Below are 219,927 nucleotides of genomic sequence, written 5' to 3'. Positions count from 1 at the left end.
GGGGGGGGGGGGGGGGGGGGGGGGGGGGGGGGGGGGGGGGGCCGGGGCCGGGGGGTGTCCGTCCTCGGAACGGCGCGGAATCGGTCGGCCACAGAAGTGCTGTGTGTTGACGCGCCAACCGCTGCGGGCGGACACCCCCCGACCCGTCCCCTTCCCGCCGTACGCGGCTTCCCCCTAGCTGCGGGCAGTCGTGCCGCTGGGGCGGCACGGGTGGGCGCAGCGGCACCCCGTAGCGCCGGGCCGCGACACCCCACCCGCGCAACCCACGGCACCCCTGCCACGCCGGGCCGCGTCGCCCGCCCCGCGCTCGCCCGCACGCCGGGGCCTGTGCAGGGGCCCCGGCGGCCGTGGCGGTCAGGAGGTGAGGCGGGTGATGGCCTCGTCCACCGTTACTTCCTCGCGCTCGCCCGTGCGGCGGTCCTTCAGCTCGACCACGCCCTCGGCGGAGCGGCGGCCGGCGACCAGGATCTGGGGTACGCCGATGAGTTCGGCGTCCGTGAACTTGACGCCCGGGGAGACGCCGGCGCGGTCGTCCACCAGGACGCGGACGCCGGCGGCGGCCAGCTTGTCGGAGACCTCCAGGGCCAGCTCGGTCTGGAGGGCCTTGCCCGCGGCGACGACGTGGACGTCGGCCGGGGCGACCTCCTTGGACCAGACGAGGCCCTTCTCGTCGGCGTGCTGCTCGGCGAGGGCGGCCACCGCGCGGGAGACGCCGATGCCGTACGAACCCATGGTGACGCGGGCCGGCTTGCCGTTCTGGCCGAGGACGTCGAGCTTGAGGGCGTCGGCGTACTTGCGGCCGAGCTGGAAGATGTGGCCGATCTCGATGGCGCGGTCCAGCTTGAGACCGGTGCCGCAGTTCGGGCAGGGGTCGCCCTCCCGGACGACGACCACGTCCACGTACGCGTCGACCTCGAAGTCGCGGCCGGCGACGACGTTCTTGGCGTGCGTGTGCTCCTTGTTGGCGCCGGTGATCCAGGCGGTGCCGGGGGCCACGCGGGGATCGGCGATGTACTTGACCTTCTCGCCCAGGCCCTGGGGTCCGACGTAGCCGCGGACCAGATCGGGGCGGCCGACGAAGTCCTCGGCGGTGACCAGTTCGACGGCGGCGGGGGCGAAGTGGGCCTCGACCTTGTCCAGGTCGACCTCGCGGTCGCCGGGGACGCCCACGGCGACGATCTCGCCGTCCACCTTGACGAGGAGGTTCTTGAGGGTGGCGGAGGCCGGGACGCCGAGGGAGGCGGCCAGGGTCTCGATGGTGGGGGTGTCGGGGGTGGGGATGTCCTCGGCGGCCGGTGCGCCGGTCGCGTCCACCGGCGTCAGCGCGTAGGTGATCGCCTCCGTGTTGGCGGCGAAGTCGCAGTTCGGGCAGTCCGCGAAGGTGTCCTCGCCGGCCTCGGCGGGGGCCAGGAACTCCTCGGACTTGGAGCCGCCCATCGCGCCGGCCGTCGCGGCGCAGATGCGGTAGTCGAGGCCCAGGCGCTCGAAGATGCGCTGGTAGGCGGCGCGGTGCAGGGCGTAGGACTCGGCGAGGCCCTCGTCGGCGACGTCGAAGGAGTAGGAGTCCTTCATCAGGAACTCGCGGCCGCGCAGGATGCCGGCCCGGGGGCGGGCCTCGTCGCGGTACTTGTTCTGGATCTGGTAGAGGATGACCGGCAGGTCCTTGTAGGACGATGCCTGGTCCTTGACGAGGAGGGTGAAGATCTCCTCGTGGGTGGGGCCGAGGAGGTAGTCGCCGCCCTTGCGGTCCTGGAGGCGGAAGAGTTCGGGGCCGTACTCGTCCCAGCGGCCCGTCGCCTCGTACGGCTCGCGCGGCAGCAGGGCGGGGAGCTGGACCTCCTGGGCGCCGATGGCGTCCATCTCCTCGCGGACGATGCGCTCGATGTTGCCGAGGACCTTCTTGCCGAGCGGCAGCCAGCTCCAGAGGCCGGCGGCGGTGCGGCGCACGTAGCCGGCGCGGACCAGCAGCTTGTGGCTGAGGACCTCGGCGTCCGCCGGGTCGTCGCGCAGCGTCTTCGCCATCAACTTCGACATGCGCTGGACCGGTGCGTTGGCCATGGTTCTCGTGTCTCCTGCTGCGTAAGGGTGGTGCTAGGAGGTTAGCCGGGTCGTCCGGCGGGGTGGAAATCGGTTAACGACCGGCCGGTGGCCTGTGCAGGGGCAGCGTGGCGCCCATCACCGCGTACGGCTTGGGGGCGCTGGGGAAGACGACCCGGAGGGCGAGGTCCCGGTAGCCGAGGGAGCGGTAGAGGCCGCGGGCGGGGCTCTCGGTGTCGATCGCGGAGAGGATCGAGCGGGGCTCGGCGGCGGCGTCGGTGATCGTGGTGATCAGGGAGCGGCCCAGTCCGCGGTGCTGGTGGGCCGGGTGGACGTGGAGCTCGGTGATGACGAAGGAGTCGTCGAGCCAGGCGTCGTTGCCCTGGGCGCGGAGGTAGGGCTCGACGACGGTGGACCACCAGTGGGCCCGGTCGTTGGGCATGCCGTACACGAAGCCGACGAGGTCGCCGCCGACGGTGGCGCCGAGGGCGCGGGCGCCGGGGTGGGTCATGTGGCGGAGGACGATCTGCCGGCGGACCGCCACCTCGTCGGGGCCGAGTCCGAACGCGACGGCTTGGACGGCCAGGGCCTCGTCCACGCGGGAGGAGAGGTCCAGGGGGCCGATCACGACGTCCATGGACGGGAGCCTACAGGGGGGTGCTCGTCGACATCCGGGTGCGGTGATCTCCGGGTGCCGGTGGTTTTCCGGTGAGGTGCGGTGATTCCCGGGTGCGGGTGGTTCACGGGTGCGGGTGGGTGGGGCCGGAGGGCTTGGTGTCAGAAGAGCACGCTCATGAAGGCGCCGACCTCCTGGAAGCCGACGCGGTGGTACGTCCGCCGGGCCGCCGTGTTGAAGTCGTTGACGTAGAGGCTCGCCACGGGGGCGACGTCCGTGAGGGCGTAGCGCAGGACGGCCGCCATTCCGGGTGCCGCGAGGCCCCTGCCCCGGTGCTCGGGGGCCACCCAGACGCCCTGGATCTGGCAGGCGCGGTCGGTGGCGGCGCCGATCTCGGCCTTGAAGACGACCCGGCCGTCGGCGTCGAAGCGGGCGAAGGAGCGGCCGGAGCCGACGAGTTCGGCGACCCGCGCCTGGTAGAGCAGGCCGCCGTCGCCGGCCAGCGGGGAGATGCCGACCTCCTCGGTGAACATCGCCACGCAGGCCGGCATGATCCGCTCCATCTCGTCCTTGCGGACCCGGCGGACGTAGGGGTCGGGGGCGATGTCGGCGGGGAGGTGGTCGGTGACCATGAGGGGCTGGCGGGTGCGGACCTCGCGGGCGGGGCCCCAGCCGGGTTCGAGCAGGCGCCACAGCTGGGCGGTGGTGTCGGCGGGGCCGACGATCGAGGAGCAGCGGCGGCCGGCCCGCCGGGCGCGGTCGGCGAAGGCGCGGACGGCGCGGGGGGTGGCGCAGATGGGGACCAGGTTGGCGCCCGCGTAGCACAGGGACGTCAGCATGCCGTCCTCGTACCAGCCCCACATCTCGCCGCCGAGGCGCCACGGATCGAGGCCGGCGATCCGCACCCGGGCGGTCACGAAGGCATTCGCTACCGGCTCGCGGTCCAGGACGGCGAGCGCGGCGTCCAGGTCGCTCGGTTCGAGCACGCGGGAGGTGGTCTGCGTCAACACGTGCGGGGGCCTCACCCTGAGATCTGCTGGTTCCCGCACTGTACCTGCCACGTATATGCCGCGCCGCCCCCCGGGGGCGACGCGGCACGGAGGGCGTGGGTCAGCCGGCGACGGCCACCGAGGGCTCGCCGGAGGCCACGCCGTCGGCCTCCATCTGCTCGGCGATCTTCATGGCCTCCTCGATGAGGGTCTCCACGATCTTGGACTCGGGGACGGTCTTGATGACCTCGCCCTTGACGAAGATCTGGCCCTTGCCGTTGCCGGAGGCGACGCCGAGGTCGGCCTCGCGGGCCTCGCCGGGGCCGTTGACGACGCAGCCCATGACGGCGACGCGCAGCGGGACCTCCATGCCCTCAAGACCGGCGGTGACTTCCTCGGCCAGCTTGTAGACGTCGACCTGGGCGCGGCCGCAGGACGGGCAGGAGACGATCTCCAGGCCGCGCTGGCGCAGGTTCAGGGACTCCAGGATCTGGATGCCGACCTTGATCTCCTCGACCGGCGGGGCGGAGAGGGAGACCCGGATGGTGTCGCCGATGCCCTGGGAGAGCAGGGCGCCGAAGGCGACGGCCGACTTGATGGTGCCCTGGAAGGCGGGGCCGGCCTCGGTCACGCCGAGGTGGAGGGGGTAGTCGCACTGGGCGGCGAGCTGCCGGTACGCCTCGACCATCACGACCGGGTCGTTGTGCTTGACGGAGATCTTGATGTCCCGGAAGTCGTGCTCCTCGAAGAGGGACGCCTCCCACAGGGCGGACTCCGCGAGCGCCTCGGGGGTCGCCTTGCCGTACTTCTGGAGCAGGCGGCGGTCCAGGGAGCCGGCGTTGACGCCGATGCGGATCGGGGTGCCGTGGTCCTTGGCGGCCTTGGCGATCTCCTTGACCTTGTCGTCGAACTGCTTGATGTTGCCCGGGTTGACCCGGACCGCCGCGCAGCCCGCCTCGATCGCGGCGAACACGTACTTCGGCTGGAAGTGGATGTCGGCGATCACCGGGATCTGCGACTTCTTCGCGATCACGGGCAGGGCGTCGGCGTCGTCCTGGGTGGGGCAGGCCACCCGCACGATCTGGCAGCCGGACGCCGTCAGCTCGGCGATCTGCTGGAGGGTGGCGCCGATGTCGGACGTACGGGTCGTGGTCATGGACTGCACGGACACGGGAGCGTCGCCGCCCACCGCCACGGTCCCGACCTGGATCTGCCGGCTCTTGCGGCGCTCCGCGAGCCTGGTCGGAACGTCCGGCATGCCGAGAGAAATCGCAGTCATCTGCTGTGCAACCCCAAGTCGTGGATCAAGGTCCGGTCCCGTTCAGCGGCGGGCTCCGGCATTCGAGATTACGGCACGGACATGAACGGCGGGCACACGGCGTACGGGAGATCCACCCTTTGGCGCCCATCTGCCGGGTGACCGGCGTGGAGCCCGAGCCGGGAGGACATGCTCCCGGGTCGGGCCTCTCGTCGGATCGTCATGATCGGCGGGATCGTACGGATCTCAGCTGATCCGTACCGGATTGACGACGTCCGCCACCAGGACGAGCAGCGTGAAGCAGACGAAGATGCCCGCCACCACGTAGGCCACCGGCATCAGCTTCGCCACGTCGAACGGGCCGGGGTCCGGGCGGCGCAGCACCTTGGCCGCGTTGCGGCGCAGCGACTCCCACAGGGCGCCCGCGATGTGGCCGCCGTCGAGCGGCAGCAGCGGGAGCATGTTGAACAGGAACAGGGAGAGGTTGAAGCCGGCCACCAGCATGACGAACATGGCGAGCTGCTGGGTGGGCGGGATGTCGAGGGTGGCGATCTCGCCGCCGACGCGGGCGGCGCCGACGACGCCCATCGGCGAATCGGCCTCGCGGGGTCCGTCGCCGAAGGCCGCGTCCCACAGGGCGGGGATCTTGGCGGGCAGGGCGGCGAGGGAGTCGACTGCGTCGCCGATCCGGTCGCCCATCCAGGTCACGGACTGGCCGAAGTCCTGTTTGACCACGCCGGTGGCGGCGCTGAAGCCGAGGAAGCCGGCGGTGACGTACTCGCCCTCGACGATCTGGCCGTTGGCGTCCTTCTTGGCGACCTTGTTGGTGGCGATGGTCGCCTGGAGGGTGACCTCCTGGCCGTCGCGCTCGACGACGACCGGGACCTGCTCGCCGGGGTTGGCGCGGATCAGGTCGGACAGCCTGTCCCAGTCGTCGGTCCGCACGCCGTCGAAGGAGAGGATCTTGTCGCCCGCCTTGAGACCGGCCGCGGCGGCCGGGGAGGCCGGGTCGGACTTGGCGCAGTCGTCGCGGTTCTCGCTCTGCGAGATGACGCACTGGGAGACGGAGCTGACGGTGGTGGTCTGCTGCGAGATGCCGAAGCCCATCAGGACGATGAGGAACAGCACCACCGCGAGGATCAGGTTCATGAACGGGCCCGCGAACATCACGATGACCCGTTTCCAGGGCTTGCGCGTGTAGAACATGCGCTTCTCGTCACCCGGCTGGAGCTCCTCGAAGGCGGCCGAGCGGGCGTCCTCGATCATGCCGCGCCAGGGCGAGGTGGAGCGGGCCTCCAGCTTGCCGTCGGCGCCGGGCGGGAACATGCCGATCATGCGGATGTAGCCGCCGAACGGGATGGCCTTGACGCCGTACTCGGTCTCGCCCCTCTTGCGCGAGAAGAGCGTCGGCCCGAAGCCGACCATGTACTGCGGCACCCGGATGCCGAACATCTTGGCCGTGGACAGGTGCCCCAGCTCGTGCCAGGCGATCGAGAACAGCAGGCCGACCGCGAAGAGGACTATGCCGAGGATGAACATCAGGGTCGTCATGCACGGGCCTCCGCCGTCTGTGCCGCCAGGTGCCGGGCCCGGGTCCGCGCCCAGGTCTCCGCTTCGAGGACGTCCGCGACGGTGAGCGAGGTTCCCGAACGGGGGGTGCCGTGTTCCTCGACCACCCGCGTGACGGTCTCCATGATCCCGAGATACGGCAGCGCGCCGGAGCGGAACGCCTCCACGCACTCCTCGTTGGCGGCATTGAACACCGCCGGGGCCGTGCCCGCGAGCTGTCCGACGTGCCGGGCCAGATTCACCGAGGGGAAGGCCTCGTCGTCGAGCGGGAAGAACTCCCAGGTCGAGGCCTTGCTCCAGTCGAAGGTGGGGGCGGCGTCGGGGACGCGTTCGGGCCAGCCGAGGCCGATGGCGATGGGCCCGCGCATGTCGGGGGGCGTCGCCTGGGCCAGTGTCGATCCGTCCGTGAACTCGACCATCGAGTGGACGTACGACTGCGGGTGCACGACCACCTCGATGCGGTCGAAGGGGATGTCGTAGAGGAGGTGGGCCTCGATCACCTCCAGGCCCTTGTTGACGAGGGTGGCGGAGTTGATCGTGATCACCGGACCCATGGCCCAGGTGGGGTGGGCGAGGGCGTCCTCGACGGTGACGGCCGCCAACTGCTCGCGGGTACGCCCCCGGAACGGGCCGCCGGACGCGGTGACGACCAGCTTGCGCACGTCGGCGCGGGTGCCGGCGGCCAGGGCCTGGAAGAGGGCGGCGTGCTCGGAGTCGACCGGGATGATCTGCCCCGGCTTGGCGAGGGCCTTGACCAGCGGGCCGCCGACGATGAGCGATTCCTTGTTGGCCAGCGCGAGGGTGCGGCCCGCCTCCAGGGCGGCCAGGGTTGGGGCGAGCCCGATGGAGCCGGTGATGCCGTTGAGGACGGTGTGGCAGTCGGAGGCGGCGACCTGGGTGGCCGCGTCCGGTCCGGCGAGGATCTCGGGGAGCGGCTCGCCGCTGCCGTACTGGGCCCGCAGGGCTTCCCGCAGCGCCGGCACGACGTCCTCGCGGGCGACGGCGACGGTCCGCGCCTTCAGCCGGTACGCCTGCTCGGCGAGGAGGGCGACCCGGCCGCCGTTGGCGGACAGGGCGGTGACCCGGAAGCGGTCCGGGTTGCGCAGCACGAGGTCGATGGCCTGGGTCCCGATCGACCCGGTGGACCCGAGGATCACCACGTCCTTCGGGCCGTCGCCCGCCACCGGGTCGTACACGAGGTGGGGGTCGGCGAGTGGGGCTGGACTGTCGCTCATCCCCCCATTGTGGCCGCAACGGCCCCCCGGGAGGACAGCGCGTCCCTCGCACGGGTGTCGTACGAGGGCAGGACGCCACCGAGCTGGCCCTTCACATTGGGCGCGGTCACTCAGTCATCGGCGACCAATTCGGCAAGCGGTACGTCGATGACGTACTCGATGCGCAGCAGGTCATCGAGGTTCATGTCATCGGCGCCCTGCTCGACCTACTCGATCCTCCCGCCGCCGAGCCCGGCCCTTTCGCCAAGTTCATCCTGGCTGAAGCCAAGGGCCTCACGATGAACGCGAACGCGCCTTCCGATCAGGCGCAGCAAGCGGGTCACCTCGTCAGGCGGCGGATTGGACTGCATGGGATGACTCTACGCGTCCACCTCGGCGCCGCAGCGGCGACGCCGAGGCACACGGCGTCAGCCGATGGCGCGGCGGACGTTCTCCTTCGTGCTGGCGCCCGGGGTCGCGTCCGCGATCCACGGGCCGTCGCCGGACGGGTCCACGATGCCCTGCTCCAGCCACTCGTAGGCGCCGCCCAGGACGCCCTTGACGACCTTGCGGTCGAGGTCGTCGGTGTTGGTCCACAGGCGGCCGAAGAGTTCCTCGACGCGGATGCGGGCCTGGCGGCAGAAGGCGTCGGCGAGCTGGTAGGCCTCGCGGCCGTGGTCGCCCTCGGCGCGCAGGTGCTCGGCGCGTACGCAGGCGGCGCTCATCGCGAAGAGTTCCGCGCCGATGTCGACGATCCGGCCGAGGAAGCCCTGCTTGGTCTCCATCCGGCCCTGCCAGCGGGACATGGCGTAGAAGGTGGAGCGGGCGAGCTTGCGGGCGGTGCGCTCGACGTAGCGCAGGTGTCCGGAGAGGTCCCGGTGGCCGGGCGGGTGGAAGTCGGCGTACGAGCGCGGGAGCTGGCCCGGTCCGGCGACGAGCTTCGGCAGCCACTTCGCGTAGAACACGCCCGCCTGGGCGCCCGCCCTCGCCTTGTCGGAGAGGGTCTTGTCCGGGTCGATCAGGTCACCGGCGACCGAGAGGTGGGCGTCGACGGCCTCGCGCGCGATCAGCAGGTGCATGATCTCGGTGGAGCCCTCGAAGATCCGGTTGATGCGCAGGTCGCGCAGGATCTGCTCGGCCGGCACGGCTCGTTCGCCGCGGGCTTCGAGGGAGGCCGCGGTCTCGAAGCCCCGGCCGCCGCGGATCTGGACCAGCTCGTCGGCCATCAGGCAGGCCATCTCGGAGCCGTACAGCTTGGCGAGGGCGGCCTCGATGCGGATGTCGTTGCGGTCCTCGTCGGCCATCTGGGAGGAGAGGTCCAGGACGGCTTCGAGGGCGAAGGTCGTCGCCGCGATGAAGGAGATCTTGGAGCCGACCGCCTCGTGCAGCGCGACCGGCTTGCCCCACTGCTCACGCGCCGCCGACCACTCGCGGGCGATCTTCAGGCACCACTTGCCGGCGCCGACGCACATGGCGGGCAGGGAGAGGCGGCCGGTGTTGAGGGTGGTGAGGGCGATCTTGAGGCCGGCGCCCTCGGGACCGATGCGGTTGGCGGCCGGCACGCGGACCCGGTGGAAGCGGGTGACGCCGTTCTCCAGGCCGCGCAGGCCCATGAAGGCGTTGCGGTTCTCGACCGTGACGCCCTCGGAGGCGGCCTCGACGACGAAGGCGGTGATGCCGCCCTTGCCGCCCGTCCCGTCCTCGGACTTCGGGACGCGGGCCATGACGACGAGCAGGTCGGCGACGACGCCGTTGGTCGTCCACAGCTTCACCCCGTCGAGGACGTAGTCGTCCCCGTCCCGGACGGCGGTGGTCGCCAGGCGGGCCGGGTCGGAGCCGACGTCCGGCTCGGTCAGCAGGAACGCCGAGATGTCGGTGCGGGCGCAGCGCGGCAGGAACGTGTCCTTCTGCTCCTGGGTGCCGAACATCTTCAACGGCTGCGGCACACCGATCGACTGGTGGGCGGAGAGCAGCGCGCCGATCGCGGGGTTCGCGGAGCCGACCAGGGCGAGGGCCTTGTTGTAGTAGACCTGGGTGAGGCCGAGGCCGCCGTACTTGGTGTCGATCTTCATGCCGAAGGCGCCCAGCTCCTTCAGCCCGGTGATCACGTCGTCCGGGATGCGGGCGTCGCGTTCGATCACCGCCCCGTCGATCTTCGTCTCGCAGAAGTCGCGCAGCTTGGCGAGGAACTCCTCGCCGCGCTGGGCGTCCTCGTCGGCCGGGAGCGGGTGGGGATGGATGAGGTCGAGGCGGAAGCGGCCGAGGAAGAGCTCCTTGGCGAAGCTCGGCTTGCGCCAGTCCTGTTCCCGGGCCGCCTCCGCGACCTGACGGGCCTCACGTTCGGTGACGGTGGGTCGGGAGGAGGGGGTGGTGGGGGCGGACATGAGGCTCACCTCGCCGCGAATCGGCATCGGGGGACCGTACGCCCGTGGAGGTCGTCCCGGTTCGTCGGGAGCGAACTCGCGGACGTACGTTACTAGTCGGTGCTACCCGATCGTATGTACCCGATCCCGGACGGGCCCACCACCCCTCGTGCGGCCGTTCGGCCGATGCGCGCGGGGGAGAATGGAGGGCGATCGGCAGGAGAAGTCGAGGGAAAGAAAGCCGTCGAAGCGCTTCGACGGACTATGGACACCCACCCCCGCCGGGGTTACTGTCGGACCACCCTCACCCGCTGTCGCCCACCCCGCGCGCTGTCGAAGCGCTTCACACGCCTGGAGAGCCGGATGGTCACCCTCGCCGAGGTCGCCCAGCACGCAGGAGTATCGGCGAGCACGGTGAGCTATGTCCTCAGCGGCAAGCGGTCCATCTCCACCACCACCCGGCAGCGGGTCGAGGAGAGCATCAGGAAGCTCGGCTACCACCCGAACGCCGGCGCCCGCGCCCTGGCCAGCAGCAGGTCGAACATCATCGCGCTGATGGTCCCGCTGCGTACGGACATGTACGTGCCGGTGATGATGGAGATCGCCGTCGCGGTCGCCACCACCGCGCGCACCCACGGGTACGACATCCTGCTGCTCACCGGCGAGGAGGGTCCCGACGCGGTGCGCCGGGTCACCGGCAGCGGGCTCGCCGACGCCATGATCCTCATGGACGTTGAGCTGGACGACGAACGCCTCCCCCTGCTGCGCGGCACCGACCAGCCGTCCGTGCTGATCGGGCTGCCCGCCGACACCGCCGGGCTCACCTGCGTCGACCTCGACTTCCGGGCGACCGGTGCGCTGTGCGTGGAGCACCTGGCGAAACTGGGGCACCGCGACATCGCCGTCATCGGCGAGGCTCCCGCGGTCTACGAGCGGCACACCGGCTTCGCCGAGCGCACCCTCGACGGGCTGCACACGCGCGCGCGGGAGCTGGGCCTGCGGCTGCTGCACCGCCCCTGCGAGGGCGGGTACGACGCGATGGCCGCGACCCTGGCCCGCGTCTTCGACGAACGCCCGGACACCACGGGGTTCGTCGTCCAGAACGAGTCGGCGGTCGAGCCGCTGCTCGCCCTGCTGCGCCAGCAGGGCCGGGCCGTGCCCGAGGACGTGTCGGTGGTCGCCGTCTGCCCCGAGCAGGTCGCCACGCAGGCGTCGGTGCGGCTCACGTCGGTCGCCGTGCCCGCGCAGGAGATGGGCCGGCGGGCCGTGGAGCAGCTGATCGCCAAGCTCGACGGGCGCGGCAGCGACGAGGTCGTGCTGCTCGCTCCGGAGCTGACGGTCCGGGCCAGCACGGGACCGGCGCCCGTCCGCCCGTAGGGCTTCCCCGGCCGGCGCCGGCACGGGCGGTTCGACCGGATGGGCCTGCTCGTGGACCTGGTCCAACGCCGAGGGGCCGGTCCCGGGCGGGGCCGGCCCCTCGGCCGCCGTGCCGTGGGTCAGCCGCCGCTGACCGTGAGGTTGTTGGTGCGGAAGTCCAGCCCGCCGGACGACGAGGTGATCTCGTAGCCGAACTGCACGTCGCCGATGGTCTCGTTGCCCATCCAGCCCTTGGTGTCCTTGATCCACTTCAGGACCGGGAGGATGTCGACGGTGCCGGCGTTCGAGTCCGAGGTGCGCAGGAACGAGAAGACCTCGTTGGCCCCGTTGTCGCCCTTGTAGACGTTCCAGGTGTGTCCGCCGAGGCTGACGGTCCCCTGGGCGGTGCCGAGCGGGCCGACGGCGCCGTGGTGGTTGACCCAGAGCATGATCTCGTAGTCGTAGTCCGTGTCCCAGATGTCGTACGACGTGTTGTACGCGCCGGACGACGGGACGGTGACGTTGTAGCTGCTGGTGAGCGAGCCGATCGAGGTGATGGGCTTGTTGATCACCTTCTTGGCGTTCGGGTAGGACTTGATGCCGCCGGTGTTCGGGTGGTTCGCCCAGACGCCCCAGTTCGTGCCGGAGTTGGCCCAGACGCACTGGCTGCCGGCGCCGGAGCCCCAGATGTTGTTGTAGAGGGTGTAGCCGTTGAGGCTGGTGTTGCCCCACTGGTCGCACGAGTTCCAGACGGCGGCCTGGGCGGGGGCGGAGGCGAGGCCGATGGTGGCGCCGAGGGCGAGGGCCGGGGCCAGCAGGGCGGTCAGGGCGTTGCGGGTGCGTGGTGCCATGGCGTTTCCTTCCATGGGTGGGGGGATGGGCGGTGCCGCTACCGCGTCTTGACGCTGATGACGCGGTCCTCTCCGGCGACGAGGTCGAGGGCCTCGGCACCTGAGAGGGTCCGGAGTTCGACGCGGTGCGTGCGGGCGGGGCGCAGGACGACCGTCGCGTCGCCGTCGGCCGTCCAGGTGAGGTCGGCTTCCGCGCCGAAGCGGGTGCGTACGCCCTTGAGTTCGCCCGCCGGGCAGGACGCGGGGAGCGCCGGCAGCAGGACCAGCCGGTCGGGGGTGGACTGCACCAGCATCTCGATGAGCACGGCCGGCAGGGCGTGCGCGGCGTCCGCGTTGTACACGTCGCGGTGGGGGTAGTGGGCGCTCATGAGGGAGGCGTGGAAGTAGTCGCCGTCGAGGACCCGGCCGAGGGCGTGGGCGACGCGGGCGCCGTCCCGGAGCCGGGCGGCGACCAGGGCGTGGTGCAGGTGGCCGTGGGCCGAGTCGTTCTCGGCGCCGCGCAGTTCGAGCGCGCGGTGGGCGGCCTCGGCGAGGGCGGGGGTGTCGTAGGGGTTGATCTCGTCGAGCGGCCAGACGCCGTAGAGGTGGCTGAGGTGGCGGTGGTCGTAGGTGTCCGCCAGGCCGGGGCGGGCCCATTCGGCGAGGGCGCCGTCGGCGTTGACCCGGTGCGGTGGGAGGCGGTCGGCGAGGGCGCGCCAGCGCTCGGCGTGCTCCGGGTGCCGGTCGGCGGCGGCCAGCAGGGCGTGCCGGGCGGCGGAGAGGTCCATCGCCGCGTCGATGGTGCCCCAGCCGGCGTTCGCGGGCCGGTTCTCGGGTGAGTAGGAGGGGACGACGACCACGTGGCCGGCGGCGTCGGTCCGGTCGAGGAAGTCCTCGTAGAACAGGGCGGTCTCGGCGAGCGCGGCGGTGGTGCGCGGGTCGTGCGTGCCGTACGTCTCGTCGTGGTCGAGGAGGGGCTTGAGCAGCCAGTCGGCGCCCGCCGTCCACAGGTGGAGGGGGTACTCGCGGCTGAAGTGGTAGGTGTGCCCGCTCTCGCCGTCGGTGTGCGAGGGCGCGACCACGCCCCGGGCGCCGAAGATCGCGCGGGCGTTGTCCCGCCAGTCGGGCAGCTGCCCGTGGACCAGGGCGGCGTGGGCCTCGGTGACCTCGGGGAGGGCGGCGCTCGCGGCGGAGGCGGTCTGGAGGTTGAGGTTGGCGTTGGTGGTGAAGGCGCCGGACCAGGCCGTGTTCCAGTCGCCGGTCCACAGGCCGGTCAGCCGGGGCGGGAGCAGGCCGCTGGCGGAGAGCAGGTGGTAGCGGCCGGCGGCGAAGAGGCGTTCCAGCAGGGCCGGGCCGCCGGGGCGTGCCAGCAGGGCCGAGCCGGGCAGGGCGCGTTCGGCGGGGTCGGCGGCGAGGTCGAGGGTGACCCGGTCGTAGGCGGTGCGGTGCAGGGCGAGGTGGCGGGCGAGGAGGCCGTCGTACGACGTGCCGTCCGCGAGGTCGCGCAGGGCGCGGCCCTCGGCGGCCACGTCCAGCTCGCCGGTGTGCCGGCGCACCCGGGTCAGGAGCAGTACCTCGGTGGCGCCCTCGACGAGGAGGCCGGGCGGGACCAGCTTCGTGGTGCCGCCGGTGACGGCGACCCGGGTCACGCCGGTGTAGGCCAGGTCGCTGCCGGGGTGGCGGACGCGCAGGCTGAGCTGGGCGCCGTCGGGGGTGAGGACGGCGCCGTGGCCGATGCCGAGGCCGGCGGGGGCGCCGGGGAGGCGGGGGTCGAGGGACAGGTCGAGGGTGAGGTGCGGGGCGGTGACGCGCTGGACGATCACGTCGTCGGCGCGGGAGACGAAGACGCGGCTGGTCCAGGGCGCGCGGGTGGCGGTGGTCTCGCCGGTGGTGAAGTCGACGGAGCGCCGGTAGGGGGCGCGGGTGTCGCCGGGGGGCCGGTTCAGGCGGAGCTGGAAGGCCGGGTGGAAGGGGCGGACCCAGCGCAGCGGGCGGCCGTCGGTGAAGTCCTCGGCGGCGGTGGTGTCCCCGGCCAGCAGGCGGTCCTTGAGGGCGGGCAGGGCGGCGGCGAGCCGGGGCGGGCGGCGGTGGGTGTCGTCGCCGTCCGGGCGGACGAGGGTGTGGTGGGTGACCACGACCCGGTCGGCGTCCGGGTCGCCGTACACGAGGACGCCATGGTGGCCGTTGCCGCTGAGGAAGGCGTCCTCCCAGCGGGCGGCGGGCTCTGGTTCCCAGGTGCCGTGGACGGGGCGGTCGGTCATCGGGCCAGCACCGCCGCGCCGTAGCGGCCGAGGGTGACGCGGTCGGTGACGCTGTCGCCGGTCAGCAGGTCGCGGTGGGTGCCGGGGACGTCGACGGTGACCGGCTCGCGGCCGTGGTGGAGGAGGAACAGCAGGTCGCCGCGGCGTACGGCCTCCACGTCCGCGGGGAGCCCGTCGAGGGCCGGGCGGACGCCCGCCTCGGCGGCGACGCGGGCGAGCAGGTCGCGCAGGTCGTCCGGCTCCGGGAGGGTCGACAGGTACCAGGCGCCGCCCTTGCGCAGGACGGCCGGGAGACCGTCCAGCTCGCCGCCCTTGTAGGGGATCGTCTCGGTCGCGGTGCCGTCGGCTTCGATCTCCTCCGACCAGAGGGTGCCCCGGAAGCCGTCGCAGGCGGCCGTCTCGTCCGCCTGAAGGGGCCACCACTCGTGCAGGGTGCGGATGCCGAACAGGGCGCGCAGCCGGGCGTCCATGCCGCCGGGCCTGATCCGGTCGTCGGGATCGGCGACGCCGGTGAGGAATCCGCAGACCAGGCTGGAGCCCCGGCGGACGTGGGCGAGGAGGTTGTCGACCGCCGCGTCCGTGAGGGCGTAGAGCTGGGGCACGACGACCACCTTGTACGGGGTGAGGTCGTGCTCCGGGTGGGCGAAGTCGGCGGTGAGGTGGGCCTCCCCCAGGGCGCGGTGCCAGGCGTGCAGGACGTCGGCGTAGTCGACGCGGGCGGAGGGGCGGGCGTCCTGGGCGCCGGCCCACCAGGAGTGCCAGTCGTGCAGGACGGCGACGTCGGCCCGGACGCGGGTGCCGACCACGTGCGGGCCGAGTTTCGCGAGGTCGGCGCCGAGCCGCTTGATCTCCTGGTAGGTGCGGCCCTCCTCCCCCGCGTGGCCGACCATCCCGGAGTGGAACTTCTCCGCGCCCTGGCGGGACTGGCGCCACTGGAAGTGGCAGACGGCGTCGGCGCCCCGGGCCACGGCCTGCAGGGACCACAGGCGGTTGAGGCCGCGCGGCTTGGGGTGGTTCACGCCCCGCCAGTTGACCGGGCCCGGCGCCTGCTCCATGAGCATCCACGGGCCGCGTGCCTGGGAGCGGGTCATGTCCTGGACCAGGGCGCCGTGCCGGGCGGCCAGGGGGTCGCGCGGGTCGGGGTAGAGGTCGACGGAGACCACGTCCTCCTCCTCGGCCCAGCGCCAGGCGTCCACGCCGGACCACAGCGGCATGAAGTTGGTGGTGACCGGGAGGTGCGGGGTGTGGCGGCGGACGATGTCGCGTTCGGCGACGAAGCACTCCAGGAGCATGTCGGAGGTGAAGCGCCGGAAGTCCAGCACCTGGGCGGGGTTCTTCAGGTAGTGGGTGCGGCGGGCCGGCAGGATCTCCGCCCAGTCGCCGTAGCCCTGGCTCCAGAAGGCGGTGCCCCAGGCGGTGTTGAGCGCGTCGAGGGTGCCGTACCGGTCCTGGAGCCAGCGGCGGAAGCGGGCGGCGGCCTCGTCGCCGTGGTCGTAGGTGCAGTACTCGTTGTTGATGTGCCACAGGGTGAGGGCGGGGTGGCCGGCGTAGCGCGCGGCCAGGGCCTCGGTGATGGCGGCGGCGTGCCGGCGGTAGGTGGCGCTGGAGTGCGAGAAGTGCTGCCGGCCGCCCCACCACTCGGTGCGGCCGTCCTCGTCGCGGGGCAGCGTGTCCGGGTGGAGGTGCCCGAGCCAGGGCGGGGGCGAGGAGGTGGGGGTGGCGAGGACGACGCCGATGCCGCCGTCGTGCAGCAGGTCCATCAGGCGGTCCAGCCAGCCGAAGTCGTGCACGCCGGGGCGGGGTTCGAGCTTGGACCAGGAGAAGACGCCGACGGTGACGGTGTTGACGCCGGCGGCCCTCATCAGGCGTACGTCCTCGGGCCAGGTCTCCTCGGGCCACTGCTCTGGGTTGTAGTCGCCGCCGAAGAGGACGCGGTCGCGGGTCACGTCCGCGAGGTGCGGCATCAGCCCTTCACCGCCCCGGTGAGCATGCCCTTCTTGAAGTGGCGCTGGACGAAGGGGGACAGCACGGCCACCGGCAGCAGGGCCATGACCATGACGGCCATCTGCACGGCGAGTCCGGACAGTTCACCGGTCTTGATGGCCTGGCCGAGGCCGACCGGCGCCTCCTGCTTCTGCACGAGCTGGATCATGACGTTCTGGAGGGGCAGCATGTCCTGGTCGTTCAGGTAGAGGGAGGCGTTGAACCAGGCACTCCAGTAGCCGACGGCGTAGAACAGCGTGATCACCGCGACGACCGCGCGGGACAGCGGCAGGACGATCCGCCACAGGATGCGCAGGTCCCCGGCGCCGTCGATGCGGGCGCTGTCGATGAGTTCCTGCGAGATGCCCATGAAGAAGCCACGCAGGACGAGGATGTTGAAGACGCTGATGGCGCTGGGCAGGATCAGCGCGAGGTAGCTGTCGGTGAGGCCCAGGGACTGCACCAGCAGGTAGGTGGGGATGAGGCCGGCGCTGAAGAACATCGTGGCGAGCAGCAGCATGAGGATCCAGCGGTGGCCGAGCGAGCCGCTGCGGGACAGTCCGTAGGCGCACAGCACGGACACCGCCATCGAGAACAGGGTGCCGACGACGGTGACGCCGATGCTGACGAGGGCGGCGCGGGTGACCTGGCCGCCGCTGAGCAGCTCCTGGTAGGCGACGAAGGTGATGTCCGTCGGGATCATCACCAGGCCGCCGGCCTCGTCGATGGCCTTGCGCGAGGAGAGGCTGGTGACGAGGACGATCCACAGCGGGAACAGGATCGCCAGGCAGGCCAGGAGCAGCACCAGTCCCTTGCCGGCGATTCCGGCGCGGCTGGGCTTCTCCTCCCACACCGGCCGGGGCGGGGCCGCCCACCGGCCGGGTGTGCGCGCTGGTTTGTCGATGACGGCGGTCATTTCTTGTACACCCCCTGCTCGCCCATGAGGTGGGCCACCTTGTTCGCGATGAGGACCAGGCCGAGGCTGATGACGCCCTTGACGAGCCCCGCGGCGGCGGCGTAGCCGAAGTCCTGGTTGCGGACGCCGTTCCACCACACGAAGGTGTCGAGGACCTCCGCGGCGCCCGGTCCGACGGCGTCGCGTTGCAGCAGGATCTGCTCGAAGCCGACCGTGAGGGCGTCGCCGACGCGCAGCACGAGCAGCAGGGCGATGACGGGACGCAGCGCGGGCAGCGTGACGTGCCACATGCGGCGCCAGCGGTTCGCGCCGTCCATCGCGGCGGCCTCGTACAGGTCCGGGCTGACCGAGGCGAGCGCGGCGAGGAAGACGATGATCCCCCAGCCGGCGTCCTTCCACACGCTCTGCGCGGTGACCAGGAACTTGAAGGTCTCCGGGTCGGTCATGAGGCTGAGCCCGTCGTACCCGTGGTCGCGCAGCAGCTGGGAGAGGAGTCCCGCCCCGCCGAACAGCTGCTGGAAGACGGCGATGACCAGCACCCACGAGAAGAAGTGCGGCAGGTAGAGGATGGCCTGCGAGATCGCCCGCACCCGGGGCCGGACCACGCTGTTGATGAGCAGCGCGAGCAGGATGGGGACCGGGAAGTACAGGACGAGCTGGAGGACGAACAGCAGCAGCGTGTTCCGTACGGAGTTCCAGAACGCGGAGTCCTCGAAGATCCGCTGGAAGTTCTCCAGCCCCACCCACGGGCTGTTCAGGATGGAGACGATCCCGTTGTCGCTGATGTAGGGGTCGTACTCCTGGAAGGCGACGACGTTGCCGAGGATCGGTACGTAGTTGAAGAGCAGCACCAGCAGCACGGCCGGCAGTGTCATCAGCAGCAGGACGCGGTCACGCCGGAACCTCAGCCTGAGGCCCGGACCTGCTGGGTGCGGCTTCCCCTTCCGAGGGCCGGTGGCGTCGTCGGGCGCCGCCGGGGTGTTCTTCGTCGCGTCGGCCTCGGTAGCGGACCGAGGCACCGTGCTGTGGGACACGGCGGTTCTCCTTGCCTCGGTACCGGTCAGCCCGCCGCCGTGCCGTTCTCGTCGAGAAGCTTCTTGTACCAGTCGCGCAGCTTGTCGCCGCCCTTGCTCCGCCAGTCGGAGACGGCCTGCTGCATGTCACCGATCTTCTTGCGGCCGCGGACGACGTCGTCCTCCAACTGCTCGAAGTCGTTGGACAGGTTGGTGTAGCGGGCGGGTTCGGTGACCTGCATGCCGTAGAAGGCGGGCTTCTTCGTGAAGGCGCCCATCCGCTGCTGCCACTCCACCTGCCCCTTGGCGACCTCGGGGAAGTCGGGGTGGGCGATGGTCGCGGCGGGGCTCGCCACCATCACGTAGGCGTTCATCACGTCGATGTTGCCCTGGTCGGTCTTGGTGGGCACGCCGTCCTTGACGGTGTAGTGGGTGCCCTCGACGCCGTAGTTGGTCGCCATGTACTCCTTGGTGCCGTACGGCGCGGCGGTGACGTTGGCGACGGCAAGCACGTCGCGGATCACGGCCTCGGACGCCTTCTTGTTGACGAAGGCGAAGATGCTCGCCGGGTTCTGCGCCCACAGCGTGGGTTCACCGCCGTCGTGCCCGAAGAAGTCCATGCCCCAGATCTCGAACTCGGGGTTCTGGACGGCCTGTTCGGCGGTGCGGCTCCACCACTGGGAGATGTCCTGGTTGTAGATGAGGAACTCGCCGGCGGCGAACTTGGGCCCGGGGTCGGTGGCGTTGCTCTTGCCCAGCATGGCGTCGGGGTGCACGACACCGGCGGCGAACAGCTTGCGCGTCCACTCCAGCGCCTCGAGGTACTCCTCGGTCTCGACGCGGTAGATCAGCTTGCCGTCGACCTCGTTCCAGCCGAGGGACTTCTCGTTGCCGGAGAGCACGCCGAAGGCGTTGAAGGCGGTCCACTTCATGTCCAGGCAGCCCCAGCGCTTGGCCTTCGCGTTGGTGGCGTCCTTGGCCAGCGCCATGAACTCGTCGCAGGACCGGGGGACCTCGTAGCCCTCCTTCTCGAAGACGTCCCGGCGGTACAGCGGCAGGACGCCGGACACGTACGAGGAGGGCATCGGCAGGCCGCGCAGCTTGCCGCCGAAGATGGAGCGCTGCCAGGCGTCGGTGGGGATCGCGGCGAGGTTGGGGAAGTCCTTGACCGCGTCGCCGGAGAGGTACGGGCCGAGGTCGGCGAACTTGCCGATGATGGCGCTGGGTATCTTGCCGGTCATGTTCCAGCCGGGCACGACCACCACGTCGGGCACCTCGCTGGAGGCGAGGACGGCGCCGAGCTTCTGGTCGTAGGTGTTGCCGTCCTGGTTCTGCCACACCACGTCGACGCCGATGAGGTCGTTCATCGCCCGGTAGTAGGCGTTGTCCGCCTTGGGCGGGGACCCCCAGAACGGCGACATGACGGTGACCTTGCCGCCCTTGCCGAGCTTCTTCGGCACCGAGGTCTTCAGGTCCGCGAGGTCGAGCTTGCCGGTGAAGCCGACCGCGGAGCCGTTCTTGCTGGGGATGTCGGGGGTGACCACGTTGCTCGCCACGTACGCCGGCAGCAGCTTCTTCGCGTCCTTGCCCGACGTGGTGCCGTCGCGCGAGCCGCCGTCGGATCCGCCGCAGGCGGAGAGCAGCGGCATCCCTCCCGCCACCGCTGCGGTGGCGACCGCCGTGGAGGCGAGGAACTTTCTCCGGCTGGGCCCGGAGGCGGCGTTCGGCGTCATTGCGTCAACCCTTCGTGGCGCACCAGGACACCCGGCGGTGGCCGTCGGCTGCGGTGTCTCGAGTGGAACTGGCTGAGCTGAAGCGGTCCTCGGAGGAAGGCCCGGCATCCGTCGCACCGGGAGGTGGACGTCCGGGTGGGTGCCTCGTAGTCGAAGCGCTTCGATGTTGCTGCGAGGTTAAGTGAACGCCTGGGGGTGCACAAGAGTCGATCCCAGAATTCCTCCGAGGTATGGGAGGGCCCGACCGCCCGAACCCCCTCATGTGACCCACGGATTGAGGGAAGAAGTCGGAGGTAGTGCCTCCAGACGGGTTGACACCCGCCGCGCGGCGACTGAGCATCGAAGCGCTTCGAAAGCGCCTGGCCGCTCCATCGCAAGGGGACCTCCACGTGACCGCACCGACGCCGCCCACGCCGCCTTTCCGTGATCCGCGCCTGCCGTTCGCGAAGCGCGTCGACGACCTGATGGCGCGGCTCACGCCCGACGAGAAGACCGCGTTCCTGCACCAGTTCGCCCCGGCCGTCGAGCGGCTCGGCATCGCCGCGTTCCGCACCGGCCAGGAGGCGCTGCACGGCGTCGCCTGGATGGGCCCCGCCACCGTGTTCCCGCAGGCCGTGGGCCTGGGCGCCACCTGGAACGAGGAGCTGGTACGCCGGGTCGGCGAGGCGGTGTCCAAGGAGGCCCGCGCGATGCGCGCCCGCGACGACCGCGTCGGCCTCAACGTCTGGTCCCCCACCGTCAACCTGCTGCGCCACCCCCTGTGGGGCCGCAACGAGGAGGGCTACTCCGAGGACCCGGGGCTCACGTCGGCCATCGCCACCGCCTACACCCGGGGCCTGCGCGGCGATCACCCGGTGTACTGGCGCACCGCGCCCGTCCTCAAGCACTGGCTCGCGCACAACAACGAGACCGACCGTGACACGTCCTCGGCGTCCGTGCGTCCGCGCGTCCTGAACGAGTACGACCTGCGCGCCTTCCGCGAGACGGTGGAGGCGGGCGCGGTGGCCGGGGTGATGCCGGCCTACAACCTGGTCAACGGCCGCCCCAACCACGTGAGTCCGTATCTGCGCGAGCATCTGCGCACCTGGACGGAGGACGGCGACCTCGACCTCCTCGTCTGCTCGGACGCGGGCGCGCCCTCCAACCTGGTCGACTCCGAGCACTACTTCGACACCCACGAGGAGGCGACCGCCGCCGCGCTGCGCGCCGGGGTGGACAGCTTCACCGACCACGGCACCGACTCCTCGAAGATCGTCGCGCGCGTCCGGGGCGCCCTGGAGCGGGGCCTGCTGACCGAGGCCGACGTCGACACGGCCGTGCGCCGGCAGCTGTCGGTCCGCTTCCGGCTCGGCGAGTTCGATCCCGGTCGGGACCCGCACGCGGTCACCGCGGACACCGCCGCCGCCGACTTCGACACGCCGGAGCACCGGGCCCTGGCGCGGGAGGCGGCCGAGCAGGCGGTCGTCCTGCTCAAGAACGACGGCGGCGTGCTGCCCCTGGCCCCCGACACCCGCGTCGCCGTCGTCGGCCTGCTCGCCGACGAGTGCAAGCTCGACTGGTACAGCGGCACCCTCATCCACCGCTCCACCCCGCTGGAGGGCCTGTACGAGCGGTTCGGCGCCGAGCGCGTCGGCTTCGCGGAGGGCGTGGACCGGGTCCGCCTGCGCACCGCCACCGGTACGTTCCTGCACGTGCTCCCAGCCGAGGACGGCCCCGGCGAGGCACGCGGCGCCGAGGGCGCCCTCGACCCGGCCCTGCTGGCCGGCCGCACCGACCTGCCGCCGCTGACCACCGACGCCACCGGCACCGAACTCGCGCTCGCCGACTGGGGCGAGGGCGTCCTCACCCTGCGCGCCCCCGACGGCCGCTACCTCTCGGTCGCCGAGGACGGCCTCCTGCGCGCCTCCGCCGACCAGCCCGGCGGCTGGGTGGTGCGGGAGACGTTCCGTCTGGAACCTCACGGGAACGGACACCTCCTGCGGCACCTGGGGACGGGTCGTCACCTCCAGGTCGCCGCCGACGGCGTGCGGGTTGCCGCCTCGGACGGGGAAGTCCCGGAGGTGTTCGAGCTGGTGGTCGCCGAACGCGGCGAGGACGCGGTGACGCGGGCGGCGGCCCGGGCGGACGTGGTCGTCGTGGTGGCGGGCAACGACCCGCACATCAACGGCCGCGAGACCGAGGACCGTACGACGCTCAAGCTCCCCGCCCACCAGGAACGGCTGCTGCGCGCCGCCCGCGCCGCCAACCCGGCGACCGTGCTGGCGCTGGTGTCCGCCTACCCCTACGCCGTGGACACCGAGGCGCTCCCGGCGGTGCTGTGGACCGCGCACGGCGGCCAGGCGGCCGGCACCGCGCTGGCCCGGGTCCTCGCCGGCGACGTCTCCCCCGCCGGGCGGCTTCCGCAGACCTGGTACGCCGACGACGCCGACCTGCCCGACCTCCTCGACTACGACGTGATCGGCGGCCGCCAGACCTACCTGTACTTCGAGGGCACGCCGCTGTTCCCGTTCGGGCACGGCCTGTCGTACGCGTCCTTCTCGTACGCGGACCTGGCGGTGCGGGTGGCGGACGGGACGGTTGCCGTGTCCTTCACCGTCACCAACGCGGGGGACGTCACCGCCGACGAGGTCGCCCAGCTCTACGTCCGCGCCGAGGACCCGTCGGTCCCGCGCCCGCGCCGCGAGCTGCTGGCCCACCGCCGGCTCACCCTCGCCCCGGGCGCCACGGGCGAGGTGTCCTTCGACGTGCCGCTGTCCGCCCTCGCGTTCTGGGACGTCGCGCACGACCGGTGGCGGCTGGAGCCGGGGCCGTACGCGCTGCTGGTGGGCGCCTCCAGCGATGACGTGCGCCTGTCGGCCATGGTGACCGTCGACGGTGAGCCCGGCGCGCCGCGCCCGGTGCGCGAACGGGGCGTGGAGGCGGCCTCCTACGACGAGCAGAGCGGCACACAGCTCGTCGACCGGACGAGGACGGCGGGCGACGCGGTGACCCCGGCGGCGGACCGGGCCGGTGAACTCCTGTACCGCTCCTGCGACTTCGGACCCGGTGTCACCGGGGTGACGGCGACGGTGGCGGGCGGCGGGGGCAGCGTGGAGATCGCCCTCGACGGCGGCCCGGTCCTGGCGGTGCTCTCCCCGGACACGCCCACTGCGGGACCGTACGACTACGTGGAACTCGGCGCCGCGCTGGCCGCCGAGGGCGTCCACGACCTGCGTGTCAGGCTGCGCGGCTCACTGCGGCTCGCGCACGTCGGCTTCTCCGGCTGAGGGTCCGGAGCGGGCCGGCACACACCGACGGCCCGAACCCCCGCACAGTGGGTTCGGGCCGTCGGCCTTCTCGGGGTGCCTCAGAGGGCGAGGCCCGTCAGGACCAGCACCCGCTCGTAGGTGTAGTCGTCCATCGCGAACCTGACGCCCTCACGGCCGACGCCGGACTGCTTGGCACCGCCGTACGGCATCTGGTCGGCGCGGTAGGAGGGGACGTCGCCGATGACGACACCGCCGACCTCCAGGGCGCGGTGGGCGCGGAAGGCGGCCTGGAGGTCGTGGGTGAACACGCCCGCCTGGAGGCCGTACTTGGAGTCGTTGACGGCGGCGAACGCCTCGGCCTCGCCGTCCACCTTCTGGACGCTGAGGACGGGTCCGAAGACCTCCTCGCGGGCGAGGGTGGTGTCGGCCGGCAGGTCGGTGAGCACGGTCGGCGCATACGTGGCGCCGTCGCGCCGGCCACCGGTCTGCAGCGTGGCGCCGGCCTCGACGGCCTCCCGCACCCACGCCTCGACGCGCTTGGCGGCGTCCTCGCTGACCAGCGGGCCGACGTCCGTCTTGTCGTCGTTCGGGTCGCCGGTGACCTGGGCCTCGACGGCGGCGACGACACGCGGCAGCAGCCGGTCGTAGACGGCGGCGTCGGCGATCACGCGCTGCACGGAGATGCAGGACTGGCCGCCCTGGTAGTTGGAGAAGGTCGCGATGCGGGTCGCGGCCCAGTCCAGGTCCTCGTCGCTCGCCCAGTCGCCGAGGACGACGGCCGCGCCGTTGCCGCCCAGCTCCAGGGTGCAGTGCTTGCGCGGCACCGAGTCCATGATCGCGTAGCCGACGGTCTCGGAGCCGGTGAAGGAGATGACCGGCAGCCGCTCGTCCTGGACCAGCGCGGGCATCTTGTCGTTGGGCACCGGGAGGATGCTCCACGACCCGGCGGGCAGCTCGGTCTCGGCGAGCAGCTCACCGAGGATCAGGCCGGAGAGGGGGGTGGCGGGGGCCGGCTTCAGGATGATCGGCGCGCCGGCGGCGATCGCGGGGGCGATCTTGTGGGCGCACAGGTTCAGCGGGAAGTTGAACGGCGCGATGCCGAGGACGACGCCCTTGGGGAAGCGGCGGGTGAGGGCGAGGCGGCCCTGACCGCCCGCGTCGGTGTCGAGGCGCTGGGCCTCGCCGCCGTTGAAGCGGCGGGCCTCCTCGGCGGCGAAGCGGAAGACGGACACCGCGCGGCCGACCTCGCCGCGGGCCCACTTGATCGGCTTGCCGTTCTCGGCGGAGATCAGGCGGGCGATCTCCTCGGTGCGCTCGGCCAGCCGCCGGCTGACGTGGTCCAGGGCGGCGGCGCGGACGTGCGCGGGGGTGGCGGCGAACTCGTCCCGTACGGCGTACGCGGCGGCCACGGCCTCCTCGACCTGGGCGTCGGTCGGCAGGCTCACCGTGCCGACCGTGCTGCCGTCCCAGGGGGACGTGACGTCGAAGCCGGCCTCGCCGGTGGCCTGGCGGCCGGCGAGCCAGAAGGCGTGGGTGGAAGTCATGTGGAGTCCCGGCCCTTCCGCGTTGAGGTGTGTACGGGGGTGCGGGTCCACGGTAGGGCGGGGGGCGGCGAGCGGCGTTTGTCCGGGGTGTAGTGGTGGGGACGGGTTGTTCGACGGTGTGGCCAGGTGGGACGGGCGAGGTGGCCAGGGGGGCGCCGGTCAGAGGTCTGCTCGCCCTCCGCCCGCCGGACGGGCTCAGTCGGACGACGTCGCCTTCAGGGCGAGCCACAGCTCCATCCGTACGTCCGGGTCGTCCAGGGAGCGGCCGAGGATCTCCTCCACCCGGCGCATGCGGTAGCGCAGGGTGTGGCGGTGGACGCCCAGGTCGGCCGCCGCCGCGTCCCACTGGCCGTGGCGGGAGAGCCAGGCGCGCAGGGAGGCGACCAGGTCGCCGCGGCCGGTGGCGTCGTGGTCGCGCAGGGCCCGCAGCAGACCGTCGGCGAAGGCGCGGACCGCGTCGTCGGCGAGGAGGGGGAGGACCGAGCCGGCCGCCAGGTGTTCGTGCTCCACGCAGACCCGTCCGCGCCGGCGGGCCACCGACAGGGCCTGCTCGGCCTGCTTGTAGGCGGCGGACGCGGCGATGGGCCCGGACGGCGCCGACAGGCCCACCACCAGGCCCTCCTCGTCACCGCCCGCGCCCGGCTCCGGGCGGGCGGTCTCCAGGGCGGACGCGTACTCGACGCAGGCGGCCACGGCCGCTCCCCCGTCCCTGGCCAGCGCGACCAGGCGCTCACCCTCGGGGACGACCAGCACCGCCTCGCCGGACCTCGCCGCCGCCGACTCCACGACCTCGGCGAGCGCGCCGAGCGGGTCGCCGTCGGTGTCCGCGGCGGCCAGTGCGGCGGCCGTGGGGCGGGACGTGGGCCGGGACGCGGGGGCGGGTCCGCGCGGGTGCGTCGCGGCGTGCGCCCGCGCGGCGGAGGCCGACGCCGGCTCGGCGACGATGATCCGGAAGGGCGCGTCCAGCAGGCCCCCGTACAGGTCTCCGGCGACGGTGCGGGCGTGGTCGGGTTCACCGGCCAGCAGCATGCGCAGCACGGCCTCGTCGATGCGCTGTTCCGCCTCGTGCAGGGAGCGCGAGCGTTCCGTGGTGAGGGTCAGCAGGGCGATGGCGGAGTGCACGGCGTACCGCTCGGCCGTGCCGAGGGCGGCGGCGGTGCCGACGGCGAGGGCGGAGCGGGGCCTGCGGGAGGTGCCGAGGGAGTGGAGTTCGACCCGGTCGGCGTTCTCGGGGTGGTCCGGGGACTCGCCCCCGCCGACGACGGAGGAGGCCGGGGCGGCACGCTCGCGCAGGCGCTGGACGTCCGCCGTGAGGCGCGCGGCCCGCCGGCCGGCCCACTCCGGGGCCGCGGCGACGACGGCGCCCGAGGCGTCGTACAGCGCCGCCCAGCCGTCGACCTGCGCGGCGAGGGAGGCCAGCAGGCCCTCCGGGCCGTCGGTCAGCGCCCTCCTGGTCAGTTCGCGCTGGGCCGCGAAACCCGCGGTGACCGCCCGGTACTGGTCGGCGGCGATCGCGGCGGAGACGGCCTTGCTGATGGCGAGGAAGGGGGTGCGGCGCGGCACCTCCAGCAGGGGCAGGCCCTCCGCCCGCGCCGCTTCGACGAGGGCCTCGGGGATGTCGTCGTAGTTGACGCCGACGGCGAACCCGAGGCCCACCACTCCGGCGCCCGCCAGCCGCTTCACGTACCGGTGCATCGCCTCGGGGTCCGCGGCGTCCAGCTTGAGGGCGGTGATCAGCAGCAGTTCCCCGCCCTCCATGTAGGGGACGGGGTCGGCCAGCTCGCTGACGTGCGCCCAGCGCACCGGTACGTCGAGGCGGTCCTCACCCGCGCGCACGGTCAGTTTGAGCGCGGAGTGGTGGACGAGCGAGGCGAGCGTGGGGGGCATGGGGGCCTGGGCCTTCGGATCTGCGTCGGTCGGGAGGGGTGGGCGTACGGTGAGACGTCTGTGATCTTTTGGCCGCCGCGTATGAACGACCTGTGTCGATTCTGCCTCACTGTACGGTCCCGGGACGCCGGGCCCGGACGGCCGGGTCAGCCGCGCAGGTCCACCAGGAGCGGCGGGACGTGCTCGCCCTCGACGCTGGTCAGCGAGAGCACGGCGTGGCCCGCGGGCACGGCGTGGGCCAGCTCGGACGCCGACCAGCGCTCGCGCTCGACCTGCCGCACGGTCACCGCGTCCGTCGTGACCGCCTCGCCCGTCAGCAGCTTGCGCAGCCGGTGGAAGAGCCGGGTCATCGGCTGGTCGGCGAAGACCGTGTGCTTGGCGACCTCCGTCGTCTCCACCCACTCGGTGCCCCAGGTCTGCGCGAAGCGGCCGCCGTCCCAGGTGGACACGCCGCACAGCGCCATGCGGCAGCCCACCGCGCCGTAGAGCGGGCCGTGCAGCGCCTCGGGGACGTCGCTGATCGTGCGCAGGGCCAGCAGCACGCCCGCGTTCAGCGAACGCAGTCGCTGGATGCCTCGGACCGACTCCGCGGTGACCGCGCCCGTCGCGTCGTCGAGGACCAGGCAGGCGAAGTGCGCGCGCTCGCGCTCCCGGACGACGGCGTGGAACTGGGCGAGGACCAGCCGGGTGATCACCCTGCCCGCCTCCTCGTGGCCGTGCTCGGGAAGATCGATCCGCACCCGCAGGGGGTGGTGGGCGACCGCGCGCAGGGAGAACGACCGGCCCGGAGCGCCACCGCCGAAGAAGTCCGAGAACACCGGCCGGTTCAGTACGGCCAGCCGGCCGGCCAGCACCCGGCCCACGTCACCCGGCGCGTCCGCCTGCCGGCGGCGCGTCTCGAGCTCCCGGCGCAGGACGTCGTCCCCGCGCGCGGCGAGGGCGTCGTACAGGGGCGCCAGCACGCTCTCCTCGCCCTCCAGCAGGTCGCGCAGCTCGGGCAGGGTGGGGAAACGGCCATGCACCGCCCGGAAGGGGCCGAGCAGCTGCACCAGCGCGGTGGCGGCGCCCGGCGCGTCGAGATCGCCCACCAGGGCCTCGGCGAGGATCGCGGCCGCCCGGTCGGGGTCGTCGGTCTCGGCGTACGGGTCGAGGTCGTACGCCGAGGAGGGGTCGCCGACCCGCACGACCACGTCGAACGCGTCGTCGCCGCCGAGCCGGCCGCCGGCGGACACGGCGACCACGGCACAGCCGCCGGTGAGCGCCTGCAGCGCGAGGGCCTCGGTCACCGGTTCGACGAGGGTGCGGGTCTTCCCGGACCCGGACGGACCGATGGCCAGCAGGGAGGTGCCGAGTACGCCCGGGTCCAGGGCCGCCCCGGCGTCCCGGTACGGCGGCGGGGTCCGCTCGGCGGCCACCCAGCGGCCGATGCGCACCTGCCCGGCGAGCAGGTCGTGGCGGGCGGCCCGGCGCGGCAGGTCCCGGGCTCCGGATGGGTGGGTCCAGGCCGCACCGCCCCGGCGGAGCACGGTGTCGCGGAAGGTGCCCAGTCCGCCGCCGCGGCGGGCGGCGGTGAAGGCGTGTTCCACACGGGCGCAGTCGACGTCGTTCATCCGGCCGCCGGCGACCTCGGCGGTGAGGAGTTCGGCGGCCTCGTGCTGGTCGGCGTCGCGCAGGGCGGGCCACTGCGAGCGGGGGCGGACGGGAGCCGCGACATCGCGGTCGACGGCCTCCCGGCGCGGGGTGAGCAGCTGCCTGACGTACGGCCACCAGTCCCCGAGGCGGGCGAAGGGCCACACCACGAGCAGCGTGACGATCGTGTACAGCGTGTTGATGAAGAGGACGGAGGCCATCAGGTCGTAGCTGTCGGTGATCAGCACGGTCAGGGAGAGCAAGGGGTCGACCAGCGGCACCGCGGACCATCCGACACCCGGGAAGGCGTCGGGGAACACCAGGGAGAGGGCGAACAGCGCGAAGGCGGCGGCGACCAGCGCGCGGGCCGGCTGGGGCAGCCGGCCCGCGTAGTGGCGGAGGATGGCGCGCCAGCTGCCGAGCGCGCCCACCGCGAGAACGAGAGCGACGAAGAGGACGCCGTCGTAGACCACCAGGAGGTCCCACCCCGGGAGCGCGACCGTCCGCCCTTCGACCGGCTTGGGAGTGACGACCGAGCCCCCGTACCACCAGTCGTCCGGCGCGAACATCCGCAGGATGGCGCCCTTGTACGGGAAGTAGCCGCGGCGCCAGAACATCCACACCACCAGCGCCAGGGCGACCGGCACCAGCATGCCGGCGACCGTCACCGGGGCGATCTTCGCCCCGGGCTCCTTGGGCGGACGGTAGCCGTAGCGCCAGATGCCGGGCCGGCTCGCCGGCCTGGCCGTGTCGAGCCAGGCGGCGACGGAGGACGTGGGCGGGGGCGCCTGTGCGGGCGCGGGAGGCGCGGCGGGAGGAGCCGGGGGTCGCGGCGGCACCGGGGGCACCTCGGGAGGCCCCGCCGGACGCGGCACAGGATTGGCGTGCGTACCCCGTGCGTCCCGCATCCCGTCGCTGTCCATCGCCCTTTCCCCCTGACCAGCCGCTCCGTCCACCATCAGCGAGCCAATCTAACGCCCTCCCAAGGGGAGTTCACCGCTTACGCGGCCGGGCCCACGCCGACGTGTCCCGATGTCGCCGTACCGGCCATCTGTCCATCGCGGACAACCGGCTGCGCGGACAACGCCCACATGGAGCATGCCCGCTTCCCCGCCCCGGTCCTAGCCTGCGAGAAAAGAAGGCAAGCGTCCGTAAGATCCCACAGATCGCGCAAGACCCAGGAGCCCCCATGACCGCACTTGAGCAGGAGCGCCGCGTCGTCACCGCCATCCCCGGCCCGAAGTCGCAGGAGCTGCAGGCCCGCCGCACGGCCGTGGTGGCGCAGGGTGTGGGCTCCGTCCTGCCCGTCTTCACCGCGCGCGCGGGCGGCGGCATCATCGAGGACGTCGACGGCAACCGCCTGATCGACTTCGGCTCCGGCATCGCCGTGACCTCCGTCGGCGCCTCCGCCGAGGCCGTCGTACGCAAGGCGTCCGCGCAGCTCGCCGACTTCACCCACACCTGCTTCATGGTGACGCCCTACGAGGGCTACGTCGCCGTCGCCGAGGCGCTGGCCGAGCTGACCCCGGGCGACCACGCCAAGAAGTCGGCCCTGTTCAACAGCGGCGCCGAGGCCGTCGAGAACGCCGTCAAGATCGCCCGCGCCTACACCAAGCGCCAGGCGGTCGTCGTCTTCGACCACGGCTACCACGGCCGCACCAACCTGACGATGGCGCTGACCGCGAAGAACATGCCGTACAAGCACGGCTTCGGTCCCTTCGCGCCCGAGGTGTACCGCGTGCCGGTCGCCTACGGCTACCGCTGGCCGACCGGTCCGGAGAACGCCGGTCCGGAGGCCGCCGCCCAGGCGATGGACCAGATCACCAAGCAGGTCGGCGCGGAGAACGTGGCCGCGATCATCATCGAGCCGGTGCTCGGCGAGGGCGGCTTCATCGAGCCCGCCAAGGGCTTCCTGCCGGCCATCAGCAAGTTCGCCAAGGACAACGGCATCGTCTTCGTCGCCGACGAGATCCAGTCCGGCTTCTGCCGCACCGGCCAGTGGTTCGCCTGCGAGGACGAGGGCATCGTCCCGGACCTGATCACGACGGCCAAGGGCATCGCGGGCGGTCTGCCGCTGGCCGCCGTCACCGGCCGCGCCGAGATCATGGACGCCGCCCACTCCGGCGGCCTCGGCGGCACCTACGGCGGCAACCCGGTGGCCTGCGCGGGCGCGCTCGGCGCCATCGAGACCATGAAGGAGCTGGACCTCAACGCCAAGGCGAAGAACATCGAGGCGGTCATGAAGTCCCGCCTCACCGCCATGGCCGAGAAGTTCGACATCATCGGCGACGTCCGGGGCCGCGGCGCCATGATCGCCGTCGAGCTGGTCAAGGACCGCGCCACCAAGGAGCCGAACCCGGAGGCGACCGCCGCGCTCGCCAAGGCCTGCCACCAGGAGGGCCTGCTGGTCCTGACCTGTGGCACCTACGGCAACGTGCTGCGCTTCCTGCCCCCGCTGGTGATCGGCGACGACCTGCTGAACGAGGGCCTCGACATCATCGAGCAGGCGTTCGCCGGCGTCTGAGCGAGTCCGCGTCGCACCTGCCCGCACGAGCGCCGGGCGGGCAGGTGCGCGAGGTCCCGAACGCCCATCTGAGCCGCGTTTCGCACGCCTGGCGTGGCGAACGCAGAGCGTGTGAAGAACGTGTGCGGGGTGGATGGCAGGACGCCGATGGGCCTGTCCTCGGCCCACCCCCTGTCGTAGGTTCTACGCAGATGAGAGATACACCCGCCCACAGGGGACTGTGGGCGGATCTCAGGTCCGAGGCCTCCCCAGCTTCGACCTGGCCGTGCCTCGCGCACACAACCGGAACCCGCGGGTTCCGGGTCTCCTCACCGATCGGACGGTCGCCCGCCCCACACCCCCCGGGGCGCGCGACGTTCCGGTCAGGACGACCGCCCGGACACCCGGGACGGTGGTCCACCGAAGGGCCGGCACACTCCCCCCCTTGTGCCGGCCCTTCGGTGCGTCCGGCCGCCTCAGTCGAAGGGGCGCTCCTCGGCGACGCGGGCCAGCAGGTCGCGCGCCTCCCGGATGCGGGGGTGGGCCGGATGCAGGTGCCGCTCGCAGTCGCCCAGGGCCCGGCGGGCCGCCTCCCGCGCCTCCCCGGACCGGCCCAGGCCGAGCAGGGCCGATCCCGCGAGCAGGTCCACCAGTCCGCTGTTCCCGCGCTCCAGGGGCAGGGTGAACCGTCCTGCCACGGCGAGGGCCTCCTCGTACCTGCCCTGCCCGTTCAGACTGCGCATGAGCACGGCGTGCAGGGAGGTGGCGGAGCGCTCGTCCGCCCGGGGCAGGTTTCCCCGGGCGATCGCCTCCGCCTCCTCGTGGCGGCCCCGCCCGCACAGCGCCCGGCCCAGCAGGCCCAGGACGCGCACTTCGAACCGCGCCAGCGATGTGAGGTGAGCGAGCCGGGTCACGGCCCGCAGCATGTCCAGGGACTCGGCCTCCGCCTCCTCGTACCGCTCCAGGCCGATGAGGACCACCGTGCGGTGGGCCCGGACGACGAGCCGCAGGACGTGTGTGTCGGGGTCGACCGGCTCCAGCTCGGCGATCAGTGCCTCCAGCTCGGGCAGCACCTCGTGTCCGCGCCCGTGCGAGACGGCCACCCCCGTGGCCAGCACCCTGGCCTGCCGCTGCCACTGCGGGAGGGGGCGCCCGCCGAGCCACGAGGCCGGTGCGAGCGCCTGGGCGCCGGCCTCGACCTCCTCGTAACGCCCCTCCCGGTACATGCGCTCGAGCCGGGCGAAGGTCTTCTGCCGCTCACGCTCCCGCGCCTTTCGTATGATCTTCACGGGCGGCGAGACTACCCGTCGCGGGGCCTGCGAAGCTGGGCGTCATGCCGGTCTCCCCCCGCCCCCGCGTGCTCACCGCCCTCGTCGCCCTGCCCGTCGTGCTGTTCGCGCTGATCACGTGGCAGGTCCTCGCCGACGGCCCGCTGATCGGCGTGGACGAGCGGCTCAGCAGGGCGCTGGTGCGGCCCGACCGGCTCTCCGAGCTGCTGGCGGACCTCGGCAACGTGCAGGTGGCGGTGCCTCTCCTCGCCCTCGCGCTGGCGTACGCCGCCTGGCACGGGCGCGCCGGTGGTGCGGACCGGTGGTGGCTGCCGCCCCTCGCCGGGGCCCTGGCGATGGTGCTGGTGCCCGCGCTGGTCGTCCCGCTGAAGGAGTGGACCGACCGCCCCGGCACCCCGGCCGTGCCGCCGGCCGTCGGCTACTACCCCTCCGGCCACACCGCGACCGCCGTCGTGGCGTACGGCGCGGCGGCGCTGCTGCTCCTCGGGCCGCTGCGCGGGCCGGTCGTGCGCCGCGCGCTGGTCGCGCTCTGCGCGGTCCTCGTCCTCGGCGCCTCCTACGGGCTGGTGCGTCGGGGCTACCACTGGCCGCTGGACGTGGTGGCCAGTTGGTGCCTGGGCACGGTGCTGCTGGCCGGGGTCGCGCTGGTGGCCGGCCGCGCCGCGCCGCCGGTCACCCGAAGCAGGCGTCGAGGTTCGGCCGGAACCCCCGGTTCGCGCAACGGTCCCGGTTGAGCGTCCAGGTCGTCGGGCCGCGCGCATCCGGCCGTCGGGGCCGGACTCGAAGCCGCCGTCGCGCGCGGGGTCCGCGTCGGCCGCACGGGCGGCCGACGAGAGCGCGGTGGTACCGGACGCGGCGAGTGCCGCGGCGGTCGGCGGCGTGAGTTGTCAGCGCCTTCTGCGGCGCCCTCCTCCTTCCGTCGCGCTCACCCCTCGCCCTCCTCCACCGCGAGAGCCGCCGCGGCCTCGTGCATGGCCAGTTCGAGGAGTGCCGGATCGGTGAGGGTGCCGCTCCCGTCCGGCGGGACCAGCCAGCGGACCCCGCCGGACGACTGCCCCGCCGGGTACGGCACCACGATCCAGGTGCCGAGTCCGGCCGTCCGCACTCCGGTGCCCAGCCAGCGGGACGCCGTGCCGGCCGGGACGAAGAAGCCCGTGCGCGCGTCGCCGAAGTCGACGAGCACCGGGCCGGGCTGGTCCAGGACGCGGGAGAGCACGTCGAGGGTCGGATAGCCGAGCCTGCTCGGCACGATGAGCACGTCCCAGGCCTTGCCGGCGGGCAGCAGCGCGACCCCCAGGGGGTTGCGCTCCCACTCCCTGCGGCAGGACTCGGGATCCGGTGCGACGGATGCCAGCCACGCGACCGCCGTCTTCGCACCAGGCATGTGAAGACCTCCCTCTCGCTCGTGGACGCGGGTGCGTCACGAGGGAGAGGGAGGTCCGAGGCGCGCATTACGCGGGTCGGGGCACCTCGTTGGGGTGAACCGGGTCATATCCCGCGCCCGGCTCAGCTGTCGAAGCCGAGCCCCAGCTTGTCCATCGTCCGCAGCCACAGGTTGCGCCGGCCCTCGTGGGTGTCCGCGCGGGCCAGCGACCACTTGGTGAGCGCGATGCCGGTCCAGGCGAACGGTTCCGGCGGGAACGGCAGCGGCTTCCTGCGGACCATCTCCAGCTCGGTGCGCTCGGTGCGCTCCCCGGACAGCAGGTCGAGCATCACCTCGGCGCCGAACCGGGTGGCGCCCACACCGAGGCCGGTGTACCCGGCCGCGTACGCCACCTTGCCCTGGTGGGCGGTGCCGAAGAACGCCGAGAAGCGCGAGCAGGTGTCGATGGCGCCGCCCCAGGCGTGGGTGAAGCGGACGCCCTCCAGCTGCGGGAAGCAGGTGAAGAAGTGCCCGGCGAGCTTGGCGTAGGTCTCGGGGCGGTCGTCGTACTCGGCGCGCACCCGGCCGCCGTACGGGTAGATCGCGTCGTAGCCGCCCCACAGGATCCGGTTGTCGGCGGAGAGGCGGAAGTAGTGGAACTGGTTGGCGCTGTCCCCGAGGCCCTGCCGGTTCTTCCAGCCGATCGAGGCCAGTTGCTCCGCGTCGAGCGGTTCGGTCATCAGGGCGTAGTCGTAGACCGGGACGGTGTACGGGCGTACGCGCTTGACCAGGTTGGGGAAGATGTTGGTGCCGAGCGCGACCGAGCGGGCGCGGACCCCGCCGTACGGGGTGCGTACGGACATCCCGGCGCCGTACGGCCGCAGGCTGAGCGCCGGGGTGTTCTCGTGGACGCGGACGCCGAGGGCGAGGCAGGCGCGCTTGAGGCCCCAGACGAGCTTGGCCGGGTTGAGCATGGCCACGCCCCGGCGGTCGTGCAGGCCGGCCCGGAAGGTCGGGGAGTCGACCTGCTCGCGTACGGCGTCGGCGTCCAGGTACTCGACGCCGTCGGCCAGGCCCTTGGCGCTGATCTCCTCGTACCACTCCCTCAGCTCCCGGGCCTGGTACTCCTCGGTCGCCACGTCGATCTCGCCGGTGCGCTCGAAGTCGCAGTCCAGGGAGTGGCGGGCGACCGCCTCCTCGATCGCGTCGAGGTTGCGGGCGCCCAGCTCCTCCAGCTTGTGGATCTCGTCCGGCCAGCGGGTGAGGCCGTTGGACAGGCCGTGGGTGAGGGAGGCGGCGCAGAAGCCGCCGTTGCGGCCGGAGGCGGCCCAGCCCACCTCGCGGCCCTCCAGCAGCACCACGTCCCTGCCGGGGTCGCGCTCCTTGGCGATCAGCGCGGTCCACAGCCCGCTGTAGCCGCCGCCGACGACCAGCAGGTCGCAGGTCTCGGTTCCGGTGAGGGCGGGCTCGGGGCGGGGGCGGCCGGGGTCGTCCAGCCAGTACGGGACCGGCTGGGCGTCGGAAAGGGATTTCGTCCAGTCGTTGCTGCGGCTCATGGCGCTCGGGGCCATGATTTCAACTCCCTACGAATACACGGATGTGCTTCATGCCTTGCGGCGCTTTCGGCGGTTGCCGATGACCATGGAGGCCAGAACGAACAGTACGGCGATGACGAACATGGCCGTACCGACGACGTTGATCTGGACGGGCGTGCCGCGCTGGGCCGATCCCCAGACGAACATGGGGAACGTGACGGTGGAGCCCGCGTTGAAATTCGTGATGATGAAATCGTCGAAGGAGAGCGCGAAGGCGAGCAGTGCGCCGGCGGCGATCCCGGGGGCCGCGATGGGCAGCGTGACCCGGACGAAGGTCTGGAAGGGACCGGCGTACAGGTCCTGCGCGGCCTGCTCCAGCCTCGGGTCCATCGACATCACGCGCGCCTTGACGGCCGTCACCACGAAGCTGAGGCAGAACATGATGTGGGCGATCAGGACCGTCCAGAAGCCCAGCTGAGCGCCCATGTTGAGGAACAGGGTGAGCAGCGAGGCGGCCATCACGACCTCGGGCATCGCCATCGGCAGGAAGATCAGCGAGTTGATGGCGCCGCGCGCCCGGAAGCGGTAGCGGACCAGCGCGAAGGCGATCGCCGTGCCCAGCGCGGTGGCGCCGAGCGTCGCCCAGAAGGCGATCTGGAGGCTGAGCGACAGGGAGCCGCACAGTCCGGCGACGCCGCACGGGTCCTTCCAGGCGTCCGTGGAGAACTGCTGCCATTCGTAGTTGAAGCGCCCGTTCGGTTTGTTGAACGAGAACACCGTGACGATGACGTTGGGCAGCAGGAGATAAGCGAGCGTCAGCAGCCCGGCGATCACGACCAGATTGCGTTTGAACCAGTTGACGAAGGTCATTTAAACCAGATCCTCCGTGCCGGACTTGCGAATGTAGAAGGTGACCATGACGAGGATCGCGGCCATCAGGACGAAGGAGAGCGCCGCCGCCGTCGGATAGTCCAGCACCCGCAGGAACTGCGACTGGATCACGTTGCCGATCATTCCGGTGTCGGCGGAGCCCAGCAGGGAGGCGTTGACGTAGTCGCCGGTCGCCGGGATGAAGGTCAGCAGGGTCCCGGAGACGACGCCGGGCATCGACAGCGGGAAGGTGACCTTGCGGAAGACCGTGGAGGGCTTCGCGTACAGGTCGCCCGCCGCCTCGTGCAGCCGGCCGTCGATGCGCTCCAGCGAGGTGTAGAGCGGCAGGATCATGAAGGGCAGGAAGTTGTACGTCAGACCGCAGACCACCGCGAGCGGGGTGGCCAGCACCCGGTCGCCGGACGTCCAGCCGAGCCAACTGGTGACGTCCAGGACGTGCAGGGTGTTCAGGACGCCGACGACCGGGCCGCCGTCCGCGAGGATCGTCTTCCAGGCCAGGGTGCGGATCAGGAAGCTGGTGAAGAACGGCGCGATCACCAGGATCATGATCAGGTTCCGCCAGCGGCCCGCGCGGAAGGCGATCAGGTACGCGAGCGGGTAGCCGAGCAGCAGGCACAGCACGGTCGCGGAGGCGGCGTAGGCGACCGAGCGCAGGAACTGCGGCCAGTACTCGGCCACCGCGTCCCAGTAGGTCACGAAGTGCCAGGTGACCTTGTAGCCCTCCTCCAGCGAGCCCGTCTGCACGGACGTGGAGGCCTGGTAGACCATCGGTGCCGCGAAGAAGACGACCAGCCACAGGATGCCGGGCAGCAGCAGCCAGTACGGCGTGAGGCGGCCCCGTTTGCGCGGGGGCTTGTTCGCGGGCGCGGCCGGGGACAGCGGCGGTGGCGCCTCGGTGAGGGTGGACATCAGGCGCTCTCCCCTTCGGCGACGCCCGCGTCGATGTCCTGGGCGGCGTCCAGCCCGAAGGTGTGCGCCGGGTTCCAGTGCAGGACGACGTCGGCGCCGGGCGCGAGGCGGGCGTCGCGGTCGATGTTCTGGGCGTACACCTCGAACTCGGGGCAGGCGGCGCAGTCCACGACGTACTGGGTGGAGACGCCGATGAAGCTGGTGTTGCTGATCTTGCCGGTGATGCGGTTGCGGCCCTCGGGGATGGCGCCTGCCTCGTCGGCGTGGGTGATGCTGATCTTCTCCGGGCGTACGCCGACCAGCACCTTGCCGCCCGCCTGGGCCGGCGCGGAACAGCGGGCGCCGGGCAGGACCAGCTTGTCGCCGGCCGCCCTCACCACGATGTCGTCGCCGCTGCGGGTGTCGACCTCGGCCTCGATGAGGTTGGAGGTGCCGAGGAAGTTGGCGACGAAGGTGGTCCGCGGGTTCTCGTACAGGTCGGCGGGGGCGCCGAGCTGCTCGACGCGGCCCCCGTTCATCACGGCGACCTGGTCGGCCATCGTCATGGCCTCCTCCTGGTCGTGGGTGACGTGCACGAAGGTGATGCCGACCTCGGTCTGGATGCGCTTGAGCTCCAGTTGCATCTGGCGGCGCAGCTTGAGGTCGAGGGCGCCGAGGGGTTCGTCGAGGAGCAGCACCTTGGGGTGGTTGATCAGGGCGCGGGCGACCGCGACGCGCTGCTGCTGGCCGCCGGAGAGCTGGTGCGGCTTCTTGCGGGCCTGCTCGCCGAGCTGGACCAGGTCGAGCATCTCCTCGACCTGCTTCTTCACGCTCTTGATGCCGCGCCGGCGCAGACCGAAGGCGACGTTCTCGAAGATGTCGAGGTGCGGGAAGAGGGCGTAGGACTGGAAGACGGTGTTCACCGGGCGCTTGTAGGGCGCCAGGCGGGTCACGTCCTGGTCGCCGAGGTGGACGGTGCCGCTGCTCGGCTCCTCCAGTCCGGCGATCATGCGCAGGGTGGTGGTCTTGCCGCAGCCGGAGGCGCCGAGCAGGGCGAAGAAGGAACCCTGGGGCACGGTCAGGTCGAGCGGGTGCACGGCGGTGAAGGAGCCGTAGGTCTTGCTGATTCCGGTCAGGCGGACGTCGCCGCCGTGCTCCGTCGCTTCTGTGGTGGTCTTCATCGTCGTCACGCCCCAGTGAGCTTCGCGAACTTCTCTTCGTAGGCCGTCTCTTCCTTCGCGCTCAGGGAGCGGAAGGCGTGGGACTTCGCCTGCATGGCCTTGTCGGGGATGATCAGCGGGTTGTCCGCCGCCTCCTCGTCGATCTTCGCGAGCTCGTCCTTCACGCCGTCCACGGGACACACGTAGTTGATGTAGGCGGCGAGCTGCGCGGCCGGACCCGGCTCGTAGTAGTAGTCGATGAGCCGCTCGGCGTTGGTCTTGTGCCGGGCCTTGTTGGGGACCATCAGGTTGTCGCTGGAGGTGATGTATCCGCTGTCCGGGATGAGGAAGTCGACGTCCGGGTTGTCCGCCTTGAGCTGGACGACGTCCCCGGCCCAGGCCAGGCAGGCCGCGAAGTCGCCCTTGGTGATGTCGGCGGTGTAGTCGTTGCCGGTGAAGCGGCGGATCTGGCCGCGGTCGACGCCCTTCTGGAGGCGGGCGATCGCGGCGTCGTAGTCGTCGGCCGTGAAGCGCTCGGGGCTCTTGCCCATGTCGAGCAGCACCATGCCGACGCTGTCGCGCATCTCGGTGAGGAAGCCGACGCGGCCCTTGAGCTTCGGGTTGTCGAGCAGGTCGGAGACCGTCTTCACCTCGACGCCGTCCAGCGCCTTCTTGTTGTAGGCGATGACGGTCGAGATGCCCTGCCAGGGGTAGGAGTAGGCGCGGCCCGGGTCCCAGTCGGGGTCGCGGAACTGCGGGGAGAGGTTGGCGAAGGCGTGCGGCAGGTTGGCGGGGTCCAGCTTCTGGACCCAGCCCAGCCGGATCATCCGCGCGGCCAGCCAGTCGGTGAGGACGACGAGGTCGCGGCCGGTCTCCTGGCCGGCGGCGAGCTGCGGCTGGATCTTGCCGAAGAACTCGTTGTTGTCGTTGATGTCCTCGGTGTACTTGACCTTGATGCCGGTGCGCTCGGTGAACGCGTCCAGCGTCGGGTGCCGGTTGCCGCTCTCGTCGACGTCCATGTACTCGGTCCAGTTGGAGAAGGAGATCTCCTTCTCCTTGCCGGACCGGTCCTCGGAGGAGACGCCGCCCTCGGTCTTGCCGGCCGCCGGAATGCCGCAGGCGCTCAGCGTCCCGAGTCCGCCGACCGCGAGCGCGCCTCCCGCTGAGGCGCGCAGCAGTGAGCGGCGGGTGAGCGCGGCCCTGCCGTTGGTGAAGCTGCGCCGCATGGCGGCCACTTGGGCCGGGGACAGGCGGTCGGGCTCGTACTGCTCCATGCGCGTGGTTGCCCTTTCGGGTGGGTCGGCCGTGGTCGGCGGCCTGGAGTGATGGCTATCGGTCCCCGAAGACGGTGCGGTGCCAGTCCTTGCGGACTTCGGCGGTGTTGTCGAACATGACGTGCTTGACCTGGGTGTACTCCTCGAAGGAGTAGGCGGACATGTCCTTGCCGAAGCCGGACGCCTTGTAGCCGCCGTGCGGCATCTCGCTGATGATCGGGATGTGGTCGTTGATCCACACGCAGCCCGCCTTGATCTCGCGGGTGGCGCGGCTCGCCCGGTACACGTCCCGGCTCCAGGCGGAGGCCGCGAGCCCGTACGGCGTGTCGTTGGCCAGCCGGATGCCCTCGTCGTCGGTGTCGAAGGGCAGCACGACCAGGACCGGCCCGAAGATCTCGGACTGGACGACCTCGCTGTCCTGCGTCGCGTCGGCGACGAGGGTGGGCCGGTAGTAGGCGCCGTCCTTCAGGTCGCCCTGCGGAGCCTCACCGCCGCACACCACGCGCGCGTAGGAGCGGGCCCGGTCGACGAAGCCGGCGACGCGGTCGCGCTGGACGTGGCTGACCAGGGGGCCGAGGTCGGTGCCGGGCGCGAAGGGGTCGCCGACGCGGACGGTCTCCATGAGGGCGGCGGTCTTCTCGACGAACGCCTCGTACAGGGGCCGCTGCACGTACGCGCGCGTGGCGGCCGTGCAGTCCTGGCCGGTGTTGATGAGCGCGCCGGCGACCGCGCCGTTGGCGGCGGCGTCGAGGTCGGCGTCGTCGAAGACGAGGAAGGGCGCCTTGCCGCCCAGCTCCAGGTGCAGGCGCTTGACGGTGGCGGTGGCGACCTCGGCGACGCGCTTGCCGACGGCGGTGGAGCCGGTGAAGGAGGTCATGGCGACGTCCGGGTGGCCGACGAGGTGCTCGCCCGCCTCCCTTCCGGTGCCGGTGACGATGTTGATGACGCCGTCCGGGATGCCGGCCTCGGTGGCGGCCTGGGCGAACATCAGCGAGGTCAGCGGGGTGATCTCGGCGGGCTTCAGCACGATGGTGTTGCCGGCCGCGATCGCCGGGAGGATCTTCCAGGCGGCCATCTGGAGGGGGTAGTTCCAGGGCGCGATGGACCCGACGACGCCGATCGGTTCGCGGCGGACGTAGGAGGTGTGGTCGCCGGAGTACTCCCCCGCCGACTGGCCCTGGAGGTGCCGGGCGGCGCCCGCGAAGAACGCCGCGTTGTCGACCGTGCCCGGCACGTCGAACTCACGGGTCAGCTTCAGGGGCTTGCCGCACTGGAGCGACTCGGCGCGGGCGAAGTCCTCGGCGCGCTCGGCGAGGACGGCGGCGAACCGGTGCAGGGCGTCGGAGCGCTCGCCGGGGGTGGCGCCGGCCCAGCCGGGGAAGGCCGCCCGCGCGGCGGCGACGGCCGCGTCCACGTCGTCGGGACCGGCCAGCTCGTAGGTGAGGACGTCCTCGCCGGTCGCCGGGTCGACGACCGTGTGGGTGCGTCCGGAGGTGCCCTTCGTCAGGCGGCCCGCGATGTACTGGGCCCCGTCCGCGAAGCGGTCCTGGGCAGGGAATCGGTCCTGGGTGGCGTTGCCCGGGTTGTGCATGTCGGCTCTCCTCGGTCTCCCCATGGCGGGGGCCGGCGTGGCTCAGGCTCGATGTGAGTGCCGATCCTGACAGAGCACTAGACCTCCAACAAGTGATTCCGTTGTTGCCATTTGGTTACGCGACGGAATCTGTCGACCAGGTGTCGAGTCACCACGGAAAAGGACGGACGGAGTGTCCGTGGCGCGTGCCAGACTCGCGTGCATGGAGAAGATCACGAGGGCTCCGGAGTCCGGATCGGCGGGGATCACCGACAGCAGGGAAGCCCTGATCGCCCAGGTCCGGGCGGGTGCGCGAGTGAAGTACCTCTGCTTCTGGGGACACCGGCCACGCGCCGACGGCCGGATCGGGCCGGGTTGCCTGAGCCAGTGGTGGCCGTCGCCGTTCACCGTGGCCGGGGTGGAGTACGCGACCGCCGAGCACTGGATGATGGCGGGCAAGGCGAGGCTCTTCGAGGACGCGGAGGCCGAGCGGCGCGTCCTGGCCGCCGGGCATCCCGCCGAGGCCAAGAAGGCGGGGCGGCTGGTCCGCGGCTTCGACGAGGCGGTGTGGGCGCGGGAGCGGTTCCGGATCGTCGTCGAGGGCAGCGTCCACAAGTTCGCCTCGGACCCGGCGCTGCGCGCGTACCTGCTGGACACGGGCGACCGGGTGCTGGTGGAGGCGAGTCCCGTGGACCGGGTGTGGGGCATCGGCCTGGCCGCGGACGACGCCGCGGCGACGGACCCGGAGCGCTGGCGGGGGCCGAACCTGCTGGGATTCGCCCTGATGACGGCACGGGAGCGGCTGAGAACAGAGTGAAGGGCACCGGGCGCCGGGCACCGGGCGCCGAGCGCCGGCGCGGCGGGTCGGGTCCGGCGACGCGAGTGTCGCCGTGCCGGGGGGGCCGCGCCCCGGCGTCGCAGGCGTGTCCGGCGGCCGTGGCGCTCCGGCGCGCGCCCGTCGTCACGGACCCCGGTGCCGGGCGGACCGGACGGACCGGGCGCCCGGGACGGCGCGGCTCAGCCGTGCGTCTGCGCCTCGACGGAGACCGCGGCCGGGCGCGGGGCGCCGTAGTACGGGTCCTCGTACTCCGAGTCGTCGTTGATCGCGGCGATGATCCCGACGGCGATCAGCGCCATCACGGCGAGGCCGAGGACGATGCCGATGATGCCCATGACGAAGCCGGCCTGGGCCTGCCCGTGGTTGTCGGCCTCGCCGCGCTCGGCCTTCCGGCGGCCCTTGACGCCGAAGACCACGGCGAGGATGCCGAGCACCAGCGAGACCACGCCGTACGCGCAGAACATGCAGCAGGCCAGGATGCCCAGCACCATCGCCGCCGTGCCCATGCCGTTCTGCGGGGGCATCGGCGCACCGTGCCAGCCGTAGCCGGGGTGGGGATAGGCGGGATAGCCGTAGCCGCCCGGGACTCCTGGGCCACCGGGCGCCATGGGCGGAGGCGGCACCGCGGCCTGCGGCGGGGTGAACCCGGCGGTGGGCATCGAGGCGACCGTGGCCTGGTCGTGCACGGACGGCGGCTGCTGCTGCCAGGGCGGCGCGTCACCGGCCGGCGGTCCGGCCGGCTGCCCGGTCGCCGCGTCCCGGCCCTTGTCCAGCGACGGCCCGCTCTCCGGGGCCGCCCAAGGATCGTAGGCGCCGTCGGAGTCCCCGCCCGGTCGTGCCGCACCCGTCATGTCCGTCCCCCTGGGTCGATCGTGCCCGTCATGGTACGGGCCCGGTCCGTCCGGTGTGAGACCGGCCTACGATGATCCCCGGACCACCGATCAGCCGATCACCCGCACCCCGTCGCCGCACCGCCGGCCCGGGGCGCCGTTTGGGGGAGGAACCCATGACCGAGCCCCTCGTCGACCCCGCCGTCCCGCGCGATCTGCACGACTTCATCGCCGGACTGCCCAAGGCCGAACTGCACGTGCACCACGTCGGCTCCGCCTCCCCGCGCATCGTCTCGGAACTGGCCGCGCGCCACCCCGACTCGAAGGTCCCGACCGACCCCGAGGCGCTGGTCGACTACTTCACGTTCACGGACTTCGCCCACTTCATCGAGGTGTACCTGTCCGTCGTCGACCTGATCCGCACGCCGGAGGACGTACGGCTGCTGACCTTCGAGGTGGCCCGGGACATGGCCCGGCAGCAGGTGCGGTACGCCGAGCTGACCATCACCCCGTTCTCCTCCACCCGGCGCGGCATCGACGAGGGCGCCTTCATGGCCGCGATCGAGGACGCCCGCAAGGCGGCCGAGGCCGAGTTCGGGACCGTACTGCGCTGGTGCTTCGACATTCCCGGCGAGGCCGGCCTGGAGTCCGCCGAGGAGACGACACGGCTCGCCACCGACGACCGGCTGCGCCCCGAGGGCCTGGTCTCCTTCGGGCTCGGCGGCCCCGAGATCGGCGTCGGCCGGCCGCAGTTCAAGCCGTACTTCGACCGGGCCATCGCCGCCGGCCTCCACTCGGTGCCGCACGCCGGCGAGACCACCGGCCCGCAGACGGTGTGGGACGCCCTCACCGACCTGCGCGCCGAGCGCATCGGACACGGCACCAGCTCCGCCCGGGACCCGAAGCTGCTGGCGCACCTCGCCGAGCACCGGATCCCCCTGGAGGTGTGCCCGACGTCGAACATCGCCACCCGCGCGGTGCGCACCCTGGACGAGCACCCGCTCAAGGAGTTCACCCGCGCCGGAGTCCTGGTGACCATCAACTCCGACGACCCGCCGATGTTCGGCACCGACCTCAACAACGAGTACGCCGTCGCCGCCCGGCTCCTCGGCCTCGACGCGCGCGGGCTGGCCGGCCTGGCGAAGAACGCGGTCCAGGCGTCGTTCCTGGACGCGCCGGGCAAGGCCAGGATCAGCGACGAGATCGACGCGTACACCGCCGCCTGGCTGTCCTCCTGAGACGGGACGCGACCATGGACTCCCCGCGCGACCTGACCGCCGTGGCCCACCGCGGCGACCCGTACCGGTACCGCGAGAACACGATCGACTCCCTGCGCTCCGCGCTCGCCCGCGGCGCGGACGCGGTGGAGACCGACGTGCGCCTCACCCGGGACGGCGTGCCCGTGCTGCTGCACGACGAGACGCTGAAGCGCCTGTGGCAGCGGGACCGGCCGCTGCGCTCCCTGACGGCCGAGGAGGTGCGGGGGCTGACGGCGGGCCGGGTGCCGACGCTCGCCGAGGCGCTGGCCGCGACCGACGGCAGCCGGCTGATGCTCGACCTGCCGGGCGGACCGGGTGAGCGGGCCGTCCGGCGCATCGTGGACGTGGTCCGCGAGAGCGGGGCCGAGGACCGCGTCTACTACTGCGCGGGCGCGTCCGCCATGCTCGCCGTGCGGGCCGCCGACCCCGCCGCCGAGATCGCGCTGACCTGGGCGACGGCGGCACCGCCCCGGCCGGCGCTGCTGGCGGCCGTCCGCCCGCGCTGGCTCAACTACCGCTTCGGGCTGGTGGACCGGGCGCTGGCCGAACGCGTCCACCGGGACGGCTGTCTGCTCTCCGTCTGGACGCCGGACACCCGGCGCTCCATGCGCCGGCTGATCGGCCTGGGGGTCGACTCGATCACGACCAACCGCATCGACACGCTGTGCGCCCTGCGCGACGCCGGCGCCGGCGCCGGTCGCCCCGCTCCCGTCTGAGCCGCAGCCGCGCCCGCCGGACCCGGTCCCCACGCGAGGTCGCGCGTACGCGCGGGGCACGGGCACCGGCGCGGCGCGGCACAGCGGGTGCCTGGCCCAGAGGATGAACGGCGCGATCGGTACGGGCGAGGTCACGGACCCGGCACGGTCGCCGGCTCCTCGGCGTCGTGCAGTGCCCAGGCGGTCGGCGGTTCCCACGTGACCGCGCCGGCGACCTCTGCACTCCGCGGTCCACCACGCGGTGAACCGATCACGCCCGCCCGTCTCCTACACGCCCACGATCCCGTTCCACCGCTTCGCGAACTCGGCCCGCTCCCCCGCCGCGATGTCCCGCGCGATCGCGAGCCGCGCCCGCATCGACGCGTCCGGGAAGATCAGCGGGTCCTCGGCCAGGGCCGCCCTCTCCGCGTCGCCGGAGGAGGCGAGCACGTCGCGGGCGGCCGGGACCGGGCAGACGTAGTTGACCCAGGAGACCAGCTCGGCGGCGACCTCGGGCTGGTAGTAGTGGTCGATCAGCCGCTCGGCGTTGGCCTTGTGGCGGGCCAGGTTGGGGATCATCAGGGACTCCGCCCACAGCTCGGCGCCCTCCTGCGGGACGACGAACTCGATGTCCGGGTCGTCCGCCTGGAGCTGGATCACGTCGCCGGAGTACGCCTGGCAGGCCCAGACATCCCCGCCGGCGAGGTCCTTGATGTAGTCGTTGCCGGTGAAGCGGCGGATCTGGCCCTTGGCCACCTGCTTCTCCACCCGGTCGCACATCGCGTGGAAGTCGTCCGCCCGCCAGTCGGTGATGTCCACGCCGTCGCCCAGCATCAGCAGCGCGAACGCCTCGTCGAGCCCGGAGAGCAGGGTCACCCGGCCCTTGAGGTCGTCCGCCCACAGGTCGGACACGTGCTGGATCTCCCGGCCGAGGCGGCGGCGGTTGTAGGCGATGCCGGTGATGCCCGACTGCCACGGCACGGTGCACGCGCGGCCGGGGTCGAAGGCGGGCGAACGCAGCAGCGGGTCCAGGTACTCGGTGACGTTCGGCTGGCGGGAGCGGTCCATCTCCTGCACCCAGCCGAGCCGGACGAACCGCCCGCACATCCAGTCGCTGATGACGATCAGGTCGCGGTCGGTGGGCTGACGGTTCATCAGGGACGGGCTGATCTTGCCGAAGAACTCGTCGTTGTCGTTGATCTCCTCGATGTACTCGACGGAGATGCCCGTCCGCTTCTCGAACGCCTCCAGCGTGGGCCGCCGGCTCGGACGCTCGTCGTCGGTGTCGATGTACAGCGGCCAGTTCGCCCAGGTCAGCCGCGGCTCGGCGGCGGACCGGTCGGTCGCGGCCCGGTCGCCCGGGGCGACGTAGGCGGCCGGTACGCCGCAGCCGGCCAGCGCGCCGAGTGCGGTGCAGCCGCCCAGGCCGCGCAGCAGGGTCCGACGGGAGAGCGAGGGCGTCCTCGGGATCAGGGGCATGGCCGCAGGATTTCGCGCCCGCGCTCACCGGGACAATCGACGCTGCGTCGAGCACGCCCGTACAGGCCCGACACCCTGTCTACCGGGGCGAGTTCACGGCTGACGCGGAGCGGCCCCGGAGGGGGGTTCCCGTCCGGGGCCGCACACGGGCCGGCGGCGTCAGCCGTCCAGTGAAGGTCAGCCGTCCAGCGACGTCATCACGTGCTTGATCCGGGTGTAGTCCTCGAAGCCGTAACCCGACAGGTCCTTGCCGTAGCCGGACTTCTTGAAGCCGCCGTGCGGCATCTCGGCGACCAGCGGGATGTGGGTGTTGATCCACACGCAGCCGAAGTCGAGCCTCTTGGACATCCGCATGGCGCGGCCGTGGTCCTTGGTCCACACCGAGGAGGCCAGCGCGTAGTCGACGCCGTTGGCCCACTCGACCGCCTGGTCCTCGTCGCGGAAGGACTGGACCGTGATGACGGGGCCGAAGACCTCGTTCTGGATGATCTCGTCGTCCTGCTTGAGGCCGGATACGACGGTCGCGGCGTAGAAGTAGCCCTTGTCGCCGACCTGGTGGCCGCCCGCCTCGACCTTGGCGTGGGCCGGCAGGCGCTCGATGAACCCGGCCACCTGCTTGAGCTGGTTGGGGTTGTTGAGCGGGCCGTAGGCGACGTCCTCGTCGTCCGGCTGACCGGTCTTGATGTCGGACGCGGCCTTCGCGAGCGCGCTCACGAACTCGTCGTGGATCGACTCGTGGACCAGCACGCGGGTGGCCGCGGTGCAGTCCTGGCCGGCGTTGAAGTAGCCCGCCTCCGAGATGCCCGCGACGGCCTTGGGGATGTCGGTGTCCTCGAAGACCACGACCGGGGCCTTGCCGCCCAGCTCCAGGTGGACCCGCTTGAGGTCCTTGGAGGCGGACTCCGCGACCGACATGCCGGCCCGTACCGAGCCGGTGATGGAGGCCATCGCCGGGGTCGGGTGCTCGACCATCAGGCGGCCGGTGTCGCGGTCGCCGCAGACGACGTTGAAGACGCCCTTGGGCACGATCGAGCCGATGATGTCGGCCATCAGGGCCGTGGAGGCGGGGGTGGTGTCCGAGGGCTTGAGGACGACCGTGTTGCCCGCGGCGAGCGCCGGGGCGAACTTCCACACGGCCATCATCATCGGGTAGTTCCACGGCGCGACCTGCGCGCAGACGCCGATCGGCTCACGGCGGATCATGGAGGTCAGGCCCTCCATGTACTCACCGGCCGACCGGCCCTCCAGCATCCGCGCCGCGCCCGCGAAGAAGCGGATCTGGTCGACCATCGGCGGGATCTCCTCGGAGCGGGTCAGCCCGACGGGCTTGCCCGTGTTCTCCACCTCGGCCGCGATCAGCTCCTCGGCGCGCTCCTCGAACGCGTCCGCGATCTTGAGCAGGGCCTTCTGCCGCTCGGCCGGGGTGGTGTCGCGCCAGGCCGGGAAGGCCGCCGCGGCGGCCGCCATGGCGGCGTCGACGTCCGCCTGCCCGGACAGGGGGGCGGTCGCGTAGGCCTCGCCCGTGGCGGGGTTGACCACTTCGGTGGTCCGTCCGTCGGCGGCGTCCCGGAACTCACCGTCGATGTAGTTGCGCAGACGACGCAGCTCGGTGCTCACTGCCGGCCCTCCAAGTTCGGGTGTCTTCGGATCTCTCAGTGTCCAAGCACTGAGACACCCACCCTAGACGCAGACCCGACGTTTTCAACACCCCCGGTCGCCTCCAGGTTGCGAAATCCGCAGAGTCTGACCACACAGACAACGAATTTCATCGATCTGGCCTTGCAAAACTGTCGAGACGTCGTGCACAGTGAAGTCGTGGCCAGTCGAAGCGCAGACCAGAGGGACTCCCGCGAGTCCAGGAACGGCGGTCCCCAGTTGGACGCCGTCTCCCTCGCCATCATCGAACAGCTCCAGCAGGACGGCCGCCGGCCGTACGCCGCGATCGGCAAGGCCGTGGGCCTGTCGGAGGCGGCCGTGCGCCAGCGCGTCCAGAAGCTGCTCGACCAGGGCGTGATGCAGATCGTCGCCGTGACGGACCCGCTCACCGTGGGCTTCCGCCGCCAGGCGATGGTCGGTGTCAACGTCGAGGGCGACGTGGAGTCCGTCGCCGACGCGCTGACGGCCATGTCCGAGTGCGAGTACGTGGTGATGACCGCGGGCTCCTTCGACCTGATGGTGGAGGTCGTCTGCGAGGACGACGACCACCTCCTCGAGGTCATCAACCGACGCATCCGGGCCGTCCCCGGAGTGCGCTCCACCGAGAGCTTCGTCTACATGAAGCTCAAGAAGCAGACCTACATGTGGGGAACCCGATAATCGTGAGCACCGACAGCCCCAAGGACCTCAGCAGGACCGCGTACGACCACTTGTGGATGCACTTCACCCGCATGTCGTCGTACGAGAACGCCCCCGTCCCCACCATCGTCCGCGGTGAGGGCACCCACATCTACGACGACAAGGGCAAGCGCTACCTCGACGGTCTCGCCGGCCTGTTCGTGGTCCAGGCCGGACACGGCCGCACGGAGCTGGCCGAGACCGCCTCGAAGCAGGCGCAGGAGCTGGCCTTCTTCCCGGTGTGGTCCTACGCCCACCCGAAGGCCGTCGAGCTGGCCGAGCGCCTCGCCCACGAGGCCCCCGGCGACCTCAACAAGGTCTTCTTCACCACCGGCGGCGGTGAGGCGGTCGAGACCGCCTGGAAGCTGGCCAAGCAGTACTTCAAGCTGATGGGCAAGCCGACCAAGTACAAGGTCATCTCCCGCGCGGTCGCCTACCACGGCACCCCGCAGGGCGCCCTGTCCATCACCGGCCTGCCGGCCCTGAAGGCCCCCTTCGAGCCGCTCGTCCCGGGCGCGCACAAGGTGCCGAACACCAACATCTACCGCGCCCCGATCCACGGCGACGACCCCGAGGCCTTCGGCCGCTGGGCCGCCGACCAGATCGAGCAGCAGATCCTGTTCGAGGGCCCGGAGACGGTCGCGGCCGTCTTCCTGGAGCCCGTGCAGAACGCCGGCGGCTGCTTCCCGCCCCCGCCCGGGTACTTCCGGCGGGTGCGCGAGATCTGCGACCAGTACGACGTGCTGCTCGTCTCGGACGAGGTCATCTGCGCCTTCGGCCGCCTGGGCACGACCTTCGCCTGCGACAAGTTCGGCTACGTGCCGGACATGATCACCTGCGCCAAGGGCATGACCTCGGGCTACTCCCCGATCGGCGCCTGCATCATCTCCGACCGCCTCGCCGAGCCGTTCTACCAGGGTGACAACACCTTCCTGCACGGCTACACCTTCGGCGGCCACCCGGTCTCCGCCGCGGTCGGCATCGCCAACCTCGACCTGTTCGAGCGCGAGGGCCTCAACCAGCACGTGCTCGACAACGAGGGCAACTTCCGCGCGACCCTGGAGAAGCTCCTCGACCTGCCGATCGTCGGCGACGTCCGCGGCAACGGCTTCTTCTACGGCATCGAGCTGGTCAAGGACAAGCACACCAAGGAGTCCTTCAGCGACGAGGAGACCGAGCGCGTCCTGTACGGCTTCCTCTCCAAGAAGCTCTTCGAGAACGGCCTGTACTGCCGTGCCGACGACCGCGGCGACCCGGTCATCCAGCTCGCCCCGCCGCTGATCTCCAACCAGGAGACCTTCGACGAGATCGAGCAGATCCTGCGCGCCACGCTGACGGAGGCGTGGACGAAGCTCTGATCCCAGGCTCTCCGTCCTCCGGTCATCCTTTCGGATGATCGTCCCGGCCCCGGCGCCGCCCGTTCGAGTGAGAACGGCGGCCCGGGGCCGCGTGCTGTCCGGCCTCCCCCCGGCGACTGCCTACGGTGCCCAGTGACCGATCGGCCCCGCCTTCGTTCCCCCGTACGAGGGACACGACCGGGGAAACACGGATCAGAACCGAGGTGTACGCCCATGGAGGCCCCGCCGGACAACGACGTGCTCTGGGCCCGCGCCCTGCACTTCCAGCACCATGACGGCTCCCCCGCGCTGCAAGGCGTGTCGCTCGGCGTCCGCGAGGGCGAGATCCTCGCCGTGAGCGGCCCGCGCGGCAGCGGCAAGACCACCCTGCTGCGCTGCCTGTCCGGGCTGGAGCGCCCCCAGGACGGCGAGGTGTGGTTCAACAGCGTGCCGGTGCACACCATGGGCCCGCTCGGCCGTGAGCGGCTGCGCCGTGACCGCTTCGGCTGGATCGACCCCGCCCCGGTGCTCGTCCCGGAGCTGAACGCCTGGGAGAACGCCGCCCTCCCCCTCATGCTGCGCGGCTCGGGCCGGCGCCGGGCCAAGACCGCCGCGCTGGAGTGGCTGGACCGCCTCGACGTCGGCGACAAGGCACGCAGACGCCCGCACGAACTGCGGCAGGCCGAACGCCAGCGCGTCTGCATCGCCCGCGCGCTCGCCGTCGGCCCCGCCGTCCTCTTCGCCGACGAGCCGACGGCCCCGCTGCACCGCGCCGACCGCGCCCACGTGCTGCGCACGCTCACCACGGCGGCCCGCTCCCACGGCATCACCGTCCTCCTCGCCACGCACGACGCGCAGACCGCCGCCCTCGCGGACCGCACGGTGGCGTTGCTGGACGGGCGGCGGGTGCGGACCGTGCACCTGCCCCCGCTCGCGGAGACCACGGTGGCCACCGGCACCGGCGGGGCCGGCGGCACCCCCGGAACGGAAGGCCGGGCGGCGTGCTCGCTCTCCGCCTGACCCGCGCCGCCCGCCTCGCCGTCCAGCTGCGCCGCCTGCTGGTCGCGGCGGCCTCGGCGGGCACGGGCTTCCTGCTGCTGTGCGCCCTCGGCCACGCGATGACCCACCCTGACGACGCCGGCTCCTCCGCCCTCCGCCTGGCCTGGTGCGCGGCCCCGCTGGCCGCCACGGTGTACCTCGCCGTCGCCGTGGCCCGCACCGATCCCGGTGCCCGGCCCCGGCCGGGACTGTCGGCGATCGGCCTCGGCCCCGGCCGCCTGATGGCCGTCTCGGCGCTGACCACGGCCCTGTCCGCCGCGCTCGGCTCGGTGGTGGCCCTGTTCTGCTTCCTCCAGCTGCGCGGCGACCTGACGGGCGCCCCCGCCGGCGGCGCCGTGACGGAGGCGCTGGCCCTCGGCCAGTCCCTTCCCGTGCCGGCGGCCGTGACGCTGCTGACCCTGGTACCGGCCGGCGCGTCGGCCGCGGTGGCGCTGACGCTGCGCCCCCGCGATCCCCGGCCGGCCCGTCCCACGGGCACCCGCCGCTACGGCCGCTTCGGCGCGTACGGCTGGGGCGCGGCCCGCGAGACCTTCGGCGCCTACGGCCGCTACGGCGCCCGCCTGGCCCCGGCGACGGCGCCGACCGCGGGTACGGCGCTCACGTCGCCGCCTGTGCCCACCGGTGCCGCCCCAGCGGCTCGGGTGGACACAGGCGGCACCCTGCTCACGCAGGCGAGTGACACCCACCCCCCAGCCGCAACGGACGGCAACCGGACGCCGGACGCCGAACCCGCCCCCCGCCCCGACACCACCACCCTCCCCTGGGGCATCGCCGTACTCACCGCGGGCCTCGCCGTCGAGACGTACGCCGGCGACTCGGTCGCCCCCGGCACCACTCCCTCCGCCGGCGTCCTCATCGGCTGGGCCCTGACCGCCCTCGGCCTCGCGCTGGCCGGCCCGGGTCTCACCCACCTCTGCGGCCGCCTGCTCCAGACGGCCCGCCCCGACGCCCTGCGCCTGCTCGCCGGCCGCGTCCTCATGGAGGAGTCGCAGCGCATCGGCCGTCCCCTCGGCGTCGTCTGCGCCGTGGCCTGCGCCGGCTACGCCGCCGTCGCGGTGTACGACGCGGACGGACCGGCCTTCGGCCCGCTGAGCACCCTCGGCGCCCTCGTCGTGGCCGGCTGCACGGTGGCCACGCTCCTCACCGCGGCCGTGGAGGCCCGGCAGGCCCGTGCCGACACGACGGACGCCCTGCTGCGGCTGGGCGCGCCGCACTCGACCCTGCGCGCCGCCGCCGCCGTACGCGCCGGCGCGCTGCTCGCCCTGTTCGGCCCGCTGACCCTGATCGTCGCGGAACTCGCGTCACTGCCCCTGTCCCGTTGATCCCCTGCCCCCAGCGCAGGCCGCACACCCGGGCCGCACACCCCCGAAAAAAATCTCGAAAAAATCCCCGAGCGGCGATGAGATCCACCCGCCTCTCGCGTCTAACCCTTCGAACGGCATGACAACAGCAGGACATTGACGGGAGAGGCCCCCATGTACCAGCAGATGATCTTCGTGAACCTGGCGACCAACGACATCGACGCGACGAAGAAGTTCTTCACCGAGCTCGGCTACGAGATCAACGCCCAGTTCAGCGACGAGAGCACCGCGTCGGTCGTGATCAGCGACACGATCGTCGTGATGCTGCTCGCCCGGTCGAAGTACGCCGAGTTCACGAAGAAGGAGATCGTGGACTCCACGAAGCACAGCGAGGTGCTGATCGCGCTGAGCGCCGAGAGCCGCGAGAAGGTCGACGAGCTGGTGGACAGGGCGATCGCCGCCGGCGGCTCCGCCACCGGCGAGACCCAGGACCACGGCTTCATGTACGGCCGCGCCTTCAACGACCTCGACGGCCACACCTTCGAGGTCGTGTGGATGGACCCGGCGGCGGTCGAGGGCTGAGGTCCCCGCAGGTCCAGGGGCGCCTTTCGGAACCGGTCCGGTTCGAACGGCGCCCCCTAGCATGGGCGGGTGGATCCGACACCCGCCCAGCCCCATGCCCCCGCACCGGTCCAGTCCCACCACGCCTCGCACGACCGGGAGATCGAGAGCCTCGCCGAGTTCGACGCGGTCGTCTCTGCGTACGGCACACTCGCCCACTACCGCGTCCAGGCCGTCGACCTGACGGCCCGTACGGACGCCCTCATGTCCGCCGACCCCACGGGCGCCGTCTTCCTCGGCTGCCCGATGGCCCCCGAGGCCGCCACCCGGGTCCGCGCCGCCGGCGCCCTGGTCTTCCCGCCCATACCGGGACTGCCCTTCGACCCGTACCGGGGACGCGTCTACTCCCCCGACGAGCTGTTCGCCTCCCTCGCCGACGGCTACGAGGCGACACCGGACGCCCGCGCCTACGACTGGTTCCAGCGGACCAAGGCCGACGGCGACGTCTTCGCCTCCATGCTGCGCGCGATCCACGACGACTCCGTGTCGGACGCCCTCGACGAACTCCTCACCGGCGCCCGGGTGGTGGGCGTCATGGGCGGTCACGCCATGGCGCGCGGCACCAGGGAGTACGCGGGCGCCGCCCGCCTCGGCCGCGAACTGGCCCGGGCCGGCTTCACGGTGGCCACCGGCGGCGGTCCGGGCGCGATGGAGGCGGCCAACCTCGGCGCCTACGCCGCCCCGCTCGACGACGCCGTACTGGACGACGCCCTGCTGCTCCTGGCGAAGGTCGCCTCGTTCACGCCGTCGGTCACCGACTGGGCCCGGTCCGCCTTCGAGGTGCGCGAACGCTGGCCCCACGGCGGCGCCTCCGTCGGCATCCCCACCTGGTTCTACGGCCACGAGCCGCCCAACGCCTTCGCGGCGCACATCGCCAAGTACTTCGCCAACGCCACCCGCGAGGACGGCCTGCTGGCCCGCTCGAACGCCGGCGTCGTCTTCCTGCCGGGCGCGGCCGGGACCGTACAGGAGATCTTCGACAACGCGACGCCGAACTACTACGAGTCGCGGGGCGAGCCCACGCCGATGGTGCTGGTGGACCGGGCGCACTGGACGGAGAGACTGCCCGCGTGGCCGCTGCTGACGTCACTCGCCGGGGGACGGACGATGGAGTCCCGGATCGCGCTGGTCGACCGGATCGAGGAGGCTCCCGAGGCGCTGAAACGTCTCGGCGGTTAATAAGAGGGCAAAGCCAAGTCCCTTGACGGGCATATGCGTTGACACTGCTTATGCAACGCTTATAGACCAGTGAGGCTCGTGGGTGTGCCGATGCCGCCTCACCGCGCGTCGGCACCCTCTCCACCCCCCGCATCCGCGCTCCCGCAAAGGACAAACGTGGCAGTCCTGTCCATACTCAGCCGCACGGCATCCCGCCGTAGCGTTCGCGCCCTCGGTGTCGTCGCCGCCTCGGCGGCCCTGGCGGTCGGCGCCGCCGGCAACGCCCTCGCCTGCGACATCAGCGAGTTCTCCGCCGCCGCGAAGTGCGACGGCGACAAGGGTGTCATCACCGTCACCGACGTGGACCCGGCCGGCGTCCCCGCCACCGTCAGCGTCTACCTCCAGAACAACGGCTCCGACGCCCAGAAGATCGGCGAGCAGGTGGTCAAGGGCTCGCGCGAGGGCACCACCATCACCTTCGCCGCGGACTGGAAGCCGAACGCCGAGTACCGCATCCACGTCAAGGCCGAGACGTACGTCGACGAGGACATCAAGCCGAACCTCGTGACCCCGTCGACCCCCTGCAAGACGGAGAGCACGCCGACGCCGACCCCGTCGGAGAGCTCCTCCACCCCGGCCGAGGAGACGGAGACGCCGGCCCCGGCGCCCTCCACGTCGGCCCCCGCACCGTCCGAGAGCGAGAGCACGGCCCCGGCCGCCGTGCCGAGCAACGCCCCGTCCCCGGCGGCCGGTGAGTCCAACCTCGCCGAGACCGGCGCCGGCTCCAACACCGGCATGATCGCCGGCATCGCGGCGGCCCTGGTCGCCGTCGGTGGCGGCGCGGTCTTCTTCGGCCTGCGCCGACGCGGAGCCAACGGCGACCGCTGACGCCCGTACCGGTACGCGGCACCGGTGGCCCGTCCCCGTCCGGGGGGCGGGCCACCGTCGCACCGGCTCACCCGGACGACGCCACCACCAGCTGCGGGATCACCCCAGCACCACGATGTCCGCCGCGTCGAACTCCACCCCGACCGTGTCCCCCACCTCCGGCGCCGCCCGCAGCGCGCAGGCCGCCTCCAGGCGCGGCGCGCCCTCGGGACTCAGGTGCACGGCGACGTGCGTGCCCCGGAAGGTGCGGGCGGTCACCGTGCAGCGCAGGCCCGCGTCGGCGGCGACGAGGCGCACGCCGGCCGGCCGGACGAGCAGGGTACGGGCGCCCTGCGGGGCGTCGTCGGGGACCGGCACCTTGCCCCACGGGGTGTTCGCGGCCTGCCCGGCGACGGTCGCCTCGACGACGTTGTCGAAGCCGAGGAAGCGGGCCACGAAGGCGTCGGCCGGCCGCTGCCACACCTGAAGGGGCGTCCCCGACTGGGCGATGCGCCCGTCCCGCATGACCACGACCCGGTCGGCGAGCGCGAAGGCCTCGCCCTGGTCGTGCGTCACGGCGAGCACGGTGGTGCCCAGCCGGCCGAACAGCTCCCGCAGCTCGACGACGAGGCGTTCCCGCAGCGAGCGGTCGAGCTGGCCGAGCGGCTCGTCCAGCATCAGCAGCCGCGGCCGGGGCGCGAGGGCGCGGGCCAGCGCCACCCGCTGCTGCTCACCGCCGGAGAGCGCGGCGACGGACCGGCGGGCGGCGCCGGGCAGCCCCACCAGCTCCAGCAACTCCCCCACCCGCTCCTGCTGCGCGGCACGTGAGGCGCCGCGCATCCGGGGCCCGAAGGCGATGTTCCCGGCCACGTCCCGCTGCGGGAACAGCTGGTGGTCCTGGAACATCAGCCCGACCCCGCGCCGGTGCGCGGGCACCCCGGACTGGTCCCGCCCGTCCAGCGTCACCCGCCCGGCGTCCAGCGGCTGGAGCCCGGCGACCGCCCTCAGCAGCGTCGACTTGCCGCTGCCGCTGGGCCCGAGCACGCACACCACCTCGTGCTCGGCGACCTCCAGGTCGACGGCGTCGAGCACGGCCCGCCCGCCGAAACGGACGGTCGCGCCTTCGAGACTCAGCAGGCTCGGTGGCATCTAGAACTCCCCGCTCCGGTCGGTCCGCAGCCGCTCCAGCACCACCAGGGCCACGGCACACACCAGCATCAGAATCGTCGACAGGGCCATCGCCTGGCCGTAGTTCATGTCCCCGGGCCGCCCCAGCAGGCGGGCCACGGCCACCGGCAGCGTCGGGTTGTCGGGCCGCGCGATGAACACGGTCGCCCCGAACTCGCCGAGCGACACCGCGAAGGCGAACCCGGCCGCGACGAGCAGGGCCCGCCGCACCATCGGCAGGTCCACCTCGCGCCACACCCGCCACGGCGACGCCCCCAGCACCGTCGCCGCCTCCCGCAGCCGCTCGTCCACCGCCCGCAGCACCGGCAGCATGGTCCGTACGACGAACGGGACACCGACCAGCGCCTGCGCGAGCGGCACCAGGATCCAGGAGGAGCGCAGGTCCAGCGGCGGTTCGTCCAGCGCGATCAGGAACCCGAAGCCGACCGTCACGGCGGACACCCCGAGCGGCAGCATCAGCAGCGCGTCGAAACCGCGCACGAAACGGCCCGCGTCGCGCCGGGTCAGCGCGGTGGCGGCCAGCGCGCCGATCACCACGGCGATGGCGGTGGCGGCGACGGCGTACTGGAGGGAGTTGCCGACCGCCTCGATCGGCGGGACGAGGAAGGTGCCGCCGTCCTCGCGGGTCAGCGCCCGGTAGTAGCCGAAGCCGGGGGCGCCGAGCGAGCGCTGCACCAGTACGGCCAGCGGCAGCACGACCAGGCCCGCGACGGTGAGCAGGACCCCGGTCAGCAGGGCCCACTGCCCGGCACCGCGCGGCCGGCGGGCGGTCGTGGCCGCGTCCACCAGCCGCAGGGCCGTCTCCCGCCGCCGTACCGTCCAGGCGTGCACGGCGAGGACGGCGGCGACCGCCGCGAACTGGATCAGTGTCAGCACGGCGGCCGTAGACAGGTCGAAGACCTGCGAGGTCTGCCGGTAGATCTCCACCTCCAGGGTGGAGAAGGCGGGCCCGCCGAGGATCTGGACGACACCGAAGGAGGTGAAGGTGAACAGGAACACCATCAGCGAGGCCGCGGCCACGGCGGGCGCGAGCGCGGGCAGCGTCACCTGCCGCCAGGCCCTGGGCCGCGAGGCGCCGAGCATCCGCGCGGCCTCCTCCTGGCGCGGGTCGAGCTGCGCCCACAGACCGCCGACGGTGCGGACCACGACGGCGTAGTTGAAGAAGACGTGCGCGAGCAGGATCGCCCACACGGTGGTGTCCAGCCGTACGCCCCACAGCTCGTCGAACAGCCCGCCGCGCCCGACCAGGGCCAGGAACGCCGTACCGACGACGACCGTCGGCAGCACGAACGGCACCGTCACCACGGCCCGCAGCACCTGCTTGCCGGGGAAGTCGAGGCGGGCGAAGGCGTAGGCGCCGGGCAGGGCGACGAGCAGCGTGAGCGCGGTGGAGGCCAGCGCCTGCCAGGTGGTGAACCACAGCACGTGCCGGACGTCGGACTGGGCGAGCACGTCCCCGATCCGCCCGAACCGCCAGACCCCGTCGACCTCCAGTCCGCGCGCGACGATCGCGGCGACGGGGTAGGCGAAGAACACCGCGAAGAACGCGACGGGCACCGCCATCAGGGCGAGCCGCGCCGCGCTCCCGCGCACGGTCCTGGTCCTCGTCCCGGCCCTGCCTACTTCAGTACGAGAGAGGTCCACGCCTTGACCCACTCGTCGCGGTGGTCGGCGATCTTCGCCGGGTCCATGGTCTGCGGGTCCTCGGCCCGCGGCCCGAACTTCCGGAACGCCTCGGGCAGCCGCGCGCCCTCGCGGACCGGGTGGACGAACATGTTCAGCGGCAGGTCCTCCTGGAACCGCTCGCCGATGAGGAAGTCGAGGAGCGCCTTGCCGCCCTCGGGGTTCGCGGCGTTGCTCAGCAGACCCGCGTACTCGACCTGGCGGAAGCAGGTGCCCTCGGCGACGCCCGTCGGCGCGGTGGCCGGCTGCGGGTCGGCGTAGATCACCTCGGCGGGCGGGGAGGAGGCGTAGGAGACGACGAGCGGACGATCGCCCTTGGCCTTCTTGCCGCCGGCCGAGCCGGAGAACTCCTCGTTGTACGCCTGCTCCCAGCTGTCGACGACCTTGACGCCGTTCGCCTTGAGCTTCTTCCAGTAGTCCTGCCAGCCCTCGTCCCCGTACGCGGCGGCCGTGCCGAGCAGGAAGCCGAGGCCGGGGGACGAACTGCCGGCGTTCTCGGTGACGAGCAGGTCCTTGTACGCGGGCTCGGCGAGGTCGTCGAGGGAGTCCGGCGGGGTCAGCCCGCGCTCGCTGAAGTACGCCTTGTCGTAGTTGACGCACACGTCACCGGTGTCGACGGGCGTGACGCGGTGCTCGGCGTCGGCCTGGAACGCGGGGTCGACCCGGTCGAGGCCCTTCGCCTCGTACGGCTGGAACAGCCCGTTGTCGAGCGCGCGGGACAGCAGGGTGTTGTCGACGCCGAAGAAGACGTCGCCCTGGGGGTTGTCCTTGGTGAGGATGGCCTTGTTGACGGCCTGCCCGGCGTCGCCGTCCTCCAGGACCCTGACCTTGTAGCCGGAGCTCTTCTCGAAGGCGGCGACGACGTCCTTCGAGGCCGCCCACGAGTCGTGGCTGACCAGCGTCACGGTCCTGGAGTCGCCGGAGCCCTGCCCGTCGCCGTCGGACGACGATCCGCACGCGGCCAGGCCGCCGACCATGCCGAGGCCGAGGGCCAGGGCGGCGGCCTTCTTGGTGATGCTCACTGATTCCTCCTGGGTGACCAGGAGAAGACGCGGCCCCGCCCGCAGCCCCTGGGGACCTCGGGCAGGGCGCAACAGCTCGAGTGATGACCGATCTCCCTACCCAGAATGACCTGGGCCAGGTTCGGAGGGTCTGCGGCCGGTGCCGCACTCTCAGCGCTGTGGCGCTCCCCTGTCGGAATATGAAGATGTACTGACGTATGAAAGATGTACTGACGTACGAAGGTGTACTGACGTATGAAGCTGTACGCCGGTCAGGTTACCGCTCGCTCGCGGCGAGCTGACCACACGCCCCGTCGATCTCCTGGCCACGGGTGTCCCGGATCGTCACCGGCACACCGTGCGCCGCGATCGCCTCGACGAACGCCTTCTCGTCCTCGGGCCGCGACGCGGTCCACTTCGAGCCGGGCGTCGGGTTGAGCGGGATGAGGTTGACGTGCACGGGCCTGCCCTTGAGCAGCCGCCCGAGCCGGTCACCGCGCCACGCCTGGTCGTTGATGTCCCGGATCAGCGCGTACTCGATGGACAGCCGGCGCCCGGACACCGCCGCGTACTCGAACCCGGCGTCCAGCACCTCGCGGACCTTCCAGCGCGTGTTGACGGGGACGAGGGTGTCGCGCAGCTCGTCGTCCGGCGCGTGCAGCGAGATGGCGAGGCGGCACTTGAAGCCCTCGCCGGTGAAGCGGTGGATAGCGGGGACGAGGCCGACCGTGGAGACGGTGATGCCCCGCTGGGACAGGCCCAGTCCGTCGGGCTCGGGGTCGGTGAGGCGGCGGATGGCCCCCACGACGCGGTTGTAGTTGGCCAGGGGCTCGCCCATGCCCATGAACACGATGTTGCTGAGCCGCGCCGGCCCGCCGGGGACCTCACCGTCCCTGAGCGCCCGCATTCCGTCGACGATCTGGTGCACGATCTCGGCCGTCGACAGGTTCCGGTCCAGGCCGGCCTGCCCGGTGGCGCAGAACGGGCAGTTCATGCCGCAACCCGCCTGGGAGCTGATGCACATGGTGACCCGGTCCGGGTAGCGCATGAGGACGGACTCGACGAGCGTCCCGTCGAACAGCTTCCACAGCGTCTTGCGGGTGGTGCCCTGGTCGGTCGACAGATGCCGCACGACCGACATCAGCTCGGGCAGCAGCGCCTCCCGCAGACCCTGACGCGAACCGGCCGGGATGTCGGTCCACTGCTCGGGATCGTGCGCGTACCGCGCGAAGTAGTGCTGCGAGAGCTGCTTGGCGCGGAACGGCTTCTCGCCGATCGCGGCGACGGCCTCCTTGCGCTCGGCGGGCGTGAGGTCGGCGAGGTGCCGCGGCGGCTTCTTGGCTCCGCGGGGGGCGACGAATGTGAGTTCTCCGGGCTTAGGCATGGCCCTACCAGTGTCGCAGACATACGGAGAGGGACCCGCCGCCCTGTGGACAGCGAGCCCCTCAACCAAGAACCGCAGGTCAGGCCGAGCCTGCCACGATCACCTTCCGGTTCAGCCCGATCCGACGAAGATCACCAGCAGCAGCCACACCACCGGTGCCGTCGGCAGCAGTGAGTCCAGCCGGTCCATGATGCCGCCGTGCCCCGGCAGGAGCGTGCCCATGTCCTTGATGCCGAGGTCCCGCTTGATCATGGACTCGCCGAGGTCGCCCAGCGTGGCGCTGACGGCGACCGCGAGGCCGAGCAGGAGGCCCTGCCACCAGGTGCCGCCGTCGATCAGGAACTGCATGCACAGCGCGCCCGCCACCATCGCGAACGCCACCGCGCCGAGCAGGCCCTCACGGGTCTTGCCGGGGCTGATGCGGGGGGCCAGCTTGGTCCTGCCGAAGCGCCAGCCGACGGCGTAGGCGCCGGTGTCGCTGACCACCGTCAGTATCAGGAAGACGAGGACGCGCCACGCGCCGTCGTCCGCCATCAGCATCATCGCGACGAACGTGGCCAGGAACGGCACGTAGAACGCGGCGAAGAGCCCGGCCGTGACGTCCTTGAGATAGCCCTCGGGCGGTTCCGTCATCCGCCACACGAGCACTGCCAGCGCCGTGAGCGCCATGGCGACCCACGCGCCCTCGGCGCCCCGCACGTATCCGGCGACCACCATCGCCGCGCCGCCGACCGCGAGCGGCACGAGGGGCACCTTGATCCCCTTGCGCTCCTCCAGCCGCTTGGTCAGCTCCCACAGGCCCACCACGACGGCGACCACGACCACGCCGACGAAGGCGGCCTTGACGACGAACAGCGACGCGACGATCACGGCGGCCAGACCGAGCCCGACCCCTATCGCGGCCCCCAGGTCACGCCCCGCGGTCTTCTTCTGCGGCTGCGGCTGCGCCGGCTGGGGGGCTTCGGGCATGGGCTCCGGTGTTTCGCGCGGTGGCTCGTCTCGGAACAAGGGACCGCTCAGCCGAGCGGCCCCCTGGTCGTCATCCTGGTCTCCGCCGTGTTCGGGTACGTCGGGCACGATGGGCATGGGCCGAGTCTGCTGCGCGTAGTACGCATCGTAGGCGGGACCCGCCGGGGCAGCCCCCTGGGCGGGTCCCCGGTCGGACGGCCCCCAGTACCCGGCTTGTGGCGGCGCTCCCCAGGAAGAGTCGTTCATCAGACCTCGAGCAGCTCCGCTTCCTTGTGCTTCAGGAGCTCGTCCACCTGGGCGACGTACTTGGCGGTGGTGTCGTCGAGCTCCTTCTCCGCACGACGGCCCTCGTCCTCGCCGACCTCACCGTCCTTGATGAGCTTGTCGATCGCGTCCTTGGCCTTGCGGCGCACGGAGCGGATGGACACCTTGGCGTCCTCGCCCTTGCTCTTGGCGACCTTGATGTAGTCGCGGCGCCGCTCCTCGGTCAGCTCGGGGAACACCACCCGGATGATGTTGCCGTCGTTGCTGGGGTTGACGCCCAGGTCGGAGTCGCGGATCGCCTGTTCGATGTTGCGCAGGGCGCTCTTGTCGAAGGGGGTCACCACGGCCATGCGCGGCTCGGGCACGGAGAACGAGGCCAGCTGGTTGATCGGCGTCGGCGCGCCGTAGTAGTCGGCCACGATCTTGTTGAACATCGCCGGGTGCGCACGGCCGGTGCGGATCGCGGCGAAGTCCTCCTTGGCGACCACGACGGCCTTCTCCATCTTCTCCTCGGCCTCGAGGAGGGTCTCTTCGATCACCACTTGCTCCTGCGTGTCTTGAGTAGGCCCGGCTGCGGTTCCCTGTCGGGGCTGCGGCCGGCTGCGTCGCGTTCTTCCTGCACGGTTCCCGACCGGCGGGACATTGTCCATCCCCCGGCCCGGTCCCGTCCCGTCCGTCCCCCGGACAGGTGGCGTCCGCGGACAGGGGGTGGTTCTCCGGTCAGTCCCGGCTGCCCTGGTCGTCCACGAGCGTGCCGATCTTCTCACCCTTGACGGCGCGGGCGATATTGCCCTCCTTCAGGAGCTCGAAGACCACGATCGGCAGGCTGTTGTCGCGGCAGAGCGTGACGGCCGTCGCGTCGGCGACCTTCAGGTCACGGGTGATGACGTCGCCGTACCCGAGCGCGTCGAACTTCACGGCGTCCGGGTTGGTCTTCGGGTCGGAGTCGTAGACACCGTCCACGCCGTTCTTGCCCATGAGCAGCGCCTCGGCGTCGATCTCGAGGGCGCGCTGGGCGGCGGTGGTGTCGGTGGAGAAGTACGGCATGCCCATACCGGCGCCGAAGATGACCACGCGGCCCTTCTCCAGGTGGCGCACGGCGCGCAGCGGGATGTACGGCTCGGCGACCTGGCCCATGGTGATGGCGGTCTGCACGCGGCAGTCGACGCCCTCCTTCTCCAGGAAGTCCTGGAGGGCCAGGCAGTTCATCACGGTGCCGAGCATGCCCATGTAGTCGGAGCGGGCGCGGTCCATGCCGCGCACCTGCAGTTCGGCGCCGCGGAAGAAGTTGCCGCCGCCGATGACGACGGCGATCTGCGCGCCGTCGCGGACGACGGCCGCGATCTCGCGGGCGATGGCGTGCACCACGTCGGGGTCGACGCCCAGGCCCCCACCGCCGGAGAAGGCCTCTCCGGACAGCTTCAGCATGAAGCGGCCGCGTACTTTGCCGTCGTCGCTCTTCTCGGCCTTGGTGGTCATGGAGATCTCGCCTCTTTTACGTGGGTCACACACACGAAGAAGGCCACTGCCGGTGGGGGCGTTTTCGCATCCCGTACGCGGCAATGGCCTCCTCGTCAGATCTGCTGTCGTCCGCCGCCGCGCGCGCGTGCGCCACGGCATGCGCGAACGGCGCCGACGGCTGCTGTCGACCCTACCGGGGTCGCGCGTCCGTCGCGGTACGGACTCAGATGCCGACCTTGATGCGCGAGAAGCGCTTCAGGGAGACACCGGCCTCGTCCAGCACCTTCTGGACGGACTTCTTGTTGTCCAGCGCGTAGGGCTGGCCCAGCAGCGTGGCGTCCTTGAAGAAGCCGTTGAGGCGACCCTCGACGATCTTCGGCAGGGCGGCCTCGGGCTTGCCCTCGGCGCGGGTGGTCTCCTCGGCGACGCGGCGCTCGGACTCGACGACCTCGGCCGGCACGTCCTCCTTGGAGAGGTACTTCGGCGCGAAGGCGGCGATGTGCTGGGCGACGCCCTTGGCGAGCTCGGCGTTCGGCTTGTCCAGCTCGACGAGGACACCGATCTGCGGGGGCAGGTCAGGCATCGTGCGGTGCATGTACGCGGTCACGAAGCCGCCGGAGAACTGCGCGAAGCGGTCCAGGACGATCTTCTCGCCGAGGTTGGCGTTGGCCTCGTCCACGAACGCCTGGACGGTCTTGCCGGGCTCGATCTCGGAGGCGAGCAGCGCCTCGATGTCGGCCGGGGCGGCCTTGGCGACGTGCTCGGCGATGGCCTTGGCGACGTTCTGGAACTTGTCACCCTTGGCGACGAAGTCCGTCTCGCACTTCAGCTCGACGAGGACACCCGAGGTGTTGTCGTCGGCGATGATCGAGACGACGGCGCCGTTCTCGGCGGAGCGGCCCTCGCGCTTGGCGACGCCCTTCTGGCCCTTGATGCGGAGCGCCTCGACGGCCTTCTCGACGTTGCCCTCGGCCTCGTCCAGCGCCTTCTTGCAGTCCATCATGCCGGCGCCCGTGAGCTCACGGAGCTTCTTGACGTCGGCGGCGGTGTAGTTCGCCATGATTTCTGGAATCTCTCTCGAAGTCTGAAGATCTACGGGCGCCGGACGGCGGGGGCTTCGTGGGCCCCCGCCGTCCAGAACCCGAAGGTGGTGAGGGGTCAGGCCTGCTCGGCGTCCGCAGCGGGGGCCTCGGCGGCGGGCGCCTCGGCGGCAGGGGCCTCGTCAGCCGCGGCCTCGGCGGCCGGAGCCTCGGCGGCGGGGGCCTCGGCAGGCTTCTCGGCGTCGGCGGCGGGCGCCTCCTCGGCCTTCTTCTCGCCCTCGAGCAGGTCGCGCTCCCACTCGGCGAGCGGCTCGCCCGCGGCCTTGTCACCCTCGGCGGCCTTGCCGGCACCGGAACGGGCGATGAGGCCCTCGGCGACGGCGTCGGCGATCACGCGGGTGAGCAGGGTGACGGAGCGGATCGCGTCGTCGTTGCCCGGGATCTTGTAGTCGACCTCGTCGGGGTCGCAGTTGGTGTCGAGGATGGCGACGACCGGGATGTTGAGCTTCCGGGCCTCGCCGACCGCGATGTGCTCCTTCTTGGTGTCCACGATCCAGACGGCGCTGGGCACCTTGGACATCTCGCGGATACCGCCGAGGGTCTTCTCCAGCTTGGCCTTCTCGCGGGAGAGGACGAGCAGCTCCTTCTTGGTGAGGCCGGAGGCGGCCACGTCCTCGAAGTCGATCTGCTCGAGCTCCTTCAGGCGCTGCAGGCGCTTGTAGACGGTCGAGAAGTTGGTGAGCATGCCGCCCAGCCAGCGCTGGTTGACGTAGGGCATGCCGACGCGGGTGGCCTGCTCGGCGATGGCCTCCTGCGCCTGCTTCTTCGTGCCGACGAACATGACCGTGCCGCCGTGGGCGACGGTCTCCTTGACGAACTCGTAGGCGCGGTCGATGTACGACAGCGACTGGAGCAGGTCGATGATGTAGATGCCGTTGCGCTCCGTGAAGATGAAGCGCTTCATCTTCGGGTTCCAACGACGGGTCTGGTGACCGAAGTGGACGCCGCTCTCCAGCAGCTCCCGCATCGTGACGACGGCCATGGCCGTATCTCCTTGAGTTTCTCGGTTGTGCCGCGCGAGCCGGACGGCTCCCGCGCCTGACGCCCGCGATGCGCCTGCCACTAGGGACCGAGGGGCGCTGACACGAACCTTTGCGGGCTTCGTGTCGGGGCGTGCGAAGTCGACCCGGTGACCCGGATCGCCACCAGAAGTGTACGGGACCCGCGGGGCACCGGGTGACGCGGCTGTCCACAACCGTGCGGTGGTCCACAGGCGGGGGCGGAGGCAGGCGCGGGTGCGGGACGGTTTCCGCATGCGAGTGAGGCGATGGGTGAGTGCGTGCGCGTGGGTGACGCTGCTGTCGGCCGTCCTGGCCCCGGAAGCGCCACGACCGGAGCCGGCGGGCGCCCCGGCGGCCTCCGTGCCGGTGTCCGCGTCGATGCCGGCGGCACCGGAGTCGGGCGTCCGGCGGCTTCCGGACCCGGTGGTGCCGGCCGTGGCCCGTGTCTGGCCGGTCGGCGACCGGCCGGCGGTGTCACGGGGCTGGGAGCCCCCGGCGACCGCGTACGGCCGGGGCCACCGCGGCGTGGACCTGACGGCGGCGGCCGGGACCCCGGTGCGGGCGGTGGCGGCGGGGAAGGTGACGTTCGCGGGGCGGGTGGCGGGCAGGGGCGTCGTCTCGGTGGAACTGACGGGGACGGGCGATCCACCTCTGCGGACGACGTACGAACCGGTGGCGGCGTCGGTCCGGAAGGGCGACGCGGTGACGGCCGGCGAGGTGGTCGGCGCGGTGGAGCCGACGGGCTCCCACTGCGTGGGCTGCCTGCACTGGGGCGTGCTGCGCGGCGACGTCTACGTCGACCCGCTCACCCTGCTCCCACCGTGGCTCCTGTCCTCGGGACCGTCGAGGCTGCTGCCGGTCCTGGGCGTACCAGAGCCCACCCCGCCAGGGGCCTGACCGAAGACGAGGACACCGTTCACCGCCGAACGCCGAACGCCGGACGCCGACGCCGAACGCCGGCGGCCATTCGCCGCGCCCCGGCGCTCGCTCTCCCCGCTCCCACCCTGCTCCCGGGCTCCGGGCCGTCAAGGCTGCTGCCGGTCCTGGGCGTGCCCGAGCCCGCCCGTCCAGGGTCCTGACCGGGGACGAGGACGCCGGTCACAGCCGGACCGCCCGGGCGCCGCGAGCCCTTCGCCGGGCGGGCCCCGGCACTCAGCCCTCGACGCCCCGCAACGCCATGGACACCGCTGCCTCGGTGATCGCCGACGGCTCCTCCGCCGCCCCCAGCTCGATCCGCCGCACGGCGGCGTCCACGACCCCCTGCAGCAGCATCGCCGCCAGCCTCGGCTGCGTGTGCCCCATCTCGCCGAGCGCCTCGACGATCATCGCGATCAGCCCGCCGTGCGCCGCCCGGATCTTCTCTCGCGCGCCGGCGTCCAGCTCGCTGGCCGAGATGGCCACGACGGCCCGGTGCCGCCGGTCCCCGACGAGGTCGAGCTGCTTGCGCACGTACGCCTCGACCTTGGCCCCGGGGGTCGCCTCGCGCTCCATCGCCGCCTCGACCTCCGCGGCCCACACCGGGAAGTCGACGGCGCACAGCTCCTCGACGACCGCGGCCCGGGACCGGAAGTACTCGTAGACGGACGACCGGGCAAGACCCGTCCGTTCGGCGAGGGCGGGGAAGGTCAGCGCCTCCGTTCCGCCGTCGGACAGCAGGGAGCGTGCCGCGTCCAGCAGGGCGGCACGCTGCATCGACCGGTGCTCGGCCACGGAGGCCGCTCGAATCCTTGGCACGTCACCACTTTACGGACGCGTCACCTCGTACGGGAGTCACTCACCCGACCGCACGCGCGCCGAGGGGGTCCCGGGACGGGCCGCCGACGGGCCGTACGGGCAGGTCAGCGGCCGAATCCCGCCAGCTTTGCGCGCAACTGCAACACCGACTTGGTGTGGATCTGGCTGACCCGGCTCTCGGTCACGCCCAGCACGTTGCCGATCTCGGCGAGGGTGAGGCCCTCGTAGTAGTACAGCGTGACGACGGTCTTCTCCCGCTCGGGCAGTGTGTTGATCGCCCGTGCCAGCAGGCGCCGCAGCTCCCGGTCCTCGGCCACCTCCACGGGGTCGTCGGCGGCGGTGTCCTCCAGCGTGTCCATGAGGCTCAGCCGGCCCCCGCCCTCGCCCCCGGCGTGCAGCAGCTCCTCCAGCGCCACGACGTTGGCCAGCGACAACTGGCTGAACACCGCGTGGAGGTCCTCCACCGCGATCCCCATCTCGGCGGCCACCTCGCCCTCCGACGGGGTGCGACGCAGCCGTGCCTCCAGCGTCGCGTAGGCACGCTCCACGTTCCGCGCCTTCTGCCGGACCGACCGCGGGATCCAGTCCAGCGCCCGCAACTCGTCGATCATCGCGCCCCGGATCCGGGTGATCGCGTACGTCTCGAACTTGATCTCCCGGTCGACGTCGAACTTCTCGATCGCGTCGATCAGCCCGAACACCCCGGAGGACACGAAGTCGGCCTGCTCCACGTTGGGCGGCAGCCCCACGCTGACCCGGCCCGCCACGTACTTCACCAGGGGCGAGTAGTGCAGGATCAGCTGTTCCCGCAGCCGCTCGTCCCCCGTCGCCTTGTACGACCGCCACAGCTCGTCGAGCGTCGAGGGGGCGGGCGGTCGCACGTCGCCGCCGTCACGGGCGGCTGGGGGGATCGCCGCCCGGTCTGACCCGGAGGTGTGCTGGGGCATTCGTCGCCTTGTGCCGTTCTGCCGTGTTGTGGGTGCCTGGTGAGGCCGCCGGTCTGCTGTCTGGTTGTCGCCTGCTGTCGGAGCTCCGCGGGGGTCCTCGTGAGCGTAGCGTGACTGGACTGTCGCGGTGCGCGAAGAGCGGAGCGGGGACCGTACGCAGATACGTTCCGCTGAACGCTCTACAGGGGGGATGATGATCGCTCTGCGTGATCATTCGGATGCCTCAACTGCCCAGGATTCCCAAGGGCGTCGGGGTTCCCCCGGACGGCCGAACACGCTGCGTCAACACGGGCGCCGACCGCCTCGGACCGAGATCATCGCCTGGCGTGTCAACTTCCAGCCGTCGCCGTGTCGTTCGACGTAACCAAGTGCTCGAAGTTCGTACAGTCTCGCGATCGCGTCGTCCTCGGTGGTCTGGGCGCGCAGCGCGGCCTCGGCCGCCGTCGCCGCGCCGCGCGCGGGCAGCCCGGCCAGTACCTGGCGGGTCCTGGGTTCGAGCAGGTCGGTCGGGAGCACGGGCCCGCGCCGCTCGGGGGACAGCTCGCCCATGTCGCCGACCAGCTCGACGACCTCGGCGGCATCACCGACGAGCACGGCGTCGCCGCGCAGCAGTTCGTGCACTCCGGCGGACAGCGCGCTGGTCGCCGGGCCGGGGACGCCCATCGTGTGCCGGCCCAGCCGCTGGGCGGCCCGTGCCGTGACCAGGGAGCCGCTGCGGTAGGCCGCCTCGACGACCACGGTGCCCCGGGTCAGCGCGGCGATCACGCGGTTGCGGAGGATGAATCTGCTCGGTGTCGGGTGGTCGCCCGGCGGCAGTTCCCCGACGACCAGTCCCTGATCCGCGATGCGGTTGATCAGCCCGGTGTGCCCGGACGGATAGGGGCGGTCGACGCCGCAGGCGAGGACCGCGGCGGTGGCACCGCCCGCGCCGAGCGCCCCCCGGTGTGCGGCGCCGTCGACTCCGTAGGCGCCGCCGGAGACCACCACCCAGCCGCGCTCCGCGAGGCCGGCGGCGAGGGTGGCCGCCATGTGGGCGCCGTACTCGGTGCAGGCGCGGGCGCCGACGACGGCCACCGACCGCAGCGCCCACATCCGCAGGCTGGGTGCGCCGCGCACCCACAGTCCGAGGGGCCGGGCGTCCCCCAGGTCGTCGAGCTGCCCCGGCCACTCCGCCGTCCCGGGCACCACGAACCGCGCGCCCGCCTCCCGGGCGACGGCGAGGTCCCGCCGGGGGTCGGCCCGGCTCGCCCGGGCACAGAGCCCGGCCCACCGTTTCCCGCTCACCCCGGGCAGCGCCGGTCCGCCCTCGCGCAGCCGCCGTACCAGGTCCGCGACGCCCCGCTCCCGCACCCACCGTCCGGCGACCTCGTCACCGGGCTCGACGACCCGGCTGAGAAAGACCCTGCCGAGCAACTCGTCGTCCACCACATCAGCCCCAGCCGTGCCGCCGGGCACCGCCGTCGCAGCACCCCCAGCGGCAGCGTCCCCTGCTGCCACCGCCTCGCCACCAGCCCCGACGTCCCCCGACGTCACGGCGTCACCCCCAGCCGCAGCGCCGCCCAGGCCGGAACCGACGCCGTCGGACGGAGCCTCGCCCCCGGTCGCCGCGCCGCCCCTCGCGGCGCTCCTCGCGTCGCCGGTACCGGCAGGACCGCCGCCGGTGATCGCGTCCTCGCCCTCGCGCACCGCGTCACGCCCGAACAGCGCGTCGCCCCCGGTGTCGGTCATGTCGTCCTCCCCCGTCACGTCAGCGCCCCCAGGGCCATGGGCACGCCCCTCGGCACCCCGGTGCGCAGTTGCAGTGCGAGGGCGACGTCCCTCGCGTCGGGCCGGGCGTGGCCGACGAGGTCCGCGACGGTCCAGGCGACGCGCAGGACGCGGTCGAGGCCACGGGCGGTGAGCACGCCCCGTTCGAGGCTGCGTTCCGCGTCGTCCAGGGCGCCCGGTGCGGCGGGCCAGCGGCTGCGCAGCTCCCGGCCGGGCACCTCGCTGTTGGACCGCCAGGGGGTGCCCGCGAGGCGGGCGGTCGCCCGTTCCCTGGCCGCCCGCACCCGGTCGGCGACCGTCGCGGTGGCGTCGCCCCGGGGGCCGTGGCCGGCCAGTTCACCGCGGGTGACCCGGTCCACCTCGACCCGGAGATCGACTCGGTCGAGCAGCGGTCCGGAGAGCCTGGCCTGGTAGCGGCGGACCGCCGAGGGCGGACAATCGCACAGGTCCTCCTTCAGCGAGAACCGCCCGCACGGGCAGGGATTGGCGGCGAGCACCATCAGGAACCGCGCCGGGAACCGCACCACGCCCGCACTGCGCGCGATGACGACGTGCCCGGCCTCCAGCGGCTGACGCAGGGCGTCCAGGGCATGGCTGCTGAACTCCGGTGTCTCGTCCAGGAAGAGGACTCCTCGATGGGCCAGTGAGACGGCTCCGGGCCGCGCGATGCCCGGGCCGCCCCCGACGAGCGCCTGCATCGTGGCGGAGTGGTGCGGCGCGCAGTAGGGGGCCACGTCGATCAGGGGCTTGCCCGGCGGCAGCAGGCCCGCCACCGAGTGCACCGCGGTGACCTCCAGCGACTCCGACCGGCAGAGCCGGGGCAGGATGGCGGGCAGCCGTTCGGCGAGCATCGTCTTCCCGGCGCCGGGCGGCCCCTCGAGGAACAGGTGGTGGCCGCCGGCCGCGGCGACCTCCACCGCCGTGCGCGCCGACTCCTGGCCCACGACGTCGGCGAGGTCGTGGCCGTGGTCGTACTGTGCCGCTCCCATGCTGTGCATCCCGGTGGCGGCGCCGGTGCCGGGCATGCGCAGGCCGGCCATGAGCGGGTCGGGCCGGCCCTGCTGGTCCTGCTCCTCCTCCGGCACGGGTTCGTCGGCGAGGACGGCGATCAGCTGACGCAGGCTGCGCACGCCGAGCACCGACACACCGGGCACGAGGGACGCCTCGGCGGCGGCGCACTCGGGTACGACCACCTGTTCGTAGCCGGCCTCGGCAGCGGCCAGCACCGCCGGGAGGATGCCGCGTACCGGACGGACCCGGCCGTCCAAGCCCAGCTCCCCGATCATCACGATGTCGGCGAGCACGCGCGGGTCGATCCGCTCGGCGGCGCCGAGGACGGCAGCGGCGACGGCCAGGTCGAACCCGCTGCCGCTCTTGGGCACCGAGGCTGGGCTCAGTCCCACCGTCAGCTTCTTCTGCGGCCACTCGGCGCCCGAGTTCACCACCGCGGCCCGCACCCGGTCCCGGCTCTCGGTCAGGCTCTTGTCCGGCAGGCCCACCAGCGTGAACGCCGCGACCCCCGGTTCGAGGTCGGCCTGGACCTCGACCAGCACGCCCTCGACGCCGACGAGCGCCACGGAGCACGTACGCGCGAACCCCATCACGCCACCCCCCGCGCGTGCTCGACCACGGGAGCGCCGCGCCTCGGGAGGAGCACGCCGACCAGGTCGATGCGGACCCCGCCGGGCGGGGCCCCGCCGTGGGTCTGGATCCAGCGATCGGCGAGCCGCCGCAGCCGCCGCGCCTTCTCGGGCGTCACCGCGGCCATCGGATGCTCGAAGGAACCGTCCCTGCGCGTCTTGACCTCGCAGACGACCAGGACGTCCCCGTCCCGGGCCACGATGTCGATCTCGCCGCTCCGGCCACAGCGCCAGTTGCGCTCCAGGACCGTCATGCCGGTCCCGGTCAGCCGACGGGCGGCGAGCGTCTCGCCGTACCTGCCCATCGCACTTCGTGCGTTCATGTCGGCACCACCTCCGGCGCCAACGATGAGGGCAGCTCAGCGAGCTGTTGGATCTTGGTGGACGGCCGGACGACTGTGGAAAACCCCGTCACCCACACGGGTGGGGCCGAACCGAGGGCGCCGAGGCAGCGCCGCCCGTCAGCCGCCCGTCAGCCGCCCGTCAGCCGCCGCCCGTCAGCCGCCGGGCAGCTCCAGGTCGCTCTTGTTCAGCTCCTCAATGTTCACGTCCTTGAACGTCAACACCCGGACCTGCTTCACGAACCGAGCCGGGCGGTACATGTCCCACACCCAGGCGTCGGCCATGGTGACCTCGAAGAACACCTCACCCTGGACCGAGTGCACCTGCATCTCGTAATCGTTCGTGAGGTAGAAACGCCGCTCGGTCTCAATCACGTATTTGAACAGACCGACGACATCGCGGTACTCCCGGTAGAGCTTGAGCTCCATCTCGGTCTCGTACTTCTCGAGGTCCTCGGCGCTCATGGCATGTTCCCCTTCAGCCGTGCGGTCCCACCATTGTGCGCCAGTCCCGGGAGCCCCTAGACGATTTCGGTGTCCAGGGTCACCGGCCCGGCGGGGGGACCTTCGTCCAGCAGCGTGCGCAGCAGCTCGGCGAGTCTGGTCGGATACACCGTCTCACGTGCCCGGGCCAGTTCCCGACACGTCCACCAGCGCGCTCCGGCGACGCTGCGCCGCTCCAGTTCGGTCAGCCCCAGGGCCTCGGTCGCGGTCTGGGTCGTACGGGCGAGGTAGTACCACTCGTCCTGGTCCCAGCGGCGGCCGGCGAAGGGGAAGGAGCACCTGCGCCGCCACAGCACCGGGCCGAGCCGGATGTCGGTGATGCCGGTCTCCTCGGCGAGTTCCCGTCGTGCGGCCTGCTCGCGGGTCTCGTCGCCCTCCACGCCGCCGCCGGGCGTGAACCACCAGTCGTCGGCCGGATCGTCCGGTTCGTGGCCGTGCAGCAGCAGGATGCGGTCGTCGGGGTCGAGGAGGACCACCCGGGCCACCCTGCGCAGTCCGCCCTCGTACGAGTCCTGCCCGGGCCGGGTCGTCTCAGCGGGCACCGGTACCCGCCCCGGCCCGGGCGCGGGAGGCCGCCGCCCGCTTGGCGAAAGGACCGTAGGCGGCCCCGCCCAGGATCAGCACGGCACCGGCGATCACCAGCGCGACGACCGTCCGCAGCGGACCCGGCGCGGAGAGGTCGCCCAGCGCCTCGAAACCGGTCGGGCGCTGGAGCATGCCGTCCATGGGCCAGACCACGGCGTCCACGCGGGCGTCCACGGCGCCGCGCGAGACGGTGCCGCCGGCGGCGTCGGTGAGGTGGGCGGTGGAGTCGACGGAGTTGTCGCGTTCGTCGCCGAGCAGGAACAGCCGGCCCTCGGGGACGTCCACGGTCGGGAAGCTGCTGATCTCGGCCGGCGTACCGTCGGGCAGGTAGGGCTCGTCGACGACCTTGCCGTTGACCTTGAGCTTGCCCTCCTGGCAGCAGGAGACGGTGTCCCCGCCGACGGCGACGACACGCTTGACCATCGGGGCGTTGGCCCAGGTCGCGTCCTTGAAGACGACGACGTCGCCGCGGCGGACGTCACCACCGTCGACGCGCTGCGCCAGCACCCGGTCGCCCGCGTCGATCGTCGGGGCCATCGAGCTGGTCGGCACGGTGTAGGGCCGGTAGACCACCGCTCCCCAGGCGAAGCCACCGAGGAACAGCACCAGTCCCAGTGCCACGGCGAGGCCGGACAGCCGCTGCCCGGTCCGGCCGCCCGCCGGGGACTTGCCCGCGCCACCGCCGCGCGGGGCCGTACGTGTCGTGCTCTCGCCACCCATGGATCCGCACCCTACCCGGCGGTACCGGAACGGGTCAGCCCCTCACGGGGCGCGGGAGGGGCTGACGAGAATGCTCCGCCACGGCCCGGGCCGCGAGCGGGACGGGCCGCGAGCGGGACGGGCCGTGGGGGACGGGCCGTGGGGGACGGCTCAGCGCGTCTCTGCGGCGGTGGCACGCCTGCGGCGCCACCACACGACCGGAACGACTCCGGCGAGGGCGAGGCCCTGCGGCGCGGCCGACAGCGCGGCGGCGGCCGACGGCCCGGCCTGCAGGCCGTCCTGGTCGAAGGTGTCCGGCACCGGCAGGGTGCCCCAGCGGTTCATCGGCCAGGCGACCACGATGGCGCGGCCGACGACCTCCTTCACCGGGACCATGCCGCCGTGCTCGTCGGCCTGGTTGTAGCGGGAGTCCCGGGAGTTCTGCCGGTGGTCGCCCATGACCCAGATGGAGCCCTCGGGGACCGTGACCTTGAACTGCCCGCCCTGGTCGTCGACGCTGCACGGCGTGTTGCCCGGGTAGACGTAGTCCTGCTCGTTCAGCGCCTTGCCGTTGACCTTGAGCGGGCCGGTGCCCTTGCACTCGACGGTGTCGCCGCCGACTCCGATGACGCGCTTGATCAGGTCCTTCTCGTCCGCGGACGGCATCAGGCCGATCCAGCTCAGGACCGTCTGCAACGCGTTCGGGTCGGGCGTCGGCTCGCCCGCCAGCCAGTCGTCCGGGTCGTGGAAGACGACGACCTCGCCGCGCTCCGGCTCCGAGCCGAACCAGGGGGTCAGCTTGTCGACCAGCACCCGGTCATTGATCGTGAGCGTGTTCTGCATCGAGGCGGACGGGATCGAGAACGCCTGGACCAGGAATGTCTTGATCAGCAGCGCCAGCACCAGCGCGATACCGATCAGGATCGGCAGTTCCTTCCAGAAGGAGCGCTGCTTCTTGGCCGGGGCGGGTTTCCCGGGAGGTGTCCCGCCCACTCCCTCGTCCTGGGGTCCGCTGAGTTCGTCCGTCACCCTGCCGTCCTCGGTCCCGGAGTCGCGCCCGGAGGCCGGGGCGCCGTCCGGGACGGGGCCGGCCGTCTCCACGGGGCGTCCGCGGTTCTCCTCGCCCTCGTGTCCGGACCGTGCGCCAACCGCCACATCCCCCACGCCAACTCCTCACTCTCTGCCACCGCCTGCCCCGTACACGGTGCAGGCCCACCACTCCCATAACGAGCGGGAGTTCCGCAGGGGTCGGGAGTCGAATCATCGTGTTCGGATCGTCCGGGGCAACCCTATGCGACAGCCGGGGAGCGGCGGTCGAACCGGAGGCCGAGTCGGGCACGGACGCGTACGTTTTCGGCTCGTCCAGCGTCGTCCAGTGGCCGAACGGCCAGGCGATCACCATGGCCCTCCCCACGACCTCGTCCTCGGAGACCGTGCCGAAGTCGGTCCGCTGGTGCACGCGGGAGTCGGCGGAGTTCGACCGGTGGTCGCCCATCACCCACAGCCGCCCCTCGGGGACCGTGACGTCGAACGGTGTCGTGGACGGCCTGTCGCCGGGGTACAGGTAGTCCTCCTCGTCCAGGGGGACGCCGTTGACGGTGACCCGCCCCTGGGTGTCGCAGCACTTCACCCGGTCCCCGCCGACGCCGACGACCCGTTTGATGAGGTCCTTCTCGTCGTCGGACGGCAGCAGACCGATGAAGGCGAGACCCTCCTTGACCTGCTTCACGACGACGGGATCGTCCTTCTTGGCGGTCTGCTCGCCCCGGAGCCAGCCGCCGGGGTCCCGGAAGACGACGACGTCCCCGCGCTGCGGCTCGGAACCGAACCAGGGGGTGAGCTTGTCCACCAGGACCCGGTCGCCGATCCGGATGGTCTGCTCCATGGAGCCCGACGGGATGACGAACGCCTGTACGAGGAAGGTCTTCAGCACCAGCGCTATGAGGACGGCGACGCCGATGAGCAGAGGTATCTCCTTGACGGCGCCGCGCCTGCGCCGCCGCTTGACCTTGCGCTGGAGCTTGCGCCGCTCGGCGCGGGACCGGCCCCCGGAGGGCGCGGTGGTGCGCCGTGAACCGGTGGGCAGCAGGTTCTCCGCGGGGCTGCTGGGCGCCCCGCGGGGCTTGCCCCGGCTACCCATCGGCGCCCTGGGCGGGCTCGGGCAGGCGCGCACCGGCGGCCGGGCCGTCGGTCTCCGCGTCCGGCACGCGCGCGTAGGCGTCGGGACGGTCGAGGCCGGTGGCGTGGTCGAAGGGCCAGACGATCCAGTCGGCGCGGCCGATCACCTTGTCCAGCGGGACCATGCCGCCGCCCGGCGAGCCGAGGTGGTCGCGAGAGTCACTGGAGTCGTCGCGGTGGTCACCGAGGACGAACAGGGTGCCGTCGGGGACGACGACGTCGAAGCGGACCGCGGAGGGGCGGTCGCCGGGGTACAGGAACGCCGACTCGTCGACCGACTGGCCGTTCACCCGGACCCTCCCCTCCCTGTCGCAGCACACCACGTGGTCCTCGCCCACACCGACAACGCGTTTGATGTAGTCGCCGTGCCCGAAGAGCCCGGTGCCGTCGAACACGACGATGTCGCCCCGCTGCGGCCGGTCACCGAAACGGTACGCCAACTTGTTTACGAGAACGCGGTCACCGATCCTCAATCCGCGCTCCATGGATCCGCTCGGGATCTGGAAGGGCTGGAGCACGAACGTGCTGAGGAGCAGCAGGAACAGCAGCAGCGTCAGGAGGGTGACGGTGATCCGGCCGCCCGGCACCCAGTCCGTGAGCCGCCCCGCCAACGCGGAACGCGACCGTTCCTCCGGGCCCTGAGGATCCGAGGCGTGCTCGGAGTCGGAAGGGCGGGAGGAGCGGTCGCGCTCCGTGGGCTGTGCTTCGGTGTCCATCGGGGCCAGATGCTATCCGGCCCCGGCGCGGACCCCGGAGAGCGCTCAGCTCTCGCGCTTCTCCTTGATCTTCGCGGCCTTGCCGCGCAGCTCGCGCAGGTAGTACAGCTTGGCGCGGCGGACGTCACCGCGGGTGACGAGCTCGATCTTCTCCACGATCGGGGTGTGCACCGGGAAGGTGCGCTCGACGCCGACGGAGAAGGAGACCTTGCGGACCGTGAAGGTCTCGCGCACGCCGGCGCCCTGGCGGCGGATGACGACGCCCTTGAACTGCTGCACACGGGAGCGGTTGCCCTCGATGACACGCACGTGGACGTTGACGGTGTCGCCGGGGCGGAAGGCCGGGACGTCGCTGCGCAGCGACGCGGCGTCGACGGAGTCGAGCAGGTGAGACATTTCGTCTGCTTTCTTCGCTGATGCCACAGGTCATCAACGGAAACTAGGTGTTTCGGAATCAGGGTCGTGCGGGTCGGGACGGGCGTCGTCTCCCCCTGTGGCAGGGGCGCGCTCCGGACGGACGCACAACAGCCGCCTATTCTTCCATGCCCGGCGTCCTGCGCCAAAATCGGCCGTACGGTTCCCCGTCCGGGTCCGGTTCCCAGCCCAGGATGGAGAGCATCTCGCGGTCCTTCTTGTCGAAGGCCGCGGGGTCGCACCGCTCGATGAGGTCGGGCCGGTTGGCGGTCGTGCGCCGCAGGGCCTCGTCGCGGCGCCAGCGGGCGATCTTCCCGTGGTGGCCGCTGAGCAGGACGTCGGGGATGCCCCGACCGCGCCACTGGGGCGGCTTGGTGTGGACGGGGCCCTCCAGCAGGTTGGCCATGGCGCCGGGGGCGAAGGAGTCGTCCCGGTGGGACTCGGCGTTGCCCAGGACGCCGGGCAGCAGCCGGGCCACGGCCTCGGTGACGACGAGGACGGCCGCCTCGCCGCCGGCCAGGACGTAGTCGCCGATGGACACCTCGTACACGGGCATCCGGGTCGCGTACTCGTCGATGACGCGGCGGTCGATCCCCTCGTAGCGGGCGGGCGTGAAGATCAGCCAGGGCCGCTCGGAGAGGTGGACGGCGAGTTCCTGGGTGAAGGGCCGGCCGCTGGGCGTGGGCACGATGAGGGCGGGCTCGCCGGAGCCGGCCTCGTAGCCGTCGGCCAGGACGGTGTCCAGCGCGTCGCCCCAGGGCTCGGTCTTCATCACCATGCCGGGGCCGCCGCCGTACGGGGTGTCGTCGACGGTGTTGTGCCGGTCGTACGTCCACTCCCGCAGGTCGTGCACGTGGACGTTCAGCTGTCCACGCGCGCGTGCCTTGCCGACCAGGGAGACGTTCAGCGGTTCCAGGTACTCGGGGAAGATCGTGACGACGTCCAGCCGCATCACGCCCCGCCCTCCTCTTCCCCGGCCGCGTCCCGGGCGGAGGCGATCTCCGCGCGGTCGTCGATCAGGCCGGGCGGCGGATCGATCACCGCGCGCTGCTCGTCCAGGTCGATGTCGGTGACGATCTCGGAGACGAACGGCACGTAGACCTCGCTGCCGTCGGGGCGCTCCACCACGAAGAGGTCCTGCGTGGGCAGGTGGGAGATCTCGGTGATCCGGCCGACCTCCGTGCCGTCCGCGGTCACCACGTCCAGGTCGATGAGCTGGTGGTCGTAGTACTCGTCCTCGTCCTCGGGACGCTCGTCCGGGTCGACGTCGGCGATCAGGAGGGTGTTGCGCAGCGCCTCGGCGCCGGTGCGGTCGTGGACGCCGGCGAAGCGCAGCAGGAGGCGGCCGCTGTGGACGCGGCCGGTCTCGATGGTGAGGGGGCCGACGGAGGCGGGGTCGGTGGCCAGGACGGCACCGGGGCCGAGCCTCAGTTCGGGCTCGTCGGTACGGACCTCGACGGTGACCTCGCCCTTGATCCCGTGGGCGCGGCCGATGCGCGCGACTACCAGCTGCACGGTGCTTGCTTCTCCTGTCGGAACTACGACGGAACCACGGTGCCGACCATGGTCCGGGACTACGACGAGTCGGTCACGGCGCACAACGACTGCGGGCCGGGGACGGCCAGTGGCCCTCCCCGGCCCGAGCCGGTGCTGCGTTTGGCGTCAGCGGACGTGGTCCACGTCGACGAGGTCGACGCGGACACCGCGGCCGCCGATGGCGCCGACGACGGTGCGCAGAGCGCGTGCGGTGCGACCGTTGCGGCCGATCACCTTGCCGAGGTCGTCGGGGTGGACCCGAACCTCGAGAACGCGCCCACGGCGCAGGTTGCGCGAGGCGACCTGCACATCGTCAGGGTTGTCGACGATGCCCTTCACGAGGTGCTCGAGAGCCTCCTCGAGCATGCTCAGGCCTCGGTCGACTCGGACTCGGCGCCAGCCTCGTCCTTCTTGTCGGCCTTCTTCTTCTGGGTGATCGCCTCACCCTTGCCCTCGTCGTCGCCACCGAGCGCCTCGAAGGACGGACGGGCCGACTTCTCGGCCGGCTGCAGCAGGGGCGCCGGGGCGGGCTCGCCCTTGAACTTCTGCCAGTCGCCGGTCTTCTTCAGGATGGCGAGCACGGGCTCGGTCGGCTGGGCGCCGACACCGAGCCAGTACGCCACACGCTCGGCGTCGACCTCCATCACCGACGGGTTGTACGTCGGGTGGTACTTGCCGATCTCCTCGATGGCCCGGCCGTCACGGCGGGTACGGGAGTCGGCGACGACGATGCGGTAGTGAGGCGAACGGATCTTGCCCAGACGCTTCAGCTTGATCTTGACTGCCACTGGAGTGGGTTCTCCTGGTTTTGACGTGATTGGGCACGGCGAGAGAGCCGCGTGGGGTTGCGGTACCCGAGTGCCCGATGGACGCGTCAGCCGGAGGAGAGAGGGGTCCTGTGCGACTGTCGAGTACAGCTGACCATTGTGCCACACGCGGGCGTGCCCTTCGGACCGAGGGCGGACCGAGGGCACCGCGTCCGGATCCGGCCGCCACGAGCAGCCGGATCCTCAGCCGGCCGCCGCGCCGACCACCTCCGGGATCCGGAACGGCTTGCCGCAGCCGCCGCACATGATCGGGGCCTGGGCCAGGACCGACGGGACGACCCGCACGTTGCGGCCGCAGTCGCAGACCGCCTTCACCCGCACCCCTCCTCCGGAGGAGCCGTGACGGGCGGCCGGACCGCGGAAGCTGCGGGCCGAGTCGGTCGCGGTCGCGACGGTGTGGGCCTTCAGCGCGCGCTGGAGGCGCTCGATCGTCGGGCGGTAGCGGCGCTTCGCCTCGGGGGTGAGCGTGACCAGCGAGAAACCGCTGCTGGGATGCGGCTCCTCCGGGTGGTCGAGACCCAACTCCTCGGCGATCGCCAGGAATCGACGGTTGTGGTAGCGCCCCGCGCGGGAGGTGTCGCGTACTCCGCGCGCGGCGGCGATGCCGTGGACTGCCTCATGGAGCAGTCGTTCGAAGGAGAGTTCGTGTCCGCAGGCGGACGACGACTCCCCGATCAGGGACTCTGGCGCGGCAAGATCGGGCAGCTCGGTGTGGTGCCGCTGAATGTCGGCCCACGCCTGCGCCAGCTCTGCGGCGAGAACAGGTGGTGTCGTGCTCACGTAATGAGAACGAGCCGGGGTGCCGCTGTGTTCCTATTCCGGGGCATCCCAAATAATTTGCACGTACCCGTCAGTTGCCGCTGATGCGTCCCGACGAGGGCGGGTGCGCTGATCTGCGGAGAAGCGGCACAGCTCCTACCAAGCTGGTGCGTAGTCCGACGTACGCGCCGGCGCGTAGGCCCCGTCCACGCGCCGGGATGCGTGGGGCTCGCGCATGCGCAAGGGGCGTTTCGGCCGCTGTCGCGGCGGAGGAGCCCCGGAAGGCCGTCACCCGATCGGCCGCGTCGACAGGTGCGTCGATGGGCGCGAGGTTACCGGGTGCCCCTGAAGCGTGCGGCACCGCCCCGCCGAGCACCGCTCCCCCACGCGACCGGGCGCCCCCGGGCACGCCGGCCTTGGCCGAAACCGCCCGCTCGGCACCGCCGCCACCCGCTGTCATCACCGAACGGCACGTTCAGGCCAACCGCCACGGGGGCCGGCACGGGGCTACCCGGAGTACCACGCGGCCAGGCCCACGTTGCCGGGAAGTGAAATCTCGCCACTGTGACGGGCATCGGGCAAACCGGGCCCCGCTACCACTGGACGCCGGAGCGAGCCCGGAGTTTCCTGGCATACGGGGGGAGTGCGAGCGCACTGCACGGGGGCCACGGAATCCGGCACGGCGGCAACACTCGGCGATTGGGGCGCTTTCCTATGACACCTACGCTCGTGCGGCAGCACCCGTCTCACGCGGGGACCACACACCGCGTGGACCTGCGTGCACGCGCGCGTGACTGGTCCGAGATACAGGAGCGGATGCTCGTCCCGCTCTACGAGGCCGTCTACGAGCGACTGGACGTAGGCGGCGGCACACGGATGCTGGGTCTGGGCTGCGGCTCCGGCCTGGCCCTGCTGATGGCCGCCTCGCGCGGCGCGTCGGTGACGGGGGTCGACTCCCGCTCCCCGGAGCTGCTCGCCCTGGCACGGCGGCGACTGCTCGGCGGGCCTCCCGAGGCACCCGGCACCGCCGGGGCACGACGCACGCGCGCGCGTGCGGACGCCGCGGTCGTCGAGGGCACGCCCCGGGACGCGCAGGATCCGACGGCACCGGCGTTCACCCTGGTGACCGCCTTCGAGCCCATCGGGTGCCTCGCCGGTGACGCGGAGGGGCTGGGCGGACTGCTCGCCGAGGCGGCCCCGCTCGCCGGGCGCGGGGCGGCCGTGGTGCTGGCCGGCTGGGGCCCGCCGGAGCGGTGCGCGACCACGTCGGTGCTGCGGGTGGCCACCGGACTCGCGGACCCGCTGCGCGGCGCCGGCAGCTGGCGCCCCGCCCTGCGCGACGACCTGGAGGAGGTCGCCCAGCGGGCCGGGCTCAGGCCGGACGGCTCGGGCCGGGTGGCGTGTCCGTTCGGGTACGCCGGCACGGAAAGCGCGGTGCGCGGGCTGCTGTCGACCGGCCTGTTCGACGCGGCGATCGCGGCGGCCGGCCAGGAGCAGGTCGACAAGGAGCTGGCCGAGGCACTGCATCCGTACCAGCGGCCGGACGGGACGGTGTGGATGCCGAACGTGTTCCGGTATCTCGTCGCCCGCACTCCCTGACGGCCGACGCACTTCCTGACGGCCGACGCATTCCCTGACGGCCGGCGCCTTCCCTGACCGCCGACGACCGGTCCCGACCGGGTACGTGCGGCACGTGAGGGAGTTTCTTCGGTGCGGGTGTGAGTCGTGTGAAGAAGCCGGAGCTGGCCCTTCCGCGGTTCCTCCTGGTGGATCACGGGCCTCTACCCTGATCCACCGTCCGGGGGACACCACACATCTGCATACAGGAGCCTGTAGTGCCGCACCACAAGACCGCGCTGCGTCTCGTCGCGCCCGTCGCCGTTCTCGCTCTGGCCCTCACCGCGTGCGGGGGCGGGGACGACGCCGGCACCGACGCCGACGCGAAGAACGCGTCGAGCCCCGAGGCGGCGGCCTCCGCCTCCCGGCCGGCCTCGGGCGGCGACATGGAGACGGGCGAGGCCGCGACGGGGAAGGTCGCGGAGGACCCGGGCGAGATCACCTACGAGGTCCTGGCGCAGAAGGTCGAGGTCGGCACCGAGGCGGAGGCCGCCAAGGCCGTGGCGGACGCGGCGGACGCCAAAGGCAGGGTGCTGGCCACCGCACACGTGAAGTACACCCACAAGAGCGGCCCGGCCCTCACGGACGGCTCCGGCGCCCCCGACGCCACCACGGTCTTCGCCGACGGACAGCGCGGCGGCGTGCTGATCGGCGCCTCCGAGGACGCCCCGGGCTGCGAGGACCCGTACGACGTGGACGGCTGGAAGCAGGGCGAGAGCCATGTCTTCTGCGAGACCTACGTGATCCCCGCGGACGCCACGAGCGTGGAGGTGCACTGGGAGGAGGAGGACGGCGAGCCCTTCGTCTGGAAGTTCCCGCAGTCCTGACCGCCGGCGGCAGGCGCCGGGATCATTCCTCCGGGCCGTCCTTCGACAACCGCGTGATCCCGGCGATCCGGTACGCCTCCGCCTCGTCCAGCGTCTCGGCGGCCAGCAGCGCCTCGGCCAGCGCGTCGAGCTGCCCGCGGTGCTCGGTCAGCTTGCGGACGGCCTCCGCGTAGCACTCGTCGACGACCCGCCGCATCTCGCCGTCGATGGCGTCGAGGGTCCCCGGGGCGGCGGCCAGCCCGTAGGCCTGCTGGGCGTCGCCGGGGAGGGCGGAGAGCCTGCCGACCTGTTCGCTCATGCCCCAGCGGCCCACCATGCCGCGCGCGATCCGGGTGACCTGTTCGAGGTCGCTCTCCGAGCCGGTGGTGATCACGTCGTACACCACCTGCTCGGCCGCCATGCCGCCCAGCGCGCCGATGATCCGCCCGCGCAGGTACTCCTCCGTGTACGCGTACTTGTCCGCGTCCGGCGTCGAGAGCGTCACCCCGAGCGCCCGTCCGCGCGGCACGATGGTGATCTTGCGTACGGGGTCGGCGCCCGGCTGGAGCATGCCCAGCAGGGCGTGTCCGCTCTCGTGGTAGGCGGTGCGCCGGCGCTCCTCCTCCGGCATCACCAGCGGGCGTTCGGCTCCCAGCTGGACCTTCTCCAGCGCCTCGGAGAGGTTCGCCTGCGTCACCCGGTCCTGCTTCCGCTTGACCGCGAGCAGCGCGGCCTCGTTGGCGAGGTTGGCCAGTTCGGCTCCGGTCATGCCCGGCGTCGTACGGGCGACCTGGGCGAGGTCGACGTCCGGGGCGAGCGGGATCTCGCGGGTGTGGATCTCCAGGATCGCCTTCCGGCCGCCCCGGTCCGGCGGCGAGACGCTGACCACCCGGTCGAAGCGGCCGGGACGGGTCAGGGCGGGGTCCAGGATGTCGGCGCGGTTGGTCGCGGCGATGACGATCACCCCCTCAGCTCCGGAGAAGCCGTCCATCTCGGTGAGGATCTGGTTCAGGGTCTGCTCGCGCTCGTCGTGACCGCCCATGCCGGAGCCGCCGCCGCGGGCCCGGCCGATGGTGTCGATCTCGTCGATGAAGATGATCGACGGCGCCACCTTCCGGGCCTCGGCGAACAGCTCCCGCACCCGGGAGGCGCCCACACCCACGATCATCTCGATGAACTCGGACGCGGACGCCGAGAAGAACGGCACGCCCGCCTCACCGGCGACCGCGCGCGCGAGGAGCGTCTTTCCGGTGCCGGGCGGGCCGGACAGCAGGACGCCCCGGGGCATCTTGGCGCCCATGCGGCGATAGGCGTCGGGGTTCTTCAGGAAGTCGACGACGTCACTCAGCTCGCCCTCGACCTCGTCGATCCCGGCGACGTCCGCGAACGTGGTGCGCGGCTCGCCCGCCTCCAGCTCGACCGGCTTGGGCGGCGCCTTGCGGCCGAGCATGCCGCCCGCCCCGCCGCCCAGGGCGCCCCTCATCCGCCGCGCGATGAAGATCCACAGCACCACCAGGAGCAGCATCGGAGCCAGCGAGATCAGCACGTTGACCAGCAGACTGCGCTGCTGGACGACGGGTTCGGCCGTGACGGTGACGTCGTTCCGTGTCAGGTCGTCCCAGAGCCGGTCGTCGGCGAAGGTCGGCCGCTCGGTGGTGAACTTCGTGTACGTCCCGTCGCCCTCGGGGTTGTCCCGGGCCTTCTTCAGCTGGCCCTGGATCGCGTCGCCCTTGGCGTAGATCTTGCTGACGTTCCCGGCCTCGACCTGCTCGCTGAACTCCGTGTAGGAGATCGTCGGCTCGTCGCCCTCGTTGAAGAAGGAGAGCACGAGGTTGGCGATGAGGAAGACGATCAGCGCGGCCAGGACCAGGTTCCACCAGCCCCCGCGCATCCTCCTGCCGCCGGACGGCGGCTTGGGGGGCTCCTCGGGCGTGCCCTCGGTGCGCCAGGGCGGCTCGGGGGCCTTGCGCGGCGGGGACGGGTTGGTCATAACCGGACGTTACGACAGGAAAGCCGCACGGGCATGCGGGTGTACGGCACTGGGGGCGCCCCGCGCTTCCGCGCGCGGGGCGCCCCCAGTGCCGTACGGACGGGGCGTCAGCCCATGAACCTCAGCCCATGAACTTCTTGAACTCGTCCGGAAGCTCGAAGTCCTTGCCGCCCTGCTGCGGCAGCCCGAAGGCGCCGCCGTTCTGCGCGGCGGCGGCGCGGCGGGCGGCCTCCTCCTGCTCCTGCTGCTTGCGCTTCATCGGGTTGCCGGAGCGCTGCTTGCCCTTGGCCTTCTTCTGCTGCTTCTTCTGCCGGCCGGGACCGCCGCCCATGCCCGGCATCCCCGGCATGCCGGGCATCCCGCCGCCCTGGGCCATGCGGGACATCATCTTGCGGGCCTCGAAGAACCGCTCGACGAGCGACTTGACCGCGCTGACGTCGACGCCGGAACCCTTGGCGATACGGGCGCGGCGCGAGCCGTTGATGATCGTCGGCTCCTGGCGCTCGGCCGGGGTCATCGACTTGATGATGGCGGCCGTGCGGTCGACGTCGCGCTCGTCGAGGTTGTTGATCTGGTCCTTGATCTGGCCCATGCCCGGGAGCATGCCGAGCAGCTTGCTGATGCTGCCCATCTTCCGGACCTGCTCCATCTGGGCCAGGAAGTCGTCCAGGGTGAAGTCCTGGCCCTTCTTGGACGCCAGCTTGGAGGCCATCTTCTCGGCCTCTTCCTGGCTGAACGTCTTCTCCGCCTGCTCGATCAGGGTGAGCAGGTCACCCATGTCGAGGATGCGGGAGGCCATCCGGTCAGGGTGGAAGGCGTCGAAGTCCTCCAGCTTCTCGCCGTTGGACGCGAACATGATCGGCTTGCCGGTCACCGAGGCGATCGACAGGGCCGCACCACCGCGGGCGTCGCCGTCGAGCTTGGAGAGCACGACACCGTCGAAGCCGACGCCGTCGCGGAAGGCCTCGGCGGTGTTGACCGCGTCCTGGCCGATCATGGCGTCGACGACGAAGAGGATCTCGTCGGGGCTGACCGCGTCGCGGATGTCCGCGGCCTGCTGCATCAGCTCCTGGTCGATGCCCAGGCGGCCGGCGGTGTCGACGATGACCAGGTCGTGGACCTTGGCCTTGGCGAACTCGATGGAGTCCTTGGCGACCTTCACCGGGTCGCCCACACCGTTGCCCGGCTCGGGCGCGTAGACCGCGACGCCGGCCCGCTCGGCGACGACGCTGAGCTGGTTGACGGCGTTGGGGCGCTGGAGGTCACAGGCGACGAGGAGCGGCGAGTGGCCCTGCTCCTTGAGCCAGCGGCCCAGCTTGCCCGCGAGGGTGGTCTTACCGGCACCCTGCAGACCGGCCAGCATGATCACGGTCGGCGGCTGCTTGGCGAAGCGCAGACGGCGGGTCTCACCACCGAGGATGCCGACCAGTTCCTCGTTGACGATCTTGACGATCTGCTGGGCCGGGTTGAGGGCCTTGGAGACCTCGGCGCCCAGGGAGCGCTCCTTGACCTTCTTGATGAAGGCGCGCACGACGGGCAGGGCCACGTCGGCCTCGAGGAGCGCGATGCGGATCTCGCGGGCCGTGGCGTCGATGTCCGCCTCGGACAGCCGCCCTTTGCCCCGGAGGGATTTGAAGGTGGCTGACAGGCGGTCGGAGAGAGTATCGAACACGGCGGCGTAGGTCCTCGCGTCGGCGTTGGTGTGGGTCGCCCTCCAGGGTATCCGGCCCCGCGAGCAAATCGTCCCTGCCCGCCGCAGGAAGCGGACAGGGACGTGACGCGCCACGAGGTCACGCCCGCAGCGACTCCTCCAGCGCCCGGGCCACGGACGCCGCCTCCTCGCCCGGCAGCGGCGCGCTCCCGCCCCGTGTCACGTAGAAGGCGTCGACGGCGTTGGAACCCAGGGTGGAAGCGTGCGCGCTGCGCACCCGCACGCCCGCCGCCTCCAGTGCCCGTCCGAGCCGGAACAGCAGCCCCGGTGCGTCCTGGGCGCGGACCTCGATCACCGTGGCCAGCCGGGACGCGGCCGGGGCCACCGTCACGCGGGGCGGGGGCGGCTCCACGCCCCGGCGCCTCGGGTAGGCGGCGTCCCGCTCGGCGAGCCGTCCGGCGATGTCCAGAGTGCCGTCGAGCGCCCGCACCAGGTCGGCGCGCAGGCGGGCGGCCTGGGGCAGGGAGCCGTACTCGGCGGCCACCCGCCAGTCCAGCAGCAGGACGGAGCCCTCCACGCCGTCCGGCAGCGGGAGGGACCGCAGCTCGGCGGTGCGGACGGTCAGCCGGTGCATGGCCAGGACCCCGGCGACCGCGGGGAGCACGCCCGCCTGGTCGGGGACGGCGATCAGCAGCTCCACGCCGAGCGGCTCGGGACCGGCGCCCTCCCCCCGCTCGGGCTCCGGGTCGGCCGGCGGCTCGGTCTGGGCCCGCAGCGCCAGCACCGGCCCGCCCGTGCGGAACGCCTCCAGGGCGAGCCGCTCCTGCTCGGCGGTGGGCGCGGCGGCCTCGGGCTCTTCCAGCGGGTCTCCGGCCAGTACCGCCGAGACGCGTTTGACCAGGTCGGCGACGAGGGAACCGCGCCAGGACGACCAGGCGGCCGGTCCGGTGGCCAGGGCGTCGGCCTCGGTCAGGGCGTGCAGCAGCTCAAGGGTGTGCTCGGTGCCGACCGCCTCGGCGACCGCGCGCACGGTGGCCGGGTCGTCCAGGTCGCGCCGGGTGGCGGTCTCGATGAGCAGCAGGTGGTGGCGTACGAGGGTGGCGAGGACGGTCGCGTCCGCGCGGTCGAAGCCGATGCGGGCGGCCACGTCCCGGGCGATGGTCTCGCCGGCCACGGAGTGGTCGCCGGGCCAGCCCTTGCCGATGTCGTGCAGCAGCGCGGCGACCAGGAGCAGGTCGGGCCGGTGGACGCGGCGGGTGAACCCGGCGGCGCGGACGGCGGTCTCGATCAGGTGCCGGTCGACGGTCCACAGGTGCACGGCGTTGCGCTGCGGGCGGCAGCGCACCCGCTCCCAGTCGGGCAGGAGCCGGGTGATCAGGCCCTCGGCCTCCAGTGCCTCCCAGACCTGCACCGTGGGGCGGCCCGAGCCCAGCAGGGTCACCAGTTGCTCGCGTGCCTCGGCGGGCCAGGGCGCGGGCAGGGGGCGTGCGGTGGCCGCCAGGCGCCGTACGGCGTGCAGGGAGAGCGGGAGCCCGGCCTGGGCGGCGGCGGCCGCGGCTCGCAGCGGGAGGACGGGGTCGCGTTCGGGGCGCGCGGTGCGGGCGAGCACCACCTCGCCGTCCTGCTCGACGACGCCCTCGGCGAGCGGGGTGCGCTCGGGAGCCGGTTTGCCGCCTCCCCGTGCCCGTCCGCCGCTCAGCACGGCGCGCAGCCTCGGCCGCACGGCGCGCGAGCGCAGGACGCGCCCCACCTCGCGCCAGGTGACGTCGCCGGCGTAGGAGATGACGCGTGCCGCCTCGTACACCTGCCGCAGCAGCGCGTCGGCGTCCAGCAGCCCCAGCTCCGCCGCGACCTGGTCCTGCTCCTGCAACGCCAGCCGGTCGGTCGCCCGGCCCGTCGTCAGGTGGAGCGCGTCGCGTACGTCGAGCAGGCGGCGCCGTGCCTCGGCGAGGCCCTCGCGCGGGGCGTCGGCCAGCCAGGAGGCGGCGACGGCTCGCAGGGCGGTGGCGTCGCGCAGGCCGCCCCTGGCCTCCTTGAGGTCGGGTTCCAGCAGGTACTGCAGTTCTCCCTGGCGTTCGGCGCGCTCGGCGCACAGCTCACGCAGTTCGGGCAGGCGCTTGGGGGCCTGGTTGCGCCAGTCGGCGAGGACCGAGGTGCGCAGTCCGGCGGTCAGTCCCAGGTCGCCGGCGAGGTGGCGGGCGTCGAGGAGACCGAGGTGGACCTTGAGATCCTCGCCGGCCGTCTTCCGTGCCTGTGCGGGTGTGCGCAGGGAGTGGTCGAGGGCGATGCCGAGGTCCCATACGGGGTACCAGAGGCGGTCGGCGAGGGCGGCGACGGCCTTGTCGTCGCTGCCGTCGTGCAGCAGGAGCAGGTCCAGGTCGCTGCGCGGGGACAGCTCGCCGCGCCCGTAGCCGCCGACGGCGATCAGCGAGACGCCCCGGAGTTCACCGGCGGCGGCGGTGAAGAGGCCGGAGAGCCAGTCGTCCGTCAGTTCGGCGAGGGCGGCACGGCGCGGCGGCCCGGACCGCGTCCCCTCGGTGAGGAGGCGCAGCCGGGCCGCCGCGTAGCCGCCGGGTCCCGAGTCCTCTGCTTCTTTCGTCACGTCCGTACTCGTCACCCGGCGACTCCCGTTCCGTTGTCGTGCCTCAGAGCTGCCTCACATGTCCCGGCCGCCTCAGAGCGCGTCGGGTCCGCGCTCGCCGGTCCGGACCCGTACGGCCGTGTCGACCGGGACCGACCAGACCTTGCCGTCACCGATCTTCCCGGTGCGGGCCGCCTTGACCACGACCTCGATCAGCTGCTCGGCGTCGTCGTCCTCGACCAGCACCTCGATGCGGATCTTGGGCACCAGGTCGACGGTGTACTCGGCGCCCCGGTAGACCTCGGTGTGGCCGCGCTGCCGGCCGTAGCCGCTGGCCTCGGTCACGGTCAGGCCGTGGACCCCGAAGGCCTGGAGGGCCTCCTTGATCTCGTCGAGCCGGTGCGGCTTGACGACGGCGGTGATGAGCTTCATGCGTCCACCTTCTTGCTGTCGGCCTGCGCGGCCGTGGAGGCGGCCGGCGCGGCGGTCGTCCGGGCGGCGCCGCCACCGGCGCCGCTGAAGTCGTATGCGGTCTCGGCGTGCTCGGCCTGGTCGATGCCGGCCACCTCGTCGTCCTCCGGCACCCGCATGCCGATCGTCTTGTGCAGGATCAGCGCCAGGAGGGCGGAGACGACCAGAGAGTAGGCGAGGACGCCGAAGACACCGGCGCACTGCTTCCAGAACTGGTCCAGGCCGCCGCCGTAGAAGAGGCCCTGGACCTCGGACTGGCCCTTGCCGGTGGCGAAGAAGCCGACGAGGAGGGAGCCGAGGATGCCGCCGACGAGGTGGACGCCGACGACGTCGAGGGAGTCGTCGTAGCCGAACTTGTACTTCAGGCCGACGGCCATGGCGCAGAGCACGCCGGCGATGACGCCGATGGCGATGGCGCCGAGCGGGGAGACCGCGCCGCCCGCAGGGGTGATGGCGACCAGGCCGGAGACGGCGCCGGAGGCCGCGCCCAGCGTGGTGAAGGCGCCGTGCCGGATCTTCTCGTAGGCGAGCCAGCCGAGGACGGCGGCACCCGTGGCGACCTGCGTGTTCACGAACATCAGCGCGCCGACGCCGTCGTCGTTGCCGAGCCAGGAGCCGGCGTTGAAGCCGAACCAGCCGAACCAGAGCAGACCGGCGCCGAGCATGACCAGCGGCAGGCTGTGCGGGCGCATCGGGTCCTTCTTGAAGCCGACCCGCTTGCCGATGACCAGGATCACGCCGAGCGCGGCGGCACCGGCGTTGATGTGCACGGCCGTACCGCCGGCGAAGTCGATGACGCCCAGCTCGAAGGCCCAGCCGCCGGCGCCCCACACCCAGTGGGCGACGGGGAAGTAGACGACGGTGGCCCACAGGGCGACGAACAGCGCCCAGGCCGTGAACTTCACCCGGTCCGCGAGGGCGCCGCTGATCAGGGCGGGCGTGAGCACCGCGAACATCAGCTGGAAGACCAGGAAGACGAAGACGGGGATGGTGTAGCCGTCCCACAGCTCGGTCAGGCCGATGTTGCTCAGGCCGACCCAGTCGGAGTTCCAGCCGACGATGCTGCCGGTGTCGGTGCCGAACGCCATGGAGAAGCCGTACAGCACCCACAGGACGGTGACGATGCCGAGGCTGATGAAGCTCATCATCAGCATGTTCAGGGTGCTTTTGACGCGGACCATGCCTCCGTAGAAGAAGGCCAGGGCCGGGGTCATCAGCATCACCAGGGCGGAGCAGATGAGCATGAAGCCTGTGTTGGCGGCAGAGAGCTCCGTCTCTGCGGCAAGCGTGATGGCTGGAGCCATCGGCGTCTCCTCGTCGTTGGTACGGCCCCGTGCGGGCGAAGCCTGAGCGGAATGAGGGGTGGGCCGGTTATGCGCCATGAGATTGGCGCAGCGCGGTTTCGGTGGACGCCCCTCGTTGTTTCGCCGCCGTGACGAAGGCGCTGTGCGTGTTACGCGTCGGTGAACTGCCGGATGCGGGGCCGGACGATCGTTATCGTGGCGCAACGTCCCGCCGGGGACGTGAACCGGCCGCGGCGGCCTCCGAATGACCTGGCATGGGGGAGCCGAGTCGGGCAGTTCGGGAGGGCCGGCCGCGGCCGGGGCTGGTGGGGGTCAGACCGCCTCGGCGGTCTCCGGCAACTCGACGGCGAGCCGTTCGGTGAGGTCGATGACCTCACCGAGGTCGCCGAAATCGCGTACGGCCGTGTCGACGGTCTTGCGGATACGGGTGTTGACGCGTTCGGAGCGGACCTTCTTGGCGATCCCCATGGCCTCGACGGCCAGTCCGGCGCTCTGCTCGGGCTCGCGGCGCAGCAGGTGCACGGTGGCCATGCCGATCAGGTTCAGGGCGTAGGACCGCTGGTGCTCCTCGTCCTGGGCGAACAGCTCCACCGCGCGGCGCATCAGCGGCTCGGCCAGGGAGGCGTAGGCGGGGCTGCGGCCGGCGACGTAGGCGAGGTCGCGGAAGGAGTGGCTGTTCTCCCCGTACAGCTCGGCCTCGGAGAAGAAGCGGATCCAGTCGGGGTCCGGCTCGTCCCACTCGTCGGCCTCGGCGAAGGTGTCCTCGGCCATCCGCACGGCGCGCTTGCAGCGGCCGGGCTGGCCCATGTTGGCGTAGGCGCGGGCCTCCATCGCGTACAGCATCGACTGGGTGCGGGGGCTGGCGCAGTCCCGGCTGCCGTACTGGGCGAGGTGGATCAGCTCCAGGGCGTCGTCGGGCCGGCCGAGGTGGATCATCTGGCGGCTCATGCTGGAGAGGATGTACGAGCCGAGCGGCCGGTCGCCGGCCTCCTTGGCGGCGTGCAGGGCGAGGACGAAGTACTTCTGCGCGGTGGGCTGGAGCCCCACGTCGTACGACATCCAGCCGGCCAGCTCGGCGAGTTCGGCGGCGACCTTGAACAGCTTGGCGCGGGTGGTCTCCGCCTGCGGTTCCTGGAGCAGGTCGGTCACCTCGTGGAGCTGGCCGACGACCGCCTTGCGGCGCAGGCCGCCGCCGCACTGGGCGTCCCAGCGGCGGAACATCACGGCGGTCGACTCCAGCAGGTCCAGCTCCGGCCGGGACAGGCGCCCGCGCGCGCGGGTGGACGGTGCGGACTCGCGCTCGGAGGCCGCGGCCGAGGGTGAGGGGACGAGCCAGCGCTGCATGGGCTCGATGAGGGACGGGCCCGCTGAGAGGGCCAGCGAGCTCCCGAGGAAGCCGCGCCGCGCCAGCATCAGGTCGCTGCGCGAGAACTCGCTGAGCAGGGCCACGGTCTGCGGGCCCGTCCAGGGCAGGTCGACGCCGGTGGCGGAGGGCGTGGGGCGGCTGGAGCGCAGGCCCAGGTCCTCGACGGAGACGACGACGCCGAAGCGCTCGGAGAACAGCTCGGACAGGATGCGCGGGATCGGCTCGCGCGGGTTCTCGCCGTCGAGCCAGCGGCGCACGCGGGAGGTGTCCGTGGAGATGTGGTTGGCGCCCAGCTGGCGGGCCCGGCGGTTGACCTGGCGGGCCAGCTCGCCCTTGGACCAGCCGCTGCGGGCGAACCATGAGGTGAGCAGCTCGTTGGGGCGCTTGTCAGCGGGTGACGCGCTTCCCGCGCCCGTGCCGCTTCCGCCGTTGCCGCTCACTGGAACGCCCCCATCCCTGAGACCACCTGTCGCCGAGTGCGCCAAGCCCTATCAGAATGCCGGTGGTCGGTGCCCTCCGTCCGGCGGTTGCCACCCTTCGAACGGAAAGCCGAGTTGCCTCCGGCATACCCACGAGTGCATGTGCCGCACGGCTTCATGCACACAAAGTAATCCTACGATCACCCGTCCAGCCATGGTGATTGCGGAATCGCCACCATTCGCCACCCCTTCGAATGAACTCGCGGCGGCCCGCACGCGATTCACTTGACATAGGCCAACCGGGAGTCGGTGCAGCGGTGCACACCGGGGCGTGCGCCACCGAGCGCACCACCCGAAGTGCTTCCGGACGCTGCATGAACCGCGCGGCACCGGGGAGTTGGAAGCAGAGAGTCACGTTTCACGTCCGCTGCGTAACCGCCGCTGCGTCGGACCCGTTGGAGGGGGCATGGGCTTCACGATCGGCATCGGCAGCAGTCGGGGCATGCGCGACATCCGGTCCGGTGCGCGCCGCCGGGGCCGCGCGTCGGAGGGCACCGTCGTGGCCGAGTTCACCGGCCTGTGGGGCTGGGACGTGGTGCCGGGCGCCCGGGCCGCCGCGGGCGCCTGCTCGTGCGGCCGGCGCGACTGCCCGGCACCGGGTGCGCATCCGCTGGACTTCGCACCCGAGGTGCCCGCGGGGGCGACGCTGGACGAGGCGAGCGAGGCCTGGGCCGAGTTCCCGGGCGCCTCGGTGATGCTGCCGGCCGGGCGCGCCTTCGACGTGATCGAGGTGGCCGAGCCCGCCGGACTCAGGGCGCTGGCGCGGCTGGAGCGCATGGGCCTCCCGCTCGGACCGGTCACGGCGACCCCGCAGGGCCGCGCCCAGTTCTTCGTCGCCCCGGGCGCCGCCGCCGAGCTGCCCCGGCTGCTCTACCGCATGGGCTGGGACGACCCCGCCGCCCTCGACCTGCGCGGCCTGGGCCCCGGCGCGTACGTCACCGCCCCGCCGTCCGACCGCGGCGGCCTGGGCGCGGTGCGCTGGCTGCGCCCACCGGCCCTCGACTCGGCGACCAGGCCGCCGGCGGCCCGCCTGATGCTAGGGACCCTGGCGTACGTGGCCCATCGGTCGCGGGCGTAGACCTGCGGCTTCGGCGCCGCGATCGGTCGTAGACCGGCGGTCTCGGCGCCATGATCGGGCGCAGACCGGCGGCTTCGGCGCCGCGATCGGGCACAGACCGGCGGCTTCGGCGCCATGACCGGACGCAGACCGGCGGCTTCGGCGCCACGATCGGTGGTAGACCGGCGGCCCCTGCGGCGGCGGGCCCCGGCGAGGGACGGCCCCTAGTGCAGCGGGCCCCGCGAGGAGCGACCGCCGGCGTCGACATCGACCTCAGGCGAGGCGGTGCTGCGACGGGGCCCCGCGCCCCGCACGGGCATCCCCAGCGGCGGTGGACCCACCCGGGGGCAGCCCCTGCGGCAGCGAGGTCCCCGCGCTGGACCGCTCCCCCGCCGACCACGTGCGGTCCGCACTCCGCGAACGCGATCCGCCGCCCCGCATGGCGAAGCGCCCGCCCCCGGCCGGCAGACCGGGGAGCGGGCGCTCGTGCTCGTCACGCCGCGGGGTGGCGGGTCACTCACCGATGAGGGCGTCCACGAAGGCGGCCGGCTCGAACGGCGCGAGGTCGTCCGCGCCCTCGCCGAGCCCGATCAGCTTGACCGGCACCCCCAGCTCGCGCTGCACGGCGACGACGATGCCGCCCTTGGCCGTGCCGTCCAGCTTGGTGAGCACGATGCCGGTGATGTCGACGACCTCCGCGAAGACCCGGGCCTGGATCAGACCGTTCTGGCCGGTGGTGGCGTCGAGCACGAGCAGCACCTCGTCCAGCGGGGCGTGCTTCTCCACGACCCGCTTGACCTTGCCCAGCTCGTCCATGAGGCCGGTCTTGGTGTGCAGGCGGCCGGCGGTGTCGATGAGCACGACGTCCGAGCCCAGCTCCTTGCCCTCCTTGACCGCGTCGAAGGCCACGGAGGCCGGGTCGCCGCCCTCCGGACCGCGCACGGTGTGCGCGCCGACCCGCTCGCCCCAGGTCTGGAGCTGGTCGGCGGCGGCGGCGCGGAAGGTGTCCGCGGCGCCCAGGACGACACTGCGGCCGTCGGCGACCAGGACGCGGGCGAGCTTGCCGGTGGTGGTGGTCTTGCCGGTGCCGTTGACCCCGACGACCATCACGATGCCGGGCTTGCTGTTCGGCGGCTCGGTCTTGACCTCGCGGTCCATGTCGGGGCCGAGGAGGGTGATCAGCTCCTCGCGCAGCAGGGCGCGCAGCTCCTCGGGCGTACGGGTGCCGAGCACCCGCACCCGCTCGCGCAGCCGCTCGACCAGCTCCTGGGTCGGCTGCACGCCGACGTCGGCGGTGAGCAGCGTGTCCTCGATCTCCTCCCAGGTGTCCTCGTCGAGGTGCTCCCGCGAGAGCAGGGTGAGCAGGCCCTTGCCGAGGGCGTTCTGCGAGCGGGAGAGGCGGGCGCGGAGCCGGACCAGACGGCCGGCGGTGGGCTCGGGAACCTCGATCTGCGGGATCTCGAGCTCTTCGACGACGGGCGGCTCCTCGACGGTGGCGGTGCCGCCGTCCGGGAGGTCGACCTCCTCTATCGTCCGGCGCGTTTCGTCGCGCGGCGTCTCGGCCTCTTCGCCGACGTGCGGCTCGGCCGGAGGGGCGGTGATGTCGGGGGCGGCGGGGGGCGGCGGAGGCAGCTGCTTCTTACGGCGGCTGCCCACGATCAGCCCGCCGAGCGCGCCGACCACGACCACGGCGATGACTACAGCAAGGATGACGATGTCCATAACCCGTCCAGTATCAGTCATGGACTCCCAGGACAGCCCGCTTGTGGCTTCCTCCGAAGGACAAAGGCCCCTGGAAGGCAGGAGTCGGAGCAAAGTACGATGGAGGAGGCCACGTCAACGCGCGTAGAGTCCCGACCGCCCCCTCTTCTCCCACGATCGAGGCACGGACCCCCCACATGAGCAAGACCGCCGAGACCGAAGGCGCCCTGGAGACCCGCGGCATCGAGCAGGTGCCCGACCGCGAGCGCACCGCCCGGACCCGTGAACTTTTCCCGACCTGGGTCGGCGCCAACATCAGTGTCCTGCTGCTCACGATGGGCGCGAGCCTCGTCGTGGCGTACCAGCTCAACTTCTGGCAGGCGCTCGTCGTCGCGGCCGCCGCGCCGGTCGTGTCGTACGGCCTGGTCGGGCTGATCGGCATCGCCGGCAAGCGGGGTGGCGCGCCCGGGATGGCGCTGTCCCGGGCGGTGTTCGGGCAGCGGGGCAATCTGCTGCCGGGGTCGCTGATCTGGATAGCCCGCTGGGGCTGGGAGACGATCAACGCGGTGACCGGCGCGTACGCCGTGCTCACCGTGCTGGACATCGTGTTCGGCATCCGGGCCAACAGCGTGCTGGACATGGTGACGCTGCTCGCCTTCGTGGTGGCGACGTTCGCGATCTCCGGGCTGGGCATCAACGCCGTACAGAAGTGCAACAAGTACGCGACGTACCTCTTCGGCGCCTTCTCGGTGCTGGTCCTCGGCTATCTGGTCGTCGACACCGACTGGTCCGCGGTCTTCGGCCGGTCCGCCGGTTCGGTGGCCGCGATGATCACCGGCGTCGGTCTGATCGCGGCGGGCGGCGTCAGCTGGATCCCGTCCGCGCCGGACTTCACCCGGTACCTGCCGCGTACGGCCTCCTCGAAGGGGATCGTGGGCGTCACGGTCGGCGGCGCCGGCATCGTCGTCCTGCCGATGGTGCTGATGGGCATGATCATGGCCGTCTCCACGCCGGACCTGGCCTCGGCCGCCGACCCGGTCTCCTTCCTCGGTGAGATCCTGCCGACCTGGATCGCGGTGCCGTACCTGCTGATCGCGCTGATCGGCATGCTGCTGATCAACTCGATGTCGATGTACTCGGCCGGCTTCACCGCGCAGACGCTGGGCTTCAAGATCCCGCGCCACTGGGCCGTCTCGGTGAACGCGGTGATCTCGCTGATCTTCGGCGGTGTCCTGATGCTGGTGGCGACCAGCTTCATGGGCTCCTTCATCGCCTTCCTGTCGCTGCTCGCGGTCGCCTTCTCCGCCTGGGTCGGCGTCTTCGGCGCGGACATGCTGCGCGGGCGGGAGTACGACGGCGAGGCGATGGCGGATACCACGCGCACCAGCGCCTACTGGTACCGGGGCGGCTTCTCCCCCGCCGCCGTCGCCGCCTGGGCGGTGGGGCTGATCGCGGGCCTGCTGTTCACCACGTCCGACTGGTTCACCGGCCCGCTCGCCACGAACAACTTCGTCGGCGAGTACGGCCTCGGCTGGGTGGCCACGGTCGTCGTCTCCGGCCTGCTGTACGCGGTACTGCCGAAGCCGGCGCTGGTCGTCCCGGCGGCGGCGCCGGCGGAGCGGGCCGAGCAGCCCGAGACCGTCACCGTCTGACGCACCCCGGCCGACGCCCCCACTCCCCCGAGCGCCTCGGGAGAGTGGGGGCGTCGTCGTATGGCCGCCAGGCGTCGCCGTATGGCCGCCCCTCCGGGGCGGTGGGGCCGGGCGGGGAGTGGGGAGTACGGCGTGGACGTGACGCCCGGGGCGGCCGAGCACACCGCCGCCCCGTCCGGAAGGTGACCGGACGGGGCGGCGGACGGTACGGGGAGAGGGGCAGCGGGGATGGAGCCCTTCTCCCCGGGTTCGGGGAGGGCGGACGTCAGCCCATCTCCTCCAGGGCCTTGCCCTTGGTCTCCTTCACGAACTTCAGGACGAAGGGGATGGAGAGCGCGGCGAAGATCGTGTAGATCACGTAGGTGCCGGAGAGGTTCCACTCGGCCAGCGACGGGAAGCTCGCGGTGATGGCCCAGTTGGCGATCCACTGCGCGGCGGCGGCCACGCCCAGGGCGGCGGCGCGGAGCCGGTTGGGGAACATCTCGCCGAGGAAGACCCACACGACCACACCCCAGGACAGGGCGAAGAAGAGCACGAACAGGTGGGCGGCGATCAACGCGACCCAGCCCTGCGTCTCCGGGAGCTTGCCGTCGACCAGGTCGAAGGAGAACGCCCAGGCTTCCAGCGCCAGGCCGATCACCATGCCGACCGAGCCGATGAGGGCGAGCGGCTTGCGGCCGACGCGGTCCACGAAGATCATCGCGATCACGGTGCCGACGATGTTGATGATCGACGTCGTGAACGAGTAGAAGAAGGAGTCCGTCGGGTCGACACCGACCGACTGCCACAGCGTCGAGGAGTAGTAGAACGCGACGTTGATGCCGACGAACTGCTGGAAGACCGACAGGCCGATACCGATCCAGACGATCGGCTTGAAGAAGAAGCTGCCGCCGAGCAGTTCCTTGAAGCTGGCCTTCTCCTCGCGGTGCATCGCGTGCTCGATCTCGGCGATGCGGGCGTCGAGGTCGACGTCCTTGCCCTCGACCTCTTCGAGGATCTGCTTGGCCTTCTCGTGCTTGCCGACCGAGATCAGGAAGCGGGGGGACTCGGGGATGGCGAAGGACAGCAGGCCGTAGAGGACGGCCGGGACCACCATGACGCCGAGCATGACCTGCCAGGCCTCCAGGCCCATCAGCTCACCGCGCTGGTCGCCGCCGGCGGCGTTCAGCAGACCCCAGTTGACCAGCTGGGAGACGGCGATGCCGATGACGATCGCGGCCTGCTGGAAGGAGCCGAGCCGGCCGCGGTAGGCGGGCGGGGAGACCTCGGCGATGTAGGCGGGGCCGATCACCGAGGCCATGCCGATGGCGAAACCGCCGATGACACGCCACATCGCCAGGTCCCACAGCGCGAAGGGCAGCGCGGAGCCGACGGCGCTCACGGTGAACAGGATCGCCGCGATCTGCATGCAGCGGATACGGCCGATGCGGTCGGCGATACGGCCGGCGGTCGCGGCACCGATGGCACAGCCGATCAGCGCGATCGCGATGACCTGGGCCAGCATCGCGGAGCCGACGTCGTAACGGTCCCGGACGGCCTCGACGGCACCGTTGATCACGGAACTGTCGTAGCCGAAGAGGAAACCGCCCATCGCGGCCGCCGCCGCGATGAAGATGACGTGCCCGAGATGTTCGGGGTGAGCCGTCCTGGCTCCTGATGTGGATGCCTGCGATGTGCTGGCCACGTGTACTCCTCGGGCTACCGGCAACGCTGCCGGGGTGGTTCGCCTTCGAGATACCGCTGGACGGGACCTGAAGGTAAAAGCAACGTTGCAGAGACTATGCCTTCAAGTTTCGAAGTCAATAGGGCGACAGCTGTGAGTTTGGAGATGCTTCAGGGGGTCACGTGTTCAAGAGTTGAAGCGTCCGAGTTCAGGACTGCCGCAGCCGCTGGCTGATGACCTTCGACACACCGTCGCCCTGCATGGACACGCCGTACAGCGCGTCGGCGACCTCCATCGTGCGCTTCTGATGCGTGATCACGATCAGCTGCGAGGCCTCCTGCAGCTCCTGCATGATCCGGATCAGCCGCTGCAGGTTCGTGTCGTCGAGCGCCGCCTCGACCTCGTCCATGACGTAGAACGGGCTGGGCCGCGCCTTGAAGATCGACACGAGCATCGCCACCGCGGTCAGCGAGCGCTCCCCGCCCGAGAGCAGCGACAGCCGCTTGACCTTCTTGCCCGGCGGCCGGGCCTCGACGTCCACGCCCGTGGTGAGCATGTTGTCGGGGTCGGTCAGGATCAGCCGCCCCTCACCACCCGGGAACAGCCGCCCGAAGACGCCCTCGAACTCCCGGGCCGTGTCCCGGAACGCCTCGGCGAAGACCTGCTCGACGCGCTCGTCGACCTCCTTGACGACCTGGAGCAGGTCGGCGCGGGTCTTCTTCAGGTCCTCGAGCTGCTCGCTGAGGAACTGGTGGCGTTCCTCCAGCGCCGCGAACTCCTCCAGGGCCAGCGGATTGACCTTGCCGAGCTGCTGGTAGGCGCGTTCGGCGGCCTTCAGCCGCTTCTCCTGCTCGGCGCGCACGAAGGGCCGGGGGCGGTTGCGCGGGTGCTCCGGGTCGTCCGGGAGCTCCTCGCCCTCGGCGGGGGGCGAGGGCGGCACCTCTTGATGGGGGCCGTACTCGGCCGCGAGTCCCGCCGGTTCCACACCGAGTTCCTCCAGCGCCTTGGTCTCCAGCTGCTCGATCCGCAGCCGTTTCTCGGCGCCGAGTACCTCGCCCCGGTGGACTGAATCCGTCAACTTGTCCAGCTCCGCCTTGAGGTCGCGTCCGGCGGTGCGCGCGGCGGTCAGCTCCTGCTCGCGCCGGGCCTTGGCGGCCTCGGCGGCGGTGCGCTCCTCGTCGGCGCGGGCCAGGGAGACCTCGACGTGGGCGAGCAGCTGCCGGGCGCCGGCGGCGACCGCCCCGGCGACGGCGGCTTCGTGCCGGAGCCTGGCCCTGCGCTGTTCGGCACGCGCGCGTGCCTCGCGTTCCGCGCGGGCGGCCCGGTCCAGGGAATCGGCCCGTCCGGCGAGGGCCTTGACCCGTTCCTCGTGGGTACGGGCCTGGAGGCGGGCCTCCATCTCGGTCTGCCGGGCGTTGGCGCCGTCGGCGGCGAGCCGGTCGCGCACGGAGGTGTCCGGCTCCTCCTCGACCGGCATCTCCTCGGCGACGGCGAGCCGCTCGGCCAGCTCCTCGACCTGAGCCAGCGCCTCGTCCAGCGCCTCCTGCGCCCGCGCCGCCGCGGCGGCGGACCGTTCCGCCTCACCGGCGGCGCCCCGCGCCTGCCCCGCCAGCCGGCCGAGCTGCTGGGCGACGGCCGACTTCTCCCGGTCGGCGGCCCGCCGCCGCTCCCCCAGCTCCTCGACGAGGGCGGCGCACTCCCGGCGCCGCGCCACGGCCGCCTCCTGCGCCTCGGCGAGTTCCCCGCACCGCACCCCCAGCTCCGCCAGCTCGGCGGCGGCCTGGTCCACGGAGGCCTGCACCTCCAGCAGGCTGGGCGCCCCGGCGGACCCGCCCTGGGCGACGTGCGCGCCCAGCAGGTCGCCCTCGGCGGTGACGGCGGTCAGCTCCGGGTGGGCGTAGACGAGGTCCTCGGCGTCCTCCAGGGTGGCCACGACGACGATCCCGCGCAGCAGCCGCCGTACGGCCGGCATCAGCTCGGCGGGCCCGCGGACGAGGTCGGCGGCGTACGGCGCCCCCTCCCGCCGGGGCTCCTCCGGTACGTCGTCGGGGGCGCCGGCGAGCAGCAGCGCGGCCCGGCCGGCGTCCTGTTTGCGCAGCAGACGGAGGGCGTCGGCGGCGGCCGCCGGGGACGTCACGGCGAGGGCGTCGGCGGCCGCACCGAAGGCGGTGGCCAGGGCTGCCTCGTGGCCGGTTGTGACGGTGAGCAGTCCGGCGGCCGGGCCGAGCAGGCCGGTGAGCCGGTCCCCGGCGTCGAGCAGCGCGCCGGTGCCGTCCTTGCGGCGCAGGCCGAGCGAGAGCGCCTCGTGGCGGGCCTGCGTCGCCGCGCGCCGGCGCTCCGCCGCGGTGACCGCGTCGCGGGCGGCGCTCTGGGCGGCCTCCGCCTCGGCCAGCTGCCGTTTGGCGGCCTCGTGGCGCTCGGCGAGCCGCTGGTCGTCCGCGTCCAGGCCGTCGACCTCCGCCTGGAGCGCCTCGTACTCCTCCTGGGCGGCGGCGGCCCGCTCCTGTGACGCGTCCCGGGCCTCGGCCAGCCGCTCGATCTCGGCCTGGGCGGAGGCGGCGCGCGAACGGGCGGCGCCGACCTGCCCGCTGAGCCGGGCCAGGCCCTCACGGCGGTCGGCGATGGCGCGGGCGGCGTCCTTGAGGCGGCGCTCCTCCAGGGCCAGTTCGCGTTCGAGGTCGGCGCGGTGGGCGACCGTGTCCTCCAGGGCGCGTTCGGCCGCCTCCAGGGCCGCTTCGAGTTCGGCCTCCTGCTCGCGGACCCGGGCGGCCTCGCGCTCCAGCTCCTCCGGCTCGCGGCCGCGGCGCTCCTCGACGGGCGCCGAGGTCGCGCTGTTCACGCGGGCGTCGGCCAGCGAGATGGTGCCGCGCACCCGTTCGGCGAGCTGGGACAGCTCGTACCAGGTCTGCTGGGCGCGCTGGAGACGCGGGGTGAGGCGGCGCACCTCGTCCTCCAGGTCCGCCTCACGGCGCAGGGCCCGCCCCAGCTCCTGTTCGGCGGCCTCCTTGCGTTCCTTGAGCGCGGCCTCGTCGGCGATCTCGGCCTGGAGCGCCTCGCGCAGCCGTACGAGGTCGTCGGCGAGGAGCCGGAGGCGCGCGTCCCGCAGGTCGGCCTGGATGACGGCGGCCCGGCGTGCCACCGCGGCCTGTCTTCCGAGCGGCTTGAGCTGGCGGCGCAGCTCGTCCGTCAGGTCCTGCACGCGCGCGAGGTTGGCCTGCATCGCGTCGAGTTTCCGGAGCGCCTTCTCCTTGCGCTTGCGGTGCTTGAGGACTCCGGCGGCCTCCTCGATGAAGGCGCGGCGCCCCATCGGGTCGGCGTGCAGGACGGAGTCGAGCTGGCCCTGGCCGACGATGACGTGCATCTCGCGGCCGATGCCGGAGTCGGAGAGCAGTTCCTGGATGTCGAGGAGGCGGCAGGTGTCGCCGTTGATCTGGTACTCGCTGCCGCCGTTGCGGAACATGATCCGCGTGATGGTGACCTCGGCGTACTCGATGGGCAGGGCCCCGTCGGAGTTGTCGATGGTCAGCGACACCTCGGCCCGGCCCAGCGGCGGGCGGCCGGTGGTGCCGGCGAAGATGACGTCCTCCATCTTGCCGCCGCGCAGCGACTTGGCGCCCTGTTCGCCCATGACCCAGCTGAGCGCGTCCACGACGTTGGACTTGCCCGAGCCGTTCGGCCCGACGACGCAGGTGATGCCCGGCTCGAACCGGAGCGTGGTCGCCGAGGCGAACGACTTGAACCCGCGCAGGGTCAGGGCCTTCAGGTGCACGCCGTCGGACTCTACCTTTCGCGGGTGTCTCACTCCATGAACCGGTGAACCGCCGCGGTTTCGCCGATGAACGCGCAGGGCACATCAGACGTTGAAGAGGGTGAAAGGATGCGCGGGGCTGGGAATGGGGGCCCGGAAGGCCCAGGCGCCGAGCCGCGGAGCTGTCGGGACGCCGCGGAGCTGCTGGAACGGGGGCGCGAAGAAAGAAGGGACGCCGAAGCGTCCCTTGCAGACTCTGACACCTGAGCGGTTGTACGGGCGGGCCCGACCACTGCTGTGCCGTAGTGGAGCGATGCAGTGATCAGGTGAGCGCAGGCTCCGCCTGGTGTGCGTCAACGCTCTCCATGCTCTCCATGATCCTGTCGTGAGAAGCGGCAGCCGCCAGCGCGTCGTTCTCCGCCTGGATCCGTCCGAGCTCGGATTCCAGGTCCTGGACGCGCTGCTGGAGCCGTCGCATCTCGGCGAGGAGTCGCGGGTCGGAGCCGCCGACGTAACCGAGAAGCGCCTTTGCCATGATGGATGGTCCTCCACAATGAGTGACCGACCGAAGCGGTGTGGGTCGTGAGGGATTCGCACCCGCGGTGCTTGGCACTTTGGAGTTTTTACTGCCGTTCAACCATGCCAAACAGCTAAGGTGCGCGGGGCTTTCAGCGTCTCACCAAAAAGTTTGACGGTCAACACGATCACGCCCCGTATTGGCGGGCGCCCGGGGGCTCGCGGCCGGCGAACGGCGACGCTGCGACTCCTGCGGGCCCCGCGGGGCGTGGTGATCTTTCTGCGTGCGGAGCCTGCCACGAGACGCCGTTCTTGGCAACCACCTGCCCGTTTTCGCTCCGGGCACCCTCGCACGGACGCCCCTCCGAGGCTCCGGACGGCTCCCGCGCGACCCGGCGTCAGCGGATGGCGAAGCCCTCGTAGCCGCCGCGGGGTGTGTCCCAGATCTCGGTGACGCCGTCCACGCGTCCGGGCGTGTCGTCGCCGCGCAGCCAGTCGAGCAGCCCCTCGCAGCGCTCTCGCGGGCCCTCCGCGACCACCTGGACGCGCCCGTCGGCCAAATTGAGAGCAAAACCACTCATCCCGCCGAGCTCCAGCGCCCTGGCCCGCGTGAACCAGCGGAAACCCACGCCCTGGACCTGTCCGCGCACCCACGCGACCAGCCGTACATCCTCACTCATGACTGCAACCTAACCAGTCAATGTCTCGCCGGACACTTCACCCTCTTGCGCCATGCGGTACCGTCCCCACCCAATGAATCGCACCTGAAACTCACCCGTTCGTGTGGGTTCCGTGCTGATCTTGAGGACACGTCGACCGCGAGGACACGTCCGGCGCGAGGACCGCGAGGACCGCGAGGACGAGGAAGGCCAGAACATGGGACGCCACCGACGCTCCGCCGCCGGCCGCGCCGCCACGGGCCGCGCGGCGCAGGACCGCCCGACGGACGGCACCGTGGGACGCGGCACCGGACCGGCGCCGGGTGAGCGCCCCACGATGGGGATCGCGCCCTACCTGAACCCGGAGGCGTACGCCGAGGTCCGGGCGAAGAGCGACGCCTACCTGTTCGCACCCGACGACCCGGGTGCCCCGGACGGTGACGGACCCGACGCGCACGACGGGCGCCCGCGGGCGGGCCGCACGGTCCCCTTCCCCAGCGACGGGTTCACCCCCGACGACGGCCCCCGGCGCGAGGGCACCGGCCGTCGCCGCAGGAAGAGGGGCGTCACCCCGGTCCGCACGGGCCTGCTCGGGGTCTCGGCGGCGGTCGCCATCGGCACGGTGGCGGTGGCGACGGGCGCGGTGCCCGGCCTCGACAACTACCGGATCGGCGGCGGCAGCGGCGGGGGCGACCGGGTGCAGGCCCAGGACGTCCCGACCGGCACCCCCTCCGCGCAGGGCGGCACCTCCGGCAGCGTCGAGACCGGCGGCGACGCGGCCGCGAGCCGGGGCACCGACCGGTCCTCCTCCCCGTCGGAGTCCTCCTCCGGCTCCGCGCCCCCTTCACCCTCGGCCCCCTCCTCGTCCACGCCGTCGGATTCGGCCGGCTCCTCGAAGCCGTCGGCACCGGAGTCGAAGCCCGCCGCCCCGGCCGGGACGCCGTCGAAGACGAAGAAGCCCGAGCGGACTCCCGGCGCGAAGCCGAAGCCCACGCCGCCGCGCACGGCCACCGAGGAACCCCAGCGGCCCAGCGCGCCCAGCGCGCCCAGCACGCCCGCCGGAGCGTCCGAGCAGGCCGTCGCCCAGGCCCAGGTGCTCAAGCTCGTCAACGACGAGCGCGCCAAGGTGGGCTGCAGCCCGGTGGCCGCCAACAGCGCGCTGCGCGAACTGGCCGAGGACTTCAGCCGGGCCATGGCGGAACAGGGCTTCTTCGACCACACCGACCCCAGCGGCGCCACTCCCTGGGACCGGGCCGAGGCCGCCGGGATAGGCAACCTCGGCGGCGAGAACATAGCCCGCGGCCAGGCCGACGCCCAGGCCGTGATGGACGCCTGGATGGACAGCCCCGGCCACCGCGCCAACATCCTGAACTGCGACTTCCAAACGCTGGGCGTCGGAGTCCACTTCGGGACCGGCGGCCCCTGGTGGACGCAGAACTTCGGCTACTGAGACAGACAACCGCAGGTCACAAAGGTGCGCTGCCCGGTTCGTCGGGCCCGCCTCGTCATACCTGCCGTGCGGCGTTGCCCTCTCTGTGCATGCCCGTGCACAGAGCCCAGACGATGAAGAGATTGACGGCGACCAGCGTCAGGGCCCAGAGGGGGTAGTACGGCACCCACAGGAAGTTGGCGAGCGCGCCGAGTCCCGCCACGAACACGCCGAAGAAGCGGGCCCAGAGCGCTCCGCTGAGCACGGCACACCCGGCGACGACGATGGCGATTCCCGTGATCAGGTGCACCCAGCCCCAGCCCGCCAGACTGAACTCGAACACGTAGTGGCGCGTCGCGACGAACAGGTCGTCCTCCGCGATGGCGGCGATTCCTTCGAAGATCGCCATCGCGCCCCCGAAGATCATCAGGGCGGCGGCGAGGACGGTCGTACCCGACACGGGTGCGTGCCCGGGCCGCGGGCCTGCTCCGGCCGCTGTCGGTGGGACGGCGTCACGTGACATGGCGGACTCCTCAGGGGGGCGGTGCCGCCGGCCGGCTGGACGCTCGAAGCGGGGGCGGCCTTTCCCAGCGTGGCACGACCGCGCTCCACCGGCATCCGGACCGCGCCCCGCCGCAGGCGGCGGCGTCTGTGTCGGACGCCGTCCCAGGAATGGTGATGCGCCTGCCCAGTTCCGGCCGCCGACCGCACCTACGGAGCCCTGTCCCCCGCTCAGCGCACCCTGCGGCACCGCGCTGTGCTCACGTACGCTGGTCCTATGTCGACCACGCAGGAGCGCACGGAGGAGCAGGACCTTCCGTACGACGTGTTCTCCCGGGCCTGTCCCTCGCGCGGCACCCTGGAGCACGTCACGGGGCGCTGGGGCGCGCTGACGCTCGGCGCGCTGTACGACGGGACGTTCCGCTTCAACGAGCTGCGGCGCCGGGTCGACGGCGTCAGCGAGAAGATGCTGGCCCAGACCCTGCACGCGCTGGAGCGCGACGGTCTGGTGCGCCGTGAGGCGCAGCTCACGAATCCGCCGCGCGTGGACTACGAGCTGACGGCTCTCGGGCGTGAGGTGGCCGGGCGGCTGATCGCGCTCATCCAGTGCCTGGAGGGGCGGATGGACGAGGTCCTGGCGTCCCGGGAGCGGTACGACGCGCAGCGGATGCCTACGGCGTGATCCTCGGCGCGCGCTGGCACTTCGGGCAGAAGTAGCTGGAGCGGTTCATCCACGGCCGGCGGCGCATCGGTGTGGCGCAGCGGCGGCAGGGCAGGCCCTCGCGCCCGTACGCGTCGAGCGAGCGGTCGAAGTAGCCGGACTCGCCGTTGACGTTGACGTAGAGGCTGTCGAAGCTGGTGCCGCCGACGGCGAGGGCGGCGTTCATCACGTCGCGCACGTGGGCGAGGAGTTCGGCGGCGCGGGGGCGGGTGAGCGTCGCCGTGGGGCGTTCGTAGTGCAGGCGGGAGCGCCACAGGGCCTCGTCCGCGTAGATGTTGCCGACGCCGCTGATCAGGGACTGGTCGAGCAGGGCCCGTTTGACGGTGGTGCGCTTGCGGCGCAGGGCGAGGTGGAATGCCTCGTCGTCGAAGAGCGGGTCGAGGGGGTCGCGGGCGATGTGCGCGATGACGTCGGGCAGGCCGTCGGGGCTGGTCTCGTGCAGGGAGAGGCCGCCGAAGGTGCGCTGGTCGACGAAGCGGAGTTCGGTGCCGAGGGTGTCGGCGAAGCGGACGCGGATGCGCAGGTGCTTCTCGGCGGGTGCCTCGTGCGGCTGGACCAGCAGTTGTCCGCTCATGCCGAGGTGCGCCAGGACCGCCTGGCCGGTGTCCTCCAGGGGCAGCCACAGGTACTTGCCGCGGCGGCTGGGCGTGCCGACGCGGTGGCCCTCGAGGCGGCGGGCGAAGTCGTCGGGGCCGGCGATGTGCCGGCGTACCGCGCGTGGGTGCAGGACCTCGGCGTCGGCGACGGTGCGGTGGGCGACCCAGCGCTCCAGGCCGCGCCGGACGACCTCGACCTCGGGCAACTCGGGCATGGCATCCCCTCGGGTGGGCCGGTGGACGAGCCGAACGCCCGCCCCTGGAGCGAGGCGGGCGTTCGGGTGTGCTTGCTGCTGTGCTGCCGGTCAGGCGGAGGCCGACGGGGCGTCGGCGTTCGACTCGGCGACGACGTCGGCGGCCGACGGGGCCGCCTCGGTCCTGGCGCGCTCGTCCGCCGCGGCCCGGATGGACCGCCACGCGGATTCCGCGGCCTGCTGCTCCGCCTCCTTCTTGCTGCGGCCGGTGCCGGTGCCGTACGAGACGCCTCCGACGCGGGCGGCAGCAGTGAAGGTCTTCTCGTGGTCCGGGCCGGTCTCCGTGACCAGGTACTCGGGGACGCCGAGCCCTTCGGTCGCGGTGAGTTCCTGGAGGCTGGTCTTCCAGTCCAGGCCGGCACCGAGGTTGGAGGACTTCTCGATCAGCGGGTCGAACAGGCGGTGCACCAGTTCGGAGGCCGCGTCGAGGCCCTGGTCGAGATAGACAGCGCCGATCACCGCTTCGAGGGTGTCGGCGAGGATGGACGCCTTGTCCCGGCCGCCCGTGCCCTCTTCACCGCGGCCGAGCCGGATGAAGGAGCCGAGGTCGAGCCCGCGGCCCACCTGAGCCAGCGCACGTGAGTTGACCACCGCGGCCCGCAACTTGGCCAGCTGGCCTTCGGGCAGGTCGGGGTGGGTGCGGTACAGCGTGTCCGTGACGACGAGGCCGAGGACGGAGTCCCCGAGGAACTCCAGCCGCTCGTTCGTCGGCAGGCCGCCGTTCTCGTACGCGTAGGAACGGTGGGTCAGTGCACGCACCAGAAGGGCGGACTCGAGCTGATAGCCGAGCCGCCCTTCCAGAAGCGTGTGGGACGAGGCCTGGTTGGTGTCCGCCTTCTTCTTGGCGGGTGGGTCCGCCTTGGCGGCGTCATCCGCCTTCTTGGGGACTGACACAGTGCCTCTCACCAGCCGCTCAGACCTCGAGGACCTGGCGCTTGTTGTAAGTGCCGCAAGACGGGCACGCGATGTGCTGCTGCTTGGGCTCGTGGCAGCGCTCGCACGCAACCAGGGTGGGGACCGCAGCCTTCCACTGCGACCGGCGGTGGCGCGTGTTGCTGCGCGACATCTTCCGCTTCGGAACAGCCACGGCTACTTCTCCTGCTTCTCGTCGACGCCAGGTTCGGCGCCGCTCATCTCGTCCTTCTCGCCGTCTCCGAGTGAACCGGCGAGTCCCTGCAAAGCCGCCCAACGGATGTCGACGGCGTCGTGGTGGTGGTCCGGGTCGTCCGCCAGGCGCACTCCGCACTCGGAGCACAGACCCGGACAGTCTTCCTGGCACACCGGCTGCATCGGCAGTGCGAGCACCACCGCGTCGCGCAGCACGGGTTCGAGGCCGATCAGGCCGTCCTCGACGAAGAACCCGTCCTCGTCTTCCTCGGCGTCGTCGCCCGGTTCCGCGCTGGCGCGGCCCCGGTCGTCGGCGTCAGGGTACGAGAACAACTCCTGGAAGTCCGCCACGAGCTCCTGCTCGAGCGGCTCCAGACACCTTACGCACTCGCCCTGGGCCTTGGCACGGGCGGTGCCTGTGACGAGCACCCCTTCCATGACGGACTCGAGCCGGAGATCGAGTTCCACCGGGGCGCCTTCCGGCACTCCGATGACGCCCTGGACACCGAAGTCCTTGGGAGCGTCGACCGTGCGGGTCAGGCGCTGCAGCGCACCGGGCCGCCGTCCCAGCTCGTGCGTGTCGAACACGAGGGGGTCGCGGTGGTCGAGGCGCGCGTTCAGAACCATTCCTGCTTTCGGTCTTTCGTGGTTTGGGGTGCCGCCCTTCGGTGTTCCCGGGCAGCGGCGATCGCGGACGTACACGCGACCGAAGAGCCAGGATACTGGACCATTCGCTCTCGTCCCAATCCGGACCGGGACGGGGGCCGGGCGGGGGCCGGGGCGTCCGGTCTAGAGGCCGCGGCCCTGTTCGTACGCCCTCAGCTGCTCCGCGCTGATCATGCTGGTGTCGAAGAGGCTGGTCTCGTCGAGGGCCTGCGGCTGGACCTGCGGCGGCTGCTGCGGCTGCGGGGGCTGCTGCGGCGGCTGGGGCTGGGCGTAGCCGTCCTGGGCGCCGTACGCCTGCTGCTGGGCGTCGTAGCCCTGGTACGCGTACGGGTCCGCCGTCTGCTGCGGGTAGCCGTACGGGTCCTGACCGCTCCCGTACGTCTGCGGATAGCCCGCGTACGGGTCGGGCTGCTGCTGGGCGTAGCCGTACGCCGGCTCCTGGGCCGGCATCTCCGGCACGGCCTGCGCCGGCACCTGTGCCGCCGCCGGCTGGGGCTCGCCGTACTCACGCTGCCGGGGCTGCCCGGCGGGGGCGTCCGAGAGGTCCGCGAGACCGGCGAGGTAGTCGGCGTCGCTGGAGTGCTGGACGGTGGTGGCGTCGTCGGCGAGGGCGCCGAGGTCGTCGGTGGCGATCCGGCCGTGCAGTTTCTGCCGACCCCGGCCGACCGCCTCCAGGGTCTTGGCCAGCACCGCCTCGAAGGCGCCGAGCTTGGTGTCGACGTAGCTGTCGGCGTCGCGGCGCAGGGTCTCGGGGTCGTGGCTGCGCTCGGGGGCGTCCTCGTCCTCGTAGCCGTTCTCGTCGAGGCCGGGTCCGGTGCCGAGCAGCTTCTCGCGGCCCCGGCCGACGGAGCCGAGGGTCTTGGTGAGGACGACCTCGAAGTTGGCGAGCTTGGAGTCGACGTAGTCGTCGGCCTCGGCGCGGATCTCCTCGGCCTCCTGGCGGGCCTCGGCGAGGATCCGGTCGGCCTCGGCCTGGGAGCGGCGGGCGACCTCGGTGTCGGCGATCAGGGAACCGCGTTCGGCGTGGGCGCTCTCGATGATCCGGTCGGCCTCCTGGCGGGCCTGCGCGACCATCTGCTCCCGGTCGCCGATCAGTTCCTGGGCCTGGGCGAGGGAGCCGGGCAGCTCGGCGCGCAGGTCCTCCAGCATCGAGAGCAGCTCGGCGCGGTTGACCACGCACGAGGCCGACATGGGCATGGCGCGGGCGCCGGAGACCATCGCGGTGATCTCGTCGAGCTTCTTCTGCACGTCCACCGTGTGCTCGCCACTCTCTACAGCTGTGTTGGAGACGGACGGGACGACTGTACGACCCTGTGGCGCCCGGGGGACACCGGGTGACGGTTTGTCAGTCTCCGGCAGCTGTACGGCGGCGGTGTCAGTCCTTCTTCAGGCGCCCGGAGAGGGCTTCGAGGACCAGCGGCGGCACCAGGTGGGAGACGTCGCCGCCCCAGGTGGCGACCTCCTTGACCAGGGAGGACGACAGGAAGCTGTAGGTCGGGTTGGTGGGGATGAAGAGGGTCTCCACGCCCGAGAGGCCGTTGTTCATCTGGGCCATCTGCAGCTCGTAGTCGAAGTCGCTGACCGCGCGCAGACCCTTGACGATGGCCGGGATCTCGCGCTGCTTGCAGAAGTCGACGAGGAGGCCGTGGAAGGACTCCACGCGCACGTTCCCGTACTCGGCGGTGACCTGGCGGATGAGGTCGATCCGCTCCTCGATCTCGAACAGGCCCTTCTTGGCCTGGTTGATCATCACCGCGACGAAGACCTCGTCGTAGAGGCTGGAGGCACGGGCGATGATGTCGAGATGTCCGTTGGTGATCGGGTCGAACGACCCGGGACAGACGGCGCGGCGCACTAGAGTTCCCTCGCTCTCCGGTCCGGTCATCGTGCGTCTTCGCACGTAGCGGCGGCGTGACCGTACCAAAACGTTCCCTCGCCGTAGCGACGGGCCCGGATCGCTTCGAAGCCGTCCGGCCAGCGGAATGCGCCACCCCTGGTGCTGCGCTCCACGGTGACGAGCGCTTCCCCGGCGAGCCACCCCTCCGTACGGAGTGTGAGCAGGATCTCGCGGAGATCGTCGTCCGAGACGGCGTACGGCGGGTCCAGGAAGACGATGTCGTACGGCTCGGCCGGTGCCGGGGTGCGGATGATCTGTTCCGCTTTGCCCGCCCGGACCTCGGCGCCGGGCAGGCCGAGCGCCTTGACGTTCTCCCGGACGGTGCGGACGGCCCGGGCGTCGGCCTCGACGAGCAGGACGTGCCCGGCGCCCCGGGACAGCGCCTCCAGGCCGACGGCGCCGGAACCGGCGTACAGGTCGATGACCCGCTCGCCGTCCAGCGGGCCGCCGAGCAGGGACTGCCAGGTCGAGAACAGGCCCTCGCGCGCGCGGTCGGAGGTGGGGCGGGTGCCGCTCCCCTGCGGGACGGCCAGGCGGCGTCCGCCGGCTTTGCCGGCGATCACGCGGGTCATCTTGGGTCCTTGGGTGTGGGGTGTGTTCGTCTCAGTCTGGCAGGCGGGTGTGCGGGGTGCCTCGTGCGGAGCGGCGGGTGCGAGGCGCTCAGCCCTTCTCCAGGTACTGCTCCCGCTCCTCGTCCAGGAGGGAGTCCAGGGCCGTCCGCAGGCCGGGCAGGCCGGTCAGCTCCGGGTCGGCGGCCACCACCGCGGCCGCCTCCTGTCGTGCCTCGGCGATGATCTCCTCGTCCTCGATCACCGCGAGGACCCGCAGGGAGGTGCGGGCGCCGGACTGGGCCTGGCCGAGGACGTCGCCCTCGCGGCGCTGTTCGAGGTCGATGCGGGACAGCTCGAAGCCGTCGAGGGTGCCGGCGACGGCGGCCAGGCGCTGGCGGGCCGGGCTCGCCTCGGGCATCTCGCTGACCAGCAGGCACAGGCCGGGGGCCGAACCCCGGCCGACGCGGCCGCGCAGCTGGTGGAGCTGGGAGACGCCGAAGCGGTCGGCGTCCATGATCACCATCGCGGTGGCGTTCGGGACGTTGACGCCGACCTCGATGACGGTCGTGGCGACCAGGACGTCGGTCTCCCCCGCGGTGAAGCGGCGCATGACCGCGTCCTTGTCGTCGGGCTGCATACGGCCGTGCAGGACCTCGACCCCGAGCCCCTGGAGCGGCCCCTTCGCCAGCTGCTCGGCGACCTCCAGGACGGCCAGCGGGGGCCGCTTGTCGGCGTCCCCGCCGGGAGGCTGCTCGGCACCCTTCTTCGAGGTGTCCTTCTTCGGGGCGTCCTCCTCGTCGCCGATGCGCGGGCAGACGACGTACGCCTGGTGGCCGGCGGACACCTCCTCGCGGACCCGCTCCCAGGCCCGGGCGAGGAAGTGCGGCTTGTCGGCGGCGGGGACGACATGGCTGGCGATCGGGGACCGCCCGGCCGGGAGCTGGTCCAGGACGGAGGTCTCCAGGTCGCCGAAGACGGTCATGGCGACGGTGCGCGGGATCGGTGTGGCGGTCATGACGAGCAGGTGCGGCGGCTGCTTGCCCTTGCCGCGCAGGGCGTCGCGCTGTTCGACGCCGAAGCGGTGCTGTTCGTCGACGACGACCAGGCCGAGGTCGTGGAACTGGACCTTGTCCTCGATCAGCGCGTGGGTGCCGATGGCGATGCCGGCCTCGCCGGTGGCCAGGTCGAGCAGGGCGTGGCGGCGGGCGGCGGCGCCCATCGAGCCGGTGAGCAACGCCACCTTGGTGGCGTGCTCGGCACCGCCCAGCATGCCGCCCTCGGCCAGCTCCCCCATCATCTCGACGATCGACCGGTGGTGCTGCTGGGCGAGCACCTCGGTGGGCGCGAGCATCACGGCCTGCCCGCCCGCGTCGACGACGGCGAGCATGGCGCGCAGGGCCACCAGTGTCTTGCCGCTGCCGACCTCCCCCTGGAGGAGCCGGTGCATCGGGTGGTCCGTGGCGAGGTCGTCGAAGATCTCCCGGGACACCTTCCGCTGGCCGTCGGTGAGGGTGAAGGGGAGGCGGTCGTCGAAGGCGGCGAGCAGGCCGTCCGGGCTCGGTTTCCTGGGGACGGCGGGGAGTTGGGTCTCGGCGTGGCGGCGGCGGGCGAGGGCGACCTGGAGGACGAACGCCTCGTCCCACTTCAGCCGGGCGCGGGCGTCCTCGACGTCCGCCTTGGTGTGCGGGCGGTGGATCTTCAGGAGGGCCTCGGGGAGGGAGACCAGGCCCCGGCCCTCGCGCAGGGAGTCGGGGAGCGGGTCGACGGCCTCCTGCGCGCTGGGCAGCACCGTCTGGATCGCCTTGCCGATCTTCCAGGACTCCAGCTTGGCGGTGGCGGGGTAGAGGGGGATGAGGGCGCCCGCCCAGGACTCGACACTGTCGGCCCCGTCGTCGTCACCGCCGCGCAGCAACTCGTAGGCCGGATGGGCCAGTTGCAGTCGGCGGTTGAAGACCGACACCTTGCCCGAGAACATCGCGCGGGTGCCCGGCAGGAGTTCCTTGTGGGGTTTGTGCACGCCGTTGCCGAAGAAGACCAGCTGGAGGCGGCCGCTGCCGTCCGTGATGGTGACTTCCAGTCGCTGCCCCTTGCCGCGCGGCGCCTTCGACGAGGCGAAGGTGTGCAGGCGGGCGTCGGCGACCTGGGCCACCACCGTGACGTGCTCGTCCATGGGCAGGTCGGCGAGGTGGGTGAGCTGGCCGCGCTCCTCGTATCTGCGGGGGTAGTGGTGGAGGAGGTCGCCGACGGTGTGCAGGCCTAGGTGCTCGGCCATCACCTTCGCGGTGGCGGGGCCGAGCACTTTCTTCAGGGGTTCTCGCAGTGCGGGCACGAGATCCATTGCACACCACGCCACTGACAATGGCCCCGCGCCTCCCGGGAAACACCGGGAGCGCCGCGCTACTCCACGCCGACCAGCAGCAGCGCGCCCTGCCGGCCACCCCGGTAGACCACCGTGTCGACGGCGAGGTAGGCCGCGCGCACCCGGGCCTCCAGGTGGGCGGCGAGGGTCTCGGGGGCGTCGTCGCCGAGGACGAGGGTGACCAGCTCGCCGCCGGACGCGAGCATGCGGTCGAGGACGGTGGCGGCGATCGACGGGACGTCCGTGCCGATCACGGCCACGTCGCCGTCGATGAGGCCGAGCACGTCACCGGCCTGGCAGATGCCGGCCGTGGTCCAGGACCGGCGTTCGGCGACGGTGATCTCGGCGTGGCGGGTGGCGCCGGCCGCGGAGGTCATCGCCACCACGTCCTCGTCGAAGCGCCGCTCGGGCTCGTGCACGGCGAGCGCGGCGATGCCCTGGACCGCGGAACGGGTCGGGATCAGGGCGACCCGGATGCCTTCGGCGCGGGCCTGTTCGGCGGCCGCGGCGGCGGTGTGGCGCAGTTCGGCGTCGTTGGGCAGCAGGACGACCTCGCGCGCGTGGGCCCGGCGTACCGCCTGGACCAGCTCGCCGCTCGCGGGCGGCTCCCCGGGGCGCGCGAGGACGGGGGTCGCGCCGGCCTCGCGGTACAGCCCGGCCAGGCCCTCTCCCGGCACGACGGCCACGACGGCGCGCTGGGCGCGCTCCCGGGGTGGGCGCCCGGCGCCGGTGGTGTGCGCGTCGCCGTGCCCGAAGTGGGTGATCCGGATCCGGTACGGCCGCCCGGCCTCGACGCCCGCCTCCACGGCGGCGCCCGCGTCGTCGACGTGCACGTGGACGTGCCACAGTCCGTCGCCGCCGACCACGACGAGCGAGTCGCCCAGCGCGTCGAGCCGACCGCGCAGCCGCGTCACGGCCGCGTCCTCGGCCTCCAGGAGGTAGATCACCTCGAATGCGGGGCCGTCCCCGCCGTCCTCCTCGACGGCGCACTCCCCCGCGTGGTCCCCGGTGCCGTGGTCCCCGGTGCCGTGGCCCTCGGTGCCATGGCCCTCGGTGCCGTGCTCCGCGCGCGCGTGCGGGAAGGAGGCCGCGCCCGGCTCCGGCGCCCGGCCGGTGAAGGTCTCCACCAGGGTCGCGAGGAGCGTCACGAGGCCGCGCCCGCCGGCGTCGACGACTCCGGCGCGCTCCAGGACGGGCAGCTGCCCCGGGGTCGCGGCGAGCGCCTCCCGGGCGCCCTCGTAGGCCGCGCGGGCCACCTCCGCGCAACCGCCCTCCGCTGCGTCGGCGGCGTCGGCGGCGGCCGCGGCGACGGTCAGGACGGTGCCCTCGACCGGGTGGGCCACGGCCTGCCGGGCGGACTCCGCCGCGTGCCGCAGCGCCAGCCGCAGTCCCGGGCCGTCGGTGTGAGCGTGCTCACCCCGGGCGGTGAGCACCTGGGCCATGCCGCGCAGCAGCTGGGCGAGGATCGTGCCGGAGTTGCCCCGGGCGCCGATCAGCGCGCCGTGCGCCATCGCGCCGACGGCGTCCGCCAGCGAGGGCCCGGACACCTCCCCGGAACGCCCGGCACCCACCCCCGCCACCGCGTCCACCTCACGCGCCTCATCCACCGGGTGGGTCTCATCCACCGCGTCCACCGCGTGGGCCGCGAACACCGCCTCCACGGCGGCGACGGCCGACTCGACGGTCAGGTACAGGTTCGTGCCCGTGTCCCCGTCCGCGACCGGATAGACGTTGATCGCGTCGATCTCCTCGCGCGCCCGTCCCAGCGCGCGCAGCGACAGACCGCACCAGGTACGCACCGCCAGAGCGTCGAAGAACCTCTGCGGCACCTGCGCCACCTGCGCCTCCCTGAGCTGCTGGACGTGGCAGGCAGCGTAGACCTTGGAAGGGGGCCCGCCGGAAGCGGGCCCGGGCGGGGTCCCCGGCAGCCATGGTAGTTTCGTTGTACGGGAGCAGCCGTTGTATGCTGCTCCGGTTGCCCGATCCTGATCGGGCCATCCCCCTGGCACCGCCACTCAGATCCCGGACCGTTCTCGGTCCGAGACCTTGTCCCGGCATGCCGGGATCAACCGTAAGTGCATCTGAAGTCTTTGGAGTGACCCGTGGCTGCCAACTGCGACGTCTGCGGCAAGGGGCCGGGCTTCGGCAACAACATCTCGCACTCGCACCGCCGTACGTCCCGTCGCTGGAACCCGAACATCCAGCGCGTGCGTACTGTGGTGAGCGGGACGCCGAAGCGCGTGAACGCTTGCACCTCGTGCATCAAGGCCGGCAAGGTCTCGCGCTGACGCGTCAGCTGAGCGCGCGGCCACTGCCTGGTCCGCTGTACGAAGCCGAAGCCGGTCCACCGTGGGTGGACCGGCTTTTTGCTGTACCGGAAACCCTCCCGCGCCCGGCCCCTCCCCCGGGCGCCGCGGGCGCCGCCGGCGCCGTCGGCCCGGCCGCCGGCATCGAGGTCAGGGAGTGTCCCGCCTGAGCGCCCAGCCGTGGTCCACCGGCCCGATCCCGTCGCCGAGCGCGAATCCGGCCTGGATCGCCCCGGTGACGTAGGTCTTGGCCGCGGCGACCGCCTCGGGCACCGACCACCCCTTCGCCAGCCCGCAGGCGACGGCCGACGCGAGGGTGCAGCCGGTGCCGTGCGTGTGCCGGTTGTCGAGGCGCGGGGCGCGCAGCCAGTGCTCCTCGGAGCCGTCGGTGAGCAGGTCGACGGCGTCCCCGGCCAGGTGACCGCCCTTGATCAGCGCCCAGCGCGGCCCGTACTCCAGCACGGCCGCCGCGGCCCGGCGCAGATCGGTGTCGGACTCGACGCGGACGCCGGTCAGTTGCGCGACCTCGTCGAGGTTGGGCGTGGCGACGGTCGCGACCGGCAGCAGCTTGGTGCGTACGGAGTCCAGCGCGGAGGCGGCGAGCAGCGCGTCCCCGTGCTTGGAGACGCCGACCGGGTCGACGACGGCCGGGGCGTCCGTGCCCGCGATCAACTCGGCCACCGCCTCGACCAGTTCCGCGGAGGCGAGCATCCCGGTCTTGACCGCCTGCACGCCGATGTCGTCCACGACGCTGCGGTACTGGGCGCGCACCGCCGCCACGGGCAGCTCCCAGGCGCCCTGCACACCGAGGGAGTTCTGCGCGGTCACCGCGGTGAGCACGCTCATGCCGTGCGTGCCGAGGGCGAGCATCGTCTTCAGGTCGGCCTGGATGCCGGCGCCGCCGCCGGAGTCGGAGCCGGCCACGGTGAGGACCAGGGGAAGCCTCATGACTCCACGTCCCCGAAGTGGTCCCAGCCGCCCTTGCTGGTCCAGGGCGCCCCGTCGACGGTGACCTGGGGCAGCGCGGAGGGGTTGAGGACCTCGCCGATGACCTTCCAGCGGGCGGGCAGCTTCACGTCCGGCGGGAAGGTGGCCACGATGGCGTGGTCCTCGCCCCCGGTGAGCACCCACTGCATGGGGTCGACGCCGACGGCCTGGCCGATGTCGTTCATCTGGGACGGAATGTCGATCTGACCCGAGCGGACGTCGATCCTGACCTTGCTGGCCTCCGCGATGTGGCCGAGGTCGGCGATCAGTCCGTCGCTCACGTCGCACATCGCGGTGGCGCCGAGGCCCGCGGCGGCCGGGCCCGCGTGGTACGGCGGTTCCGGGCGGCGGTGGGCCTCGACGAAGGCGCGCGGCGAGCGGAAGCCCCGGGACAGCACGGCGAAGCCGGCCGCGGACCAGCCGAGCCAGCCGGTCACCGCGACGAGGTCGCCGGGCTGGGCGCCGCCTCGCGTGACGGGCTCCTGGTTGCGCAGGTCGCCGAGCGCGGTGATGGAGACGGTGATCGTGTCGCCGCGCACCACGTCGCCGCCGACCACGGAGGCGCCCGCGACCTGGCACTCGTCGCGCAGCCCGTCCATCAGCTCGGTCGGCCAGGCCACCGGCAGTTCGGCGGGTACGACCAGGCCGAGCAGCAGTGCGGTCGGCACGGCGCCCATCGCGGCGATGTCGGCGAGGTTCTGCGCCGCCGCCTTGCGGCCCACGTCGTACGCGGTGGACCAGTCCCGGCGGAAGTGCCGCCCCTCGACGAGGATGTCGGTGCTGGCCACGACCCTGCGGTCGGGCGCGGCGACCACCGCGGCGTCGTCGCCGGGGCCGACCCGGACCGCCGGGGTGGTGGTGAGACGGGAGGTGAGCTCCCTGATGAGCCCGAACTCCCCGAGCTCACCAACAGTGCCCTTCATTGCCTTGGCTCCCCTTCTGTCCCTGTCCGTGCCCGGTCGCGCGTCATCTCTGTCCTCGTTACGGTCTAAATGACCGTCGCCACTCGCCGGCGTGCTCGTCGACTCGTGTGTTCCGGCCCCACGGCGCGTACGGCCCGTGCCCCGCGGGTCTCCCCGCGAGGAGCGGCGACGCGATACCGTGGCGTTCCTTTTCCCCACATGATCCTCGTGGCCGCTCTGGAGGTTCCGTGGTACAGGCGTACATCCTGATCCAGACGGAGGTCGGCAAGGCGTCGACCGTCGCCGAGACGATCAGCAAGATCCCTGGAGTGATCCAGGCCGAGGACGTGACAGGACCCTATGACGTCATCGTGCGCGCCCAGTCCGACACCGTCGACGAACTCGGTCGCATGGTGGTCGCCAAGGTCCAGCAAGTGGACGGCATCACCCGTACTCTGACCTGTCCGGTCGTTCATCTCTAGCCACCTCCCCGCCCTCGCTCACGCCCTGGTGATCACCGCCGCGGGCTGCTCCTCGGCAGACGACAGCGAAGCGGCGGCGGTTCCCGGCCCGGCACGTGGTCACCAAGCTGTGCCGGAACCCGGACAACGCGCTGCCGACGGCGGGCGGCGGGCCGGGGAAACCCGCTGATCATACTGCGCCGCGCCGTACGGCGACCCGCCGAGGACGGGACCGGCGCCCACCGGCCCGCGCGCATGCCGAGAAGGCGGTCCCCGTCGGGGGACCGCCTTCTCGGCATGCGCGCGGAGTGCTTCGGGCGTCAGCGCAGTCCGGTGGAGCGCCGCAGAGCCGCCTGGACCAGCCGGTCCACCAGCTCCGGGTAGGCGACACCACTGGCCTGCCACATCTGCGGGTACATCGAGATCGGCGTGAAGCCCGGCATGGTGTTGATCTCGTTGATCACGAACTCGTCGTCCTCGGTGAGGAAGAAGTCCGCGCGCACCAGCCCCTCGCAGGACGCCGCGTCGAAGGCCGCCACCGCGAGCCGCTGGACCTCGGCGGTCTCCTCGGCCGTGAGCGGGGCGGGGACGACACCGGGCGTGGAGTCGATGTACTTGGCCTCGAAGTCGTAGTACGCGTGCTCCGAAGGCGGCGGGATCTCGGCGGGCACGGAGGCCCGGGGCCCGTCCTCGAACTCCAGCACCCCGCACTCGATCTCCCGCCCGCGCAGGGTCGCCTCGACGAGGATCTTCGGGTCGTGGCGCCGGGCCTCGTCGATCGCCTCGTCGAGTCCGGAGAGGTCGTCGACCTTGGTGATGCCGATCGAGGAACCCGCGCGCGCGGGCTTCACGAACAGCGGCCAGCCGTGCTCGCCGGCGAAGTCGACGATCTTCGCGCGGGCGCCGGAACGGTCCTGCTCCCACTCGCGCGGCCGGATCACCACGTACGGGCCGACCTTCAGCCCGTAGGAGGCGAACACGGCCTTCATGTACTCCTTGTCCTGGCCGACGGCCGAGGCGAGCACGCCCGAGCCGACGTAGGGCACGCCGGACAGCTCCAGCAGGCCCTGGAGGGTGCCGTCCTCGCCGTACGGGCCGTGCAGCACGGGGAAGACGACGTCGACCTCGCCCAGCGCCTTGGGCACCGAGCCGGGTTCGCTGTAGACGACCTCGCGGTTCGACGGGTCCACGGGCAGGACCACGCCGCCCTCGGTCGACTCGGCCAGCTCCTCGACGTCCGGCGTACGGCGTTCGGTGATCGCCATGCGTTCCGGTTCGTCGGCGGTGAGGGCCCAGCGGCCGTCCCGGGTGATGCCGATCGGCAGGACGTCGTACTTGGTCCGGTCGATGGCCGCGAGGACGGCGCCGGCGGTGACCACGGAGATCCCGTGTTCGGAGCTGCGCCCGCCGAACACGACGGCCACACGCGGCTTGCGAGGCGGCTGCTCCGGGCTCTGCTCGGGGCTCTGGGGGAGGTTCTCGGTGCTCATATCGCGTTGAGCGTACCCGCCCGCGGTGCCCCGAGACAGCGTCGGCGGGGCCGCGTGGCGCGGGTGAGGCCGATGTTCCGGTTCGGTGCCGTACGGGCGTCGCTCAGCGTCGTTCGGGCTTCGCGCTGCGCGACATCAGCTCCTTGACCGCGACGACCGGGGACTTGCCCTCGTGCACGATGGCGACGACCGTCTCGGTCAGCGGCATGTCGACACCGTGCCGACGGGCCAGGTCGAGCACCGACTCGCAGGACTTGACGCCCTCGGCGGTCTGCTTGGTGACCGCGATGGTCTCCTGGAGGGTCATGCCCTTGCCGAGGTTGGTGCCGAAGGTGTGGTTGCGGGAGAGCGGCGAGGAGCAGGTCGCCACGAGGTCGCCGAGACCGGCCAGGCCCGAGAAGGTCAGCGGGTCGGCGCCGAGGGCGACTCCGAGGCGCGTGGTCTCGGCGAGGCCGCGGGTGATGAGGGAGCCCTTGGCGTTGTCGCCGAGGCCCATGCCGTCCGCGATGCCGACGGCCAGCCCGATCACGTTCTTCACGGCGCCGCCCAGCTCGCAGCCGACGACGTCGGTGTTGGTGTACGGGCGGAAGTACGGCGTGTGGCAGGCGGTCTGCAGGCGCCGGGCCACCGACTCGTCGGGGCAGGCGACCACGGCGGCGGCCGGCATGCGGGCGGCGATCTCCCGGGCCAGGTTGGGTCCGGTGACCACGGCGATGCGTTCCGGACCGACCTTGGCGACGTCCTCGATCACCTCGCTCATCCGCATCGCGGAGCCGAGTTCGACGCCCTTCATCAGCGACACCAGCACCGTGCCCGGCGCCAGCAGCGGGGTCCAGTCGGCGAGGTTGGCGCGCAGGGTCTGGGACGGGACCGCGAGGACGGTGAAGTCGGCGTCCCGCGCGGCCTCGGCGGCGTCGGTGGTGGCGCGCAGGCCCGCGGGGAGTTCGACGCCGGGCAGGTAGTCCGGGTTGGTCCGGGTGGAGTTGACGGCGTCGGCGAGTTCGGCCCGGCGCCCCCACAGGGTGACGTCGCACCCCGCGTCGGCGAGGACCATGCCGAAGGCCGTGCCCCACGATCCGGTTCCGAAGACGGCCGCCTTGACGGGCTCGCTCACGTGCTCTGCCCTTCTGCCTGCTGCGCCTGTTGGGTCTGCTGGACGTGCTCGTCCCGCCGTTCTCGCCGGTCCTGCCGGCCCTGTGCCTGGCGCGACCGGTCCTGCCCGGTCTGGGCCTGGGTCCGGAGCCGCTGCTCGAGCCGCTCGCGGCGCGGGTCGTAGGGCGTCTCGGGCGCCTTCTCGCCGCGGATCTCCTCCAGCTGGCGGGTGACGGCGGCCATGATGACCTCGGTGGCCTCCTTCAGCAGGTCCGTGGTCATCTCCTTGTCGTAGAACCCCGACAGGTCAACCGGCGGGCCCGCCAGCACGCGGTGGGTCTTGCGCGGGAGGATGTGCGGCCTCTTGGAGTACGGCGGCAGCAGTTCGTTGCAGCCCCACTGGGCGACCGGGATGACCGGGCACCGGGTCTGCAGCGCCACGCGTGCGGCACCGGTCTTGGCGGTCATCGGCCAGCCGTCCGGGTCGCGGGTGAGGGTGCCCTCGGGGTAGAAGGCGACGCACTCGCCGCGCTCCACGGCGTCGATCGCGGCGCGGAAGGCGCTGAGCGCGTCCGTGCTCTCGCGGTAGACGGGGATCTGTCCGGTGCCCCGCATCGCGGCACCGACGAATCCTTTCTTGAAAAGGGCGCTCTTCGCCAGGAATCGCGGGACCCGGCCGGTGTTGTACTGGTAGTGCGCGTATGCGAAGGGGTCGACGTGCGAATTGTGGTTCACGGCGGTGATAAATCCACCGTCGGCCGGAATGTTCTCCATTCCCCGCCAGTCCCGCTTGATCAGAAGCACCAGCGGAGGTTTGCAGAGCACCGCGGCGAAGCGGTACCAGAAGCCGATTCTGCGGCGGGGCACGCTGACACCTTTCCTCCAGGGCCTGGGGCCGGACAAGTGTCGCCCCGGGCCGCCCGTCTGTCGAGAACACCGTACGCCCCGGCGAGTGAACCTCCAGATCTCCCAGGTGACAATGACGGCGACGAGAGAAGGACGGAACGCTCGTGCAGTGGACCTTGGTCGTACCCGTGAAGCCCCTCACCCGGGCCAAGAGCAGGCTGGCGGACACCGCCGACGACGGGGTGCGGCCGGGCCTCGCGCTGGCGTTCGCACTCGACACCGTGGCGGCCGCGCTGGCCTGCCCGGCGGTGGCGGATGTGGCAGTCGTCACGGCGGACCCCCGGGCGGGCCGCGAGCTGGCGGAACTGGGCGCCGGAATCGTCCGGGACGAGCCGGGCGGCGGTCTGAACGCCGCGCTGGCCCACGGGGCGGCATCGGTACGGGCCGCGCGTCCCGGAACGTGGGTCGCCGCACTCAACGCCGACCTCCCGGCACTGCGGCCGGCCGAATTGACGCGGGTTCTGGCGGCCGCCGCGCAATTCCCGCGCGCTTTTCTCGCGGACGCGGCCGGAATCGGTACGACTTTGCTGGCCGCGGCGCCGGACCGTGCATTGGCCCCCGCTTTCGGCACCGATTCCCGCGCCCGCCACCACGCCTCCGGGGCGATGGAACTGCGCCTCGACGCGGTGGATTCGGTACGGCAGGACGTCGACACCGGCGGCGATCTGCGCGCCGCGCTGGCGCTGGGGGTGGGGCCCCGGACGGCCGCGGTCGCGGCGCGGCTGCTGATCGCCGGGCAGTAGGCTGCCTGCCATGCAGGCGACCGCGTACACCTACGACCCCGAAAGCCGCAGCGGGCAGGTGCTGCTCGACGACGGCACGCCCGTGCCCTTCGACGCGGCGGCGTTCGACGCGGGGGGCCTGCGGCTGCTGCGGCCCGGACAGCGGGTGCGGATCGAGACCGAGGGCACGGGCGCGGACCGCCGGGTCACGCTGGTGACGCTGCACACCTTCTGACCCGCGCGTACCGCCGAGTCCCTGCCGGGTCACCGGCCCTGCCCGGTGACCGACCCTGCCCGGTCGCCGACGGGCCCCGGACACGCCGCGGGCCGGACTCCGAGAGGGAGTCCGGCCCGGCGCGTGAGTGCCCCTGTGCCCGTTCGCCTGCGAGTTCGTGCTACTTCTTGCGGGCGGTGGCCTTCTTGGCGGTGGTCTTGCGGGCGGTCGACTTCTTGGCCGGAGCCTTCTTCGCCGTCGCCTTCTTCGCGGGGGCCTTCTGGGCCGTGGTCTTCTTCGCCGCCGCCGTGGTCTTGGCGGTGGACTTCTTGGCGGGCGCCTTCTTGGCCGTCGCCGTCTTCGCCGCCCCGGTGGTCTTCTTCGCGGTGGCCTTCTTCGTCGCCGCGGTGGTCTTCTTGGCCGCGCCCGTGGCCTTCTTCGCGGCGCCGGTGGCCTTCTTGGCGGCGGCCTTCTTGCCCGCGGCCTTGGAGATGGTGGGCGCCGGGCCGGACAGGCTGCCCTTGGGGGCCTTCTTGACCGCGATGTCGTTCTTCGGGAGCTTCTTCGAGCCGCTCACCAGGTCCTTGAAGCCCTGGCCCGCACGGAAGCGGGGCACGGAGGTCTTCTTGACCCGAACCCGCTCGCCCGTCTGGGGGTTGCGGGCGTAGCGGGCCGGACGGTCGACCTTCTCGAAGGAACCGAACCCGGTGACCGAGACCCGGTCGCCCGCGACCACCGCGCGGACCAGGGCGTCCAGGACAGCGTCTACGGCGTCGGCGGCCTGCTGCCGACCGCCCAGCTTGTCGGCAATCGCTTCTACGAGCTGCGCCTTGTTCACGTCTTCCCCTTCGGAGACATCGCCAGAACGAATGTGTTCAAGCTTTTTCGCACGTTAGGCAGATATATACCGCAAATCAAACACGAAACGGGCTAATCACCCTTGTGCCGCAACGGACTCGGGCCGTCCCGGCCTGTTCAGCCGTCCTCGTCGGGGAATCGCCCCTCGTCGAGGTCCGCGATGAACCGCTCCAGGCGCCTTGCCGCACCGGCGAGATCGTGTTTGGCCGCGGCCGTAATGACCAGCAGCTTCCGGGTCAGCGCCATCCGTACGCCCTCCGGGACTTGCAGTGCGCGCACTCTTGTGTGCGCTTCCTTGAGCCGGACCGCGACCGCCGTATAGAGCTGGAGTTGGCCGTCGTGGTCCATGCACAGATTGTGCCATCTGGGGCGAGTTGTCGCCTGCGCAGGGGGCAACTGCCGCCTCGAACGGCCTTGTGGACACACCCGCCGACCGTGCCTCCGGGACTCGTGTACCCCTTCAACCACGCCTCTAACGTGGGAAGTTGCGCGTCCCAGCGGTGACGGAGACCGGTGTTCGGCAGCAGAAACGGCTGTACCCCCGATCGGGCCGATCGGGGGTACAGCCGTGGTGATGGGTGGCCGAAACTCGACCTTGCGAGCCCCCGGAAAGGGGTTCGGCGGTCCGGCGGTCAGACCTGGACGGTCTGCGGCTTGAACGACGGGCGCTTCGCCTCGTACGCGGCGATGTCCTCCTCGTTCTGGAGGGTGATCGAGATGTCGTCCAGCCCGTTCAGCAGCCGCCAGCGGGAGTTCTCGTCCAGCTCGAAGTCGGCGGTGATGCCCTCCGCGCGGACCTCGCGGGCCTGGAGGTCCACCGTGACCTCGGCCTGCGGGTCGTTCTCCGTCAGCTCCCACAGCGCGTCCACGGTCTTCTGGTCCAGGACCACCGTGAGCAGGCCGTTCTTCAGCGAGTTACCGCGGAAGATGTCGGCGAAGCGGGAGGAGATCACGGTCTTGAAGCCGTAGTTCTGCAGCGCCCAGACGGCGTGCTCGCGGGAGGAGCCGGTGCCGAAGTCGGGGCCGGCGACCAGGACCGTGGCACCCTCGCGCTCGGGCCGGTTGAGCACGAACTCCGGGTCCTTGCGCCAGGCCTCGAACAGCCCGTCCTCGAACCCGTCCCGCGTCACCTTCTTGAGCCAGTGGGCGGGGATGATCTGGTCGGTGTCGACGTTGCTGCGGCGCAGCGGGACGGCCCGGCCGGTGTGGGTGGTGAATGCTTCCATGACTCTCAGACTCCAGCGGGCGTGGGGACGTCGGCGGCGGCGAGGTCGGCCGGGGAGGCCAGGTGGCCCAGGACCGCCGTAGCGGCCGCGACCTGCGGCGACACCAGGTGGGTGCGGCCGCCCTTGCCCTGCCGTCCCTCGAAGTTGCGGTTGGAGGTGGACGCGGAGCGCTCACCGGGGGCGAGCTGGTCCGGGTTCATGCCCAGGCACATGGAGCAGCCCGCGTGCCGCCATTCGGCGCCGGCCTCCTTGAAGACCACGTCCAGGCCCTCGGAGACGGCCTGCAGACCCACCCGCGCGGAGCCGGGGACGACCAGCATCCGTACGCCGTCGGCGACTTTGCGGTCCCGGACGATCTCGGCGGCGGCGCGCAGGTCCTCGATGCGGCCGTTGGTGCAGGAACCTACGAAGACGGTGTCCACCTTGATGGAGCGCAGCGGCTGCCCGGCCTCCAACCCCATGTACTCCAGGGCCTTTTCGGCGGCGAAGCGCTCCGAAGCGTCTTCGTACGAAGCCGGGTCGGGGACGGCGGCGGACAGCGGCGCGCCCTGGCCCGGGTTGGTGCCCCAGGTGACGAAGGGGGACAGCTCGGCGGCCTCGATGTCGACCTCGGCGTCGAACTCGGCGTCGTCGTCCGTGCGCAGCGTCTTCCAGTACTCCACCGCCGCGTCCCAGTCCGCGCCCTCGGGGGCGTGCGGGCGGCCCCGGAGGTAGGCGAAGGTGGTCTCGTCGGGGGCGATCATGCCCGCGCGGGCACCGGCCTCGATCGACATGTTGCAGATGGTCATCCGGGCCTCCATCGAGAGCTTCTCGATGGCCTCGCCGCGGTACTCCAGGATGTAGCCCTGGCCGCCGCCGGTGCCGATCTTCGCGATGATCGCGAGGATCAGGTCCTTGGCCGTGACGCCCTCGGGCAGTTCCCCGTTGACGGTGATCGCCATGGTCTTCGGGCGGGCCATGGGCAGCGTCTGGGTGGCCAGCACGTGCTCCACCTGGGAGGTGCCGATGCCGAACGCCAGCGCGCCGAAGGCGCCGTGCGTGGAGGTGTGCGAGTCGCCGCAGACCACGGTGGTGCCGGGCTGGGTCAGGCCGAGCTGGGGGCCGACGACGTGCACGACGCCCTGCTCGACGTCGCCCAGCGGGTGCAGCCGGACGCCGAAGTCCGCGCAGTTCTTGCGCAGCGTCTCGAGCTGGGCCCGGGAGACCGGGTCCGCGATGGGCTTGTCGATGTCGAGCGTCGGGGTGTTGTGGTCCTCGGTGGCGATGGTCAGGTCGAGCCGGCGCACCGGGCGGCCGCTCTTGCGGAGGCCGTCGAAGGCCTGCGGGCTGGTCACCTCGTGCAGCAGGTGCAGATCGATGAAGAGGAGGTCGGGCTCGCCCTCGGCGCGCCGGACGACGTGGTCGTCCCAGACCTTCTCCGCGAGTGTCCTACCCATCGCTTTCCCTCCGGCCGGCGACGAAGCGTCGGCCCAACTAGAGATCTTTGCGGAAGCGGCGCCCGCACCCCTGTGTTTCCGGGCAGCCGCCACCAGGCCCTTACGTCACGGGCCGTTGTGACTTCGTGCCATCCAGAGTGGCGGGTTCCATGGAAAATTGAACTTGCGTTTCACAGAGTGAGACGGGAGTATCGTTGCATGGACAACAGTAGCGGCGTCGGCGTTCTGGACAAGGCGGCCCTCGTCCTGAGCGCTCTGGAGTCCGGTCCGGCCACCCTCGCGGGGTTGGTCGCGGCGACCGGACTGGCACGACCCACGGCCCACCGCCTGGCCGTGGCGCTGGAACACCACCGCATGGTGGCGCGCGACATGCAGGGCCGTTTCATTCTCGGCCCGCGCCTGGCCGAACTGGCCGCGGCGGCCGGTGAGGACCGCCTGCTCGCCACGGCGGGCCCGGTGCTCACGCACCTGCGGGACGTCACGGGCGAGAGCGCCCAGCTCTACCGCCGCCAGGGCGACATGCGCATCTGCGTGGCCGCGGCCGAGCGTCTGTCGGGTCTCAGGGACACGGTCCCGGTCGGCTCCACGCTCACGATGAAGGCCGGTTCCTCCGCGCAGATCCTGATGGCCTGGGAGGAGCCCGAGCGCCTCCACCGCGGCCTGCAGGGCGCCCGTTTCACGGCGACGGCCCTGTCGGGCGTGCGGCGCCGGGGCTGGGCCCAGTCGATCGGCGAGCGGGAGCCCGGCGTCGCGTCCGTCTCCGCGCCGGTGCGCGGCCCCTCGAACCGGGTGGTCGCCGCCGTGTCCGTCTCCGGCCCCATCGAGCGCCTCACGCGCCACCCCGGCCGCATGCACGCCCAGGCGACCATCGACGCCGCCGCCCGCCTCTCGGAGGCCCTGCGCCGCACGGGCTGACCACCGCCCGGGTACGTGACCGGGGACGGGCCCGCCTCAACGCCGCGGCAGGCCCCCTTCCCGGCCGGGAGTGCGGGAGCCCCGGGGCTGCGGGGCGGTGACCGACCCCGCCCCGCAGCCGCCCGTCGGCCCGCTCAGGCAGCCCGCTCCTGCCCCGACCTGTGCGCGAACCGGTCCTTCGCGTACCGCCCCCGGGCCTCCAGCGGCACCTGTCCGTGCGCGTGGGCCAGCCCGAACGCCGGCATGTCCCCGTAGATCGCCTCGTACGACCCCTCCGGCACGACGTACGCCTCGTGCCAGATGCCGACGTGGCCGCGCACCCTGCCGTTGCGGTCCATCCGGTTCACCCGGGCCCACACGGTGCGGTGAAAGGCGTCCGCCGCGCTCGCGTACGCGTACAGCTTCTCCTTGGACTCCCAGTACTGGACGACGTAGTACGTCCGCGGGGAGGCCGTGAGCAGCACGCGCGACAGCAGCCCCCGTCCCGGGTCGCGCTTCAGCTCCGCCAGCATCCGGAACATCGCCAGCATCACGGGCAGCCAGTGGTGCACCGCCCAGAATCTGTTGACCCGCATCCCGATCAGCAGGACGACGACGTCTCCCCGGGCGTCCGCGGTCGTGAGCCGCGCGCGGCCGGTCCTCTTCCCCGTGTCCGTCATGTTTGGATAGTGGCGCTACCCAACGAAAGGCGCAAGACGTGCGGCTCGCCGAACTGAGCGATCGCAGCGGTGTCTCCACCGCGACGATCAAGTACTACCTGCGCGAGGGCCTGTTGCCGCCCGGCCGCCAGGTCAACGCGACCACCGCGGAGTACGACGAGACGCATGTGCGCAAGCTGCGGCTGGTGCGGGCACTGATCCAGGTCGGCAAGGTCCCGGTGGCCACCGCCCGCGAGGTGCTCAGGCACATCGAGGACGACTCCCTGGGCCGCTCCGTCCGCCTGGGCGCGGCGGTGTGGGAGTTGCCACAGGGCCCGCAGCCGGACGAGGAGGACGAGTACGTCCGGGCAGCGCACCAGGAGGTCACCGCACTGCTGGAGCGGCTCGGCTGGGAGAACGCCAAGCAGCTGGCGGGCCTCTCCCCCGCGTACCGGGCACTGGTGGTGGGGGTGGCCACGTTCCGCCGGCTCGGCTACGACTGGGGAGCCGAACAGCTCGTGCCGTACGCGGAGTTGATGCACCGCACGGCCGTCCTGGACCTGGACAACCTGGAGCGGCACCCGTCGGAGGCGGAGCGGGTGGAGTTCGCGGTCCTCGGAGCGATCCTCAACGAACCGGTGCTGCGGGCGCTGCACCGGCTGGCGCAGGAGGAGGAGTCGACGCGGCGGTACGGCTTCGAGTGAGCCGGGTCGGGCGGACACGGCGAAGGCCCTCCGCCGAAGCGGAGGGCCTTCTCGATGTACCCCCGACCGGATTCGAACCGGCGCTACCGCCTTGAGAGGGCGGCGTGCTAGGCCGCTACACAACGGGGGCGTGGATCTTGCAAGCGTTCAATACTGCACCGCCGCAGATCCGAGCTGGTCTACCAGGACTCGAACCTAGACTAACTGAACCAGAATCAGTCGTGCTGCCAATTACACCATAGACCAATGTGGTTTAGACCAGTTTGTACCCCCGACCGGATTCGAACCGGCGCTACCGCCTTGAGAGGGCGGCGTGCTAGGCCGCTACACAACGGGGGCCCTAGCGATCCTGCATCGAGGTCGGCGGGAGCTACCCTGACCGTCCCCGCGGGAAGGATCTGTACCCCCGACCGGATTCGAACCGGCGCTACCGCCTTGAGAGGGCGGCGTGCTAGGCCGCTACACAACGGGGGCTTCGCGGATGTGCTCCGCGGCGCAGATAAGCTCTGCGAGCTGGCCTACCTGGACTCGAACCAAGACTAACTGAACCAGAATCAGTCGTGCTGCCAATTACACCATAGGCCACTGGAACGCAAGCCCCTGGGGGGATCTTGTTCTAGCGTTGCGCTTCCGGTTCCGGCCTTTCGGCCCGCTCCCCGGCGGCGCAGGAAGAACATTACCCGAAGGTGGACGGGGCTCCAAAACGAGTATCGGCGCCGAGGAGCGCGGGGAGTTCGGAGAGGGACGCGATGCGGCGCGGTCCGGTGGGCGGGTCGACGGCCGCGTAGGCGCCGCCGCGGTCGATCCACACCGACAGCAGCCCGGCGTCGGCGGCCCCGCGCCCGTCGATCTCCGGGTGGTCGCCTACGTACGCCACCTCCCCGGGGCTGAGGCCCAGGGCGTCGCAGGCCGCGAGGAAGGCGCCGGGCTCGGGCTTGGAGACACCCAGCTCGGCGGCGCACAGGATGGCCTCGAAGCGGTCGTGGACGCCGAGGACGCGCAGCTTGCGGTCCTGGACGGTCAGGCTGGAGTTGGAGAGCACCGCGTGCCGGTGGGTGCCGGAGAGGGCGTCGAGGACGGGCAGGACGTCCGGGAAGAGGGACCAGGCGGCCTCGTAGTGCGTGACGTAGCGCTGGAACCAGTCGTCGGCCTCGGTGTCGGTCAGCTCGGGGCGGCCCAGGAAGACCCGGGTGCGGTCGCGGCGCTGTGTGACGAAGTCGACCTCGCCGGCCGCGAACCGGGCCCACTGCTGCTCGGTGACCTCCCGCCAGCGCACCAGGGCCTCCTCCGCCGTTCCGTATCCGGCGAGCAGTCCCTCGGCCACCAGGTGGGCGCGCATGCCCTCGCGGTCGGCGGTGGTGTAGTCGAAGAGGGTGTCGTCGACGTCCCAGACCACGGCGCGAATGCTCATGATCCGACGGTAGCGCCGTCCGGCCCGCCGCGTCGGGCCGTACGCCGAAGGGGCGGCTCCCGGGCTTCCGGGGGCCGCCCCTTCGGGCGCGGGTGAGCGGTCAGGCAGCGAGCCGTGCCAGCGCCGCGTCGATGCGGGTCAGCGCCTTCTCCTTGCCCAGGACCTCCAGGGACTCGAAGAGGGGCAGGCCGACCGTGCGGCCGGTGACGGCGACGCGGACGGGGGCCTGGGCCTTGCCGAGCTTGAGGCCGTGGGCCTCGCCGGCGGCCAGGACGGCCTCCTTCAGGGACTCCGGGGACGTCCAGTCGGCCGCGTCCAGCTTCTCGCGGGCGGTGCGCAGCAGGGCGTCCGAGCCCTCCTTCATGGCCTTCGTCCAGCTGGCCTCGTCGAAGACCGGCTCCGGCAGGAACAGGAAGTCGACGTTGTCCGTGATCTCGGAGAGGACCTTGAGGCGGGTCTGCGCGTGCGGCGCGATCGCCTGCCACTTGGTCTCGTCGAAGTCCTCGGGCGCCCAGGGGGCGACGGGGGCCTTCAGCCACGGCCGGCAGCGCTCGGTGAAGTCCTTCACCTCGAGCATGCGGATGTGGTCGGCGTTGATCGCCTCGCACTTCTTCAGGTCGAAGCGGGCCGGGTTGGGGTTGACGTCGGCGACGTCGAAGGCCGCGACCATCTCCTCGATCGTGAAGATGTCCTGGTCGGCGGAGAGCGACCAGCCGAGCAGGGAGAGGTAGTTGAGCAGGCCCTCGGGGAGGAAGCCGCGCTCCCGGTAGAGGTTCAGGCTCGACTGCGGGTCACGTTTGGAGAGCTTCTTGTTGCCCTCGCCCATCACGTACGGCAGGTGGCCGAAGGCGGGGGTCTCCTTCGCGACGCCCAGCTCGATCAGCGCCTTGTAGAGGGCGATCTGGCGGGGGGTGGAGGAGAGCAGGTCCTCGCCGCGCAGGACGTGGGTGATCTCCATCAGGGCGTCGTCGACCGGGTTGACGAGCGTGTAGAGCGGGGCGCCGTTGGCGCGGACGATGCCGTAGTCCGGGACGTTCTCCGGGAGGTAGGTGATCTCGCCGCGGACCAGGTCCGTGAAGGTGATCGCCTCGTCGGGCATCCGGAAGCGGACGATGGACTCGCGGCCCTGCGCCGTGTACTCCTGGACCTGCGCCTCGCTCAGGTCGCGGCAGTGGCCGTCGTAGCCGGAGGGCTTGCCGGCGGCTCGGGCGGCCTCGCGGCGGGTGTCCAGCTCCTCCTGGGAGCAGTAGCACCGGTAGGCGTGGCCGGCGTCGAGGAGCTTGGCGGCGACGTCCCGGTAGATCTCCATCCGCTGCGACTGGCGGTAGGGCGCGTGCGGGCCGCCGATCTCGGGGCCCTCGTCCCAGTCGAAGCCCAGCCAGCGCATCGAGTCCAGGAGCTGCTGGTACGACTCCTCGGAGTCGCGGGCCGCGTCGGTGTCCTCGATGCGGAAGACCAGGGTGCCCTGGTGGTGCCGGGCGAACGCCCAGTTGAACAGGGCGGTGCGCACCAGGCCCACGTGGGGGTTGCCGGTGGGGGACGGACAGAATCGGACGCGTACGGGGGAGCCGGGTGCGCTAGCCACGCTTGACAACCTTGTTGGTGAGAGTGCCGATGCCTTCGATGGTGACGGCGACCTCGTCGCCGACGTTCAGGGGGCCGACGCCGGCCGGGGTGCCGGTGAGGATCACGTCGCCGGGGAGCAGCGTCATGGCCTCGGAGATGTTGACGACCAGGTCCTCGATGGAGTGGATCATCTCGCTGGTGCGGCCGAGCTGGCGCTGGGTGCCGTTGACCGTGAGCTGGATGGTCAGGTCGGCCGCGGCGGCGAGGTCGAGGTCCGTCTCGACCCAGGGGCCCAGCGGACAGGAGGAGTCGAACCCCTTGGCCCTGGCCCACTGCTTCTCCCGGCGCTGCACGTCACGGGCGGTGACGTCGTTGGCGCAGGTGTAGCCGAAGATCACGTCCTTGACGCGGTCGCGCGGGACCTCGCGGCACATGCGGCCGATCACGACGGCCAGCTCGGCCTCGTGGTGCAGCTCCTCGGAGAAGGAGGGGTACTGGATGGCGTCGCCGGGGCCGATGACCGAGGTGGACGGCTTGAAGAAGGCGAACGGGGCGTCGGGCACCTCGTTGCCGAGTTCACGGGCGTGTTCGGCGTAGTTGCGGCCGAAGGCGACGACCTTGTTGGGGAGGACGGGCGGCAGCAGCCGCACCTTGCTCAGGGGCACCTTGGTGCCGGAGAGCTCGAAGTCCGCGAACGGGATGCCCTTGATGATGTCGAGGACGAGCTGGTCCGGCTGGTCGCCCTCGACCGCGCCGAAGGCGACGTTCCCGTCGATGGAGAACCTGGCGATGCGCACGGGTTGCTTGGCCCCTCGCTGAGCTGGCTGGAGTCTGACGCTCCAGGCTAACGCGGCAAGGGGCGGGCGCCTCGCGCACTACGTGCCGTGGCCCCCCTCGGGGCGGCGGTTCGTCGCGCGGGCGCCCGTGTGCCCGGCCGGTCCGGCCGGACGTGCGGCGGCCGGGTGGTGTGTACTACTGCGCGGCGGTGGCCGCGGCCGGGACATCCATGAGGACCGTGCGGCGGGGGTTGGCGGTCTGGGCGGGGAGCTCGACGGCGTGCTCCGGCTGCTCCGGCGTCTGCAGCTCGTCGGCGCCCTCGAGGTGCGCCAGCGTCGTGCGTCGCGGGTTGGCGATCTTGTGGAACATCATCGTCGTCTTCACGGTGGTAAGAGACCTTGTCGTGTACGGGCGCCCGAGGGCCGCAAGAAGCCCTGCGAGGGCGCGGGTTGTCGGTTTTGCCTTCTCTGTAAAGCGTCAGGCTAAACATGCGATTCCCCGCCAACCCGAGCCGGGCTCATGATCTGCGTGTGAGTTTGCTCACTTATCAAGGGGCAAACCGGTCAATTCCGGCCCCCGCCCCACTCCGGCGAAACCGACATTGCACGCCTGAAGCCATCATTCCGCTCCTGATCATGTCGACTGGGACACCTTCCCCGTGTTGGCGAATCGCGGGCATACGTCCGTTTTCAGGGAGATCATTTTCTACGAGCCGTGACTCGCCCCTCACAAGCTGTCACGTATGTCACGGCCTGACCCACGGGCCTTGTTGGAGATCCTGCACTGTGCTGGAATTCCACGGACCGCCGCGGGATCGAGCCGGCGCACAGGGGGCGCACACCAGCGCCGAGCGGCGGCGAGAAGGGGGAACCAGCGCCGGTCACTCACGACCACCACGGGGGCGTATTCAGGGCGCCCCTATGACGCCGACACCGTGCCCAGCCGTTCACGCGGCCGGGTGCCTGGTCCAGAGGTTGCGACGCTAGTGCAGGGACGTTTCAAGAGGGATGGCAGCGCTTCGGCGGAGCCGGAGCCGCACGGCGGGACTGGCCCCAAGGCCGTCAGCTCCTCGCCCCAGCACGCCCAGAACCAGGGCCAGGCCCCGTCCGGCGACAGCGCAGACCGAGCCGGGCGCCCCGGCCAGGCCGCGGCATCGACCGCTCCCGGCCAGCAGCCGCCCGCCAAGCCGGCCAAGGGCTCGACCGGCCCCGGCCCGCGAATAGCCCTGCGCAACTGGCGGATCTCCACCCGTCTGGTGTCGCTGCTCGCGCTGCCGGTGGTCGCGGCGACCTCGCTGGGCGCGATGCGCATCAGCCAGTCGATGGACGACATCCAGCAGCTCGACAACATGAAGCTGCTGACCGAGATGACCAAGCAGGCCACGGAACTGGCCGCCGCGCTCCAGGAGGAGCGCGACCAGTCCGCCGGCCCCCTGGCGCACGGCTCGACGTCCAGCGCGATCGCCGTCAAGGGCGACCGGGAGAAGACCGACCGGGCCCTGAAGAACTTCCTCGACAGTTCCGAGGAGATCGACGCCGCCAGCAAGGACGGCAACCTCGTCGGTGTCCGCGACAGCCTCGTCGGTCTCGCGAGCGATCTGAACGACCTGAACCAGATCCGCGGCACCGCCTACCAGGCGAAGGACAACTCGACGCAGACCGTCGAGGCCTACCACCGCCTGATCACCCACCTGCTGGACCTGTCGCAGGACATGGCGGAGGCGACCAGCAACCCCGACATGATCCAGCGCACGCGCGCCCTGTCGGCCTTCTCCTCGGCCAAGGAGTACGCCTCCATCCAGCGCGCGGTCCTCGCGGCGGCCCTCCCCGCGAGCAACACCACGAAGGGCAAGCTCTCCGAGAACGACCGGCTCTACGCCCAGTCGGCACTGCAGAGCCAGACGTCCGAGCTTCGCAGCTTCACCAGCATCTACGGCGACGGCGCCGAGGACCTCCTCAAGCCGATCTCCGAGGGCAACCCGGTGATCGAGTCGTCCGACGAGTACGCCGGCCGCGCCGTCGGCCAGGTCAACGGCCTGGCCGACCTGGACAAGCGGTCCTACCAGGACTGGCTGGACGACAGCTCCACCAAGATCCAGCAGATGAAGAACATCGAGCTGAAGCTGCTGGAGGACATGGAGCAGCAGGCCCGCGAGCTGCGCAGCGAGTCCGAGCGCGAGGCGATCATCTCGGGTGTCGTGATCCTGCTGGTGCTCGGTGTCTCCCTGGTCGGCGCCTTCGTCGTGGCCCGCTCCATGATCCGCTCGCTGCGCCGCCTGGAGGACACCGCGACCAGGGTCGCCCAGGACCGCCTGCCCGAGCTGGTCAAGCAGCTCTCCGAGACCGACCCGCAGGACGTCGACACCTCGGTGGAGTCGGTCGGCGTGCACTCCCGGGACGAGATCGGCCGGGTGGCCGCGGCCTTCGACGACGTGCACCGCGAGGCGGTCCGCCTCGCCGCCGAGCAGGCCCTGCTGCGGGGCAACGTCAACGCGATGTTCACGAACCTCTCGCGCCGCTCCCAGGGCCTCATCCAGCGTCAGCTCTCGCTCATCTCCGAACTGGAGTCCCGCGAGGCCGACCCGGACCAGCTGTCCTCGCTCTTCAAGCTCGACCACCTCGCGACACGCATGCGCCGTAACGGTGAGAACCTCCTCGTCCTCGCCGGTGAGGAGCCCGGCCGGCGCTGGACCCGGCCGGTGCCGCTGGTCGACGTGCTCCGTGCCGCCGCCTCCGAGGTGGAGCAGTACGAGCGCATCGAGCTGGCCTCCGTGCCGACCACCGAGGTCGCCGGCCGCGTGGTCAACGACCTCGTGCACCTGCTCGCCGAGCTGCTGGAGAACGCGACGTCGTTCTCCTCCCCGCAGACCAAGGTCAAGGTCACCGGTCACGCGCTGCCCGACGGGCGGGTGCTGATCGAGATCCACGACACCGGCATCGGCCTCTCGCCCGAGGACCTCGCGGCGATCAACGAGCGGCTCGCCTCGCCGCCCACCGTGGACGTCTCCGTCTCCCGCCGCATGGGTCTGTTCGTGGTCGGCCGCCTCTCGCAGCGCCACGGCATCCGCATCCAGCTCCGCCCGTCCGACTCCGGCGGTACGACCGCGCTGGTCATGCTGCCCGTCGACGTCGCCCAGGGCGGTCGCAAGCCGCAGCCCAAGCAGCCCGGTCCGGGTGCGCCGGGCAACGGAGGTCCGGCCGCGGCCCAGGCGGCGGCCGGTGTCGCCGCCGCCCGGCGCGGTGGCGGCCAGGGCGGTGGCTCCCTCGGTGCCGGCGGGGCCTTCGGCGGCGGTGGCGGTGCCCTCGGCGCCGGCGCGCCGGGCGGCGGCGGCCGGCTCGGGGCCGGCCAGGGCCCGCGGGCCGCACTGCCGGGACGCGACGCGGGCTCCCGCCCGGGTGCGCCGGGTGGCGCGCGCGGGCCCCAGTCCCCCGCGGGACCGAACCAGCAAAACCAGCAGAACCGCCCGGCTCCGGCCGGCGCGGGTACGGGCGCCGGTGCCGGTGCCGGTCAGGCGCCCGGTGCTCCGCAGGGCCTCCAGGCCGCCGGTCTGAACGCCCCGCAGAGCAACGCCCACCAGAGCGACACCCACCAGAGCAACGCCCACCAGGGCAACGCACCGCAGGGCAACGCACCGCAGGGTCAGGACGCCTTCGGCGGTGGACGCGGCGCCTCCGCGCCCGCGCCGCGCGGCAAGCGCCGTGGGGGCGGCAAGGGCGCCAACGAGCAGGGCCGGCGTCCGCAGCTGCCGCCGCGCGGCGGTCCGCGGGCCGAGCTGCCCGGCGGCACCCCGCAGCCCCGCACGCCCAGCTGGAGCGACGAGAACGCGCAGCCTCCCGTGCCGCGCGCCTCGCTCGACGGACCGCGTGGTCACGAGGAGCCGGACAGCTCCCGCACGAACCGCACGCCGCGGGCCGACGACCGGCAGGGCCCGGGTGCCACCACCGAGATGCCCGCGATCCCCCGGCTCGGCGAGGCCCAGGGGCCCGGCGCCACGGCCGAGTTCGCCCGCCCGGACTTCGACGCCCCGGCCCCCCGCCGGGACGCCCCGCAGAACACGGGCCAGTTCGCCCAGCCGGTCCAGGAGCAGTACGGCCAGGAGCAGTACCGCCAGGACCAGTACGGCCAGGACCCGTACCGTCAGGGCGGCGCTGGGCAGAACGACCAGTTCGCGCGGCCCCAGTCCGCGGCCCCGCAGCAGAACGACGGCGGTTTCGTCCGCTCGGACGTCTTCGGCGGTCAGCCCGGTCAGGCGGGTCCGGGCACACCGGCCCCGGCCGATCCGTTCGCCGGCGCCCCGGGCTACGACAACGGCTCCACCGGGCAGCACCGCCTGCCGGAGCGCCAGGGCCCGGCCGCCACCGGCCAGTTCGAGCGCCCCCAGCAGGGCGGGACGCACGGCGGCAACGGCTTCGGCGCCCCGCAGCCGCCGGCCCCCCGGCAGGCGGCCCCGCAGCAGCGCCCGGAACCCGCGGGCCCTGACGGCAACGGCAACGGCGCCGCCGCGCAGCGGCCCGGGGACGGATGGGCCCTGCCCCCGGCCTCCGGCCCCGGTGACGGACGTACTCCGCTGTACGACACGCTGGAGACCAACTGGTTCCACGGTGACCGCGAGGCGAGGGCGCAGCACGGCGCCCCGGCCGCGTCCCCGGAGCCGCAGGCCGCCCAGCCCCAGACCCCGGCGGCCCCCCAGCGGCCCGCCACCTCCGCCTGGCGCAGCTCGCCGAACGACGACCTCGTCCGGCAGGCCGAGCGCGTCCGGCAGCCGGCGGCGGGCGGAATCACCACCTCCGGCCTCCCGCGCCGGGTCCCCCGGGCCAACCTGGTGCCGGGAACGGCTCAGCAGCAGTCGCACCAGAACGGTCCGCAGGTTTCGCGTGCGCCCGACGACGTGCGCGGCCGGCTGACCAATCTCCGTCGGGGAATCGCACAGGGCCGTCAGGCCGGTACCAACCAGACCGGCAGCTACCCGCGGCCCACTCACCAGCAGGAGCGTTAGTTGAGCCCGATGAGCCAGGCGGCACAGAACCTCAACTGGTTGATCACGAATTTCGTGGACAACACCCCGGGGGTGTCCCACACCGTCGTCGTGTCCGCCGACGGACTCCTTCTGGCGATGTCGGAAGGGTTTCCGCGCGACCGCGCGGACCAGCTCGCGGCCGTCGCCTCGGGGCTGACCTCCCTGACCGCCGGGGCGTCCCGGATCTTCGAGGGCGGCAGCGTGGCGCAGACGGTCGTGGAGATGGAACGCGGGTTCCTCTTCCTCATGTCCGTCTCGGACGGCTCGTCCCTGGCCGTCCTCGCGCATCCGGAGTGCGACATCGGCCTCGTCGGCTACGAGATGGCACTCCTGGTCGACCGCGCGGGCGCGGTCCTCACGCCTGACCTGCGCGCTGAACTACAAGGCAGTCTGCTCCACTGATCGGCCCCGGCACCACCCGTGTTACCAAATCACCGTCCGGCCGCCACAATCCCCCCACCGGCCTCATCAGACGGCACGACTGACCAACCTGCTGTCCCGCCCGGAGGATTCATGACCCCGCCCACCGCCTCTCATGATCCGTACGCGGAGCCGTACGAGGACGAGGGCGACCAGCCGCTGGTACGTCCCTACGCGATGACCGGTGGCCGGACCAGGCCGCGCTATCAGCTCGCCATCGAGGCGCTGATCAGCACGACGGCCGACCCGGCAGCGCTCATGGGACTGCTCCCCGAGCACCAGCGGATCTGCCACCTGTGCCGCGAGGTGAAGTCGGTGGCGGAGGTGTCCGCCCTGCTGGCGATGCCGCTGGGCGTGGCCCGGATCCTGGTCGCGGACCTCGCGGAGGCCGGGCTCGTCGCCATCCACCAGCCGGGCGGCGACGAGAACAACGGCGGTGCGCCGGACGTGACACTGCTCGAAAGGGTGCTCAGTGGACTTCGCAAGCTCTGACGAGGGTGGTCGCGCGACCACCTCCGCGAAGATCGTGGTGGCCGGCGGCTTCGGTGTCGGCAAGACCACGTTCGTGGGCGCCGTCTCCGAGATCAACCCGCTGCGCACGGAGGCCGTGATGACCTCCGCCAGCGCCGGGATCGACGACCTCACGCACGCCGGGGACAAGACGACCACCACGGTCGCCATGGACTTCGGCCGCATCACGCTGGACCAGGACCTGATCCTGTACCTGTTCGGTACCCCCGGTCAGGACCGCTTCTGGTTCATGTGGGACGACCTGGTGCGCGGCGCCATCGGCGCGGTCGTGCTGTGCGACACCCGACGGCTGGCGGACTGCTTCCCCGCCGTCGACTACTTCGAGAACAGCGGCCTGCCGTTCGTCGTCGCCCTCAACGGCTTCGACGGCCAGCAGCCCTACTCCCCGGACGAGGTGCGCGAGGCGCTGCAGATCGGGCCGGACACACCGATCATCACGACCGACGCCCGGCACCGCGCCGACGCGAAGAGCGCGCTGATCACGCTGGTGGAGCACGCGTTGATGGCGCGTCTGCGGTAGGTCCGCGGGCGGTCCGGCGGTGATCGCAGCCAAATCGACGAGGTCGTACGGCAGTTGTCGTAGGCGGGGCGGAACCGGCTGTGTCCTTTGACACGGTCGGCTCCGCCGTTCATAACGTTTCGGCAGAGGAATCGGGTGGTATCGACACGCGACGCGGTCAACTGGTCTCGCTGCGCGCACGAACGCCCCGTCTTTTGACGGACCTCGCTCTTTATGACCGTTTTACGTGGGGCTTACATCACGTGTAACCCCCTCGTTCCACTGTTTGGAAGAGCGCTGGTCGCCGTGCTGGAATGCCAGAACTGCCCAATGGTCAAAGACGTACTCCGCGGTAGCGCGTACTCGATGGCGGACTGGGCTCTGAGACACAGCGGCACGACGTAGGTGCCGACCGCCGAGAGGTTGTTGGTCGAGTGAGGCGAAGCAAGAACAGTCCCGAGCCATCGGCCCGGGGCAACTTCACCCCGCCGCCGCGCGCAGCGGCGACCGCCCCCGTGCCCGCTTCGGAACCCAAGGCCGATCCCGCTCCGAGCGGCGGCCGGTTCACCCCGCGCAACTGGCGGGTGGCCACCCGGCTGAACGCGATCCTGCTCATTCCGGTGCTGGTCGGCCTCGTCATGGGCGGCTTCCAGGTGAAGAGCTCGATCGACACCTGGTCGGACGCCGAGGACGCCGAGAGCACCGCACGCCTGGTCCGGGCCTCCCTCGGCTACGCCAACGCGCTCTACAACGAGCGCGACGTGACGGCCGCCCCGCTGCTGCAGGGCAAGGGGCAGAAGGACGCCACCGTCACCAAGGCGCGTCAGGCGACCGACGCGGCGGCCGACGCCTTCGACGAGGCGGCCCAGGACATGCCCGGCAAGCCGGGCCTGGAGCGCCGGCTGAAGGTGTTCCGCGAGCAGGAGCCCAAGCTCCAGACGCTGCGCGTGGCCGCCTACACCTCCAAGCTCAAGGGCGTGGAGACCGAGGAGGGCTACACCGGCGTCGCCCACCCCCTGATGGAGTTCGCCAACGAGCTCGGTCTGGGCACCGGCAACATCACCTCCTACGGCCGTACCGTCTACGCGATCTCCCTGACGAAGGCGGCGCTCTCCCTGGAGCGCTCGATCGGCATGCACATGCTGGTCAAGCCCGGTCCGGACCCGAGCCACCTCGCCAGCCAGCGCGTCGCCCTGTCCTCGTACGCCTACCTCGAGCGCATCGCGATCGAGGAGTACATCGGCGGTGGCACCGAGGCCGACGCGCAGAAGCTCGAGGACGCCGAGGTGCAGCTCAAGGAGGACGGCGCGGCCCTCGCCAAGGAGGCCAAGGCCAAGGACCCGGACTACGTACCGCCGCCGTCCAACCCGACCACCATGGTCTCCGAGCTGGCCCAGCTGAACTCCACGGACACCGGCGCGCGCGCCGAGCTGGCCCAGCAGGGCATCACGCCGGAGAACTGGTGGGCGGTCAACACCCTCAAGTTCGACGCCTACGGCAAGATCGAGTCGGATCTGGCCGACAAGGCGGTGTCCGAGGCCTCCGGCATCGCCGACGACGCCGAGCAGGACGCCTACATCACGGGTGCCGCGGTCGTGATCGCGCTGCTCGCCGCGTTCATCCTGGCCGGCATGGTGGCCCGCCAGATGAGCCGCTCGATGCGCCAGCTGCGCAACGCCGCCTTCGGCATCGCCGAGCAGCGCCTGCCGTCGCTGGTCGACCAGCTCTCGCGCACCGACCCCGGCCGGGTCGACACCCGGGTCCAGCCGATCCCGATCACCTCGACCGACGAGATCGGCGAAGTCGCCCGCGCCTTCGACCAGGTGCACCGCGAGGCCGTCCGGCTCGCCTCCGAGCAGGCCCTGCTGCGGGGCAACATCAACGCGATCTTCACCAACCTCTCGCGCCGCAACCAGTCGCTGATCGAGGGCCAGCTGAGCCTGATCACCGACCTGGAGAACAACGAGGCCGACCCCGACCAGCTGGAGAACCTCTTCCGGCTGGACCACCTCGCCACCCGTATGCGCCGCAACGGCGAGAACCTGCTGGTCCTCGCCGGCGAGGAGCCCGGCCGCCGCTGGGACCAGCCGGTCCCGCTGGTCGACGTGCTACGCGCCGCCTCCTCCGAGGTGGAGCAGTACGAGCGCATCGAGCTGTCCGGCGTGCCGGAGGCCGAGATCCACGGCCGTGCCGTGACCGACCTCGTGCACCTGCTCGCCGAGCTGCTGGAGAACGCCACCACGTTCTCCTCCCCGCAGACCAAGGTCCGCGTCACCGCGACCCGGCTGCCCGACGGCCGCGTGATGGTCGAGATCCACGACAAGGGCATCGGCCTGACCGCCGAGGACTTCGCGGACATCAACCACAAGCTGGCCAACCCGCCGACCGTGGACGCCGCGATCTCGCAGCGCATGGGCCTGTTCGTGGTCGGCCGGCTGTCCGACCGGCACGGCATCCGCGTCCAGCTGCGTCCCTCCGGCGAGCAGGCGGGCACCACCTCGCTGGTCATGCTCCCGGACGCCATCACCCACGGTGGCGGTGGCGACCAGCAGCCCCGCGACGAGTTCACGGTCTCGCAGATCATCCCGGAGCAGAACTTCCCGGGCGAGAGCTTCGGCCAGGTCGGCCAGCCCATGCGGACCGCCGCCGAGCTGGGCTTCGACGACAGCCGGTACTCCGAGGTCCCCGACGACATACGCGAGCTGGACCCGGTCGGCCGCTCGCTGATGCGCGAGGAGCGCCGCGCGGCGCTGGAGGCGCAGTCCCAGCCCGAGCTGCCCGGTGGGGCGGAGCACGGCGGCCGTCAGGAGAACGGGGCGCCCGGCTACCAGGACCAGTTCACCGGTCGGCAGCCGGCGTACGACCAGGGTCAGGGCGGCTACCAGGACCAGCACACCGGCGGGTACCAGGAGCAGCAGACCGGGCAGTTCGAGCAGCAGACGGCCCAGTTCGACCCGCAGCAGACCGGCCAGTTCGACCCGCAGCAGACCGGCCAGTTCGAGCAGCAGGCGTACGCCGATCAGCAGCAGGCGTCGTACGACGAGCAGTACTACGCGCCGAACGGCAACCTGCCGCAGGGCGAGGGCTACTCGGCGGGCGGCGGCTACCCGGACCCCTCCTACGCGGAGCCGGACCGGGGCGGGCACCAGCAGGCGGGCGCCGAGGCGCAGAGCGCCTTCCCCGCCTTCGAGCAGCGGCGCCACCAGGACGACTGGCCCCAGCAGGACGGCTTCCAGAACGGCTACCCGGACCAGTACCCTGCGGGTGCTCCGGAGGCGGAATCCGCGCAGGCCGCTGACGTGAACGAGGCGGACCGCGTAGGCTTCGACCGTCCGGGGCCGGCCCCCTCCGCCGCCCACGCGCTGACCGACGCCGGTCTCCCCCGCCGCGGTTCCCCCGCGAACGGAACGGGCGACGCGGGGCGCGTGGACCAGGAGACGCCGACCGCCGCACCGGGGACGGGCGGCGAGGACACCTGGCGGTCGGCCAACGACGACCGCTGGCAGCAGGCATCGGCGCTGCGCAAACCCAAGGCGGGCGGGGTGACCTCCTCGGGGCTGCCGAGGCGGGTGCCCAAGGCCAACCTGGTCGAGGGCGCGGCCGAGACCACTCCCCAGGGAGGCCCCCAGATCTCCCGCGCCCCGGAGGACGTCCGGGGCAGGCTGAGCAACCTGCGGCGCGGCGTCGAGCGAGGCCGCAGCGCAGGCAGTGAAACGAACGGCCAGGACGCGAGGAATGAACACCGTGGTCCTGACAGCACCTACAACCAGGAGCGTTAGTGTGAGCCCGATGAGCCAGGCGGCACAGAACCTGAACTGGTTGATCACCAACTTCGTGGACAACACCCCGGGGGTGTCCCACACGGTGGTGGTCTCCGCCGACGGACTCCTTCTGGCGATGTCCGAGGGGTTCCCGCGTGATCGCGCCGACCAGCTCGCGGCCGTCGCCTCCGGACTGACCTCGCTGACCGCCGGTGCCTCGCGCATCTTCGAGGGCGGCAGCGTGAACCAGACGGTTGTGGAGATGGAGCGGGGATTCCTCTTCATCATGTCCATCTCCGACGGTTCGTCCCTCGCGGTTCTCGCACACCCGGAGGCGGACATCGGCCTCATTGGGTACGAGATGGCCCTGCTGGTGGACCGCGCGGGCACCGTTCTGACGCCGGATCTTCGGGCTGAGCTCCAAGGGAGCCTTCTCAACTAAAGGACAGACGGTGCGTTTTGGCGTCCCGTGGCCGTAAAGTTTCGGGACGCGGCTCCACAGTGATGGATGCCAGGCACAGTCGGAGGAGGAAAAAGTGGCAACACCCCCAGGCGGTCCGTCATCGGGCAACTGGTCGTACGGCCCTGGCCAGGGTCAGAACGACGGCTCGGCGAACGGATACGGCTACCCCTCCGTTCCGGGTCACCGGCAGCCGTACGCACCGCAGGGCCCCGGCCCTTCGCCGTACGACCAGCCGCAGGCCCCCCGCATCCAGCCCGTGCAGCCGCAGCGCCGCACCCCTGAGCCGGCGCCCGCCGGGGCGTCGAACAACCCCCTGGTGCGCCCGTACGCCATGACGGGCGGCCGCACCAGGCCGCGGTACCAGCTCGCCATCGAGGCGCTGGTGCACACCACCGCGCAGCCGCACCAGATGCAGGGCCAGCTGCCCGAGCATCAGCGGATCTGCAACCTCTGCCGGGAGATCAAGTCGGTGGCCGAGGTCTCGGCCCTCCTGACGATCCCTCTCGGCGTGGCCAGGATCCTCGTCGCCGACTTGGCGGAGGCGGGACTGGTCGCCATCCATCAGCCCGGCGGCGACGAGAACGCCGGCGGCCAGCCAGACGTGACACTGCTCGAAAGGGTGCTCAGTGGACTTCGCAAGCTCTAGCGGAGGGCCTTCCCGCTCCACCACGTCCGCGAAGATCGTGGTGGCCGGCGGATTCGGCGTGGGCAAGACCACGTTCGTCGGCGCCGTCTCGGAGATCAACCCGCTGCGCACCGAGGCCGTGATGACATCCGCGTCCGCGGGCATCGACGACCTCACCCACACGGGGGACAAGACGACCACGACGGTCGCCATGGACTTCGGACGCATCACGCTGGACCAGGACCTGATCCTGTACCTGTTCGGTACGCCCGGCCAGGACCGCTTCTGGTTCATGTGGGACGACCTGGTGCGCGGCGCCATCGGGGCGATCGTGCTGGTCGACACGAGGCGGCTCGCCGACTGCTTCCCCGCCGTCGACTACTTCGAGAACAGCGGCCTGCCGTTCGTCATCGCGCTCAACGGCTTCGACGGGCAGCAGCCGTACAACCCGGACGAGGTCCGGGAGGCGCTGCAGATCGGGCCGGACACGCCGATCATCACGACGGACGCGCGGCATCGGGCGGATGCGAAGTCCGCGCTGATCACGCTCGTGGAGCACGCGCTGATGGCGCGCCTGCGCTAGCGCTCCGCGCCCCCTGCGGCCACTGATCTGCGGGGGGCGGTTTCGTCGCCGGGTGCGGGTGCGTCGTGGCTGGTCGCGCCCACGCGGCGGAGCCGCACATCGATACGGCCCCGCGCCCCTGAGGGCGATTCCCCACCCTGGGTCATGCGGAAAGGCCCCCTCCTGAGTGGAGGGGGCCTCTTTCGTGGGCTCGGGTCAGCGCCAGCTGTGAGGGGCGCGGAAGCCCGGTTCGCGTTCCAGGCGGCGCCAGCCGGCTCGGACGGGGCCGCCGCCGTGGGACGGGGCGATCTCGGCGGGGCGGGCGGCGGCGCGGGCGAGGAGGAGGGCCGTGAGGGCGGCGACTTCCTCGGGCTCGGCGTGGCCCTTCTCGACGCGGATGTCGGCAGGGTTCATGGCAGGGGCTCCTCGGGTCACTGCGGCGGGTTGCCGTGCTTGCGGGAGGGCAGGTCGGCGTGCTTGGTCTGGAGCATCGCCAGGGAGCGGACCAGCACCTCGCGGGTCTCGGCGGGGTCGATGACGTCGTCGACCAGACCGCGTTCGGCCGCGTAGTAGGGGTGCATCAGCTCCGCCTTGTACTCCTTGACCATGCGGGCACGCATCGCCTCGGGGTCCTCGGCCTCGGCGATCTGCCGGCGGAAGATGACGTTGGCGGCGCCCTCGGCGCCCATCACCGCGATCTCGTTGGTCGGCCAGGCGTAGGTGAGGTCAGCGCCGATGGATTGCGAGTCCATGACGATGTACGCGCCGCCGTACGCCTTGCGCAGGATCAGCGAGATGCGCGGCACGGTCGCGTTGCAGTACGCGTACAGCAGCTTCGCGCCGTGGCGGATGATGCCGCCGTGCTCCTGGTCCACGCCCGGCAGGAAGCCGGGCACGTCCAGGAAGGTCACGATCGGGATGTTGAACGCGTCGCACATCTGCACGAAGCGGGCGGCCTTCTCCGACGCCTCGATGTCCAGTACCCCGGCCAGCGACTGCGGCTGGTTCGCCACGATGCCGACGACCTGGCCGTCCAGACGGGCCAGCGCGCAGATGATGTTGCGGGCCCAGCGCTCGTGGACCTCCAGGTACTCCCCGTCGTCGACGATCTCCTCGATGACCTTGGCCATGTCGTACGGACGGTTGCCGTCGGCCGGGACCAGGTCGAGCAGGACGTCCGAGCGGCGGTCGGCCGGGTCCTCGCAGTCGTGACGGGGCGGGTTCTCCCGGTTGTTCTGCGGGAGCAGGGACAGGAGGTAGCGGACCTCGGCGAGGCAGGTCTCCTCGTCGTCGTAAGCGAAGTGGCACACGCCCGACGTCTCGGCGTGCACGTCCGCGCCGCCCAGGCCGTTCTGCGTGATCTCCTCGCCCGTGACGGCCTTGACCACGTCCGGGCCGGTGATGAACATCTGCGAGGTCTCGCGGACCATGAAGACGAAGTCCGTGAGCGCGGGGCTGTAGGCGGCGCCGCCCGCGCACGGGCCGAGCATCACGCTGATCTGCGGGATGACTCCGGACGCCTTGGTGTTGCGCTGGAAGATGCCGCCGTAGCCGGCCAGCGCCGAGACGCCCTCCTGGATACGGGCGCCGGCACCGTCGTTCAGGGAGACCAGCGGAGCACCGGCCGCGATGGCCATGTCCATGATTTTGTGGATCTTCGTCGCGTGGGCCTCGCCCAGCGCGCCGCCGAAGATCCGGAAGTCGTGCGCGTAGACGAAGACCGTACGGCCCTCGACCGTGCCCCAGCCGGTGATGACACCGTCCGTGTACGGCTTCTTCGCCTCCAGCCCGAACCCGGTCGCCCGGTGCCGGCGCAGCTGCTCGACCTCCCGGAACGAACCCGGGTCCAGGAGCAGCTCGATCCGCTCACGAGCCGTCAGCTTGCCCTTGGCGTGCTGCGCCGCCGTCGCCTTCTCGCCCGGCCCGGCCAGCGCCTGCGCACGGATCTCGTGCAGTTCGGCCACTCGCCCGCGCGCGTCCGTCGGCTCACCCGGCGCCTCATCCAAAACGGTCATGTAGCGACTCTACGAACCCGACCAAGGAATGCCAGCCGTCGACTCCGTACAGTCTCCGACGCGTTTTCCTGGTAGCACTGAACAGAACCGCCACCGCATGCAGCCGTTTCGACTGCTCAGGGGGTCTGATGCTTGTAGGGGTCGCACAAAGCCGTCAGCTGAGAGTCACCTCACATTCATGGGTGGTACATACCACCCCTGGAGTGACGCGGAGGCGCAGTCGGCCGTCCGCGGCGAGGATCTCGACCGCCGGGTCCGCCCGTACCACCGCGCGTACCGGGTGCTCCCAGACGATCTCCAGGGGCTCTCCCGTGCGCGGCGGTTCGCTCACGCAGAGGGTAGCGGTCCGGCCCCGGCGCCTGACCAGCACGCTCGCCCCGGCCGTCGCGGTGAGCGGGCCCGCCGTGCCGGCCTGCCAGAAGTTCGCCGCCGTGAGGCCGAGCGAGGGGACGGCGACCGCCTGGCACCGGGCGTCGTCGGCGAGGACCGTGAGCCGTCGGCGGTCGGCGGCACGGCGGGCGACGGCGCGGCGGGAGGCGCCCGGCATGAGCACGTAGAGGTAGCGGGCGTCGGTGGGGTCCGTGCCGTGGTCCAGCCAGAGGGTCTGCCAGCGGCGGGTGCGGCGTTCGGTGGTGCTGGTGGTGTTGATGTCGGACCAGGCTCCGGTGCGGTCCTCCCGCAGGGTCCGCAGGCCGCCCTCGGGCACGATCCAGCCGCCGTGGCCCTCCAGGTGGGCCCAGTCCCGGCCGCGTGCGAGGGCCTGGGTGCCGCCCTCCCCCAGGTTGCGGTTGTCGACGACCGTCTCGACCGGGACGCCGTCCGCGCAGGTGATGCCGGCGCCGAGGCAGACCACCTCGTCGTCGAGGAAGAACCAGGACTTGCGGGCTTCGAGCGTGGAACCGAGCCCTTCGAGGTGCTGGCCGACGGCGGCGTACTCGCCGTCGGTCGTGCCGCCGACCCAGCGCACGCCGGGCTTCGGGGCGCCCCATTCGCCGCCGGCCCGGTCGGCCAGGCGCTTGGTGGAGACGGTGGTGCCGGGCAGCCGGTACCAGTCGACGGTCGGCCAGTACCAGTCGGTGTACTGATCGGAGGCCGTCCCGTTCGCCCACCAGGTGAGCAGGCCGGCGCCGGTGTGCCAGCCTCGCGGGTTCTCGCCGTTGCCGCACTCGTAGTGGGCGATGCGGTCGCTGGCCATGGCGAGGCCCGCGGTGAAGGCGGGGCGGCGGTGGACGGCCCGGTCCATCGCGGCGAACAGGCGGTGCCCGGTGGGCTCGGGCGCGGCCTCGACGGGCGCGTCGGCGATGGCGTGCAGCCGGGCCAGGTCGGCGACCGGGAACTGGGGTGCCGTGAGGACCGGGGTGACGGTGTCCCGGGCGATCCAGCCCTTGATGCGCGCGTGCCAGCGCGTCCGCTCGGCCTCGCTCGCGCCGCCCGCCAGGACCGCCATGGCCGCGATGAGCTGCTGTCCGTGGAAGTGGTCGCCGCGCATGACGTGGAGGTCGTCGCCCTTGAGGTAGCCGCGGCTGATGGCCCGTCCGTTGACGATGTCCATGACGAGTCCGTCGTGGACGAGGGGCGCGTAGGCATGCTCGACGCTGTCCAGGACGATCTGCCTGCCGGGGTCCGTCACCTCCCACTCGGAGCCGGCCAGCAGGGCGAACAGCCTGCCGAATCCGTCCAGCATGACCTGGCCGTACGTCCCCGAGTAGGCGACCCAGGTGTGCTGGACGAACGACCCGTCGGCGTAGAGGCCGTCGCCCTGGGTGACGTACGGGAAGACCGGCGAGAGGGCGTCGCGGGCCAGGGCGATCCTGGCGGGGGCCCGGCCCAGGATGCCGCGCAGGGCGACGGAGCGGCACAGGTCGACACGGTTGGCGCCGGTGGAGGTGCCGGAGTACTCGCGGAGCATCGCGTCGGGGATGAAGTGGTCGACCGCGTCGCAGGCGGCGGTGACGCGGTCGGTGCCGAGGTGGTCGTACAGGGCGGCCGTGATGTCCATGAGCAGGCGGGGGCTGCCGATCTGCCACTCCCACCAGTTGCCGTAGCGGGTGGTGCCCGGGTGGTAGACGGTGGCCGAGAGGTGGTCGAGGCCGCGCAGGAGGTCGGCGAGGAGGCCCGGGTCGCCGGTGGAGCCGGTGCCCTGCTGGACGTACGCCTGGGTCATGGTCCACAGGCGGCCGTAGGCGAAGGTGATGCCGGCGGGCGGGTCGAAGGGGTGGCCGGGCCACAGGGAGGTGGGGGTGGGCGCCATGTCGGCCCGGTGGGCGCGGGCGCGCGCGCCGGTCTCGGCGAGGCGGGAGGCGTAGGGCTCGGCGGCCGGGTCGTAGCCGGTGCCGAGGGCGATGTCGAGCCAGCGCCGTCTGAGGTCGTCGTAGGGGTCGGCGGCGGGCGCGGCGTGCGCGCCGGGCGCGGGAGCGAGGGCGGCCGCCAGTGCGGTCGCGAGCAGGAAGGTGCGGCGGGTGGGTGACGTGCCGGTCCGGCGGGCGTGCGGCCACGTGGGGGTCATGCTCATGACCCTTCCCCGATCGGGGGTCCACCAGCCGGCGCTGACCGGCCACGCGGGCGGGCGGTGGAGGCCGTCCGGCCCCGGAAGGCGGAATTCGCCCGCGACACCCGCCACAACCGTTGAAGCCCGTACGGAATAGGTCTACAGTCGGGACCGTTGAACTGGTTGAACATTCAACTTCAGGTCGGGTGCCGTACGGCACCGCGGCCCGACCGTCCCCAGGAGGACCCCATGACCTCGACCGCCGACCTCGCCACCCTGACCGGCGTGTACACGATGGACCCCGCCCACACGACGATCGGCTTCACGGCCCGGCACGCCATGGTGACCAACGTCAAGGGCAAGTTCCTCGACTTCTCCGGCACGCTGCACCTGGACGGCGCCGATCCGGCCCGCTCCACGGCGTCCCTCGACATCGTGATGGACAGCATCGACACCGGTTCCGCCGACCGCGACGGGCACCTCAAGAGCGCGGACTTCTTCAAGACCGACGAGTTCCCGAACATGACGTTCCGCTCCACCGGGGCCGAGTCCCTGGGCGGCGACGACTACCGCGTCACCGGCGACCTCACGATCCTCGGCACCACCCGGCCGGTCAGCATCGACCTGGAGTTCAACGGCGCCGCCAAGGACCCGTTCGGCAACGAGCGCGTCGGATTCGAGGGCAAGGCCGAGATCAAGCGCTCGGAGTGGGGCCTGACCTGGAACGCGGCGCTGGAGACGGGCGGCGTCCTGGTCTCCGACAAGATCAAGCTGAACTTCGACATCTCGGCGATCAGGCAGGCGTGAGCTGCACGTCGGCCGCGGCCCGGACCCGGATACGCCGGCCGGGCCAGCCGATCGTCCGGTAGACGGTGTTGCACTGGGCGATCGAGAGGGCGGCGGGGGCCAGGGCGCCGGCGTCCGCCGCGCTCCGCCGCGACGTCGTGTGCCCGTCGGCCACGACGACCAGGTCGTACCCCCGGCTCAGCGCCTGCCGGGCCGTGGTGTCCACGCAGACCTCGGTGGCGAACCCGGTCACGATCACCTCGGTGACGCCCAGGGCCTGCAGAACCTCGTCGAGGCCGGTGTCCAGGAAGCCGTCCGGAGTCGTCTTGTCGACGATCCGCTCACCCTCCCGGGGCGCCAGCTCGGGCACGACCCGCCAGCCCTCGGTGCCGGGCACCACGTCCTCGCCCCGGTGCCGGACCGTCACCACCGGCACACCGGCCGCCCGGGCCCGCTCGCTCAGCCCCGCGATCGCGGCGACCGTCTCGGCGGCCCGGTGCGCCATGGCGACCATGGCGTTCTGCATGTCGATGACGAGAAGCGCGGAACGGGGCGGCATGCGCTCACCGTAGCGGCGCGTCCGCCCCCGGCGCCGCCCTGTTCTCCAGCAGCTCCCGCACCTGCGCGAGGGCGTGCCCGAAGGGGTCGGGGAAGACCCCCAGCCCGTGGGCGACCAGCGCGCCCTCGTGCAGCAGCATCAGCGTCCGGGCCAGCCGGTCCGCCCCGGCCGCGTCGGCCGCCCCGTCCGCCTCGGCCTCCCGCGCCAGGCGGGTGAACAGGCCGAGCATCCACTGCTTCTGCCCGGTGATGACCGGGTGGGCGGGATGGGCCGGGTCGCTGATCTCCGCATGCGCGTTGATCATGCTGCACCCCTTGGCCCCGTACCGCGCCGCCCACGCGCGCGACGCCTCGAAGACGGCCAGGATCCGGTCGGCCGGCGGCCGCCCCGCGACCGCGTCCAGGTGCCCGCCGAGCAGTTCGCGCCACCGCTCGTCGCGCCCGGCCAGGTACTCCACGACGATCTGCTCCTTCGAGCCGAACCGGTCGTACAGCGTCTTCTTGGTCACCCCGGCCTCGGCGGCGATGAGGTCCACGCCCACGGCGTGGATGCCGCGCTCGTAGAACAGGCCCTCGGCGGCCTCCAGCACCCGCCGCGCGCCCGGCGTCATGCGCACGCGGTGCGGCTTCTCCCTCGGCTCCATACGCACAAGTATACCGGTCTGTATAGTGGGCACCCGAGACAAGTAAACCGATCTGTCTACCGTCTGGTTGTGGTCGACGTGAACGCCCTGCTCTCGGTCGCCTTCGTCCTGTGCTGGAGCTCCGGCTTCATCGGCGCCAAGCTCGGCGCGGGGACCGCCGACGCGGGCACGCTGCTGATGTGGCGCTTCCTGCCGCTCGCGCTGGTCCTGGTCGCCGCGGCCGCCGTCTCCCGGGCGGCCTGGCGCGGCCTGACGCTCCGGGACACCGCGCGCCAGGTGGCCGTCGGCGCGCTGTCGCAGAGCGGATATCTGCTCAGCGTCTACTACGCCATCCAGCTCGGCGTCTCCAGCGGCACCACCGCCCTGATCGACGGCGTCCAGCCGCTCGTCGCCGGTGCGCTCGCCGGGCCCCTGCTGCGGCAGTACGTCTCGCGCCGGCAGTGGCTCGGCCTGTGGCTGGGGCTGGCCGGCGTGGCCACCGTCACGGTGGCCGACGCCGCGGCGGCGGGCGCGGAGGTCGCCTGGTGGGCGTACGCCGTGCCCTTCCTCGGCATGCTGTCGCTGGTGGCGGCCACCTTCCTGGAGGGCCGCTCGCGCACGCCGGTCGCACCCCGGGCAGCGCTGACGATCCACTGCGTGACCAGCGCCGTCCTCTTCTCCGGCCTGGCGGTCGGCACCGGGGGCGCGGCCCCGCCCGCCGACTCCTCGTTCTGGCTGGCGACCGCCTGGCTGATCGTCCTGCCCACGTTCGGCGGCTACGGGCTGTACTGGCTGATCCTGCGCCGGTCCGGCATCACCGAGGTCAACACCCTGATGTTCCTGATGGCCCCGGTCACGGCGGTGTGGGGCGCCCTCATGTTCGGCGAGCCGTTCGGCGCGCAGACCGCGCTCGGCCTGGCCGTCGGTCTCGCGGCGGTGGTCGTGGTCCGCCGGGCGGGCCCCGCGCCGGAACGCCGGCCCGCCGAGGAATATCCGGTCGTGTCCCGCGCCGGGAGGCGCTAGTCTGCCCGGCGTGAACAGCCCCGAAGCGTCCAGACTCAGGCCACCGGTTCTCCGGTGGCCGTCCGTGATGCCGGGCTGAGGGACGCGCCGCGCGCGCCCCTGGTCGCCGCCGTCACCGCCACCGGACAACCGTCCGCCGTGTCGTGTACGACGTCGACTTCCGGGTGCGGAGTTTCCTCATGCCGTTCGCTCTTCTTCTGCTGGGCCTTGCCGTGTTCGCCCAGGGAACGTCCGAGTTCATGCTGTCCGGGCTGATCCCGGACATCGCCAGGGATCTACGGGTCACCGTGCCCGCGGCGGGGGCACTGACCTCCGCCTTCGCGGTGGGGATGGTGGTCGGGGCGCCGCTGATGGCGGTGCTCGGCCGACGGTGGTCGCGGCGGGGCGCCCTGCTGGCCTTCCTGTGCGTCTTCCTCGCCGTCCATGTCGCCGGTGCCGTCACCGGCAGTTTCGAGGTGCTGCTCGCCACCCGGGTGGCCGGCGCGCTGGCCAACGCCGGCTTCCTGGCCGTCGCGCTGGTGACGGCCGCGGACATGGTCGAGCCGGAGGCCAAGGGGCGGGCCACGTCCACCCTGCTGGGCGGGATCACGCTGGCCTGCGTGGCCGGGGTGCCCGCCGGAGCGCTGCTCGGCCAGATCTGGGGCTGGCGCGCCGCGTTCTGGGCGGTGGCGCTGCTGTCGGTGCCCGCGCTGGTGGCGGTGGCCCGGTCGGTGCCGGGCGGGGCCGCCGATCCCACGCCTCCCCCGCTGCGCGGTGAGCTGCGGGCGCTGCGTGCTCCCCGGCTCCTCGTCACGCTGCTGTCGGCCGCGCTGGTGAACGGGGCGACCTTCTGCACGTTCACCTACCTCGCGCCGCTGGCCACGGAGGCCGGCGGGCTGAGCGGTGCCTGGGTGCCCGGGGTGCTGGCGCTGTTCGGGGCGGGTTCGTTCGTCGGCGTGAGCGTCGGCGGGCGACTGGCCGACCGGCGTCCGGTGCCGGTGCTCGTGGCGGGCGGGTTCGCCCTGTGCGCCGGGTGGGGCGTGCTCGCCCTGGGGGCCGGCGACCCGGTGCCCGCGCTGGGGATGGTCTTCCTCCAGGGCGCGCTGTCCTTCGGGGTCGGCTCGACTCTGATCTCCCGGGTGCTGTACGCGGCGCCGGACGCCCCCACCCTGGCCGGCGGCTTCGCCACGGCCGCGTTCAACGTGGGCGCGGCGCTGGGCCCGTGGGCCGGGGGTGCGGCGATCGGCGCGGGTCTCGGGTACCGGTCGCCGGTGTGGGTGAGCGCGGGGCTGGTGGCCCTCGCCCTCGCGGTGGCCCTCGCCTCCGTCCTCGCGGCACCGGCGCTCCGCCCGCGCCGGACGGCACCGTCGGCCTCGGACGCCGCTCGGTAGGAGGCACAGGTGCGGGGCCCTCGGGGAGAGGGCCCCGCACCACCCCGTTCTCAGAGCCCCCATTCTCAGAACCCGCACCCTCAGAACCCGCGTCCTGCGAACCGCGTCCTCAGAACCCGCGCCCTCAGAACCCGCCGCCGAAGTCCCCTCCGCCGCCGAAGCCGCCACCGCCGCCGAAGTCGCCGCCTCCGAACCCGCCCCCGAAGTCGCCGGAGTCGAAGTCCCCGCCGGACACGTCACCGCCCTCGTGCCCGCCGAAGTCGCCGTAGCCACCGCCGTACCCGGCCCCGTACGCCGGGCCCGCCATCATGCCGCCGAGCATGGTGCCGACCAGCAGCCCGGGCAGGATGCCGCCGCCGAAGTAACCACCGACCCAGGGGCCGTAGGCGGGACCCGCGTCCCAGTAGGGGCGGCGGCCGTACTCGGTGTCCACCTCGCGGATCGCCGGGTCCCGCCCCTCGGACAACCGGGTCCGGTCGGCCACGCAGACCGGGACCTGGCGGGTCGCCCCGCCGGGCGGCGTCCAGGTGACGTCGGCGACCGACGGACCGTGGCGCGGGTCGAAGAAGCACGGCGGACGGCGCTCGGGCAACTGCCTGCCCTCACGTCGCGCGGCGAGCTGCGCCAGCGAGAACCGGCCGTCCTCGAGGGCCTGGGTGACCGCGCGGACGTCCTCCGGTCTGCGGGCGTCCGCCATGAACGTCTTGGCCTGTTCGTACGCGTCCAGCGCGCGCTCGTAGTCCGCGCGCATCGCGTCGTCGGCGCGCGGTTCGGCGGGGTGGAAGTCCAGGCGGTCCAGTTCCTCGCCGAACGCGGTGATGTCCTCGTCGACCACCACCCGCAGCTTCTCCAGTGCCGCCCGCTGCTCCTCCTCGCGGCGGCGGCGGTTGCGGCGTGCGAGCGCGTAGACGCCCGCGCCGCCGGCCGCCGCGACCGCGCCCGCGGTGATGAGGGCGCCCGTCGGCACGGCGTCGCCGCCGGCGTCCCAGGACGAGGGGGCGGAGCCGCGCACACTGCGCAGCGCGTCGTCGACGAAGTCGTTCAGCTGGGCCTTGGTGTCACCCGCGCCCTGCGCGGCCGTGACGAGGTTGTCCACACCCTGGCGGCTGAGCACGCTGCTGTCGGCACGCGCGTCGAACCGGTCGCCGAGCCGGACGCCGTACAGACCGGTGATGCCGGTCTCGGTGCGCAGGTTGCGGAAGAGGTTCTCGGTCGGCTGGTCCGCGGGGAGGACCGCCACGAAGACGGGTTCGTTCGCGTCCTCGATCTTGTCGGCCAGCGCCTCGGCGTCCGCGTCGGACAGCAGGTCCGAGGCGGCCGGATCCACGTACACGGGACTCTCGCGCAGGGCGGCGCCGATCTCGGAGACGTCGGTGGCCGCCTGCGCGCCGGGCGCGCCGGCCAGCAGCACCGCCAGGGCGGCGAGGACCGGCGCGACCAGGAGGCGTATGAGGACTCGAACACGTGCGTCCGTCATACGTTCGAAAGTACCCGAATCCGCCCCAATAAGACATCGGTGCGGGGCGGAAAGAACCGGCTCACTCGGCGGGCGAGACCCCCGCCCGCAGCAGCCCGTACGTGTACGCGTCCTCCAGGGCCTGCCACGAGGCGGCGATGACGTTCTCCGCCACGCCCACCGTGGACCACTCCCCCGTCCCGTCGCCCGTGGAGATGAGGACCCTCGTCGTGGACTGCGTGCCGTGGACGCCCTCCAGGATGCGGACCTTGTAGTCGACCAGGTCCAGCTTGGCCAGCTCCGGGTAGATCTTCTCCAGGGCGACCCGCAGGGCGCGGTCCAGGGCGTTGACCGGGCCGTTGCCCTCGGCCGTGGCGACGATGCGCTCGCCCTTGGCCCAGAGCTTGACCGTGGCCTCGTTGGCGTGGCTGCCGTCGGGCCGGTCCTCGGTGATCGCCCGCCAGGACTCGACGTCGAAGTACTTCAGCGGGCCGCCCTCGACCTCGGCGCGCAGCAGGAGTTCGAAGCTGGCGTCCGCGGCCTCGTAGGTGTAGCCCGCCAGCTCCCGCTCCTTGACCCGCTCGACGACCCGGCCGACCAGTTCCCGGTCACCGCCGAGGTCGACGCCGAGTTCCTTGCCCTTCAGCTCGATGGAGGCGCGGCCGGCCATGTCGGAGACCAGCATCCGCATGGTGTTGCCGACCAGCTCGGGGTCGATGTGCTGGTACAGGTCCGGGTCGACCTTGATCGCGGAGGCGTGCAGGCCGGCCTTGTGCGCGAAGGCCGAGACGCCGACGTAGGGCTGGTGCGTGGAGGGGGTGAGGTTGACGACCTCGGCGATGGCGTGGGAGATCCGCGTCATCTCCCGCAGCCGGCCCTCGGGGAGGACCTTCTTGCCGTACTTCAGCTCCAGCGCGGCCACGACCGGGAACAGGTTGGCGTTGCCCACGCGCTCGCCGTAGCCGTTGGCCGTGCACTGGACGTGGGTGGCGCCCGCGTCGACCGCGGCGAGGGTGTTGGCGACCGCGCAGCCGGTGTCGTCCTGGGCGTGGATGCCGAGCCGGGCGCCGGTGTCGGCCAGCACCGTGCCGACCACGGCCTGGATCTGCGCCGGGAGCATGCCGCCGTTGGTGTCGCACAGGATGACGACGTCGGCGCCGGCCTGGGAGGCGGCGCGGACCACCGCCTTCGCGTACTCGGGGTTGGCGCGGTACCCGTCGAAGAAGTGCTCGCAGTCGACGAAGACCTGGCGGCCCTGCGCGACGAGGTGGGAGACGGTGTCCCGCACCATCTCCAGGTTCTCCTCCAGCGTCGTCCGCAGGGCCAGCTCGACGTGCCGGTCGTGGGACTTGGCGACCAGGGTGATGACCTGGGCGCCGGATTCCAGGAGCGCCCTGACCTGGTGGTCCTCGGCGGCCGTCGCTCCCGCGCGGCGGGTGGCGCCGAAGGCGACCAGCCGGGCGTGCTGGAAGTCGATCTCCTCCCGGGCGCGGGCGAAGAACTCGGTGTCCCGCGGGTTCGCGCCGGGCCAGCCCCCTTCGATGTAGCCCACGCCGAAGTCGTCCAGGTGCCGTGCGATGGCCAGCTTGTCCGCGACCGTGAGGTTGATGCCCTCGCGCTGCGCGCCGTCGCGCAGGGTGGTGTCGAAGACGTGGAACGAATCGTCGAGTTCGCTGGTTGCGGTCATGATCTGAAGGCTCCTGTATGGGATCTCGGTCTACCGGAATGACCGGTTCCACCGTCCGGCTATGATCCCCCGCGCTCTCTTCCCGGCTGGGGGTGGGCCAGGAAAACGAAAAACCTCTCGCGGGTGCGAGAGGTCTGCGCGCGGGTCGAGGACGACGGTGTCCACCCGTACCTGGTCGTACGCGGTGGTCACTGCGGACCGGCGCGCCTGCTGCCAATAATCATGGCGAACGAGAGCACGGAGGAAGTCTGGCACAGTTCACCCCCTTCTCCCCGGGCCGTCTCACGATGCGGTCCGGGATGTCCGTCCGCACCCGAGCGTTCCGGTCGAAGGCGCGGTCACCGGCTACGCGCCGGGCCGGGCCAGGCCGTCGTCCAGGAACTCCCGCACGTGGCCGAGCACCCGCTGCCGGTCCGCGCCGCGCAGCCCGATCGCCACGTGGATGGCGAAGCCGTCGAGCAGGGCGCGGAGCCGGGAGGCGAAGCGGTCGGGGTCGACGGCGCGGAACTCGCCGCGCGAGACGCCCTCGGCGAGCAGCGCGACCAGGTCGCGGTGCCAGGCGCCCTCGATGGCCGCCTGCCGGTCGCGGGCCTCGCCGGCGGCGTTCTGCGAGCGGTTCCACACCTCCAGCCACAGCGTCCAGTGCGGGTCCCGGTGACCGTCGGGCACGTACAGGTCGACGTAGGAGTCGAGGCGCTCCCGAACCGTTCCGGGCCGGGTGAGCAGGCGGCCGCGCTCGACGCCTAGGCGGCCCTCGCTCCACTCCAGGGTGCGCAGCAGCAGCTCGTCCTTGGAGTGGAAGTAGTAGAGGAGGTGACCGCTGCTCATGCCGACCTCGCGGCCCAGGGCCGCCATGGTCAGCTTCTCCAGGCCGCGTTCGGCGATCATCGCCATGGCGGCGGCCAGGACGTCCTCGCGGGGCGGTGCGTTCTTCCGCGCTCGCGCCGCACCGGCCATGGCTGACTCCTTCTAGATCCTCGGCTGCTGCTGGGTGATGCAGTGGATGCCTCCGCCGCCCGCGAAGATCGTACGGGCGTCCACCAGCGTCACCGTGCGGTCGGGGAACAGGCGCCGGAAGATGCCCGCCGCGAGTTCGTCGTGCGGGTCGTCGAAGGCGCACAGGACGACGCCGCCGTTGCACAGGTAGTGGTTGATGTAGGAGTAGTCGACCCAGTCGCCGTCCTCGTCCTTCAGGACGGTCGGGGCGGGTACCTCGACGACCTCCAGGCGGCGCCCCTTGGCGTCGGTCTGGCCGCGCAGGATCTCCAGGTACGTCTGCGAGCGCGCGTGGTCCGGGTGGGCGGGGTCGCGCTGGCTGTGCACGACGACGGTGCCCGGCCGGGCGAAGGCCGCGACGATGTCGACGTGGCCCTGGGTGCCGTACCTGCCGTAGTCGCCGGTCAGGCCGTGCGGGAGCCAGATCGCCTTGGTGGTGCCGAGCTGGGCGTGGATCTCCGCCTCGACCTGCTCGCGGGTCCAGCCGGGGTTGCGGCCGGGGCCGAGCTGGACGGTGTCGGTCAGCAGGACCGTGCCCTCGCCGTCGACGTGGATCGCGCCGCCCTCGTTGACGAGCGTGCTGCTCCGCACGGGGACGCCGGCGAGGTCCGCGACCTGGCGGGCGATCTTGGAGTCGTGCTCCCAGCGGGCCCAGTCCTGGGCGCCCCAGCCGTTGAACACCCAGTCCACGGCCGCCAGGCCGCCCTGCCCGTCCGTCACGAAGGTCGGGCCGATGTCCCGCATCCAGGCGTCGTCCAGCTCGCGCTCCACCAGGTCGACGTCCGGGCCGAGCAGCTCGCGCGCGGTGCCGCCCTGGCCGGGCCCGTGCACCACCGTCACCGGCTCGAAGCGGCGCACCGCGCGGGCCACGGACGCCCAGGCCGCACGGGCGTCGGCCAGCTCCTCGGCGTCGGTGAACGTCGGGTTGGGGCCGGGCCACGCCATCCAGGTGCGCTCGTGCGGGGCCCACTCGGCGGGCATGCGGAAAGTCATGGAGGTGTCCCAGGAGGTCAGAGGAAGTAGAGGCGGTTGAGCGAGACGGAGTCGGCCGGGTCGGAGCGCAGCGGGTCGCCGTCGAGGGTGACCAGGCCGGTGCGCTGGTCGACGTCGACCTGTCCGGTACGGGAGTTCAGGCGCAGGTCGGCCGGGCCGATGCCGCGCGTGCCGCGTACGGCGACCCGGCGGCGGCGGGTCGGCATCGTGTCGCCGCCCTGGTCGAGGGCGGCCTGCGCGACGAAGGCCACGGATATCTCGGCGGGCGTGGCGCCGTGCGCGCCGAACTGCGGGCCCAGCACCAGGGGCTCGCAGGTGTCGGTGGCCGCGTTCGGGTCGCCGACCACGCCGTAGGCCGGGAAGCCGGATTTGAGGACGAGCTGCGGCTTGGCGCCGAAGTACTCCGGGCGCCACAGCACGATGTCGGCGAGCTTGCCGACCTCGATGGAGCCGACCTCGTGAGACAGGCCGTGGGCGATGGCGGGGTTGACGGTCAGCTTGGCGATGTAGCGCAGGACGCGTTCGTTGTCGTCGTCCCCGTCGGCGCCGAACTGGGCCTTCATCTTCCCGGCCATGGCGAAGGTGCGGCGGACGGTCTCGCCGGCGCGGCCCATGCCCTGCGCGTCGGAGGAGGTGATGCCGATCGCGCCCAGGTCGTGCAGCACGTCCTCGGCGCCCATGGTCCCGGCGCGGATGCGGTCGCGGGCCATGGCTGCGTCGCCCGGCAGGTCGGTCTTCAGGTCGTGGACGGAGACGATCATGCCGTAGTGCTCGGTGACCGCGTCCCGGCCGAAGGGCAGGGTGGGGTTGGTGGAGGAGCCGATGACGTTGGGGACGCCGGCCATCTTCAGCACGTTGGGGACGTGTCCGCCGCCGCAGCCCTCGATGTGGAAGGCGTGGATGGTGCGGCCCTCCAGGACGCGGAGGGTGTCCTCCACGGAGAGGCACTCGTTCAGGCCGTCGCTGTGCAGGGCGACCTGGACGTCGTGCTCCTCGGCGACGCGCAGGGCGGTGTCGAGGGCGCGGGTGTGGGCGCCCATGTCCTCGTGCACCTTGAAGCCGCTCGCGCCGCCCTCGGCCAGCGCCTCGATCAGCGGGGCCCCGTGGGAGGACGAACCCCGGCCCAGGAAGCCGATGTTGACCGGCCAGGCGTCGAACGCGCCGAACGCGTGCTTCAGCGCCCAGGGCGAGTTGACGCCGACGCCCCACACCGGGCCGAACTCCTGCCCGATGATCGTCGTCACGCCGGACGCGAGGGACGCCTCCATGATGCGCGGGGAGAGCAGGTGGACGTGGGTGTCGACGGCTCCGGCGGTGGCGATGAGCCCCTCGCCGGAGACGATGGACGTGCCCGTGCCGACCACGACGTCGACGCCGTCGAGGGTGTCGGGGTTGCCGGCCCGGCCGATCCCGCAGATCCGGCCCTCGCGGATGCCGATCGACACCTTGCGGATGCCCTGCGCCGCGTCGATCACGACGACGTTGCTGATGACGACGTCGCAGGTCTCGCGGACGGCGGCGGCCTTGAGGTGGAGTCCGTCGCGGGCGGTCTTGCCGAAGCCGGCGAGGAACTCGTCGCCGTAGCGCTGGGCGTCGGACTCGACGCGGATCACCAGGCCGGAGTCGCCGAGCCGGACCCGGTCACCGGCGCGGGGGCCGTGGGTGGCGGCGTACTCGTACGGGGTGAGGCGGCGGGCCTCGGCGGGGTGGCCTCCTGGGCGGCTCATCGCTCGACCTCCTGATCGGGTGTTTCCGTGACGCCGAGGTAGCCGCAGGCGGCGGCCCGGCGCAGGGCCTCCTCCTTCGCGCCCGGCGCGTCCAGCGGGCCGTCGACCAGACCGGCGAACCCGATCGCGACGCGGAGCCCGCCGATGGGCACCAGCCCGACCTCGGCGCTCTCCCCCGGCCCGAAGCGGACGGACGACCCGGCGGGCACGGCCAGGCGCATGCCGTAGGACCGCTCGCGGTCGAAGTCCAGGCGCGGGTTGGCCTCGAAGAAGTGGAAGTGGGAGGTGACGGAGACGGGCACGGTCGCGGTGTTGGTGACCGCGAGGCGCACCGCCGCCTCCGGCTCGGCGTGCTCGGGCCCCGGCAGCAGCGCCCCCGGCGCCCGCTCCCCCAGCCCGCCGCCGATCGGGTCGGAGACGACCGCGAGCCGGGAACCGTCGTCGAAGACCGCCTCCACGTGCACCTCGGTGACCACGTCGGCGACACCGGGCAGCACGTCGTCGGGGCCGAGCACGGACCGGGCGCGCTCGATCGCCTCCGCGAGCCGGGCGCCGTCCCGGGCCGCCTCGCAGACGGTGTCCGCGATCAGCGCGGTCGCCTCCGGCACGTTCAGCCTGAGCCCGCGGGCACGGCGGGACCGGGCCAGCTCGGCCGCCCCGAAGAGCAGCAGCCGGTCACGTTCCGTGGGGGTCAGTCTCACGACCCGGTACCTCCTCGCCTCCATGAGTTAGAGCATCACTCTAAACGTCCGAGGCAAGCTACGGAACCGTCGACGGGCAGCCTCGGCACACATCACATGGAACGCTGCTCAAAAATAGGGGCCGGGGGTCCGAAGGCTCAGCCCTCGGACCCCCGGCCCGTTCCGGTCACGACGCCGGGTACGTCACACCAGGCGGTGCATCCACCCGTGCTTGTCCTCGGCGGTCCCGCGCTGGACGTCCAGCAGGGCCCGCCGGAGCCGCTGCGTCACCTCGCCGGGCTCGCCGCCGCTCTGCTGCCACTGCGCCCCGGCCCGCTTCACCGTGCCGACCGGCGTGATCACGGCCGCCGTACCGCAGGCGAAGACCTCGGTGAGGGTGCCGTTCTCCGCGTCGCGCTGCCACTGGTCGACCGAGATCCGGCCTTCCTCGGCCTCGTACCCGAGGTCGCGGGCGACGGTGAGGAGGGAGTCGCGGGTGACGCCCTCCAGGATGGAGCCGGTGAGGGCGGGGGTGACGATCCTGTCGCCGTACACGAAGTACAGGTTCATGCCGCCGAGTTCCTCGACCCACTGGTGCTCGACCGCGTCGAGGTAGCAGACCTGGTCGCAGCCCTTCGCCGCCGCCTCCGCCTGCGCGAGCAGCGACGCGGCGTAGTTGCCGCCGGTCTTGGCGTCGCCCATGCCGCCGGGGACGGCGCGCACGCGGTCCTCGGAGACCCAGATGGAGACCGGCTTGACGCCGCCGGGGAAGTAGGCGCCGGCCGGGGAGGCGATGACGAGGAAGAGGTACTCGCCCGCGGGCTTCACACCCAGCCCGACCTCGGTCGCGATCATGAACGGGCGCAGGTAGAGGGACTCCTCGCCCCCGTGCTCCGGGACCCACTTCTGGTCCTGCCGCACCAGCGCGTCGCACGCCTCGATGAAGGTCTCCACCGGCAGCTCCGGCATGCCGAGCCGGCGCGAGGACGCCTGGAAGCGCTGCGCGTTCTTCTCCGGGCGGAAGGTGGCGACCGACCCGTCCGGGCCGCGGTAGGCCTTCAGCCCTTCGAAGATCTCCTGCGCGTAGTGCAGGACCATGGTGGCCGGGTCGAGGGAGAGCGGGGCGTACGGAACGAGCTGGCCGTCGTGCCAGCCGCGGCCCTCGGTCCACTTGATCGTCACCATGTGATCGGTGAAGTGGCGGCCGAACCCGGGGTTGGCGAGGATCGCCTGGCGCTCCGCGTCGGAGAGCGGGTGGGCGGAGGGCTTGAGCTCGATCGTGGGCGTCGTCATGGATTGATGTCCTTCACCGGTTGTCGTGACGGGCCGCGGTCACGCCCGTACGGCCGGTGGCCGGTGCTAGGGCGTCCGAGCATTCCCTCATGTCGCGGCTTCGCGTTCGATTATCTCGCGCGGGGGGCGACGGGTGAAAACGGGGTGAATGCGGCCCAGGTTTCGATGGTCCCACCTGGCGGACGCAGGAGAAAGCCGCCGGGTGCCTTGTTTTTCGGACCCGGCGGCTTCGAGAGGTTGGTTTTCGAGTGCGCGGGGTCAGCCGGCTACTCGTACGGCGAGCGCGTCACCGATCTGCGAGGTCGAGCGGGCGGGCAGGCCGGCGCGCTCGCCGAGGTCGGCGGAGACCGCCTCCTCGATGCGGGCGGCCTCGGTCTCGTAGCCGAGGTGGCGCAGCAGCAGGGCGACGGACAGGACCGTGGCGGTGGGGTCGGCCTTGCCCTGGCCGGCGATGTCGGGCGCGGAGCCGTGGACCGGCTCGAACATCGAGGGGAAGTCACCGGACGGGTTGATGTTGCCGCTGGCGGCGACGCCGATGCCGCCGGAGACGGCCGCCGCGAGGTCGGTGATGATGTCGCCGAAGAGGTTGTCGGTGACGATCACGTCGAACCGCTCGGGCTGGGTGACCAGGTAGATGGTCGCCGCGTCGACGTGCATGTACTCGGTGGTGACCTCGGGGAACTCCTCGGCCACCTTGTTGAAGACGTTCGTCCACAGGTGACCGGCGAAGGTCAGCACGTTGTTCTTGTGGATCAGCGCCAGCTTCTTGCGCGGACGGGCCTGCGCGCGGGCGAAGGCGTCGCGGACGACGCGCTCGACACCGAAGGCCGTGTTGACGGAGACCTCGGTGGCGACCTCGTGCTCGGTGCCCTTGCGGATGGTGCCGCCGTTGCCGGTGTACGGGCCCTCGGTGCCCTCGCGGACGACGACGAAGTCGATCTCCGGCTGGCCGGCGAGCGGGGTGGCGACACCCGGCAGGAGCTTGGACGGCCGCAGGTTGACGTGGTGGTCGAAGGCGAAGCGGAGCTTGAGCAGGAAGCCGCGCTCCAGGACACCGGACGGCACCGAGGGGTCGCCGATCGCGCCGAGCAGGATGGCGTCGTGGGCCTTCAGGGCGTCGAGGTCGGCGTCGGTGAGGGTCTCACCGGTGGCGTGGTAGCGCCGGGCGCCGAAGTCGAACTCCTTGGTCTCCAGCTTCACATCCTGGGGAAGGACGGCGGAGAGGACCTTCAGACCTTCGGCCACGACCTCCTGGCCGATGCCGTCACCGGGAATCACTGCGAGATTGATGCTGGGAGACATGACGGCACCCTACTCCTCGTCCCACGGGATGACACGAGGCGTCCGGCATACGGACGCCTCCCTTGCCGTCCCCGGCTCAGTGGCCGGTGGAGCCGCCGTTGTCCCGGCGGTCGAGGGCGCGCTGGAGGGCGGCGGCGGCGTTCTTGCGGTCGGAGTCAGCGGTACGGGAGAGGTGGCGGACGCGACGGCGGACGGTGGTCTCGGCCATGGGAATCGACTCCTTCGGCACAGCACACGGGGGTGCGGAAAGGGGAAATCGCGAGAGGCCGGAAGGGGCGGGAGGCGCGGTGCCGCAGGGGTTGCCTGCACGGGGCCCGGCTCACGACCGCCCTGCGCTCGATCGAGCGGGACGTTCGGCTCCTACAAAGTTAAGGGAGCGCCGAGCATCTGTCTCCACAATTACTCGGACTTCCTACTATCTGAGACGGTGCCGTCGGCCACTCCCCCGCCGTTCCTCCATGACCTGCGAAAACGCCGGACGGGCCAGGTCGGGGGGAGACCTGGCCCGTCCGGGGTCGGGTGGGGTGTCAGCCCATGTGCGGGTACGTGTAGTCGGTCGGCGCGACCAGCGTCTCCTTGATGGCGCGGGTCAGCGTCCAGCGCATCAGGTTCTGCGGGGCGCCGGCCTTGTCGTTGGTGCCGGAGGCACGGCCGCCGCCGAAGGGCTGCTGGCCGACGACGGCGCCGGTCGACTTGTCGTTGATGTAGAAGTTGCCGGCCGCGTAGCGCAGCTTCTCCATCGTGTACGCCGCCGCCGCGCGGTCGCCCGAGATGACCGAGCCGGTGAGGGCGTAGTCGGAGACCGACTCCATCTGGGTCAGCATCTCGTCGTACGCGTCGGCCTTGCTGTCGTCGTAGACGTGCACGGCGAGGATCGGGCCGAAGTACTCGGTGCGGAAGACCTCGTTCTCCGGGTCGGTGCACTCGATGACGGTCGGGCGGACGAAGTAGCCCACCGAGTCGTCGTACGAGCCGCCCGCGACGATCGTGCAGGTCTCGTCCGCCTTGGCGCGGTCGATGGCGGCCTTGTTCTTGGCGAAGGACCGCTCGTCGATGACGGCGCCCATGAAGTTCGACAGGTCGGTGACGTCACCCATGGTGAGGTAGTCGACCTCGGCGGCGAACTCCTCCTTGAACCCGTCGTTCCAGATGGACGCCGGGATGTACGCGCGGGAGGTGGCGCTGCACTTCTGGCCCTGGTACTCGAAGGCACCGCGGGTCAGGGCGGTCTTCAGCACCGCGCGGTCGGCCGACGGGTGGGCGACCAGGAAGTCCTTGCCGCCGGTCTCGCCCACCAGGCGCGGGTAGGTGCGGTACTTGGCGATGTTGTTGCCGACCGTCTTCCACAGGTGCTGGAAGGTGGGGGTCGAGCCGGTGAAGTGGATGCCCGCGAGGTCGCGGTGCTCCAGGGCGACCTCGGAGACCGCGAGGCCGTCGCCGGTGACCAGGTTGATGACGCCCTTGGGCAGCCCGGCCTCCTCCAGCAGCTCCATCAGCAGCACGGCGGCGTGGGTCTGGGTCGGGGACGGCTTCCAGACCACCACGTTGCCCATCAGGGCCGGGGCGGTGGGCAGGTTGGCCGCGATCGCGCTGAAGTTGAACGGCGTGATCGCGTAGACGAAGCCCTCCAGCGGGCGGTGGTCCAGGCGGTTCCACACGCCCGGCGAGTTGGCCGGGGGCTGCTCGGCCAGGATGTTCCGGGCGTAGTGGACGTTGAAGCGCCAGAAGTCGACCAGCTCGCAGGGGCTGTCGATCTCGGCCTGCTGGGCCGTCTTGGACTGGCCGAGCATGGTGGAGGCGGCGATGGTCTCGCGCCACGGGCCGGACAGCAGCTCGGCGGCGCGCAGGATGATCGCCGCGCGGTCGTCGAAGGACATCGCGCGCCACGCGGGGGCGGCGGCCAGGGCGGCGTCGATCGCGTCCTGGGCGTCCTGCTGCGTGGCGTTCGCGTACGTGCCCAGGCGGGACTTGTGGTTGTGCGGCTGCACGACGTCGAAGCGCTCGCCGCCGCCCATCCGCTTCACGCCGCCGATGGTGCAGGGCAGGTCGATCGGGTTGTCGGCCAGCTCCTTGAGCTTGGCCTCCAGACGGGCACGCTCGGGCGAGCCGGGGGCGTAGCCGTGCACCGGCTCGTTGACGGGGGTGGGGACCTGGGTCACAGCGTCCATGGGTTCCGTAACTCCTTTAACTGAGCGGTCTTGCGAGCGGGTGGGCTCAGCCCTTGGTGACCATCGAGCGGGCGAAGAACCGGAGGTTCGCCGGCTTCTCCGCGAGACGGCGCATGAAGTAGCCGTACCAGTCGGTGCCGTAGGCGGTGTAGACGCGCATGCGGTGCCCCTCGGCGGCCAGCCGCAGGTGCTCGTCGCCGCGGATGCCGTACAGCATCTGGAACTCGTACTCGTCGAGCTTTCGCCCGGCGGTGCGGGCCAGCTCCTGCGCGATGGAGATCAGGCGCGGGTCGTGGGACCCGATCATCGGGTAGCCCTCGCCCTCCATCAGGGTGCGCAGGATGCGCACGTACGCCTTGTCGATCTCGTGGCGCTGCTGGTACGCGACCTCGGCGGGCTCCTTGTAGGCGCCCTTCACCAACCGTACGCGAGAACCGTTGTCGGCGAGCCGGCGCGCGTCGGCCTCGGTGCGGAACAGGTACGCCTGGATGACGCAGCCGGTCTGCGGGAAGTCCTTCCGCAGCTCCTCGTGGATGGCGAACATCGAGTCGAGGGTGGTGTGGTCCTCGGCGTCGAGGGTGACCGTGGTGCCGATCCCGGCGGCGGCCTCGACGACCGGGCGGACGTTGTCCAGGGCCAGCTCGTGGCCGCCGTCCAGCGCCTGGCCGAACATCGACAGCTTGACCGACATCTCGGCACGGGTGCCGAGCTCCAGCGGCTTCAGCCGGTCGATCAGCTCCAGGTAGGCGTCGCGGGCGGCCTCGGCCTGCGCGGGGGTGGTGATGTCCTCGCCGACGACGTCCATCGTCAGTTCCAGGCCCTGGTCGGTGAGGTCCCGGATGATCGGGACGATCTCGTCGACGGTCTCGCCGGGGATGAACCGGTCGACGACCGGCTTGGTCACGGGCGCGGCCGAGACCAGCCGGCGCATCCGGTCGCTGCGCGACGCGGCGAGAATCACGGGACCCAGCACGGGGCACCTCCACTTACCAACCAACACGAGGCCGTCGCCCGACGAGCGCGGGACGGCACGGAGAACCACCGTGAAATCTAAGGATCCACCCGATCGTCGGCCATCGACAGCTGTCACGCATCCGTGCCGCCGATCTCAGACAGATGTATGAGAACGGCACGCAAATGCGGCAGAATGCCCGCGTGACGACGGATCCGAAGGGCGACTACCAGGAACTGGTCGACGAGATCTCCGAGCTGCTGGGCGCGCCCGCGACCCTGGAGAACCGCGACTTCGAGCTGATCGCCTTCGGCGCGTACGACAGCGAGGGCGACCTCGACCCCTCCGCCCTGGACCCCGTGCGCACCCGCTCGATCCTGACCCGGCGCTCCACGGCGGCCGTGCGGGCCTGGTTCGAGGGCTTCGGCATCACCCGCGCGACGGGCCCCGTGCGCATTCCGCCGACCCCGGCGGCGGGGGTGCACCGGGGCCGCACCTGCCTGCCGGTACGCCACCGGGGTGTCGTCCTCGGCTACGTGTGGCTCCTGGACACCGAGCCCGGCCCGACGGACCGGCAGCTGGCGGCGGCCATGGAGGTCACCGTCCGGATCGGCGCGCTGCTCGCGGACGAGGCGCAGCACGGCGCGGACCTGAGCCGGGAGCTGCGGGCGGTGCTGACCGCCGAGCGCGACTGGCAGCGGGACATGGCGGTGGCGGAACTGCGCACCGCCCTCGGCCCGCGCGCGGACACGCCGCACGCGGTGGTCTGCGTGGCCCCCTGGCCGTCGGCCGGCCCCGACGACGCGCCGTCGGTGCGTACGGTGCCGGGGGCGACGGCCCTGTGCACGGTGCCGTGGGGCAGCGCGGGCGAGTCGCTGGCGCTGCTGGTGCGGCTGCGCTCGGCGCACGTGCTGACCCCGGCGACGTCGGCGGCGGGGCGGCTGCTGGAACGGGCGCGTGGCACGGCCGGGACCGGCGCGGACGCCGCGACCGCGGCGGGTGCCCCGGACCGGGCGGCGGCGGGTGTCTCGGCCCCGCGCACCGGCCTCGCGGAGCTGGGGGCCGCCTGGCGGGAGGCGTCGGCGGCGGCCCGGGCGGCGCGCGCCGAGACCCGGTTCGGACCGGTCGCCGAGTGGACGTCCATCGGGGCGTTCCGCCTGCTGACCGCGTTGCCGGGGGAGATCGCCCACGACCCCGCCGTACGGGTGCTGCTCTCCCCCGCCCACCGCGAACTGGCCCGCACCGCCGAGGTCTACCTCGACTGCGCGGGCCAGGCCGGGCGCACCGCCGCCGAGCTGGGCATCCACCGCCAGACGCTGTACTACCGCCTCTCCCGCGTCGAGCAGCTCACGGGCCTGGACCTGGACGACGGCGAGGACCGGCTGCTGCTGCACATGGCGCTGAAGGGCGCCCGGCTGTGAGCCGGGTCAGCTCTTGTCGAAGCCCGCGGTCGCCCGGCGCAGCCCCTCGGTGAGCCGGTCGGCCTCGGGAGCGTCCTGCGGGCTGAACGACCACTGGACCATGAGCCCCATCAGCAGCGTGAGGTAGAAGCCGCCGAGGGTGTCGAGGGTCTCCTCCTGGACGTCCTCCTCACGCCCGCCCGTGAAGAGCGTGACCAGACCGCGCGCGCCCTCCCGCTGGGCCCGCGCCAGGTGCTCCCGCACCTCGGGCAGTTCGTCGCCCATGGCCACGATCTCCATGCTGAGCCGCCACAGCGAGCCGGGGTCGCGCATGGTGCCGATGATGTTCGCCCACACCGCGGCGAACCGCTCCGGCGAGCCGGGTTCGCCGGGCAGGTCGCCCTGCGAGCCCCCGTCGAAGGCCTCGGACATCGCGGCCACCAGCTCGATGTACGCCTGGACGAGCAGCGCGTCCTTGGAGCCGTAGTGGTAGCCGATCGACGCGAGGTTGGTCCCCGACTCCTTGACGATGTCCCGCGCGGTGGTGCGCGCGAACCCCTTCTCCAGCAGGCAGCGCTTGGCGCCGGCGAGCAGATCCTCACGGTGTCCCATGGGCCCACCCTACCGCCCGATCCATACAGCCGTCCCAGACGTACGTACGTCTTATACAGTCGTCATAGACAGCCGTATAAGACATGCGTACAGTCGTCGGCATGACTCCTGCGAACCCACCCCGGGCCGGGCGCCGTGAATGGACCGCGCTCGCCGTGCTGATGCTGCCGCTGCTGCTGGTCTCCATGGACGTGTCGGTGCTCTACTTCGCCATCCCCGCGATCAACGCGGATCTGGCGCCCAGCGGCAGCCAGCAGCTGTGGATCTTCGACGTCTACGCCTTCGCCGTGGCCGGCCTGCTGATCACCATGGGCTCGGTCGGCGACCGCATCGGCCGCCGCAGGCTGCTGCTGATCGGCGCCGCGGCCTTCGGCGCCGCCTCACTGGCCGCGGCGTACGCGAACAGCGCCGAGATGCTCATCGCGGCCCGCGCGCTGCTCGGCATCGGCGGCGCCACGCTGATGCCGTCGACGCTGGCCCTGGTGCGCTCGCTCTTCGCCGACCCAACCCAGCGCGCGCAGGCCATCGCGATCTGGTCCGGCGTCATGACGGGCGGGGTGGCGCTCGGTTCGGTGCTGAGCGGGGTCCTGGTGGAGTTCTTCTGGTGGGGCTCGGTCTTCCTGGTGAACCTGCCGGCGATGGCCCTGCTCCTGGTCCTCGGCCGGATCCTGCTGCCGGAGTCGAAGGACCCGGACCCGGGCCGCTTCGACTGGATCGGCATCCCCCTGTCGATGGCCGCGGTGCTCCCCGTCGTCTACGGCCTGAAGGAGATCTCGGCCGAGGGCTGGAACGTCCGGTACGTCGTCGCGGTGACGGTGGGACTGCTCTTCGCGGCCCTGTTCGTGCACCGGCAGCGGACCACCGCCTCCCCGATGGTCTCCCCCGACCTCTTCCGCAGGCGGGGTTTCGGGCCGGCCGTCGTCCTCAACCTGGTCACCATGTTCGCGATGATGGGCTCGGCGTTCTTCACCACCCAGTACCTCCAGTCGGTCCTCGGCAAGAGCGCGCTGGAGGCGGCGCTGTGGGCGCTGCTGCCCTCGGTGCCGATCGGTTTCGCGGCGCCGCTCGCCGCCCACCTGGTGCACCGGGGCGTCCACCGCGCCCACGTGGTGACGGCCGGGTTCGCCCTCGCCTCGTGCGGCTACGTCCTGCTGGCGTTCGTGGACACGGACGCCCTGACGCTCTCCCTGGTGGCCTGCGGCGTCCTCGCCTCCGGCGTGACCATGGTGATGTCCCAGATCATGGACCTCGCGCTGGGCGCCGCCCCGGCGGAGCGGGCGGGCTCCGCGTCCTCGCTGATGGAGACCGGCGCGGAGTTCGGCGGGGCGCTGGGGATGGCGGTGCTCGGCTCCATCGGTACGGCGGTCTACCGCCACGAGATGCCGGACTCCGCCCCGGCCGCGGCCCACGAGACGCTGGGCGGCGCGCTGGCGGTGGCCGAGCAGGTGCCCGGTCGCGCGGGGCAGGCCCTGGCGACGGCGGCCCGGGAGGCGTTCACCGACGGGATGCACGCGGCGGCCCTCGCGGGCGCGGTGGTACTGGCCGGGGCGGCGGTGCTGGCGTCGGTGACGCTGCGCCGGGTGCGGGCGCGGGAGGAGCCGTGCACGGAGAACGCCGGACGGGCTGATGAGGTCAGCCCGTCCGGCGTGTGAGGACGAGCCCGTTCAGGGCGAACGGGGGTCCGGGGGCGTCAGCCCCCGGAGGCGGTCACTCAGACCAGGTTCACCGACCGGGCCGACGTCGCGCCGATCTCCGCGGCGACCTCGGCCAGCACCCCGGAGGGCACCGTGTCGTCGACGGTCAGCACGGCCAGCGCCTCGCCGCCCACCGTCGCACGGGCGACCTGCATGCCGGCGATGTTGATGCCGGCCTCGCCGATGACCCGGCCGACGGTGCCGACGACGCCGGGGCGGTCCTCGTAGCGCAGGACGACCATGTGGTCGGCGAGGGCGAGGTCCACGTCGTACTCGCCGACGGCGACGATCTTCTGGAGGTGCTTCGGGCCGGCCAGGGTGCCGGAGACCGACACCTCCTCGCCGTCCGAGAGGGTGCCGCGCACGGTGACCACGTTGCGGTGCTCCGGGGACTCCGAGCTGGTGGTCAGCCGGACCTCGACGCCGCGCTCCTGCGCGAACAGCGGGGCGTTGACGTACGAGACGGTCTCGTCGACGACGTCCTCGAAGACGCCCTTGAGCGCGGACAGCTCCAGCACCTTCACGTCGTGCTGGGTGATCTCGCCGTAGACCTCGACGTCGAGGCGGACGGCGACCTCGCCGGCGAGCGCGGTGAAGATGCGGCCGAGGCGCTCGGCGAGCGGCAGACCGGGCTTGACGTCCTCGGCGATGACACCGCCCTGGACGTTGACCGCGTCAGGGACCAGCTCACCGGCGAGGGCGAGGCGGACGGACCTGGCGACGGCGATGCCGGCCTTCTCCTGGGCCTCGTCGGTGGAGGCGCCTAGGTGCGGGGTGGCGACGACCTGGTCGAACTCGAACAGCGGCGAGTCGGTGCAGGGCTCCTTCGCGTACACGTCGAGACCGGCGCCCGCGACGCGGCCCTCCTTGAGCGCCGAGTACAGCGCCTCCTCGTCGACGATGCCGCCGCGCGCGGCGTTGACGATGCGGACGCTCGGCTTGACCTTGCGCAGCGCCTCGTCGCCGATCAGGCCGAGGGTCTCGGGGGTCTTGGGCAGGTGGACGGTGATGAAGTCGGAGACCTCGAGCAGCTCGTCGAGGGACAGCACCTTGACGCCCATCTGCGCGGCCCGCGCGGGCTGCACGTAGGGGTCGTAGGCGACGACCTTCATGCCGAAGGCCGACATGCGCTGCGCGACGAGGGCGCCGATACGGCCGAGGCCGACCACACCGAGGGTCTTCTCGGCCAGCTCGACGCCGGTGTACTTGCTGCGCTTCCACTCGCCGTTCTTCAGCGCGGCGTTGGCCTGCGGGATGTTGCGGGCGGTGGCGACGATCAGGCCGCAGGCCAGCTCGGCGGCGGTCACGATGTTGGAGGTCGGGGCGTTGACCACCATGACGCCGGCCTTGGTGGCGGCGGAGACGTCCACGTTGTCCAGACCGACGCCGGCGCGGGCGACGACCTTGAGCTTCTTGGCGGCGGCGATGGCCTCGGCGTCCACCTTGGTGGCGGAGCGGACCAGGATCGCGTCCACGTCGGCGATGGCGGGGAGCAGTTCGGCCCGGTCCGCGCCGTTGCACTGGCGGATCTCGAAGTCGGGGCCAAGCGCGTCCACAGTCGCGGGCGACAGCTCTTCAGCGATGAGTACGACGGGTTTCGAGCTCACGTGAGTCCTCACAAGTCCATTGCGGACGGCCGTCCCGACGGCCGCAGGCGGTGGAGGTTGGCTACCGCGTGGAAGACGCACGACGCTGTGGGCCTGACGCGTATGTTGTGCAGCAGTCTAGTGGCGTGACCGGGGGCGTCCTGCGCCTCTGCGGAAGGATCACCCGTCCGTGGCTGGACGGGTTGGACAACGCCGCCGTACACGACGTTACCCCGGGTTCGCCGAAGGGGCCGGAGCGGGATGCTCCGGCCCCTTCGGGCGGGCGGCTTACGCCTCCTCGTCGACCCAGCTCATGAGCTTGCGCAGCTCCTTGCCGGTGGTCTCCAGCAGGTGCTCGGAGTCCTGCTGCTTGTACTCGTTGTACTTCTTCAGACCGCCGTGGTACTCGTCCATCCAGTTCTTGGCGAACGTGCCGTCCTGGATCTCGGCGAGGACCTTCTTCATCTCGGCCTTGGTGGCGTCGGTGATGATCCGCGGGCCGGTGACGTAGTCGCCCCACTCAGCGGTCTCGGAGATCGACCAGCGCATCTTCTCCAGGCCGCCCTCGTACATGAGGTCCACGATCAGCTTCAGCTCGTGCAGGCACTCGAAGTAGGCGATCTCCGGCTGGTAGCCGGCCTCGGTCAGGGTCTCGAAGCCCGCCTTGACCAGCGCGGCCGTGCCACCGCACAGGACGGCCTGCTCGCCGAAGAGGTCGGTCTCGGTCTCCTCGGTGAAGGTCGTCTTGATGACGCCGGCGCGGGTGCCGCCGATGCCCTTCGCGTACGACAGGGCCAGCGCGAAGCCGTTGCCCGTGGCGTCCTGCTCGACGGCGGCGATGCAGGGAACGCCGCGGCCCTCCTCGTACTGACGGCGCACCAGGTGGCCCGGGCCCTTGGGGGCGACCATGCAGACGTCCACGCCGGCCGGGGGCTTGATGAAGCCGTAGCGGATGTTCAGGCCGTGACCGAAGAACAGCGCGTCGCCGTCCTTCAGGTTGTCCTTGATGTGCTCCTCGTAGACCTGGGCCTGGATCGGGTCCGGGACCAGGATCATGATGACGTCGGCCTCGGCGGCGGCCTCGGACGGGCTCACCACGCGCAGGCCCTGCTCCTCGGCCTTGGCCTTGGACTTGGAGCCCTCGTGCAGACCGACGCGCACGTCGACGCCGGAGTCGCGCAGCGACAGCGCGTGGGCGTGGCCCTGGCTGCCGTACCCGATGACCGCGACCTTGCGGCCCTGGATGATGGACAGGTCGGCGTCGGCGTCGTAGAACAGCTCGGCCACTGGGTTCTCTCCTTGAGTGCAGGTGTTGCGTCCCACCGTATGCCGGTGAGGGGAAGGGAAGTTTCGGGGTCTCGGAATGCGGGCGGCCGGTGGTGTGCGCGACCGCCCGTTTCCGTCGTTATGCGGACCGGTCGAGTGCGCGCAGCGACCGGTCCGTGATCGAACGGGCGCCGCGGCCGATGGCGATCGTGCCGGACTGGACGAGTTCCTTGATGCCGTACGGTTCCAGCATCCGGAGCATGGCGGACAGCTTGTCGCTGCTGCCGGTGGCCTCGATGGTGACGGCCTCCGGGGAGACGTCGACGGTCTTGGCGCGGAACAGCTGGACGATCTCGACGATCTGCGAGCGCGTCTCGTTGTCGGAGCGCACCTTCACCAGGACGAGTTCACGCTGGACGGCCTGCCCGGGTTCGAGCTCGACGATCTTCAGCACGTTGACCAGCTTGTTGAGCTGCTTGGTCACCTGCTCCAACGGGAAGTCCTCGACGCTCACCACGATGGTGATGCGGGAGATGTCGGCGTGCTCGGTGACGCCCACGGCGAGCGAGTCGATGTTGAAGCCGCGGCGGGAGAAGAGGGCGGTGATCCGGGCGAGGACGCCGGGGGTGTTCTCCACCAGGACGGAGAGCGTGTGCTTGGACATGATCTCTTCGGTCTCTCTCGCTCAGTCGTCTTCGTTGTCGCCGAAGTCGGGGCGGACGTCCCGGGCGGCCATGATCTCGTCGTTGGAGGTGCCGGCGGCGACCATCGGCCAGACCATCGCGTCCTCGTGGACGATGAAGTCGACGACGACCGGGCGGTCGTTGATCGAGTTCGCCTCCTCGATGACCTTGTCGAGGTCGGCGGGGTCCTCGCAGCGGATGGCGTAGCAGCCCATGGCCTCCGACAGCTTCACGAAGTCGGGGACGCGGGTGCCGCGGGCCTGGGGGTTGACGTCGTCGGGACCGGAGTGCAGCACGGTGTTGGAGTACCGCTGGTTGTAGAACAGGGTCTGCCACTGGCGGACCATCCCGAGGGCGCCGTTGTTGATGACGGCGACCTTGATCGGGATGTTGTTGAGCGCGCAGGTGGTCAGTTCCTGGTTGGTCATCTGGAAGCAGCCGTCGCCGTCGATGGCCCAGACGGCCCGGTCGGGCATGCCCGCCTTGGCACCCATGGCGGCCGGGACGGCGTAGCCCATGGTTCCGGCGCCGCCGGAGTTCAGCCAGGTGGCGGGCCGCTCGTACCGGACGAAGTGCGCGGCCCACATCTGGTGCTGGCCGACGCCGGCCGCGAAGATCGTGCCCTCGGGCGCGAGCTGTCCGATGCGCTCGATGACCTGCTGCGGGGAGAGCGAACCGTCCTCGGGCTGGTCGTAGCCGAGGGGGTAGGTGTCGCGCCAGCGGCTGAGGTCCTTCCACCAGGCGGTGTAGTCGCCCGTGTTGCCCTCGCTGTGCTCCTTCTGGACGGCCTGCACCAGGTCGGCGATGACCTCGCGGGCGTCACCGACGATCGGCACGTCGGCGGCGCGGTTCTTGCCGATCTCGGCCGGGTCGATGTCGGCGTGGACGATCTTGGCGTACGGGGCGAAGCTGTCCAGCTTGCCGGTGACGCGGTCGTCGAAGCGGGCTCCGAGGGCGACGATCAGGTCGGCCTTCTGCAGCGCGGTGACGGCGGTGACCGCACCGTGCATGCCCGGCATTCCCACGTGCAGCGGGTGGCTGTCGGGGAACGCGCCGAGCGCCATCAGGGTGGTGGTGACGGGCGCTCCGGTGAGTTCGGCGAGGACCTTCAGCTCGGCGGTGGCCCGCGCCTTGAGGACGCCGCCGCCGACGTAGAGCACCGGCCGCTTGGCGGCGGTGATGAGCTTGGCGGCCTCGCGGATCTGCTTGGCGTGCGGCTTGGTGACCGGGCGGTAGCCGGGCAGGTCCATGGCCGGCGGCCAGGAGAAGGTGGTCTTCTTCTGGAGGATGTCCTTGGGGATGTCGACCAGGACCGGACCGGGGCGGCCGGTGGAGGCGATGTGGAACGCCTGCGCGATCACCCGGGGGATGTCCTCGCCGTTGGTGACGAGGAAGCTGTGCTTGGTGACCGGCATGGTGATGCCGACGATGTCGGCCTCCTGGAAGGCGTCCGTACCGATCGCGGAGGACACCACCTGGCCGGTGATCGCGACCAGCGGCACGGAGTCCATGTGCGCGTCGGCGATCGGGGTGACCAGGTTGGTCGCGCCGGGCCCCGAGGTCGCCATGCAGACGCCCACCTTGCCGGTGGCCTGCGCGTAGCCGGTGGCCGCGTGGCCGGCACCCTGCTCGTGGCGGACCAGGACGTGACGCACCCGGGTGGAGTCCATCAGCGGGTCGTACGCCGGGAGGATCGTGCCGCCGGGAATGCCGAATACCGTGTCGGCGCCCACCTCCTCGAGAGAGCGGATGAGGGACTGCGCACCCGTGACGTGCTCGGGGGCGGGCTGTCCTCCGGATCGGGGCCGCGGCTGCGGGTGATGGGCCCCGGTGGCCTGCTCGGTCATCGGCATTCTCTTCTCGATGCTGAGGGTGGTGATGCTGAGGGTTCTGCGAGGTTTCGGGCGGTGTGTGGCTGTTGCTCAGTGGTGCTGGTGCAACAAAAAACCCCTCGTGCCGTAAGGCAAGCGAGGGGAGCGCGCCGGGTGTGGGTCGCTGGGAGTCCGGGTCGGTCCGGACGTCACCAGCTCAGCCGACGCGCTTTCCAAGTACGAGAATTCGGGTGCGCATGGCACTGACCCTCCCCCCGGCGCACACCCACTGTCAAGTGGGTGGGACGGGAGTCTCATTATGTGAACGCAGGGACGTGCCACCGCTCAGGACGGCGGGCAGGGCGGTGCCGACACCGCCCGCGAACGCGGGCTCGGCGGGCCCGTGCGGCACCGGGTAGTGGCCGGTCTTGAGCGCTCTGCGCAGCCGGTACTCGTCCAGCGGCCCGGAGAAAGCCATGCCCTGCCCGTGGGTGCAGCCCATCGCGCGCAGGGCGACGATCTGCTCGGGCAGGTCCACCCCGTCGGCCACGGACTTCAGCCCGAGGTCGGTGGCGATGCGCAGCAGCCCACTGGTGATCTTGTGCAGGCGCGCCGACTCGACCACTCCTTCGACCAGGCTCCGGTCGAGCTTGAGGACGTCCACGGGCAGGCGCCTGAGCGCGGTGATCGCCGCGTAGCCGCTGCCGAACCCGTCCAGGGCGATGCGTACGCCCACTCTGCGCAGGGCGTTGAGCCGGCGGTCCAGCTCGTCCAGGCCGACCCGTGGGTCGATGTCCGACAGCTCGATCACGAGAGAACCCGGCGGCAGCCCGTGCCGGGTCAGCAGGGCCTCCACGGAGCCCAGGGGCATGGAGCGGTCCAGCAGCCGGCGGGCGCCGACCCGTATGGCCACGGTCGCCGAGAGTCCGGCGGCCGCGCGGTCGGCGGCCTGCTCGACGGCCTCGCGCAGCACCCAGCGGTCCAGTTCGGCGGTCTTGTCGCCATCCTCGGTCACGCGCAGGAACTCGGCCGGCGTGAACAGCACCCCCTGCGAGGAGCGCCAGCGCGGCTGCGCGCAGACCGAGCTGATCCGCCCGTCCGTCAGCGACACCACCGGCTGGTGCAGCAGCGCGAACTCGCCGTCCTGGAGAGCGGCCCGCAGCCGCGTGGCCAGCTCCGCCTTGCGTACGACGTCCTGCTGCATCTGCGGCCGGTACAGCTCGACGCGGCCCTTGCCGCCCGCCTTGGCGCGGTACATGGCGAGGTCGGCGTTGCGCAGCAGCTCGCCCGCCCCGAGCCCCGGTTCGGCGAAGGCGACGCCGATGGAGGCGTTGACGCGGACATCGTTGCCGTCGATGAGGTAGGGCTGCGAGAGGGTGGTCCTGAGGCGGTCGGCGAGCTCCAGGATGTGCCCCTCGCGGGCGGTCCGGTCCCGGGCGCCGTCTCCGACGATCAGGGCCGCGAACTCGTCACCGCCGAGCCGGGACGCGGTGTCCCCCTTGCGGACGGCCTCGTGGAGTCTGCGGGCGGCCTGGACGAGCAGCTCGTCGCCGGCCTGGTGCCCGATGGTGTCGTTGACGCCCTTGAAGCCGTCGAGGTCGATGAAGAGCACCGCGGTACCGCGCAGGGCGGCGCCCCGGTCGGACGCGCGGCGGCCGGACAGGGCCTGCTGGACGCGCCGGGTGAACAGGGCGCGGTTGGGCAGGTCGGTGAGCGGGTCGTGTTCGGCGTTGTGCTGGAGCTGCGCCTGGAGGCGCACTCTCTCGGTGACGTCCCGGCTGTTGAAGATCAGGCCGCCGTGGTGGCGGTTGATGGTGGACTCGACGTTGAGCCAGCCGCCGTCCCCGGAGCGGAACCGGCACTCGATGCGCGTGGTCGGTTCCTCCACCGGGCTCGCGGCGAGGAACCGGCGTACCTCGTGGACCACGCAGCCGAGGTCCTCCGGGTGGATGAGCGCGGCCAGTTCGCTGCCGACCAGGTCCTCGGCCGGGCGTCCGTAGACCCCGGCGGCGGCCGGGGAGACGTAGCGGAGGATCCCGTTGGGCGCGGCGATCATGATGACGTCGCTTGAACCCTGCACCAGGGAGCGGAAGTGGTTCTCCTTCTGGGCCAGTTCCTGGGTGAGGGTGATGTTGTCGAGCAGCATGATGCCCTGGCGCACGACGAGGGCGAGCACCACGGTGCCGCCGGTCAGCAGCACCACGCGGTCGACGCTGCGGCCGTTGAGGACGTTGTAGAGGATGCCCAGGGTGCAGACGGCGGCGGCGAGGTAGGGCGTGAGCGCGGCCAGGGACCCGGCGATGGGGCGGGCGGTGGGATAGCGCCCGCGCTCGGCGGCCTGCCCGGGGACGGGCGCGGGAGGAGACTGGTGGCTGGTGTGGTGGGCGGTCCGGTGGGTGGTCTCGTGCGTGGAGTGGCGGGCGGGCGGGTGGCCGGAGCCTCGCTGGCCGGGCACGTGTTCGCGCACCACGCGCGTATGCCCGCCGGAGCCCTCCTCGTCCGTCGGCCGCCCGGGCCGGGTCGCGGCCCAGGGCGCGTACGCGAGCAGCAGGGAGCCGGCGAACCAGCCGGCGTCGAGCAGCTGGCCGGAACGGTAACTGCTCTGCAGCAGCGGCGAGGTGAACAGGGCGTCGCACAGCACCGTCAGCGCCAGGGCGCCGATGGCCGTGTTGACCGCGGAGCGGCCGACGGGCGACCGCCGGAAGTGCAGGGCCAGCACCATGCTGATGAGGGCGATGTCGAGCAGCGGGTACGCCACCGTGAGCGCGGCGTGGGCCACGCTGGAGCCGCCCTCGGCCTTCGCCGCCTGGGCCAGCGCCAGGCTCCACGCCAGCGTCACCAGCGATCCGCCGATCAGCCAGGCGTCCAGGCCCAGGCAGATCCAGCCGGCCTTCGTCACCGGCCGCTTGGCCAGCACCAGCAGGCCCACGATGGCGGGCGGCGCGAAGCACAGGAAGAACAGGTCCGCGTAGCTGGGGCTGGGCACGGGCCGGTCCAGGACGACCTCGTACCACCCCCAGATCAGATTGCCCAGGGCGGCCATCGCCGAGGAGAGGGCGAACAGCAGCCAGGCGGGCCGGAAGCGCACGCGGGGCCTGTGGGCGTAGACGAAGCAGGAGACGGCGGCGGCGGCCGCGGCGGCGCCCAGCCCGAAGTCGCCCATGATCTCGGCGAGCTGTTCCGAGCCCCAGCCGAGCGCGGAACCGACGGCGTACGCCGCGCAGACCAGGGCCAGCACGAGCTGGCGGGCGAGGGCCGGTCCGCCGGCGGTGGTCTGCGGCCGGGGCAGCAGCGGTCCGGGCGAGGGCTGGGTGCGCAGCGCTCCGTCCAGCGTGGACGCGGGGGACGGCGGGCTCACCGGGGCCTCCGCCGGCCGCGGTGACCGGGGCGGCAGGGGCCGCTCCGTCTGTGCGAGGTCGTGGTCGTGCGCCAGGGTCGCCGGCGGCGGCTCCGCCACGTCGGGTCGTTCGTCCATAGGCCGTGCATCGCCCGTCGCCCCCCTCACAGTCTGAGATGTCCATCCCCGGCGCCGAACGGTGCGCGGCGCATCCCCTGTCGGACGATACACCAGGATCGTCACTCAGGGACATAGGTTCTCTACGCTCCGTGACGACCAGCGGATATGCCCGTACCCACCGCATCCGGGGGGTCGCGGAGGGTGCCGGAAACGGATTACTCGCCCGTCGTCAGAATCACGTTGCGCAGCGGCTCCTGGTTCACGAACCGGCACAACTGGCCCACCAGCAGCCGCTTGGCGCGCGGCAGGAAGGCCGAGGTCGGTCCCCCGACGTGCGGACTGACGACCACGCCGGGAGCCTGCCACAGCGGGTGGCCCGGCGGCAGCGGTTCGGGGTCGGTCACGTCGAGGGCGGCGGTGAGGCGCCCGCTCTCCAGTTCGGCGAGCAACGCCTTCGTGTCGACGACGGGTCCGCGCGCGACGTTGACGAGCAGGGCTCCGTCCTTCATGCGGGCCAGGAACTCCGCGTCGGCCAGGCCCCGGGTGGCCTCGGTGAGCGGCGTGGACAGGACGACGACGTCCGCCTCGGGGAGGAGGGCGGGAAGGTCGGTGAGCGGATGCACCGGGCCGCGCGCCGTGGTGCGGGCGGAGCGCGCGACGCGCACCACCGGCGCGACCTCGAACGGCACGAGCCGGTCCTCGATCGCGGCGCCGATCGACCCGTAGCCGACGATGAGCACCTTCCGGTCGGCGAGCGCGGGCCGGAAGCCGCCGAGCCACTCCCCCCTGTCCTGGGCCCGTACGAAGTCGGGGATGCCGCGCAGCGACGCGAGGATCAGGGCGAGGGCGAGTTCCGCGGTGCTGGCCTCGTGCACGCCGCGGGCGTTGCACAGCCGTACGCCGGCGGGCAGGTCCTTGAGTCCGGGCTCCACGTGGTCGATGCCGGCGGAGAGGGTCTGGACGACCTGGACGGAGCGCATGCCCGGCAGCGGGCGTATGCCGATCCCGCTGGGCTTCATGTAGGGGACGACGTAGAACGCGCAGTCGGCGGGGTCGGCGGGGAAGGCCTCCTCGCCGTTCCAGTAGCGGTAGGCGGGGCCTTCGGGGAGGCCCTCGATCTCCTCCGGCGGGATGGGCAGCCACACGTCAGCAGTCATGGTCAGGAGGCTATGTCAGGGGCGTGCGGAGGCAGAGGTTAGGTTGGGTGGCCTGACGAGGGAGGATCACGACCGGTGGAGCGCAGGACGATCGGCGCGACGGCGCTCGCGGTGGGGGCCGTCGGACTGGGCTGCATGCCGATGAGCTGGGCCTACAGCGCGTCGCGGCAGCGGGGCGAGGAGTCGGTCAGGGCGGTGCACCGGGCTCTCGACCTGGGTGCCTGTCTGCTGGACACGGCGGACATGTACGGGCCGTTCACCAACGAGCTGCTGCTGGGACGGGTGTTGAAGGAGCGGCGGTCCGACGCCTTCGTGTCGACCAAGGTCGGTCTGCTGGTGGGCGATCAGCACATCGTGGCCAACGGCCGCCCCGGGTACGTGAAACGTGCCTGCGACGCCTCCCTGCGCCGGCTCCAGACGGACGTCATCGACCTCTACCAACTGCACCGCGCCGATCCCGAGGTGCCCGTCGAGGAGACGTGGGGCGCGATGGCGGAGCTGGTGCGGGCCGGGAAGGTGCGGGCGCTCGGGCTGTGCGCGGTCGGCGCGCGGTCGGCCCGGCGGCCGGGGGCGCGGCTGCACGACGCGACGGTCCGCCAGCTGGAGCGGGTGCAGCAGGTCTTCCCGGTGAGCGCGGTCGAGGCCGAGCTGTCGGTGTGGTCGCCGGAGGCGCTGCGCACGCTGCTGCCGTGGTGCGTGACGCGCGGCGTCGGTTTCCTCGCCGCGATGCCGCTCGGCAACGGCTTCCTGACCGGCACGCTGACGCCCGGCCAGGGCTTCGAACCGCAGGACCTGCGCGCCCGGCACCCCCGCTTCACCGCCGAGATGATGGCCGCCAACCAGCCGATCGTGGCCGGCCTGCGCCGGATCGCGGCCCGGCACGGCGACTCGGTCACACCGGCGCAGGTGGCGCTGGCCTGGGTGCTGGCGCAGGGGCGGCACGTGGTGCCGGTGCCGGGGACCAAGCAGGAGCGCTGGGTGAGCGAGAACGCGGGCGCGGCCGGGCTGCGGCTGACCGAGCGGGACCTGGCGGAGGTGCGGGCGCTGCCGGCGGCGCAGGGGTCCTGGGAGTGAGGCGCGCGGTGCTCCGGGGGCGGGCGCCGGGTTCGGGATCCGGCGATCGGGAACTTGGAGGGCGCGTGCGGTGTATGACAAGGAGAACCGCCGCGTCGAAGGGACCATGATCGTGCAACGTCGAGCCGTGTCGGCCGTGTTGACCGCCGCCGCCCTGCTGCTGACCGCGGGCTGCTCCTCCGGCGGCGGGGAACCGTCGGGCGCGGACGGGAGCACCTCCCCGGGCTCCCCGGGCCGTACGGCGGCCCCGTCCTCGCCCTCGGGCCCGGCCGCCGAGCGGACGCCGCCCGCGAAGGGGACCGTGAAGGTCGTCCGCACGGTCGCCACCGGGCTGGAGAGCCCCTGGGGTCTGGCCCCTGTGCCGGGCGGCGGCCTGCTGGTCTCCTCCCGCGACGAGGCCACCGTCACCCGGGTCGACGAGAAGACCGGGAAGAAGACGGAGCTGGGCGAGGTGCCCGGGGTGTCCGCGTCCGGCGAGGGCGGCCTCCTGGGCATCGCCCTCTCCCCCGGCTTCGCCTCGGACCGGATGATCTACGCGTACTTCACCTCCGCCTCGGACAACCGGATCGTACGCATGCGGTACGACGAGAAGAAGCCGTCCGGTGAGCAGCTCGGCGCTCCGGACACGGTCTTCCGGGGCATCCCCAAGGGGGTGATCCACAACGGCGGGCGGATCGCGTTCGGCCCGGACAGGATGCTCTACGCGGGCACGGGCGAGAGCGGCGACACGGGCCTGTCCCAGGACAAGGAGTCCCTCGGCGGCAAGATCCTGCGGATGACCCCGGACGGCGAACCGGCTCCGGGCAACCCCTTCCCCGACTCCGTCGTGTACTCGTACGGCCACCGGAACGTGCAGGGGCTGGCCTGGGACGACGAGCAGCGGCTGTTCGCCGCGGAGTTCGGGCAGGACACCTGGGACGAGCTGAACGCGATCGAGCCGGGCGACAACTACGGCTGGCCCGAGGCGGAGGGCGAGGGCGGCGGCTCCGGGTTCCACGACCCGCTCGCCCAGTGGAGCACCGACGAGGCCTCCCCCAGTGGCATCGCCCAGGCGGCGGGCTCCGTGTGGATGGCGGGCCTGCGCGGCGAGCGGCTGTGGCGCGTCCCGCTCGAGGGCACTCGGGCGGCGGCCGAACCGCAGGCGTTCCTGGAGGGTGAGTACGGCCGGCTGCGCACGGTGGTCGCGGCGGGCGGCGACCGGCTGTGGCTCGTCACCAGCAACACGGACGGGCGCGGCGACGCGAAGGGTGACGACGACCGGATCCTGGAGCTGCGGGTCACCTAGGCCCGCTCACTCGTCCGCCGACCCCGTGCCCTCCTCGGTCCCGGCCTCGTCGTCGTGGTCGGCGGGGCGGGGCCGTTGCACGACGACCTTGCCCGACGTGAGGTCTATCGGGCCGTGGCCCGGGTCGCCGTCGCCGACGTCCTCGCGGGTCAGCTCCAGCCGGTTCTGTTCGTCGCGGGTGTGCTTGCGGCCGGGGGAGAACAGTTCCTCGAAAGCGTTGAACACGGACCCTCCGTCCGTCGGCGTCCCTCACAGCGTAGGCCTCACCGGGCCGGGGAGGACGTGGGCGGTGCGGCCGGGAACAGGGCCAGCCGGTGGGCCACCGCCGCCGCCTCGCCGCGGCCCGAGACGCCGAGCTTGGCCAGGATGTTGGAGACGTGGACGCTGGCCGTCTTCGGGGAGATGAACAGCTCCTGGGCTATCTGGCGGTTGGTGCGGCCGTCGGAGACCAGGCGCAGGACGTCGCGTTCCCTGCTGGTGAGGCCCAGTGCCTCGGCCGGGTCGGCGGGGGCGGGCGCGGGCCCGGCGGCGTGGCCGAGGGGGAGGCGGGCGCGCTGGGCGAGCAGGGCGACCGCGTCGGCCAGGGGGCGGGCGCCGAGGTGGTCGGCGACGCTGCGGGACAGCCGGAGCAGTTCCCTGGCGCGGGCGCGCTCGTCCTCGCCGCCGTCGGCCAGCAGGGCGGCGGCCAGCCGGTGGCGGACGCGGGCCAGGTCGTAGGGGCGCTCCAGGCGTTCGAAGGCGGTGACCGCCTCGGACCAGGCCGCCGGGGTGTCCCGGCCCCCGGCGCGGCGCAGTTCGGCGCGGACCCACCGCTCGTGGGCGAGCCAGACGGGGGCGCCCGTGGCGAGGGACCTGGCGGCCTCGGCGAGGCGTGCGAGGACCTCGGCGCGGCCCTCCTCGGCGGCCGGCAGGCCACGGGCGTCGGCCTCGGCCGCGGCGGCGGACAGCAGCAGAGGCCAGCCGTAGCGCTGGGTGCCGGGCGGGAAGCCCGCGTCCAGGGCCCGGAACAGTTCGGCGCGGGCGTCGGCCAGGCGGCCCTCGGCGGCGGCGATGCCCAGGGAGAGCGCCGTCACGGGCAGGCGGTGCTGCGGCATGGGGTCGTGCGAGCCGTAGGCGGCGCGGGCCTCGGCGAGCAGCCCGGCTGCCTCGGCCGTCTCACCGCGGGCGAGGGCGACCATGGCGCACTTGAGCGCGGCGCCGCCGCGGGGTGCGGGACTCCGGCCCGGGGCGGCGGCCAGCGCGGCGGCTTCCAGGGCCTCGTCCCAGCGGCCGAGGGAGACCAGCGACTCGGCGAGGTTGCCCCACACCCATGCCTCGGACTCCAGCAGGCCCATCCGCCGGGTGATCTCGACGCCCTCGCGCAGAATGCCGAGCGCCTCCTCGGAGCGGCCGACGCTCTCCAGGGCGGAGGGCAGGTTGACGTGGCTGCGGGACACCACCGTGGACTGTCCGTGCGCCACGACCAGATCTCTGACCTGGTACATCTCCGCCAGTCCGGCGTCGATGTGCCCCGCGTCGACCATCAGGCCGCCGAGGGTGAGCCGGGCGTTCAGCTCGATGTCGTCGGCGCCCACCATGCGCGCGTACTGAACGGCGCGCTCCGCGGCGGTCACGGCGTCCGGGCCGGGGCAGTGGAGCATCGACCAGTTGGCGGACATGGCCAGCACCTCGGCGTGCACCTCGGAGGGCGGCAGGCCGCGGACCAGTTCCTGGGCGATGCCGAGTTCCCGCCAGCCGTCACCGCGGCCCTGGGCCTGGACCAGCAGCGAGCGCTGCGTCCAGAACCAGGCGGCGCGCTGCGGGTCCCGGACGCTCGCGCTCGCCCCGGCCCCCGTCTCCCGCTCCTCGTCCAGCAGGCGCAGCGCCCGCTTGGTGATCTTCAGGGCGCGTTCGCGCTCCCCGCACAGCCGCCCGGCGACGGCCGCCTCCGCCATCAGGTCCAGGTAGCGCAGGGGCTTGGTGGCGGGGTCGCAGCCGCAGGGCGGGTAGACCTCGGTGTAGTCGACGGGGCGCAGGGTGGCGCGTACGTCGTCGGGGGCGGCGTCCCACAGCTCCATCGCGCGTTCCAGCAGCCGCAGTTGCTCGGAGTAGGCGTGGCGGCGGCGGGCCTCGACGGAGGCGTCCAGGACTGCGGGCAGGGCCTTGGCGGGGTCGTGGGCGTGGTACCAGTAGCTGGCCAGGCGCATCACCCGCTCGGCGGCGGGGACCAGCGTGGGATCGGCGTCGAGGGCCTCGGCGTAGTGGCGGTTGAGGCGGGAGCGCTCGCCGGGGAGCAGGTCGTCGCCGACGGCCTCGCGGACCAGGGAGTGGCGGAAGCGGTAGCCGTCGCCGTCGGGGGCGGGGAGCAGGATGTTGGCGTTCACGGCGGCGCGCAGTGCCTCGATGAGGTCGTCCTCGGGCAGCCGGGCGACGGCGGCGATCAGCCGGTACTCCACGGTGGAGCCGCCCTCGGCGACGATCCGGGCGACCCGCTGGGCGCTCTCGGACAGGGCCTCGACCCTGACCAGGAGCAGGTCGCGCAGGGAGTCGGTGAGGCCGGTGCAGCAGCCCTCGTGGGCGGTGACGGCGAGTTCCTCGACGAAGAAGGCGTTGCCGTCGGAGCGTTCGAAGATCTCGTCGACCTGGAGCGGGTCGGGTTCGTGGGCGAGAATGCCGGCGATCTGGCGGCCCACCTCGTCGCGGGTGAAGCGGCCGAGCTCGATGCGGCGGACGGTGCGCAGCCGGTCCAGTTCGGCGAGCAGGGGGCGCAGCGGGTGGCGGCGGTGGATGTCGTCGGAGCGGTAGGTGGCGAGGACGACGAGGCGGCCGGTGCGCAGGGTGCGGACGAGGTAGGCGATCAGGTGGCGGGTGGAGGCGTCGGCCCAGTGCAGGTCCTCCAGGACGAGGACGACGGTGTGCCGGGACGCGACGCGCTCCAGCAGGCGGGCGGTGAGTTCGAAGAGGCGGGCCATGCTCTCCTCGTCGTGCCGGCCGCTCCCGGCGGCCGGGACGGCTTCGCCCAGCTCGGGCAGCAGCCGGGCCAGCTCCTCCTCCTGCCCGGCGGCGGCGTCGGCCAGTTCCGCGGGCAGTTCGCGGCGCAGGGAGCGCAGGGCGGTGGAGAAGGGCGCGAAGGGCAGGCCGTCGGCGCCGATCTCGACACAGCCGCCCAGGGCGACGACGGCACCCTGCCGCCGGGCGGCGGCGGCGAACTCCTCGACGAGGCGGGTCTTGCCGACCCCGGCCTCACCGCCGAGCAGCAGGGCCTGCGGTTCGGCGGCGCCGGCGCGCGCGAGCGCGTCGTTCAACGTGTCCAGTTCGCCGGTGCGGCCGACGAACACGGGACTGACGGACCTGGTCTCCACGGACCCGAGCATCGCACGCGGGTACGACAGCGGGGCAGCGGTTTTCGCCGTGCGGGCGGCGGACGCGGGAGGCGGGGACGCGGACGGAAGAGGGAGGACGGCGGGCGCGACGGCGGCGGGGAGGGCGGCCGTGCGGCCACCCTCCCCGGCTCCCCCGCTCACGCGGCCCGGGCGAACCGGTGCCGGCGGAACCGGAACGTATGGCTCTCCGCCCCGGCGGCGCCGTGGCGGGCTTCCCGGCGGGCGGCGCGACGGGCCCGGACGGCCTCGCGGACCAGGCGGGCCTGGTCGGCGCGGCGGATCAGTTCGGCGGAACGGGTCTGCTGGATCTCGTACTCGAACATGGTGTGTTTCCCCTGGGTTCGTCGGTGAGAGCCGGTTTCGGCTGCGGTCTCGCTCGTTCGCGATGCCTCAACCTTCGTCTCCCAGGGGGGTGCGCCACATCGGGTAACTTCCGCATCTTCGCGGCGGCCCGGGGCCTTAGACACGCGTGAGGGGTCTTAGGGCGGGCGCGTGGAGCGCGCCGGTGCCCTAAGACCCCTCAGAGGGCCTGGTCAGCCGGTCGACGGCAGTCCCATCAGGATGTCCGTGTACTTCAGGACGGCGAGGAGCAGACCGATCACGCCGAGGGCGACGCCCGCCCAGGCGACCGACTTGATCCACGGGGCCTGCGGGCGTCCGGGCGCGCCGAACGCCGGGCGGGCCAGCACCACGACGCCTACGATCATCGCGACCAGGGCGAACAGCCCGCCCCACAGCGCGGTGGCGTGCCAGGCGTCGCCGTAGCCCTTCTCGATCAGGGCGCCGACGTCGGACGTCGAGGACGTCTCCAGCTGGCCGATCAGCGACTCGCGCGCGGAGGCCACGGTGCCGACCCAGCTGCCCGTCAGCGAGACGATGCCGAGCCCGGCCGAGACGACGGCGCCCGCGCCCTGGCCGACACCGGTGGGGCCCTCCTTCTCGGCGACGGCGCCGTCGGTGTCCTCCGGGGCGTCCCCGTCGGTGTCCTTGTCCACGTCCGCGTCGCCAGCGGGCTCGGTCTCGGCCGTTTCGACCGCCTCGTCCGTCCGGGCCTGATCGGCCGCCTCGACGGTCTTGTCCTCGTCGGTCTTCACGCCGGTCTCGTCCACTGTCTTCGTTCCCATGCCTCGCACCGTACGGACGCTGTCTGAGAGGTCCCTTAATGATCCCTGTGAGCGGCACCCGCGCGTGCCCCGCGGGCCGCGCGCCACTCGGGCGCGAGCACCGCCCACACCTCGATGTCCTGGCGGACACCCCGGTAGAGGCCGCTTTCGCGCAGCACGCCCTCACGCATCATGCCGAGTCGCCGGGCGGCGGCGACACTCGGGGTGTTGGCGGACGACGCGTGCCACTCCACGCGGTGCATGCCGCGCTCGTCGAACGCCCAGTCGATCAGGACGCGGGCGCCGCGCGTGACCAGGCCGCGGCCCGTTCCCGCGGGCTCCAGCCAGCAGCCGATCTCGCAGACGCCGGTGGCGGCGTCGAAGACGCGGAAGAGCAGACCGCCGACGAGCTTGCCGTCCAGCCACAGCCCGTGCAGGAAGCCGCTGTCGGCGGCGTGCCGGTCGGCGTAGGACTGGAGCAGCGCGCGGGCGGCGTCGACGTCGGTGGCCTTCGCCCCGAAAGGGATGTGCTGGGTGATGAACTCCCGGCCCCGGTCCAGGTGGGCCAGGAACTCCTCGGCGTGCCAGGTCTCCAGGGGACGCAGTTCGGCTCCGTCGTCACCCAGTGGTATCGCGTACATCCCGCTCCCGTTCCTCCTCGGCCAGGACGTCCGCCACTTCGGCGTCCGTCGCCGCGGCCAGCCTCTCATGGGCGGCGCGGGACTCGGGCGGCTCGATGCTGATGCGGGGCAGGAGCTTGTCGAGGCGGCGCGGGAGCCACCAGTTGGCGCTGCCGAGCAGGTGCATCAGGGCGGGCACCAGGAGGGTGCGCAGGACGAACGCGTCCAGGGCGACGGCGGCGGCCAGGGCGATGCCGAACATGGCGATCACGCGGTCGCCGGTGAGGACGAAGGCGAGGAAGACCGAGATCATGATGACCGCGGCGGAGTTGATCACCCGGCTGGTCTCGGCGAGGCCGACCCGGACGGCACGGCGGTTGTCGCCGGTCTCCAGCCACTCCTCGTACATCCGGCTGACCAGGAAGACCTGGTAGTCCATGGAGAGCCCGAAGAGCACCGAGACCATGATCACGGGGAGGAACGGCTCGATCGGGCCCGCGCTGCCGAGGCCCAGCGGTTCGCTCCCCCAGCCCCACTGGAAGATCGCCACGACGACGCCGAAGGACGCGGCGACGGCGGCGACGTTCATCGCGGCGGCCTTGAGGGGGATGGCGAGGGAGCGGAAGGCCAGGAGAAGGAGCAGGCAGCCCAGGCCGACGACGACGCCGACGAAGAGGGGCAGCTTGCCGACGATGACGTCGGCGAAGTCGTCGTAGCCCGCCGTCACCCCGCCGACGTGCACGTCGAGGGCGGTGCCGGCCTCCGCGCGCGGCAGCACCTCGGCCCGCAGCCGCTCCACGAGGTCACTGGTGTCCGGCGACTGCGGGGACGACTCGGGTACGAGGGTGAGGTACGCGGTGTCACCGGCCGAGTCGTACGCCACCGGGGTCACCGAGGAGACGCCCTCGGTGGTGCGCAGGGCGGCGTCGAGGTTGTCCAGGGCGAGCCGGTCCTCGGCGCCGCCGACCTCGGTGACCAGGGTGAGGGGGCCGTTCACGCCGGGGCCGAAGCCCTCGGCGAGGAGGTCGTAGGCCTCGCGGGTGGTGGTGCCCTTGGGGTCGTTGCCCTGGTCGGCGGTGCCCAGGCGCAGGCCCAGGGTGGGCAGCGCGAGGACCGTGACGACGACGAGGGCGAGGGCGCCGAGCAGTTTGGGGTGGCGCTCCACGAACGCCGACCAGCGGGCAGCGAACCCGGTGGGCAGCTCGGGCCGGGGTCCGTGCTCCGCGAGCCTGCGCCGCTCGCGCCGGCTCAGGGCGCGCGGGCCGGCGTACGACAGCAGTGCCGGCAGCAGGGTCACGGAGGCCGCGACGGTGAGGACGACGGTCAGGGAGGCGGCGATCGCGACACCGTTGAGGAAGCTCAGCCGGAGGATCAGCATGCCCAGCAGGGCGATGCACACGGTGGCACCCGCGAAGACGACCGCGCGTCCCGTGGTCGCCACGGCGTTCTCGGCGGCCTCGGCGACGGTCAGCCCCCGCTTCAATCCGCGTCGGTGCCGGGTGACGATGAACAGCGCGTAGTCGATGCCGACGCCGAGCCCGATGAGGGTGCCCAGCATGGGCGCGAAGTCGGCGACGGTCATGGCGTGGCCGAGTAGGGAGATGCCGGCGTAGGCGGTGCCGACGGAGACCAGCGCGGTGGCGATGGGCAGCAGGGCGGCGGCGAGGGAGCCGAAGGCGAGGAAGAGCACCACCGCGGCCACCGCCACGCCGAGGGCCTCGGCCAGGTGCCCGCCCGGTGCCTCGGTGAGGGCGACGGCGCCGCCGCCCATCTCCACCCGGAGCCCGTCGGTCTCGGCCGCCTCGGCGGTGTCGACGACCGCCCGCGCCTCGGCCGCGTCGATGTCCTGGGAGGCGTCCTCGAAGGTGACCGAGGCGTACGCGGTACGGGCGTCCTCACTGATCCGAGGCGAGTCGGCCTCGGCGTACGGATCGGTCACGGAGGCCACCCCGGGCAGGTCCGCGACGCGGTCCAGGGTGCGGGTCATGGTCTGTTCGACGTCGGCGGCGCGCACGGTGCCCGTCGTGGTGTGCCAGACGATCGTGTCGCTGTCGCCGCCGAGGCCGGGGAAGCCTTGCTCGAGCAACCGGAAGGCACGGTCGGAGTCCGTGCCGGGGACGCCGTAGTCGTTGGAGTACGCGGAGCCCGCGGCGGTGGCCGCCGCGGCGACCCCGCCGAAGGCGAGGAGCCAGAGCAGGACGGTGACGAGACGACGTCGAACACACCAGCGTGCGAGGGCTGCCACGAACGTGCTCCCAGGTGTCTGATTGTGGATCTTTGACCGGGAACAGTCGTCCTTGGTGTGGAACGGCCCGCAAAGAACGCATGAGCAATGCGAATGTCACTCTTGCAGGCGGAAATGATCGTTTGCGGACTTCGTGGGCTTATTCACAACAACGGCCCCGGGGAACCCGTCGTGATGACGCGTTCCCCGGGGCCGTCGGTACGGCGAAGCGGCGGTGGTCAGCCTTCGGTCACGCCCAGCCTCTGAAGGATCAGCTCCTTGACGCGGGCCGCGTCCGCCTGGCCCCGGGTCGCCTTCATGACGGCGCCGACCAGGGCACCGGCCGCGGCCACCTTGCCGCCGCGGATCTTGTCGGCGACGCCCGGGTTGCCGGCGATGGCCTCGTCGACGGCGGTGGTGAGCGCGCCCTCGTCGGAGACGACCTTCAGGCCGCGCTTGTCGACGACCTCGTCCGGCGTGCCCTCACCGGCGAGGACGCCCAGGATGACCTGGCGGGCCAGCTTGTCGTTCAGGTCGCCCTTGGTGACCAGCTCGGCGACCCGGGCGACCTGCGCCGGCGTGATCGCCAGCTCGTCCAGCGCCTTGCCGGACTCGTTGGCGCTGCGGGCCAGCTCGCCCATCCACCACTTGCGGGCGGAGGCGGCGTCGGCCCCGGCGTCGATGGTGGCGACGATCGGGTCCAGCGCGCCGGCGTTGAGGATCGACTGCATGTCGGTGCCGGAGACGCCCCACTCCTCGCGGAGTCGGTTGCGGCGCGCCAGCGGCAGCTCGGGCAGGGTGGCACGGATCTCCTCGACCCACTCGCGGGACGGGGCGACCGGCACCAGGTCGGGCTCCGGGAAGTACCGGTAGTCCTCCGCCTCCTCCTTCACGCGGCCCGAGGTCGTGGACCCCGTGTCCTCGTGGAAGTGGCGGGTCTCCTGGACGATCGTGCCGCCGCCGCTCAGCACCGCCGCGTGGCGCTGGATCTCGAAACGGGCCGCGCGCTCCACGGACCGCAGCGAGTTGACGTTCTTCGTCTCCGAGCGGGTGCCGAACTTCTCCTGGCCGTGCGGGCGCAGCGACAGGTTCACGTCGCAGCGCATCTGGCCCATCTCCATGCGGGCCTCGGAGACACCGAGGGCACGGATGAGTTCGCGCAGCTCACGGACGTAGGCGCGGGCTACCTCGGGGGCGCGCTCGCCCGCTCCCTCGATCGGCTTGGTGACGATCTCGATGAGCGGGATGCCGGCGCGGTTGTAGTCGAGGAGGGAGTGCGAGGCGCCGTGGATGCGGCCCGTCGCGCCGCCGACGTGGGTCGACTTGCCGGTGTCCTCCTCCATGTGGGCGCGCTCGATCTGGACGCGGAAGGTCTCGCCGTCCTCCAGCTGCACGTCGAGGTAGCCGTCGAAGGCGATGGGCTCGTCGTACTGGGAGGTCTGGAAGTTCTTCGGCATGTCCGGATAGAAGTAGTTCTTCCGGGCGAAGCGGCACCATTCGGCGATCTCGCAGTTCAGCGCGAGGCCGATCCGGATCGCCGACTCGACCCCGGTCGCGTTGACGACCGGGAGCGCGCCGGGCATGCCGAGGCAGACGGGGCAGGTCTGGGTGTTCGGGTCGGCGCCGAGCGCGGTCGAGCAGCCGCAGAACATCTTGGTCCTGGTGCCGAGTTCGACATGGACCTCGAGGCCCATGACGGGGTCGTACGACGCGAGTGCGTCCTCGTACGACACCAGGTCGGTCGTGGTGGTCACGGTGAAACTTCCCTCTCAGCCCAGCAGGACGTCGTCGTCGCCGAGACGCTTCAGCTCGCGGTACAGGATGGCGAGGTTGGTGACGACCGCGGCGCCCGTCACGACGGCGTCGAGCAGCCGCAGGGTGTCGCTGTCGCTCCGGGCCTTCTTGATCTGCTTGTAGACCCCGACGGCGCCGAACGCCGACGTGGCCATCGAGACGTACAGGCCGGACCGGGACTTCTTGAAGCCCTTGGCCTTGGTCAGTGCACTCACAGCGACGGAGCCTCCTCGATCAGCGGGTGGCCCCACTTTTCCACGAAGGCGGCCTCGACGGCGGCGCCGACCTTGTACAGCCGGTCGTCCTTCATGGCGGGGGCGATGATCTGCAGACCCACCGGCAGGCCGTCCTCGGGGGCGAGGCCGCAGGGCAGCGACATGGCCGCGTTGCCCGCCAGGTTGGTGGGGATGGTGCACAGGTCGGCCAGGTACATCGCCATCGGGTCGTCGGCGCGCTCGCCGATCGGGAAGGCGGTGGTCGGGGTCGTCGGGGAGACGATCACGTCGACCTGCTCGAAGGCCCGCTCGAACTCCTGCTTGATGAGGGTGCGGACCTTCTGGGCGCTGCCGTAGTACGCGTCGTAGTAGCCCGAGCTGAGGGCGTACGTGCCGAGCATGATGCGGCGCTTGACCTCGGGGCCGAAGCCGGCCTCGCGGGTCAGGGAGGTGACCTCCTCGGCGGAGTGCGTGCCGTCGTCGCCGACGCGCGCGCCGTAGCGCAGGCCGTCGAAGCGGGCGAGGTTGGAGGAGCACTCCGAGGGGGCGATCAGGTAGTACGCGGAGAGCGCGAGGTCGAAGGACGGGCAGTCCAGCTCGACGATCTCGGCGCCCAGCTCCCTCAGCAGCTCGACGGACTCGTCGAAGCGCTGGATGACGCCGGCCTGGTAGCCCTCGCCGCGGAACTGCTTGACGACGCCGACGCGCATGCCCGCGACGCTGCCGTTGCGGGCGGCCTCGACGACGGCGGGGACCGGGGCGTCGACGGAGGTGGAGTCCATCGGGTCGTGCCCGGCGATCACCTCGTGCAGCAGGGCCGCGTCCAGGACCGTGCGGGCGCAGGGGCCGCCCTGGTCGAGGGAGGAGGAGAACGCCACCATGCCGTAGCGGGAGACGCCGCCGTACGTCGGCTTGACGCCGACCGTGCCGGTGACGGCCGCGGGCTGGCGGATGGAGCCGCCGGTGTCGGTGCCGATGGCGAGCGGGGCCTCGAAGGAGGCGAGGGCCGCGGAGGAACCGCCGCCGGAGCCGCCGGGGATCCTGGTGAGGTCCCAGGGGTTGCCGGTCGGGCCGTAGGCGCTGTTCTCCGTCGAGGACCCCATGGCGAACTCGTCCATGTTGGTCTTGCCGAGGATGACCACGTCGGCGGCCTTGAGCCGCTTGGTGACCGTCGCGTCGTACGGCGGGATCCAGCCCTCGAGGATCTTGGAGCCGACGGTGGTCGGCACACCCTCGGTGGTGAAGATGTCCTTGAGCGCGAGCGGGACGCCGGCCAGCGGGCCGAGCTCCTCGCCGCGCTCGCGCTTCTCGTCGACGGCGCGGGCCTGCGCGAGGGCGCCCTCGCGGTCGACGTGCAGGAAGGCGTGGACCTTCTCGTCGACGGCCTCGATGCGGGCCAGGTGCGCCTCGGTGACCTCGACCGCGGTCAGCTCGCCGGAGGCGATCTTCGCGGCGATCTCGGCCGCGGTGAGCTTGATGATGGGATCGCTCATGGCGGGTTACTCCTCCCCCAGGATCTGCGGCACCTTGAAACGCTGCTGCTCCTGGGCCGGGGCGCCGGAGAGCGCCTGCTCGGGCGTGAGCGACGGACGGACCTCGTCCGGCCGCATGACGTTCGTCAGCGGGAGCGGGTGCGAGGTCGGCGGTACGTCTTGGTCGGCGACCTCGCTGACGCGGGCGACCGCGCCGATGATGTCGTCCAGCTGTCCCGCGAAGTGCTCGAGCTCTTCGGGCTTCAGCTCCAGACGCGCCAGCCGGGCGAGGTGGGCGACCTCCTCGCGCGTGATGCCAGGCATGCAGCGTTCCTCTGGGGTGAGTGTGTGCGGTATGGGCCAATCGGTTTGGGGCCAATCCTATGGGGCGGCGCCCCGTGCCCGTGAAACGGTTTCCCCCGGGCCACCCGGTGAGACCGGTCGGCGCCCCGCGGAGGGGCACGGGCGGCCCGGCCCGGACAGGAGCCCGACGGGGCCCCCGGCCCACCCGGCTCGGCCCTCCGGCCCACCCGGCTCGGCCCTCTAGCCCACCCGGCCCGGGTCGTCCGCGGCGGCCGCCGGGAGCGCGGCGGCCGGACGCTGCCAGCCCCGGGCGCCGCGGGCCAGCAGCCACGCGGTGGTCTCCTCCGGCGGCATCGCGGCCGCGACCAGCCAGCCCTGTACGGCGTCGCAGCCCAGGTCCCGCAGGCGTTCCCAGGTCTCGTCGTCCTCGACGCCCTCGGCGACGACCAGGAGACCGAGCGAGTGCGCGAGGTCGACGGTGCAGCGCACGATCTCGGCGTCCTCGGTGTCGACGGCCAGCCGGGCCACGAACGAGCGGTCGATCTTGAGTTCGCTGACCGGGAGCCGGCGCAGGTGGACGAGGGAGGAGTAGCCGGTCCCGAAGTCGTCCAGGGACATCTTGACGCCGTGTCCGGTCAGGGCGTTGAGCGTGTCGGCGGCGCGCTGCGGGTCCTCCAGCAGGACGTGCTCGGTGATCTCCAGCTGGAGCGCTCCCGCGGGGACACCGTGCCGGGCCAGCCGGGCGGCGACGGCGCCCGCGAAGCCGGGGGTGTGCACGTCGCGCGGGGAGACGTTGACCGCGACCGGCACGAACAGCCCCTGGGAACGCCAGTGGGCGACCTGTTCGAGCGCCGTCTCCAGCACGTACTCGGTGAGGTGGGGCATCAGCCCCGACGACTCGGCGATCGCTATGAACTCGTCCGGCGGCACCTTGCCGCGCTCCGGGTGCACCCAGCGGACCAGGGCCTCCAGGCCCGCGACGTGGCCGTCGAAGCGGACCTTGGGCTGGTAGTGGAGCTGGACCTCGTGGGCGTCCAGGGCGCGGCGCAGGTCGCCCAGCAGACCCAGCCGGTCGGGGGTGTTGGAGTCCCGCTTGGACTCGTAGACCTCCACGCCGGTGCGGTCCCGCTTCGCCTGGTACATCGCCACGTCGGCGCGGCGCAGCAGCCCTTCGGCGTCCAGCGCGTGGTCCGGGAAGACGGCGACCCCGGCGCTGGCCTCCAGGACGAGGGTGAGCCCGTCGAGGTCCATCGGGGAACCGAGCGCGCCGACGAGCCCCCGGGCGATGCGGGTCGCCGACGTCGTGGAGTCGGCGACGGGCAGTAAGACGGCGAACTCGTCGCCGCCGAGCCGCGCGGCCTCCGCACCGCGCGGCAGGGCCTGCCGCAGCCGGTCGGCGGTCTGGAGCAGCAGCCGGTCGCCGGCCAGGTGCCCGAGCGTGTCGTTGACCGACCGGAAGCGGTCGAGGTCGATCAGCATCAGGGCGGCGCGGGCGCCGATGCGTTCGGCGTCGTCCAGCGCGGTCCAGGTCCGCTCGAGCAGCCACTGCCGGTTGGGCAGCCCGGTGAGCGGGTCGCGCAGCTGCTCCTCGGCGCGGGCGCGGGCGATCCACAGGGTGGAGTCGAGGGCGATCAGCGGGATGGAGAACAGCGGCAGCAGCAGCGGCTTGGCGACGGCGACCACGCAGACCAGCGGGGCGATGCCGAGCAGCGCGACGGCGAGCAGGCCGTGTCTGACCAGGGCGGTGCGGGCGACCGTGGGCAGGCCGGGGCGCGGTGTCTGGAGGTACCACAGCAGGGCGCGGGTGACGGCGAGGTAGGCGACGGCGACGAGCGCCACCTTGGGCGCCGCGGACAGGTCCCAGGTGTGGGGGTCCCACGGGGCCTCCACGGACGGCCGGGAGCCGCAGACGCTCAGCAGCAGGGCGCCCGCGGCGATGCCGAGGATGTCCACCGCGCCGTGCAGCACGCCCTGCCGCCAGCGGCCCCGCCGGGCTATGCCGACCAGGACGACGACGGTGAGGCTGACCATGCCGGCCGGAACCCAGCCGTAGAGCAGCAGGACGGCGAGGGTGAGGGCGGCGCCGGAGCCGGTGCCGCCCCACCAGCGGGAGCGGCCGAGCATCACCAGGTGCCCGACGACGATGCCGGTCAGCACGGCCAGGGACCAGCCGGCGGTGCCGGCCGGGAAGAGGGCGTGGCCGTGGGTGAACGCCCGGTAGAAGCCGGCGCCCAGGACGAAGGCGGCGCCGGCGATGATCGCCGAGGGCAACGCGGGCCAGGCCAGGTGCCGTTCGCCGTCGGCGTCCGTACCGGTGGCATTGCCGGTGCCGGTGCCGGCGCCATTGCCGGTGCCGGACAGCGAGGAGGCGTGGCCGGCGCCGGGCGGCGCGGAATCGCGGGCGCCCGCCGCGGGGTGCGGTGCGCCACCACCGCGCTGGCCGAGCCACCGGTTCACGTGTCCCGCGCCCGCCATGCGACGCAGGCGCAGCCGTGAGCCCGCGGCGGCGCTCTCGGTCGGTTCCATTCCCGTCCCTCTCACAGCCGGCGGTGCCCACGCCACGCGGCCCCCGCCTCGACCACCCTCAACGGCTCCGCGTCAAAGACCCCTTCCCCCTGACCCTCGGGAGCAGGAGGATGCCCCGACCGCAGCTGGGCACGGCAGGCGCACCTCTCAACAGTAGGCCGCGGAGGGCTTCCAGGGGCACCGGTCGTCGACGGTTGCCCGAATGCGACCCGGCCACCCGTATGCATCTGGTATGCGCCGATCGGGTGGCCTTCAACCGCTATTCCTCGGCCGAAAGCGCGACGTCGGCCGCCGCCTCGGGTCCCTGTTCGAGCAGGACGGTGAAACCGTCCTCGTTCAGAACCGGCACCTTCAGCTGCATCGCCTTGTCGTACTTGGACCCCGGATTGTCACCGACCACGACGAACGACGTCTTCTTGGAGACCGATCCGGTCACCTTCGCGCCCCGGGTCTGGAGGGACTCCTTGGCCCCGTCGCGGGTGAAGTTCTCCAGGGTGCCGGTGACGACGACGGTGAGCCCTTCGAGCGGGCGCGGGCCCTCGTCCTCGCCCGTCGAGCTGTCCTCCAGCGGAACTCCGGCCGCCTTCCACTTCCGGACGATCTCGCGGTGCCACTCCTCGGCGAACCACTCCTTGACGGCGGCGGCGATGGTGTCGCCCACGCCGTCCGCGAGCGCCAACTCCTCCTGGGTGGCCTGTTCGATCCGGTCGAGGGAGCGGAACTCCCGGGCGAGTGCCTGGGCGGCGACGGGTCCCACATACCGGATGGACAGGCCGTTGATGAAGCGGGCCAGCGGGCGGGTCTTGGCCTCCTCGATGTGCTTGAGCAGCGCCAGGGTGTTCTTCTTCGGCTCGCCCTCCTTGTTGGCGAAGACCGTGACGATCTTCTCCTCGCCCGTCTTGGGGTCGCGCTTGGGCAGCCCGCTGTCCGGGTCCAGGACGTACGCCTTGATGGGCAGCAGCTTCTCGACGGTGAGGTCGAAGAGGTCGCCCTCGTCGACCAGCGGCGGGTCGGACGGCTCCAGCGGGCCGGTCAGCGCGGCCGCCACGACACCGCCGAAGTGCTCGATGTCCAGGCATTCCCGGCCGGCCAGGTAGGAGACGCGCTCGCGCAACTGGGCCGGGCACGTACGGGCGTTGGGGCAGCGGAGGTCGATGTCGCCCTCCTTCATGGCCTTCAGCGGCGTCTCGCACTCGGGGCACTCGGCGGGCATCACGAACTCCCGCTCGCTGCCGTCGCGCAGGTCGGCGACGGGCCCGAGGATCTCCGGGATGACGTCACCGGCCTTGCGCAGCACCACGGTGTCGCCGATGAGCACGCCCTTGGCCTTGACGACCGCCTGGTTGTGCAGGGTGGCGAACTCCACCTCGCTGCCGGCCACCGTGACCGGCTCGACCTGCGCGTACGGCGTGACGCGGCCGGTGCGGCCGACGCCCACCTTGATGTCGACGAGCTTGGTGTTGACCTCCTCCGGCGCGTACTTGTAGGCGATGGCCCAGCGCGGCGCGCGGGCCGTGGAGCCGAGCCGGCCCTGGAGGCGGATCTCGTCAAGCTTGACGACGACGCCGTCGATCTCGTGGGCCACGGAGTGGCGGTTCTCGCCGTAGTACGCGATGAACTCGCGTACGCCGTCGAGGCCGTCGACGACCCTGTTGTGCGGGGAGGTGGGCAGGCCCCAGGTCTTCAGCAGGTCGTAGGCCTGGGAGAGGCGGGTCATGCCCTTGAAGCCCTCCAGGACGCCGATGCCGTGGACCACCATGTGCAGCGGGCGGGTGGCGGTGACGCGCGGGTCCTTCTGGCGCAGCGAACCGGCCGCCGCGTTGCGCGGGTTGGCGAAGGGCTTGTCCCCCGCCTCGTTCAACCGGGTGTTGAGCTCCTGGAACTTCTCCATCGGGAAGTAGACCTCGCCGCGGATCTCCACGAGGTCGGGCACCTCGTCGCCCTTGAGGCGCTCGGGGATCTCGGCGATGGTGCGGACGTTGGGGGTGATGTCCTCGCCGGTGCGGCCGTCGCCGCGGGTGGCGGCGCGGACGAGCCGGCCGCGCTCGTAGGTGAGGTTGACGGCGAGTCCGTCGACCTTCAGCTCGCACAGGAAGTGGTACTCCTGCTCGCCCAGCTCCCTCGCGATGCGCTCGGTCCAGGCGGCCATCTCCTCGTCGTTGAAGGTGTTGTCGAGGGAGAGCATGCGGGAGCGGTGCTCGACCGCCGTGAACTCCGTCTCGTAGGAGCCCGCGACCTTCTGGGTCGGGGAGTCCGGGGTGCGCAGCTCCGGGTACTCCTCCTCCAGCTCCTCCAGGGAACGCAGCAGCCGGTCGAAGTCCGCGTCGCTGACGACGGGGGCGTCCTTCACGTAGTACCGGAAGCGGTGCTCCTCGATCTGCTCAGCGAGCTGCACGTGCTTCTCGCGCGCCTCGGCGGGCACGCTCGTCGTCTCCGCCTGCTTGTCGCCGGCCACCGTGTCGTCCTCCCGTTACTCTGGGTTGTCCGCGAGGGATCTCGCCGCCCGGACGCAGTGGGCGAGGGCCCGGCGGGCGTACTCGGGGGACGCGCCCGCGAGTCCGCACGACGGAGTGAGGGTCACCGCCTCCGCGAGAAGCCCCGGATGCAGCCCCAGCCTGCGCCACAGCGTCCTGACACCCATGACGCTACCGGCAGGGTCTGACAATGCGGTGTCCGTGCCCGGGACGACACCGGCGAACAGCCGGGTACCGCCCTCGACGGCCTCGCCGATCGCCTCGTCGTCACGCTCGGTGAGGAGCGAGAAGTCGAAGGAGACGCCCGCGACGCCCGCGCGGCGCAGCAGGGCGAACGGCACGTCCGGAGCGCAGGAGTGGACCACGACGTCGCCGCCGTCGTGCACGGCGGCGGTGTCGCGCAGCGCGCCCTCGACGACCTGGCGGTCGACGGCCCGGTGGGTGCGGTAGCCGCTCGCGCTGCGCACCTGGCCGCGCAGGACGGCGGTGAGGGACGGCTCGTCGAGCTGGAGCACGAGTCGGGCGCCGGGCACGCGGCGCCGCACCTCGGACAGGTGCAGGCGCAGGCCCTCGGCGAGCGAGGCGGCCAGGTCGCGGCAGGCGCCGGCGTCGGAGAGGACCGCCTCACCGTTACGGAGTTCCAGGGCGGCGGCGAGCGTCCAGGGGCCGACGGCCTGCACCTTCAGCGGTCCCTCGTAGCCCTGCGTGAACTCCTCCAGGGCGTCGAGGTCCTCCCCCAGCCAGGACCGGGCCCGTTTGGTGTCCCGGCCGGGCCGGTCGCCGAGCCGCCAGCCGCTGGGCTCCACGCGCGCGTACAGCTCGACGAGCATGCCGGCGGTGCGGCCGATCATGTCGGCGCCCGGACCGCGGGCGGGCAGTTCGGCGAGGAAGGGGAAGTCCTCGAAGGCGCCGGTGCTGGTCTTCGCGGCCTCGCGGGCGTCCTGGCCCGGCAGGGAGCCGATGCCGGTGGCGGGGCCGAAGCGGGAGTCGTCGTTCACAGGGGGAAGGGTACGCAGGGTGGCCGGCGATGGGTTCCGCCCCCGCCCCGCCACCCTGCCCTTCGGAGCCTCACCGGCCCGGGCGCACCGTCAGGTCGTTGACCTCCGCGTCCCTGGGCAGGTCCAGGGCCATGAGGACGGTGGTGGCCACGGACTCGGGGTCGATCCACCGCGCGGGGTCGTAGTCCTTGCCCTCCTGCTGGTGGACCTTGGCCTGCATGGGGCTGGCGGTACGGCCGGGGTAGACGGAGGTGACCCGGACGCCGTTCGCGTGCTCCTCGTGGCGCAGGGAGTCCGCCAGGGCCTTGAGGCCGTGCTTGGAGGCGGCGTACGCGGACCAGCCGGCGTGGGCGTTGAGGCCGGAACCGGAGTTGACGAACACCACGTGGCCCTGGGCCACGCGCAGCTGGGGCAGGAAGAGGCGGGTCAGCTCGGCGGGGGCGACCAGGTTGACGCCCAGCTGGTGGCGCCAGGTCTTCGGGGTGAGGTCGCCGACCGCGCCGAGGTCGACGACGCCCGCGATGTGCAGCAGCGAGTCCACGCGGTCGGGCAGCGTCTGGTGGGAGAACGCCCAGGAGAGCTTCTCCGGGTCCGCCAGGTCGCCGACCAGCGTCCTGGCGCCGGGGTACGCGGCCGCCAGTTCCTTCGCCCGGCCCGCGTCGCGCGCGTGCAGCACGACCTGGTCGCCGCGCTCGTGCAGGCGGCGGGTGACGGCCGCGCCGATGCCGGAGCCCGCTCCGGTGATCACATGTGTAGCCATGCCCGCCATGCTCGCATCACCGGCGCCTCACTCGATGCCCTGGCTCTCCTCCAGGTAGGCGAGCGCGCCGACCGGCTCCTCGGCGAAGAACACCAGCTCGGTCAGGGGGCGGGGCAGGAAGCCCTCGTCCTCCATGCGGCGGAACTGCTCCTTGAGGCCGTCGTAGAAGCCGGCCGTGTTGAGCAGGACGACGGGCTTGTCGGTGTGCCCGTGCTTCTTCAGCTCCAGGATCTCCGTCGCCTCGTCCAGCGTGCCGGTGCCGCCCACCATGATCACCACGGCGTCGGCCTTCTCCAGCAGCAGCCGCTTGCGCTCGGCGAGGTCCCGCGCGATCACCATCTCGTCGGCGCCCGCGCGCGCCTTGGCGGCCAGGAAGTCCACCGAGACCCCCAGCAGCCGTCCCCCGGCCTCCTGCACGCCGTCGGCGACCACCTTCATCAGGCCGACGTCGGAGCCGCCCCAGACGAGGGTGTGACCGCCCTTGCCGAGCAGTTCGGCGAACTCCCGCGCGGGGCGCGTGTAGCGCTCGTCGAGGTCGGCGGCGGAGAGGAAGACGCAGATGTTCATGGCCTCCACCGTACGACTCGCCCCGCGGGGGAAGAACCCGGCCCCCTGGCACGCTGTAGTGACGGAGGCCACTGCCACCAGGAGGACGACCGTGACCAAGGGACTCAAGGGACACCGCATCACCGTCGAACCGAGCGACCGGCACGTGCGCGTGGTGCACGGCGGCCAGGTGCTGGCGGAGAGCGACGCCGCGCTGGTGCTCCACGAGACGGGCTGCCCCGACCGGTACTACATCCCGCCCGAGGACGTACGGCTCGACCTGCTGACGCCGTCCGCCACGACCACCCACTGCCCCTTCAAGGGCGACGCCTCCTACTGGTCGCTGCCCCAGGCTGCGGACCTCGTGTGGGCCTACCCGGACCCGAAGCCGGAGGTGGCCGGGATCAAGGACCACCTGTGCTTCTACGACGCGGAGGTGTCCTGAGCGATGATCTGCCCGCCGTAGGGCAGTCTGCACAGGCATGGAGACGCAGACTCTTTCGCGCGACGGCACGCACATCGCCTATGAGCGCTCCGGTGACGGGCCTGCGGTGGTCCTGGTGAGCGGCGCCATGTCGACCGGCGCCACGATGGCCCCGCTGGCGGCCGGGCTGTCCGGCCGGTGCGACGTCACCGTGTACGACCGCAGGGGCCGCGGGGAGAGCGGCGACACCGGGCCCTACGCGGTGGAACGCGAGGTCGAGGACCTGGCGGCGGTGATCGAGGCGGTGGGCGGCGAGGTGTCGCTGTACGGGATCTCGTCGGGCGGCGCGCTGGTGCTCCGGGCGGCGGCGAGCGGGCTGCCGGTGCGCCGCGTCGCCGTGTACGAGGTGCCGTACGCCATGGACGACGCGGCGGCGCGGGCCGGCGCGGAGTACCGGGAGCGACTGACCGCGGCGCTCGGGCAGGGGCGGCACGGGGACGCGGTGGAGCTGTTCCTGCGGCTCGCGGGCCTCGGCGAGGAGATGATCCGGGGCGCACGCCAGTCGCCCATGTGGGCCGGGATGGAGTCGCTCGCGCCGAGTCTGGCGTACGACGACGCGGTGATGGGCGACAGCCGGGTGCCCCGCGCGGACCTCGCCTCGGTCACCGCTCCCCTGCTGTCCCTGGCGGGCGAGGTGAGCGACGCGTGGTGGCACGAGGCGGCCCGGGCGGTCGCCGAGGCGGCACCCCACGGCACGTACCGCGCTCTGGAGGGTCAGACGCACAGGGTGGAGCCCGGTGTGCTGGCGCCGGTGCTGGCGGAGTTCTTCACGCGGTGAGCCCGGGGGCGGGAGCGCCCCCGCCTCTCAGGCCACGTTCGCCCGCGCGCGCGTGGTCGACGCGATCGTCGCCGAGCCCACCACGCGGGTGCCGTCGTACAGCACGATCGCCTGGCCGGGGGCGACGCCGCGCACCGGCTCGGCGAACGACACCTCCAGGGCGTCGTCGACCAGTTCGGCGCGCACCTCGGTCTCGCCGCCGTGGGCGCGGAGCTGGGCGGTGTAGGTGCCGGGGCCGGTGGGGGCGGCGCCGCACCAGCGGGGCTTGATGGCGCGCAGGGCGTCGACGTCCAGGGCCTGGGCCGGGCCGACGGTGACCGTGTTGTCCACCGGGGAGATGTCCAGGACGTAGCGGGGCTTGCCGTCGGGGGCCGGGGTGCCGATCCTGAGGCCCTTGCGCTGGCCGATGGTGTAGCCGTAGGCGCCGTCGTGGGTGCCGAGCCGGTTGCCCGCCTCGTCGACGATGTCGCCCTCCGCCTTGCCCAGCCGGTTCGCCAGGAAGCCCTGGGTGTCACCGTCGGCGATGAAGCAGATGTCGTGCGAGTCGGGCTTCTTGGCGACCGCCAGGCCCCGGCGCTCGGCCTCCGCGCGGATCTCGTCCTTGGTGGTGACGGTGTCGCCGAGCGGGAACAGCGCGTGGGCGAGCTGGCGGTCGTCGAGGACGCCGAGGACGTAGCTCTGGTCCTTGGCCATGTCGGAGGCGCGGTGCAGCTCGCGGGTGCCGTCCTCGCGCAGGATCACCTTCGCGTAGTGGCCGGTGCACACGGCGTCGAAGCCGAGGGCCAGCGCCTTGTCGAGCAGCGCGGCGAACTTGATCTTCTCGTTGCAGCGCAGGCACGGGTTCGGGGTGCGGCCCGCCTCGTACTCGGCGACGAAGTCCTCGACCACGTCCTCCCGGAAGCGGTCGGCGAGGTCCCACACGTAGAACGGGATGCCGATGACGTCCGCCGCGCGGCGGGCGTCCCGGGAGTCCTCGATGGTGCAGCAGCCGCGGGCGCCGGTGCGGAAGGACTGCGGGTTCGCGGAGAGCGCGAGGTGGACGCCGGTCACGTCGTGCCCCGCCTCGGCCGCGCGGGCCGCGGCGACGGCGGAGTCGACGCCGCCCGACATGGCGGCGAGGACACGGAGGGGACGGGTGCGCTGCGGGGTCTCAGTCATAACCCTTCCAGGGTACGGGGAGCCGGGAACCGGAGCGCGCGAGTATGCGTTGAAGATCGCATGGGGGCGAAGCGCGAATCCAGCAGCTCGTCCGCCGGCGGTCCCGCCGGCGGACCCACCGGTGCGTCCAAGGACGGGGACCGGCGCATCGGCCGGCGGGCACTGCTCGTCGGCGGCACCGCGGCGGCCGTGGGGACCGCGGTGCTGGCGCGCGACGAGCTGGCGCGCCTGTGGTGGCGCACGCCGGGGGTGGAGCGGCCCCGCGAGGAGGGCGCGGTCGACTACGCGGCGGCCCGCTGGGTGGCGGCCTCGGACGAGAACTGGCGCCGTGCCGACCGGCCCGACGACTTCGGCGTCGACATGGTGATCGTCCATGTCACGCAGGGCAGTTTCGCGAGCGCGGTGAAGGCGTTCCAGGACCCGGCGCACAAGGCGGCCACGCACTACATCGTGGGGCAGGACGGCCGCGTCACCCAGATGATCCGCGAGCTGGACGTGGCCTACCACGCGGGCAACCGCGACTACAACGAGCGCAGTGTCGGCATCGAGCACGAGGGGTTCGTGGACCGCCCGCAGGATCTCACCGACGAGATGTACGCCGCCTCCGCGCGGCTGACGGCGGGGATCTGCGCGCGGTACGACATACCCCTGGACCGCGAGCACATCATCGGCCATGTGGAGGTGCCGGGCACCGACCACACCGATCCGGGGCCGCACTGGGACTGGGACCGGTACATGAAGCTGGTGCGGCGGGCGGCGACGAGCGCCCCCTCCCCCGGCGCCTCGAAGAGCGCCTGACCCCCGTCCCGCACGTCGGCTACGTCAGTCCCGCCGCCCGCGCCCGTTCCACCGCCGGGCCGATGGCCTTGGCGAGCGCCTCGACGTCCGCCTCGGTGGAGGAGTGGCCCAGGGAGAAGCGCAGGGTGCCGCGGGCCAGGTCGGGGTCGGTGCCGGTGGCCAGCAGGACGTGGCTGGGCTGGGCGACGCCGGCGGTGCAGGCGGAGCCGGTGGAGCACTCGATGCCCTGGGCGTCGAGCAGGAGGAGGAGGGAATCGCCCTCGCAGCCCGGGAAGGTGAAGTGGGCGTTGGCCGGGAGGCGGCCCTCCGGTGCCGGGTCGCCGCCGAGGATCGCGTCCGGGACGGCCGTACGGACGGCGTCGACCAGGTCGTCGCGCAGGGCGCCGATCTCGCGGGCGAACCACTCGCGCTGCTCCGCGGCGAGGCGCGCGGCGACCGCGAAGGAGGCCACGGCGGGCACGTCGAGGGTGCCGGAGCGGACGTGGCGCTCCTGACCGCCGCCGTGCAGGACGGGCACCGGGGTGTACTCGCGGCCGAGGAGGAGCGCGCCGATGCCGTAGGGGCCGCCGATCTTGTGGCCGGAAACCGTCATCGCGGCGAGCCCGGAGGCGGCGAAGTCGACCGGGAGCTGCCCGATCGCCTGGACCGCGTCGGAGTGCAGCGGTACGTCGAACTCGGCCGCCACGTCGGCGAGTTCACGGACCGGCATGATCGTGCCGACCTCGTTGTTGGCCCACATGACGGTGGCGAGGGCGACGTCGTCGGGGTCGCGGGCGATGGCCTCGCGCAGCGCCTCGGGGTGGACGCGGCCGTGCGGGTCGACGGGCAGGTACTCGACCGTCGCGCCCTCGTGCTCGCCGAGCCAGTGGACGGCGTCGAGGACCGCGTGGTGCTCGACGGGGCTGGCCAGGACCCGGGTGCGGGCCGGGTCGGCGTCGCGGCGGGCCCAGTACAGGCCCTTGACGGCGAGGTTGTCCGCCTCGGTGCCGCCGGAGGTGAGGACCACCTCGCTGGGCCGGGCGCCGAAGGCGTCGGCGAGGGCCTCGCGGGCCTCCTCGACGGCGCGGCGCGCGCGGCGGCCGGACGCGTGGAGGGAGGAGGCGTTGCCGGTGGCGCTCAGGTGCGCGGTGAGCGCCTCGACCGCCTCGGGGAGCATCGGGGTGGTCGCGGCGTGGTCGAGGTAAGCCATGGTGGGGCCGATTCTACGGGGCGGCTCCCGCGGGCCTCGGGTCAAGGCCGGTCTCTTGCGTGCGGCGGCTCACAGACTCCACGACATCGTGTTGTCCGCGGACATGAAGGCCGCCAGGACCAGCAGGTCGGCGACGCCCAGGCCCAGTCCGAGGAGGGCCCGGCCGCGGCGCGCGGTGCCGCGCCACAGGGCGACGCTCGCCAGGACGATGGCGATCGGACCCAGGAAGACGTTGAGGACGAGCAGACCGAGCAGGCCGAGGACGAACGAGGCGACGGCCATGCCGTCGGTGTCCCGGATGCCGGTCCGGCGGGCGGCCGGTGCGGTGAGCTGCATGATGTTCTCCCTGCCGTGCGTCGATGGACCGTGGGGTCGCGCGTCAGTGGGCGGAGGTGCTCCGTCGGCGGCCGTGCCGCTCGCGGACGGCGAAGACGCCTAGCCAGACGGCGATCACGAGGCCGACGGCGGCGGAGAAGGCGAGCGGCGCGTGGGCGACGGTGCCCAGCATCACGCCGAGGAGCAGGAGTGCGGCGACGAGAAACAGCATGGTGCGGATCCCCCAACCTTCGGTGAACGCTTGTAGTTACACTTGTTCACTGACTTCCCAGTCTAGCGCGCCTTACGACTTTTCAATTCGAGAGAACAGTTGTTAACTGCATGGCATGAGTCACACCCCCGGCGTCCGGCAGGCCCAGAAGCTCAAGACCCGGCAGGCGCTCCTGGACGCGGCCCTCGGACTGCTGGAGGAGCAGAGCCTGAGCAGCCTGGGGCTGCGCGAGGTCACCCGCGCCGCGGGGGTCGCGCCGACCGCCTTCTACCGGCACTTCCACTCGACCGCCGACCTGGGCGTGGCGCTGGTCGAGGAGGCGCTGGGCAGCCTGCGTCCGATGATCCGGCCCACGGTGTCACCGGACGAGGACAGCGACGAACGGATCGCCCGTGCCGTGGAGCTGACCGAGCGTCACGTGAGCGCGCACCCGGCGCACGTCCGGTTCGTCGCGCGCGAGCGGCACGGCGGGGTGCAGCCGGTACGGGAGGCCATACGGGAGCAACTGGCCGCCTTCGCCGAGGAGGTGACGGCCGAGCTGACCAAGGACCCCGTGTCGGCGGGCTGGAGCGACGCGGACCTGCGGATGCTCGCGGGCCTCTACGTCGACCAGATGCTGATCACCGCGTCGATGTTCCTGGAGGTCCTGGAGGCGCCGGAGGAGGAGCGCCGGCGCGCCGCCGACACCGCGACCCGCCGGATGCGGCTGATCAGCGTCGGCCGCCGGCACTGGCTGGACTGACACTCACGACTGGACCGACGAGGCACCGGACGCGGTCACGACACGAGAACCGGGACGCCGGAGGCGGACAGGGCCTCGGCGCCCCGGTGGACGGGGGACGCGGGGTACGCGGCTCAGCCGAGCCGGACCCGGGCCAGCTGGCGGGACTGGGCCACCAGCCGGTCGGCGCTGTCCCACACCTCGGCGTCCTCCTCCAGGAAGCCGCCGGCGAGGTTGCGCGTGGTGATGGAGACCCGCAGCGGGCCCGGGGCCGGCCGGCAGCGCACGTGCACGGTCAGTTCGACCGTCGGCACCCAGCCCTTCAGGCCGAGTTCGAAGGCGGTCGGGGGCAGCGCGTCCACCGCGAGGAGCAGGGACAGGGGGTCGGCGTCGCGGCCGTCGGCGAGCCCGAACCAGGCCCGCATCTCGCCCCGGCCCGAGGGCTGCCCGAGCGCCCAGCCGAGGGTGGCGGGGTCCAGCCTGAGCATCAGCCGGTCGGTGATGGCCGAGCTGCCCTCGACGGGGGCGGGTCCGTCCTCAGGGCCGAAGCACTGGTCCGGCGGCGGGATCGCGGGCGGCTTCGCCGACGTGCGGACGTCGTCGGGCAGCGCGTCGAGGTCGCCGTAGGAGGCGAGGACGCGGATGCGCTCCACCTCGTTGCCCTCGTCGTCGTACTGGAAGAGGGACGCCTGGCCGGTGGAGAGGGTGCGGCCCGTGCGCACGGTCTCGGTGCGCACGACCGCCGGGCCCGGGTGGGAGGCGGTGAGGTAGTGCGCCGAGATGGTGAAGGGGTCGGGGTGCGGGAGCGCGTCCCCGAGGGCGCGGCCCAGAACGGCCAGCAGATAACCGCCGTTGACGGCGCTGATGATCGTCCAGCCGGCGGAGAGGTCGATGTCGTAGACGCCCGGGGCGCGCCGGGTGACGGCGGTGTCCCGGTCGAACTCGCTGTCGCCGATGGTGGCCCGCGTGGCCGCTGCGGAGGCTGCTTCTGACATGGCTGCACGCTACAACACAAAACTACTAAGCGGTAGCTTTTCAGGGACGCCTGGACCTCACTCCCCCTCCACCACCGTCGACCGCCGGTTCCAGGCGCGCGGCGCCCGCCAGTGGAACCGCATGGCGAGCAGGCGCAGGACGAAGGCCGTGACCACCGCCAGCCCGCTGGTGAACGGGGTGAGGGCCTCGTACCGGATGCACAGGGCGACCATGGCGGCGCCGACGATCGCCGGGACGGCGTAGAGGTCGCGGTCCCAGCGCAGCAGCGAGGGCACCTCGTTGGCGAGCACGTCGCGCAGGACGCCGCCGCCCACCGCGGTGGCCAGGCCCAGGCAGGCGGAGGCGGTCAGGCCGAGCCCGTAGTCGTACGCCTTGGTCGTGCCGGCGACGCAGAACAGGCCGAGGCCGGCCGCGTCGAAGACGTTCACGCCGGTCTGGAGGCGCTCCACGTGCGGGTGGAGGAAGAAGACCAGCGCGGTGGCGAACAGCGGGGTGACGAAGTACCCCAGGTCCGTGAAGGCCGCGGGTGGTACGGCGCCGATGACCAGGTCCCGGAACAGCCCGCCGCCCAGCGCGGTGACCTCGGCGAGGACGGCGATGCCGAACACGTCGAAGTTCTTGCGTACGGCCAGCAGCGCGCCGGAGATGGCGAAGACGAAGATGCCGACCAGGTCGAGGGTGTGCTGGACGGTGGGGCTGAAGAGTTCCTCGTACACCCTGCCATTCTCACCTGCCGGTGAGCCCCCGCCTTACAAACGAAGGCGAGGGCTCACCGGCGGGACAAGGTCACTTCTCCCCGGCGGGAGACTCCTCGTCCGCGGCGTCGGTGCCGTCGGTGCTCTCGGCATCCTTGCCGCTCTTGGCGCCCTTGGCGTCCTTGGCGCTCTCAGCATCCGCAGCGCTCTTGGCGTCCGTAGCGCTCTTGACGTCCGTAGCGCTCTTGGCGTCCGTAGCGCTCTTGGCGCCTTCGGCGTCCTTGGCGCCCTCGGCCTTCGCGGCGCCCTCGGCGCCCGGCTCGCCCTCGGTGTCCTTGGCCGCGGTCGTCGCCTCGACCTCCGCGGCCACCGCCGCCGAGGTCGCCGCCGACTCCGCGAGGGCGTCCTCGGAGACCAGCTCCGCCGCCTCCTTGGCGGCGGAGAGCAGGACGACGTCCTGCGGGGCCTGGTCCTCGAAGTTCTCCGGGTGGTGGCAGGCCACCTGCTGGCCGACCCGCAGTTCCTTCATCGGCGGCTCGGTGGTCTTGCAGATCTCCGTCGCCTTCCAGCACCGGGTGTGGAAGCGGCACCCGGTCGGCGGGGAGATCGGCGAGGGCACGTCGCCCTTGAGCAGGATGCGCTCGCTCTTGGTCCCGCGCCGCGCCGGGTCGGGGATCGGCACCGCCGACAGCAGGGCCTTGGTGTACGGGTGCATCGGCGCCTTGTACAGCTGGTCGCGGTCGGCCAGCTCCACGATCTTGCCGAGGTACATCACCGCGATCCGGTCCGAGACGTGCCGGACGACGGACAGGTCGTGCGCGATGATCACGTACGTCAGGCCCAGCTCCTGCTGGAGGTCGTCGAGCAGGTTGACGACCTGGGCCTGGATCGACACGTCGAGCGCGGAGACCGGCTCGTCGGCCACGACCAGCTTGGGGTTGAGCGCGAGCGCCCGGGCGATGCCGATGCGCTGACGCTGACCGCCGGAGAACTCGTGCGGGTAGCGGTTGTAGTGCTCGGGGTTGAGCCCGACCACCGACAGCAGCCGCTGCACCTCCTTCTTGACGCCGCCCTCGGGCTCGACGCCCTGGAGCTTGAAGGGGGCGCTGACGATCGTGCCGATGGTGTGGCGCGGGTTCAGCGACGAGTACGGGTCCTGGAAGATCATCTGCACGTCGCGGCGCAGCGGACGCATGCCGCCCACCCCGAGGTGGGTGATGTCCGTGCCCTCGAACTCGACCTTGCCGGCGGTCGGCTCGAGCAGCCGGGTGATCAGCCGGCCCATGGTCGACTTGCCGCAGCCCGACTCGCCCACGACGCCGAGGGTCTCGCCGGAGCGGACCTCGAAGTCGATGCCGTCGACGGCATGCACCGCGCCGACCTGCCGCTGGAACAGTCCCTTCTTGATCGGGAAGTGCTTCTGCAGCCCGGTCACCTTCAGCAGGACCTCGCCGGGTGCGGGGTCCGCCTTGGTGGCCACGGTGCCCTCGCTCTGCGCGGGGATGCTCACTGCCTTGTCGTCGCTCACAGCTTCGGCGCAATCTCTTCGGTCCAGATACGCTCCCGCTGCTCCTGCGACATGTGGCAGGCGGCCCAGTGCTTGCTGCCGACCTCGGACAGCTCGGGGCGGACCGTGCGGGTGACGTCGTCCTTGGGCACGTCGGCGTACGGGCAGCGCGGGTTGAAGGCGCAGCCGGACGGCAGGTTGATCAGGGAGGGCGGGGAGCCCTTGACCGGGATGAGGCGTTCCTGCTGGTCGCGGTCGAGCCGCGGCATCGAGCCGAGCAGGCCCCAGGTGTAGGGGTGCCGGGGCTCGTAGAACACCTTCTCCGCCGGGCCCCGCTCGACGCAGCGGCCGCCGTACATCACCAGGAGGTCGTCGGCCAGTTCGGCGACGACGCCCAGGTCGTGGGTGATGACGATGACCGCGGAGCCGAACTCCTTCTGCAGGTCGCGGATCAGGTCGAGGATCTGCGCCTGGACGGTCACGTCCAGGGCGGTCGTCGGCTCGTCCGCGATGAGCAGCTCGGGGTTGTTGACCAGCGACATGGCGATCATCGCGCGCTGGCGCATACCGCCGGAGAACTCGTGCGGGAAGCTGTCCACGCGCTTGTCCGGCTGCGGGATGCCGACGCGGTCGAGCATCTCCACGGCCCGGCGCTTGGCGGTCTTCTTGTCCACGGGGTGGTGGATGCGGTACGCCTCCACGATCTGCTGCCCGATCGTGTAGTACGGGTGCAGCGCGGACAGCGGGTCCTGGAAGATCATCGACATCTGCCGGCCGCGCAGCTTGCGCACGTGGTCCGGGTCGGCGGACAGCAGCTCGGTGCCGTCCAGCCAGATCTCGCCCGAGAGCCGCGCCTTGCGCTTGCCGTACTGGCCGGCGGTGTGCAGGCCCATGATGCCGAGGCTGGTCACCGACTTGCCGGAGCCGGACTCGCCGACGATGCCGAGGGTCTTGCCCTTCTCCAGCTGGAAGCTGAGCCCGTCGACGGACTTGACCAGGCCGTCGTCGGTCGGGAAGTGCACCTTCAGGTCGCGTACTTCCAGGAAGGCCTTCGGCGCGGGCGAGGTGCCGGTGGGCTCGCCCACGGCAGCTCCGCTCTTGCTCAGTTCGGTCATGTGAGCCTCACTCGGGGGTCGATCACGGCGTACAGGACGTCCACCACGAGGTTGGCGATGAGCACCGCGAGAGAAGTGATCAGGACGACGCCCAGGATGAAGGGCAGGTCCTGGTTCTGGATCGCGTCCAGCACCTTCTGGCCGAGGCCGGGGAGGCTGAACGTGGTCTCGGTCAGGATAGCGCCGCCCATGAGGGCGCCGAGGTCCATGCCGAGCATGGTGAGCAGCGGGGTCAGGGTCGACCGCATGGCGTGCTTGCGGATGACGACCTGCTCCTTGAGGCCCTTGGCGCGCGCGGTGCGGATGTAGTCCTCGCCGAGGATCTCCATCATGGTCGCCCGGGTGATGCGGGCGTACATCGCGGCGTAGAGGAAGGCCAGGGTGACCCAGGGCAGGATCATGCCGCCGAACCAGCCGGAGAGGCTCTCCTCCAGCGGGACGAACTCCGCGTTGATCCAGCCCAGGCTGTGCGAGAACACCGCGAGGCTGAGCAGACCGGTGAAGTAGATGGGGAGGGAGACGCCCGCGAGCGCGACGACCATCGCACCGCGGTCCCACAGGGTGCCCCGCTTGAGGGCGGAGAGCACACCCGCCGCGAGACCGAAGATCAGCCAGAGGACGGCCGCACCGAGCGCGAGAGCCAGGGTCACCGGGAAACGCTCGGTCAGCACCGGCCAGACGGCCTGTTCGCTGCGGAAGGAGTAGCCGAAGCACGGGGCGGAGCACTGGGTGACGTCGCCGCCGCCGGAGTAGGTGCGGCCCGCGAAGATGCCCTTGAAGAACTCCCAGGCCTGGACGAAGATCGGGTCGCCCAGTCCCAGCTTCTGCCGCACCGCCTCGACGGCGGCCGGGTCGGCCTGCTTGCCCACGAAGCTCGTGGCGATGTCGACGCCCGCCCACTTGGGGACGAGGAAGAAGATGCCGAAGACCACCAGGATGATGACCACGAGCATCACTACGGCGGCGAACAGCCGCCTGATGAGGTAAGCGAGCACAGCTTACGGCCCGCCGCGGACCGCGGGCCGCCGGAGGTCTTCCGGCGGCCCGCGCTCACGCCGCGCCGGCCTTCACCTGCCTTTCGTGCCGTACGGCGGGTGTACCGGTTACTTCGCGGAGGACTTCAGGCCGAGGTTGACGAAGTCGTACATACCGCTGTAACCGTCGGTGGTGTACACGTTCGCCAGTCGGCTGGAGCGCCAGTTGATGAACTTCTCGAAGACGAAGGGCAGGTAGTAGCCGCCCTCCATGACCTTGTGGTTGATCTGCTTGGCGATGTCGGCCTTGCCGGCGTCGTCGAGCGTGGTGACGTACTTGTCGAACAGGCCGTCGATCGCCTTGTCCTTGATGAGGGCGTAGTTGTTGTTGCCGCTCTCGAGGATGTAGCTGCTGTCCCACAGGGGCAGACCGTAGCCCTGGACGGACGGGAAGTCCGGGCCCCAGCCCATGATGATGATGCCGTAGCCCTTCTTCTTCACGTTGGCGGGGCTACCGATGATGCCGGCGGTCTGGGAGCCGTCGTACTGGTCGATGTCGACGGTGATGCCGACCTTCTTCAGCGACGCCTGGAGGGACTCGGCGGTGGCCACCTCGACCGGCTTGTTGTTGCGGACCGCGATGGTGGTCTTGAAGCCGTTGGGCTTGCCGCAGGCCTTCAGCTCTTCCTTGGCCTTGGCGATGTTGCCCTTCTTGTTCGCCCCGGCCATCTCGTACGGGTCGTAGCTCTGGCCCTCGGAGCCCGGGACGGCCGGCGGCAGCATGTTGGTGCCGATGTCGCCACCGGCGACCGGGCCGCCGCGCGCGGTCTGGAGCGAGACGTGGTCGGCCCCGTAGAGCACGGCCTTGCGGCAGTGGATGTTGTCGAACGGCTTCACGCTCTGCGGGAACACCGCGTAGCGGATGTAGCCGGAGACCGGGTTGTCCAGGTTGCCCTTGTGCTGCTTCAGGGCGGTGGTGCGGCCCTGCGGGGACAGGCCGGTCTGGGCCAGGTCCAGGTCGTAGTCGCCGGCGATCAGACGCTGGTCCAGCTCGTTGGCGTTGGTGAAGAACTTGATCGAGATCTTGTCCGGGTACGCCTTGCGGACCGGGTCCGACTCCTGCTTCCACTCGGTGTTGCGGACCAGGACGAGGTCCTTGCCCGGGTTGTACGACTGGAACTTGTACGGGCCGGAGGAGAACGGGTGCAGGCCGTACTTGGACTTGGTGTCCTTGTCCTGGCGGACCGGGGACGCCGAGGTGAGGGCCAGCATCTCCTCGAAGTCCGAGTTGGCCTTCGGCAGCTTGAAGATGATGGTCTTGTCGTCGGGCGTCTCGATCGCCTTGAGACCGAGCTTGTCCTTGGACTTGTCCTTGTAGGGGCCCTGGTACTCGCCCTTGGGGTCGAGGACGTCCTTCAGGTACACCGGACCGCCGGAGAGCACGTCCTGCGCCCAGACGCGCTCGATGCCGTACTTCACGTCCTTGGACGTGATCGGCTTGCCGTCCTCCCACGTGATGCCGTCACGCAGGGTGTACGTGTAGGTCTTGCCGTCGTCCGAGACCTTGGCGAGCCCGGTCGCGAGGTCCGGGGTCACGCCGGCGCCGGCCTTGCCCGGCTCGGTGGCGTTCGTGACGAGCTGGCGGGAGTAGTAGCGGGAGAAGTTCCACATGAAGCCGTAGTAGCCGCGCGTGGTGTCCCACGAGTCGGCGTCCTGGGCGCTGGCGAACTTCAGCTCGCCGCCCTTCTTGGCCAGGTCGGCCTGGGCGACCTTGTTGTTCGCGGCGTCGAAGCCGGCCGCGCCGTTCTTCGATCCCCCGCCGTCGCTGTCACCGCCGCCGCCGCACGCCGCCGTGGTCAGCAGCGCGGCGACCACTGCGGCAGCGGCCATGGCCTGCTTGCGCCGCCCTGAGGTGCGTTGGGTAGTCACGATCTCGGATCCTCCGGATTAGATGAGAGACCCCGTGCTGGAGCCACGGGTCGCTTGCCGGTACGGCAGGTCAGCGGGAGCCCTTCGGGTCCAGCGCGTCGCGTACGCCGTCACCGAAGAGGTTGAAGGCAAGAACGGTGATGAAGATCGCCACACCCGGGACCACCATGTACATGGGGTCCGACTGGTAGTAGTCGATCGCGCTCGAGAGCATCTGCCCCCAGGACGACGTGGGCGGCTTGACGCCCACGCCCAGGAAGCTGAGTGCCGCCTCGGTGAGGATGTTGGTGGGGATCATCATCGTCGTGTAGACGATGATCGGCGCCACCAGGTTGGGCAGCAGTTCCTTGAAGAGGATGTAGAGCCGTCCGGCACCCAGGGACCGGGCCGCCTCGACGTACTCGCGTTCACGCATCGAGAGCGTCTGGCCGCGCACCACGCGTCCGATGTAGGGCCAGCCGAAGAAACCGATGACCAGGATCATCACGAACAGGCGCACGCCCGTGCCGCTGAGACCGAGCATCTCGTTCGGCATGACGGAGACCAGCGCGATGATGAAGAGCAGCTGCGGGAAGGCGAGCAGGCCGTCCATGACGCGGCTGATGAGGGCGTCGACCCAGCCGCCGAAGAAGCCGGCCAGGATGCCCAGGACGGTGCCGAGGATCACGGCGACGATCGCGGACAGGAAGCCGACGAGCAGCGAGATCCGGGCCCCGTGGACGATGCGGGCGAAGATGTCGCGGCCGTTGACGGGCTCCACGCCGAGCCAGTGCTCGCCGCTGATGCCGCCCAGAGAACCGGTGGGCGTACCGAAGAGCGGGTCGATCAGGTCCTCGTGGTAGACGTCCGGGTCCTGCCCGACGAGGTTGGTGATCACGGGCGCGAGCAGCGCGACCACGACGAGGAAGAGCACCACAACGCCGCCCGTGAGGGCCAGCTTGTCCCGTTTCAGGCGCTCCCAGGCGATCCGGCCCAGGGAACGCCCCTGTACCGCCTTGGCCTCGGCGCCGGCAACCGCCGCTTCCTCGGCGGCACTCGGGGCCGCTTCCGCGGTCGGCTCGTGCAATGGTGCCGTCATCTGGCAGGGACCCCTCTCAACCGGCGGTAGCCGGCCCGCACTTGCCGCTGTAGCGGCGTGATCAGTCCGTCGTACACAGGGGCGGACTCCCACCCCTTGCTGCGGGAGTCTTCAACGCTTTGGCGATCTATAGCCAGACTTGACGGGGAATGGATGCGTAACCGTGATGCTGTTCGAGGTGTTCCGTTATCCGGACAGTGGGTAACGGGGGCCGGACGCGGACGAGTTGGGGCATCAGGTGCAATACGGGGCCTTACGCCCACATCTACGCGCGAAGATCGGCTCCCACCATCGCCGGAGCGGGCCCCGCGACGATCAGTACCGGCCCGGGGCCGGGGGGTAGCCGTACCCGCCGGCGGGGGCCTGCGCGGGGGCGGACCCGTGCGCCTCGCGGTCGTAGAAGGGGCGGGCGTGGGCACGCAGCCACATGGCGACCGGGTCGTGCGCGTCGGTCATCGCGACCGTCGACACCGGCAGCCCGTCCGGGACCGCGCCGACGGACTGCTGCATCATCGCCCGCACCGCGTCGACGGCCGGCGGAGAGGTGTCGTACACGTCGAGGCCGATGGCGAGATACGGCGCGCCCAGCGCCGGCTGCACCCAGGCGCGGCGCAGCGCGCGGACGGCCGGGGTACGGTGCGCGTTCTGCGCGAGCAGGGCGTAGAACTGGGGGATCTCGATGGCCGGTTCGGACAGGCGCAGCGGCCCGGCGGGCTGGCGGTCCAGGCCGGAGGCGATGCGGCGCAGGTCGGGCCACGGGATACCGACCCCGCCGCCGGGGGCGTGCGGGTTGAGCCAGAGGCCATAGTGGTCCGGGTAGAGGGCGCGGGCCACCTCCAGGCCGTCGACCACCTCGTACGACCGGTTCCAGCCGCTGGCCGACAGCTCCTGGGCGGAGGTGACGCAGGGCGCGTAGCCGAAGCCGTCGACCTCCATGTTCCCGTACTGGGCGTCCGGGGAGCCGGCCTGGCCGTGCCAGAGCAGCATCCAGACCTGGCCGGAAGTGGGGCCGGCGAGCGCACGCAGCAGGGCCTCGTAGGCGTCGTAGCGCCCGGGGGTCACCTGGCGCAGCATGTGCTCGACCTGCCCGGTCGTCGTGCCGCTGGCGCTCACGTGTATCGCCCCTTCGAGAAGTTCCCCGGTTGTGAAAACAGCTTAAGGCTCCGCCGGGCGGGGGGTGCCTACGCGCTCGGGGGTTCGGTGCCCCGCGTCGGCGGGTGCGCCACGTCCTCGTCGGCGTCTACAGGTCCCGGTCGTAGAACGGGCGGACGTTCGCGCGCATCCAGTCGCACACCGGGTCCTGGGCCGCCTCCAGCAGGACCAGGTTGACCGGGGTCTTCAGCGGGGCCTTGGCCAGGGCCCGGCCCAGGGCGTCCAGGGGGAGGGCCCGGGCGTCGCCCTCCCAGTGGGTGAGTTCGACGCCGACGAACATGACCGGGTCGGCGGTCTCGACGGCGGCGAGGCAGCGGCGGGCGGTGCGGACGACGCCGGTCGCGGCGAACTCGGCGGACGCGGCGGCCAGGAAGTCCACCGGGTCGTCCTGCCAGTCCGGCTCGAACAGGCGGACCCGGCCGCCGGACGCGGGCCCGTCCAGCGGGGTGCGGCCGGCCCGGCACAGCTCGGCCACGGCGGGCGGCGGCAGCGGGATGCCGACCACACCCTCGGGGTTCACGGCGATGCCGACCTGCGGGGGCAGGCCGCGGGCGAACTCCACGGCGGGCGCGATGGTGTACGCCATCTCCGCGCCGGCGACCTGGCGGAGCTGCTCCTCGGAACTGAAGACCGGCACGTAGGCCTGGCCGTCGATCTCCAGGGAGGGCAGGTCGAGGGGGCCGCTGTGGGGACCGCCGCCGTTCGGCAGGGGTATCCACAGGAAGCTGCGGCCGAGCACCTCCACGATCCGGCCGCCGGCGCCCGGCACGCCGAGGGAGGCGGACAGCACCTCCTCCAGCTCGTTGCCGGGCCACCCGCCGTGCGGGTGGGGGTGCGCCTGCGCCGGGATGCCGGCGGAGAAGTCCGCCGGGAGGCCCCCTGGGAAGTCCATCTGCCTACCGCCTGCCTGGTACCGCTGCTGTGGCTGAAAAGGCTAACCCGTTCGGCCCCGCGGTCCTACGCTGCGTCACCCCGTGAAGGCGATCCGGCGCAGGGTGTCCGCCGCGGGCCGGTCCAGGAGGATCGCCGAGACGCAGCCGGCGGGCAGGGTGCCCCCGGTCACCGCGCGCAGCAGGCGGGCGTTGGCCGCGCGGTGCCGCGCGAACGCGTACCGCGACACGCCCCGGCCGCGCTCGCGCTGCCCGGCCAGCGCCTCTCCGGCGTCGACGTCCAGCAGCAGCAGGTGCAGGGTGCCCTCCCGGCGGCGGGCCTCGCGGGCCAGCCAGGCGCGCACCCAGGCCTGGGTGCCGCAGTCGTGCACGACGACGCCCTCGCCGGAGCGCAGCGCCTTGCGCAGCCCGGCGTAGTGGGCGAAGCGGACCAGGGGGCGGTAGAGCGCGTACGGCAGGAAGCGCGGCATGCGGCGGTCCCAGCGGTCGCGGGTGTCCTGGGAGTCGATGCGCGGGCCGCGCACGGTCCGCCGCATCAGCGTGGACTTGCCGCTGCCGGGCAGGCCGGTGATCACCACCAGGTCCCGGGGGCCGAAGAGCAGGGCGTGCGGGCTGCGGCCGCCGCGGTCCCGCAGGTCGCGGACGACGGGTGCGGGCACTTCGGCGCACGCCTCCGGGGCCGGGGCGGCGGGCTGCTCGGGCAGCGCGAGACCGGAGGTGGCGGCGTACGCCGTGGTCCTGTTCACCGTGATCGTCCTCCCCTGGGGCGGTTCACGAGTTCCCATCCCCGTCGAGTGTAAAGAGAAGGTAATCCCCAGGTCTCGCGTTTTCGTGCGCTTACTGCCACAGGCCGGTCACAGAAAGCGGTCTGCCCACGGACGGGCGGGGCGTGCAATGATGGCGGCGCCAACTGCATACCGGCCGTTTGAATCCGCGCGGGAGAGTCCCCGGCCGCGCCGGGGCGCCGAAGGAGCAAGTCCCTCCCTTGAATCTCTCAGGCCCCGTTACCGCGCGGGCGAGGCACATCTGAAAAGCGGGCCGCCGCTCGACGGCTGCCCCACCCAAGGTGCAAGTCCTGACCGCCGTGCTCCGGTGGTCGTGGCGAACCTCTCAGGTTTCGATGACAGATGGGGAGGACCGACCTCGCCACGTCCTGTCCTGGGAGACGACCGACCGATGAGCAGTACAGAACTCCGCCGTACCGCGCTCGACGCGACGCATCGCGCGCTCGGCGCGACGATGACCGACTTCGCCGGCTGGGACATGCCGCTGCGCTACGGCTCCGAGCGGGACGAGCACGTCGCGGTGCGCACCCGGGCCGGGCTCTTCGACCTCTCGCACATGGGCGAGATCACGGTCACCGGGCCGCAGGCCGCCGCGCTGCTGGACTTCGCGCTGGTCGGCAACATCGGCGGTGTGAAGCCGGGCCGCGCCCGCTACACCATGATCTGCCGCGAGGACGGCGGCATCCTGGACGACCTGATCGTCTACCGGCTCGGTGACACCGAGTACATGGTGGTCGCCAACGCCTCCAACGCCCAGGTGGTGCTGGACGCGCTGACCGAGCGGGCCGCCGGCTTCGACGCCGAGGTGCGCGACGACCGGGACGCCTACGCGCTGCTCGCCGTGCAGGGCCCCGAGTCCCCGGCCATCCTCGCCTCGCTCACCGACGCCGACCTGGACGGCCTGAAGTACTACGCCGGTCTGCCCGGCACCGTCGCGGGCGTCCCGGCGCTCATCGCGCGCACCGGCTACACCGGCGAGGACGGCTTCGAGCTGTTCGTGCGGCCCGAGCACGCCGTGGAGCTGTGGCAGGCGCTGACCAAGGCGGGCGAGGGCGCCGGGCTGGTCCCGTGCGGCCTGTCCTGCCGGGACACGCTCCGCCTGGAGGCGGGCATGCCGCTGTACGGGCACGAGCTGACGACCGCGCTGACGCCCTTCGACGCCGGGCTCGGCCGGGTGGTGAAGTTCGAGAAGGAGGGCGACTTCGTCGGGCGCGCCGCGCTCACCGAGGCCGCCGCCCGCGCCGAGCAGAACCCGCCGCGCGTCCTGGTCGGCCTGGTCGCCGAGGGCCGCCGGGTCCCGCGCGCCGGGTACCAGGTCGTCACCGGCGGCGAGGTGATCGGCGAGGTCACCTCCGGCGCGCCGTCCCCGACGCTGGGCAGGCCGATCGCCATGGCGTACGTCGACCCCGCGCACGCGGCGCCGGGCACCGAGGGTGTCGGCGTGGACATCCGGGGCAGCCACGAGCCGTACGAGATCGTGGCGCTGCCGTTCTACAAGCGCCAGAAGTAGAGACTGGGCGGACGGCGGGGCCCTCGTCGCCCCGCACCGCGTCCTCGCTGCTCACCAGCGGTTCCAGCGGTCCCTTCATCAGCAGCCCCCCTTCACCAGCACTTCCTCGCGTACAGGAGAATTCAGGCCATGAGCAACCCCCAGCAGCTGCGCTACAGCAAGGAGCACGAGTGGCTGTCGGCCGCCGAGGACGGCGCCTCGACGGTCGGCATCACGGAGCACGCGGCCAACGCGCTCGGTGACGTGGTCTTCGTCCAGCTCCCCGAGGTCGGCGCGTCGGTGTCCGCGGGCGAGACCTGCGGCGAACTGGAGTCCACCAAGTCGGTCTCCGACCTGTACTCCCCCGTCTCCGGTGAGGTCACCGAGGTCAACGAGGACGTCGTCAACGACCCGTCGCTGGTGAACTCCGCGCCCTTCGAGGGCGGCTGGCTGTTCAAGGTGCGCGTCACGGACGAGCCGGCCGACCTGCTCTCCGCCGACGAGTACACCGCCTTCACCGCCGGCTGAGGAGTCACGACCGCATGTCGATTCTGAACACCCCCCTGCACCAGCTCGACCCCGACGTCGCCGCCGCCGTCGACGCCGAGCTGGACCGCCAGCAGTCCACCCTCGAGATGATCGCCTCGGAGAACTTCGCCCCGGTCGCGGTCATGGAGGCCCAGGGCTCGGTCCTCACCAACAAGTACGCCGAGGGCTACCCGGGCCGCCGCTACTACGGCGGCTGCGAGCACGTCGACGTGGTCGAGCAGATCGCGATCGACCGGGTCAAGGCGCTCTTCGGCGCCGAGCACGCCAACGTGCAGCCGCACTCGGGCGCCCAGGCCAACGCGGCCGCGATGTTCGCGCTGCTCAAGCCCGGCGACACGATCATGGGTCTGAACCTCGCCCACGGCGGGCACCTGACCCACGGCATGAAGATCAACTTCTCCGGCAAGCTCTACGACGTCGTCCCGTACCACGTCGGCGACGACGGCCAGGTCGACATGGCCGAGGTGGAGCGCCTCGCCAAGGAGCACAAGCCGAAGCTGATCGTGGCCGGCTGGTCGGCCTACCCCCGTCAGCTGGACTTCGCCGCGTTCCGCAAGGTCGCGGACGAGGTCGGCGCCTACCTCATGGTCGACATGGCGCACTTCGCCGGTCTGGTCGCCGCGGGCCTGCACCCGAACCCTGTCCCGCACGCCCACGTGGTCACCACCACCACCCACAAGACGCTGGGCGGCCCGCGCGGCGGTGTGATCCTCTCCACGGCCGAGCTGGCCAAGAAGATCAACTCCGCCGTCTTCCCCGGTCAGCAGGGTGGCCCGCTGGAGCATGTGGTGGCCGCAAAGGCCGTCGCCTTCAAGGTCGCCGCGAGCGAGGACTTCAAGGAGCGCCAGCGTCGTACGCTGGAAGGCGCCCGCATCCTGGCCGAGCGCCTGGTGAAGGACGACGCGAAGGCGGCGGGCGTGTCGGTCCTGACCGGCGGCACGGACGTCCACCTGGTCCTGGTCGACCTGCGCGACTCCGAGCTGGACGGTCAGCAGGCCGAGGACCGTCTCCACGAGGTCGGCATCACGGTCAACCGCAACGCCGTCCCGAACGACCCGCGTCCGCCGATGGTGACCTCCGGTCTGCGCATCGGTACGCCGGCCCTGGCGACCCGTGGCTTCACCGCCGAGGACTTCGCCGAGGTCGCGGACGTGATCGCCGAGGCGCTGAAGCCGTCCTACGACGCCGAAGCCCTCAAGGCCCGGGTGAGGACCCTGGCCGACAAGCACCCGCTGTACCCGGGTCTGAACAAGTAGACACCGCGCGTGTACGGGGCGGGGGGGGGGGGCCCCCCCCCCCCGGCGCCCCCCCCCCCCCCCCCCCCCCCC

Annotated in this window: 188 protein-coding genes, 5 tRNA genes, 2 pseudogenes and 2 riboswitches; of the genes and pseudogenes, 49 read left to right on the top strand and 146 right to left on the bottom strand. The window is 72.0% G+C overall.

The window, feature by feature from the left end:
- Positions 1 to 354: 354 nt before the first annotated feature.
- The 8 genes from ACFIF2_RS22650 to ACFIF2_RS22615 all read right to left on the bottom strand — a co-directional run bounded on the left by ACFIF2_RS22650 (position 355) and on the right by ACFIF2_RS22615 (position 10,067).
- On the bottom strand, positions 355 to 2,058 hold the full coding sequence (locus tag ACFIF2_RS22650) for a proline--tRNA ligase (RefSeq protein ID WP_395575017.1): 1,704 nt from the start codon (positions 2,056 to 2,058) through the stop codon (positions 355 to 357).
- A 73-nt stretch (positions 2,059 to 2,131) separates the two neighbouring features.
- Entirely contained in the window at positions 2,132 to 2,674 is a 543-nt protein-coding gene (locus ACFIF2_RS22645) for a GNAT family N-acetyltransferase (protein ID WP_395575016.1), read from the bottom strand.
- A 140-nt stretch (positions 2,675 to 2,814) separates the two neighbouring features.
- The gene (locus ACFIF2_RS22640; RefSeq protein WP_395575015.1) at positions 2,815 to 3,663 is read right to left on the bottom strand and encodes a GNAT family N-acetyltransferase; all 849 of its coding nucleotides are present in this window, start codon (positions 3,661 to 3,663) and stop codon (positions 2,815 to 2,817) included.
- Positions 3,664 to 3,763: 100 nt separating this feature from the next.
- Positions 3,764 to 4,921 carry a flavodoxin-dependent (E)-4-hydroxy-3-methylbut-2-enyl-diphosphate synthase gene (gene ispG / locus ACFIF2_RS22635; RefSeq protein ID WP_395575014.1) on the bottom strand — a complete coding sequence of 386 codons (1,158 nt, stop codon included), beginning with the start codon at positions 4,919 to 4,921 and terminating at the stop codon, positions 3,764 to 3,766.
- 225 nt (positions 4,922 to 5,146) lie between these two features.
- Positions 5,147 to 6,439, bottom strand: coding sequence for a M50 family metallopeptidase (locus ACFIF2_RS22630; RefSeq protein WP_395575028.1), 1,293 nt, complete (start codon positions 6,437 to 6,439; stop codon positions 5,147 to 5,149).
- An 8-nt stretch (positions 6,440 to 6,447) separates the two neighbouring features.
- Complete coding sequence (gene dxr, locus ACFIF2_RS22625) at positions 6,448 to 7,704, bottom strand: 1-deoxy-D-xylulose-5-phosphate reductoisomerase (RefSeq protein ID WP_395575013.1); 1,257 nt, start codon at positions 7,702 to 7,704, stop codon at positions 6,448 to 6,450.
- A 206-nt stretch (positions 7,705 to 7,910) separates the two neighbouring features.
- Positions 7,911 to 8,054 carry a hypothetical protein gene (locus tag ACFIF2_RS22620; RefSeq protein WP_395575012.1) on the bottom strand — a complete coding sequence of 48 codons (144 nt, stop codon included), beginning with the start codon at positions 8,052 to 8,054 and terminating at the stop codon, positions 7,911 to 7,913.
- A 57-nt stretch (positions 8,055 to 8,111) separates the two neighbouring features.
- Positions 8,112 to 10,067, bottom strand: coding sequence for an acyl-CoA dehydrogenase family protein (locus tag ACFIF2_RS22615; protein WP_395575027.1), 1,956 nt, complete (start codon positions 10,065 to 10,067; stop codon positions 8,112 to 8,114).
- A gap of 342 nt (positions 10,068 to 10,409) precedes the next feature.
- Here ACFIF2_RS22615 and ACFIF2_RS22610 point away from each other — a divergent pair, with 342 nt between their 5' ends.
- Positions 10,410 to 11,423 carry a LacI family DNA-binding transcriptional regulator gene (locus ACFIF2_RS22610; RefSeq protein WP_395575011.1) on the top strand — a complete coding sequence of 338 codons (1,014 nt, stop codon included), beginning with the start codon at positions 10,410 to 10,412 and terminating at the stop codon, positions 11,421 to 11,423.
- Positions 11,424 to 11,542: 119 nt separating this feature from the next.
- Here the strand turns inward: ACFIF2_RS22610 and ACFIF2_RS22605 are convergent, their stop codons facing one another.
- From ACFIF2_RS22605 to ACFIF2_RS22580, 6 genes are read right to left on the bottom strand one after another with little or no spacing between them, the layout of a single operon-like run.
- A complete protein-coding gene (locus ACFIF2_RS22605; protein ID WP_395575010.1) occupies positions 11,543 to 12,253 on the bottom strand; it encodes a hypothetical protein in 711 nt (236 codons plus the stop codon).
- 38 nt (positions 12,254 to 12,291) lie between these two features.
- A complete protein-coding gene (locus ACFIF2_RS22600; RefSeq protein ID WP_395575009.1) occupies positions 12,292 to 14,493 on the bottom strand; it encodes a glycosyl hydrolase family 95 catalytic domain-containing protein in 2,202 nt (733 codons plus the stop codon).
- Positions 14,490 to 16,457 carry a beta-galactosidase gene (locus ACFIF2_RS22595; RefSeq protein ID WP_395575008.1) on the bottom strand — a complete coding sequence of 656 codons (1,968 nt, stop codon included), beginning with the start codon at positions 16,455 to 16,457 and terminating at the stop codon, positions 14,490 to 14,492. The genes ACFIF2_RS22600 and ACFIF2_RS22595 overlap by 4 nt, the downstream gene beginning before the upstream one ends.
- Positions 16,457 to 17,392, bottom strand: a complete 936-nt coding sequence (locus ACFIF2_RS22590) for a carbohydrate ABC transporter permease (RefSeq protein ID WP_395575007.1) — start codon at positions 17,390 to 17,392, stop codon at positions 16,457 to 16,459. The genes ACFIF2_RS22595 and ACFIF2_RS22590 overlap by 1 nt, the downstream gene beginning before the upstream one ends.
- Positions 17,389 to 18,426, bottom strand: coding sequence for an ABC transporter permease (locus ACFIF2_RS22585; protein ID WP_395575006.1), 1,038 nt, complete (start codon positions 18,424 to 18,426; stop codon positions 17,389 to 17,391). Before ACFIF2_RS22585 ends, ACFIF2_RS22590 begins: the two co-directional genes overlap by 4 nt.
- Before the next feature lie 26 nt (positions 18,427 to 18,452).
- Positions 18,453 to 20,138, bottom strand: coding sequence for an extracellular solute-binding protein (locus tag ACFIF2_RS22580; protein ID WP_395575005.1), 1,686 nt, complete (start codon positions 20,136 to 20,138; stop codon positions 18,453 to 18,455).
- A 389-nt stretch (positions 20,139 to 20,527) separates the two neighbouring features.
- On the opposite strand from ACFIF2_RS22580, the gene ACFIF2_RS22575 reads away from it, so the two are divergent.
- Complete coding sequence (locus ACFIF2_RS22575; RefSeq protein WP_395575004.1) at positions 20,528 to 23,404, top strand: glycoside hydrolase family 3 C-terminal domain-containing protein; 2,877 nt, start codon at positions 20,528 to 20,530, stop codon at positions 23,402 to 23,404.
- 80 nt (positions 23,405 to 23,484) lie between these two features.
- Here ACFIF2_RS22575 and ACFIF2_RS22570 read toward each other — a convergent pair whose 3' ends face one another.
- The 3 genes from ACFIF2_RS22570 to ACFIF2_RS22560 form a co-directional block, all read right to left on the bottom strand.
- Positions 23,485 to 24,930, bottom strand: coding sequence for an aldehyde dehydrogenase family protein (locus ACFIF2_RS22570; RefSeq protein WP_395575003.1), 1,446 nt, complete (start codon positions 24,928 to 24,930; stop codon positions 23,485 to 23,487).
- Positions 24,931 to 25,125: 195 nt separating this feature from the next.
- Entirely contained in the window at positions 25,126 to 26,817 is a 1,692-nt protein-coding gene (locus ACFIF2_RS22565) for a PucR family transcriptional regulator (protein WP_395575002.1), read from the bottom strand.
- A gap of 146 nt (positions 26,818 to 26,963) precedes the next feature.
- Positions 26,964 to 29,369 carry an ATP/GTP-binding protein gene (locus ACFIF2_RS22560; protein WP_395575001.1) on the bottom strand — a complete coding sequence of 802 codons (2,406 nt, stop codon included), beginning with the start codon at positions 29,367 to 29,369 and terminating at the stop codon, positions 26,964 to 26,966.
- A gap of 266 nt (positions 29,370 to 29,635) precedes the next feature.
- On the opposite strand from ACFIF2_RS22560, the gene gabT reads away from it, so the two are divergent.
- On the top strand, positions 29,636 to 30,970 hold the full coding sequence (gene gabT, locus ACFIF2_RS22555; protein WP_395575000.1) for a 4-aminobutyrate--2-oxoglutarate transaminase: 1,335 nt from the start codon (positions 29,636 to 29,638) through the stop codon (positions 30,968 to 30,970).
- Positions 30,971 to 31,425: 455 nt separating this feature from the next.
- Here gabT and ACFIF2_RS22550 read toward each other — a convergent pair whose 3' ends face one another.
- A complete protein-coding gene (locus ACFIF2_RS22550; RefSeq protein WP_395574999.1) occupies positions 31,426 to 32,238 on the bottom strand; it encodes a hypothetical protein in 813 nt (270 codons plus the stop codon).
- A gap of 44 nt (positions 32,239 to 32,282) precedes the next feature.
- Here ACFIF2_RS22550 and ACFIF2_RS22545 point away from each other — a divergent pair, with 44 nt between their 5' ends.
- The gene (locus tag ACFIF2_RS22545; protein ID WP_395574998.1) at positions 32,283 to 32,972 is read left to right on the top strand and encodes a phosphatase PAP2 family protein; all 690 of its coding nucleotides are present in this window, start codon (positions 32,283 to 32,285) and stop codon (positions 32,970 to 32,972) included.
- A gap of 191 nt (positions 32,973 to 33,163) precedes the next feature.
- On the opposite strand, the gene ACFIF2_RS22540 is transcribed toward ACFIF2_RS22545, so the two are convergent.
- The 7 genes from ACFIF2_RS22540 to ACFIF2_RS22510 all read right to left on the bottom strand — a co-directional run bounded on the left by ACFIF2_RS22540 (position 33,164) and on the right by ACFIF2_RS22510 (position 40,940).
- The gene (locus ACFIF2_RS22540; protein ID WP_395574997.1) at positions 33,164 to 33,622 is read right to left on the bottom strand and encodes a hypothetical protein; all 459 of its coding nucleotides are present in this window, start codon (positions 33,620 to 33,622) and stop codon (positions 33,164 to 33,166) included.
- Between the two features lie 122 nt (positions 33,623 to 33,744).
- Complete coding sequence (locus ACFIF2_RS22535; protein ID WP_395574996.1) at positions 33,745 to 35,172, bottom strand: NAD(P)/FAD-dependent oxidoreductase; 1,428 nt, start codon at positions 35,170 to 35,172, stop codon at positions 33,745 to 33,747.
- Between the two features lie 33 nt (positions 35,173 to 35,205).
- Positions 35,206 to 36,006: an ABC transporter permease gene (locus ACFIF2_RS22530; protein ID WP_395574995.1), complete on the bottom strand. Its 801-nt coding sequence runs from the start codon at positions 36,004 to 36,006 to the stop codon at positions 35,206 to 35,208.
- Entirely contained in the window at positions 36,007 to 36,936 is a 930-nt protein-coding gene (locus tag ACFIF2_RS22525; protein ID WP_395574994.1) for an ABC transporter permease, read from the bottom strand.
- Positions 36,936 to 38,096, bottom strand: a complete 1,161-nt coding sequence (locus ACFIF2_RS22520; protein WP_395575026.1) for an ABC transporter ATP-binding protein — start codon at positions 38,094 to 38,096, stop codon at positions 36,936 to 36,938. The genes ACFIF2_RS22525 and ACFIF2_RS22520 overlap by 1 nt, the downstream gene beginning before the upstream one ends.
- A gap of 5 nt (positions 38,097 to 38,101) precedes the next feature.
- Complete coding sequence (locus ACFIF2_RS22515; protein WP_395574993.1) at positions 38,102 to 39,349, bottom strand: spermidine/putrescine ABC transporter substrate-binding protein; 1,248 nt, start codon at positions 39,347 to 39,349, stop codon at positions 38,102 to 38,104.
- A gap of 55 nt (positions 39,350 to 39,404) precedes the next feature.
- A complete protein-coding gene (locus ACFIF2_RS22510; protein ID WP_395574992.1) occupies positions 39,405 to 40,940 on the bottom strand; it encodes a gamma-aminobutyraldehyde dehydrogenase in 1,536 nt (511 codons plus the stop codon).
- Positions 40,941 to 41,142: 202 nt separating this feature from the next.
- Between ACFIF2_RS22510 and ACFIF2_RS22505 the strand changes: the two genes are divergently transcribed.
- Positions 41,143 to 41,736 carry an NADAR family protein gene (locus tag ACFIF2_RS22505; protein WP_395574991.1) on the top strand — a complete coding sequence of 198 codons (594 nt, stop codon included), beginning with the start codon at positions 41,143 to 41,145 and terminating at the stop codon, positions 41,734 to 41,736.
- 200 nt (positions 41,737 to 41,936) lie between these two features.
- On the opposite strand, the gene ACFIF2_RS22500 is transcribed toward ACFIF2_RS22505, so the two are convergent.
- Entirely contained in the window at positions 41,937 to 42,608 is a 672-nt protein-coding gene (locus ACFIF2_RS22500) for a DUF4190 domain-containing protein (RefSeq protein ID WP_395574990.1), read from the bottom strand.
- Positions 42,609 to 42,763: 155 nt separating this feature from the next.
- Here ACFIF2_RS22500 and ACFIF2_RS22495 point away from each other — a divergent pair, with 155 nt between their 5' ends.
- Entirely contained in the window at positions 42,764 to 43,825 is a 1,062-nt protein-coding gene (locus ACFIF2_RS22495; RefSeq protein WP_395574989.1) for an adenosine deaminase, read from the top strand.
- A gap of 14 nt (positions 43,826 to 43,839) precedes the next feature.
- Positions 43,840 to 44,562, top strand: a complete 723-nt coding sequence (locus ACFIF2_RS22490) for a glycerophosphodiester phosphodiesterase (protein WP_395574988.1) — start codon at positions 43,840 to 43,842, stop codon at positions 44,560 to 44,562.
- A 267-nt stretch (positions 44,563 to 44,829) separates the two neighbouring features.
- On the opposite strand, the gene ACFIF2_RS22485 is transcribed toward ACFIF2_RS22490, so the two are convergent.
- Positions 44,830 to 46,020 (bottom strand): PotD/PotF family extracellular solute-binding protein, encoded by a 1,191-nt coding sequence (locus ACFIF2_RS22485; RefSeq protein WP_395574987.1) that lies wholly within the window; start codon positions 46,018 to 46,020, stop codon positions 44,830 to 44,832.
- 177 nt (positions 46,021 to 46,197) lie between these two features.
- A complete protein-coding gene (locus ACFIF2_RS22480; protein ID WP_395574986.1) occupies positions 46,198 to 47,637 on the bottom strand; it encodes a gamma-aminobutyraldehyde dehydrogenase in 1,440 nt (479 codons plus the stop codon).
- 183 nt (positions 47,638 to 47,820) lie between these two features.
- On the opposite strand from ACFIF2_RS22480, the gene ACFIF2_RS22475 reads away from it, so the two are divergent.
- The 7 genes from ACFIF2_RS22475 (at position 47,821) to ACFIF2_RS22445 (ending at position 54,718) form a co-directional block, all read left to right on the top strand.
- Complete coding sequence (locus ACFIF2_RS22475; protein WP_395574985.1) at positions 47,821 to 48,336, top strand: Lrp/AsnC family transcriptional regulator; 516 nt, start codon at positions 47,821 to 47,823, stop codon at positions 48,334 to 48,336.
- Between the two features lie 2 nt (positions 48,337 to 48,338).
- Positions 48,339 to 49,712: an aspartate aminotransferase family protein gene (locus ACFIF2_RS22470; RefSeq protein WP_395574984.1), complete on the top strand. Its 1,374-nt coding sequence runs from the start codon at positions 48,339 to 48,341 to the stop codon at positions 49,710 to 49,712.
- Positions 49,713 to 49,925: 213 nt separating this feature from the next.
- Positions 49,926 to 50,711 (top strand): ABC transporter ATP-binding protein, encoded by a 786-nt coding sequence (locus ACFIF2_RS22465; protein WP_395574983.1) that lies wholly within the window; start codon positions 49,926 to 49,928, stop codon positions 50,709 to 50,711.
- Entirely contained in the window at positions 50,693 to 52,072 is a 1,380-nt protein-coding gene (locus ACFIF2_RS22460) for a hypothetical protein (RefSeq protein WP_395574982.1), read from the top strand. Before ACFIF2_RS22465 ends, ACFIF2_RS22460 begins: the two co-directional genes overlap by 19 nt.
- Positions 52,073 to 52,225: 153 nt before the next feature.
- Positions 52,226 to 52,633, top strand: a complete 408-nt coding sequence (locus ACFIF2_RS22455; RefSeq protein WP_395574981.1) for a VOC family protein — start codon at positions 52,226 to 52,228, stop codon at positions 52,631 to 52,633.
- A 69-nt stretch (positions 52,634 to 52,702) separates the two neighbouring features.
- A complete protein-coding gene (locus ACFIF2_RS22450) occupies positions 52,703 to 53,851 on the top strand; it encodes an LOG family protein (RefSeq protein ID WP_395574980.1) in 1,149 nt (382 codons plus the stop codon).
- Between the two features lie 156 nt (positions 53,852 to 54,007).
- On the top strand, positions 54,008 to 54,718 hold the full coding sequence (locus tag ACFIF2_RS22445; protein WP_395574979.1) for an LAETG motif-containing sortase-dependent surface protein: 711 nt from the start codon (positions 54,008 to 54,010) through the stop codon (positions 54,716 to 54,718).
- A gap of 99 nt (positions 54,719 to 54,817) precedes the next feature.
- On the opposite strand, the gene ACFIF2_RS22440 is transcribed toward ACFIF2_RS22445, so the two are convergent.
- The 9 genes from ACFIF2_RS22440 to rpsB form a co-directional block, all read right to left on the bottom strand.
- Positions 54,818 to 55,846 carry an ABC transporter ATP-binding protein gene (locus ACFIF2_RS22440; protein WP_395574978.1) on the bottom strand — a complete coding sequence of 343 codons (1,029 nt, stop codon included), beginning with the start codon at positions 55,844 to 55,846 and terminating at the stop codon, positions 54,818 to 54,820.
- Entirely contained in the window at positions 55,847 to 57,448 is a 1,602-nt protein-coding gene (locus tag ACFIF2_RS22435; protein WP_395575025.1) for an ABC transporter permease, read from the bottom strand.
- 56 nt (positions 57,449 to 57,504) lie between these two features.
- On the bottom strand, positions 57,505 to 58,590 hold the full coding sequence (locus tag ACFIF2_RS22430) for a thiamine ABC transporter substrate binding subunit (RefSeq protein ID WP_395574977.1): 1,086 nt from the start codon (positions 58,588 to 58,590) through the stop codon (positions 57,505 to 57,507).
- A gap of 75 nt (positions 58,591 to 58,665) precedes the next feature.
- A riboswitch (TPP riboswitch) is annotated at positions 58,666 to 58,771 on the bottom strand.
- A gap of 75 nt (positions 58,772 to 58,846) precedes the next feature.
- Positions 58,847 to 59,953 (bottom strand): 23S rRNA (adenine(2503)-C(2))-methyltransferase RlmN, encoded by a 1,107-nt coding sequence (gene rlmN, locus ACFIF2_RS22425; protein WP_395574976.1) that lies wholly within the window; start codon positions 59,951 to 59,953, stop codon positions 58,847 to 58,849.
- 111 nt (positions 59,954 to 60,064) lie between these two features.
- Positions 60,065 to 61,168: a phosphatidate cytidylyltransferase gene (locus ACFIF2_RS22420; RefSeq protein ID WP_395574975.1), complete on the bottom strand. Its 1,104-nt coding sequence runs from the start codon at positions 61,166 to 61,168 to the stop codon at positions 60,065 to 60,067.
- Entirely contained in the window at positions 61,168 to 61,725 is a 558-nt protein-coding gene (gene frr / locus ACFIF2_RS22415) for a ribosome recycling factor (protein ID WP_356346623.1), read from the bottom strand. The genes ACFIF2_RS22420 and frr overlap by 1 nt, the downstream gene beginning before the upstream one ends.
- Positions 61,726 to 61,906: 181 nt before the next feature.
- On the bottom strand, positions 61,907 to 62,665 hold the full coding sequence (pyrH, locus tag ACFIF2_RS22410; protein WP_395574974.1) for a UMP kinase: 759 nt from the start codon (positions 62,663 to 62,665) through the stop codon (positions 61,907 to 61,909).
- 205 nt (positions 62,666 to 62,870) lie between these two features.
- The gene (gene tsf / locus ACFIF2_RS22405) at positions 62,871 to 63,707 is read right to left on the bottom strand and encodes a translation elongation factor Ts (RefSeq protein ID WP_279561960.1); all 837 of its coding nucleotides are present in this window, start codon (positions 63,705 to 63,707) and stop codon (positions 62,871 to 62,873) included.
- A 98-nt stretch (positions 63,708 to 63,805) separates the two neighbouring features.
- Positions 63,806 to 64,729: a 30S ribosomal protein S2 gene (gene rpsB / locus ACFIF2_RS22400; protein WP_395574973.1), complete on the bottom strand. Its 924-nt coding sequence runs from the start codon at positions 64,727 to 64,729 to the stop codon at positions 63,806 to 63,808.
- A 271-nt stretch (positions 64,730 to 65,000) separates the two neighbouring features.
- Here rpsB and ACFIF2_RS22395 point away from each other — a divergent pair, with 271 nt between their 5' ends.
- Positions 65,001 to 65,645, top strand: a complete 645-nt coding sequence (locus ACFIF2_RS22395) for a M23 family metallopeptidase (RefSeq protein ID WP_395574972.1) — start codon at positions 65,001 to 65,003, stop codon at positions 65,643 to 65,645.
- A gap of 255 nt (positions 65,646 to 65,900) precedes the next feature.
- Here ACFIF2_RS22395 and ACFIF2_RS22390 read toward each other — a convergent pair whose 3' ends face one another.
- The 17 genes and pseudogenes from ACFIF2_RS22390 to ACFIF2_RS22310 all read right to left on the bottom strand — a co-directional run bounded on the left by ACFIF2_RS22390 (position 65,901) and on the right by ACFIF2_RS22310 (position 79,416).
- Positions 65,901 to 66,458 (bottom strand): TetR/AcrR family transcriptional regulator, encoded by a 558-nt coding sequence (locus tag ACFIF2_RS22390; protein WP_395575024.1) that lies wholly within the window; start codon positions 66,456 to 66,458, stop codon positions 65,901 to 65,903.
- 128 nt (positions 66,459 to 66,586) lie between these two features.
- The gene (whiG, locus tag ACFIF2_RS22385; protein ID WP_395574971.1) at positions 66,587 to 67,429 is read right to left on the bottom strand and encodes an RNA polymerase sigma factor WhiG; all 843 of its coding nucleotides are present in this window, start codon (positions 67,427 to 67,429) and stop codon (positions 66,587 to 66,589) included.
- Positions 67,430 to 67,711: 282 nt separating this feature from the next.
- On the bottom strand, positions 67,712 to 69,157 hold the full coding sequence (gene dprA / locus ACFIF2_RS22380; protein WP_395574970.1) for a DNA-processing protein DprA: 1,446 nt from the start codon (positions 69,155 to 69,157) through the stop codon (positions 67,712 to 67,714).
- Positions 69,158 to 69,171: 14 nt separating this feature from the next.
- On the bottom strand, positions 69,172 to 70,797 hold the full coding sequence (locus tag ACFIF2_RS22375) for a YifB family Mg chelatase-like AAA ATPase (RefSeq protein WP_395574969.1): 1,626 nt from the start codon (positions 70,795 to 70,797) through the stop codon (positions 69,172 to 69,174).
- Positions 70,797 to 71,159: a YraN family protein gene (locus tag ACFIF2_RS22370; RefSeq protein ID WP_395574968.1), complete on the bottom strand. Its 363-nt coding sequence runs from the start codon at positions 71,157 to 71,159 to the stop codon at positions 70,797 to 70,799. Before ACFIF2_RS22370 ends, ACFIF2_RS22375 begins: the two co-directional genes overlap by 1 nt.
- A gap of 174 nt (positions 71,160 to 71,333) precedes the next feature.
- The gene (locus ACFIF2_RS22365) at positions 71,334 to 71,642 is read right to left on the bottom strand and encodes a DUF2469 domain-containing protein (protein ID WP_014675276.1); all 309 of its coding nucleotides are present in this window, start codon (positions 71,640 to 71,642) and stop codon (positions 71,334 to 71,336) included.
- A 56-nt stretch (positions 71,643 to 71,698) separates the two neighbouring features.
- A complete protein-coding gene (locus ACFIF2_RS22360; protein WP_395574967.1) occupies positions 71,699 to 72,223 on the bottom strand; it encodes an NUDIX hydrolase in 525 nt (174 codons plus the stop codon).
- On the bottom strand, positions 72,213 to 72,986 hold the full coding sequence (gene lepB / locus ACFIF2_RS22355) for a signal peptidase I (RefSeq protein WP_395574966.1): 774 nt from the start codon (positions 72,984 to 72,986) through the stop codon (positions 72,213 to 72,215). Before lepB (ACFIF2_RS22355) ends, ACFIF2_RS22360 begins: the two co-directional genes overlap by 11 nt.
- Positions 72,987 to 73,136: 150 nt before the next feature.
- Positions 73,137 to 74,129 carry a signal peptidase I gene (gene lepB, locus ACFIF2_RS22350; RefSeq protein ID WP_395574965.1) on the bottom strand — a complete coding sequence of 331 codons (993 nt, stop codon included), beginning with the start codon at positions 74,127 to 74,129 and terminating at the stop codon, positions 73,137 to 73,139.
- A pseudogene (gene lepB / locus ACFIF2_RS22345) lies at positions 74,023 to 75,105 on the bottom strand (signal peptidase I); the annotation flags it as partial. The gene lepB (ACFIF2_RS22350) and the pseudogene lepB (ACFIF2_RS22345), both read right to left, overlap by 107 nt.
- Complete coding sequence (gene lepB / locus ACFIF2_RS22340; RefSeq protein WP_395574964.1) at positions 75,098 to 75,859, bottom strand: signal peptidase I; 762 nt, start codon at positions 75,857 to 75,859, stop codon at positions 75,098 to 75,100. The pseudogene lepB (ACFIF2_RS22345) and the gene lepB (ACFIF2_RS22340), both read right to left, overlap by 8 nt.
- Before the next feature lie 45 nt (positions 75,860 to 75,904).
- Positions 75,905 to 76,255 carry a 50S ribosomal protein L19 gene (gene rplS, locus ACFIF2_RS22335; protein WP_016432403.1) on the bottom strand — a complete coding sequence of 117 codons (351 nt, stop codon included), beginning with the start codon at positions 76,253 to 76,255 and terminating at the stop codon, positions 75,905 to 75,907.
- Between the two features lie 136 nt (positions 76,256 to 76,391).
- Complete coding sequence (gene trmD / locus ACFIF2_RS22330) at positions 76,392 to 77,225, bottom strand: tRNA (guanosine(37)-N1)-methyltransferase TrmD (protein WP_395575023.1); 834 nt, start codon at positions 77,223 to 77,225, stop codon at positions 76,392 to 76,394.
- The gene (gene rimM / locus ACFIF2_RS22325; protein ID WP_395574963.1) at positions 77,225 to 77,788 is read right to left on the bottom strand and encodes a ribosome maturation factor RimM; all 564 of its coding nucleotides are present in this window, start codon (positions 77,786 to 77,788) and stop codon (positions 77,225 to 77,227) included. Before rimM ends, trmD begins: the two co-directional genes overlap by 1 nt.
- Positions 77,789 to 77,935: 147 nt before the next feature.
- Positions 77,936 to 78,175, bottom strand: coding sequence for an RNA-binding protein (locus ACFIF2_RS22320; RefSeq protein WP_003973401.1), 240 nt, complete (start codon positions 78,173 to 78,175; stop codon positions 77,936 to 77,938).
- Positions 78,176 to 78,177: 2 nt separating this feature from the next.
- Positions 78,178 to 78,597: a 30S ribosomal protein S16 gene (gene rpsP / locus ACFIF2_RS22315; RefSeq protein WP_395574962.1), complete on the bottom strand. Its 420-nt coding sequence runs from the start codon at positions 78,595 to 78,597 to the stop codon at positions 78,178 to 78,180.
- A gap of 222 nt (positions 78,598 to 78,819) precedes the next feature.
- On the bottom strand, positions 78,820 to 79,416 hold the full coding sequence (locus ACFIF2_RS22310; protein ID WP_395574961.1) for a hypothetical protein: 597 nt from the start codon (positions 79,414 to 79,416) through the stop codon (positions 78,820 to 78,822).
- Positions 79,417 to 80,109: 693 nt separating this feature from the next.
- Between ACFIF2_RS22310 and ACFIF2_RS22305 the strand changes: the two genes are divergently transcribed.
- Both ACFIF2_RS22305 and ACFIF2_RS22300 read left to right on the top strand, forming a co-directional pair.
- Positions 80,110 to 80,994, top strand: a complete 885-nt coding sequence (locus tag ACFIF2_RS22305; protein ID WP_395574960.1) for a class I SAM-dependent methyltransferase — start codon at positions 80,110 to 80,112, stop codon at positions 80,992 to 80,994.
- 236 nt (positions 80,995 to 81,230) lie between these two features.
- Positions 81,231 to 81,839 carry a hypothetical protein gene (locus ACFIF2_RS22300; protein ID WP_395574959.1) on the top strand — a complete coding sequence of 203 codons (609 nt, stop codon included), beginning with the start codon at positions 81,231 to 81,233 and terminating at the stop codon, positions 81,837 to 81,839.
- A 22-nt stretch (positions 81,840 to 81,861) separates the two neighbouring features.
- Here ACFIF2_RS22300 and ftsH read toward each other — a convergent pair whose 3' ends face one another.
- From ftsH to ACFIF2_RS22270, 6 genes are all read right to left on the bottom strand, one after another.
- Entirely contained in the window at positions 81,862 to 83,808 is a 1,947-nt protein-coding gene (ftsH, locus tag ACFIF2_RS22295) for an ATP-dependent zinc metalloprotease FtsH (RefSeq protein ID WP_395574958.1), read from the bottom strand.
- Between the two features lie 121 nt (positions 83,809 to 83,929).
- Entirely contained in the window at positions 83,930 to 85,480 is a 1,551-nt protein-coding gene (gene ffh / locus ACFIF2_RS22290) for a signal recognition particle protein (protein WP_395574957.1), read from the bottom strand.
- A 118-nt stretch (positions 85,481 to 85,598) separates the two neighbouring features.
- Positions 85,599 to 88,076 (bottom strand): [protein-PII] uridylyltransferase, encoded by a 2,478-nt coding sequence (locus tag ACFIF2_RS22285; protein WP_395574956.1) that lies wholly within the window; start codon positions 88,074 to 88,076, stop codon positions 85,599 to 85,601.
- A 57-nt stretch (positions 88,077 to 88,133) separates the two neighbouring features.
- Positions 88,134 to 88,472, bottom strand: coding sequence for a P-II family nitrogen regulator (locus ACFIF2_RS22280; RefSeq protein WP_019328769.1), 339 nt, complete (start codon positions 88,470 to 88,472; stop codon positions 88,134 to 88,136).
- Positions 88,469 to 89,815, bottom strand: a complete 1,347-nt coding sequence (locus ACFIF2_RS22275; protein WP_395574955.1) for an ammonium transporter — start codon at positions 89,813 to 89,815, stop codon at positions 88,469 to 88,471. Before ACFIF2_RS22275 ends, ACFIF2_RS22280 begins: the two co-directional genes overlap by 4 nt.
- A gap of 312 nt (positions 89,816 to 90,127) precedes the next feature.
- The gene (locus ACFIF2_RS22270) at positions 90,128 to 91,621 is read right to left on the bottom strand and encodes a hypothetical protein (protein ID WP_395574954.1); all 1,494 of its coding nucleotides are present in this window, start codon (positions 91,619 to 91,621) and stop codon (positions 90,128 to 90,130) included.
- Positions 91,622 to 92,066: 445 nt separating this feature from the next.
- Here ACFIF2_RS22270 and ACFIF2_RS22265 point away from each other — a divergent pair, with 445 nt between their 5' ends.
- Positions 92,067 to 92,738, top strand: a complete 672-nt coding sequence (locus tag ACFIF2_RS22265; protein WP_395574953.1) for a bifunctional DNA primase/polymerase — start codon at positions 92,067 to 92,069, stop codon at positions 92,736 to 92,738.
- A gap of 492 nt (positions 92,739 to 93,230) precedes the next feature.
- On the opposite strand, the gene ftsY is transcribed toward ACFIF2_RS22265, so the two are convergent.
- Complete coding sequence (ftsY, locus tag ACFIF2_RS22260; RefSeq protein ID WP_395574952.1) at positions 93,231 to 94,439, bottom strand: signal recognition particle-docking protein FtsY; 1,209 nt, start codon at positions 94,437 to 94,439, stop codon at positions 93,231 to 93,233.
- A gap of 176 nt (positions 94,440 to 94,615) precedes the next feature.
- On the opposite strand from ftsY, the gene ACFIF2_RS22255 reads away from it, so the two are divergent.
- Positions 94,616 to 96,070: a cytosine permease gene (locus tag ACFIF2_RS22255; RefSeq protein ID WP_395574951.1), complete on the top strand. Its 1,455-nt coding sequence runs from the start codon at positions 94,616 to 94,618 to the stop codon at positions 96,068 to 96,070.
- Between the two features lie 265 nt (positions 96,071 to 96,335).
- Here the strand turns inward: ACFIF2_RS22255 and ACFIF2_RS22250 are convergent, their stop codons facing one another.
- The 4 genes from ACFIF2_RS22250 to ACFIF2_RS22235 all read right to left on the bottom strand — a co-directional run bounded on the left by ACFIF2_RS22250 (position 96,336) and on the right by ACFIF2_RS22235 (position 102,677).
- The gene (locus tag ACFIF2_RS22250; protein WP_395574950.1) at positions 96,336 to 97,754 is read right to left on the bottom strand and encodes a sugar porter family MFS transporter; all 1,419 of its coding nucleotides are present in this window, start codon (positions 97,752 to 97,754) and stop codon (positions 96,336 to 96,338) included.
- Positions 97,755 to 97,941: 187 nt separating this feature from the next.
- Complete coding sequence (gene smc, locus ACFIF2_RS22245) at positions 97,942 to 101,502, bottom strand: chromosome segregation protein SMC (RefSeq protein ID WP_395574949.1); 3,561 nt, start codon at positions 101,500 to 101,502, stop codon at positions 97,942 to 97,944.
- A 301-nt stretch (positions 101,503 to 101,803) separates the two neighbouring features.
- Positions 101,804 to 102,016 (bottom strand): hypothetical protein, encoded by a 213-nt coding sequence (locus ACFIF2_RS22240; protein WP_003973418.1) that lies wholly within the window; start codon positions 102,014 to 102,016, stop codon positions 101,804 to 101,806.
- A 379-nt stretch (positions 102,017 to 102,395) separates the two neighbouring features.
- Positions 102,396 to 102,677, bottom strand: a complete 282-nt coding sequence (locus ACFIF2_RS22235) for an acylphosphatase (RefSeq protein ID WP_053137648.1) — start codon at positions 102,675 to 102,677, stop codon at positions 102,396 to 102,398.
- A 196-nt stretch (positions 102,678 to 102,873) separates the two neighbouring features.
- Between ACFIF2_RS22235 and ACFIF2_RS22230 the strand changes: the two genes are divergently transcribed.
- The gene (locus ACFIF2_RS22230; RefSeq protein ID WP_395575022.1) at positions 102,874 to 104,106 is read left to right on the top strand and encodes a CAP domain-containing protein; all 1,233 of its coding nucleotides are present in this window, start codon (positions 102,874 to 102,876) and stop codon (positions 104,104 to 104,106) included.
- Between the two features lie 55 nt (positions 104,107 to 104,161).
- Here the strand turns inward: ACFIF2_RS22230 and ACFIF2_RS22225 are convergent, their stop codons facing one another.
- Positions 104,162 to 104,608: a hypothetical protein gene (locus ACFIF2_RS22225; protein ID WP_395574948.1), complete on the bottom strand. Its 447-nt coding sequence runs from the start codon at positions 104,606 to 104,608 to the stop codon at positions 104,162 to 104,164.
- A gap of 255 nt (positions 104,609 to 104,863) precedes the next feature.
- Here ACFIF2_RS22225 and ACFIF2_RS22220 point away from each other — a divergent pair, with 255 nt between their 5' ends.
- On the top strand, positions 104,864 to 105,268 hold the full coding sequence (locus ACFIF2_RS22220; RefSeq protein WP_395574947.1) for a winged helix-turn-helix transcriptional regulator: 405 nt from the start codon (positions 104,864 to 104,866) through the stop codon (positions 105,266 to 105,268).
- Here ACFIF2_RS22220 and mutM read toward each other — a convergent pair.
- From mutM to ACFIF2_RS22175, 9 genes and pseudogenes are all read right to left on the bottom strand, one after another.
- Complete coding sequence (mutM, locus tag ACFIF2_RS22215; RefSeq protein WP_395574946.1) at positions 105,258 to 106,118, bottom strand: bifunctional DNA-formamidopyrimidine glycosylase/DNA-(apurinic or apyrimidinic site) lyase; 861 nt, start codon at positions 106,116 to 106,118, stop codon at positions 105,258 to 105,260. The genes ACFIF2_RS22220 and mutM overlap by 11 nt on opposite strands.
- Before the next feature lie 90 nt (positions 106,119 to 106,208).
- Positions 106,209 to 107,063: a ribonuclease III gene (gene rnc / locus ACFIF2_RS22210; RefSeq protein WP_395574945.1), complete on the bottom strand. Its 855-nt coding sequence runs from the start codon at positions 107,061 to 107,063 to the stop codon at positions 106,209 to 106,211.
- 7 nt (positions 107,064 to 107,070) lie between these two features.
- Positions 107,071 to 107,244: a 50S ribosomal protein L32 gene (gene rpmF, locus ACFIF2_RS22205; protein WP_003951102.1), complete on the bottom strand. Its 174-nt coding sequence runs from the start codon at positions 107,242 to 107,244 to the stop codon at positions 107,071 to 107,073.
- A gap of 2 nt (positions 107,245 to 107,246) precedes the next feature.
- The gene (locus ACFIF2_RS22200) at positions 107,247 to 107,891 is read right to left on the bottom strand and encodes a YceD family protein (RefSeq protein WP_395575021.1); all 645 of its coding nucleotides are present in this window, start codon (positions 107,889 to 107,891) and stop codon (positions 107,247 to 107,249) included.
- Positions 107,892 to 108,053: 162 nt separating this feature from the next.
- Positions 108,054 to 109,184 (bottom strand): cell division initiation protein, encoded by a 1,131-nt coding sequence (locus ACFIF2_RS22195; RefSeq protein ID WP_395574944.1) that lies wholly within the window; start codon positions 109,182 to 109,184, stop codon positions 108,054 to 108,056.
- A 121-nt stretch (positions 109,185 to 109,305) separates the two neighbouring features.
- On the bottom strand, positions 109,306 to 109,785 hold the full coding sequence (gene coaD, locus ACFIF2_RS22190; RefSeq protein ID WP_395575020.1) for a pantetheine-phosphate adenylyltransferase: 480 nt from the start codon (positions 109,783 to 109,785) through the stop codon (positions 109,306 to 109,308).
- Between the two features lie 26 nt (positions 109,786 to 109,811).
- Positions 109,812 to 110,408, bottom strand: a pseudogene (gene rsmD, locus ACFIF2_RS22185) (16S rRNA (guanine(966)-N(2))-methyltransferase RsmD); the annotation flags it as partial.
- Between the two features lie 79 nt (positions 110,409 to 110,487).
- Complete coding sequence (recG, locus tag ACFIF2_RS22180) at positions 110,488 to 112,716, bottom strand: ATP-dependent DNA helicase RecG (RefSeq protein ID WP_395574943.1); 2,229 nt, start codon at positions 112,714 to 112,716, stop codon at positions 110,488 to 110,490.
- Between the two features lie 59 nt (positions 112,717 to 112,775).
- The gene (locus ACFIF2_RS22175) at positions 112,776 to 114,575 is read right to left on the bottom strand and encodes a DAK2 domain-containing protein (RefSeq protein ID WP_395574942.1); all 1,800 of its coding nucleotides are present in this window, start codon (positions 114,573 to 114,575) and stop codon (positions 112,776 to 112,778) included.
- Between the two features lie 264 nt (positions 114,576 to 114,839).
- Here ACFIF2_RS22175 and rpmB point away from each other — a divergent pair, with 264 nt between their 5' ends.
- On the top strand, positions 114,840 to 115,025 hold the full coding sequence (gene rpmB, locus ACFIF2_RS22170) for a 50S ribosomal protein L28 (protein ID WP_003973430.1): 186 nt from the start codon (positions 114,840 to 114,842) through the stop codon (positions 115,023 to 115,025).
- Between the two features lie 168 nt (positions 115,026 to 115,193).
- Here rpmB and thiD read toward each other — a convergent pair whose 3' ends face one another.
- Both thiD and ACFIF2_RS22160 read right to left on the bottom strand, forming a co-directional pair.
- A complete protein-coding gene (gene thiD / locus ACFIF2_RS22165; RefSeq protein WP_395574941.1) occupies positions 115,194 to 115,991 on the bottom strand; it encodes a bifunctional hydroxymethylpyrimidine kinase/phosphomethylpyrimidine kinase in 798 nt (265 codons plus the stop codon).
- On the bottom strand, positions 115,988 to 116,953 hold the full coding sequence (locus tag ACFIF2_RS22160) for a thiamine-phosphate kinase (protein ID WP_395574940.1): 966 nt from the start codon (positions 116,951 to 116,953) through the stop codon (positions 115,988 to 115,990). The genes thiD and ACFIF2_RS22160 overlap by 4 nt, the downstream gene beginning before the upstream one ends.
- 227 nt (positions 116,954 to 117,180) lie before the next feature.
- Here ACFIF2_RS22160 and ACFIF2_RS22155 point away from each other — a divergent pair, with 227 nt between their 5' ends.
- Positions 117,181 to 117,414 (top strand): Lrp/AsnC family transcriptional regulator, encoded by a 234-nt coding sequence (locus ACFIF2_RS22155; protein WP_019328745.1) that lies wholly within the window; start codon positions 117,181 to 117,183, stop codon positions 117,412 to 117,414.
- 299 nt (positions 117,415 to 117,713) lie between these two features.
- On the opposite strand, the gene ACFIF2_RS22150 is transcribed toward ACFIF2_RS22155, so the two are convergent.
- The 3 genes from ACFIF2_RS22150 to ACFIF2_RS22140 form a co-directional block, all read right to left on the bottom strand.
- Complete coding sequence (locus ACFIF2_RS22150) at positions 117,714 to 118,883, bottom strand: D-alanine--D-alanine ligase family protein (RefSeq protein WP_395574939.1); 1,170 nt, start codon at positions 118,881 to 118,883, stop codon at positions 117,714 to 117,716.
- A gap of 103 nt (positions 118,884 to 118,986) precedes the next feature.
- On the bottom strand, positions 118,987 to 119,997 hold the full coding sequence (locus ACFIF2_RS22145) for an NAD(P)H-dependent glycerol-3-phosphate dehydrogenase (protein WP_395574938.1): 1,011 nt from the start codon (positions 119,995 to 119,997) through the stop codon (positions 118,987 to 118,989).
- Positions 119,994 to 120,842, bottom strand: a complete 849-nt coding sequence (locus ACFIF2_RS22140) for a lysophospholipid acyltransferase family protein (RefSeq protein ID WP_395574937.1) — start codon at positions 120,840 to 120,842, stop codon at positions 119,994 to 119,996. Before ACFIF2_RS22140 ends, ACFIF2_RS22145 begins: the two co-directional genes overlap by 4 nt.
- A 143-nt stretch (positions 120,843 to 120,985) precedes the next feature.
- Here ACFIF2_RS22140 and cofC point away from each other — a divergent pair, with 143 nt between their 5' ends.
- Together cofC and ACFIF2_RS22130 are read left to right on the top strand one after the other, a co-directional pair.
- Entirely contained in the window at positions 120,986 to 121,624 is a 639-nt protein-coding gene (gene cofC, locus ACFIF2_RS22135; protein WP_395574936.1) for a 2-phospho-L-lactate guanylyltransferase, read from the top strand.
- 10 nt (positions 121,625 to 121,634) lie between these two features.
- Positions 121,635 to 121,838 (top strand): hypothetical protein, encoded by a 204-nt coding sequence (locus tag ACFIF2_RS22130; RefSeq protein ID WP_395574935.1) that lies wholly within the window; start codon positions 121,635 to 121,637, stop codon positions 121,836 to 121,838.
- Between the two features lie 160 nt (positions 121,839 to 121,998).
- Here the strand turns inward: ACFIF2_RS22130 and ACFIF2_RS22125 are convergent, their stop codons facing one another.
- From ACFIF2_RS22125 to leuC, 4 genes are all read right to left on the bottom strand, one after another.
- Positions 121,999 to 122,655: an HU family DNA-binding protein gene (locus ACFIF2_RS22125; protein ID WP_395574934.1), complete on the bottom strand. Its 657-nt coding sequence runs from the start codon at positions 122,653 to 122,655 to the stop codon at positions 121,999 to 122,001.
- 137 nt (positions 122,656 to 122,792) lie between these two features.
- Complete coding sequence (locus ACFIF2_RS22120; RefSeq protein ID WP_395574933.1) at positions 122,793 to 123,023, bottom strand: hypothetical protein; 231 nt, start codon at positions 123,021 to 123,023, stop codon at positions 122,793 to 122,795.
- Between the two features lie 284 nt (positions 123,024 to 123,307).
- Positions 123,308 to 123,901 carry a 3-isopropylmalate dehydratase small subunit gene (gene leuD, locus ACFIF2_RS22115; RefSeq protein ID WP_395574932.1) on the bottom strand — a complete coding sequence of 198 codons (594 nt, stop codon included), beginning with the start codon at positions 123,899 to 123,901 and terminating at the stop codon, positions 123,308 to 123,310.
- A 5-nt stretch (positions 123,902 to 123,906) separates the two neighbouring features.
- Entirely contained in the window at positions 123,907 to 125,337 is a 1,431-nt protein-coding gene (gene leuC / locus ACFIF2_RS22110; protein ID WP_395574931.1) for a 3-isopropylmalate dehydratase large subunit, read from the bottom strand.
- Between the two features lie 198 nt (positions 125,338 to 125,535).
- On the opposite strand from leuC, the gene ndgR reads away from it, so the two are divergent.
- Complete coding sequence (ndgR, locus tag ACFIF2_RS22105) at positions 125,536 to 126,252, top strand: IclR family transcriptional regulator NdgR (RefSeq protein ID WP_395574930.1); 717 nt, start codon at positions 125,536 to 125,538, stop codon at positions 126,250 to 126,252.
- Between the two features lie 134 nt (positions 126,253 to 126,386).
- On the opposite strand, the gene ACFIF2_RS22100 is transcribed toward ndgR, so the two are convergent.
- A complete protein-coding gene (locus ACFIF2_RS22100; RefSeq protein WP_395574929.1) occupies positions 126,387 to 126,911 on the bottom strand; it encodes a DUF4188 domain-containing protein in 525 nt (174 codons plus the stop codon).
- Positions 126,912 to 126,949: 38 nt separating this feature from the next.
- Here ACFIF2_RS22100 and ACFIF2_RS22095 point away from each other — a divergent pair, with 38 nt between their 5' ends.
- Positions 126,950 to 127,594 carry a MerR family transcriptional regulator gene (locus ACFIF2_RS22095; protein ID WP_395574928.1) on the top strand — a complete coding sequence of 215 codons (645 nt, stop codon included), beginning with the start codon at positions 126,950 to 126,952 and terminating at the stop codon, positions 127,592 to 127,594.
- A gap of 57 nt (positions 127,595 to 127,651) precedes the next feature.
- Here the strand turns inward: ACFIF2_RS22095 and ACFIF2_RS22090 are convergent.
- The 9 genes from ACFIF2_RS22090 to ACFIF2_RS22050 all read right to left on the bottom strand — a co-directional run bounded on the left by ACFIF2_RS22090 (position 127,652) and on the right by ACFIF2_RS22050 (position 131,732).
- A tRNA-Glu gene (locus tag ACFIF2_RS22090) sits at positions 127,652 to 127,724 on the bottom strand.
- A gap of 44 nt (positions 127,725 to 127,768) precedes the next feature.
- A tRNA-Gln gene (locus ACFIF2_RS22085) sits at positions 127,769 to 127,840 on the bottom strand.
- Positions 127,841 to 127,860: 20 nt separating this feature from the next.
- A tRNA-Glu gene (locus ACFIF2_RS22080) sits at positions 127,861 to 127,933 on the bottom strand.
- Between the two features lie 62 nt (positions 127,934 to 127,995).
- Positions 127,996 to 128,068, bottom strand: a tRNA-Glu gene (locus tag ACFIF2_RS22075).
- Positions 128,069 to 128,107: 39 nt separating this feature from the next.
- Positions 128,108 to 128,179, bottom strand: a tRNA-Gln gene (locus ACFIF2_RS22070).
- Positions 128,180 to 128,270: 91 nt separating this feature from the next.
- The gene (locus ACFIF2_RS22065) at positions 128,271 to 129,005 is read right to left on the bottom strand and encodes an HAD family hydrolase (protein WP_395574927.1); all 735 of its coding nucleotides are present in this window, start codon (positions 129,003 to 129,005) and stop codon (positions 128,271 to 128,273) included.
- 100 nt (positions 129,006 to 129,105) lie between these two features.
- Positions 129,106 to 130,590, bottom strand: a complete 1,485-nt coding sequence (gene gltX / locus ACFIF2_RS22060) for a glutamate--tRNA ligase (RefSeq protein ID WP_395574926.1) — start codon at positions 130,588 to 130,590, stop codon at positions 129,106 to 129,108.
- A complete protein-coding gene (locus ACFIF2_RS22055; protein ID WP_395574925.1) occupies positions 130,583 to 131,368 on the bottom strand; it encodes a fumarylacetoacetate hydrolase family protein in 786 nt (261 codons plus the stop codon). The genes gltX and ACFIF2_RS22055 overlap by 8 nt, the downstream gene beginning before the upstream one ends.
- Before the next feature lie 175 nt (positions 131,369 to 131,543).
- Complete coding sequence (locus ACFIF2_RS22050) at positions 131,544 to 131,732, bottom strand: hypothetical protein (protein WP_395574924.1); 189 nt, start codon at positions 131,730 to 131,732, stop codon at positions 131,544 to 131,546.
- A 601-nt stretch (positions 131,733 to 132,333) separates the two neighbouring features.
- Here ACFIF2_RS22050 and ACFIF2_RS22045 point away from each other — a divergent pair.
- The 8 genes from ACFIF2_RS22045 (at position 132,334) to ACFIF2_RS22010 (ending at position 143,247) form a co-directional block, all read left to right on the top strand.
- Positions 132,334 to 136,344 (top strand): nitrate- and nitrite sensing domain-containing protein, encoded by a 4,011-nt coding sequence (locus tag ACFIF2_RS22045; protein WP_395574923.1) that lies wholly within the window; start codon positions 132,334 to 132,336, stop codon positions 136,342 to 136,344.
- 9 nt (positions 136,345 to 136,353) lie between these two features.
- Complete coding sequence (locus ACFIF2_RS22040) at positions 136,354 to 136,767, top strand: roadblock/LC7 domain-containing protein (RefSeq protein ID WP_003993189.1); 414 nt, start codon at positions 136,354 to 136,356, stop codon at positions 136,765 to 136,767.
- Between the two features lie 111 nt (positions 136,768 to 136,878).
- Positions 136,879 to 137,277 carry a DUF742 domain-containing protein gene (locus ACFIF2_RS22035; protein WP_003973454.1) on the top strand — a complete coding sequence of 133 codons (399 nt, stop codon included), beginning with the start codon at positions 136,879 to 136,881 and terminating at the stop codon, positions 137,275 to 137,277.
- Positions 137,258 to 137,836, top strand: a complete 579-nt coding sequence (locus ACFIF2_RS22030) for a GTP-binding protein (protein ID WP_395574922.1) — start codon at positions 137,258 to 137,260, stop codon at positions 137,834 to 137,836. The genes ACFIF2_RS22035 and ACFIF2_RS22030 overlap by 20 nt, the downstream gene beginning before the upstream one ends.
- Before the next feature lie 413 nt (positions 137,837 to 138,249).
- On the top strand, positions 138,250 to 141,594 hold the full coding sequence (locus ACFIF2_RS22025; RefSeq protein WP_395574921.1) for a nitrate- and nitrite sensing domain-containing protein: 3,345 nt from the start codon (positions 138,250 to 138,252) through the stop codon (positions 141,592 to 141,594).
- 10 nt (positions 141,595 to 141,604) lie between these two features.
- Positions 141,605 to 142,018 (top strand): roadblock/LC7 domain-containing protein, encoded by a 414-nt coding sequence (locus ACFIF2_RS22020; protein ID WP_004983065.1) that lies wholly within the window; start codon positions 141,605 to 141,607, stop codon positions 142,016 to 142,018.
- Positions 142,019 to 142,112: 94 nt separating this feature from the next.
- Complete coding sequence (locus ACFIF2_RS22015; RefSeq protein WP_395574920.1) at positions 142,113 to 142,685, top strand: DUF742 domain-containing protein; 573 nt, start codon at positions 142,113 to 142,115, stop codon at positions 142,683 to 142,685.
- The gene (locus ACFIF2_RS22010) at positions 142,666 to 143,247 is read left to right on the top strand and encodes an ATP/GTP-binding protein (protein WP_009314218.1); all 582 of its coding nucleotides are present in this window, start codon (positions 142,666 to 142,668) and stop codon (positions 143,245 to 143,247) included. Before ACFIF2_RS22015 ends, ACFIF2_RS22010 begins: the two co-directional genes overlap by 20 nt.
- A 195-nt stretch (positions 143,248 to 143,442) precedes the next feature.
- On the opposite strand, the gene ACFIF2_RS22005 is transcribed toward ACFIF2_RS22010, so the two are convergent.
- From ACFIF2_RS22005 to ACFIF2_RS21995, 3 genes are all read right to left on the bottom strand, one after another.
- Entirely contained in the window at positions 143,443 to 143,640 is a 198-nt protein-coding gene (locus ACFIF2_RS22005; protein WP_395574919.1) for an acyl-CoA carboxylase epsilon subunit, read from the bottom strand.
- Between the two features lie 17 nt (positions 143,641 to 143,657).
- Complete coding sequence (locus ACFIF2_RS22000) at positions 143,658 to 145,241, bottom strand: acyl-CoA carboxylase subunit beta (RefSeq protein ID WP_395574918.1); 1,584 nt, start codon at positions 145,239 to 145,241, stop codon at positions 143,658 to 143,660.
- A 154-nt stretch (positions 145,242 to 145,395) separates the two neighbouring features.
- The gene (locus tag ACFIF2_RS21995; protein ID WP_395574917.1) at positions 145,396 to 147,753 is read right to left on the bottom strand and encodes a polysaccharide lyase 8 family protein; all 2,358 of its coding nucleotides are present in this window, start codon (positions 147,751 to 147,753) and stop codon (positions 145,396 to 145,398) included.
- Between the two features lie 225 nt (positions 147,754 to 147,978).
- Here ACFIF2_RS21995 and ACFIF2_RS21990 point away from each other — a divergent pair, with 225 nt between their 5' ends.
- Positions 147,979 to 148,536, top strand: coding sequence for a YceI family protein (locus ACFIF2_RS21990; RefSeq protein ID WP_395574916.1), 558 nt, complete (start codon positions 147,979 to 147,981; stop codon positions 148,534 to 148,536).
- On the opposite strand, the gene ACFIF2_RS21985 is transcribed toward ACFIF2_RS21990, so the two are convergent.
- Positions 148,523 to 149,074: a cysteine hydrolase family protein gene (locus tag ACFIF2_RS21985; RefSeq protein ID WP_395574915.1), complete on the bottom strand. Its 552-nt coding sequence runs from the start codon at positions 149,072 to 149,074 to the stop codon at positions 148,523 to 148,525. The two genes, ACFIF2_RS21990 and ACFIF2_RS21985, sit on opposite strands and share 14 nt — an antisense overlap.
- A gap of 4 nt (positions 149,075 to 149,078) precedes the next feature.
- On the bottom strand, positions 149,079 to 149,717 hold the full coding sequence (locus tag ACFIF2_RS21980; RefSeq protein WP_395574914.1) for a TetR/AcrR family transcriptional regulator: 639 nt from the start codon (positions 149,715 to 149,717) through the stop codon (positions 149,079 to 149,081).
- 78 nt (positions 149,718 to 149,795) lie between these two features.
- Here ACFIF2_RS21980 and ACFIF2_RS21975 point away from each other — a divergent pair, with 78 nt between their 5' ends.
- Together ACFIF2_RS21975 and ACFIF2_RS21970 are read left to right on the top strand one after the other, a co-directional pair.
- Complete coding sequence (locus ACFIF2_RS21975) at positions 149,796 to 150,719, top strand: DMT family transporter (protein ID WP_395575019.1); 924 nt, start codon at positions 149,796 to 149,798, stop codon at positions 150,717 to 150,719.
- A 179-nt stretch (positions 150,720 to 150,898) separates the two neighbouring features.
- Positions 150,899 to 152,089 (top strand): Cmx/CmrA family chloramphenicol efflux MFS transporter, encoded by a 1,191-nt coding sequence (locus tag ACFIF2_RS21970; protein WP_395574913.1) that lies wholly within the window; start codon positions 150,899 to 150,901, stop codon positions 152,087 to 152,089.
- Positions 152,090 to 152,213: 124 nt separating this feature from the next.
- Here ACFIF2_RS21970 and ACFIF2_RS21965 read toward each other — a convergent pair whose 3' ends face one another.
- The 11 genes from ACFIF2_RS21965 to ACFIF2_RS21915 form a co-directional block, all read right to left on the bottom strand.
- Complete coding sequence (locus tag ACFIF2_RS21965; RefSeq protein WP_395574912.1) at positions 152,214 to 153,566, bottom strand: hypothetical protein; 1,353 nt, start codon at positions 153,564 to 153,566, stop codon at positions 152,214 to 152,216.
- A gap of 61 nt (positions 153,567 to 153,627) precedes the next feature.
- A complete protein-coding gene (gene cimA / locus ACFIF2_RS21960) occupies positions 153,628 to 155,232 on the bottom strand; it encodes a citramalate synthase (protein WP_395574911.1) in 1,605 nt (534 codons plus the stop codon).
- Positions 155,233 to 155,577: 345 nt separating this feature from the next.
- Entirely contained in the window at positions 155,578 to 156,189 is a 612-nt protein-coding gene (locus tag ACFIF2_RS21955) for a TetR/AcrR family transcriptional regulator (RefSeq protein WP_395574910.1), read from the bottom strand.
- Positions 156,190 to 156,201: 12 nt separating this feature from the next.
- Complete coding sequence (locus tag ACFIF2_RS21950) at positions 156,202 to 157,221, bottom strand: agmatine/peptidylarginine deiminase (protein ID WP_395574909.1); 1,020 nt, start codon at positions 157,219 to 157,221, stop codon at positions 156,202 to 156,204.
- 17 nt (positions 157,222 to 157,238) lie between these two features.
- Positions 157,239 to 158,948: an urease subunit alpha gene (locus ACFIF2_RS21945; protein ID WP_395574908.1), complete on the bottom strand. Its 1,710-nt coding sequence runs from the start codon at positions 158,946 to 158,948 to the stop codon at positions 157,239 to 157,241.
- Positions 158,945 to 159,649 carry an urease subunit gamma gene (gene ureA / locus ACFIF2_RS21940; RefSeq protein ID WP_395574907.1) on the bottom strand — a complete coding sequence of 235 codons (705 nt, stop codon included), beginning with the start codon at positions 159,647 to 159,649 and terminating at the stop codon, positions 158,945 to 158,947. Before ureA ends, ACFIF2_RS21945 begins: the two co-directional genes overlap by 4 nt.
- A 183-nt stretch (positions 159,650 to 159,832) precedes the next feature.
- Positions 159,833 to 160,921: a branched-chain amino acid aminotransferase gene (locus tag ACFIF2_RS21935; protein WP_395574906.1), complete on the bottom strand. Its 1,089-nt coding sequence runs from the start codon at positions 160,919 to 160,921 to the stop codon at positions 159,833 to 159,835.
- 258 nt (positions 160,922 to 161,179) lie between these two features.
- Positions 161,180 to 162,223 (bottom strand): 3-isopropylmalate dehydrogenase, encoded by a 1,044-nt coding sequence (locus ACFIF2_RS21930; RefSeq protein ID WP_395574905.1) that lies wholly within the window; start codon positions 162,221 to 162,223, stop codon positions 161,180 to 161,182.
- Positions 162,224 to 162,299: 76 nt separating this feature from the next.
- Positions 162,300 to 162,431, bottom strand: a complete 132-nt coding sequence (locus tag ACFIF2_RS21925; protein WP_079030417.1) for a hypothetical protein — start codon at positions 162,429 to 162,431, stop codon at positions 162,300 to 162,302.
- Positions 162,432 to 162,750: 319 nt separating this feature from the next.
- A complete protein-coding gene (pruA, locus tag ACFIF2_RS21920; RefSeq protein WP_395574904.1) occupies positions 162,751 to 164,391 on the bottom strand; it encodes an L-glutamate gamma-semialdehyde dehydrogenase in 1,641 nt (546 codons plus the stop codon).
- A 46-nt stretch (positions 164,392 to 164,437) separates the two neighbouring features.
- Positions 164,438 to 165,364, bottom strand: a complete 927-nt coding sequence (locus ACFIF2_RS21915) for a proline dehydrogenase family protein (protein ID WP_395574903.1) — start codon at positions 165,362 to 165,364, stop codon at positions 164,438 to 164,440.
- A gap of 164 nt (positions 165,365 to 165,528) precedes the next feature.
- Here ACFIF2_RS21915 and ACFIF2_RS21910 point away from each other — a divergent pair, with 164 nt between their 5' ends.
- Positions 165,529 to 166,764, top strand: a complete 1,236-nt coding sequence (locus ACFIF2_RS21910; protein ID WP_395574902.1) for a PucR family transcriptional regulator — start codon at positions 165,529 to 165,531, stop codon at positions 166,762 to 166,764.
- Between the two features lie 6 nt (positions 166,765 to 166,770).
- Here ACFIF2_RS21910 and ACFIF2_RS21905 read toward each other — a convergent pair whose 3' ends face one another.
- Positions 166,771 to 167,355 carry a TetR/AcrR family transcriptional regulator gene (locus ACFIF2_RS21905; RefSeq protein ID WP_395574901.1) on the bottom strand — a complete coding sequence of 195 codons (585 nt, stop codon included), beginning with the start codon at positions 167,353 to 167,355 and terminating at the stop codon, positions 166,771 to 166,773.
- An 83-nt stretch (positions 167,356 to 167,438) separates the two neighbouring features.
- Here ACFIF2_RS21905 and ACFIF2_RS21900 point away from each other — a divergent pair, with 83 nt between their 5' ends.
- Positions 167,439 to 169,007 carry an MFS transporter gene (locus ACFIF2_RS21900; RefSeq protein WP_395574900.1) on the top strand — a complete coding sequence of 523 codons (1,569 nt, stop codon included), beginning with the start codon at positions 167,439 to 167,441 and terminating at the stop codon, positions 169,005 to 169,007.
- Positions 169,008 to 169,066: 59 nt separating this feature from the next.
- Here ACFIF2_RS21900 and serA read toward each other — a convergent pair whose 3' ends face one another.
- The 6 genes from serA to ACFIF2_RS21870 all read right to left on the bottom strand — a co-directional run bounded on the left by serA (position 169,067) and on the right by ACFIF2_RS21870 (position 179,009).
- Positions 169,067 to 170,656 carry a phosphoglycerate dehydrogenase gene (serA, locus tag ACFIF2_RS21895; RefSeq protein WP_395574899.1) on the bottom strand — a complete coding sequence of 530 codons (1,590 nt, stop codon included), beginning with the start codon at positions 170,654 to 170,656 and terminating at the stop codon, positions 169,067 to 169,069.
- Between the two features lie 267 nt (positions 170,657 to 170,923).
- The gene (gene ilvC, locus ACFIF2_RS21890) at positions 170,924 to 171,922 is read right to left on the bottom strand and encodes a ketol-acid reductoisomerase (RefSeq protein WP_073936415.1); all 999 of its coding nucleotides are present in this window, start codon (positions 171,920 to 171,922) and stop codon (positions 170,924 to 170,926) included.
- Between the two features lie 118 nt (positions 171,923 to 172,040).
- Positions 172,041 to 172,565 (bottom strand): acetolactate synthase small subunit, encoded by a 525-nt coding sequence (gene ilvN, locus ACFIF2_RS21885; RefSeq protein WP_395574898.1) that lies wholly within the window; start codon positions 172,563 to 172,565, stop codon positions 172,041 to 172,043.
- Positions 172,566 to 172,586: 21 nt separating this feature from the next.
- Entirely contained in the window at positions 172,587 to 174,431 is a 1,845-nt protein-coding gene (locus ACFIF2_RS21880; protein WP_395574897.1) for an acetolactate synthase large subunit, read from the bottom strand.
- Between the two features lie 256 nt (positions 174,432 to 174,687).
- On the bottom strand, positions 174,688 to 177,870 hold the full coding sequence (locus ACFIF2_RS21875) for a putative bifunctional diguanylate cyclase/phosphodiesterase (RefSeq protein WP_395574896.1): 3,183 nt from the start codon (positions 177,868 to 177,870) through the stop codon (positions 174,688 to 174,690).
- A 197-nt stretch (positions 177,871 to 178,067) separates the two neighbouring features.
- Positions 178,068 to 179,009 carry a 2-hydroxyacid dehydrogenase gene (locus ACFIF2_RS21870; protein WP_395574895.1) on the bottom strand — a complete coding sequence of 314 codons (942 nt, stop codon included), beginning with the start codon at positions 179,007 to 179,009 and terminating at the stop codon, positions 178,068 to 178,070.
- 75 nt (positions 179,010 to 179,084) lie between these two features.
- Here ACFIF2_RS21870 and ACFIF2_RS21865 point away from each other — a divergent pair, with 75 nt between their 5' ends.
- A complete protein-coding gene (locus ACFIF2_RS21865) occupies positions 179,085 to 180,083 on the top strand; it encodes an aldo/keto reductase (protein WP_395574894.1) in 999 nt (332 codons plus the stop codon).
- Positions 180,084 to 180,189: 106 nt separating this feature from the next.
- On the top strand, positions 180,190 to 181,368 hold the full coding sequence (locus tag ACFIF2_RS21860; RefSeq protein ID WP_395574893.1) for a PQQ-dependent sugar dehydrogenase: 1,179 nt from the start codon (positions 180,190 to 180,192) through the stop codon (positions 181,366 to 181,368).
- Between the two features lie 6 nt (positions 181,369 to 181,374).
- Here ACFIF2_RS21860 and ACFIF2_RS21855 read toward each other — a convergent pair whose 3' ends face one another.
- From ACFIF2_RS21855 to ACFIF2_RS21785, 15 genes are all read right to left on the bottom strand, one after another.
- Positions 181,375 to 181,593 (bottom strand): DUF6191 domain-containing protein, encoded by a 219-nt coding sequence (locus ACFIF2_RS21855; RefSeq protein WP_395574892.1) that lies wholly within the window; start codon positions 181,591 to 181,593, stop codon positions 181,375 to 181,377.
- Positions 181,594 to 181,631: 38 nt separating this feature from the next.
- Entirely contained in the window at positions 181,632 to 184,721 is a 3,090-nt protein-coding gene (locus ACFIF2_RS21850) for an AAA family ATPase (RefSeq protein WP_395574891.1), read from the bottom strand.
- A 146-nt stretch (positions 184,722 to 184,867) separates the two neighbouring features.
- Positions 184,868 to 185,053: a hypothetical protein gene (locus ACFIF2_RS21845; protein ID WP_395574890.1), complete on the bottom strand. Its 186-nt coding sequence runs from the start codon at positions 185,051 to 185,053 to the stop codon at positions 184,868 to 184,870.
- Positions 185,054 to 185,263: 210 nt separating this feature from the next.
- Positions 185,264 to 185,854, bottom strand: a complete 591-nt coding sequence (locus tag ACFIF2_RS21840; RefSeq protein ID WP_395574889.1) for a hypothetical protein — start codon at positions 185,852 to 185,854, stop codon at positions 185,264 to 185,266.
- 35 nt (positions 185,855 to 185,889) lie between these two features.
- Complete coding sequence (locus tag ACFIF2_RS21835) at positions 185,890 to 186,474, bottom strand: GNAT family N-acetyltransferase (protein WP_395574888.1); 585 nt, start codon at positions 186,472 to 186,474, stop codon at positions 185,890 to 185,892.
- Complete coding sequence (locus ACFIF2_RS21830; RefSeq protein ID WP_395574887.1) at positions 186,452 to 188,698, bottom strand: MMPL family transporter; 2,247 nt, start codon at positions 188,696 to 188,698, stop codon at positions 186,452 to 186,454. The genes ACFIF2_RS21835 and ACFIF2_RS21830 overlap by 23 nt, the downstream gene beginning before the upstream one ends.
- A 218-nt stretch (positions 188,699 to 188,916) precedes the next feature.
- On the bottom strand, positions 188,917 to 190,431 hold the full coding sequence (gene gatB, locus ACFIF2_RS21825; protein ID WP_395574886.1) for an Asp-tRNA(Asn)/Glu-tRNA(Gln) amidotransferase subunit GatB: 1,515 nt from the start codon (positions 190,429 to 190,431) through the stop codon (positions 188,917 to 188,919).
- Between the two features lie 15 nt (positions 190,432 to 190,446).
- Positions 190,447 to 190,686 carry a hypothetical protein gene (locus ACFIF2_RS21820; RefSeq protein WP_395574885.1) on the bottom strand — a complete coding sequence of 80 codons (240 nt, stop codon included), beginning with the start codon at positions 190,684 to 190,686 and terminating at the stop codon, positions 190,447 to 190,449.
- Positions 190,683 to 192,179: an Asp-tRNA(Asn)/Glu-tRNA(Gln) amidotransferase subunit GatA gene (gene gatA / locus ACFIF2_RS21815; RefSeq protein WP_395574884.1), complete on the bottom strand. Its 1,497-nt coding sequence runs from the start codon at positions 192,177 to 192,179 to the stop codon at positions 190,683 to 190,685. The genes ACFIF2_RS21820 and gatA overlap by 4 nt, the downstream gene beginning before the upstream one ends.
- Positions 192,180 to 192,185: 6 nt before the next feature.
- Positions 192,186 to 192,482 (bottom strand): Asp-tRNA(Asn)/Glu-tRNA(Gln) amidotransferase subunit GatC, encoded by a 297-nt coding sequence (gene gatC, locus ACFIF2_RS21810; RefSeq protein ID WP_003973500.1) that lies wholly within the window; start codon positions 192,480 to 192,482, stop codon positions 192,186 to 192,188.
- A gap of 219 nt (positions 192,483 to 192,701) precedes the next feature.
- Positions 192,702 to 194,987: a putative bifunctional diguanylate cyclase/phosphodiesterase gene (locus tag ACFIF2_RS21805; RefSeq protein WP_395574883.1), complete on the bottom strand. Its 2,286-nt coding sequence runs from the start codon at positions 194,985 to 194,987 to the stop codon at positions 192,702 to 192,704.
- A gap of 259 nt (positions 194,988 to 195,246) precedes the next feature.
- Positions 195,247 to 197,442, bottom strand: coding sequence for an NAD-dependent DNA ligase LigA (gene ligA, locus ACFIF2_RS21800; RefSeq protein WP_395574882.1), 2,196 nt, complete (start codon positions 197,440 to 197,442; stop codon positions 195,247 to 195,249).
- A gap of 15 nt (positions 197,443 to 197,457) precedes the next feature.
- A complete protein-coding gene (locus tag ACFIF2_RS21795) occupies positions 197,458 to 198,459 on the bottom strand; it encodes a methionine synthase (protein ID WP_395574881.1) in 1,002 nt (333 codons plus the stop codon).
- Between the two features lie 70 nt (positions 198,460 to 198,529).
- Positions 198,530 to 199,219, bottom strand: a complete 690-nt coding sequence (locus ACFIF2_RS21790; RefSeq protein ID WP_395574880.1) for an SDR family oxidoreductase — start codon at positions 199,217 to 199,219, stop codon at positions 198,530 to 198,532.
- Positions 199,220 to 199,246: 27 nt separating this feature from the next.
- Positions 199,247 to 199,786 carry a TIGR00730 family Rossman fold protein gene (locus ACFIF2_RS21785; protein WP_395574879.1) on the bottom strand — a complete coding sequence of 180 codons (540 nt, stop codon included), beginning with the start codon at positions 199,784 to 199,786 and terminating at the stop codon, positions 199,247 to 199,249.
- Positions 199,787 to 199,877: 91 nt separating this feature from the next.
- Between ACFIF2_RS21785 and ACFIF2_RS21780 the strand changes: the two genes are divergently transcribed.
- A complete protein-coding gene (locus tag ACFIF2_RS21780; protein WP_395574878.1) occupies positions 199,878 to 200,210 on the top strand; it encodes a DUF427 domain-containing protein in 333 nt (110 codons plus the stop codon).
- 37 nt (positions 200,211 to 200,247) lie between these two features.
- Positions 200,248 to 201,027, top strand: coding sequence for an alpha/beta fold hydrolase (locus ACFIF2_RS21775; protein ID WP_395574877.1), 780 nt, complete (start codon positions 200,248 to 200,250; stop codon positions 201,025 to 201,027).
- 27 nt (positions 201,028 to 201,054) lie between these two features.
- Here the strand turns inward: ACFIF2_RS21775 and mnmA are convergent, their stop codons facing one another.
- Positions 201,055 to 202,185: a tRNA 2-thiouridine(34) synthase MnmA gene (gene mnmA / locus ACFIF2_RS21770; RefSeq protein ID WP_395574876.1), complete on the bottom strand. Its 1,131-nt coding sequence runs from the start codon at positions 202,183 to 202,185 to the stop codon at positions 201,055 to 201,057.
- A 60-nt stretch (positions 202,186 to 202,245) separates the two neighbouring features.
- On the opposite strand from mnmA, the gene ACFIF2_RS21765 reads away from it, so the two are divergent.
- Positions 202,246 to 202,983: an N-acetylmuramoyl-L-alanine amidase gene (locus ACFIF2_RS21765; RefSeq protein ID WP_395574875.1), complete on the top strand. Its 738-nt coding sequence runs from the start codon at positions 202,246 to 202,248 to the stop codon at positions 202,981 to 202,983.
- Between the two features lie 19 nt (positions 202,984 to 203,002).
- Here the strand turns inward: ACFIF2_RS21765 and ACFIF2_RS21760 are convergent, their stop codons facing one another.
- The 3 genes from ACFIF2_RS21760 to ACFIF2_RS21750 form a co-directional block, all read right to left on the bottom strand.
- The gene (locus ACFIF2_RS21760; protein WP_395574874.1) at positions 203,003 to 204,172 is read right to left on the bottom strand and encodes a cysteine desulfurase family protein; all 1,170 of its coding nucleotides are present in this window, start codon (positions 204,170 to 204,172) and stop codon (positions 203,003 to 203,005) included.
- Positions 204,173 to 204,241: 69 nt separating this feature from the next.
- Positions 204,242 to 204,508, bottom strand: coding sequence for a DUF4190 domain-containing protein (locus ACFIF2_RS21755; protein WP_395574873.1), 267 nt, complete (start codon positions 204,506 to 204,508; stop codon positions 204,242 to 204,244).
- A gap of 43 nt (positions 204,509 to 204,551) precedes the next feature.
- On the bottom strand, positions 204,552 to 204,719 hold the full coding sequence (locus ACFIF2_RS21750) for a hypothetical protein (protein ID WP_395574872.1): 168 nt from the start codon (positions 204,717 to 204,719) through the stop codon (positions 204,552 to 204,554).
- Between the two features lie 115 nt (positions 204,720 to 204,834).
- Between ACFIF2_RS21750 and ACFIF2_RS21745 the strand changes: the two genes are divergently transcribed.
- A complete protein-coding gene (locus ACFIF2_RS21745) occupies positions 204,835 to 205,461 on the top strand; it encodes a TetR family transcriptional regulator (protein WP_395574871.1) in 627 nt (208 codons plus the stop codon).
- A 113-nt stretch (positions 205,462 to 205,574) separates the two neighbouring features.
- Here ACFIF2_RS21745 and ACFIF2_RS21740 read toward each other — a convergent pair whose 3' ends face one another.
- The 10 genes from ACFIF2_RS21740 to ACFIF2_RS21695 all read right to left on the bottom strand — a co-directional run bounded on the left by ACFIF2_RS21740 (position 205,575) and on the right by ACFIF2_RS21695 (position 216,522).
- Positions 205,575 to 206,435 carry a thioesterase family protein gene (locus tag ACFIF2_RS21740; RefSeq protein ID WP_395574870.1) on the bottom strand — a complete coding sequence of 287 codons (861 nt, stop codon included), beginning with the start codon at positions 206,433 to 206,435 and terminating at the stop codon, positions 205,575 to 205,577.
- Between the two features lie 57 nt (positions 206,436 to 206,492).
- Complete coding sequence (locus tag ACFIF2_RS21735) at positions 206,493 to 207,152, bottom strand: trimeric intracellular cation channel family protein (protein ID WP_395574869.1); 660 nt, start codon at positions 207,150 to 207,152, stop codon at positions 206,493 to 206,495.
- 70 nt (positions 207,153 to 207,222) lie between these two features.
- On the bottom strand, positions 207,223 to 208,641 hold the full coding sequence (locus ACFIF2_RS21730) for an ABC transporter ATP-binding protein (RefSeq protein ID WP_395575018.1): 1,419 nt from the start codon (positions 208,639 to 208,641) through the stop codon (positions 207,223 to 207,225).
- 14 nt (positions 208,642 to 208,655) lie between these two features.
- On the bottom strand, positions 208,656 to 209,753 hold the full coding sequence (locus tag ACFIF2_RS21725; protein WP_395574868.1) for an ABC transporter ATP-binding protein: 1,098 nt from the start codon (positions 209,751 to 209,753) through the stop codon (positions 208,656 to 208,658).
- A complete protein-coding gene (locus ACFIF2_RS21720; protein WP_395574867.1) occupies positions 209,750 to 210,748 on the bottom strand; it encodes an ABC transporter permease in 999 nt (332 codons plus the stop codon). Before ACFIF2_RS21720 ends, ACFIF2_RS21725 begins: the two co-directional genes overlap by 4 nt.
- Positions 210,749 to 210,856: 108 nt before the next feature.
- On the bottom strand, positions 210,857 to 212,656 hold the full coding sequence (locus ACFIF2_RS21715; RefSeq protein ID WP_395574866.1) for an ABC transporter substrate-binding protein: 1,800 nt from the start codon (positions 212,654 to 212,656) through the stop codon (positions 210,857 to 210,859).
- Positions 212,657 to 212,726: 70 nt separating this feature from the next.
- Entirely contained in the window at positions 212,727 to 213,734 is a 1,008-nt protein-coding gene (locus tag ACFIF2_RS21710) for an ABC transporter permease (protein ID WP_395574865.1), read from the bottom strand.
- 315 nt (positions 213,735 to 214,049) lie between these two features.
- Positions 214,050 to 214,847 carry an enhanced serine sensitivity protein SseB C-terminal domain-containing protein gene (locus ACFIF2_RS21705; RefSeq protein ID WP_395574864.1) on the bottom strand — a complete coding sequence of 266 codons (798 nt, stop codon included), beginning with the start codon at positions 214,845 to 214,847 and terminating at the stop codon, positions 214,050 to 214,052.
- A gap of 127 nt (positions 214,848 to 214,974) precedes the next feature.
- A complete protein-coding gene (locus ACFIF2_RS21700) occupies positions 214,975 to 215,778 on the bottom strand; it encodes an enhanced serine sensitivity protein SseB (RefSeq protein ID WP_395574863.1) in 804 nt (267 codons plus the stop codon).
- 75 nt (positions 215,779 to 215,853) lie between these two features.
- Entirely contained in the window at positions 215,854 to 216,522 is a 669-nt protein-coding gene (locus tag ACFIF2_RS21695) for an AAA family ATPase (protein ID WP_395574862.1), read from the bottom strand.
- Between the two features lie 180 nt (positions 216,523 to 216,702).
- Positions 216,703 to 216,796, top strand: a riboswitch (glycine riboswitch).
- A gap of 156 nt (positions 216,797 to 216,952) precedes the next feature.
- On the opposite strand from ACFIF2_RS21695, the gene gcvT reads away from it, so the two are divergent.
- From gcvT to glyA, 3 genes are all read left to right on the top strand, one after another.
- Positions 216,953 to 218,071, top strand: a complete 1,119-nt coding sequence (gene gcvT, locus ACFIF2_RS21690) for a glycine cleavage system aminomethyltransferase GcvT (RefSeq protein WP_395574861.1) — start codon at positions 216,953 to 216,955, stop codon at positions 218,069 to 218,071.
- Between the two features lie 129 nt (positions 218,072 to 218,200).
- The gene (gene gcvH, locus ACFIF2_RS21685) at positions 218,201 to 218,578 is read left to right on the top strand and encodes a glycine cleavage system protein GcvH (RefSeq protein ID WP_395574860.1); all 378 of its coding nucleotides are present in this window, start codon (positions 218,201 to 218,203) and stop codon (positions 218,576 to 218,578) included.
- Between the two features lie 14 nt (positions 218,579 to 218,592).
- Positions 218,593 to 219,855, top strand: a complete 1,263-nt coding sequence (gene glyA, locus ACFIF2_RS21680; RefSeq protein WP_395574859.1) for a serine hydroxymethyltransferase — start codon at positions 218,593 to 218,595, stop codon at positions 219,853 to 219,855.
- Positions 219,856 to 219,927 lie beyond the last annotated feature (72 nt).

It is taken from the genome of Streptomyces sp. BK79 (assembly GCF_044142145.1).
Taxonomy (GTDB): domain Bacteria; phylum Actinomycetota; class Actinomycetes; order Streptomycetales; family Streptomycetaceae; genus Streptomyces.
The sequence above is the reverse complement of the archived record's forward strand: the minus strand, read 5'-3'. Positions and strand labels throughout refer to the sequence as shown.

What these genes read in the sequence shown, in the direction of transcription:
- ACFIF2_RS22650 (WP_395575017.1), bottom strand. Translation starts at nt 2,058, where the DNA reads ATGGCCAACGCACCGGTCCAGCGCATGTCGAAGTTGATGGCGAAGACG.
- ACFIF2_RS22645 (WP_395575016.1), bottom strand. Translation starts at nt 2,674, where the DNA reads ATGGACGTCGTGATCGGCCCCCTGGACCTCTCCTCCCGCGTGGACGAG.
- ispG (WP_395575014.1), bottom strand. Translation starts at nt 4,921, where the DNA reads ATGACTGCGATTTCTCTCGGCATGCCGGACGTTCCGACCAGGCTCGCG.
- ACFIF2_RS22630 (WP_395575028.1), bottom strand. Translation starts at nt 6,439, where the DNA reads ATGTTCATCCTCGGCATAGTCCTCTTCGCGGTCGGCCTGCTGTTCTCG.
- dxr (WP_395575013.1), bottom strand. Translation starts at nt 7,704, where the DNA reads ATGAGCGACAGTCCAGCCCCACTCGCCGACCCCCACCTCGTGTACGAC.
- ACFIF2_RS22620 (WP_395575012.1), bottom strand. Translation starts at nt 8,054, where the DNA reads ATGCAGTCCAATCCGCCGCCTGACGAGGTGACCCGCTTGCTGCGCCTG.
- ACFIF2_RS22615 (WP_395575027.1), bottom strand. Translation starts at nt 10,067, where the DNA reads ATGTCCGCCCCCACCACCCCCTCCTCCCGACCCACCGTCACCGAACGT.
- ACFIF2_RS22610 (WP_395575011.1), top strand. Translation starts at nt 10,410, where the DNA reads ATGGTCACCCTCGCCGAGGTCGCCCAGCACGCAGGAGTATCGGCGAGC.
- ACFIF2_RS22605 (WP_395575010.1), bottom strand. Translation starts at nt 12,253, where the DNA reads ATGGCACCACGCACCCGCAACGCCCTGACCGCCCTGCTGGCCCCGGCC.
- ACFIF2_RS22600 (WP_395575009.1), bottom strand. Translation starts at nt 14,493, where the DNA reads ATGACCGACCGCCCCGTCCACGGCACCTGGGAACCAGAGCCCGCCGCC.
- ACFIF2_RS22595 (WP_395575008.1), bottom strand. Translation starts at nt 16,457, where the DNA reads ATGCCGCACCTCGCGGACGTGACCCGCGACCGCGTCCTCTTCGGCGGC.
- ACFIF2_RS22590 (WP_395575007.1), bottom strand. Translation starts at nt 17,392, where the DNA reads ATGACCGCCGTCATCGACAAACCAGCGCGCACACCCGGCCGGTGGGCG.
- ACFIF2_RS22580 (WP_395575005.1), bottom strand. Translation starts at nt 20,138, where the DNA reads ATGACGCCGAACGCCGCCTCCGGGCCCAGCCGGAGAAAGTTCCTCGCC.
- ACFIF2_RS22570 (WP_395575003.1), bottom strand. Translation starts at nt 24,930, where the DNA reads ATGACTTCCACCCACGCCTTCTGGCTCGCCGGCCGCCAGGCCACCGGC.
- ACFIF2_RS22565 (WP_395575002.1), bottom strand. Translation starts at nt 26,817, where the DNA reads ATGCCCCCCACGCTCGCCTCGCTCGTCCACCACTCCGCGCTCAAACTG.
- ACFIF2_RS22560 (WP_395575001.1), bottom strand. Translation starts at nt 29,369, where the DNA reads ATGGACAGCGACGGGATGCGGGACGCACGGGGTACGCACGCCAATCCT.
- gabT (WP_395575000.1), top strand. Translation starts at nt 29,636, where the DNA reads ATGACCGCACTTGAGCAGGAGCGCCGCGTCGTCACCGCCATCCCCGGC.
- ACFIF2_RS22545 (WP_395574998.1), top strand. Translation starts at nt 32,283, where the DNA reads ATGCCGGTCTCCCCCCGCCCCCGCGTGCTCACCGCCCTCGTCGCCCTG.
- ACFIF2_RS22540 (WP_395574997.1), bottom strand. Translation starts at nt 33,622, where the DNA reads ATGCCTGGTGCGAAGACGGCGGTCGCGTGGCTGGCATCCGTCGCACCG.
- ACFIF2_RS22535 (WP_395574996.1), bottom strand. Translation starts at nt 35,172, where the DNA reads ATGGCCCCGAGCGCCATGAGCCGCAGCAACGACTGGACGAAATCCCTT.
- ACFIF2_RS22530 (WP_395574995.1), bottom strand. Translation starts at nt 36,006, where the DNA reads ATGACCTTCGTCAACTGGTTCAAACGCAATCTGGTCGTGATCGCCGGG.
- ACFIF2_RS22525 (WP_395574994.1), bottom strand. Translation starts at nt 36,936, where the DNA reads ATGTCCACCCTCACCGAGGCGCCACCGCCGCTGTCCCCGGCCGCGCCC.
- ACFIF2_RS22520 (WP_395575026.1), bottom strand. Translation starts at nt 38,096, where the DNA reads ATGAAGACCACCACAGAAGCGACGGAGCACGGCGGCGACGTCCGCCTG.
- ACFIF2_RS22515 (WP_395574993.1), bottom strand. Translation starts at nt 39,349, where the DNA reads ATGGAGCAGTACGAGCCCGACCGCCTGTCCCCGGCCCAAGTGGCCGCC.
- ACFIF2_RS22510 (WP_395574992.1), bottom strand. Translation starts at nt 40,940, where the DNA reads ATGCACAACCCGGGCAACGCCACCCAGGACCGATTCCCTGCCCAGGAC.
- ACFIF2_RS22505 (WP_395574991.1), top strand. Translation starts at nt 41,143, where the DNA reads ATGGAGAAGATCACGAGGGCTCCGGAGTCCGGATCGGCGGGGATCACC.
- ACFIF2_RS22500 (WP_395574990.1), bottom strand. Translation starts at nt 42,608, where the DNA reads ATGACGGGTGCGGCACGACCGGGCGGGGACTCCGACGGCGCCTACGAT.
- ACFIF2_RS22495 (WP_395574989.1), top strand. Translation starts at nt 42,764, where the DNA reads ATGACCGAGCCCCTCGTCGACCCCGCCGTCCCGCGCGATCTGCACGAC.
- ACFIF2_RS22490 (WP_395574988.1), top strand. Translation starts at nt 43,840, where the DNA reads ATGGACTCCCCGCGCGACCTGACCGCCGTGGCCCACCGCGGCGACCCG.
- ACFIF2_RS22485 (WP_395574987.1), bottom strand. Translation starts at nt 46,020, where the DNA reads ATGCCCCTGATCCCGAGGACGCCCTCGCTCTCCCGTCGGACCCTGCTG.
- ACFIF2_RS22465 (WP_395574983.1), top strand. Translation starts at nt 49,926, where the DNA reads ATGGAGGCCCCGCCGGACAACGACGTGCTCTGGGCCCGCGCCCTGCAC.
- ACFIF2_RS22455 (WP_395574981.1), top strand. Translation starts at nt 52,226, where the DNA reads ATGTACCAGCAGATGATCTTCGTGAACCTGGCGACCAACGACATCGAC.
- ACFIF2_RS22440 (WP_395574978.1), bottom strand. Translation starts at nt 55,846, where the DNA reads ATGCCACCGAGCCTGCTGAGTCTCGAAGGCGCGACCGTCCGTTTCGGC.
- ACFIF2_RS22435 (WP_395575025.1), bottom strand. Translation starts at nt 57,448, where the DNA reads ATGGCGGTGCCCGTCGCGTTCTTCGCGGTGTTCTTCGCCTACCCCGTC.
- rlmN (WP_395574976.1), bottom strand. Translation starts at nt 59,953, where the DNA reads ATGCCTAAGCCCGGAGAACTCACATTCGTCGCCCCCCGCGGAGCCAAG.
- ACFIF2_RS22420 (WP_395574975.1), bottom strand. Translation starts at nt 61,168, where the DNA reads ATGAACGACTCTTCCTGGGGAGCGCCGCCACAAGCCGGGTACTGGGGG.
- pyrH (WP_395574974.1), bottom strand. Translation starts at nt 62,665, where the DNA reads ATGACCACCAAGGCCGAGAAGAGCGACGACGGCAAAGTACGCGGCCGC.
- tsf (WP_279561960.1), bottom strand. Translation starts at nt 63,707, where the DNA reads ATGGCGAACTACACCGCCGCCGACGTCAAGAAGCTCCGTGAGCTCACG.
- rpsB (WP_395574973.1), bottom strand. Translation starts at nt 64,729, where the DNA reads ATGGCCGTCGTCACGATGCGGGAGCTGCTGGAGAGCGGCGTCCACTTC.
- ACFIF2_RS22395 (WP_395574972.1), top strand. Translation starts at nt 65,001, where the DNA reads ATGCGAGTGAGGCGATGGGTGAGTGCGTGCGCGTGGGTGACGCTGCTG.
- whiG (WP_395574971.1), bottom strand. Translation starts at nt 67,429, where the DNA reads ATGCCCCAGCACACCTCCGGGTCAGACCGGGCGGCGATCCCCCCAGCC.
- dprA (WP_395574970.1), bottom strand. Translation starts at nt 69,157, where the DNA reads ATGACCGACACCGGGGGCGACGCGCTGTTCGGGCGTGACGCGGTGCGC.
- ACFIF2_RS22375 (WP_395574969.1), bottom strand. Translation starts at nt 70,797, where the DNA reads ATGGGGTTCGCGCGTACGTGCTCCGTGGCGCTCGTCGGCGTCGAGGGC.
- ACFIF2_RS22370 (WP_395574968.1), bottom strand. Translation starts at nt 71,159, where the DNA reads ATGAACGCACGAAGTGCGATGGGCAGGTACGGCGAGACGCTCGCCGCC.
- ACFIF2_RS22365 (WP_014675276.1), bottom strand. Translation starts at nt 71,642, where the DNA reads ATGAGCGCCGAGGACCTCGAGAAGTACGAGACCGAGATGGAGCTCAAG.
- lepB (WP_395574966.1), bottom strand. Translation starts at nt 72,986, where the DNA reads ATGGGTGGCGAGAGCACGACACGTACGGCCCCGCGCGGCGGTGGCGCG.
- lepB (WP_395574964.1), bottom strand. Translation starts at nt 75,859, where the DNA reads ATGGACACCGAAGCACAGCCCACGGAGCGCGACCGCTCCTCCCGCCCT.
- rplS (WP_016432403.1), bottom strand. Translation starts at nt 76,255, where the DNA reads ATGTCTCACCTGCTCGACTCCGTCGACGCCGCGTCGCTGCGCAGCGAC.
- trmD (WP_395575023.1), bottom strand. Translation starts at nt 77,225, where the DNA reads ATGCGGCTGGACGTCGTCACGATCTTCCCCGAGTACCTGGAACCGCTG.
- ACFIF2_RS22320 (WP_003973401.1), bottom strand. Translation starts at nt 78,175, where the DNA reads ATGCTCGAGGAGGCTCTCGAGCACCTCGTGAAGGGCATCGTCGACAAC.
- ACFIF2_RS22305 (WP_395574960.1), top strand. Translation starts at nt 80,110, where the DNA reads ATGACACCTACGCTCGTGCGGCAGCACCCGTCTCACGCGGGGACCACA.
- ftsH (WP_395574958.1), bottom strand. Translation starts at nt 83,808, where the DNA reads ATGACCAACCCGTCCCCGCCGCGCAAGGCCCCCGAGCCGCCCTGGCGC.
- ACFIF2_RS22280 (WP_019328769.1), bottom strand. Translation starts at nt 88,472, where the DNA reads ATGAAGCTCATCACCGCCGTCGTCAAGCCGCACCGGCTCGACGAGATC.
- ACFIF2_RS22275 (WP_395574955.1), bottom strand. Translation starts at nt 89,815, where the DNA reads ATGGCTCCAGCCATCACGCTTGCCGCAGAGACGGAGCTCTCTGCCGCC.
- ACFIF2_RS22265 (WP_395574953.1), top strand. Translation starts at nt 92,067, where the DNA reads ATGGGCTTCACGATCGGCATCGGCAGCAGTCGGGGCATGCGCGACATC.
- ftsY (WP_395574952.1), bottom strand. Translation starts at nt 94,439, where the DNA reads ATGGACATCGTCATCCTTGCTGTAGTCATCGCCGTGGTCGTGGTCGGC.
- ACFIF2_RS22255 (WP_395574951.1), top strand. Translation starts at nt 94,616, where the DNA reads ATGAGCAAGACCGCCGAGACCGAAGGCGCCCTGGAGACCCGCGGCATC.
- ACFIF2_RS22240 (WP_003973418.1), bottom strand. Translation starts at nt 102,016, where the DNA reads ATGGCAAAGGCGCTTCTCGGTTACGTCGGCGGCTCCGACCCGCGACTC.
- ACFIF2_RS22235 (WP_053137648.1), bottom strand. Translation starts at nt 102,677, where the DNA reads ATGAGTGAGGATGTACGGCTGGTCGCGTGGGTGCGCGGACAGGTCCAG.
- ACFIF2_RS22230 (WP_395575022.1), top strand. Translation starts at nt 102,874, where the DNA reads ATGGGACGCCACCGACGCTCCGCCGCCGGCCGCGCCGCCACGGGCCGC.
- ACFIF2_RS22225 (WP_395574948.1), bottom strand. Translation starts at nt 104,608, where the DNA reads ATGTCACGTGACGCCGTCCCACCGACAGCGGCCGGAGCAGGCCCGCGG.
- ACFIF2_RS22220 (WP_395574947.1), top strand. Translation starts at nt 104,864, where the DNA reads ATGTCGACCACGCAGGAGCGCACGGAGGAGCAGGACCTTCCGTACGAC.
- mutM (WP_395574946.1), bottom strand. Translation starts at nt 106,118, where the DNA reads ATGCCCGAGTTGCCCGAGGTCGAGGTCGTCCGGCGCGGCCTGGAGCGC.
- ACFIF2_RS22200 (WP_395575021.1), bottom strand. Translation starts at nt 107,891, where the DNA reads ATGGTTCTGAACGCGCGCCTCGACCACCGCGACCCCCTCGTGTTCGAC.
- recG (WP_395574943.1), bottom strand. Translation starts at nt 112,716, where the DNA reads ATGGATCTCGTGCCCGCACTGCGAGAACCCCTGAAGAAAGTGCTCGGC.
- thiD (WP_395574941.1), bottom strand. Translation starts at nt 115,991, where the DNA reads ATGAGGCTTCCCCTGGTCCTCACCGTGGCCGGCTCCGACTCCGGCGGC.
- ACFIF2_RS22160 (WP_395574940.1), bottom strand. Translation starts at nt 116,953, where the DNA reads ATGAAGGGCACTGTTGGTGAGCTCGGGGAGTTCGGGCTCATCAGGGAG.
- ACFIF2_RS22150 (WP_395574939.1), bottom strand. Translation starts at nt 118,883, where the DNA reads ATGAGCACCGAGAACCTCCCCCAGAGCCCCGAGCAGAGCCCGGAGCAG.
- ACFIF2_RS22130 (WP_395574935.1), top strand. Translation starts at nt 121,635, where the DNA reads ATGCAGGCGACCGCGTACACCTACGACCCCGAAAGCCGCAGCGGGCAG.
- ACFIF2_RS22120 (WP_395574933.1), bottom strand. Translation starts at nt 123,023, where the DNA reads ATGGACCACGACGGCCAACTCCAGCTCTATACGGCGGTCGCGGTCCGG.
- leuD (WP_395574932.1), bottom strand. Translation starts at nt 123,901, where the DNA reads ATGGAAGCATTCACCACCCACACCGGCCGGGCCGTCCCGCTGCGCCGC.
- leuC (WP_395574931.1), bottom strand. Translation starts at nt 125,337, where the DNA reads ATGGGTAGGACACTCGCGGAGAAGGTCTGGGACGACCACGTCGTCCGG.
- ndgR (WP_395574930.1), top strand. Translation starts at nt 125,536, where the DNA reads ATGGACAACAGTAGCGGCGTCGGCGTTCTGGACAAGGCGGCCCTCGTC.
- ACFIF2_RS22100 (WP_395574929.1), bottom strand. Translation starts at nt 126,911, where the DNA reads ATGACGGACACGGGGAAGAGGACCGGCCGCGCGCGGCTCACGACCGCG.
- ACFIF2_RS22065 (WP_395574927.1), bottom strand. Translation starts at nt 129,005, where the DNA reads ATGAGCATTCGCGCCGTGGTCTGGGACGTCGACGACACCCTCTTCGAC.
- ACFIF2_RS22040 (WP_003993189.1), top strand. Translation starts at nt 136,354, where the DNA reads ATGAGCCAGGCGGCACAGAACCTCAACTGGTTGATCACGAATTTCGTG.
- ACFIF2_RS22035 (WP_003973454.1), top strand. Translation starts at nt 136,879, where the DNA reads ATGACCCCGCCCACCGCCTCTCATGATCCGTACGCGGAGCCGTACGAG.
- ACFIF2_RS22020 (WP_004983065.1), top strand. Translation starts at nt 141,605, where the DNA reads ATGAGCCAGGCGGCACAGAACCTGAACTGGTTGATCACCAACTTCGTG.
- ACFIF2_RS22005 (WP_395574919.1), bottom strand. Translation starts at nt 143,640, where the DNA reads ATGAACCCTGCCGACATCCGCGTCGAGAAGGGCCACGCCGAGCCCGAG.
- ACFIF2_RS22000 (WP_395574918.1), bottom strand. Translation starts at nt 145,241, where the DNA reads ATGACCGTTTTGGATGAGGCGCCGGGTGAGCCGACGGACGCGCGCGGG.
- ACFIF2_RS21995 (WP_395574917.1), bottom strand. Translation starts at nt 147,753, where the DNA reads ATGAGCATGACCCCCACGTGGCCGCACGCCCGCCGGACCGGCACGTCA.
- ACFIF2_RS21990 (WP_395574916.1), top strand. Translation starts at nt 147,979, where the DNA reads ATGACCTCGACCGCCGACCTCGCCACCCTGACCGGCGTGTACACGATG.
- ACFIF2_RS21985 (WP_395574915.1), bottom strand. Translation starts at nt 149,074, where the DNA reads ATGCCGCCCCGTTCCGCGCTTCTCGTCATCGACATGCAGAACGCCATG.
- ACFIF2_RS21980 (WP_395574914.1), bottom strand. Translation starts at nt 149,717, where the DNA reads ATGGAGCCGAGGGAGAAGCCGCACCGCGTGCGCATGACGCCGGGCGCG.
- ACFIF2_RS21970 (WP_395574913.1), top strand. Translation starts at nt 150,899, where the DNA reads ATGCCGTTCGCTCTTCTTCTGCTGGGCCTTGCCGTGTTCGCCCAGGGA.
- ACFIF2_RS21965 (WP_395574912.1), bottom strand. Translation starts at nt 153,566, where the DNA reads ATGACGGACGCACGTGTTCGAGTCCTCATACGCCTCCTGGTCGCGCCG.
- cimA (WP_395574911.1), bottom strand. Translation starts at nt 155,232, where the DNA reads ATGACCGCAACCAGCGAACTCGACGATTCGTTCCACGTCTTCGACACC.
- ACFIF2_RS21955 (WP_395574910.1), bottom strand. Translation starts at nt 156,189, where the DNA reads ATGGCCGGTGCGGCGCGAGCGCGGAAGAACGCACCGCCCCGCGAGGAC.
- ACFIF2_RS21950 (WP_395574909.1), bottom strand. Translation starts at nt 157,221, where the DNA reads ATGACTTTCCGCATGCCCGCCGAGTGGGCCCCGCACGAGCGCACCTGG.
- ACFIF2_RS21945 (WP_395574908.1), bottom strand. Translation starts at nt 158,948, where the DNA reads ATGAGCCGCCCAGGAGGCCACCCCGCCGAGGCCCGCCGCCTCACCCCG.
- ACFIF2_RS21935 (WP_395574906.1), bottom strand. Translation starts at nt 160,921, where the DNA reads ATGACGACGCCCACGATCGAGCTCAAGCCCTCCGCCCACCCGCTCTCC.
- ACFIF2_RS21930 (WP_395574905.1), bottom strand. Translation starts at nt 162,223, where the DNA reads ATGTCTCCCAGCATCAATCTCGCAGTGATTCCCGGTGACGGCATCGGC.
- ACFIF2_RS21925 (WP_079030417.1), bottom strand. Translation starts at nt 162,431, where the DNA reads ATGGCCGAGACCACCGTCCGCCGTCGCGTCCGCCACCTCTCCCGTACC.
- pruA (WP_395574904.1), bottom strand. Translation starts at nt 164,391, where the DNA reads ATGGACGCTGTGACCCAGGTCCCCACCCCCGTCAACGAGCCGGTGCAC.
- ACFIF2_RS21910 (WP_395574902.1), top strand. Translation starts at nt 165,529, where the DNA reads ATGCGGCAGAATGCCCGCGTGACGACGGATCCGAAGGGCGACTACCAG.
- ACFIF2_RS21905 (WP_395574901.1), bottom strand. Translation starts at nt 167,355, where the DNA reads ATGGGACACCGTGAGGATCTGCTCGCCGGCGCCAAGCGCTGCCTGCTG.
- ACFIF2_RS21900 (WP_395574900.1), top strand. Translation starts at nt 167,439, where the DNA reads ATGCGTACAGTCGTCGGCATGACTCCTGCGAACCCACCCCGGGCCGGG.
- ilvN (WP_395574898.1), bottom strand. Translation starts at nt 172,565, where the DNA reads ATGTCCAAGCACACGCTCTCCGTCCTGGTGGAGAACACCCCCGGCGTC.
- ACFIF2_RS21880 (WP_395574897.1), bottom strand. Translation starts at nt 174,431, where the DNA reads ATGACCGAGCAGGCCACCGGGGCCCATCACCCGCAGCCGCGGCCCCGA.
- ACFIF2_RS21875 (WP_395574896.1), bottom strand. Translation starts at nt 177,870, where the DNA reads ATGGACGAACGACCCGACGTGGCGGAGCCGCCGCCGGCGACCCTGGCG.
- ACFIF2_RS21870 (WP_395574895.1), bottom strand. Translation starts at nt 179,009, where the DNA reads ATGACTGCTGACGTGTGGCTGCCCATCCCGCCGGAGGAGATCGAGGGC.
- ACFIF2_RS21860 (WP_395574893.1), top strand. Translation starts at nt 180,190, where the DNA reads ATGATCGTGCAACGTCGAGCCGTGTCGGCCGTGTTGACCGCCGCCGCC.
- ACFIF2_RS21850 (WP_395574891.1), bottom strand. Translation starts at nt 184,721, where the DNA reads ATGCTCGGGTCCGTGGAGACCAGGTCCGTCAGTCCCGTGTTCGTCGGC.
- ACFIF2_RS21845 (WP_395574890.1), bottom strand. Translation starts at nt 185,053, where the DNA reads ATGTTCGAGTACGAGATCCAGCAGACCCGTTCCGCCGAACTGATCCGC.
- ACFIF2_RS21840 (WP_395574889.1), bottom strand. Translation starts at nt 185,854, where the DNA reads ATGGGAACGAAGACAGTGGACGAGACCGGCGTGAAGACCGACGAGGAC.
- ACFIF2_RS21835 (WP_395574888.1), bottom strand. Translation starts at nt 186,474, where the DNA reads ATGTACGCGATACCACTGGGTGACGACGGAGCCGAACTGCGTCCCCTG.
- gatA (WP_395574884.1), bottom strand. Translation starts at nt 192,179, where the DNA reads ATGAGCGATCCCATCATCAAGCTCACCGCGGCCGAGATCGCCGCGAAG.
- gatC (WP_003973500.1), bottom strand. Translation starts at nt 192,482, where the DNA reads ATGCCTGGCATCACGCGCGAGGAGGTCGCCCACCTCGCCCGGCTGGCG.
- ACFIF2_RS21805 (WP_395574883.1), bottom strand. Translation starts at nt 194,987, where the DNA reads ATGGAACCGACCGAGAGCGCCGCCGCGGGCTCACGGCTGCGCCTGCGT.
- ACFIF2_RS21790 (WP_395574880.1), bottom strand. Translation starts at nt 199,219, where the DNA reads ATGGCTACACATGTGATCACCGGAGCGGGCTCCGGCATCGGCGCGGCC.
- ACFIF2_RS21785 (WP_395574879.1), bottom strand. Translation starts at nt 199,786, where the DNA reads ATGAACATCTGCGTCTTCCTCTCCGCCGCCGACCTCGACGAGCGCTAC.
- ACFIF2_RS21775 (WP_395574877.1), top strand. Translation starts at nt 200,248, where the DNA reads ATGGAGACGCAGACTCTTTCGCGCGACGGCACGCACATCGCCTATGAG.
- mnmA (WP_395574876.1), bottom strand. Translation starts at nt 202,185, where the DNA reads ATGACTGAGACCCCGCAGCGCACCCGTCCCCTCCGTGTCCTCGCCGCC.
- ACFIF2_RS21765 (WP_395574875.1), top strand. Translation starts at nt 202,246, where the DNA reads ATGGGGGCGAAGCGCGAATCCAGCAGCTCGTCCGCCGGCGGTCCCGCC.
- ACFIF2_RS21760 (WP_395574874.1), bottom strand. Translation starts at nt 204,172, where the DNA reads ATGGCTTACCTCGACCACGCCGCGACCACCCCGATGCTCCCCGAGGCG.
- ACFIF2_RS21755 (WP_395574873.1), bottom strand. Translation starts at nt 204,508, where the DNA reads ATGCAGCTCACCGCACCGGCCGCCCGCCGGACCGGCATCCGGGACACC.
- ACFIF2_RS21750 (WP_395574872.1), bottom strand. Translation starts at nt 204,719, where the DNA reads ATGCTGTTTCTCGTCGCCGCACTCCTGCTCCTCGGCGTGATGCTGGGC.
- ACFIF2_RS21745 (WP_395574871.1), top strand. Translation starts at nt 204,835, where the DNA reads ATGAGTCACACCCCCGGCGTCCGGCAGGCCCAGAAGCTCAAGACCCGG.
- ACFIF2_RS21740 (WP_395574870.1), bottom strand. Translation starts at nt 206,435, where the DNA reads ATGTCAGAAGCAGCCTCCGCAGCGGCCACGCGGGCCACCATCGGCGAC.
- ACFIF2_RS21725 (WP_395574868.1), bottom strand. Translation starts at nt 209,753, where the DNA reads ATGACCGAACTGAGCAAGAGCGGAGCTGCCGTGGGCGAGCCCACCGGC.
- ACFIF2_RS21710 (WP_395574865.1), bottom strand. Translation starts at nt 213,734, where the DNA reads ATGACGGCACCATTGCACGAGCCGACCGCGGAAGCGGCCCCGAGTGCC.
- ACFIF2_RS21700 (WP_395574863.1), bottom strand. Translation starts at nt 215,778, where the DNA reads ATGGACTTCCCAGGGGGCCTCCCGGCGGACTTCTCCGCCGGCATCCCG.
- gcvT (WP_395574861.1), top strand. Translation starts at nt 216,953, where the DNA reads ATGAGCAGTACAGAACTCCGCCGTACCGCGCTCGACGCGACGCATCGC.
- gcvH (WP_395574860.1), top strand. Translation starts at nt 218,201, where the DNA reads ATGAGCAACCCCCAGCAGCTGCGCTACAGCAAGGAGCACGAGTGGCTG.
- glyA (WP_395574859.1), top strand. Translation starts at nt 218,593, where the DNA reads ATGTCGATTCTGAACACCCCCCTGCACCAGCTCGACCCCGACGTCGCC.